Source organism: Mycobacterium sp. IS-1556, from assembly GCF_001499985.1.
Classification (GTDB): domain Bacteria; phylum Actinomycetota; class Actinomycetes; order Mycobacteriales; family Mycobacteriaceae; genus Mycobacterium.
The window spans coordinates 55,202-284,416 of the sequence record NZ_LQIM01000034.1 but is presented as its reverse complement, the minus strand read 5'-3'; the positions used below and the strand labels follow the sequence as shown (position 1 = coordinate 284,416).

The following is a 229,215-nucleotide window of genomic DNA, read 5'->3' as shown; positions in this document are numbered from 1 at the left end:
AGGCATTCCCGAGGACATCATCGGCAACATCTTCAACCCGTTCTTCACCACCAAGCCGTTCGGCGAGGGCACCGGCCTCGGCCTGGACCTGGCCCGTCGGATAGTGGTGGAGAAGCACCACGGGGACCTACGAGTCGAGTCCGAACCCGGGCACACGAAATTCATCGTGCTGCTGCCCCTGGTGGCTCCCGGTCCGGATGCGTCGACGCCGGCAGAGCTTGCGGCCACAACGGAATAGCCGGGCGACGCCGACGGGTTGCAGCGACCATGACGAAACCGGATCTCGGCAGGTACGGCGCCTTCGGCCACCACTCGATGTGGCAACAACTCAGCGCGGACCAACTGCGGGCGATCGAAGGCCTCGGCTACGGGGCCATCTGGGCCGGCGGCTCCCCCGCGGCCGAATTGCCCTGGGTGGAGCCGATTCTGGAGGCGACCAGCAGTATCAAACTGGCAACGGGCATCGTCAACATCTGGACCGCGGACGCCGGCCCGGTCAGCGAGTCGTTCCATCGCATCGACTTGGCCTATCCGGGCCGGTTCCTGCTCGGCATCGGAGTCGGCCATCCCGAAGCGCACGCTGAATACCAGAAACCCTTTGACGCGCTGCGCCTGTACCTCGACAAGCTCGACGAGTACGGCGTCCCCAAGGACAGGCGGGTGGTTGCGGCGCTGGGGCCGCGGGTGCTGAAGCTGTCGGCGCAGCGCGCGGCCGGCCCGCACCCCTATCTGACGACACCCGAGCACACCGCCGAAGCACGTGAGCTGCTCGGGCCGGAGGCGTTCATCGCACCGGAGCACAAGGTCGTGCCGACCACGGACGCCGAGAAGGCCCGCGCCGTCGGCCGCAAAGCGCTCGAGATCTATCTCAACCTGACGAATTACCTCAACAGCTGGAAGCGGTTGGGCTTCACCGACGCCGATGTCGCCAAGCCCGGCAGCGACCGCCTTGTCGACGCCGTGGTGGCCTATGGCACCGTCGACGCGATAGCCGCACGATTGAAGGAGCACCTCGATGCGGGAGCGGACCACGTCCCCGTGCAGGTGCTCACCCGACCGGACAAACTGGTGGATGCACTCGCCGATCTGGCCCGCCCGCTCGGGCTCAACTGACACAGGGGGAACCGCATGACTGAGCTCAAGCCCGATTTCGGCCGCTACGGCGTCTGGACGTTCGGCGTCCCCAAGCCGGAGCAGGCGGTCGAGATCGAGAAACTCGGCTACGGCGCGGTGTGGATCGGCGGATCGCCGGCCGGCAACCTCGAGTACGTCGAGCCCATCCTCGAACGCACCGAGAATCTTCAGGTCGCCACCGGCATCGTCAACGTGTGGACGGCGCCCGCCGCCGAGGTCGCCGAGGCGTACCACCGCGTCGAGGACGCTTATCCGGGACGGTTCCTACTCGGCATCGGCATCGGCCATCCCGAACACACCGAGGAGTACCGCAAACCGTACGACGTGCTGGTCGAGTACCTCGACGCGCTGGATGCCAAGAAGGTGCCGACCAGCCGGCGCGTGATAGCCGCGCTGGGCCCGCAGGTGCTCAAGCTGGCCGCGCAGCGCAGTGCCGGAGCGCATCCGTACCTGACCACGCCGCAGCACACTGGCGAGGCACGAAATCTCCTGGGCCCCACCGTGTTCATCGCCCCCGAGCACAAAGTCGTGTTGGCCCGGGACGCCGAGACGTCCCGCAAGATCGGCCGTGAGACCGTCGACTTCTACCTGAACCTGTCGAACTACCTGAACAACTGGAAGCGGTTGGGCTTCACCGACGAAGACGTCGAGAAGCCGGGCAGCGACCGGCTGATCGACGCCGTTGTCGCGCACGGCACGACGGACGCGATCGCGGCGCGGCTGAACGAACACCTGGAGGCGGGGGCCGATCACGTGGCGATCCAGGTGCTCGGAGGATGGGACGCGCTGCTCCCGACGTTGACCGAACTGGCGGGGCCGCTGGGTTTGAAGGGCGCCTAGAACCGCATCGAGTTGTGCCGATCGTCGTGCCCGAACCGCTGGTGCAGAGTTCGCAGCACGGCGGCGCAGGCGGCGCGCTCGGCCGGGTCGATGCGGTCCAGCACCCGGCGCAACTCGCGCCGTCGATACGCGGTCACCCGCCGGACCACATCGCGGCCCTCGTCCGTCAACTCGAGGGTCACGACGCTGCGATTGGCGGGGTCTCCGCCACGCACCAGATAGCCGCGGGCATGCAACCGGTCGGCCAGGCGGGTCACCGAGGAGCCCACCACGCCAAGGGCCTTGGCGCACTCCGACGACGTCGAGCGTCCAGCCTGCGCCAGCACCAGCAGCAGCCGAAACTGCGGCAGTGAAACATCGACCTGTTCCACGCTGCGCAGCGCGACACCCACCAGGTCCCCGGTGGCCACCTCGAATGCCACGAGCTCCTCGACCGGTGTCTTGGCCGCGGCCCCCTTACGCGTCGGCACGTGCGAAGTATTGCATGGCGCAAGCCCTTCAGACGGCGATCAGTTGCGGTCCGCCAGCTGACGCCGCAGCTTCCTGGTCTCCTCGAAGCGCGCGGTGACATCGCGCAGCGTCGCCGCGATACCGACCAGCTCGTCATCGGCGCCGGACAGTGGCGCAATGGTGAACTCGACCGAGATGGTGCTGCCGTCCTTCCGCATCGCCGGTACCGACAGCAGGTCACCGGCCCCGTAGCGGCTCTGCCCGGTGTCCATCACGTTCTGCCAACCCTTCCAGTGCCGTGCGCGAAGCCGCTCGGGAATTATCAGGTCGAGTGACTGCCCGAGCGCCTCGGCCGGGGCGTATCCGAAAATCCGCTGGGCACTGCCGTTCCAGAACGTGATGACGCCATCGCGGTCCGCGCAGATGATCGCGTCAGGTCCGGTCAGAATCGCCGCGGCGACCAATGCGTCGTCCATGTCACCTCTAGATTTGCATACAGCAACACTTGCAGTATGCAAGAGAACGTAGCAGAGTGGGATTTGAGTCGATCCAATCTCCGAAGGAGGGCGCGATCGTGACCCTCTGGCACGACAGGTTGCGGGCGTCGGGATTACGGGTGACCAAACCACGCCTGGCAGTGTTGGCCGAGGTAAGCGAGCACCCGCATGCCGACGTGGACCGCATCGCCGCGGGCGCGCGCAAACGCATCGGATCTTTGTCGACACAGGCTGTTTACGACGTGCTCTACGCGCTGACCGGTGCGGGCCTGTTGCGGCGCCTCGAGCCGGCCGGCTCACCGGCACGGTTCGAGCTCGAAACCGGTGACAACACCACCATCTGGTCTGCAGGTCGTGCGGTGGGATCGCTGACGTCGACTGTGTCACCGGCGAGAAGCCGTGCCTGCGCGCCGGCGACAAGTCGGGCTACCTGATCGACGAAGCCGAGGTGACGTTCTGGGGCGTCTGCCCCGAATGCCAAGTTCGAAACAGCCCAACTGATTGGAGATCGGCATGACCACACCACGTTTCGGGTCGACCACCGGATCCGGCGCACCGGCCGCCAGCGACCGCAACTCGTTGACGGTGGGCGCAGGCGGTCCGATCGTCCTGCACGATGTGCACTTCCTCGAACAGATGGCGCACTTCAACCGCGAGCGGGTGCCCGAGCGCAGTCCGCACGCCAAAGGATCGGGGGCGTTCGGTGTCCTGAAGGTCACCGAGGACGTCTCGCAGTACACCAAGGCGGCGCTGTTCCAGAAGGGCGCCGAAACCGATCTGCTGGTGCGGTTCTCGACCGTCGCGGGCGAGCAGGGCAGCCCGGACACCTGGCGCGACCTACGCGGCTACGCGATGAAGTTCTACACCTCCGAGGGAAACTACGACATCGTCGGCAACAACACCCCGATCTTCTTCCTGCGCGACCCGATCAAGTTTCCTCACTTCATCCGCAGCCAGAAGCGGCTGCCCGACTCCGGCTTGCGATCGGCCCAGATGCAGTGGGATTTCTGGACTCTCAACCCCGAGTCGGCCCACCAGGTCACCTATCTCATGGGTCGGCGCGGGCTGCCGCGAACGTGGCGGCACATGAACGGATACGGCTCACACACCTACATGTGGGTCAACGCCGGTGGCGAGAAGTTCTGGGTTAAGTACCACTTCCACACCCACCAAGGCATGGAATTTCTCACCAACGACGAAGCCGCGGCCATGGCCGGTGAGGACGCCGACTTCCACCGCCGCGACCTGTTCGACGCGATTGCCGCCGGCGACTATCCAAGCTGGCGGCTGTCGGTGCAGGTGATGCCGTACGCGGAGGCGGCCGACTACCGGTTCAACCCGTTCGACCTGACCAAGACCTGGTCGCACGCGGACTATCCACTGGTCCCGGTCGGCATCTACACGCTCAACCGCAACCCGGAGAACTTCTTCGCCGAGATCGAGCAGGCCGCGTTCTCGCCGGGCAACACCGTGCCCGGGGTCGGGCTGTCGCCGGACAAGATGCTGCTTGGACGCGCGTTCGCCTACAACGACGCTCAGCGCAACCGCATCGGCACCAACTTCCACCAACTGCCCGTCAACCAGCCTCGCCACGGGGTCGAGATGAACACCTACATGTTCGACGGGCAGATGACCTACCACCACTCCGGCGCCGCCGCGGTCTACGCGCCCAACAGCACCGGTCGGTCGTGGGCCGACACGACCGGACCGGCAGAGGACGGCTGGGAGGCCGACGGAGAGTTGTTGCGCGCGGCATACTCGCTGCATTCCGAGGACGACGACTTCGGGCAGGCCGGGACGCTGGTACGCGACGTCTGGGACGACGCGCAGCGCAGGGCTGCGGTCGAGACGATCGCCGGGGCCCTGCTCGGCGGTGTCAGCGGCGACGTGCTGGACCGCGCGCTGCAGTACTGGCGAAACATCGACGCCGACCTCGGCGCCCGCGTCGAAAAGGCCGTTCGCGCAGGCGAAGTGCCCGAACCCGTCGACGGTATGGGCGACGCATAGGCCGCCTCGACCGAGCCGGGTTCCGGGACGCCGGGACCCGGCTCTTGCGTCGGCCACCCCCGCATTACTAGGATATCCAACTATCTATCAGTGAAGGGCACGCTCATGAGCACACAGATTCCGCATTTCATCGACGGCAAGCGCACGACCGGCCAGTCGAGCCGCACCGCCGACGTCTTCAATCCCAGCACCGGCGAGGTGCAGGCTCAGGTGGCGATGGCGTCGGCCGCGGATGTGGACTCCGCGGTGGCGGGCGCCGCGGAGGCGCAGAAGGCATGGGCGGCGTGGAATCCGCAGCGCCGTGCCCGTGTGCTGATGAAGTTCATCGAGCTGGTCAACCAGAACGCGGACGAACTCGCCGACATGCTCTCCCTCGAGCACGGCAAGACCCACGCCGACTCCCTCGGCGACATCCAGCGCGGGCTGGAGGTCATCGAGTTCTCGGTCGGAATCCCCCATCTGCTCAAGGGTGAGTTCACCGAGGGCGCGGGCACCGGCATCGACGTGTACTCGCTGCGCCAGCCACTCGGCGTGGTCGCGGGTATCACGCCGTTCAACTTCCCCGCCATGATCCCGCTCTGGAAGGCCGGACCCGCGTTGGCGTGTGGCAACGCGTTCATCCTCAAGCCGTCCGAGCGCGATCCCTCGGTTCCGGTCCGGCTCGCCGAGCTGTTCGTCGAAGCCGGCCTACCTCCGGGCGTGTTCCAGGTGGTGCAGGGCGACAAGGAGGCCGTCGACGCGATCCTCGAGCACCCGGTCATCCAGGCGGTCGGCTTCGTCGGCAGCTCCGACATCGCGCAGTACATCTACTCGACTGCGACGGCGAACGGCAAGCGCGCCCAGTGCTTCGGCGGCGCCAAGAACCACATGATCGTGATGCCCGATGCGGATCTCGACCAGGCTGTTGACGCGTTGATCGGCGCCGGCTACGGCAGCGCAGGTGAGCGCTGCATGGCGATCAGCGTGGCCGTGCCCGTCGGCGAGGAAACTGCCAACCGTCTGCGCGCCCGGCTCGCCGAGCGCGTCGCCGAACTGCGCGTCGGTCACAGCCTCGACCCGAAGGCCACCTACGGCCCGCTCGTCACCGAGGCGGCGCTCAAGCGGGTGCGCGGCTACATCGACGCGGGCGTCGAGGCCGGCGCCGAGATCGTGGTCGACGGTCGCGAACGCACCAGCGACGACATGCAATTCGGTGATGCCAGCCTCGAGGGCGGCTTCTTCATCGGGCCGACCCTGTTCGACCATGTCACCGCCGACATGTCCATCTACACCGACGAGATCTTCGGCCCGGTGCTGTGCATCGTGCGGGCCCACGACTATGAGGAAGCGTTGAAGCTTCCCTCCGAGCACGAGTACGGCAACGGCGTGGCCATCTTCACCCGCGACGGCGATGCGGCTCGCGACTTCGTCTCACGGGTGCAGGTCGGCATGGTCGGCGTCAACGTGCCGATCCCGGTTCCGGTGGCCTACCACACCTTCGGCGGCTGGAAGCGGTCCGGCTTCGGCGACCTCAATCAGCATGGGCCGCACTCGATCCTGTTCTACACCAAGACGAAGACCGTCACTCAGCGGTGGCCGTCCGGCATCAAGGATGGCGCCGAGTTCGTCATCCCGACCATGAAGTAGCGCCCGGCGAGCGCTCGCGCTAGGAGAAAGCAGCGGTGAACTACTTCGGCTTCGACGACGGCGAACGCGTGATCGCCGAGACGGCGGCCGCGTTCGCCCAGAAGCGCCTCGCGCCACACGCTCTGGAGTGGGATGCCACCAAGCACTTCCCCACCGACGTGTTACGTGACGCCGCCGAACTGGGGATGGCCGCGATCTACTGCCGCGACGACGTCGGTGGTAGCGAGCTGCGACGGCTGGACGCCGTGCGCATTTTCGAGCAACTCGCGACGGCCGACCCGACCGTCGCGGCGTTCCTGTCGATCCACAACATGTGCGCCTGGATGGTCGACGCCTACGGCACCCACGAACAACGCAAGGCGTGGGTGCCGCGGCTGGCGTCGATGGAGCTGATCGCCAGCTACTGCCTGACCGAACCCGGTGCGGGCTCCGACGCGAGCGCGTTGCGCACCAGGGCCGTTCGTGACGGCGACCATTACGTCCTTGACGGTGTCAAGCAGTTCATCTCGGGTGCCGGGTCGTCGGATCTGTACATCGTGATGGCCCGCACCGGTGGTGACGGCCCCCAGCCCAAATCCAAGGGCATCTCGACGTTCCTCGTCGAAAAGGACACTCCCGGACTGAGTTTCGGCACCGACGAAGACAAGATGGGTTGGCACGCCCAGCCCACTGCACAGGTGATCTTCGACAACGTCCGGGTATCTGCCGAAGCGATGCTCGGCGGCGCCGACGGCGAGGGTGCAGGCTTCGGGATCGCGATGAACGGGCTCAACGGCGGCCGCATCAACATCGCCGCCTGCTCGCTCGGCGGCGCACAGGCCGCCTACGACAAGGCCGCCGCCTATGTGCGCGACCGGGAGGCGTTCGGCGGCGCACTGCTCGACGAGCCCACCATCCGGTTTACCCTCGCCGACATGGCCACCACGCTGGAGGCATCGCGAAACCTGTTGTGGCGGGCGGCCCGAGCTCTCGACGAGAACCACCCGGACAAAGTGGAGTTGTGCGCGATGGCAAAGCGCTACGTCACCGACTCGTGCTTCACGGTCGCCGACCAGGCGCTGCAACTGCACGGCGGCTACGGCTACCTCACCGAGTACGGGCTGGAGAAGATCGTCCGGGATCTGCGGGTACACCGAATCCTCGAGGGCACCAACGAAATCATGCGCGTGGTCATCGGGCGGTCGCAGGCCGCCAAGGTGCGCGAATCGGCATAGCGTCGGAACAGGAGAGCACATGAGCACAGTGGCGTTTCTGGGGCTCGGCCACATGGGCGGGCCGATGGCGGCGAACCTGCTCGCCGCAGGGCACGCCGTGCACGGCTTCGACCCGGTGCCCGCGTTGAAGGATGTCGCCGCCGGCAAGGGCGCATCGGTGTTCGACAGCGGCGCCGAGGCGGTTGCCGCCGCCGACGTCGTCATCACCTCGCTGCCCAACGGCGACATCGTGAAAGCCTGCTACGCAGAGGTGTTGCCCGCCGCGCGCGAAGGGGCGCTGTTCATCGACACCTCCACGATCTCAGTCGACGACGCCCGCACCATCAACAACCAGGCGGCCGACCGCGGCTTCGCCCAGTTGGACGCCCCCGTTTCCGGCGGGGTGAAGGGCGCGACGGCGGGCACGCTGGCGTTCATGGTGGGAGGTGACGAGTCCGCGGTCGAGCGGGCTCGACCGGTGCTGGAGCCGTTGGCGGGCAAGATCATTCACTGCGGTGCCGCCGGGACCGGCCAGGCCGCCAAACTGTGCAACAACATGGTGCTCGCCGTGCAGCAGATCGCGATCGGTGAGGCGTTCGTGTTGGCGGAGAATCTGGGCTTGTCGGCGCAGTCGCTGTTCGATGTGATCACCGGCGCCACCGGCAACTGCTGGGCGGTGCACACGAATTGCCCCGTGCCAGGTCCGGTTCCGGCGTCACCGGCGAACAACGACTTCACGCCGGGCTTCGCTACCGCTCTGATGAACAAAGACCTCGGGCTGGCGATGAACGCGGTCAAGTCGACGGGCTCGAACGCGCCGCTCGGCAGCCACGCCGCAGAGATCTACGCCAAATTCGCCGCCGACCACGCGGACAAAGACTTCAGCGCGGTGATCGAAGTGCTCCGCGAAAGCTGATTCGCAGCTGATTCAGGGCGTGCCCGCTGGCGCGTCGAGCCAGGCACGCTTGCCGTAGCCGTCGAGATGGGCAACTTCTTCGACCGGCTTGCGCGTGGTCGGCCCGTACCGACCACGCGGCCAACCGAGGGGTACGACGCAAACAGGTGTCACGGTGAGCGGCAGGCCCAAGGTTCTGCGGGCAGACGTCACACTCCACAGCGGCAGGGTGATCAGCGACGCACCCAGCCCCATCGCCCGAGCCGCCAGCAGCAGGTTCTGCACGCTGGGGTAGATCGATCCGAAGAACGACGACTCACCCACGAAGGGCGTTGGCGTGTACGGCAACCGCATGCCGCCGCGCAGACACGGCACGACGAGGACGGGAATCTCACTGAAGTGGTCGACCTGCCACTGCACTGCACGCAAGATCTTTAGCATCGACTCGTCACCGGCGGCGACGCGCCGGCCGAGTCCGCCGTAGAGCGACCAGGCTTGACGGTAACGTTTGCCGAGCGCGTCCTTGACAGCCTGGTCCTTCACCACGATGAACTCCCAGTTCTGCCCGTTCGAACCGGTAGGAGCTCGCAAGGCCAGCTCGATGCACTTGAGCACGACGGCATCGTCGACGGGGTCGGGAAGTACGCGGCGCACGGCACGCTGGGTCATCATTGCCTCGACCAGCGGCATGTCGAGCCGGGCGAGTGCTTCGTCAGTTGTGGGGATGTCGGTCATGTGACCGACGCTACCGTTACGCAGCCCGAGCTGGAATCGCTGCTACGCAGCGGAAGGCTTGCGGACCTTCCACCAGTTCGCGTGCAGCCGTTGGCAATCCGCAACGGTCAAAGGAGGCTCGCCTGCGTAGTCGGGCCGAACCGCCAGGGCGGTCGGGATGTCGGGGGTGCCCTCGCCGGTGACCACCACGGTGGCGAGGCCCGCGGCGTTCGCGGCTCGCAGCCCGCAGGCCGAGCCGGTCACGGCCATCGCGTCCTCGGCGGACAGGCCCAGTTCGTCGAGTGCGTGACGATGCGCTTCGGGGTCGGGCATCGGCTTGGTGACGTCTTCGGTGGTGACAACGGCCTCGACCAGGCCCTCGCCGACCAGTTGCCGCACCAGTGGCTCCGCCCACGCGCGCCTGCCGTTGGTCACGACGGCCAGCTGGACGCCGGCGCGGACCGCGTCCATCACGAAGTCGACCAGACCGGGCCGCGGTGAGAGGTCGCGCTCGAGGATCAACTCGTCGAACATCATTGTCTTGGTCGTGTAGATGTCGTCGGCCAGCAGCGCGGTCAGCACATCGGACTCGGTGGCGACGCAGCGCTTGCGCAGTTCCGCGGCGATGCGCTGGCGCTCGTCGGTCAGTGCCAGAAGCTGCCGGTACCGCGCCACCGACCACTGGCAGTCCAGGCCGTGTGCCGCGAACGCCGCGTTGTAGGCCACGCGGTGGCCGTCGCATTCAATGTCGGTCAATGCGTCGAGGTCGAAGACCACGGCGCGGATGGAACAGCCCGGCCCCGTGGGCGATGCGCAGTCCCACCAGAATCGGCCCGCGCGCCACGTCGTCTCATGCGTTGTCGGCATGCAGACAAGGGTGTCCGATGTCACACGTTCCGAACCTCCCCCAATCGGGGGATCGGCGATGCCAAGTTGCGCTACCACGGCAAACGGCACCTCTAAGGTTGGTGCCATGCCGAGCAGCCCCCCGGTGCGATTAGTGCTGGTCGACGATCACGAAATGGTCATCGAAGGCCTCAAGGCCATGCTCGCGGCGTTCTCGGATCGGGTGCAGGTGGTCGGGCAGGCCGTGGGCGCTGAGCGAGCGCTCAGCGTCGTCGACGAGCTCGACCCCGACATCGTGTTGTCCGACGTCCGCATGCAGGGCTCGAGCGGACTCGACCTGTGCCTGGAGCTGCGCGAGCGCAAGCCGGAGCGCAAGGTCGTGATGCTGTCGGTCTACGACGACGAGCAGTATCTGTTTCAGGCGCTGCGGGTCGGGGCGTCGGGTTATCTGCTCAAGAGCATCAGCAGCGACGAGTTGGTGCGCCAGTTGGAGTTCGTCCACCGCGGCGAGACCGCGATCGACCCCGGGATGGCGGCCCGCGCCGTCGACACCGCGGCGCGGCTGCAGCGCGACGAGTTCTGGCCCGGCGCCCGGCAGGGGCTCACCCAACGCGAGAGCGAGATTCTGTCGTTCGTCGTCAACGGGCTGTCCAACCGCGCCATCGCCACCAAGCTGGTGATCGGCGACGAGACCGTCAAGACGCACCTCAGCTCGATCTACCGCAAGCTGGGGGTGAGCGACCGCACCGGCGCGGTGGCGACGGCACTGCGGGAAGGGATCTACCAGTGAGCCAGCCGGACGCCGTGCGGGAGCTGAGCCAGTACGCGCTGGCTGCCGACCGCGAGCTGGCGCTGCTGCGCGAGCTGATCCAGGCCGCGTCGAAGGGGCCGGGCGTCGAACCGCTCGCCGCCGCGGCCGCGCGCATGATCACCGCCGCGACCGCCAGCGACGTCTGCTTCGTGCACGTCCTCGACGACAGCGACCGGTCGCTCACGCTGGCGGGCGCCACCCCGCCGTTCGACGCGGAAATCGGCAAGATCAGACTGCCACTGGGACAGGGCATCTCGGGTTGGGTGGCCAGCCACCGCGAGCCCGTGGTCATCACCCAGGACAAGGAGTCCGACCCCCGCTACATGCCGTTCCAGTCGCTGCGCGGCTCCGACTTCACGTCGATGGTGTCGGTCCCGATGGAAACCGACCCCGGAGGCCTGGTCGGCGTGCTCAACGTGCACACCGTCGAGCGCCGCGAGTTCACCGAACGCGACGTCGAATTGCTCGTGGTGATCGGCAGGCTGATCGCCGGCGCCATGCACCAGGCCCGGCTGCACCGGCAGCTGGTGGCCCGCGAGCGGGCACACGAGAACTTCGTCGAGCAGGTGATCGAGGCCCAGGAACTCGAACGACGCCGGCTCGCAGGCGATATCCATGACGGCATCTCCCAGCGCCTGGTCACGCTGAGCTACCGATTGGACGCGGCCACCAGATCCGACGATGCCGCGATCGTCGCCGAACAACTCGGCAAAGCGCGCGAGCTGGTGGAGCTGACCTTGCAGGAGGCCCGCGCGGCGATCAGCGGGCTGCGGCCACCGGTGCTCGACGACCTCGGGCTGGCCGGCGGCCTGGCCAGCCTGGCGCGGTCGATACCGCAGGTCGGCATCGAGGTGGACCTCGCCGAACGCCGGCTGCCCGACCACATCGAGCTCGCGCTCTATCGGATCGCGCAGGAGTGCCTGCAGAACGTCGTCAAGCATGCCAGGGCCACGTCGGCCCGGTTGATGTTCACCGTCGACGCGGGTGACAGCGGCGACATCGCTCGGCTCGAAATCATCGACGACGGAGTCGGTTTCGACACCTTCGAGCATCCGCTCGGCGGCGACGACATGGGCGGCTACGGCCTGCTGTCGATGGCCGAACGCGCCGAGATTGTGGGCGGCCGGCTCAACATCAGGTCGCGCCCAGGCGCGGGCACGGCGGTGACGGCGACGATCCCTGTCCCGTCGGCCCCCGCTTAAGCGCGAGCAGACGCGAAGTGCCCAATTTTCGGCGGTTTTCCGAGCAATTAGCGTCTGCTCGCGGTGAGGGGTCGCGCGCCTCGTAGCGCGACTAGAAGTCTCCCGAGTTGCGGCGCAGCGTCTGGATCGAGTCCGCCAGGGCTCGCGACTCGGCGTCGGTCATCCCGATGTCGGCGAACACCTCGTTGTTCAACGTCTCCGTGGCGTCCTCGACGGTCGAGCGGCCGAGGTCGGTGATCTGCACCAGCGTCGTGCGCCCGTCGGTCGGATGGGGGACCCGCTCCACCAGGCCGTCGGCTTCCAGGCGCCGGATCGCGTGGGTGACGCTGGTGACGTGCACCTGCAACCGGTCGGAGGCCTTGGTGATCGGCAACGCGCCGTTACGGCTGAACGCCAACAACCGAAGCAGCTCGAACCGCGAGAAGCTCAAGTCGTATGGCCGCAGCGCACTCTCGACGCGGGCCAGCAGGATCTGGTGCGCCCGCATCACCGACGTCACCGCGACCATGCCGTCGGCGACCTCGCCCCATCCGCAGCGCTCCCAGTTGGCCCGCGCGAGCGCGATCGGGTCCCGGTCGTCCTGCCGCGGCGATTCGAAGGGCACGCCCCTTCATACCGCATCCGCCGACGCGGTCAGCGGCTTTCGGCCCACGGCCTGGGCCACCGCCGCCACCACCGCGCGGGTGGATTTGCGATCGCCCACGGTGATGCGCACACCACCGTCGGGGTAATGGCGCACACGCATCCCGATCGTGTCGAACGCCTCTTTCCAGCAACGGCCGCACTCCGGCAGGTACACGAAGTTGGCGTTGCTCTCGGTGCTGTACACCCCCATCGCCCGCAGGCGCATCCGCAGGTACCGGCGCTCACAGGAGATCATCCGGATGCGTTGGCGCAACTCGGCTTCCGCGTCGAAAGAGGCCGCCACCGCGACCAGCGCGGTGATGGCGACGCCGAACGGCAACTGCATGGCCCACAGCCGCCGGGCCAGCGCGGGTGCGCAGAAACCGTAACCGATGCGCAGTCCGGCCAGGCCGTACGCCTTGGAAAAAGTCCGTAGCACAACGACATTCGGATGCCGTGCGACCACTGCCACGGCATCGATCCGGCATTCCGGTGGCAGGAACTCGACGTAGGCCTCGTCGAGCAGCACCACGGTCTCCGACGGCACCCGCCGCAGGAACCGCTCGAGGTCGGCGGCGGTTTCTACGGTGCCGCTCGGATTGTGCGGCCGGCACACCACCACGACCCTGGCGTCCGCCGCGGCGGATGCCATCGCGTCGAGGTCGTGGTGACCGTGCGCGTCGAGCGCGACGGTGACCGATTTCAACCGGGCCATCTGCGCGAAGACCGGATAGCCGTCGAACGTCGGCGAGGCCGTCACCATCGTGTCGCCGGGACTGGTCAGCGCCTGCAGCACCTGCATGATCACACCCGTCGCGCCCGCCCCGATGACCACCTGCTCGTCGCGCACCCCGATGCGCTCGGCGATCAACGTACGCAGCCGCTCGGGCAGATACTCCGGATACCGGTTCGCCGCCTCGATCGACGCGATCAACGCCGACCGGACCGAGGGCAGCGGCGGGAACGGATTCTCGTTCAGCGACAAGGCCATCGGGTTCGACGCGTCCGGTAACGCGCCGACGGCCGCCAATCCGCTGCACCCCGGCGTCGCCATCACCCGCGACCGCCCCATCGGACGGCGGCTGCGCCGGCGAAGTCACCGGCATGGGCGAACGCCGCCATCAGCACCACGTCACCCGCAACGAGGCGCCCGCTGCCGATCGCGCGGTCCAAGTTGACGGGAATAGCTGCGGCGAACAGGTTTCCGCACGTTTCGAAGGTGTCGACGTGACGTCCGGCGGGTAGCTCGAGTGCTTCACGCCAGTTCCTCAGGAACGCCCGGTTGGGCTGGTTGGTGACGAGCAGGTCGAGGTCGGCGGGCTTCACGCCGATGCGGTCGCACACCGCATACGACACCTCGGGCACCTGCCGGTTGCCGCGCGCCAGCACCTTGGTGATCTTGCTTTCGGTGAAGCCGATGCACCCCTCCCCCGGCCCCGGTTGCCACCATTTGCGCGGCGGGTCGATCGCGATCGTCATATCGCCGGCGAACTCGCCGTAGGTGCGGCATTCCACGTCGAGAATCGGCGACTGCTCGGAGACCGCCACGAGCCCGACGGCCGCGCCGTCGCCGGGCACCGACGCCTGCGCCTTGCGTCGCACCCCGGGTTGGTCGAACACCTGCCCTGCGGCGTTCTGCGCGACGGCGATCAGCGCCGTTCGGCCCGCCCCGGAGGACAGGAGTTGCCGGGCCACCTGAAGTCCCAGCACGAAGGCCGCGCAACCGCCGTTGTGTAGGTCGAGCACCCAGTCCGGCTTCATGCCGAGGCGATGGGCCATGGCGCCGCCGCCGCCGTAGAACGGCATGTCGGGCATCTGGGTGTGGGTGATCAGCACGTCCGCGCCGGCGATCGCGTCGTGGCCGTGCCGCGCGATCAGTCCGGCCGCCGCACGCTCGACCATGTCGACCGCCGTCTCGTCGGGCGCAACGTGGTGGCGGAACCTGGGCGCGCGGAACATCACGTTGTCACGCAGGTCGTCGGATTCGGCGAACTGCGCGTAGTAGTCGGCGCCGATCGGATCACCCGGCAGGTAGGTCGAAACATCCAGAAGGCTGACGGTCATCGGTGCTCACCTCATCCAGTCGGGTGTCACGGCGAGGCCGTTGCGGTGGCGGTACTCGACGATCGCCTTGAGGTTGCGCAGCTCCAGCAGGTGACCGGCACCGAACATGTCCCAGAAGTCGCCTACCCAGACCGGTCGCTCGGGCGGCGCCGTCTCCGGATAGGGATTGCGGTCGTAGAACGGGTGATGACAGTTGGTCCACAGCACCACCGACCCGGGCTTGTCCAACACGACCTGCGCGTCGACAACACGCATCAGATAGATCATCCACAGGTGCCTGCCCTGGTCCCAGGCGCAGTGATAGTCGACGGTCCCGGCTGCTTCGTTGGCCACGGTGCGGGTGAAAATCTGTGTCTGCGAACCCAACCGGTCATAAGCCAGCCATAGTCCCGGCTCCTCAGTGGGGGTGAAACCGCGCAGGCTGTAGGTCCACTCCTCCAGACATCGGGTATCGGCCAGGTAGTCGAACAAATCGTCGGGCGGACAGTCGATGTAATCGTTGACGGTGCAGTACTGGCCGTACACGTCGTCGTGCGGGTAGACCGACCGCATCATCTCCATGATGATCGGGGTGGCCTTCTGGCGCGGCGAGGTTTCGATGCGGATCAGGCCGTCCAGCGGTTCTGCGGTCCCCCGATGTGCAGAGATGTCGTCAAGGGCGGGCAGCGACATGGGTCGGGTTCTCCTTTGCGGCAGGCGGATAACTGGTCGCACCGTCGAGAAACGCCGCGAACGGCGGGATCTCGTCGGCCGAGCATTCGATGCTGACGACCGCCGGACCGTCGGTCTGCAGGGCGGCGCCAAGCGCGGCGGGAAGCGACGCAAGCTCGTCGACGTCCGTCGCGGGCAGTCCGGGGAACATCGCGCTCAGCCCCGCCCCCAACCGGCTGGGACCGAACCGGTTGTAGCTGTAGCGATCCCGGTAGAACGTCTGCTCGCGGGTGACGCACATCGCGTGCGCGTGGTTGTCGAACAGCAGGAACGTCACCGGTAGGTGGTACTCCCTGGCGGTGTGGATCTCCATGCCGTGCATGAAGAAACTGCCGTCGCCCGCGATGACCACGGTTCGCCTGCCGCGCCCGAACGCCATCCCGATCGCGGCGCCGAAGCTGTACCCCATCCCACCCATGCCGATCGCGACGATGAACCGGCCGTTCCGCCGCACCGGCAGGTGGTGTAATGCCGCCGCCCCGATGTTGCCCGCGTCGACCACGATGTCCACCCCGGCGGGCAGCGTCGCGTCGAGCGCGGCCATCGCGTCTCGATACCGGATGCCGGGCCCGCGGTGCGGCGGCGGTCGTAACTCGGCGCGCGCCACCACGTCGGGCACCCGTACCGCAGCGGGGCGACCGTGTCCGGACAGCGCGGCGGTGAGCGCCGTCAGCGACCCGCGGAGGTCTTCGCTCTGCAGATGCGTGCACGCGAGATACGGTGCCGCCGCGCCGATCGAGTACACCGGCACCGAAGCCAGCGCGTCGTCGAGCCCGGCGCGTGCGGTCACCGGCATGCGGGTGCCCACGAGCAGGCACAGCGCACTACCCGCCACGGCCGCCGCGATGCTCGGATGGCCCATCACGCCGGTCACCCCGAGCGCCGAGGACGAGCCCATCCCGGGTGTGCCCGCGACGTCCTTGGCATCGGGCACGGTGGCCACCCGGGCGCGCAGCACGGCCCGCAGCGCCTCGAGTTCGGCGCGCGCGTCGTCACGCGCCACCTGGTCCCCGGCGATGAGCGTGACGGGACCGGCGGCCCGGCGCAACGCTCGTGCGATCGGATGCACATCGGCCCGCTGTGCGGTGGCCCGCTCGTCGATGACGACGCCGCCGTTGACGGGCACGTCCGATTGTTGGATGTCCTTGGGCAGCAACAGCACCGCCGGCCCGCGCATCGTGTGAGCTGCCGCAATCGCGGTGGGCAGCGCGGTGATGATGTCCGCCGGTGCGAGCACCCGTCGGCAGTGCACCGACACCGCCGAGAACAGCGCGTGCCCATCCAATGCGCCGTTACGGCCGCTGGTGTCCTGGAACGCGCCTCGCCCGTCGAGGCCGGTTGGCGGCTGTCCGATCAGGGCCAGCACCGGCACCCGGCTCGCGAAGGCCTCGCCCAGCGCGGGCACCGTGTTCAGGCAGCCGCCGCCCGAGGTCGCGGCGACCACGCCGATGCCGCAGCCGCTGCGGCTGTATCCGTCGGCCATTGTCGCTGCGGAGAACTCGTGTTTGGCGAGCACCGCGGTGATGTCGGAACGGAAGAACGCTGCGTCGTAGAGATCCTCGATGTTGGCGCCGTCGACACCGAAGACGTACTCGACGCCGATCGCGGCCAGGTGCTCGACGATGTGGTCGACGACCCGATGGCCCATAGCTCACCTGCTTTCGCACGCTTCAGCAGTGACACGGAGCGTGGGCCGGTTGGGTTCACCCGTCGCGCAGATTCACAGTGAGCGCTCCAGAAGCACCTGGCCGGATTCGGGTGAGACCAGTTGCACCGCAGCGATTTCGTCCATCTGCATCGGGGTGTTCGCGCTGGGCAGCGCAGTCGCGCCGGACAGCCCCAGCCACGTCGCGATCTGGTTGCGGCTGCCGTCGTCGCCGACCACCACCATCGCCAGGTCCTGGGGCGGCGCATCGCGTTGGCCCCAGTCGCCGTAGGTGCATGCCATGTCGATGCGGGTGCCCCAGCCGTAGCCCGTCATCGAAATCGTTGCGTTGATGGGTGTCTCGGACACCTTGTTCATCTCCAGTTGCTCCGACGCCTGCGGCGGCGTACCGGTCTGCGAGCCGAATGTGTCGGGCCGCATCACGAGCGCGATACCGACCGCGAGCACCGCGGCGGCCAGGCCGACCGCGGCGGTGGCCATCCAGCGCGACCGTCGGCGCCGGGCCCGCACCTTGTCCAGCAGGCCGGGCAGCAGCTCTGGAGGCGGTTCGTCAGCAGCCGCGTCGAACTCGCGAAAGTCGGCGGGCCCGACCTTGCTCAACAGCGCAGGGATGCCACTCAACTCGGCGACCGCGGACCTGCAGTGCGCGCACGTCTTGAGATGCGCCTCGTATTCGCGGCGCTCCTCGCTGGAGAGTGAACCCAGGACGTAGGCGGCGTCCCAGGTCGCGTACCGATCGTCGTCCGCCCTGTCGAGGGGTGGGTCGAATGCGGTCACCGTGTCACCCCCATTTCCTCCAACTTGAGCTTCAGCGCTCGTACCCCGTAGTGCAGCCGCGACTTCACGGTGCCCTCCGCGATGCGCAGGTCGTCGGCGATCTGCGCGGTCGTCCAACCCTGGTAATACGCGCGGCTGATGACCGCGCGATGCTCCTCGGACAGGCAGGCGATGGCTTCGCCGAGCATCATTCGGTCCAAGGCAGCCTCCACCTCGTCGGGTCCGGCCCGGTCCGCGGTTGCCTCCATGTCGGGGGTGCCGGACTCGCTGCGGAACCGGGCGCTGCGCCGCTCGTCGATGATGAGGTTACGGGCCACGGTGAACAACCAGGCCCGCACGGACCTCGTGCTGTCGGCCGTCACCTCGGGGTGGCGCCACGCTCGCAGCAGCGTCTCCTGCACGACATCCTCCGCCCGGGCCGTATCACCCGTCAGCCGTACCGCATAGCGCCAGATCGCGGCGGCGTGCTCGGCGTAGAGCACCCGCACGACGGTCGCCTCCGGGTCGTCCAAATTCAACCTCCGTTATGGATACGAGGTTGCCGGTCGTCCGGTTCAAGTATTCGCCGTTGACGCTCGTCCACGGCGGGAAAGTTCGAGTGGACCGCGCCGTCAGCGCGGAGTCGACATCAAGAACCCTGCGTGAGGATGCGAGGCCCGTTCTCGGTGACCGCCACGGTGTGCTCCCAGTGTGCCGCCCGCGAGCCGTCGGCGGTGACGACGGTCCACTCGTCTTCGAGCACCACCGTTTTTGTGGTGCCCAGGGTCAGCATCGGTTCGATGGCCAACACCGAGCCGACCGCCAGATGAGGTCCGCGGCCCGGGGCGCCCTCGTTGGGCAGGAACGGGTCCATGTGCATCTGCCTGCCGATGCCGTGCCCGCCGTACCCGTCGACGATGCCGAACGCGCGCCCGTAACGCTTCTCGGCGGCGCGCGTGGCGGTCTCGATGGCGTGCGATACGTCGGTGAGCCGGTTGCCCGCCACCATCGCGGCCGCACCGGCTTCCATGGCCTCCTTGGTGGCCTGCGACAGCGCCTCGTCGACCGGGATCAGCGTCCCGATGCCGAACGTGATCGCCGAGTCGCCGTGCCAGCCGTCGACGATGGCGCCGCAGTCGATGGACACCAGATCGCCGTCGGCCAGCATCTCGCTTGCCGACGGGATCCCGTGCACGACACGGTCATTGACCGAAGAGCAGATGCTGGCCGGGTAGCCGTGGTAGCCGAGGAACGACGGCACACCGCCGCCGTCGCGGATCACCGACTCGGCGATCTCGTCGAGCGCCAGCGTGGAGACCCCCGGGGCGGCGGCTCGACGCACCGCGGCCAGGGCCGCGGCCACCAGTGCGCCCGCGACGGCCATCGCGTCGAGCTCACCGGGCGTGCGCTGCGGTACGACCTTGCGGCTGCGCAGACCCATCAGGCCCATATCCGACTACTTACCGAGCGCCTGCAGCGCCCGCGCGAAAACCTCGTCCAGCGCGCCGACCGCGTCGACCTGTTGCAGGTTGTTGTGGCTGTAGTACTCCAGCAGCGGGTAGGTCTCGTCGCGATAGACCTGCATCCGGTTGCGGATCACGTCTTCGGTGTCGTCGTCGCGGCCGCGCGCCTTGAGCCGCTTGAACAGCTCGTCCTCGGAAACCTTGAACTCCAGCACCGCGTCGAGTTTGGTGTCGTGACGCTTGAGCATCTCGTCGAGCGCCTTGGCCTGCTCCACCGAGCGGGGATAGCCGTCGAGAATGAACCCTGCAGCCGCATCCTCCTGCTCAATGCGGTCCTCGACCAGTTTGTTCGTCAGCTCCGAGGGCACCAGGTCACCCGCGTCGAGGTAACGCTTGGCCTCCAGGCCGAGCGGGGTGCCGTCGCCGATGTTCTGCCGGAACAGGTCGCCCGTCGAGATCTGCGGGATGCCGAGCTTCTCGGAGAGCTTCTGGGCCTGCGTGCCTTTGCCGGCACCGGGTGGTCCGAGCAGAACGACTCTCACTTGAGGAACCCTTCGTAATTACGTTGCATCAGCTGGCTCTCGATCTGCTTCACGGTATCCAAGCCGACCCCGACCAGGATCAGAACTCCGACACCGCCGAACGGCAGGTTCTGCACGGGACCGCTGGCACCGACCTGAAGGAACATGTTCGGCAACACGGCGATGACACCGAGGTAGATCGAGCCCGGCAACGTGATGCGGCTCAACACGTAGCGCAAGTAGTCGGCGGTCGGTTGGCCTGGGCGGATGCCCGGGATGAACCCGCCGAACTTCTTCATTTCGTCGGCGCGCTCGTCCGGGTTGAACGTGATCGACACGTAGAAGTAGGTGAAGAAGACGATCAGCACGAAGTAGACCGCGATGTAGGCGGGGCTACTGGGATCCGTGAGGTAATTGGCGACGAACGAACTCCACCAGTTGGTGCTGTTCGGATTGGAGCTGCCACTCTGGATCAGCTGGGTGATCAGCTGCGGGATGTAGATCAGCGACGAAGCGAAGATGACCGGGATGACGCCGGCCTGGTTGACCTTCAGCGGCAGATACGTCGACGTGCCGCCGTACATCTTGCGTCCCACCATGCGCTTGGCGTACTGCACCGGGATCCGGCGCTGGCCCTGCTCGACGAACACCACGCCGACGACGATGGCCAGCGCGCCGAGGCACACCAGCGCGAACACCAGGCCGCCGCGGCTCTCCAGAATGGCCTGGCCTTCGCCGGGCATCGCCGAGGCAATGCTCGCGAAGATGATCAGCGACATGCCGTTGCCGATGCCCCGCTCGGTGACCAGCTCGCCCATCCACATCAGAAGCGCCGCGCCCGCCGTCATCACCAGCACGATGACGACGAGGGTGAAGATGTTCAGCCCCTCGCTCTGGCCCTGGATGATGTCGAGCGTGCAGCCCTGCAGCAATCCGCCGTTGGCTGCCAGCGCCACGATGCTGGTGGCCTGCAGAATTGCCAGCGCAATCGAGAGATAACGCGTGTACTGCGTCATCTTGGTCTGGCCGGACTGCCCTTCCTTGCGCAGCTGCTCGAACCGCGGAATCACCACCGTCAACAGCTGCACGATGATGCTCGCGGTGATGTAGGGCATGATGCCGACCGCGAAGACCGACAGCTGCAGCAGCGCACCGCCGGAGAACAGGTTGATCAACGAGTACACCTGGCCGGCGTCGCCGCCGCTGACCTCCGCGATACACGTCTGGATGTTCGGGAAGTTCACGCCGGGAGACGGTATGGAGGCGCCGATCCGGTAAAGGATCACGATGCCCAGGGTGAACAGGATCTTTCGCCTCAGGTCGGGTGTCCTGAGTGAAGAGATGAAAGCCGAGAGCACTCTTCCTCCTGCGCAGCCGACCTTTTGATCGCGGCGTGCGGATGGGGCTGGATTCGACCAGCGTCTTGGTTAAGTCGTGTGCGGACCCCCGCCAAGCGCACAGCCTGCAGAGTTACCCGCCAAACAGTCTACGAGAGTAACAGTTGGGGCCCGGTCGGCCCGCATCCCGCCGAGGGTCGGTTCTCACAGCCGCTTCTCAGGCCGGGAACATACCGTGGCCCCCATCTCGTTATATGCCCTAAATAATAAACGGTAAGGAGCGGATGAATGGCACGGACGGACAACGACACCTGGGATCTGGCTTCGAGCGTCGGCGCGACGGCGACCATGGTCGCGGCGGCGCGGGCGATCGCAAGCACCGGCAACGACCCGCTGATCTGCGATCCCTACGCCGAACCGCTGGTGCGCGCCGTCGGTGTCGACTTCTTCACCCGCCTCGCCGGCGGGGATCTCAGGCTCGAGGACCTCGATGCCGACAACGCGGCGGTCGGAATGGCGCGGATGACCGACAACATGGCGGTGCGGACCAAATTCTTCGACCAGTTCTTCGAAGACGCCGGCAACGCGGGGATTCGCCAGGTGGTGATCCTGGCGTCGGGACTCGACGCGCGGTCCTACCGGCTGGGGTGGCCGGCGGGCACGACGGTCTACGAGATCGACCAACCCGAGGTCATCGCGTTCAAGAGCCGGACGCTGACCGACCTCGGCGCCCAGCCGACCGCCGACCTCAGGTCCGTGTCCATCGACCTGCGATTAGACTGGCCCGCGGCGTTGAAGCAGGCCGGCTTCGACCCGGCCGTACCGACGGCGTGGAGTGCCGAGGGTCTGCTCGGCTATCTGCCGCCGGAGGCGCAGGACAACCTGCTCGACACCATCACCGAGCTGAGCGCACCCGGCAGCCGGGTGGCTGTCGAAAGCGGCCCGACCAGCGCGGCCCCCGAAGACCGCGAGAAGGTGCTCGAGCGCATGCAGGAGACCGCACAGCGGTGGCGCGAACACGGCTTCGAACTGGATTTCGCCGAACTCGTCTACCTCGGCGATCGCAATGAGGCCGGTGCCTACCTGGCCGACCGCGGCTGGCGGCTCAGCCGCCGCACCGTAGGCGAACTGCTGGCCGACAGTGGTCTGCCGCCGCTGCCCGATGACGAAGACGCCGCCCACTTCGGCGAGCTGCAGTACGTCACCGGGATACTCGAGTTGTGAGCCGGACCGATTCGGACAGCTGGGACCTCGCGTCCAGCGTGGGCACCACGGCCACGATGGTCGCGGCCGCCCGCGCGATCGCCAGTCGCGAGGACGACCCGCTGTTCGATGACCCGTACGCCGCGCCGCTGGTGCGTGCGGTCGGGGTCGATTTCTTCACGCGTCTGGTGGACGGTGAGATCGAACTGGACGACGCCGACGGTGCCGGGGCGCGGTTCATGGCGCGCCTCATCGCGGTCCGCACGCGGTTCTTCGACGACTTCTTCCGCGACGCGGGCGCCGCGGGTATCGGGCAGGCGGTGATCTTGGCGTCGGGCCTGGACTCGCGGTCCTACCGGCTGCCGTGGCCCACCGGCACCGTCGTCTACGAGATCGACCAGCCGCAGGTCATCGAGTTCAAGTCGGCGACGATGGCCTCGCTTGGTGCGGCGCCGGCCGCCGAACTGCGTACGGTCGGCATCGACCTGCGCGAGGACTGGCCGAAAGCGTTGCGTGACAGTGGTTTCGATCCCGGCCAGCCGGCCGCTTGGAGCGCCGAGGGACTGCTGGTGTACCTGCCGCCCGAAGCACAGGACCGGCTGTTCGACAACATCGCCGCGCTCAGCACGCCCGGCAGCCGGCTCGCAACCGAATACCACCCGGACGCCGCGGCGACGATCGGCGAACGCAGCAAGGCGATCAGCAGGCAGTGGGGGGAGAACGGGATGCAGTTCGACATCTCCAAGCTGTTCTACGCCGGCGAGCGCCGCCACGTCGCCGACTATCTCACCGACACCGGCTGGCACGTGTCCGCCCGCAACCGCCCCGAGGTGTTCGCCGCATACGGCCAGCAGTTTCCGGACACGGATCTTCTTGCGCCGATGCGTGATTCACTCGCGATCGTCGCGACCCGCAACTGAGGAGAAGAAATGGCACGCACGGATGACGACTCCTGGGACCTGGCCTCCAGCGTCGGCTCGACCGCGACGATGGTCGCCGCACAGCGCGTGTTGAGCCACCGCGAAGGCCTGATCGACGACCCGTACGCCGAACCGCTGGTGCGCGCGGTCGGACTCGACTTCTTCGTGCGGGCGCTCGACGGCGAGATATCGCTGGACGACATCGATCCCCGCTTCAACACGCGTCGCGCCGCCGAGGGGATGGCGGTACGGACGCGCCATTTCGACCGGCTGTTCACCGACGCCGCAGCGGCGGGTATCTGCCAGGCGGTGATTTTGGCCGCCGGCCTGGATGCGCGCGCCTACCGCCTGCCGTGGCCGGCGGGGTCGACCGTCTTCGAGCTCGATCAGCCCGAAGTCATCGCGTTCAAGAGCGACACCCTGGCCGGGCTGGGCGCCGACGCCAAGGCCGATCGGCGTGCCGTGCCGATAGATCTGCGCGACGACTGGCCGAAAGCCCTGCTGGCCAACGGTTTCGACTCGACGCAGCCGACGGCGTGGATCGCCGAGGGGCTGCTGATCTATTTGCCGCCGGAGGCACAAGACCTGCTTTTCGACCGGATCGACGAGCTCAGCGCGCCGGGCAGTCGCGTCGCGACCGAGCACATCCCCGACGTCAGCATGTTCTCCGACGAGCGGGCACAGGAGATCGCCGACCGGTTCAAGGCCTACGGCCACGACATCGAGATGGGCGAGCTGATCTACCACGGCGAGCGCAACGACGTGATCGACTATCTGACCGCTCGCGGATGGGACGTCACTACGCAGCCGACCCGGGATGCATACGCCGCCAACGGGTTCGAGTTTCCCGAGGACGGCCCCATGGTTTCTTTCGCCGACATGAGCTACCTCGCCGCGGTTAAACGTTAGGACACGCCGAGCGGCCGCTTGTTCACGCCTCTTCTCACGACTTGTGTACATCAGCCGTACGCTCGGCCAGTTCGAGAAACCGGCCGTAGCGGTCGGCGACCGCTGACGTCCAGGCCGGATCGGGTTCGACGACGCGTCCCGTGCGCGCCCAGCGGGCGGCGTCGGTGGGCGACGACTCCAGACCCGCCGCCATCCGGGCGAGAAACGCCGCGCCCAGCGCGGCACCTTCGGCGACGGCCGACACCTCGACGGGCAGTCCCGTGGCGTCGGCGATCGCTTGCATCCACGACTCGACCCGGGTGCCGCCGCCGGTTGCGACGATGCGGGTCGCACGTGCTCCGCTCATCTCGATCAGTTGCCGCACTACAAATCCCGACGCCTCCAAGGCGGCGCGGCGGATCGCGGCGCCGTCGTGCGTGAGGTCCAGGGCGTCGAGTACGCCGCGGCGGTTGGGATCGTGATACGGCACCCGTTCGCCGCGCAGATATGGCGACCATACCGGGACACGTTGCGGGTCAACTGAATCCCCCGCAGCCACGACGCGGTCGACCCAGTTGAGGAAAATGCCGCCGGCATTGCTGGGCCCGCCGATCTGACACTTGCCCGGCGCGGTGTGCGGCAGCGTCCAGAGCCCCGGCACCTCGCGGTACTCCGGGATCGTCGCCCACACGATCAACGTGGTGCCGCAGAGGACCAGGACGTCACCATCGCGGTCGGCCCCCGCGACCAGCTGCTCGCACACCGCATCCACCGCCCCCGTACCCAGGAGCGCGTCAGAACCTCGAAGCCCACCCGCGGCAGCGCCGGTGGCTTCGACGCGCGGCAACTGTCCCGGCGTGACACCGCAATCGGCACATCGTGTCTCGCTCCAGCCGGTGTCGTCGAACAACGGGTACATCGTGGCGGCTGTCGCGCTGTCGACCACGTCCTCACCCGCCAACGCGTAGTTCGCTACCGCCGCCGCCGGCCAGTATCCGCGTGCGCCCGGCCGCTGCCGGGCGGTCCAGCGCAAGAATTCGGCCGTCTCCCCGGTGAGGAACGTCGAGCTTGCACCGCCCGGCCCGCGCCCGCGGCCGTCGCCGTACAACAGTCCCGGCGTCTGCGGCGTCCCCTCGTCATCGACCGCGGTCAGCGAAGGCACCATCGCGGTGACGGCGACCGCGGCCACGTCCGGGCGTCCCAGCTGTTCCAGCGCCGCAAGCGGGCCCTGCCGCCACGCCACGTCGGCGTCGTGCTCGAAGCGGTCGGGAGTGGGCACGTGGAGCGTGTGCGGGATGCGGGCCCGGGCGGTCACCCGGCCGTCGCCATCGGCGACCACGGCCTTCACAGCGGTGGTGCCGATGTCGACGCCGATTGTGGCCTCTTTGGCTGACACGCGCGTCACCGTACGCCAGCATGTGCAGTCGTGACCCGACTTCGCGCGCTCGTGACGGCCCCGCTGCGCGGCCCCGGCTTCGCCAAACTCAACGAGTTGATGGAGGTGCTCTACGACCCGTGGATCGAACAACGCCCGCTGCGGATCCACACCGCCGAGCAGCTGGCCGAACGGGCCGCCGCCGAACACGCCGACGTGCTTGTCGTCGAGAGTGATTCGGTCGCCGGACCCGTGTTCGACCTTCCACTGCGGGCGGTCACCTCGACGCGCGGCGACCCGAGCAACGTCGACGTCCGCGCCGCCACCGCCGCGGGGATCCCGGTGCTACACACGCCCGCCCGCAACGCAGACGCCGTCGCCGAGATGACGCTGGCGTTGCTGTTCGCCGCGACACGACACGTGCTCACCGCCGACGCGGATGTCCGCGCCGGCGAGGTATTCCGCGATGGCACCTTGCCCTACCAACGCTTGCGGGCATGGGAGATCGCCGGCCAGACCGCCGGGCTGGTTGGACTCGGAGCGGTCGCCCGAGCGCTGCGATGGCGACTGGAAGGCCTTGGCGTGAACGTGATCGCCTGCGACCCCTACAACGACGAGGCCGGCCACACCCTGGACCAGTTGCTGGCCGACGCTGACATCGTCTCGCTGCACGCGCCTGTCACCGAGGAGACCAAGCGGATGATCGGTCCCGAGCAGTTCGCCGCGATGCGCGACGGCGCAGTATTCCTCAATACCGCCCGCGCGCAGCTGCACGACACCGACGCGCTGGTCGCCGCGTTGCGCAGCGGCAAGGTCGGCGCGGCAGGCCTCGACCACTTCGTCGGCGAATCGCTGCCCGTCGACCATCCGCTGACCGGCATGGCCAATGTCGTTCTCACGCCTCACATCGGCGGCGCCACCTGGAACACTGAGGTACGGCAGGCGCAGATGGTCGCCGACGACCTCGAGGCGCTCCTGTCCGGGCGCACACCCGCCCACATCGTCAACCCGGAAGTGCTCAGCTCATGAAGTTCGTCAACCATCCCGAGGACGCCGTGCTCGCCGCCGCGAAAGACATGTTGCGCCGCGGCCTGGTGGAAGGTACCGCGGGCAACATCTCCGCCCGTCGCGAGGACGGCAACATCGTGATCACGCCGTCGTCGGTGGACTATCACGACATGGCACTCGACGACCTCGTGCTCGTCGACCCCGAAGGCGCCGTGGTCACAGCCAAGGACGGCCGCACGCCCTCCACGGAGATGGCGCTGCACCTGGCCTGCTACCGGGCATTCGACGACATCGGCAGCGTCATTCACAGCCATCCGGTGTGGGCGACGATGTTCGCGGTTGCGCGACAGCCGATCCCCGCCTGCGTGGACGAGTTCGCTGTGTACTGCGGTGGGGACATCCGCTGTGCCGACTATGCGGCATCTGGCACACCGGACGTCGGCCACAATGCCGTCAAGGCGTTGGAGGGCCGCGCCGCAGCACTGATCGCCAACCACGGCCTGGTCGCCGTTGCGCCCCGGCCGGACAAGGCGCTGCACGTCACCGCACTCGTCGAGCGGACCGCCAAGATCGCCTGGGGCGCAAGAGCTCTCGGCGGACCGGTGTCGATTCCTGCCGAGGTGAACGCGAACTTCGCCGCCGTTTACAACTACCTGCGTACCAACCCGAGTTGACTTCCTCGCGAGCGCTAGAAGCGGTAGTCGCCCGGCAAGAGCGCGATGACCCCGCTCAGCGATCGCTCGACGTCACTGAAAACCTGCGCCACCGACCGACCGAGCAGCGCGGCAACGGCCTCCGGCACCGACGCCGCCGCGGGTTGCGATGACGGCTTGGGCCGCAACCGGTCGAGTAACGAGGAGCCCGGATACCCGACGATGCGCACGTCGGCGTCGGGATCCAAGCCGGCCAGCACCTTGGCCCGGGTCACCGCCTCGCGCAACCCGCCGAGGTGGTCGACCAAGCCGCGCTCGAGCGCGTCGGCACCGGTCCACACCCGGCCGCGCGCGATCGCGTCGACCTCCGTGACGCTCATCGAGCGGGCTTCAGCCACGCGTTCGACGAAATCCCCGTAGTACAAGTCGGTTTCGGCGTCCAATTGTGTGCGTTGCTCATCGCTGAACGGCTCATTGATCGACCAGACGTCCGCGTTCGCGTTGGTGCGCACCGAGTCGAAGCCAATTCCGAGCCGGCCCTTGAGCTCACGAGCGACGAATTTGCCCGCCACCACGCCAATCGATCCGGTGATCGTGCCGGGGTTCGCGACGATCTCGTCGGCGCCCATCGACACGTAGTAGCCGCCCGACGCCGCGACCGCGCCCATCGACGCGACCACCGGCTTGCCCTTGTCGCGTATCCGGGCCACCTCGCGCCAGATCGTCTCCGAACCATTGATGGATCCGCCCGGCGTGTCGACCCTGAGCACGACCGCCGACACGTCCTCGTCGGTAGCCACCTCCCGCAGCGCCGCGGCGATGGTGTCCCCGCCGACGCTCGAGCTACCCAGCAGCGGTCGCGGGCCACCTCGACCGCTGACAATCGGGCCGTGCACCGTCACCACAGCAATCGTCGCCTTGGCCTTTCGTCCCGGGATGGGCGGTGTCGGTAGGGCATGGCGTTCGGCGGTGGCCCGCGCATATCGCGACAGGTACAACCGCGGGGGCGCATCATCGGAGTCCGCGTCAGCGTTCGTGATCTCCGGCGCGCCAACCAGTTCGGCGATCCGGGCGTAGGCCTCGTCGCGGAAACCTATCCGGTCGACCAGCCGCGCGGCAAGCGCATCGTCACGCAGCAGCGGTGCCCGGTCCGCGAGCGCGTTGACGTCGTCGGGGTCGATGTGGCGGGACTCCGACACCGCCTGCAACACCTGTTCGTGCAGGCTTCGGATCACCCGCTCGTCTGCTTCGCGATGCGCATCGGTGTAGCGGTCCTGCGTGAAACGGTTCGCCGCGGACTTGTATTCGCCGCGAGCGACGAGTTCCGCCTCGAGACCAGCCTTCTCCAGCGCGCCGCGGAGGAACAGCGCGTTGGTGGCGAATCCGACCAGCCCCACGGTGCCCGACGGCTGCAACCAGATTTCCCGAAAAGCCGTCGCCAGGTAGTAAGAAAGTGTCCCGGGGTAAGTCTCAGCCCACGCCAGCGAGGGCTTCACATCGCTGAACGCGGCGATGGCCGAGCGCAATTCCTGCACCGGACCGGCAGGGGCGAGGGGATACTGCACCCGCGCAATCAGCCCCGCGACCCTGGGGTCCTCGGCCGCCCGATGGATCGCCGAGACGGCCTCCCCGAGCAGCCGGGGCTTGCCGGCGCCGGTCAGCAAGGCGAACGGGTCGAATCCGCCGGTTTCCTCGGGGACAGACAGCAGATCGAGTTCGAGCACGCACCCGTTCGGCACGCCGTTGTGGCGGGCGGTGTCGACGCGCCGGGTCAGCGCGCGCAAGGTGTCGGGACCGGGCAAACCCGGTAGTCCGGGCAGGAATGCAGGCATGCTGCGAGCCTACCGACGCCCGGATCCCGGCGAGCAGACGCGAAGCGCACCAACACGCCGACGGATCAGGGCACGATGCGCCTGCTCGCGCCACAAGGCCGCGTGCCGGCTTGCTGAAAATTAGGTGTTTTAAGTTCTTGATCATGATGGTAGAACCGAAGCCATGATCGCAAAACTGAGAATCATCGCCCCACTGGTGATGGCGGGGGCGGTCGCGACGGGATTCGCCGCCGCACCGGTGGCCCTCGCCGAAACCTATGCTGCCGCAGCGCAAACGCAGATCACGCCGCTGTCGCAGGGTCCCCGCTACGGCGGGTGCACCGACGACGGCACCTGCGGTCAAGGCGGTCCGGACGGAGGCGGCGGCTGCACGGCCAACGGCGTCTGCGGCCACGGCGGACCGTCGGGCGGCGGCGGCTGCGTGCCGGGTGTCGGCTGCTTCGAGTGGAACCCGTAAGCCGGAACCCCGTAAGCCCGCCGCTGAATCAGCGTCCGGTGAACCGAGCGTGCTGCGGGCAGTAGACGACGACCGCGGCACGCATCAGCCCCGCCGCTTGCGCACGACTGATGCCACTGTTGGCAAGGCTGTTCACCACGCCCCGCACGACCGGGACTGGGTTGACGGTGCCGGCGAGCCCCTGGGTAAGCGTCTCGCAGACGTTGCGGCCGAGCGCGGGCACATCGACCTCAGGGCCGACCGGAATCTCCAAGGCTGCGACCTCATCGGCGAACCTCTTGTCGTCGCCCTGGGCGTTGGCGCTCGCCGCGCTGCCGAACACCGCAAGTGCGGCGGCCACGGTGACGACGGTGAGCTTTCCGCGGCGGGAAGTCATTTCTGCTCCTGACGAATTCGCCCCGGGCACATTGGCTCGGGACTATGACGGTCGGCGTTGCCGGTCAACTCTTCGAACACAAGAGCCCCCACCAGGACGGCAGGGGCTCTCGTCCCCCGCTTGCACGGGGACCGACCGGCGCGATCAGAGCTCGGTCGCGGATCCGCCCGCGGATGTGATCTTCTCCCGGGCGCTCCCGCTGAACTTGTGCGCGGTGACGTTCACCTTCACGGTGAGCTTGCCGTCGCCCAGCACCTTCACCAACGTGTTCTTGCGCACCGCACCCGCGGCCACCAGCTCGTCGACCCCGACGTCGCCGCCCTTCGGGAACAGCTTGTTGATGTCGCCGACGTTGACGACCTCGTACTCGGTGCGGAACCGGTTGCGGAAGCCCTTCAGCTTGGGCAGCCGCATGTGGATCGGCATCTGCCCGCCCTCGAACGTCGCCGGAACGTTCTTGCGGGCCTTCGTGCCCTTGGTGCCGCGGCCCGCGGTCTTGCCCTTGGAGCCCTCGCCGCGACCCACGCGGGTCTTGGCGGTCTTCGAGCCCGGTGCCGGCTTCAGGTCATGCAGTTTGATGAGTGTCATGATGAGGACTCCACTGCTTCTACTTCTACGAGGTGGTGCACGGTCTTGATCAGACCGCGCGTCTGCGCGTTGTCCTCACGGACGACGGACTGGCGGATCTTCCGCAGCCCCAACGACCGCAGGCTCTCCCGCTGCTTCCAGCGCGCACCGATGGTGCTGCGCACCTGGGTGATCTTGAGCTCAGCCATGGTTTACCCCGATCCTTCACGCGCGGCCGACGCGGCGAGCGCCTCGGCCTCCCGGCGCGCCCGAAGCATGCCGGCGGGCGCCACGTCCTCGATCGGCAGCCCGCGCCGGGCCGCGACCTCTTCCGGACGCTGCAGCAGCTTGAGCGCCGCGACCGTGGCATGCACCACGTTGATCGCGTTGTCGCTGCCCAGAGACTTGGCCAGGATGTCGTGCACGCCAGCACATTCCAGCACCGCGCGGGCGGCGCCGCCGGCGATCACACCGGTACCGGGGCTGGCCGGACGCAGCATCACGACGCCGGCGGCGGCTTCGCCCTGCACCGGGTGGGTGATGGTGCCGCCGATCAGCGGGACCCGGAAGAAGTTCTTGCGCGCCTCTTCGACGCCCTTGGCGATGGCGGCCGGAACTTCCTTGGCCTTGCCGTAGCCGACGCCGACCATGCCTTTACCGTCGCCGACGATCACCAGCGCGGTGAAGCTGAACCGGCGGCCACCCTTGACCACCTTGGACACGCGGTTGATCGAAACGACGCGCTCGAGGTAGTTGCTCTTGTCGCCGCCGTCGCGGCCACGACCGCCACGGTCATCGCGGCGGCCACGGCCGTCGCGGTCACCTCGCGAGCCACGACCTTCGGGGGGGCCGCCGGCAGTTGCCTGTTCGGCCATCATGCAGTCCTTCCGTTGTGAGTCATCAGAATTCCAGCCCGCCTTCGCGTGCCGCATCGGCCAGCGCTGCGATCCGTCCGCCGTAGGTGTAGCCACCGCGGTCGAACACGACCTTCCCGATCCCCGCAGCTTTCGCGCGCTCGGCGATCAGCTGGCCGACCCGCACGCTGTGGGCCTTCTTGTCGCCGTCGACCGCCCGCACATCGGCTTCGGTCGACGAAGCGGCGGCCAGCGTGGTGCCGTTGAGGTCGTTCACCAACTGCACGTGGATGTGCCGCGACGAACGGTTGACCACCAACCGCGGCACTTCGGCCGTACCGGAAATCTTCTTGCGCAACCGCGCGTGCCGACGCAACCGCGCCACCCGCCGGGTCTCGGAGATGTTCTGCCCCACGGGCTTACGCGTCGTCGGCGCCTCAGTCTTAGCAGCCATTTGTTACTTACCTGTCTTTCCGACCTTGCGGCGGATCTGCTCACCCTCGTAGCGGATGCCCTTGCCCTTGTAGGGATCGCTCTTCCGCAGGCGGCGGATGTTCGCCGCGACCTGGCCGACCTTCTGCTTGTCGATGCCGGAGATCGAGAACTTCGTCGGCGTCTCCACCGCGAACGTCACACCCTCGGGGGCGTTGATCGTCACGGGGTGGCTGTAGCCGAGCGCGAACTCGAGGTTGGAACCCTTGAGTTGCACGCGGTAGCCGACGCCGAAGATCTCCATCTTGGTGGTGTAACCCTCGGTGACGCCGGTGATCAGGTTGGACACCAGCGTGCGTGACAATCCGTGCAGCGAGCGGCTGCGCCGCTCGTCGTCGGGACGGGTCACCAGGATGGCGCCGTCGTCGTCGCGCGCCACCTTGATCGGCTCGGCGACAGCCAGTTCGAGGGTGCCCTTGGGCCCCTTGACCGACACGTTCTGCCCGTCGATCGACACGTCGACCCCGGCGGGAACCGGGACCGGTTGCTTTCCAATACGCGACATTTGAGCTCTACCCCCCTACCACACGTATGCGAGGACTTCGCCGCCCACGCCCTCTTGGGCTGCCTGGCGGTCGGTTCGAAGGCCCGACGACGTGGAGATGATCGCCACGCCGAGCCCGCCCAGGACCCGCGGCAGATTGGTGGATTTCGCGTACACCCGCAGGCCGGGCTTGGACACCCGGCGCAGCCCGGCGATGCTTCGCTCCCGGCTGGGGCCGTACTTCAGTTGCACGACAAGCGACTTGCCCACCCGCGCATCCTCGGTGTGGTAGTCGGCGATGTAGCCCTCTTTCTTCAGGATCTCGGCGATGTTGGCCTTGATCTTGGAGTGAGGCAGTGTCACCTCGTCGTGATACGCCGAATTGGCGTTGCGCAGACGGGTCAAGAAGTCTGCGATCGGGTCCGTCATAGTCATCGAGCGCTGCTCCTCTTCGTCGCTGCGTCCCCCTCGCAGCTGCGCGGCTGGGGGTACCCCCACCGCATCGTCGTCATCGCGGTCATGACAGCGGGTTCACCTTTCTCGCGGTGGTTCCCGGTTCCAAAGCCTGGAGTCGGGCCTGCCGCAACCTGTTTGGTTGGTCTGGTCGGTTGGCTGGATTACCAGCTGCTCTTCTGCACACCGGGCAGTTCGCCGGCGTGGGCCATCTCGCGCAGGCAGATCCGGCACAGGCCGAACTTGCGGAAGACGGCGTGGGGGCGGCCGCAGCGCTGGCAGCGAGTGTAGGCGCGCACCTTGAACTTCGGCTTCTTGTTGGCCTTGTTGACCAGTGCCTTCTTTGCCATTACTCAGTTCTCCTTGAACGGAAAGCCCAGCGCCCGCAGCAGCGCTCGGCCTTCGTCGTCGGTCGTCGCCGAGGTGACGACGGTGATGTCCATGCCACGCGGCCGGTCGATCGAATCCACGTCGATCTCGTGGAACACCGACTGCTCGGTCAGGCCGAAGGTGTAGTTCCCGGTGCCGTCGAACTGCTTGGGCGACAGGCCGCGGAAGTCGCGGATACGCGGCAGTGCGATCGAGATCAGCCGGTCGAGGAACTCCCACATGCGGTCGCCCCGCAGCGTGACGCGCGCGCCGATCGGCATGCCCTCACGCAGTTTGAACTGGGCGATCGACTTGCGTGCCCGGCGGATCTCCGGCTTCTGACCGGTGATCAGTGCCAGGTCATTGACCGCACCGTTGATCAGCTTGGCGTCGCGGGCGGCGTCACCGACGCCCATGTTGACGACGACCTTGACCACGCCGGGGATCTGCATGACGTTGCCGTAGCCGAACTCTTCTTGCAGCGCGCCCCTGATTTCCTCGCGGTAGCGCTGCTTGAGGCGAGGAAGGGTCTTCACCGAGCTTTCAGTGGTAGTCATCAGATGTCCTTGCCGTTGGTCTTGGCGATGCGGACCTTCTTGCCGGTCTCGTCGTCAACCCGGTACCCGACGCGGGTGGGCTTGCCGTCGGAGTCCACGACCATCACGTTGGAGGCGTCGATCGGCGCCTCCTGGGTGACGATGCCGCCGGACTGCGCGCCGCGCTCGTTGCTCGACACCGCGGTGTGCTTCTTGATCCGGTTGACGCCCTCGACGAGCACCTTGTTGCGGGCCGGGTAGGCGACCAGGACCTTGCCCTTGGCGCCCTTGTCCTTGCCGGAGATGACCAGGACGGTGTCGCCCTTGTGGACCTTCATCTACAACACCTCCGGAGCGAGCGAGACGATCTTCATGAAGCGCTTCTCGCGCAGTTCCCGGCCGACCGGGCCGAAGATGCGCGTACCACGCGGATCGTTGTCGGGCTTGATGATGACGGCGGCGTTCTCATCGAACTTGATGTAGCTGCCGTCGGCGCGACGGCGCTCCTTGACGGTGCGCACGACGACGGCCTTCACAATTTCGCCACGCTTGACGTTGCCGCCAGGAATTGCTTCCTTGACCGTCGCCACGATGACATCGCCGATGCCGGCATAGCGCCGCGACGAGCCACCGAGCACGCGGATGCACAGGATCTCCCTGGCACCCGTGTTGTCGGCGACCTTCAGCCGCGATTCCTGCTGAATCACTCGATCTCCTCGACCTGGTTTTTGTCTGCACGCCAGATACCGACCTGGACGTGCGCGGTCTTGCTGTCACCGAAGAGCACGCGGGGCCTGCCACGAAGGCTGGCCGAGGTCTGCCCAAGGCAACCGCCTGATTCTATGGGACGACCTGCGGGAAACCAAATCCGTCCCATTGGCGCGAGCGACCGCGTCTGTACGCCGACACGCCGTTTCTCCATGTACGGGAGCGGTCGCTCGCGCGTGGCGAGAAACCCCTACAGGTCGGCGACGCAGCGGAAGCCGATGTGGCTGGTCGCGGTGTCCTGGGATTGCGGCGACCGGGCGGCCGGTCGGTAGCGCAGGCAGTACTCGGGAGCGCACAGATGCGAACCGCCCTTGAGGGCTTGGTTCACGTTCAGGTCCGCGCGGCCGCTCGGCGCGCAACACGCCTTGACCGGCTGATCGAGGCGGTGGTGGGCCGTGAACTGCGTCGTCGTCCACTCCCAGACGTTGCCGATCATGTCGACCAACCCGAACCCGTTCGGCGGAAAGGAGCCGACCGGCGAGGTTCCTACCCAGCCCCGAGCACCGGTGTTGCGGTAGGGGAAGCTGCCCTGCCAGGTGTTGGCCATCAGCCGACCGTCGGGAGCCGCCTCCTCGCCCCACGGGTACGTGGTGGCGGCCCCGCCGCGCGCCGCGTACTCCCATTCCGCCTCGGTGGGCAGCCGACGCCCGGCCCACCGGGCATAGGCCGTTGCGTCGGGATAGGCGATCTGCACGACGGGGTGGTCGGGCCGGTCCGCGAAAGTCCAGTTGCCGCTGTCGGGCCCGAACGGGTGCCGCCAGTCGGCCCCGGGCGTCCAGTGCCACCATTGCCGCCAGTCGCGCAGGTCCACCGGCCCGGGCGTCGGCCAGAACACCAGTGCCCCCGCAACCAGATCCTGCGGCGCGGCCCCGGGGTAGAGCCGCGGGTCCGGGGCTTCTTCGGCGACGGTTCGGTAGCCGGTCGCGGCGACGAACTCGGCGTACTGGGCGTTGGTGACGGGATGGCGGTCGACGGCGAACGCGGACACGTGAACGGTGTGCGCGGGCGCCTCTTCGGGATAGAACTGCGTCGAACCCATCCGGAAAGAGCCCCCCGGCAGCTCGACGAGCTCGGTGAGCATGACGCCAGGGTATGACGACCAGACTCAATCCTTCGCGAAAGCCCGCGCGAACTCCTTTTCCAGATCCGCATACGGCTTGCCCGAGACGTCGATGTTCACCTGGGCGATGGTGCCCCCGGTGAACGCGAAAGGTGCCTTGTACGAGCGCGAGACCGGCGAGCCCGTGTTGCGGCCGACGCTCAGGCTGGCACCGGCGAGCCCGAACGTCCCAGGATGCACCCGCATCCCGGTCAGCGCGGCGACCTGTTCGTTGTCGATGTACAGCGCGGCATCCCCGATCGGGGTGTGACTGCCCTCCACCGTTCCGGTACGCACGTACGCGACTCCGAGGGTGTGGCGCCCCAGCGGCACCGCGCCCGGTGACGACAACTCCTGCTCTTCCTCGCCCAGGAAGTTGTAGACGTAGTGCAGTCGCCCGTCCTGTACGAACATCACATGCCCGCCATGGGCGCCGCCGTGTTTGAACACCACGCCTTCGACGCCGGGGGTGTCGACGGTCAACTCGGCCATCGCGGAGAACGACCGCCCCTGGATCTCGACCGCCGCGCCCATGCCGACGTCGGCCGTCCCCGGGTAGTAGAGGTACGAGTCACGCTGGCCTGCGACGTGCGGCCGCCATCGCGAGATCGTGTCGAAGATGTTCAGGTCGCCGAGCGGCAGCCCGTTGTACTTGTCGGCCTCGGCGAACCATAGCGCCTTGAGTTCCTCGAGTTTGTCCGGGTTTTCGGCCGCCAGGTCGTGGCACTGACTGCGGTCGGCTTCGATGTGGAACAGTTCCCAGCGATCGCTGTCGAAGTGCGACCACCCGGCGGGGGATGCGGCGTGCACCGTGTTGGCGAACCAGCCGTCGTGCCAGATGCCCCGGGTGCCGAGCATCGTGTAGAACTGCGTCTGCTTGTCGGTCGATGCCATCGAATCATCCAGTACCTGCCTGAAACTCACACCGTCCAGCGGCTTCTGCGCTACTCCCTTGACCGTTTCTGGCGGCGTGATGCCGAGCAGTTCGTAGATCGTCGGCGTGACGTCGCAGACGTTGATGTAGTCGTCGCGTACTTCACCATGTGCCGCAATGCCTTTGGGCCATGAGATGATCGCCGGGTCGGCGATCCCGCCCTCGTGCGATGCGTAGCGCTTGAACAGTTTGTACGGCGTGTTGAACGCCATCGCCCAGCCGGTCGGATAGTGGTTGTATGTCTCGGGACCGCCGAGGTTGTCGAGCAGTCGCAGGCTCTCCTCGACGGTGTCGATGTATCCGTTGAAGAACTTGACCTCGTTGACCGAGCCGTTCGGGCCACCCTCTCCACTGGCGCCGTTGTCGGAGATGACGACGATGATCGTGTTGTCGAGCTGACCCGATTGCTCCAGATAGTCGAGAATGCGCCCGATCTGGGCGTCGGTGTAGGTCAGGAAGCCGGCGAACACTTCGGCCATGCGGGCGAAGACTCGCTTCTCGTCGTCACCGAGTTCGTCCCAGGGCCGCACTGTGTCTTGAGTCGGCCACGGTTCGCCGTTGGGGCCCTTGACTTCTCGGTACGGATTGATCGGCGAGAGTTCGGTGTCGGCAGGCACGATGCCGAGCGCCTTCTGCTTCTCGAGCACCATCTCGCGGTACCGCTCGTAGCCCATGTCGAACGTGCCGGCGTAACGGTCGGCCCACTCCTTGAAGACGTGGTGCGGCGCGTGCCCGGCTCCGGGACAGACGTAGGAGAACCACGGCTTGTCGGGCGTGATGACCTTCGCGTCGCGGATGAATTCGATGGTTCTGTCCGCAAGGTCCTTTGACAGGTGGTAGCCGTCCTCCGGAGTCGCCGGCGGCGCCACGGGATGGTTGTCGTAGACCAGGTCCGGATACCACTGGTCGGTCTCGCCGCCCATGAAGCCGTAGAACCGCTCGAAGCCCCGCGCCAGCGGCCAATGTCGTTTGGTCGACGCCAGATTGGATTCTTCAAGCGGCGTCAGGTGCCACTTTCCGACACAGTAGGTGTTGTATCCGTGTTCGGCGAGCACCTCCGACAGCAGCGCGGTGTCGAAAGGGATGCGCCCGTTGCAACCGGGGAAGCCGTCGGTGAACTCCTCGATGGTCGCCATGCCGACCGTCGTCGGGTTGCGACCGGTCAACAGGGACGCGCGGGTCGGCGAGCACAGCGCGGTGGTGTGGAACTGCGACAGCCGGACACCGCGTTCGGCGATGCGGCTCATCGTCGGCATCTCGATCAGACCACCGAAGCAGTCCCAGGTGGCGATCCCGGTGTCGTCCCAGACGATGTAGAGCACATTGGGTGCGTCTTCCGGGGCCGTCGGTGCCGCGTACGGGCCCCAGTCCGGTTCGGAGTCACGGATATCGAGTTCGATCCTGCCGTTGAATTCGGTAGCCATGCTTTGCCTCGTCCCGTGTCGCCTCGCAGTTGGCCCGGAGGTTACACCCGCGGCGTCTCGGTCAGCCGACGAATTGACGACGACGCCATTAATGGTCGCCGAATCAACCACCACTGCACGATTCCCAGCGGGACGGTCCAGCCCAGCCATCCCCCGAGGCCGGCGACGAACCACAGGAAGTGCTCCGGGTTGCCACCAAAAACGCTGTCCTGCAACGGCTGACACGTTATGAAGATGATCGGCGTCCAGATCCGGTTGGTGATGACCGACAGCGCCAGCGTCGTGCTGCGCACCATGTGGCGGCGGTGCTCCGACAGGCGTCGTTGCCGTGCGGCCAGGAAGCCGTTCACCGTGAACCACAGCCACAGGGCCGCGAGCACCACGTTGCTCACCGCGAGCAACGGCCCGAACGGGCTGGCCGCCCCGATCACCAACGCGGACGCGGCGGCCGGGATCGCGGTGGCGACGTAGATGCGGCCGCACCGCCGGTGCAGCGCCGGACGACGGGCCCGCAGGCGCGGCCAGATCTGTACAACGGCGGCGACCATCGCAACGCTGGCGAGCATCACGTGGATCACCAACAGCGGATAGTGCAGCGGGAAGGTGGCGGGCACGCGCGTGCCGCCGGCGAAGTAAGGCGGAACAGAGAACGCGAGGAAGCCCGCGACGACGACCGCGAGCCCGGGCGCGAGCCAGCGCGGACGGGCGCTTGATGCGTATGCCATACGCACAAAGCGTACGGCATACGCTTGCGTTGTCCAGTCGTTTAGGCTGGCGATCGATGAGCGAGCCACTCCCCCGCGCGCTGGAGATTCTCTGGCGCGAGCCGAGCGCTCCTGGGCGGTCCAAGGGGTTGACCCGGGAACGGATCGTGCGCGCGGCCGTCGAGCTGGCCGATGCCGACGGGCTGGCGGCCTTGTCGATGGCGCGGCTGGCCGAGCGCCTCGGCTGCGGCACGATGTCGCTGTACCGGCACGTCGCGAACAAGGACGAACTGGTGATGTTCATGCTTTCCGCTGCACCTGGCCCGCCACCGTCGATGGGTACGACGAATTGGGCTGCCGCACTGACGAACTGGGCGACCGGACTGTGGGAGGTGTATCACCGCCACCCGTGGATCCTGCAGGCAGCGGCGGCGGGCGCACCGGTGGACCCCGGCCAGCTGGCATGGCTGGACGCCGGACTCGCCGCGCTGGGCGACACCGGGCTCGCCGAACGCGACAAGCTCACCGCCGTGATGGCGATCCTGCACTTCGTCCGCGGTGCGGCGGCATTGGACATCGAGGCCGGCAGCGTGGACTGGCCCGACTATCCGGCCTTGCTGCGCAAGCTGATCGCGCCGAAGCAGTTCCCCGCGCTTGCGGCGGCGTTGCACGATGGTGTGTTCGACCGCACGGATGACGATCCCCTTGCCCATTTCCGTTCGGGTTTGAACCAATTGCTCGACGGTATCGCCGCCCGGATCGGCTAGCGGAACGATCGAGTGCGACTGCCCGCTGTCGGGCGAGCCGTATCCTCTCAAACGCGCCCGTCAATATGTGAAGTCAGCAGCGCAGTTCGGATACCGTTCCTTACGTGTCTACGTCGTTGCCGGGATTCGATGACTGGCTGAACCGCTCGCTCGAAGAATGTGCACGCAACGCAGGCGAAGACCTCGATACCTATGTCGCGCGTGCCGTGGCCCGACAAATGATGGCCGACAAGGTGCGAACCGACAAGATATCGACCAGGGAACTTCTCGACCACCTCTCCGAATGCGGGGTGCTCGAGACCGACTTGATGCCGGACGTATCGGCTGTGATAGCCGACCCCGATCGGCTGCGCTCTGTTCGTGCCACCGGGCTGCTCGATACGCCGCCGGAAGAGGTCTACGACCGGATCACCCGCGCAGCCGCCGACGCGCTGGACGTCCCGTTCGCGGCTTTGTCGCTGGTAGATGTCGACCGGCAATTCTTCAAGAGCACTGCGGGACTAGGCGATATGTCAGTCCAGGAAAGTCAGACGCCGCTCGACCAATCGATCTGTCAGTTCGCAGTCGCAGCCGGCACGCCTTTGGTTCTCGAAGATGCAAGAAGCGACCCGGTTTTCAGGAATCATCCGGTGGTGCGCAGCGGCGCAGTCATCGCCTATCTCGGCATACCCCTGAACGATCACGACGGAAACGCCATCGGCACGCTTTGCGTATTCGACAGCAAGCCGCGACTGTGGGGCACCGGCCACGTCCAGGTCTTGAGTGATCTGGCGCAACTCGCCGCCGAGCGAATTTTCGGTCCACTGCCTGCTCCGAGCCAGTAAGACGTCTCCCGTTTCTCCGCGGGTGGGGTAACCGTCCCTGCGACGGCAAAGACGCGACCGAGCCGCTCATTTGGCTGTGTGGCTCGGCACGGCGCATTTAGGATCGGTTGCCATCTTCCGTTCGGAGGTTTGTAAATGCAGCTAGATGCGCGTTCGACGTCGGACCCGTCAATTAGCCGACCCACGATCCCGCGACTGAAGGCCACGCCGGAACCGGTCCAAATCGGCGTCCCGACGCTGCCGCGCTGGCTCGAACGCATTCGCACCGACCCCTGGTATTCGGTGATCACCGTGGCGGTCGATGCCCTGTACGCCGCCATCGCCGTACTCCTGGCCCATTGGTGGATCCCGGGCGAGCTGGAGCAAGAGCGCAACATCGCCCTGTATTCGTGGATCTTCGTGCCGGTAGTGGTTCTCGTATTGGCCACCCGGTCGCTGTACCGACAAAAGCTCAACCACGGATTTCTCGACGACTTCGAACCGGTGGAGACGTCAATCGCGGTGGCCGCTCTGGCGACGTTGACGATCATGCTGCTGCTTGTGCCTCGCTTCGAGGCCGGCGACGTTGTCGTCCCCTACGTCCGTCCCAGCGAGGTTGTCTTGCGGATCTGGGTATGCGCGGCCATTCTCATCCCGGCGGTCCGCCTGCTCAGGTCGTTGATCAACCGCTGGCTACGACGCAAGTTCCATGTTGGTGTACCGGCGCTCATCGTCGGCTCCGGACCGATCGCCCATCAGCTCATCTGCCGGATGCGCCAGGTGCCTGACTATGGCCTGTGGCCCGCAGGCATGCTGGACGACATACGGCCAACTGACGCAGAGGAATCCGGGGTGCCGTACCTGGGCACCACGGGCAATCTCGAGAGCGCCGCGCGCTACTGCCGCGCTGAGGAGCTCCTCATCGCGCCGTCGACGTTGTCTGACGAACAATTGGCGCGGACCGCCCATCAGGGCCAGCAGCTCGGAATGCGGGTTCATGTGGTGCCCCGGTTGATGGACGCCGTCGGCAGCGGCACCAGGATCGAGCACCTGGGCGGCATACCTCTGATGGTGCTGGCCCGCGTGGATCCAAAAGGCTGGCAGTTCGCCGTCAAGCACGTCCTCGACCGGGCGGCTGCCCTGGTGGGCCTGGTGCTCGTCTCTCCTCTGTTGATCGTGCTGATGCTCGCGGTCAGACTCAGTTCGCCCGGGCCGATCTTCTTCGGTCAGGAGCGGATCGGACGCGACGGAAAAGTCTTCCGCTGCCTGAAGTTTCGTACTATGCGCCTCCAGGATCCGGCCGAGGCGGGTTTTGACTTGGAGGCAGGTGCGGCACCTGGCGGAGTGGAGGGCGACGATCGGCGCACTCGGATAGGCAAGATCATGCGCAAGGCGTCGCTGGATGAGCTGCCTCAACTCTTCAATGTGCTGCGCGGGGAAATGAGTCTGGTCGGCCCGCGTCCCGAACGCCCCGAGTTCGTCGAATTGTTCGAGATGCATGTGCGGCGCTACGGCGAGCGGCACAGGGTGAAGGCAGGCGTCACGGGCTGGGCGCAAGTGCACGGCCTTCGGGGACGGACCTCGATTGCTGACCGGGCCGAATGGGACAACTATTACATCGACAACTGGTCGCTACACCTGGACTTCAAGATCCTGGTGCTGACCCTACTGGCGGTGCTGCGCCCCGTAGAAGATTGAAGTCGTCTTCATAGCGATCACCCGCGATAACCGGAGTCGGCAGGACGCGAAAGCCCCCGCGTCACGGGGGCTTTCGGCTGGATAGGGCTACTTGGCCTTTTCGAGGATCTCCACGAGCCGCCAGCGCTTGGTCGCCGACAACGGGCGGGTCTCCATCAGTGACACGCGGTCGCCGATGCCCGCGACGTCGTTCTCGTCGTGCGCCTTGACCTTCTTGGTGGTGCGGATGATCTTGCCGTACAGCGGATGGCTTTTACGATCTTCCAGCTCGACCACGATGGTCTTCTGCATCTTGTCCGACACCACGTACCCGATGGCCGTCTTGCGGCGGCCCCGCTGCTCTTCCTTGCGCGGGGTGCGCCGCGGACCAGCCTGAGTGCCTTTGTCGTTCTTTTCCTTTTGCGCCATTACGAATCCTCACCAACGGGTCCGGAGGCCAGACCCAACTCACGTTCACGCAGCACGGTGTACACGCGCGCAATCTCCTGACGCACCGTGCGAAGCCGGCGGTTGTTGGACAACTGGCCGGTCGCCATCTGGAAGCGCAGGTTGAACAACTCTTCCTTGGACTCGCGCAGCCGATCCTTCAACTCGTCGTCGGTCAGCTCGCGCAGTTCGCCCGGCGTCACTCCCACTGCCATCAGAAGTGCTCCTCTCGGGTAACGATGCGTGCCTTGATCGGCAGCTTGTGGATCGCGCGGGTCAGTGCGGCCCGGGCGGTCGCCTCATCGGGGTAGCTCAGCTCGAACAGCACGCGACCCGGCTTGACGTTGGCCACCCACCACTCCGGCGAACCCTTACCGGAACCCATGCGGGTTTCGGCCGGCTTCTTGGTCAGCGGGCGGTCCGGGAAGATGTTGATCCACACCTTGCCGCCACGCTTGATGTGCCGGTTGATCGCGATACGCGCGGATTCGATCTGCCGGTTGGTGATGTACGCGTGCTCCAGTGCCTGGATGCCGTAGTCACCGAAGCTCACCGTGGTGCCACCGCTGGCGATGCCGCGCTGCCTCGGGTGATGTTGCTTGCGGTGCTTGACCTTGCGGGGAATCAGCATTGTCAGCTCTCCGTCTTTTCAGTCGTCGTCTCCGCCGCAGCTCCGGCCGCGGCTTCGGTTCCCGCAGCGGCCTCGGCGGCGGCGGGCGCAGCTTCGGTGGCGGCGCGGCCGGCTTCGCCGCCGGAGGCGGCACGACCGGCTTCCGTGCTCGTCGCGGTGGTGCCCGATGCGCCGCTACGGCGCGGCCGGGTGCCCGAAGGACGTTCGCGGCGTGGACGATCCGAGCCCGCCGGCACCGCGGCCGCCAGCTCGCGCTTGCCACCGACGATGTCGCCCTTGTAGATCCACACCTTCACGCCGATGCGACCGAACGTCGTCTTCGCCTCGTACAGGCCGTAGTCGATGTCGGCGCGCAGCGTGTGCAGCGGCACGCGGCCTTCGCGGTAGAACTCCGAGCGGCTCATCTCGGCGCCGCCGAGACGGCCCGAGCATTGCACCCGGATGCCCTTGACATTGGGCTGGCGCATCGCCGACTGGATGGCCTTGCGCATGGCGCGGCGGAACGCCACGCGGTTCGAAAGCTGCTCGGCGACACCTTGGGCCACCAACTGAGCTTGCGACTCAGGGTTTTTCACCTCGAGGATGTTCAGCTGCACCTGCTTACCGGTCAGCTTCTCCAGGTCGGCGCGGATGCGGTCGGCTTCGGTGCCGCGGCGGCCGATCACGATGCCCGGGCGGGCGGTGTGGATGTCGACTCGGACTCTGTCGCGAGTCCTTTCGATCTCCACATCGGCGATGCCTGCGCGCTCGAGACCGGTGGCCAGCAGCCGTCGGATCGCCACATCTTCCTTGACGTAGTCCTTGTACTGCTTGTCGGCATACCACCGGGACTTCCAGTCGGTGGTGATACCGAGCCGGAAGCCGTGGGGGTTGATTTTCTGGCCCACTACTCCGAGCCCTCCTTCGCGTCTGACGCTTCAGCAGTCTTCTTGGGGGCTGCCTTCTTCGCGGCTGCCTTCTTGGCCGGCGCCTTCTTGGCGGGCGCCTCAGCCGTGCTCGATGTCTCCTCCGGGGCGGCTGCGGACGCCTTGTTCGCGGGCGCCTTCTTGGCCGCCGCCGCCTTGCTGCCCTGTGCGCGACGCGCGCGGGCCGCGCTGGCCGTCTGGCCGGTGCCACGCTGTTCCCGGCTCGGCCTGCTTTCCACGATCACAGTGATGTGGCTGGTGCGCTTGCGAATCCGGAACGCGCGGCCCTGGGCGCGCGGGCGGATGCGCTTGGCGGTCGGACCCTCGTCGGCGTAGACGGTGGCGACCACGAGCGTGGACGGATCCAGGCCCTCGTTGTTCTGCGCATTGGCCGCGGCACTCGCGATGACCTTGGCGACCGGCTCGCTGGCCGCTTGCGGTGCCCACCGCAGGATGTCCAGCGCGTCGGACACCGATTTGCCGCGCACCAGGTCGATGACCCGGCGCGCCTTCGTCGCCGACACGCGCACGAAGCGCGCCTTGGCGACGGCAGTCGGATATTCAGTCGTCGTACTCATTACCGGCGCTTAGCCTTCCGGTCGTCCTTGATGTGACCCTTGAACGTGCGGGTCGGCGCGAACTCGCCGAGCTTGTGCCCGACCATCGCCTCGGTGACGAACACCGGGACGTGCTTGCGGCCGTCGTGCACCGCGAAGGTGTGCCCGATGAAGTCGGGGATAATGGTCGACCGACGTGACCAGGTCTTGATGACCTGCTTGGTGTTCTTCTCGTTCTGAGCGTCGACCTTCTTGAGCAGATGGTCGTCGACGAACGGACCCTTCTTCAAACTACGAGGCATCGCTGCTACTCCTTCCGCGGCCTAGCGCTTCTTGCCGGTGCGCCGGCGTCGGACGATGAGCTTGTTGCTCGACTTGTTCGGCTTGCGGGTACGGCCCTCCGGCTTACCCCACGGGCTCACCGGGTGGCGACCACCGGAGGTCTTACCCTCACCACCGCCGTGCGGGTGGTCGACCGGGTTCATCACGACACCGCGGACGGTGGGGCGCTTACCCTTCCACCGCATGCGGCCGGCCTTACCCCAGTTGATGTTTGCTTGCTCGGCGTTGCCCACCTCGCCGACGGTCGCGCGGCAGCGCACGTCGACGCGGCGGATCTCACCGGACGGCATACGCAGCGAGGCGTAGCTGCCTTCCTTGCCCAGCAACTGGATGCTGGAGCCGGCGGACCGGGCGAGCTTGGCGCCGCCACCGGGACGCAACTCCACCGCGTGAACCAGGGTGCCCGCGGGGATGTTGCGCAGCGGAAGGTTGTTGCCCGCCTTGATGTCGGCGTTGGGACCCGACTCCACGATGGCGCCCTGCTTGAGTCCCTCGGGGGCGATGATGTAGCGCTTCTCGCCGTCGAAGTAGTGCAGCAGCGCGATGTTCGCGGTGCGGTTCGGGTCGTACTCGATGTGCGCGACCTTGGCGTTGACACCGTCCTTGTCGTTGCGCCGGAAGTCGATCACCCGGTAGGCGCGCTTGTGCCCGCCGCCCTTGTGCCGTGTCGTGATGCGGCCGTGGGCGTTTCGCCCGCCCTTGCCGTGCAGCGGCCGAACCAGCGACTTCTCCGGATGGTCGCGAGTGATCTCAGCGAAGTCGGAGACGCTGGCACCGCGGCGACCGGGGGTCGTCGGCTTGTACTTGCGAATTGCCATGATTCTCTAGGTCTTCCTCCGTCGCCGGCCTGAAAAAATCAAGCCGGTGCTCCGAACAGGTCGATGGGCTTGCTGCCCGCGGCCAGCGTCACGATGGCGCGCTTGGTGTTCTTGCGCTTGCCGTAGCCGGTGCGGGTGCGCTTGCGCTTGCCCTGCCGGTTCGCGGTGTTCACCGAATCGACCTTGACGCCGAAGATCTTCTCCACCGCGATCTTGATCTGCGTCTTGTTCGAGTCGGGGTGCACGATGAACGTGTACACGTTGTCTTCGATCAACCCGTAGGACTTCTCGGAGATGACCGGGGACAAGATGATGTCGCGGGGGTCAGTGACGGTCGCCATCAGGCCGACACCTCCTCTTTGTCCTTCTTGGTATTCGCGCTGATGTAGCTGTTCAGCGCTTCCACGCTGAACACCACGTCATCGGCCTTCAGCACGTCGTGGGTGTTGAGCTGATCCGGTGAGATCACGTGCACGCCGGGGAGGTTGCGCACGCTCTTGGCGCCCGTCTCATCGGTCCGGCCGATCACGACCAGCACCTGCTTGCGATCGGTGAGCGTGGCAAGGAACGCCTTGGCGCTCTTGGTCGACGGCGTCTGGCCCTCGATCAGCTCCGTGACCGCATGGATACGGCCGTTGCGGGCCCGGTCCGACAGGGCTCCTCGCAGCGCTGCGCGGATCATCTTCTTCGGAGTGCGCTCGCTGTAGTCACGCGGCTTGGGGCCGTGCACCGTGCCGCCGCCGGCGAACTGCGGCGCCCGGGTCGAGCCCTGCCGGGCGCGGCCGGTGCCCTTCTGCCGGTACGGCTTCTTGCCGCCGCCGGAAACCTCACCGCGCGTCTTTGTCGAGTGGGTGCCCTGCCGCGCCGCGGCCAGCTGCGCCGTCACCACCTGGTGCATCAACGCGATGTTCGCCTCGACATCGAAGAGCTCGGCCGGTAGTTCTACCGAGCCGTCCTTCGTACCGCCCGGGGTGTGGACGTCGATCTTGAGTGTCTTTTCGGCAGCCATTACTTCTCGCCTCGCTTGATTGCGCTGCGGACCATCACGAGCCCGCCGTTGCGGCCGGGGATGGCGCCCTTGATGAGCAGCACGCCATTCTCGGCATCGACCTTGTGCACCAGCAGGTTCTGCGTCGTCACCCGGTCGTTGCCCATCCGCCCGGACATCCGGGTGCCCTTGAACACCCGGCCCGGGGTGGCGCAGCCACCGATGGAGCCGGGGCGGCGGTGCACCGCCTGGGCGCCGTGGCTGGCACCCTGGCCACGGAAGCCGTGGCGCTTCATCGTGCCGGCGAAGCCCTTGCCCTTGCTGGTGCCGGTCACGTCGACGTAGGTGCCGTCGGCGAAGATCTCGGCGGTCAGCTCCTGACCGATCTCGTATTCAGCAGCGGCGGCCTCGTCATCGAGCCGCAGCTCCGCCAGATGGCGGCGCGGGTTCACCCCGGCGGCCGAATACTGCCCTGTCACAGGCTTGTTCACCTTGCGCGGGCTGATCTCGCCGTAGGCCAGCTGCACCGCGCTGTAGCCGTCACGCTCCGTCGTGCGGATGCGCGTCACAACATTGGGCCCGGCCTTGACGACCGTCACCGGCACGACCCGGTTGTTCTCGTCGAACACCTGCGTCATGCCCAGCTTGGTGCCCAGAATTCCTTTTCTCGCCATGGTTTTCTGGAATCTCCTACTGAATGTTGACGTCGACGCTGGCCGGCAGATCGATGCGCATGAGCGCGTCGACCGTCTTCGGCGTGGGGTCGAGGATGTCGATCAGCCGCTTGTGGGTGCGCATCTCGAAGTGCTCCCGCGAGTCCTTGTACTTGTGCGGGGACCGGATGACGCAGTACACGTTCTTCTCGGTCGGCAGCGGCACAGGGCCGACCACGCTGGCGCCGGTTCTGGTGACCGTTTCCACGATCTTGCGCGCCGAGGCGTCAATCGCCTCGTGGTCGTAGGCCTTGAGCCTGATGCGGATCTTCTGTCCCGCCACGCTTCTCCTACCTCACTCATACAGGGCCCGAAATCGGGCCGCCGGCAATCGAGCCTCGCGCTGCTATGCCGCCGCTGTTCTTCTGTCTGTGGTCCACCGGTCCCCGCGGTCGGGTGTGTCGCCCGCACGCACACTCGTCCGCGGCGAAAATCGTCACGATCGAGAATGGCACCGGATGCGCCCGGTTGGGCGCCGGTCGTATGCCCCGGCCACGCGGTCCGAACAGGCACCGTCCCGGCTCAAGGCAACCCGAACAGTATGCCCTAGAAAACGGCACGCTCCAAATCCCTGGCCACGGGAAACCCGGCGACGCCGGTGTCACCGCGCCGGCATCATCTTACCGGTGAGTAAGGTACTCCCCCATGGCCGCCCCGACCTCCACATACCGCGCATGGAAACGCCTGTCCGCGATGCCGGGCGGCACCCGGCTGTTCTCGGCCGCGGCGATCGCGCGGGTGCCGTATTTCGCCTCCATCGTCCCGCACGTCGTGCGAATGGAACCCGGCTACGCCGAGGTCAGGGTGCCCAAGTGGTTCTTCATTCACAACCACCTGCGCACGGTGCACGCAATCGCGTCGTGCAACGCCGCCGAAATGGCGATGGGCATGGTGATGGAGGCCAGCGTGCCGACCAGCCACCGCTGGATCCCCAAGGCGATGAACGTCGAATATCTGGACAAGGCGACCACGTCGCTGCGCGCCCAGGCGCGCCTGGCGCCGCCGGACTTCAGCTCGATCACCGAAGGCGCCGATGTCGTGGTGCCCGTGAGCGTGGTGGACCGGGCCGGCACCGAGGTCGTACACGCCGACATCACCTGCTGGGTCACACCCGCCTGATCCGCCGGCTCAGCTCGGCAGGCTCTCCCAGAACGCGCACTGATGTCGCTGTTCGAAGTCGGTGACGACGTGGCTCGCGTCCGGTTGCAACCGCATCCGCTCACCCGCCTGCGCTGTCCTGAGTTCCGGCCAGTCCGGCCCCGGTGAACCGGTCGCGACGAATCGCGCCCAGTAGTCGATCATTTTGTCGGACAGCCGCTGTTGGGCGGGGCTCAGCGGGGGCGCGCCGCCGACGTCGAACAGATACCGCAGCTCGAGCGAATGGGCGGCCCCGACCGGGAACGGCGCTTCGCGCAACGGCTCTGGCGCCGGCGCCTCGTCGTCGGCGAACTCGTAGGCGTAGACGGGTTGGCCGGACAGTGCATCGGCCATCCGGTCGGCCACGCACGCGAAGTCGGCCGCCGTCACGGCTGCCGAGTAGGCCAGTGCGACGTTGCCGCCGTACCGGTCGGGCGGGTAGTGCGCCGCCACGGCGGCCGCGTGCGGCCCGAAGACCTCGGCGAGCAGTTCTGGGTAGTGGGCGGCGTCGAACGGGCGCCCGCGCAGAAACTGCAACGCTGCGAACAACGCGAACTCGACTTCGGTGGTGCCGATCATGACCGGCACCCGGGCGGCCTTCCCGCTGGTGATCGCGGTGAACGAATTCTCCGGCAGCGCAGGGGTTCCCGCCACCGGGCCACTCACTCGTTCGGTCCCGAACCCGGCATACGTCAGCGGGGCCCGGAATCGGTCCGCGGGCAGCGAGCGAAGACACTGCGCGGCGACAAGCGGATCGGCGCATCCGATTCCGGCGGCGTAAGCGGTGCTGGCCTGCTGTGCGGCCGGCAGGTCGTATTGCGCCTGACACGGCGCGCTCTGGATGATCGCCGCGCTGAACAGGCCCTGGGACCCGGGTGCGACGAGGTGGTCACACACCGCCATTCCGCCCGCCGATTCGCCCGCGATCGTGACTTTGTCCGGATCGCCGCCGAATTCGGCGATGTTGTCGCGCACCCAGCGCAGCGCCGCCTGTTGGTCGGCCAAGCCGTAGTTGCCGACGTCACCGTCGGAACCGAATGCAGGGTGGGCGAGGAAGCCGAGGGCGCCGAGGCGGTAGTTCATCGTGACGACGACGACACCGCGACTGGCCAGCTGCCGCGCCCGGTAGATGTCGCCGCTGCCGTTCAAAAAACTGCCGCCGTGAATCCATACCATCACCGGTTTCGCGTCGCCGGCAGGTGGCGGCGTCCAGACGTTGAGGGTCAGACAGTCCTCGCTGGGCGGACGATGGTCGACGTCGGAACTCGTGTCCTGGATGCAGCGCGCGCCCGGGCGGGTCGCGTCGCGGAATCCCGTCCAGGGGGCGACCGGTGCCGGCGGTTGCCAACGTAACGCGCCGACTGGTGCTGCGGCGTAGGGGATTCCGGCGAAGTACCGATGATCGGCGGCGACGGTCCCGCGGACCGCACCCGCAGCGGTCTGCGCCACCCCGGGATCGACGGGCACACCTTCGGCGGCCGTCTCTTTGCCCGCGCATCCCGCGAGCAGACCCGCGATGGCGAACAGCACCGCGGTCGCCCGGAGTCGACGGGGGCATCGCAAGGGCACGAACGCCGAGCCTACTGAGCAAGTTGGCCGCGGCCCTTTGCGACGTGGCGCCCGTCACATAGACTGTCGACTTGACACGCGTCAAGTTTGTCCGCAGCCCGGTAGTGAAGGAGCCCCGATGAGCACCCCGACGATGGATGACGCCGCGAAGGTACTGGCCGACCCGAAGGGCTACGCCGACGACGCGCGACTCCACGAGGCGCTGTCCTATCTACGGGCGAACAATCCGGTGGCGTGGGTCGACAACCCGCCCTACCGGCCGTTCTGGGCGATCACCAAGCACGCCGACATCATGGCCATCGAGCGCGACAACAACCTCTGGCTGTCCGAGCCTCGGCCGTTGCTCGCGACGGCCGAGGCCGACGACGTCCTGAAGGCGCAATTGGAGGCGGGTATCGGGCTGCGGACGCTGATCCACATGGACGACCCGCACCACCGCAAAGTGCGTGCGATCGGCGCGGACTGGTTCCGCCCCAAGGCGATGCGCGCGTTGAAGGTCCGCGTCGACGAACTGGCCAAACGCTACGTCGACAGGATGCGCGAGATCGGTCCGGAGTGCGACTTCGTCACCGAGATCGCGGTGAACTTCCCGCTCTACGTGATCATGTCGCTACTCGGCCTGCCCGAAGAGGACTTCCCCCGCATGCACATGCTCACCCAGGAGATGTTCGGCGGCGACGACGAGGAGTTCCAGCGCGGCCAGAAACCCGAGGACATGCTCGCGGTGCTCGCAGACTTCTTCAACTATTTCGCCAAGCTCACCGCCTCGCGACGAGCCAACCCGACCGAGGACCTCGCGTCGGCCATCGCGAACGGCCGCATCGACGGTGAACCGTTGTCGGACATGGACACCGCGTCCTACTACGTGATCGTCGCCAGTGCCGGGCACGACACCACCAAGGACGCCATTTCCGGCGGGCTGCACGCCCTGATCGAGAACCCCGACGAACTGGACCGGCTGCGGCACGATCCGGACCTGATGCCGACAGCCGTCGAGGAGATGATCCGGTGGTCGACGCCGGTCAAGGAGTTCATGCGCACCGCAGCCGAGGACACCGAGGTCAGGGGTGTGAACATCGCCAAGGGTGAATCCGTTTACCTCGCTTACGTTTCCGGCAACCGAGACGAAGAGGTGTTCGACGAGCCGTTTCGCTTCGACGTCAGCCGCGACCCGAACAAACACGTCTCATTCGGCTACGGCGTGCACTTCTGTCTCGGCGCCGCGCTGGCGCGGATGGAGATGAACAGCTTCTTCACCGAACTCATCCCCCGCCTGGAGTCGATCGAGTTGGCCGGCGCCCCCGAACTGACCGCCACCACCTTCGTCGGCGGCCTCAAGCACCTCCCGATTCGCTACTCGCTCAGGTGACGCCGTCCGGCTTCTTGGCGTGCGTGGCCAAGAAGCCGTCGACGGCCGCCTCGGCGCACGCCCGGTAGTCGAAATCGGCCACAGTCGACAGCTTGCCGAGAACCAACGGGCCGATGAGCAAGGCGATGGCCCGCATACGATCCACCTCGTCGAGTTCCTCGGCCGCCTGCGCACTGTCGAGGATCGCGTCGAACGGCACCGAATACAGCTGGATGATCCGCGCCCTGAGAGTGCTGACCGCGTCCGAACCCGCTTGCTGCGCTTGGGGATACGTGTCGACATCGGGTCCGGAGGCCATCCACGTCATGGCCGTGATCATCGCGGGCACCTCGGCGATCGACTCCGCCCAGCCCACCACCACCGCGATCAACCGATCCCGCAGACTGCCTTCGGCGGGCGGCATCGGCGCCGGGTTGAGCAGGCTCATGAACGCCGCGGCCATCAGATCGTTGGCGCTGGAGAAGTGGCGATACAGCGTGGCCCGCGCCACGTTGGCGGTCCGGGTCACCGCGTCGATCGTGACGGCGTTCGGCCCCCCGGACCGCAGCAACGTCGTCGCAGCGTTGAGCAGGCGGGCCCGGGAGCGGGCCGGCCGCGGATCAGTACTCCCGCCGCTCATCGTTTGATCCCCTCCGTTGTCTCGAAGCACGCTCGTCCGGCCCCGCCCAGGATATCGACGCCTCGACCCTGCTGCTGGCAGCAGTTCGCTTTCGTCAGCTCCGACCGCGCGGTCAGACGACGAATCCGGCCGCCCGATGTCCGAGCATGACGATCGTCGCGTGCGGGCCCCGGCTGGGGATCGCGGGCAACACCGACCCGTCGACCACCCACAACCGGTCGACGCCCCGCACGCCGCACCGCGAATCGACCACCGCCGCCTCATCCCCGTCGGCGCCCATCGGCGCGGTCCCCGACAGGTGCTGCGATGTCGACCACGTCACCGGACCGAGTTCTGTTGTCGCACCGATGAGGTCACGAGCGAGCGCGGTTCCGGTCTCCAGTTTCGCGATGTCGTCGGGTTCGGTGTCGTAACGATGTTCGATGGCCGGAGGGGTATCGGGGTCGTCGGTGACGACGCGCACCCGTCCTCGAGATTTCGGCCGCATCAACGTCACCCCGATGTGGGGATGGTCACCGGGATCGTCGCGGCGGCCGCTCACCATCGCTCCGAATCCCGCCGTATACGGGCGGATCTCGAGAGAATCTTCTGTGGTCAGCACCGCCTCCAGCGGAGGCAGTCCGTGTGTTTCCGACCAACTCACCGGTAGTACCCATTCAGGGTGGTCCGACGTTTGCGTGCCCACCGGCAGATCGACGGTCACCGGTATTCCCGCCGCCGCCAGAACGTCACTCGGGCCGATGCCGGACAGCATCAGAAGGTGAGCCGAGCCGATTGCGCCTGCGCACAAGACGATTCGGTCGGCGTCAAGGTCGACGGCGCCTTGCGGGCCCACGCAGCTCACTCCGACCGCACGGCCGGCGACGATCCGGATTCGCTGGACGCGGGTATTGGCGAGCAGGGTGAGGTTCGCCCGGTCCATCGCGGGTTGCAGATGGGCACCGCCGGGGCCGACGCGGGTGCCCTGGTGGATGTTCAGCGGCACCGCTCCCACTCCGGGGCGCAGCGGCGCGTCGGGCGTCGACCCGTTGAGATCATCGATCCACGGGTGACCCGCGGCGGTGGCGGCGTTCACGAAAGACGCTGTGCATCCGTCGAATTCGGCCACCCGCCGGATCAGTATCGGACCCTCCGACCCGTGTATCGCGTTGTCGAAGTCCAGATCGGTTTCGATGGCGCGGAAATGCGGCAGCACTTCTGTCCAGGCCCATTCGGGGAGTCCCCAGCCGTCGAAGTCCGACGGCAGTCCTCGGCAGAAGTAGCCGCCGTTGACCGCCCCCGATCCCCCCACCACGGCGCCGCGCATGATCTGCGCATGCCGTGGCGGGTCGACGGTCAGCGTGGTCGGAAATCGTCGCACCACAGAGCTGGCGGCCCCGATCGGCAGCCGCAACCCGTCGCTGATCTGCGTCAGCACCCGAGGGTCCGACGGTCCCGGGCCCGATTCGACGACCGTGACCACGCACGACGGATCTGTGGAGAGTCGGTCGGCCAGAACGGAACCGGCGCTGCCGGCACCGACGATCAGGACGTCACTGCGCACGTGAGGAGCAAATGATTCACTGCGCACGCGAGGAGCAAATGATTCACCGCGCACGCGAGGTGCAATAGATTCACTGCGCACGCGAAGAGCGTCGTTTCAGGTCCGGATCTGGGGTTTGAGCGCGCCGAGATGTCGCTCGCGGACCACGCCGGCCCACAGCCCGGTGCCGTAGGCGATGTCGTCGAGGCGTTTGAGGACGATGTAGGTGAGCAGCCCGACCCGTGGGGTGTCGTCCTCGGCGCTGCCATTGCGCGCCAACCAGTCGACGATCCCTTCGATGACCGCGGCCAGCAGCACCACCTGCCGACACCGCCTGGACAGCAGCGCGGCGATCAGGGCCAGCGGCCAGTAGTGCCGACAGATCGCCGACGCGAGCTGCATGGCGGCGGACCACAGTCCGTGCGCCGCCACCACCGCGACGTCCCTGGGCTCGGTTTCGACGCTGGACAGCGACTTGGCGATGCGGCGGCCGGTGACGGTCGCAACGATGATCGAGGCCAGGTACCCGATCGATGAGCCCATCGCCATCAGCATCCATGCCAACAGCGTCCAGCCCGAGATCACCAGCGGAGCGGTCTTGCCGGGATGCCGGACCGACAGCGGCGCGGCGGCTTCGCCGTAGAAAGACCTGCGCGAGAACCACTCTCGCAGTCGCGTACGATGGTCGTGCGCGACCAGCGCGATCGGTTCGTAGCGCAGACGCGTCCCTGACTCGATGAGACGCCAGCACAGGTCGACGTCTTCGCCTGACCTCAGCGTCTCGTCGAAGCCGCCGACCTCGCTGAGCATGGACCGGCGGCAGATGATCGCGGCGCTGGGGACGTAGGACACCGTGCCGTACGGCATCACCGGGGCCTCCCGCAGACCGAGGTCGAGCGACGACCGCACCGCCTCGTACCGGGCGACGACGTTGTCGGGTTCACGCAAGCCGACGATGCGGGGCGCCACCAGCCCCACGGCGGGATCGCAGAAGTGGCCGAGCAGCGCCTCCAGCCATCCACGCCGCGGCACGACGTCGCTGTCCAGGAAGGCCACGAAATCGGTGTTGCACGCCGCCAGGCCGGTGTTGCGGGCCGCCGCCGGTCCCCTGCTGCGGTCGTGGCGAAGCACCAGCACGTCGCCGTGCAGATCTGTGAAGTCGGACCGCTCGAGCGGGGTGGCCGAGCCGTCGTCGACGACGATGACACGAAGGCCGCGCACCGCTGTGAGCAGCCGGCGCACGCCAGAAGCATTGTCGCGCACCGGTATCACCACGGTGACATCCCGGTGGGACGGACCGCTGGCGGGCCGTGGATGTGCCACGGTCGCATCGAGCAGCGCCCGTGCCACCTGCGCGCTGACCGCGTCGTGCACCTCGAGCCGACCGCCGCTGAGCATGGTCTGCGCGGCCGGCGCCAGGCGCAGAAGACGGGTCGGGGAACCGCCGAGGAGGGCGGACCCTTCACCGAGCACCTTCACCCGGCGATCGACCTGGACGGCGAAGCCGTCGGGTAGCCGCGGTCCGGTCATGTCAACATCCCGTCGCGGTCAGGTACCCAGCGGGTGATCCGTCGCAGGCATGCCCCGACCATATCGGGAAAGATCCGGGCGCCGTCTTCCTCCGTCGCGGTGGTGGGGTCGCCGAGCACGCCGACCTCGCTCACCGCGGCGACGCCTGACCGTCGCAGTTCCGGAATGAGTTCGCGAAGGGGGGAAACATTGCCGGGCACAGTTTCGTGGATACGAACGTCCTGCGGCGAAATATGTAGCAATACAGACGTTTCGGTGTGACCGGCGTGCGCATCGGCGCCCGCCACGGTGCACGAGCACCAACCTGCATCGCGGCCCTCGTAGCGCAGCAAAGCCGTCGCCGCCGCCAGCGCCTCGACGTTGCCTCCGTGACCGTTGACGAAGACCAGCCGCGAAGCCCATCGCGATGCGGACCGGCCGTACTCCACCAGCAACAACCGCAGCGCAGCCGTGCCGATCGACACGGTGCCGCTGAACTCCTCATGTTCACCGCTCGCGCCGTAGCCGATCGCGGGCGCGACCATCCAATTCAATTCATTGCGGCCGGCCAGTTGGTCAGCAACGGCTCGAGCGACGGCCGTCGCGATTCTCGTGTCGGTGTCCAGCGGTAGATGCGGACCGTGCTGCTCGGTGGAGCCGACGGGGACGAGCAGGGCTGACGGGGTGCTCTGCAGCTGCTTCGACGTCGCATTCGCGAGCTCGCTGACAGATGGCACCCGCCGATGGTAGGCCGAATTCACCTGTCGTGCGCCAATTGTTGGCGCATGCGCAGCAATTCATTCGGTGGAATTTTCGATACCACCATCGACACCGTCCCGCCAGCCTCGTGCGTCCCGCCTCTACCAGCGAGTTCCCTCTGACGCCGTCGCGGTCAAGCGGTCGGGCCGCCGGGCACGCCGAGTGCCCGGACGAAGTCGGGCGGAACCAGGATGTCCTCGGTCTCGAGATCATGCACCGACGCGCGACCCAGACCCATCAATGCAGAATCGATGCCGCCGCGCAGGACGTCGAGCACGTTCTCGACACCGGCCTGGCCGTTGGCCGCGAGGCCCCACAGGTATGCCCGGCCGATCATCACCGCACGAGCGCCGAGCGCGACGGCCTTCACCACGTCGCTGCCCCGGCGGATGCCGCCGTCGAGCAGCACCTCGACGTCGTCTCCGACCGCCTCGGCGATCGCAGGCAGGGCACGGATCGATGCCGGTGTCCCGTCCAGGTTGTTGCCACCGTGGTTCGACACGGAGATCGCCGAAACCCCGGCATCCACAGCGCGTTTGGCGTCGTCAACCCGCATCACCCCCTTCAGCATGAAGGGACCGCCCCACAGCTCGCGAAGCCACGCGATGTCTTCCCAGGTCGGCGGGGGCGTGCCCATCCACTCGCCGTAGGCGGCGAAGAACGGCGGGCCCGGCTCGCCGCGCGCCGCCTGATTGGGCACCCGCAGGTTCGGCGGCCGCAGGGTCTTGCCCCATTGCCACATCCAACTCGGCCGGGTCAGTCCCGTCGGGAGCATGCGCACGGTCGTTCGCAGATCCATCTGCTCGGGGATCTTCGGGCTGCCCCAGTCGCGGCCATGCGAGAAGCTCCAGTCAGTGGTCACGATCAGCCCGACGGCGCCGGCCTCGCGGGCCCGCTCGACCCTGGCCGCGATCGCGTCCCGGCCACCGAGCCAGTAGACCTGGAAGAAGAGCTTGGGGTTGGCCGCGATCACCTCTTCGATCGGCTTGCTGGCGAAAGACGACAGACCCATCGCAGTGCCGCGGGCGGCTGCCGCGCGTGCGACCGCGACCTCGCCTTCGGGGTGGACCGCCTGCACCCCCGTCGGCGAGATCAGCACGGGCAGCGAAATCTCTTGTCCCATCACGGTGGTGGCCAGGTCGCGCTTCTCGGTCGCCCCGATGACGTGCGGCGCGAAGCCCAACTCGGCGAAGGCGTCGACGTTGTCGGAAACCGTCACGCCCTTCTCGCTCGCGGCGATCAGCGCCGAGTACACCGGCTTGGGAAGCCGACGCTTGGCCCGCTCCTGAGCGGCGGCGACTGTTTCGAACCACGTGTCAGCCATGATCACACCGGACTTTCGTTGCAGAATCGGGCCGGGGGTTTGGTCAGCAGCTTGAGGGCCACCGGACCTTGTTTGGTTCCCCTGGAGTGGTCACCACTGGGTTTGGGTTTGACGCGCTCCCGTTCCAAGGCAGGGGCACCCCAGCCCTCCACGCATTCGGGGTCAGGGCCGTCCAGTGGCAAACCGGTGAAGAACTTGGCGGCCATGCAGCCGCCACGGCAGCTGTCGTAATGGCCGCAGCTTCCGCACGCACCTGCCGACTGCGGCTCGCGCAACTCGCGGAACAGTGGTGCGTGCTGCCAGACGTTCTGAAAACCACCGTCGGACAAGATGTTTCCGGCCAGGAACTTGTCGTGGATTGCGAACGGGCAGGCGTAGACGTCGCCGACGGGGTCGATGAGGCAGACCACCCGGCCGGCGCCGCACAGGTTGAGCCCGGCCAGCGCGCCGGGCGCGCCCAGTCCGGACAGGTGGAAGAACGAGTCGCCGGTGAGCACTCCGTCCCCCTTGGCCACCAGCCAGTTGTACAACTGTCGCTGCTGGTCGGCGGTCGGGTGCAGGTCGTCCCAGGTGTCGGCGCCGCGGCCGGAGGGGCGCAGTCGCGTGATCCGCAGTGTGGCACCGTACTGCGCTGCGAGAGCGGCGAATTCGTCGAGCTGGTCGACGTTGTGGCGGGTGACGACCACCGAGATCTTGGCGTCCTTGAAGCCGGCGTCGGCGAGGTTCTGCAGCGCCCGGGTGGCCATCGCGAACGAACCGGTGCCACGCACGGCGTCGTTGACCTCCGCGGTCGCGCCGTCGAGCGAGATTTGCACATCGACGTAGTCGCTGGCGGCCAACCGAGTTGCCACCTCGGGCGTGATGCGCACGCCGTTGGTGGAGAACTTCACGCCGACGTGATGTGCGGTGGCGTAGTCGACGAGTTCCCAGAAGTCCGAACGCACGGTCGGCTCGCCGCCGCCGATGTTGACGTAGAACACCTGCATGCGCTCGAGTTCGTCGATGATGTCCTTGCACTGCTGGGTGCTCAGCTCACGCGGGTCGCGCTTGCCCGACGACGACAGGCAGTGCACGCACGCTAGGTTGCACGCGTAGGTCAGCTCCCAGGTGAGGCAGATCGGGGCGTCGAGGCCATGCTCGAACTGCTCGACGAGCCGAGGCACGGGCTGGGCGGCCGGCGCGAGCGCCGAATTGGTGGCCGGCGCGTGCGCCGAATCGGTGGACGTCATTGCGGGACCAGCATTTTCGATTGGGCAAGCACAGAAAGTGCGTGCAGGTACGGTGCCTGCTGCGCGTCGTCGATACCGGCGGCGCGGCAGGCGGATCGGACGTCGGGGTGGTCGGACAGCGCGTTGACGACGTCAACGATCGTCCGGTTCTTCAGGAATGACAGCTTGCGCGTCCCGAAGTGGTAGAGCAGCGCCCCGAACGGCTCCGGCCGCACCGCCACCTGGTGGTGCAGCCGCCAGCCGTGTTCCGGATCGAACACCGGGCCGGGGCCCGAATCCAACCCGGTGCCGGGGCCCGAATCCAACCCCGGGCCGGGGCCCGAATCCAACCCCGTTCGGGACGCCGCTCTCGACGAAGCCACGGTCAGTAGACCCCGCACATCCCGTCGATCGACACCTCTTCGACCAGCGTCTCGGTGACGAGTTCGTCGGCTTGCACCTGCTCATTCGGTTCCATGGGCTTGCCTTTCTCGGGGCGCTTTCGCTGTTCTCGACAATTGTGATCGAGATCGCAATATTATGGCATCGGGTGCCAGAATGGAAGAGGGCCCCGGAAGAGGAGCGCGTATGGGCTCGGAAGCACCGCATCGAGTGGGCCGCCGGCGCGCGACGACGTGGGCGCACATCAGCAACGTGGCCATCGACATGTTCGCCGAGCACGGCTTCGACGAGATCAGCGTCGACGACGTCGCCGAGGCCGCGGGCATCGCTCGGCGCACGCTGTTTCGCTACTACCCATCCAAGAACGCGCTGCCCTGGGGCGATTTCGACGCTCACCTCGAGCGCGAACTGCTCACCGACCTCGATCCGAGTGTGCCGATCCGCGATGCGTTGCGCACAGCGCTGTTGGCGTTCAACACCTTTGACGAGGCCGAGACCGCGCGCCACCGACAGCGCATGCGGGTGATCCTCGAGACCGCGGCGCTGCAGGCCTACTCGATGACGATGTACGCCGGCTGGCGCGGCGTCGTCGCGGCGTTCGTCGCCCACCGGCTCGGCACCGGAGCCGGCGACCTCGTGCCGCAGACAGTCGCGTGGACGATGCTCGGCGTGGCGCTGTCTGCTTACGAACACTGGCTGGCCGACGAGTCCGTGTCGCTGGCCGAGGCGCTGGGTGCGGCGTTCGACGCGGTAGCCGACGGCCTCGATGCGCTCGGCTGAGCGGCGCTGCAGAATTTTTTTCGATTGGGGCGTCGGAGTTCAGTCCCCCGCGGCGACGATAAGGGTGTGAGCGCCGAACCGGATGGCACCGACGCTCCACGGGCACTGCTGGCGCTGTACGACGAGGCGCTGCCGGTTGTGTACGGATACTTCGTCCGGCGCTGCGGTGACCGTGGAACCGCCGAAGACCTGACGTCGGAGACGTTTCTGGCGGCGATGGATGCCGCCCGGAAAACGGCTCCACCGCCGATGAGCGTGCCGTGGCTGATCGGCGTGGCGCGTCACAAGCTGGCCGACCACTACCGGCGCCGCCGCGACCGGTTCAGCATCCCCGTCGCCGAACTGCCCGAGCCCGCAGAGGCGGCCGACGATTGGGATGACGAACTCGACCGCATCGTCGCCGAAAGCGTGCTGGCCAAGCTGCCCGAGCAGCATCGGACGGTCCTGGCGCTGCGCTACATGGACGACTGCTCGGTGCCCGAGTGCGCCGAGCTGATCGGCCGGACGGTCCACGCCACCGAGGCGCTGCTGGTGCGGGCCCGCAGGGCGTTTCGAGCTCACTACCCCGAACCGGAAGGAGGGCGGTCGTGAACAACAGCCACGATCCGCTGGCCGTGCTGCACGGCGACGAGCTTCCGGTCGCACCCGATCCCGCGTTCGCCGCCCGGCTGCGCGCACGCCTGGAGTCGGCACTGTCTCTGCCCAATCGGACACAAGGAGTTCAAATGAGTGACACCGATACCGCGATCGCCGAACTCACCGAACCGTCGATCGCGACATCCGTCGTACCCCGCAGCGCCGCGCTGCCATACCTGACCGTCAGCCCGGCGCGCGACGCGATCGCCTGGTACGTCGATGCGTTCGAGGCGCGGGTGGTCGGCGATCCGATCGTGATGGACGACGGCCGCATCGGCCACGCCGAGCTGGCGATCTCGGGCGGCGTTTTGTACCTGGCCGACGAGTATCCCGAGCTCGGCCTCAAATCACCTGCCCCGCAGGCTGCTTCGGTATCCCTGATGCTCGAGGTCGCCGATACCGACCGTGCGCTGGCGCGGGCCAGGGAACGCGGCGCGACGGTGCAGCAGGACGTCGGTGAGGCGCACGGTGCGCGCAGCGCGACCATCGTCGACCCGTTCGGCCACCGCTGGATGCTCAGCGGGCCGTTGACCGGCTCGGCGGTGCCGATTCAGCACGGCGACGTCGGCTACGTCTCGGTGTGGGTGCCCGACGCCGAGCGTGCCGCGGCGTTCTACGGCCACGTTCTCGGCTGGAGCTACGACCCGGCGACACACCAGGTGACCAACACCGATCAGCGGATCGGCATCTACAGCGTCGCAAGTGCGCAGGGAATGCTGTGCTGCTACGCGGTCACCGACCTCGACGGCGCACGACAGTCCATCGTCGACGGCGGCGGCGTGGTCGGCCAGACCCAGGAGTTCGACTTCGGCACCGTTCTCGACGCCACCGATCCCGCCGGTGCTGCGTTGGCGGTGTTCCGGCCGGCGCCCGGCACGCCGCGGCCGGCGCTCAATGGCACTGGGCCAGGCGAACTTTCGTACATCACCTATCAGGTCCCGGATTCCGCCGCGTTCCGGTCGTTCTACGGGAGGGTCCTGTTCTGGACGTTCGAGCCGGGCCACGTCGACGACGGCTGGGGGGTGCGCGAAACCCATCCGATGGCGGGGTGCGCCGGCGGCAACGCCGAGGCGGTGACCGTCCCGATGTGGACCGTCGCCGACATCGACGCCGCGGTGGCGCGGGTGCGTGAAGCGGGGGGCACCGTCATCGAGGAGCCGTCGCAGCAGTCGTACGGGCGCTCGGCGCTGTGCACGGACGACCAGGGCACCCGCTTCTACCTCGGCCAGTTCTAGCGGTGATTTCGGTGTCCGAACGCTCGCTCAGCGACTGTTCGGACACCGAAATCGCTCACCCGAGGACGTCGGCGATCGGTGCGCCCGCCGCGATCTTGGCGCGCACCTTCATGACCTTGCCGGGCATGCCGCCGCCGACCACCCCGACGACCACGCCGTCGCGTTCGTAGAAGGCCAGGAACTTGCGGCCGTCGTCCTCGACGACGTGCACCGTGTCGTCGGCGTGCGGTTCGCCGAGACACTGGATCTTGACGTCGTACTGATCGCTCCAGAAGTACGGCACCGAGACCGCGGTCGGCGGCTCCTGCCCCAGCAGCGTGGGCACCAGTACACGGGCCTGATCAGCGACGTTACTCCAATGCTCCACGCGCACTTGATGTCCCGTTTCGTGCCGCCAGGAAGCGACATCGCCGATCGCCCAGACATGCCGTGCGCTCGCACGGCCGCGGTTGTCGCAGACGACGCCGTTGTCGACCTCGATGCCGCTGCCTTCCAGCCAGCCGGTGGCCGGGTGTGAGCCGATACCGACGATCACCAGGTCGGCCTCGAGAGCGGTGCCGTCGCTGAGCACGACCGTCTCGACGCGACCGGCGCCGCGCACCTCTGCGACTCCGACGCCGCAGCGCACGTGCACGCCCTCGGCGCGGTGCACCCTCGCCACCAGTTCACCGATCTGCTCACCGAGTACCGACGCCAGCGGCGCGGGCTGCGGCTCCACCAGGGTCACCTCGACGCCGAGCTTGCGCAGGCTCGCAGCCACCTCACAGCCGATGAACCCGGCACCGACGACGACAGCGCGCCGGGCCGAGCCGGCCTCCTTTCGCAGCGCCACGCTTTCGTCGTAGTTGCGCAGGACGTGGATGCCCTGGAGATCGGGAAACGACGGAATGCGCTTGGGCACCAGGCCGGTAGCGATGATGAGCTGGTCGTAGCCGAGCTCGCTGCCGTCGGCGAGGGTCAGTGTCTGCGTAGCCGTGTCGACCGACCGTGCGCCGCTGCCGAGCCGCACGGTGATGTCGTTCTCCTCGTAGAACTCCGCGGGCTTGAGCGTGACGTCGTCGGTCTCGGAACGCAGCACTTCCTTCGACAGTGGCGGGCGGTCGTACGGCAGATGGTCCTCGTCGCTGATTATCGTGACCGGTCCGGTGTACTCCGACCGGCGCAACTGTTCGGCCGTGCGGGCCGCGGCCAGTCCGCCGCCGACGATGACGATGCCCCCTGATGTGGTCATGGGCAGTTCTTACACGATGCCTGCGGCGATTTGTCTGCCACCCCGGCCGAATCCTGCCGGCCCGGCCATCAGCCCCGACCGCGGTCGATGATGTTGGTCAGCACGACGATGCTCTCGCTGCGTTCGACCTCGGCGGCCGAACGGATGCGCTCCAGCGCCTTCTCGAGGTGGCCCATGTCGCGCGCCACCACGTGCAGGATCGCGTCGGCCGTACCGGTGACGGTTGCCGCACTGATGACCTCGGGAATGTCAATCCACGCCGCCCGCAACCGGTCTGGGGCGATGGTGCCGTGACGGAACACCTGGACGTACGCCTCGGTGGTCCAGCCCAGCGCGCTGCGGTCGACGACGGTGGTGAAGCCGCGGATCACCCCGTTGTCGAGCATGCGGTCGATCCGCCGCTTCACCGCGGGCGCCGAAAGGTTGACCCGCTCTCCGATATCGGCGTAGGTCGCGCGTGCGTCGTTGATCAGCGCGGCGAGGATCTGCTCGTCGGTGTCGTCGAGACGATCCATGACCACCTCCACACAATGAATCGCCGTATCACGTGAGTGTACACAATAAAGCCCTGGTAGACACGCAATAAACGACGATTGATTGCGCCATCGACGCGTCCTACCGTTTATTCATGACGCTCGACACCGCTCCCGTCATGTTCGAACTCCCCGGTACACCGGGGAACGCAGGGATGACCGCCACCGAAGCGGCGATCGCGATCGACGACCGCTATGTGGCACACAACTATTCGCCGTTGCCGGTCGTCGCCGCCAGCGCCGACGGCGCGTGGATCACCGACGTCGAAGGCCGTCGGTACCTGGACTGTCTGGCCGCGTACTCGGCGGTCAACTTCGGGCACCGGAACCCGGAGATCACCGCCGTCGCGCACGCCCAGTTGGACACCGTGACGTTGGTCAGCCGCGCCTTTCACTCCGAACGGCTCGGCTCTTTTTGCGCGGCATTGGCCGGGCTCTGCGGTAAAGACATGGTGTTGCCGATGAACAGCGGCGCGGAGGCGGTGGAGAGCGGCCTGAAGGTCGCCCGCAAGTGGGGCACCGACGTCAAGGGGGTGGCGACCGGCGCGGCCAACGTCGTGGTGGCGCACAACAACTTTCATGGCCGCACCACGACCATCATCAGCTTCTCCGACGACGAGACCGCCCGCCGCGGCTTCGGCCCCTACACGCCCGGGTTCCGGTCCGCACCATTCGGTGATGCCGACGCGTTCGCCGACGCGATCGACGAGAACACCGTCGCTGTGCTGATCGAACCGATTCAGGGCGAGGCCGGGATCGTGGTTCCGCCCGACGACTTCCTGCCGCGGCTTCGGTCCCTGTGCACCGAACGGAACGTGCTGATGATCGCCGACGAGATCCAGTCCGGGCTGGCGCGCACCGGGCGGACGTTCGCGTGCGAGCACTGGGGCGTCGTGCCGGATGTCTACCTGCTCGGCAAGGCACTCGGCGGCGGGGTGGTGCCGTTGTCGGCGGTGGTGGCCGACACCGATGTCCTCGGCGTGCTGCATCCCGGTGAGCACGGTTCGACGTTCGGGGGCAACCCGCTGGCCGCGGCAATCGGCTCGACTGTGGTGGCGATGTTGCGAGGCGGCGAATTCCAATGCCGCTCCGCCGAACTCGGCGATCATTTGCACCGGAGGCTTCGTGAGCTGATCGGCCACGGCGTCGTCGCGGTCCGCGGCAAGGGGCTGTGGGCCGGCGTCGACATCGACCCCGCATCGGGTAGCGCCAACAACGTCACACTGCGCATGGCGCATCGCGGTGTCCTGGTCAAAGACACCCACGGCTCGACGGTACGATTCGGCCCGCCATTGGTGATCACCGCCGACGAAATCGACTGGGCTGTTGACCAATTCGCCGCCGCCCTGGCCGAATGAGTTCGGCGAGCAGACGCGAAATGCCCCGAAATGCCGCGAAAACGGGGCAGTATGCGTCTGCTCGCGAGAGGAAGGTCAGTGCTTCATGGCGCCGCGGTCGACGGCAATCTGGCTGCCAGACAGCGTCTTGGAGCCGTCACCGGCCAGCCATGCGACGACGTCGGCCACTTCCTCCGGCTCCATGAAGCCCTGCAGACCCTTGTTCTCCTCGTCCAACGGCTGGTACGGCATCGGCGAGAAGCTGTGCAGGTAGCTGGGGTACTTGGCGAAGATCGCCATCATCGCGTCTTTCTCCACCATCGGTGTCTCGATCGAGTACGGATGGATCGAGTTCACCCGGATCCCGAATTCACCGGCCTCGATCGCAAGCGCATTCGTCAGCGCGGTCAGCCCGTGCTTGGAGGCGCCGTAGTGCGCGTTGCCGGGCGTGGCCTTCAGCCCGGCCGACGAGCTCACGATGATGATCGATCCTCCGTTGCCCGCAGCGATCATCGCGGGTACCGCGGCGCGCAGGGTGCGCCACGTGCCGTTGAGGTTCACGTCGATGACGGTGTCCCACTGCTCTTCGGACATCTCCCAGATGCGGCCCCAGCTGAGCACACCGGCATTGGCGACCACGACGTCAAGCCTGCCGAACTGCTCAACGCCGTCGTCCACCACCTGCTGCAGCGCGGCCAGATCCCTGATGTCGACCTCGCGGGCAAGCACCTTGCGCCCCGTCGCCTCGACCGCGCGCACCGTTTCGGCCAGTTCTTCCGACGTCGCCATCGGATAGGTGATGGTTTCGGAGATCGGCGCACAGATGTCGATCGCGATGATGTCGGCGCCCTCCTCGGCCAGCCGGATCGCGTGCGCCCGCCCCTGCCCGCGCGCAGCTCCGGTGATGAAGGCCACTCGGCCTTCCAGAGGTTGGTTCGTCGCCGTCACCGCTGCTCCTTTCGGGATGCTGCGGACAGGCTAACAGCCGAACTGAAACGTGTTCTAGTAACCGTCCCGTGGGCTGGGACCGCTCAGAGCTCGGCGATGATCTGCTGCCGCTTGGCGGTGTACTCGTCTTCGGAGATCACGCCGGTGGCGCGCAGTGTCTCGAGTTCCTGCAGGCGTTGGGCGGTCGACGGCTCCGGTGCCGCGATCGGCGAGGCAGCCGGCGCCGAGGAGGCCGGCGGTGCGGTCGCGGCCGGTGCCTGCTGGGCGGCGGCTCGTCGCACGACCGCTTGAACTTGTTGCCGGGCAGCGGGGTTGGAACGAAGGTCGATCATGTTGTTCAGGCTGATGTTGTGCGCCTTGAGGATCTGCAGGATCTCCATCAGCGCCGCGGTCTGACCGGTCAGGTCGTACGTCTGGTTGTCCTCGGCGATGGTGAAGTTGGCGGGCATCAGCCCGCTGACCAAACCGCTTCGCTCCCAGTCGATCTGATATTCGTTGGTCATCGGGTCCACCAGTGCGACCAGTTTGCGGTTGGTGATCATCGGCAGCCTGGTGATCGAGGCGAGCACCCGGTCCTGGCTGGCGAACGGCGCGATACCGGGCCCGGAGATCTGCAGGTCGAGTTTCACCAGTGGCTGTTCGTTGATCCGCGTGCCCGTTTCGTGTATGCCCGTGACCTGAGCCAGTGCGAGCACCCCGGTCTGCTCGAGGGCGGCGGTCTTGGCGCTTGACCTCGCGCCCGCGGCGGTGATCGCTAACGCGATCAGCACGTCGACGGCGGTGATGAGCAGACCCGCCCAGAACATCCACTTCATCAGCGGATCGCCACCGGTCGCGAAGTAGATCACCAGGAATATCGGTCCGACGATGCCGCACAGCAACACGAACGCTTGGACCTTGATGTAACGCCACAACATCTGTCTGCCACGCTCCCGTCGTCCGCGACTGCGTGTCAGATTATCGCCGAACCGCCGTCGGCGAGGCTACAAAAGAGCGTGCTTCGGACCGACTGACGATTACTCGGACGTGGCCGTTGCCTGCAGAGACGTCGTCGCGCCCAGTGGTGTGATCGGAAGGGCCTCGGGCGCCTCGGTCGTCGCGGGCGCGGGTCCGACGAGTTGATACAGCGGCTTCGTCCACCGGTACCCACCGGCGGCGGTCGTGTAGCTGGTGTGGATGACGGTCGACACCTTCGACACTTCCTCGGCGTCCGGGTCGTAGTCGCAGACCGCGTCGCCGAGTTCGCACACGCTGATCGTGCGGGCGCCGATGGCCGGTGGCAGCGGTTGCGGAGCGTGGGCCAGGATCGGCCAATCCTGCGCAACGCCCTTTCCGGCGCCCGGGACACTGGTGACCGAGCCGATGTTGATGGTCGGGTCGGCGGGCAGCCGGTCGCCGTCGGCGATCAGCAGCGCGGCAACCATATTCGGGTTCGTACCGGCCGCGTGCAGGTTGCGGTGTACCACCATCGCGCCCTGTGAGTATCCGGCGAGCACCACCTTGGACTCCGGGCAGCGCTGTGTGAACGCCGTGTACTGCGAGCCGAGCGCCGCGGCGCCGGCGTCCACACTGCTCATGAAGCCCAGCCACTCCCCGACGCCGCCATCGTCATCGGGCACCGCGACGGCGGGGTACTCGACGGCCTCGGCGGTCATCGTGCGCCCATCGCGCTGCACCAGCTGCCGCAGATCGAGGTAGGACTGATAGATGTCGTCGCCCATTCCGGCGTTCGCGGTCAGGTCGCCGTCACGCTGACCGGAGCCCGCCGCGCCGAACCAGTGCACGTCGGGGCAACCCGGAGCGGCTTGCGCCAGCCCTGCGGAAAGGCCGGCGAATGCGGCACCTGCGATCGCGGTCGCGCTGGCGAGCGTAGTGAGACGACGAAGCATGAATCCAACCCTTCCGCGCCCCGACCAGGGCAGTCGGAAGGTACATCGTCACAGTCGTCTCAGCCGTTACACCGCACCTCGCGAAAGCGGCGGCCACCCGACGCTGACCGCCGCTAACCCGGTGGCAAGACGGAAATGCCCCGAAACCTCTCGGTTTCGGGGCATTTTCCGTCTGCTCGCGCAGAGATCAGATCACTTGATGATCTTGGTGACCCGGCCGGCGCCGACGGTACGGCCGCCCTCGCGGATCGCGAAGCGCAGACCCTCGTCCATGGCGACGGGCTGGATCAGCTTCACCGAGATGTCGGTGTTGTCACCGGGCATCACCATTTCGGTGCCCTCCGGCAGCGTCACCACACCGGTCACGTCGGTGGTGCGGAAGTAGAACTGCGGACGGTAGTTGTTGAAGAACGGCGTGTGCCGGCCACCCTCGTCCTTGGACAGGATGTAGACCTGGCCCTCGAAGTCGGTGTGCGGCGTGGTGGTGCCGGGCTTCACGACGACCTGGCCGCGCTCGACGTCCTCACGCTTGATGCCGCGCAGCAGCAGACCGACGTTGTCACCGGCCTGACCCTGATCGAGCAGCTTGCGGAACATCTCGACACCGGTGACCGTGGTCTTGGTGGTGTCCGGACGGATGCCGACGATCTCGACTTCCTCGTTCACGTTGATCACGCCACGCTCGACGCGACCGGTGACCACGGTGCCGCGGCCGGTGATCGTGAAGACGTCCTCGACGGGCATCAGGAACGGCTTGTCGGTCTCGCGGACGGGATCCGGGATCGACTCGTCGACGGCCTCCATGAGCTCCTCGACCGACTTGACCCACTTCTCGTCGCCCTCGAGCGCCTTGAGCGCCGACACGCGGATGACCGGGGCGTCCTCGTCGAACTCCTGGGCGGCCAGCAGTTCGCGGACCTCCATCTCGACGAGCTCGATGAGCTCCTCGTCGTCGACGGCGTCGGCTTTGTTCAGCGCGACCAGGATGTAGGGCACGCCGACCTGGCGGGCGAGCAGCACGTGCTCACGCGTCTGCGGCATCGGGCCGTCGGTCGCCGCGACCACCAGGATCGCGCCGTCCATCTGGGCGGCGCCGGTGATCATGTTCTTGATGTAGTCGGCGTGACCGGGGGCGTCGACGTGCGCGTAGTGACGCTTGTCGGTCTGGTACTCCACGTGGGAGATGTTGATCGTGATGCCGCGCTGACGCTCCTCAGGCGCATTGTCGATCTGGTCGAATGCGCGCGACTCGTTCAACTCGGGGAACTTGTCGTGCAGCACCTTGGTGATTGCTGCGGTCAGCGTCGTCTTGCCGTGGTCAACGTGACCGATGGTCCCGATGTTGACGTGCGGCTTCGTCCGCTCGAACTTCGCCTTCGCCACTGTGTGGTCCTCCTGGACTGTGTTGGTGCTTGTCTAAAGCAGTGTTGATCTTTGCAGTTGTTTCTCGCCGCAACGCAACCGGGGTTACTGCCCGGTTGCTTTAGCGATGCTCATTGCTCGACTCCGGGTCAGCTCCGATCCTCGGGCCTGGCGGCCCTCGATTCTCACTGCCCCGTCGCCTTCGCGATGATCTCCTTCGACACGGCCGCCGGAACTTCTGCGTACGAGTCGAACACCATGGAGTAGTTCGCCCGGCCCTGGGTCTTCGACCGAAGGTCGCCGACGTAGCCGAACATCTCCGACAACGGCACCTGCGCCTTGACGACGCGGGCACCGGATCGCTCCTCCATGGCCTGGATCTGACCACGGCGGGAGTTCAGGTCGCCGATCACGTCACCCATGTAGTCCTCGGGTGTGGTCACTTCGACCGCCATGATCGGCTCGAGGATCACCGGCTGCGCAGCCTGTGCCGCTTTCTTGAGCACCTGCGAACCTGCGACCTTGAAGGCCATTTCCGACGAGTCCACCTCGTGGTACGCGCCGTCGAGCAGCGTCACCTTGAGGTTGACCAGTGGGTAGCCGGCCAGCACGCCGTACTGCATGGCGTCCTGAGCGCCGGCGTCCACCGACGGGATGTACTCGCGAGGGATACGGCCGCCGGTGACCTTGTTCTCGAACTCGTAGGTCGCCCCGTCCTCGCCGGTGAACGGCTCGAGGTCGATGAGCACCTTGGCGAACTGGCCCGAGCCACCCGTCTGCTTCTTGTGGGTGAACTCGACCTTCTCGACCTTGCGCTTGATCGTCTCGCGGTAGGCCACCTGCGGCTTGCCGACGTTGGCCTCGACCTTGAACTCGCGCTTCATCCGGTCGACGAGGATGTCGAGGTGAAGCTCGCCCATACCGCCGATGACGGTCTGGCCGGTCTCCTGATCCAGGTGGACCTTGAACGTCGGGTCCTCCTCGGCGAGCTTCTGGATCGCGGTGCCGAGCTTCTCCTGGTCGCTCTTGGTCTTGGGCTCGATGGCCACCTCGATCACCGGATCGGGGAAGGTCATCGACTCCAGCACGATCTGCTCGTTCGCGTCGGACAGCGTGTCACCGGTGGTGGTGTCCTTGAGTCCGATGACGGCGTAGATGTGGCCTGCCGAGGCACGCTCGACGGGGTTCTCCTTGTTGGCGTGCATCTGGAACAGCTTGCCCAGCCGCTCCTTCTTGCCCTTGGTGGAGTTGATGACCTGCGAACCGGACTCGACGGTGCCGGAGTAGACGCGGACGTAGGTCAGCTTGCCGAAGAACGGGTGCACCGCGATCTTGAACGCCAGCGCCGAGAACGGCTCGTCGACCGACGGCTTGCGGCTGATGACCTCGTCCTCTTTGCCGGGCACATGACCCTGCACGGACTCGACGTCCAGCGGCGAGGGCAGGTAGTCGATGACGGCGTCCAGCATGGGCTGCACGCCCTTGTTCTTGAACGCGCTGCCGCACAACACCGGGTACAGCTCGGAGTTGACGGTCAGCTTGCGGATCGCGCCCTTGATCTCGGCGACCGTGAGCTCCTCACCGCCGACGTACTTCTCCAGCAGCTCCTCGTCGGTCTCGGCGACCGCCTCGAGCAGCTTGGTCCGGTACTCCTCGGCCTTCTCGGCGAGCTCGGCCGGGATGTCCTCGACCTCGTACTTCTCGCCGAGCGCGGTCTCGCCGCGCCACACCTTGGCCCTCATCTCGACCAGGTCCACGATGCCGATGAAGTCGTTCTCGGCGCCGATCGGCAGCTGGATGACCAGCGGCGTGGCACCGAGACGCTCCTCGATGGTGCGCACGGTGAAGTAGAAGTCGGCGCCCAGCTTGTCCATCTTGTTGACGAAGCAGATGCGTGGAACGTCGTACTTGTCGGCCTGCCGCCAGACCTGCTCGGACTGCGGCTCCACGCCTTCCTTGCCGTCGAACACCGCGACGGCGCCGTCGAGCACGCGCAGGCTGCGCTCCACCTCGACGGTGAAGTCGACGTGGCCCGGGGTGTCGATGATGTTGATCTGGTTGTCGTTCCAGAAGCAGGTGACGGCCGCGGAGGTGATCGTGATACCCCGCTCCTGCTCCTGCTCCATCCAGTCGGTGGTCGAAGCGCCGTCGTGGGTCTCACCGATCTTGTAGTTGACGCCGGTGTAGTACAGGATGCGCTCGGTCGTCGTGGTCTTGCCGGCATCGATGTGCGCCATGATGCCGATGTTGCGGACCTTGTTCAGGTCGGTAAGCACGTCCTTCTGTGCCACAGAAGTCTTCTCTTTCGCTTGGTAGTTGCTTCGGGTCTGTCGACCGCGGCGCGCTGTGCCTTATGTCGTCGCTTCGCGACTCCGGCACGCCGGCGGTTAAATCACCAGCGGTAGTGTGCGAACGCGCGGTTTGCCTCGGCCATCTTGTGGGTGTCCTCACGCCGCTTGACGGCGGCACCCAGGCCGTTGCTGGCATCGAGGATCTCGTTTGCCAGGCGCTCGATCATGGTCTTCTCGCGGCGCTGCTTGGAGAAGCTGACCAGCCAGCGCAGCGCGAGCGTCACCGAACGGTCCGGCCGCACCTCGACGGGAACCTGGTAGGTGGCGCCGCCGACGCGGCGGCTACGAACCTCGAGCGCCGGCTTGACGTTGTCCATGGCCCGCTTGAGGGTGACCACCGGGTCGGTGCCGGTCTTGTCGCGGGCCTGTTCGAGCGCACCATAAACAATGCGCTCGGCCAGCGATTTCTTCCCGTCCAGGAGAACCTTGTTGACCAGCTGGGTGACCAGCTGCGACCCGTACACCGGATCGTTGACCAACGGACGCTTGGGCGCGGGTCCCTTGCGCGGCATCAGCTCTTCTCCTTCTTCGCGCCGTAGCGGCTACGAGCCTGCTTGCGGTTCTTCACGCCCTGGGTGTCCAGCGAGCCGCGGATGATCTTGTAGCGCACACCGGGCAGGTCCTTCACACGACCGCCGCGCACCAGCACCATCGAGTGCTCCTGCAGGTTGTGGCCCTCACCCGGGATGTAGGCGGTGACCTCGACCGCGCTGGTCAGCTTGACTCGCGCGACCTTGCGAAGTGCCGAGTTCGGCTTCTTCGGCGTGGTGGTGTACACGCGGGTGCACACTCCGCGACGCTGCGGGCTGCCCTTGAGGGCCGCGGTCTTCACCTTGGCGATCTTGTCGCGGCGACCCTTGCGGACCAGCTGCTGGATGGTTGGCATCTACCGGCTTTCTGTGTTGCTGCTCTGAAGTTCTGGTCAAGTCTCTGCACTGCACTTTTGTCCCGGTCACGTACCCCGCGATCGGGTGTGTCGCACACGCCCGCCCGAGGCAATCGAAGGCATTGCCTCAATTCTCAGGGCATGGCGACATGCGAATTGGCCCGGCGTGCAGGCACGCTTCGCAGGTCCTGTTGACAACCGCACCCGCAATGCGCCTTATCTGCCAGGCACGATCGTCCACAATACCAGCACGGGGGCAGCGCTCCAAACCCGTTGGCCGCGCACTAACCGCAGGTCAGGTTACCTTCATGCCGACGGCTCGCTTGTGCGTCTACCGACGTTCCATGCCGGAGGCCAACCGCATCACCATGTCGCTGTACACCGCGTCGGTGTCGATGCCGTCCATCGCTCCGGTCATCTCCAGCAGAACGAACCCGTGCATGGCCGACCAGAACTCCAGCGCCGCATAGAACGCGTTCTCGCCTTCGAGCCCGTAGGACGCCAGCACTGCGATGACGGGTGCGGCCGCCGCCCTGGTGGCCTCGGTGAATTCGGGATCGTCGCCACCCAACGGCATCCGGGTGAAGGCCGAATAGCGACCCGGGTGGTGATGGGCGTAGCTGCGATACGCGCTGGCCATGGCCGTCACCGCGTCGTCGCGGGTGCGCCCCTCGCCCACATTGGTGAGCATGCCGATGATGTCGCCGACGACACGCATCCGCACCGTTCTGCGCAGGTCTTCGAGGCTGTCGACGTGGTTGTACAGCGACGGGCCCTTGGTTCCGAGCTGGGTGGCCAGCGCGTTGATGGTCAACGCGTCCCAGCCTTCGCGGTCCAGGAATGTGAGCGCTGCGTTGACGATCGAGTCGCGACTGAGTCGAGGCGATCGCCTGGTCGGCGTGCCGGAGGGCTGTGCCATGCGCGCGTCGCCCCCTTGCCGTCTCGTCGGTTCCCGGTTGATCCCGGAGAAAACTAACACCTCTAGTTTCCTCCGACTCAGTTGACGCGCTCCTGACTGAGCTCGGCGAGTTTCTTGGTGATCGAGCACAGATCGGGCAGCGTCGCCGGATTCATCGTCTGGATCGACCAGGTGATGACGTCGCCGCCCTTGGCCACATAGAAGCTGCACGCGTTCCCGTCGAACGCCTTGAACCCCTTGTTGCCGTCGACCGACAGTTCGGTGAGCGTGCGGCCGGCGTGCTGTTCCAGCGACCGCTCGGTGTCCATGTCGCTGCCGCGATACCACCAGGTCGAGATGCCCATCCCGGCGCCGACCGTGCCGAACACGGTGTTCTCCTGCCAGAAACAGCCCGCGTCGCTGACGACGGCCCTGGTGAACTGCGCGGAGCCGGCGGCCGCGACGATGTCGCCGTCGGTGATGCCGTTGCAGTCGACGCTGCGGAAACCGCTGTCGACGGCCGTCGGCGACGCGGTCGGGGGCGCGTCGTCGGACGACCCACACGCGGTGAGCAGCGCCGCCGTGGCGGCCAGCGCGGCGATCCCGCGACAGACGGCCACTGTCACATCTCCGACTTCAGCGTGGCGGACAGGAGTCTTTCCGCATCTACGCACGGGTCACCGACAGACTGGTCGCGCCGCTGCACCCACCAACTCAACACCCCGCCGCCGGCCGCGGCGGTGGCCGAGCAGGCGGCGCCGGTGATGTCCCGCCGCGCCACGAACGCCTGATGACGTTCGACCACGGTCTCGGTTATTTTCGCGCCCCGCTTGGTGGCCAGCTCGCGTTCGCGGTCGAGGCTGCCGGTCTGAAACCAGGAGAATGTGGCGTCGATTATCGCGTCGCCACTGAACAACACGTACTGGCAGACCGCACCGCTGTAGGGCCGCATGACGCGATCGGCGCCCAGGATGTCGCGGACGGTGTCGTCGTCGAGCAGAGCGCATCGGTCGTTGGCGTAGCCGTAGTTGCGCTCGGAATCGGGTCCGTCGGGATGAGCCCGCTGCGCGCTTCCCTCGACGGTCTCAGCACACCCTGCCACCGTCACCACCGCTACGATCGCCGCGACAGCAATCGAACCGACCCGCCAACCCATCGCCGCTCACGCTACCCAGCGCCGGCGTTCATGGCGACTCCGACGAACCATGCCAAGACCGGCATCCGGCCACGTACGCTCTCCCCCATGATGTGGACTGTTGTCGCCCGGGCACTTACGGCATCCGCCGTCGTGTTTCCGCTGATCCTCACCGCTCCGGGCGCGTATGCGCAACCGGTGGTCTGCAACCCGTTGGCGCGTAACTGCGCCGACACCGGTGTCGTCGGCGCCCACCGGGGGACTGACACCCACATCACGGGTATCGGCCTCGTTGAGACGATCGACTGCAAAAACTCCACTCTGCTCGTCAATGGCACGGGTAATCAGATCACCGCGCTGGGCACCTGCTGGGGGGTGACGGTGCAGGGCAGCGGCCACGTCGTCGTAGCCGACAACGTCATCAACGATGTGACGGTCTACGGCTGGGACCAGACCGTGCTGTACAAGAACGGAGCGCCGGTGGTCTTGGACCGCGGACGCGAACTGGGCATGACCAACCGCATCAATCGGGTACCCGCATGAGCACAAGCACGCATTCCCTGTCCCGCTACATCGCCGCGACGGTTGCCGGGGGCGCCGCCGCGGCCGCGCTGCTGCTCGCCGGCTGCGGATCCGAGAGCAGCGACACCAACAGGCCGACCGCGACGGCGGGGACGTCGGGCGCCCAGGTCGAGATCGGCAACACGATCAACTACGGCTCGTTCGGCACCACGGCCGACATCGACTGCGCCGACGGCAAATCGCTCAACATCGGCGGGTCCAACAACACGCTGACCGTCAAGGGCACCTGTTCCAACGTGAACATCGGCGGTGCGGACAACAAGGTCAACTTCGAAAAGGTCGACAAGGAGATCAGCGTCGTCGGCCTGAACAACACCGTGACATATCAGGACGGTGATCCGAAGATCAACGACACCGGCACCAACAACAAGATCACCAAGGCCTGACTGTCAGGCGCTGGCTCCGTGCCGACCCGCACCGGCCGCGAAACGTGCTGCCCCTTCCAGTGATTCGGCGGCCACGCGCGACATGCTGCCGAACTCGAAATCCATCGCCTCGGCCTCCGCACGTCCCCACTGGTTGAGCATCGACAGTCGATCGGCGCGCATGCACTGCTGCGGCAGCGTGGCGAGTTCGGCGGCAAGTTCCTCTGCCCGTTGGCGCGCTTCACCTTTGGGCACCACCCGGTTGGCCAGACCCATCGAGAGGGCCTCGGCCGCATCGACGGCGCGGCCCGTGAGTATGAGATCCATTGCGCGGCTGTGCCCGATCAGCCGCGGCAACCGCACCGTGCCACCGTCGATCAGCGGCACCCCCCAACGGCGGCAGAACACACCCATGACCGCGTCCTCCTCGACGACGCGCATGTCGCACCACAGCGCCAATTCCAGACCGCCCGCGACCGCGTAGCCACTGACAGCGGCGATCACCGGCTTGGACAACGCCATTCGGCTCGGCCCCATCGGACCGGGGCCGGTGCGATGCACGGGGTTGGCGTCGGGCGTGCCGAACGCCTTGAGATCCGCTCCGGCGCAGAAGGTCCCGTTGTCCCCCCACAGAACCGCGACGGCCGCCGAGTCGTCCTTGTCGAACTCGTCGAAGGCCGCGTACAGCCCCGCGGCGGCCGGACCGTTGACGGCGTTGCGAGCCTCGGGCCGGTTCATGATCACGGTCGTGACGGCACCGTTCTTCTCGACCCGTACCCCACCTGTCATGTCGCCTCCATCAGTCGGTCACTGTCGCGCCGCGCGGACAACTCCGCGGCGAAGTCGGTGTACGCCTGGCGCAGCGCAGCGCCGGGCCAGTCGTCGGGCAGCAGTTGGTCCGGCAGTACCGGATCGGTGAGCAGGTGGCGGACGATCGCGGCGGCCGCGACGAAACGCCCGGGTACCTCAGCGGCCGAACCCATTTCGTCGAGCAGCGCCCGGCCGGTCCGCACCCAACCCGGCAGGTCCCACAGCCGGGCCGCCAACTCCGCGGGCTCGGCGTCACGGGCTTGCAATACCCGTGCCCGCCCCAGCACCTGCGGCGGCAATTCGGCGTCGAGGTTGTCGGGCCGCAGCCACACCCCTTCCCGCAACTCGGCGAACCGGCCGTCGTGCAAGGCGTTGCGCAGTGCGGCGCGGGTCCGGGCGTCGGTGCCGACGCTGGTGATCACCACCGTTGTCCAGTCGCCGTCCCACGTGCGCAGTCGCGGATTGATGGCGTCGTCCTGGCGACGCTGCCGCGCCAACAGCCGGTCCGACAATCGATAGCCATCCGCCGAACGCACCAGGTCGCCGGCGCTGACCATTCGTGTCAGCGCGACCCGGACGGTCGGCTCGCGGATATCGAAATCGGCCGTGAGACGGAGCAGTTCGCTGACCGTGGCCCATGCCGGGTGCGCGCCGAGCAGCACGCTCAACATAACTGAGCGGGCCGTCATCCGCGAAAGCGACTTCGGCATCACACCCCGGATGTCTTGCGGCCGTGGTCGCCGAACGGTTCGTCACGCTGCCGCACCGCCTCGCGGAAACCGTGTTCCCGTGACTGTGCGACGAACGCATGCCCTTCGGGTGTGTGTCGCGCGATGCCGTCGAACACGGTCGAGATCATCGCGCTGTTCGCGGTGCCCTGGTTGTACAGCGCCGAGTTCATCGCCAGTTTGACCATGATCAGCTGGTTGATCGGCACGCGCGCGATCCGCTCGACCAGTCGCTCTGTGCGCTCGTCGAGGTCCTCCGGCGAGGGCGCCTCCACCGCCAGCCCCCATTCCGCGGCCTGCGCGCCGGTGATCGAATCGCCGGTCAGCAGAAGGCGTTTGGCTCGCTGATCGCCGAGCCGATGTGCCCACATCCCCGCCGCCGGCACCCCCCAGACGCGGGTCGGCGGATAGCCGATCTTGGCGTCGGCCGCCGCGATCACCTGGTCGGCATGCAGGGCGATGTCGGTTCCGCCCGCGACGCAGTAGCCGTGGATCTTGACGACCGTCGGCTTGTCGCAACGCATCAGGCTGGAGAAGCCGCGAACGAACCGGCTCATCATCTGATAGTCGATCATCGGATCCCACGGCTGATCCGGCAGATGGTTCACGGCCTGCGTCTTGCCCGACAACACGGTGTCGCGGTACGGGTTGCCGCCACCGGCCGACGATGAGCCCTCGGCGTACGCCGACAGGTCGAATCCTGCGCAGAACCCTTCGCCCCGCCCGGAAACCAGGATCACGTGCACGTTCGGGTCGAGGTCGGCCCGTTCGACGAGTGCCGACAGTTCCAGTGGCGTGTCCGCGACGATCGCGTTGCCCTTCTCCGGCCGGTTGAACGTGATGCGGGCGACCCGGTCGGTGACGTCGTAGGTCATCGTCTTGAGGTCGTCGAAGTCGACGGGCCTGATCGCGTGCGTCATACCGGGCTCACCATCCCGCGTGAACAGACGCAAAGTGCCCCGAAATGGCGTGGAAACAGGGCAATTTGCGTCTTCTCGCCCAGGGGCGTCATCCCTTCACCAGGGCGCGTTCGATGATCGGCGCGAGATCAAGCCCAGTGGGCAGGGTTCCGAATGCACCGCCCCACGCTCCGCCCATCCGGGTGGCCAGGAACGCCTCGGCGACCGCGGGATGTCCGTGGCGCACCAGCAGCGACCCCTGCAGCGCGAGGCTGATGTCCTCGGCGACCTTGCGGGCGCGGTACTGGATGGTCTCCAGGTCGCCTAGGGCCGGCCGCAACGCGTCGACATGGGCATCCAGGTGCGGATCAGAGCCCGCCGTGACGGCAAGCTCGTCGAACAGCACGTCGATGCACTCCGGCCGAGTCGCCATGGCGCGCAACGTATCGAGCGCACTGACGTTGCCCGAGCCTTCCCAGATGCCCATCAGCGGCGCTTCCCGGTACAGCCGCGCCATACCGAAGTCCTCGACGTAGCCGTTACCGCCGAGGCATTCCATCGCTTCGGCGGCGTGCGGGGTGGCGCGCTTGCACACCCAGTACTTGCTGGCCGCCAAGCCGATTCGGCGCAGCAGCGTCTCGCGGGCATCGCCGCGCACGGCGGCGTCGGTCGCGCCGGCCATGCGCATCGCGACGATCGTCGCCGCCTCGGCCTCGACGGCGAGGTCGGCCAGCACGTTGCGCATCAGCGGCTGATCGATCAGATACTCGCCGAACGCTTTTCGATGCTGTGCGTGATGGATCGCCCGGGCCAGGCCGTTACGCATGCTGGTTGCGCTGCCCAGCGTGCAGTCCAGGCGGGTGAGGTTGACCATCTCGATGATGGTCGGCACGCCGCGGCCCTCTTCGCCGACGAGCCACGCGATCGCGCCGTCGTACTCCACCTCGGACGATGCGTTGGCGTGGTTGCCCAGTTTGTCTTTCAACCGCTGCAAGAACATCCGGTTGCGGCTGCCGTCGGGCAGCACCCGCGGCAGCAGGAAGCATGAGAGCCCGCCCGGCGCCTGCGCCAGCACGAGGAAGATGTCGGACATCGGCGCCGAGGTGAACCACTTGTGGCCGCGCAGCGAGTAGCTGCCGTCAGCGTTCGGGGTCGCCTCGGTCGTTCCGGCGCGCACGTCGGAGCCGCCCTGCTTCTCGGTCATCGACATGCCCGCGGTGATGCCGGCCTTGGTGGTGGGCACCTTCAGTTCGGGGTCGTACTCGCGGCTCACCAGCAGCGGCTCGTACACCGCCGCCAACTCGGGGTTGTGACGCAGCGCGGGCACGACGGCGTAGGTCATCGAGATCGGGCACATGTGTCCCGGCTCGGGCGTCCACACCGATGTCTTGGCGGCACGCACGATGTGGGCGCCGGGCCGGTCATCGACCCACGGTGCGGCGTGCAGCCCGTGGCCGACGGCGACGGTCATCAGCGAGTGGTAGGCGGGGTCGTACTCGACCTCGTCGACGCGATGCCCGTAGCGGTCGTGGGTGCGCAGGATCGGTTGGTTGCGGTCGGCCAGCTCGCCCCAGTGCTGCGCCTGCCGTGACCCCGACAGCGCGCCCAGCTCGGTGACCTCGTCGAGGCCCCACTCGCCGCCCTCGCGGATCAGCGCCTCGGTGAGCACCGGCGACGTCGCCGGGTTGTAATCCTCCAGCGGGGAGACTTGGTTGGTGACGACGTGCGTGTCTGGCATGACGTCGATATTACACTTTCCCTACAGTCGCACAATACTCGTAACAGTCAGTCCCCGACGCGCACGCTGGGGACGACCGTTTCCTCATGCGGCTCGTCAGGGGACTCCGCACAACCGCTGTCGTCCCCAGTGCCCTGCTCTTGCGTGACCTCACTGGTCTTGTTGGGTTTTCGGGCTCGCCACGCCTGATACCGGTTGAGCGCGACGATCATGGCAACGGCCAACGCCCAGCCCAGCAGAATGTCGATGACGTAGTGCTCGGCGGTGTACACCAAGGTGAAAGCCATGACCAGCGGGTAGATCACCAACAGCGGTCGCCAACCCCGGTGCACCCGGCTCCACAGGAACATCGCGACGGCGGCGGTCATGGCAGCATGCAGCGACGGAATGGCGGCGACCAGGTTGACACTGGCCTGCCCCTGGTCGAGCAGTGCAGTGGCGGAGTGGAGGTTCAGCTTGCCCCAGCCCCGTCCGACGATCCGCTCGATCCAGTCGTTGGCGCCGTCCCGCGTGGTATCCATGGCGCCGAGCAGACCTCCGTCGGGCACGCCGCGGGCCGACCGAAACATGCACCGGGGATTGGCCGGGCCGTCGGCGATGTCGGCCGGGGTGCAGCGCGCGGCGGCCCATGGTGGTGCGGCAGGAAGCAGTGCGTAGATCGCCAATCCGGCGAATGACAGCCCGACGAACAACCGGACGAAAGCCTTCCATTCCTCGCGGTCGCGCAGCCACAGCACGCCGGCCACCACGTAGGGCAGGATGAAGAACGACATATAGACGCAGCTGATGACGACTTCCCACCAGGGCGGATGCGGAAGCTTCAGCTGTTCCTGCAGCCACACGGTCGGCACCGTCCCGAAGAACAGCCACCGGTCCACGTCAACGGGCCACTCCCACAACGTCGGCCGGCCGATCATGTCCGCCGCGCCCCTGCTGAGGTCGTAGGCGATGAGCACCACCGCGAACGGCAGCCAGTCGCGAATGATGTACAACATGCGGCGGCCTTGACCGATGCTCGCGGCGGCCAACCCCGTACAGACGTAGAGCAGTACCAACTCACGGTTGAATGCGAAGCCGTCGGTTGCCGTGCGATAGATGATGACCGCGGCCCAGATTCCAATCGCGACCCAGCGCAGGATCCGGAGCCACCGACGGCGCTTGGGAGCGGGGGCAGTCGCTTCTGTCAGCACAAGTGACTGCTGGTCAATGGCGGACACAAGAGCCTCTCGATGCCGGTCGGCGATCAGTACCGCCTGTTCCCGCCGAAGATCCTAGTTAACCGCCACGCCACCGAAAATTTGAAGGCCGTTTTTGTTACGGCACTGTGCTCAAGCGACCGGTCGACCAGGCGGTCAGCCAGCCCGGTCAGCCACAGTGCTCGCGGAGGAACGCGATGTCGTCCTTGCGGCCCTCGTCGGAGGTCTCGCAGATCACCGGCGCGTCGGCCGCTTTGACGACCGCCACCAGTAGCTGCGGGTCGATCTGACCGGTACCGAAGTTGGCGTGCCGGTCGGCGCCGGAACCGGCGGCGTCGCGCGAGTCGTTGCAATGCACCAGATCGATGCGCCCGGTCAGCGCCTTGATGCGGTCGACGGCGTCGATCAGCGCTTCACCTGCGGCCCAGGCGTGGCAGGTGTCCAGGCAGAACCCGATGCCCTTGTCGCCGATGTGGTCCCACAACCGGCCGATGACGTCGAAGTGGCGGGCCATCGCGTGGTCGCCGCCCGCGGTGTTCTCCAGATACACGGGCACGTCGGTTTCGAGGTAGTCGAGCGCTTTGACCCAGCGCTCGAAGCCGGCTTCGTAGTCGTTGTCGTCGGCGTGGCCACCATGCACGATGACCGCCGTCGCGCCGACATCGGCCGCCGCGTCGCAGGTGTCCTGCAGGATCTTGCGCGACGGGATGCGCACCCGGTTGTTGGCCGACGCGACGTTGATCAGGTACGGCGCGTGCACGTAGAGCGGCATGCTCGACGCCTTGAGTACGGCGGCGTCCTCGCGCGGCTTGGGCTTCTTCCAGCTCTGCGGGTTGCCGAGGAAGAACTGGACCACGTCGGCGCCGTCCGCCGAGGCGTCGGCCAGGGGGTCGTCTCCGTGAACATGCGAACCGATAAGCACGATGCCGAGTCTAGGCGGGCCGGCCGACAGCGATGAGTCTCGCCAGCGAGGCGGGTCCCTCTTTCATGCCCAACGATGTGTGGCCGCTGGTTCATGCGGAGCGGCGAGCGCTGATCGCCGACCTCGAACGCCTCGACGACGCCCAGTGGGCGCAGCCCTCCTTGTGCGACTGGTGGAGCGTGCACGACGTGGCCGCTCACATGGTCGACGTGGCGACGACGACGCGGTTGGGCTTCATCGTGGCGATGGCGAAGGCTCGCTTCGACTTCGACAGGCAGAACGCGCAGGGCATCGAGCGTGCGCGCGGCGCCACGCCGCAGCAGACGTTGCAGCGACTGCGCGAGGTGGCGGCCCGGACGTCGACTCCACCCGCCCCGCTCGACACCCGCATCGTCGAGGAGGTTCTCCACGGCGAGGACATCCGCCGGCCGCTCGGACTCACCCGCGACTATCCGCAGGAGGCGGTGGCCAGATCGTTGCACTGCCTTGTCGGCATGTCCGCGAAATTCGGCGGGGCGAAGGAGCTCGTCGCCCGGGTACGCCTCAGCGCAACGGATTTCGACCTTTCTGTCGGCGACGGCCCCGAGGTGCGCGCGCCCGCACTCGACCTGCTCCTCGCCGCATCGGGACGACACACGCCGTGTGTGAATCTGACGACGTTCTGAGCCAGAAACCGTCGTCAGTTTCACAGTCGGCACGTAAAAGCCCCCGCACGCGGCGGCGTTCACTGGTTACTGGACCGTCAGTGTTGCCGCCATGTTGGCGTGGTATTTGCAGTGAAATGCGTAGCTCCCGGGCTGGGCTGGCGCCACCAACGTCGAAACGCCGCCTCCGCCGGACACCCTGATGTCGAACAGATTGCCCTGATCGGCTGTAACAGAGTGGGCTCCGTCGGCCTTGTTGACAACGGTGATCCGCTCACCCGGCTTCACCGACGGCGGTACGGCGAAGGCGTAGTCGGTGATCACGATCTCCGGGCCCGCCGGCGCAACGGGAGTTGGACTCGGCGAGTATGCCGTTTCGGCTGTCGGGGCCTGGCCACCTGTCGTCACCGGCGCCGACGAATCGTCGCCACCGCATGCAGCCACACCCCCGACGAGCGCTATCGACATGAGCATCATCGCGACGTGTCGCATCATGTTCGCCCCCTGGTAACGACGAAGCGCGCACGTAAAGCATCGCACCGACACCAAACGTCCGTCTACTGCGAAAGACGCAGCGGAGCTCAGCGCCGCCAGAACAGGTGATGGGTGACGCCGCTGGGACTGGGGACGACCTCGTGGTGAAACCGGTCGTCGAGTTCGTCCGGTGAATCCCAGAGACGCGACCCGGAACCGAGTTCCACCCGTGAGACGGCCACGTGCAGCGTGTCGACGAGCCCCGCGTCGAGGAACTCCCGGATGGTGGTGGCCCCGCCACCCAGGCGGACGTCCTTACCGTCGGCGGCCGCCTTCGCCCGCTCGAGGACCGTGGCCGGATCGGCATTGACGAAGTGGAATGTGGTGTCCGACAGCGTGAAGGACGGCCGTTCGTGATGCGTCATGACGAAGACCGGGGTGTGGAACGGCGGCTCGTCGCCCCACCAGCCAAGCCATTCGTGATCTCGCCATGGGCCACGCTGCGGGCCGAACTTGTTGCGGCCCATGATCTCTGCACCGATGTTGTGGTGGAAGTCGCGCGTCAAGTAGTCGTCGAGCCCGCGGGTACCGCCCGGGTCCGTGCGGTTGGGCCAGCTTGCCGTCGCGCCCGCCCACGCGAACATGTCACCGGGATCGGCGTGGCCGAACGGTCGCTCAAAGCTTTGGTTCTCCCCCGCGCCGAATCCGTCGCGCGAGACGTTGAAGTTCTGAACCTTGAGAAGTTGGGTCACGCCCAGTTAGACCACCCGGGACGGTGGACCTCATCGCGGGTCACGATCACAATGTCGGCCTGACAGCGTTTCCGTGCATATATATCCGCGACGGCGCCCTCAGCACGACATTGTGTAAGCGACACGAAAAAGCCCCGGGGCGAGCCCGGGGCTTTCTCGTGACTAGCGGTAGTCGCTGTAGCCGTAGTCGTCCAGCGGAACCGCGGCACCGGTGGCCTGGCCGAAGTCCGGGCTGTAGTACTGATCCTCGTAGGACGAGATCGTGTACGCCGCAGCGCGGGCTTCTTCGGTCGGCTGCACCTGGATGTTGCGGTACCGGTTGATACCCGTACCGGCCGGGATCAGCTTGCCGATGATCACGTTCTCCTTCAGACCCTGCAGCTTGTCGCTGCGGCAGTTGATCGCCGCATCGGTCAGCACGCGGGTGGTCTCCTGGAACGACGCCGCCGACAGCCACGAGTCGGTGGCCAACGACGCCTTCGTGATGCCCATCAGCACCGGACGACCGGCCGCCGGCTCGCCGCCCTCGGCGACCACCCGACGGTTCTCGGTCTCGAACTCGCCACGCTCGGTCAGCGAGCCGGGCAGGAACTCCGTCGAACCCGAGTCGATGATCGTGACGCGACGCAGCATCTGCCGGACGATGACCTCGATGTGCTTGTCGTGGATCGACACGCCCTGAGCGCGGTAGACCTCCTGGACCTCCTTGACGAGGTGGATCTGCACCTCGCGCGGACCCTGGACACGCAGCACCTCGTGCGGGTCGGCCGCACCTTCCATCAGCTGCTGACCCACCTCGACGTGGTCGCCGTCGGTGAGCAGACGCTCGGTGCCGTCATCGTGCTTGAACACCTTCAGGCGCTGACGACGGGAGAGCTTGTCGTACACCACTTCCTCGCCACCATCGTCGGGAATGATGGTGATCTTGTAGAAGCGCTCGCCCTCCTCGAGCCGCACCCGGCCGGTGACGTCGGCGATCGGCGCCTTGTTCCGCGGGATGCGGGCCTCGAACAGCTCCTGCACGCGGGGCAGACCACCGGTGATGTCCTCACCGACGCCGCCCTGGTGGAACGTGCGCATGGTCAGCTGCGTGCCGGGCTCGCCGATGGACTGCGCGGCAACGATGCCGACCGCCTCGCCGATGTCGACGAGCTTGCCGGTCGCCATCGAACGGCCGTAGCACATCGCGCACACGCCGGTGCCCGTCGCGCAGGTCAGCACGGAGCGGACCTTCACCTCGGTGATGCCCGCGGCCAACAGCGCCTCGATCGCCGGGTCGCCCAGGTCGTGGCCGCGCTCGACGACCACGTTGCCCTTGGCGTCGACGGCGTCGGTGGCCAACGTCCGCGCGTAGGCCGACGTCTCGATGTGCTGATCGCGCACCAAGGCCGCATCCTTGCCGCTACCCTGCGGCTCGGCGAGCGTGACCGTGATGCCGCGCTCGGTCTCGCAGTCGGTCTCGCGCACGATGACGTCCTGGCTCACGTCGACCAGACGACGGGTCAGGTAGCCCGAGTCGGCTGTGCGGAGCGCAGTATCTGCTAGGCCCTTTCTCGCGCCGTGGGTGTTGATGAAGTACTCCAGCACCGTCAGGCCCTCGCGGAACGAGGACTTGATCGGACGCGGAATGAACTCACCCTTCGGGTTGGTCACCAGACCCTTCATGCCGGCCAGTGTCCTGGTCTGCGTGAAGTTACCCGTGGCACCCGAATCGACGATCGTGATGATCGGGTTGTCCGTCGGGTAGTGCGCCCGCAGGGCCTCGCCGACCTCTTCGGTGGCGTCCTGCCAGATCTTGACCAGTGCGTCGTTGCGCTCGTCGTGGTTGAGGGCACCGCGCTGGTACTTCTTCTCGATCTGGTCCGCTTCCTTCTCGTAGCGGTCCAGGATCTCCTGCTTCTGCGGCGGCACCAGCACGTCGGCCATCGACACGGTGACACCCGAACGGGTGGCCCAGTAGAAGCCGGCGTCCTTGAGCTTGTCCACGGTCTGCGCGACCACGATCATCGGGTAGCGCTCGGCGAGATCGTTGACGATCCGCGCCTGGACCTTCTTGTGCATCTGCTCGTTGACGAACGGATACCCCTGCGGCAGAAGCTCGTTGAAGAGCACCCGGCCTAGCGTGGTCTCCGCGGTCCAGGCGTCGCCCGGCTTCCAGCCGTCCGGGAACGTCGAGGCCTCGATGTCGGCGGGCGGACGCAGCTGCGTCAGCCGCACCCGGATCTTGGCCCGCACCGACAGCGCGCCGCGGTCCATCGCCATGATCGCCTCGGCCGGCGAGCTGTACACGCCGGTCTCCGGTTGGTCCTTGGCGGCAGACGTGAATTCGCCGGGGTCCCCGTCGATCATCGTCGTCAGGTAGTACAGGCCGGTCACCATGTCCAGACGCGGCATGGCCAGCGGTCGGCCCGACGCCGGCGACAGGATGTTGTTCGACGACAGCATCAGGATGCGAGCCTCGGCCTGCGCCTCCGCCGACAGCGGCAGGTGCACGGCCATCTGGTCACCGTCGAAGTCCGCGTTGAACGCCTCGCAGACCAGCGGGTGCAGCTGAATGGCCTTGCCCTCCACCAGCTGCGGCTCGAAGGCCTGGATACCGAGGCGGTGCAGAGTCGGTGCGCGGTTCAGCAGCACCGGATGCTCGGCGATGACCTCTTCGAGGACGTCCCACACCTGCGGACGCTGACGCTCGACCATCCGCTTGGCGCTCTTGATGTTCTGCGCGTGGTTGAGATCCACCAGGCGCTTCATCACGAACGGCTTGAACAGCTCGAGCGCCATCAGCTTCGGCAGACCGCACTGGTGCAGCTTGAGCTGCGGGCCGACCACGATGACCGAACGGCCCGAGTAGTCGACACGCTTACCGAGCAGGTTCTGGCGGAACCGGCCCTGCTTGCCCTTCAACAGATCGCTCAGCGACTTCAGCGGACGGTTGCCCGGCCCGGTGACCGGGCGGCCGCGGCGGCCGTTGTCGAACAGCGCGTCCACCGACTCCTGAAGCATGCGCTTCTCGTTGTTGACGATGATCTCGGGCGCGCCGAGATCGATCAGCCTCTTGAGCCGGTTGTTGCGGTTGATCACGCGGCGGTACAGGTCGTTGAGGTCCGACGTGGCGAACCGGCCACCGTCGAGCTGCACCATCGGCCGCAGCTCCGGCGGGATCACCGGAACCGCGTCGAGCACCATGCCCATCGGCGAGTTGGACGACTGCTGGAACGCCGCGACCACCTTGAGCCGCTTCAGCGCGCGAAGCTTCTTCTGCCCCTTGCCACTTCGGATGACCTCGCGCAGCTCTTCGGCCTCTGCCTCGATGTCGAAGTTCTCGATGAGCTTCTTGATCGCCTCGGCACCCATCGCGCCGATGAAGTACTCGCCGTAGCGGTCCTGCAGTTCGCGGTAGAGCACCTCGTCGACAATGAGCTGCTTGGGCGCCAGCTTGGTGAAGGTGTTCCAGATCTCCTCGAGCCGGTCCAGCTCACGCTGGGCCCGGTCGCGGATCTGACGCATCTCACGCTCGCCACCGTCGCGCACCTTGCGGCGCACGTCGCTCTTGGCGCCTTCCTTCTCCAGCTCGGCCAAGTCGGCCTCGAGCTTCTGCGACCGCTCGGCCAGGTCGAGATCGCGCTGATCCTCGACGGCCTTGCGCTCGACGACCATCTCCGCCTCCAGCGTGGAGAGCTCGTTGTGGCGCATCTCGTCGTCGACGGCGGTGATGACGTAGGCGGCGAAGTAGATGATCTTCTCGAGATCCTTCGGCGCCAGGTCGAGCAGGTAGCCCAGCCGCGACGGCACACCCTTGAAGTACCAGATGTGCGTGACGGGTGCGGCCAGCTCGATGTGGCCCATCCGCTCGCGGCGCACCTTGGCGCGGGTCACCTCGACGCCGCAGCGCTCACAGATGATGCCCTTGAAGCGGACGCGCTTGTACTTGCCGCAGTAGCACTCCCAGTCGCGAGTCGGTCCGAAGATCTTCTCGCAGAACAGGCCGTCCTTCTCCGGCTTCAGCGTGCGGTAGTTGATGGTCTCCGGCTTCTTGACCTCGCCGTAGGACCACTGACGGATGTCGTCGGCGGTGGCGAGACCGATCCGGAGCTCATCGAAGAAGTTGACGTCTAGCACGTAACTCCCTTTCCCCTTTCGGGACTAGAAATACTATTAGGCACCACGGCTGAGCCGTGAATTAGGCTAGGTCCTCGACGGACGCAGATTCGTTGCGCGACAAGTTGATTCCCAGGTTCGCCGCGGCGCGCTCGAGGTCCTCGTCGTCGCCGTCGCGCATCTCGATCGCGGCGCCGTCAGAAGACAGCACCTCGACGTTGAGGCACAGCGACTGCAGTTCCTTGAGCAGCACCTTGAACGACTCGGGGATGCCCGGCTCGGGGATGTTCTCGCCCTTGACGATCGCCTCGTACACCTTGACCCGGCCGACGGTGTCGTCGGACTTGATGGTCAACAGCTCCTGCAGCGTGTACGCCGCGCCGTAGGCCTGCATGGCCCAGCACTCCATCTCGCCGAACCGCTGGCCACCGAACTGCGCCTTGCCGCCCAGCGGCTGCTGGGTGATCATCGAGTACGGGCCGGTGGAGCGGGCGTGGATCTTGTCGTCCACCAGGTGGTGCAGCTTGAGGATGTACATGTAGCCGACCGTCACCGGGTACGGGAACGGTTCGCCACTGCGACCGTCGAACAGCATCGCCTTGCCGTCCTCGTCGACGAGCGTCTCGCCGTCGCGGTTGGGCAGCGTGGCCGACAGCAGACCCTGCAGCTCCGCCTCGCGGGCACCGTCGAACACCGGCGTGGAGACAATGCTTCCCGGCTCCGACTCCAGCAGCTCCTTCGGCAACGCGCTCGCCCAGTCCGGTGAGCCGTTGATCTTCCAGCCGCTCTTGGCGACCCACCCGAGGTGCGTCTCCAGAATCTGGCCGATGTTCATCCGTCGCGGCACACCGTGCGTGTTCAATATGATGTCGACCGGCGTGCCGTCGGGCAGGAACGGCATGTCCTCGACCGGCAGGATCTTGCCGATGACGCCCTTGTTGCCGTGGCGCCCGGCCAGCTTGTCGCCGTCGGAGATCTTGCGCTTCTGCGCGACGTAGACGCGGACCAACTCGTTGACGCCGGCCGGCAGCTCGTCGTCATCCTCGCGGGAGAACACCCGGATGCCGATGACCTTGCCGGACTCACCGTGCGGCACCTTCAGCGACGTGTCGCGAACCTCGCGGGCCTTCTCGCCGAAGATGGCGCGCAGCAGGCGCTCCTCCGGGGTCAGCTCGGTCTCGCCCTTCGGGGTGACCTTGCCGACCAGGATGTCGCCGTCGCGGACCTCGGCGCCGATGCGGACGATGCCGCGCTCGTCGAGGTCGGCCAGCACCTCATCGGAGACGTTCGGGATGTCCCGGGTGATCTCCTCGGCGCCCAGCTTGGTGTCGCGGGCGTCGATCTCGTGCTCCTCGATGTGGATCGAGGTGAGCACGTCCTCCTCCACCAGGCGGTTGGAGAGGATGATCGCGTCCTCGTAGTTGTGGCCCTCCCACGGCATGATCGCCACGAGCAGGTTCTTGCCCAGCGCCATCTCACCGTTCTCGGTGCACGGCCCGTCGGCGATGACCTGACCCGCCTCGACACGCTGGCCGGCGTCGACGATCGGACGCTGGTTGGCGCAGGTGCCGTGGTTGGAGCGGGCGAACTTGCGCATCCGGTAGGTGTGCCGGCTGCCGTCGTCGGCCATCACGGTGACGTAGTCGGCCGAGACCTCCTCGATCACGCCCGACTTGTCGGCGACGACGACGTCGCCGGCGTCGATCGCGGCGCGCAACTCCATGCCGGTGCCGACCAGCGGCGCCTCGCTGCGCACCAGCGGAACCGCCTGACGCTGCATGTTCGCGCCCATCAGCGCGCGGTTGGCGTCGTCGTGCTCGAGGAAGGGGATCATCGCCGTCGCGACCGACACCATCTGGCGCGGCGAGACGTCCATGTAGTCGACCTCGGCCGACGACACGTACTCGACCTCGCCGCCCTTCCGGCGGACCAGGACGCGCTCTTCGGCGAAGCGGCCCGCGTCGTCCAGCGGCGAGTTGGCCTGCGCCACGACGTGGCGGTCCTCCTCGTCGGCGGTCAGGTACTCGATGTCGTCGGTGACGACACCGTCCTTGACCTTGCGGTACGGCGTCTCGATGAAGCCGAACGGGTTGACCCGCGCGTACACCGACAGCGAGCCGATCAGGCCGATGTTCGGGCCTTCCGGGGTCTCGATCGGGCACATGCGGCCGTAGTGGCTGGAGTGCACGTCGCGAACCTCGAGGCCGGCGCGCTCACGGGACAGACCGCCCGGGCCCAGCGCCGAGAGACGACGCTTGTGGGTCAGCCCCGACAGCGGGTTGTTCTGGTCCATGAACTGCGACAGCTGGCTGGTGCCGAAGAACTCCTTGATCGCCGCCACGACCGGGCGGATGTTGATCAGGGTCTGCGGCGTGATCGCCTCGACGTCCTGGGTCGTCATGCGCTCGCGCACGACGCGCTCCATGCGCGACAGGCCGACCCGGATCTGGTTCTGGATCAGCTCACCGACCGTGCGCAGGCGACGGTTGCCGAAGTGGTCGATGTCGTCGACCTCGACGGGGACCTCGACACCGCCGGGGACGGTCATCGTCTTGTCGCCCTGATGCAGCCGCACCAGGTACTCGATGGTCGCGACGACGTCCTCTTCGGTCAGCGTGGTCGATGATGACTGCGCGGGCTCGGCAGTTATCCCGAGCTTCTTGTTGACCTTGTAGCGGCCCACGCGGGCCAGGTCGTAGCGCTTCTCCTTGAAGAACAGGTTCTCCAGCAGGGTCTGCGCGGACTCCTTGGTCGGCGGCTCGCCCGGGCGCAGCTTGCGGTAGATGTCGAGCAGCGCCTCGTCGGTGCCTGCGGTGTTGTCCTTCTCGAGCGTCGACATCATGATCTCGGAGAAGCCGAAGCGCTCGGAGATCTGCTCGTTGGTCCAGCCCAGCGCCTTGAGCAGCACGGTGACCGGCTGACGACGCTTGCGGTCGATGCGCACACCCACGGTGTCGCGCTTGTCGACGTCGAACTCCAGCCACGCACCGCGGCCGGGGATCACCTTGACGCTGTGCAGCGTCTTCTCGGTGGACTTGTCGATGCTCTCGTCGAAGTAGACGCCCGGCGAGCGGACCAGCTGGCTCACCACGACACGCTCCGTGCCGTTGATGATGAACGTGCCCTTCTCGGTCATCATCGGGAAGTCGCCCATGAAGACCGTCTGGCTCTTGATCTCGCCGGTGTTGTTGTTGATGAACTCGGCCGTGACGAACAGCGGGGCCGCGTACGTCATGTCCTTGTCTTTGCACTCGTCGACCGGCGCCTTGACCTCGTCGAAGCGCGGATCGGAGAAGGACAGCGACATCGAGCCCGAGAAGTCCTCGATCGGGCTCAGCTCGGAGAGCACCTCTTCGAGGCCGCCAACGGGCGTGTCCTCGCCGCGCAGCTTGGCCTTCTCACGCCAGGCCTCGGAGCCGATCAGCCACTCGAAGGACTCGGTTTGAACATCAAGAAGCCCGGGAACCTCGAGGGGCTCACGCAGCTTTGCAAAGGAAATTCGGTTTGGTGCTCCTGGGACGGAGTTTTTAGTAGCTTCTGCTGTCTTGCTTGGGCGGGACCCTGCCAAGATGCATCCTTCCAGCACCTCATGCGACTCTGAAGGGGCCGGTACCACCGGATCCTCATGTGCCGCGATATCTGCGTCGGTTCGGCCGGCCACTCACGACCACGAACTTCCCGAACGCACGGCACGCGACTAGATCACTGAGCGGGGCTCAGGCTAGGACATCGGTGTCAGGTGCGGGTTTTAGGTGGGCAGGATGCAGCCAGCGCAACGTCCAACAGTACCGCAGGACGGCGTATTCCTCAACCACCGCGCGCCGGGGTCTAGCGGGCGCTGGCTGGCGTCCTTTACCCGTGCACACATGCTGACCAACAGATTGGCCCCTCAACGGCCGTCCGTCAAGAGATAACACGGTGTTTGGTGTGGAGTTTTACGGTCCGCGGGACGTCGCGGCACCGGTCCGGCCGAGCCGGCGGTTCCCTCACGCGGCGATCGTGTCACTGCAGTTTCCGACGCCGGAAGTGCCGACTGATGCACCCTCGCACACCGGGTCGAAGGTGAAGAACCCGTTGGCCAGCGACATGAACGGCTGCAGGAAGTTCAGCCAGAACGGCTTGGTCAGCGTGTTGGGCAGCGCCACCACGGAGGCCTCGCCGGCCGGGGTGTCGAAGCTGGCCCGCTCGCCGAGCTCGAGGTAGATGCCCGTTTCGGTGTTGCCGGCGAACATGTCGTTGACCCACCCGACCATCAGCATCTGCGCCGCGGCGGCGTTCTCGGGCTGCGAGAACCCGGCGACCAACTCCTGGGCGAACTGGATCAGCGGGTTGCCGCCCCGCATGGTGTCGACGTGCGAGCCGTTGACCAGCGTCACGCCCACGAACTTGCCCGGCCGCGCCGCGACCAGCGCGTCGAGCCCGGCGCCGAAGTTGTTCCACATATAGACCGGCGCCGCGAGCTGATAGATCGGGATGTCGAGCGGAACCTTCTTCAGCGATGCCGGCATCCGAGCCGGGTCGCCCAGCGCGACGCCGTCGAGCAGTACGACGCCGGCGAGCCTGTCGACGGTTCCGTCGTCGACCATGTGGCCCGCCATGCCCGATACCGCACCGCCGCCCAGCGAGTGGCCCATCAGCACGACGCGGTCGGGGATGGGACCGTTGTAGCCCGCCGCCTGCGCGCTGTCCGCCAATGCCGTGTTGTTCTCGTCGAGCAGTCCCGCCATCGCCTCGTGCATCGGCGCGCCACCGAGCCAGCAGGCATCGGCGGCGAAGAAGTTCGAGGTGATCGACGGCGCCACCACGATGCTGTTCGTCTGCTCGGCCAGCGCCGCCGCGGTGTGGCTGTACCAGGGGCCGCTCGCTAGGAAGCCGTGCTGCAGATAGATCAGCCGGTCCGGCGGTGGCTTCCCGACCTCGGTCTTGGGGATGTACCAGTCCGCGGGTACCTCTTGACCTTCGCCTTCTTCGCACGCGCAGTCGATTCGCAGCGACGAGGAGCGCACGGTGACGGTGCTGTTCGGCGGGAGGATCGGTGGGCCGCCGAAGATCCGGGTGGCGATCGCGTAGAGGTCGAACACGATCGTGCCGATCACCCTGATGATGCCGGGCAGCTGTGGCGCGGTCGCGGTGGCCGTCGCCGCGAGAGGGGCCGACGCGAACGCCACCGCCTGCACTTCGGGTTCTTCGATGTTCTCGACGACCTTGTCAAGGGCGATCGTCGTGGTCTGCTCGACGGCGGGCTGGACGGTCGCGTTGTCGATTTCCGTTTCGATGACGGGCTTCTTCTCGGCCTCGGGTGTGACGGTGGCGTCCTCGGCCGCTGTGGTGGCCGTGGCCGTGACGTTCGCCGTGACCGCAGTGCTCGTCTGCTTGGTGGTGTGGTCGCTGTTGGAGCGGGCCTTTGTGACGACGTCATCTTCGGCGGTGACGACGTCGTCGTCGGTCGCCGCGTCGTCGATGGTCACCTCCTCCTCGGTGGTCCCCTTCTCCTCGGTGGTCCCCTTCTCCTCGGTGGTCCCCGCCTCGGTGGTCCGGTCGTCGGTCGTCGCGTCGTCTTTGGGGTCCTTTGCATCGGCGTCGTCGGAATCCGTCGCGTCGTCCTTCGTGTCCTTCGCCTCGTCCTTCGGGTCGGCGGAGTCCGCCCCCTCGGCTGAGTCCGTCCTGTCGTCGGAGGCCGTCCCGTCGTCGGAGCTGCCGGCACCCGTCGCGCCGCTACTCGGTGAATCCTTCTTGCTGTCAGTCGAATTCGACGACTGGGAGCTCTTCGAACCGCTGGCGTCCGACGACGAACCGTCGTCGGCGATCGCCACGCCGGTACCCGCGAGCATCGCTGCCGTCATACCGGCGGTGACCACCCCGGCGCTCAACCACACCAACAACCGGTCGACCATGACCTCTCCCTGTTCGACGACGCGAGAAAGATAACGTCCGTAGTCGCTACGGGAATGCGTTTCGCCGAGGCTCAACTCATGCAGGGGTATCGGCGCGTTCGACACGCACCGGCACACCGGTCAACCGGGCCATGCCGGCCAAGCTCTCGATGTCGGCCGGATCGCTCGACATGAGCCGATTGACGTTGGCCCCGCCGGCGTCATTGGCCACCCGCCAACCGGCGGTGCCCCTGTGCCCCCAGCCGTGCGGAACCGCGACCACGCCGGAGACGATGTCCTTGGTGACGACGACCGGCAGCTCGATCTCGCCGTGCGGCGACGCGATCCGCACCGTGTCGCCGTCGACGATGTGCGCAGCGGCCGCATCGTCGACGTGGATGCGCGCCTGATGGGTGCGCTCGCCGCGCATCAGCAGCGGCGAGTTGTGCAGCCAGGAGTTCTCCGACCTCGCCTCGCGCATGCCGATCAGCCGCATCGGGTAGCCGTCGGGAACGCTGCGCCGCGACAGCTTGTCCACCTCGGCGGCGATCTCGTCGTGGCGCAACCGGATCCGGCGGCCGCGGTACACGACGGTGTCGCGCAGCACGCCGTCGCGCAGATTGTCGGCAAGCACGGCGCCATGCGGATGGCGGCCGGTGAGCTTGGTGAAGCTCAACCCACGGCGCAGGCCGAACCGGTCACCGCCCTCACCCAGCCGGATCACCGCATCGACGAGCAGGCGGGGACTCAGTCGAACACCGAACACGGACAACGCTTTCCGCATGCCGGCGAGTGCCGCCAGCCCGGGCGTCGACCGCCACATCCTGGCGGCGAGGTCGTCGATGATCTCCCACTCGGCACGCGCCTGCCCCACCGGCGCGACGACGGCCTCGGTGGCCTGCCGGAACGGTGTGGGCTGCAGGGTCTGGAACGGCAGCGGGAAGTCGTCGCGCTCGTACATCGACGTCGCGGGCAGCACATAGTCGCAGTGCGCCAGCGTCTCGTTGACGTAGAGGTCGATACCGACCATCAGCTCCAACGACTCCAGCGCACTTTCCAATTCGTCGCCGTTGGGCACCGACAGCACCGGATTGCCTGCCCCGACGAACAGCGCCCTGACCTGGCCGCGGCCCGGCGTGGTGATCTCCTTGGCCATCACGCCTGCGGGTTCCGAACCCAGAACGGACGGGAAGCCGCCGATGCGCGAGCGCCTGCGGGAGTAGACGGCGCGCAACAGCGCACCGCCCGCCTTGTTCAGCCACCGCTCCCCGGGCACGCCCAACCGGCCGAACATGCTGCCGCCGGGCACGTCGAGGTTGCCGGCCACCAGGTTGACGGCGTCGAGCAGATACGTCGTCAGTGTTCCGTTCTCCCCGGTGCTGGTGCCGACCCTGCCGTACACCGCGGCCCGTTCGGTGCGGGCCAGGTCGCGGGCCAGCGAGCGGACGGTCTCGGGTTCGATCCCGGTGTGCGGTTCGGTCGCCTCGGGGCTGAACGGCCGGGCCAGTCGCTCCAGCCAGGCGCCGCCGTCGGCCTGCGATGCGAGTCGTTGCCGGTCGACCAGGTTCTCCGCGAACATCACGTGCAGCAGCGACAGCAGCAGATAGGCGTCGCCGTCGGGGACGATGCCCAGCCACTCGAACTGGGCGGCGGTTTCGGTCTTGCGGGGGTCGATCACCAGCACCCGGCCGCCACGCTTCACGATGTCGTGCATGCGGTCCCTGATCCGGGGCACGGTCAGCACGCTGCCGTGCGAGATGACCGGGTTCGCGCCGATGACGACGAGCAGGTCCGTGCGCAGCACATCGGGCACCGGCAGCGCCAGCGGCGACCCGTAGAGCAACTGGCTGGCCACGAAGCGGTTGTTCACGTCCTGCGAGCCGGCGGTGAACACGTGCAGGCCGAGCCCGAACCCGGCCATCAGCGTCGTCAGGCTCAGCGTGTACGAGTAGCTGAACGCGCCCGGGTTACCGAAGTACCAGCCGATGGCTCCCGCGCCGTGGGTTCGGTGGATGGCGCCGAGCCGTGTGGCGATGTCGGACATCGCCTCGTCCCAACTGACTGTTTCGAAGCCGCCGTCGGGGCGCCGTCGCAGTGGGGTGGTGACGCGGTCGGGGTCGTTGACGACCTCGCTGAACGCGATGCCCTTCTGGCAGGCGAACCCCGCCGAGAGCGGATGGTCCCTGTCGGGGCGCAGTGCGGTGAGGCGGCCGTCCTCGACGGTCGCGATCATGCCGCACAGCGGCTCGCAGATCCGGCAGAACGTCGGTTTGTTCTCGACGCCCACCAGCGTGGCTTACTGTTGCGCGCGCGGTATGGCGCCGGTCGGCGCCTCTTCGTCGACCGTGCGGTGCCGGGCGGTTTCGTCGTCGACGTCGGGGATCGAATGCGCCTGGTACCGGTGCGTGCCCTCGAGGTCGTCGCGGATGGCTTCCTGCGCCTTGGGCGGCAGCGTGTGCATGATCTCGCGCACCCGGGCCTGGCGGCGGTAGACCGCCTGGCGCTCCGGCATGCCGGGCGTCGCCTGGATCTGCGGCGGCACACCCTCGATCTCCTCGACGCCACCGTCGTGGTGGCCGGCGTCGATCATGGCCTGCTCTTCGGCCATCGTCGACTCGTCCTTCTCCTCGGACATGCCGATCGGACCGATACGGCGACCGTTGAGGAACTGACGGACCACGGGCTCGTCGCTGGTCAGCAGCACCTCGCGCGGACCGAACATCACCAGGTGCTTGCGGAACAGCATGCCCATGTTGTCCGGCACTGTGCGCGCGATGTTGATGTTGTGCGTCACGATCAGGATCGTGCAGTCGATCTGCGCGTTGATGTCGATCAGCAGCTGGCTCAGGTACGCGGTACGCACCGGGTCCAGACCCGAGTCGGGCTCGTCGCAGAGGATGATCTGCGGGTCGAGCACCAGCGAGCGGGCCAGGCCCGCACGCTTGCGCATACCGCCGGAGATCTCGCCGGGGAACTTGTTCTCGTCGCCGGCCAGACCGACCAGCTCGAGCTTCTCCATGACGATCTGGCGGATCTCGCTTTCCTTCTTCTTGGTGTGCTCACGCAAGGGGAAAGCGGTGTTGTCGTAGAGGCTCATCGAGCCGAACAGCGCACCGTCCTGGAACATCACGCCGAACAGCGTGCGGATCTCGTAGAGCTCCTTGGCGGTGCACTGGATGACATCGGTGCCGTCGACGATGATCTTGCCGCGCTCCGGACGCAGCAGCCCGATCAACGACTTCAAGAACACGGATTTGCCGGTACCGGACGGGCCGAGCAGAACGCTCACCTCGCCCGGCGGCAGGTCGAATGTGACGTCCTCCCAGATTCGCTGGGGGCCGAAGGACTTGGTCAGTCCTTCAATCTGAATTCCAATGCCCACGCTCGCGATCCTTCCGCCAGTCATCGTCACGCCACTCGCTTGCCCGCTTGTGGCTTGAGTCACTGTAGCCTACGCCTCCTGGCCACAACACTCGTCTGCGGTCAGATTGTGACGCATCCGCGAGACGACTGTGGGGCCGACCCATTTGCTGGATCGACCCCACAGTTGTGGTATTGCCGGCTCGCCGGCAAGCGGTTACGCAGGTGCTACTTGACGGTGACCGTCGCGCCCGCGGCCTCGAGCTTGGCCTTGGCATCGTCGGCGGCCGCCTTGTCGACCTTCTCGAGCAGCGGCTTGGGAGCGCCGTCGACGAGGTCCTTGGCCTCCTTGAGGCCCAGGCCGGAGACGATCTCGCGGACGACCTTGATGACGCCGATCTTCTTGTCGCCGGCACCCTCGAGGATGACGTCGAACTCCGACTGCTCCTCAGCGGCCTCGGCGGGGGCACCACCGGCAGCGGCACCGGGGGCCGCGGCGACGGCGACCGGAGCAGCGGCGGTGACCTCGAAGGTCTCCTCGAACTTCTTGACGAACTCGGAGAGCTCCAGCAGCGTCAGTTCCTTGAACGCGTCGAGCAACTCGTCGGTGGACAGCTTGGCCATCGTGTGGTCCTTTCTGATTTCTTACTTCTTCGTTAGGCGATTTGTGGAGTGTTAGCGGCGGTCAGCGCCGGTGCGGCTCCACAAGTCGGGGGTTAAGCGGCTTCCTCGCCGGCTTTCTTCTCTTGCAGAGCTGCGGCCAGCCGGGCGACCTGCGACGCCGGAGCGTTGAACAGACCGGCGGCCTTGGACAGGTTCGCCTTCATCGCGCCGGCCATCTTGGCCAGCAGCACCTCGCGCGACTCCAGGTCGGCGATGCGCTCGACCTCGGACACGCTCAGCGGGCGGCCGTCCATATAGCCGCCCTTGATGACGAGGGCCTTGTTGTCCTTGGCGAACTTCTTGATCGCCTTGGCGGCGTCGACGGCCTCGCCCTTGACGAACGCGATCGCGGTGGGACCGACGAACAACTCGTCGAGCCCCTCGATGCCCGCCTCCGCCGCAGCACGCTTGACCAGCGTGTTCTTGGCGACCGTGTAGGTGGCGGAATCACCGAGCGAGCGGCGCAGGTCTTTGAGGTTGGCCACCGTCAGCCCGCGGTACTCGGTGACGAGCGTCGCCGAAGCCTCCTTGAACTGCTCGGCGATGTCGGCAACCGCGGTGGCCTTGTCAGCCTTGGCCATGCATGCCTCCTCGTGGATGGGAACCATCGGCCGAGAAAGGATGAGGGACCGGAAACGACGAACGCCCCGACGCAGACAGGTCGGGGCGCACACGTGACGTACTAGCCTCGTCCTCCTGCGTGGGCCGCCCGGGGATCCGGGACCTTCAACCGATTGCTCGGTGACCGACGGTCTTCGGTGGAACGTCGACCAGAATAGCCTGCTGCCCACTCATCAGCCAAAACGCGTGGTTTCGGTGTCCGAACAGTCGCTGAGCGACGGTTACGACACCGAAATCACCAGCAACGCGTACAGCACGATCAACAGGGCGACCCGCAGCCCGTGCAGCCGGTCCCACCGACGGGCCAGGTCGCGGTCGACATCGTCGGCATCAGCCCAGCGGCCGATGCGATTGTTGATCGGCACCATCAGCATCACGGTCACGAGTACGACGACAGCCATCAGCGCGGCAGCCGCCGTCACGAGCCAGGCCGGCCGCAGGATCACGGCCGCCACCACAAGCACCACCAGCGTCGCGATGTACCAGAACGGCATGACCCGTCCCAGCACACGGCTCCCATCGGCGCGAGCCTGACCGAACGCGCCGTCGGGAAGTCGACCGAAGATCGGGTTGGTGAACGCGGCCACGGCGATCTCGACTCCGACCATCGGGCCGGCGATCAGCAGGGCAGCGATCTCGATGATTTCCCTCATGTCTCGACCGTGCCCGCTAAGCTGACACAAAGCAAGGTACTGACAAATTTGTCAGCTCAGGAGGGCGCATGGCGGTATCGAAGAAGGGTGTCAACGAGTGCCCGATCGACACCGCGCTGACGGTCATCGACGGGCGTTGGAAGGGCACCATCCTGTGGCGGCTGCAGGACGGGCCGATGCGCACCGCCGAGTTACGCCGCAGCATTCCCGACATCACCGAGCGGATGCTCATCCGCCACCTGCATGAACTCGTCGACGACGGCATCATCGACCGACACGACGCTCGGACCGTGCCGCCCTGCGTGCACTATTCGATCTCGGAGTACGGCATGACGCTTGCGCCGGTGCTGCAGAGTTTGTGCGACTGGGGGCGAAAGCACATGACGCGCAGTTGATTCCGCGATCAGTGAGCCAACAGCGCCGCGGCGCCGACGAGGCCCGCTTCACCGCCGAGCTCGGCGGGCACCACCCGCAGCCGGCGAATGAAATCCAGCCCGGCGTACGACGTCAACGCGTCGCGGACCGGATCGAACAGCAGCGCCCCTGACTTCGCCACACCGCCGCCGATGACGACCCGGTCCAGATCGCACACCGCGCCGACGGACGCGATCATCGCGGCCACGGCGGCCGCACCGCGACGAAACGCCCGCAGCGCGACGGCGTCGCCGGCATTGGCGGCATCGGCCAACTCCTTGGCGTCGGCGTGCGCGGGCGCATCCCACCCCTGCTCGCGTGCCCACTGCGCCATCCGAGGGCCCGCGGCGATGGTCTCGACGCAGCCGCGGCCACCGCAGGTGCACGGCCCGCCGTCCGGATCGACGACGACGTGGCCGACGTGCCCGGCGTTGCCGGTCCGGCCGTCGTAGGGTGCGCCGTCGAGCACCAACCCGCCGCCGACGCCGGTCGACACCACCATGCCGAGCAGAAAATCGGCGCCGCGGCCCGCACCGCGCCACCGCTCCCCCAGCGCCATGCACAACCCGTCGCCCGCCAGTCTCACCGGGGCGCCGACGACCCCCGAGACCCGCTCGACAATCGGAAAGCGTTGCCACGCGGTGATGTTGATCGGGCTGACGGTGCCCGTCGCCAGGTCGATCGGTCCGGCCGAGGCGATTCCGGCGCCGCGGACCCGGCCTCCCGCGGTGGCCAGCGCCTCGGTGACCAGCGAATCCACCACTGCCCAAATCGTTTCCGCGTCACCGTCAGGCGTCGGCAATTTTCCTTTGTGCACCAGCGTCCCCGCATCGTCGACCAGGCCGACCGCGATCTTGGTGCCGCCGACGTCGATTGCGAGCGTCAGAGTGGAATCGGCCATCAGTGCCGGTGGGTGTTGTCGGGCTGTCGCGGGTCACCGGGATGCTCGTAGCCCGGGGCAAGCTGCACGACGGCCGCGCATCTGGCGTCCAGCCACAGCCGAAATGTGCGACGGCGGGCGGCTGCACGTAGATGCGCCGCAACCTCCTCGGCTCCCTTGAAGCGCAATGGGTTCCGCGCCTGGTACGACGCGACTTCGTCGTCGGTGACGTCGATCTCCGAGGTCATCTGCGCGAACACCGCACGGGCCAACGGGCCGGCCAGTACCGACGCCGCCACGCTGCCGATCTCCATCCGCACCGTCATGTCGGGCAGCAGTGTGGCTTCGCTGGGTGCGTCGGCCGCGGTCAACCCGCGCGCCTGTGCCTCGGCCGCCACGACGCGTTCGGCCACCAGGAGCTGAGTCAGCCAACGCCGAAGCTGCCGTGCCTCACTGGTACCGGGCCGCGGCAGCGACGACGCGATCCGCGACGCGCGCAGCGAAGTCTCGCGGGCGTCGACCTCCTCGACGGAAACGGGCGTGCCGTGCACCGTCGCTGCGACGCCCGCCCACCCAGCCGCGTTACTCATCGCACCGTCACCTTCACCGCAGGCGTGTAGACGAGCTGCCCGGCCGCCGCCAGGCGGACCAACGCCCACCATTCGCCGGGCGCTACCCAGTCCGGAGGTGCGACGTCGAAGCCGATTTCCGCGGTGCCGCGAGCGGACAGCTCGACACCGGATGCGGCCGGACCCAGCCATTCCCATGTGCCCCACGGGCTGATCAGGTGTGCCTCGACGGCGATGTCGGCATACGCGTCGGTGCCGACGGTGACCACCAGGCGCGCCGATTCACCGGCGTTGACCTCGACGGGCTCCGGTCCAGCGACCAGTCGCAGGAGGGTGTCGTCGGGTGGTGCGTCGACCGCGATGACGCACACGTCCTCGACCATCTGACGCCACGCGGGAGGGATCGAGACGTGCGCGCCCGTCAACGCGAGTTCCGCACGCACGGTATACAACCCGGGCTCCACCTTCTCCGGCGCGGTGAGGCTCACGCTGGTGTCCAGATACTCTCCCGGCGGAAGCATGAACGACAGCACGGCGGGCTGCGCCGTCCAGCCGTCCGGACAGAGCAGGTGCACCCGTCCGTGCAATACCTCATCGCTGCAGTCGCTGACGGCGGTGAGACGAAGCTGCACCGACGGACCCGACGCGACGACGCGCTGCGGATGCAGATGCGCGACCGCGGGCAGGCCACCGAGCGCCGCCGGGCCCCGGTTGTGCAGCCAATAGCGGGCGTAGAGCGGCTGCGCCTCCTCCGCGTCGGGCGCCAGCACCGCATGATCGGCCTGCAGCACCTGCGGCATGTTGAAACGCGCCAGCACGGTGGCGATCTCGAAGCCGTGCAACGACAAACCGTCCGGCGTCACCTCCTGGACCCGGGGCCGCTCGAGGAGATCCACCCGAACCGCGGCGGACACTCGACGTAGCCCAGAGGTGACCGTGACTTCTGCGGTGGCCCCGGTGGTTTCGACGAACCGCATCGCGACGCCGTCCGACGGGTGGACCGAGCGGGCGCTACCGCCGGCCAGCGGGTTGCCGGCGGCCTTCAACGCACCGAGGTGCACCGAGCCCGCCGGCTCGATCTCCAACAGCGAGCCCGACGACGGCAGCCCACCCGCGGCCCCGGACTTCTCCGTCACTGCGAGAAGTGGATGCGAGAACTCGGCGCTGCGGGCCGGAACGCCCGCCCGCCGCCAGTCGCCGTCACCGGAGATCAATGCGTATTCGAAAGTGTGTGTCCAGTGCTGCAATTGGAAGTTCGATCCGTCGGGCGCGGTTCGGCGCGGCGGGTCGATCCAGGTGCCCGACGGCCACCCGGTGCACGACCGCATCAGCGAAAGATGCATCGTGCCATCGGGTTCCACGGCGAACCCTGGCAGCCCGCGGTTGAGCACCGCCACCGTCCGGTCCTCGAAGGCCGCCAGCCCTGCGGGCGAGTCCTGCTCGACGACGATTTCCCAGTCGGCCAGGTCCTCGGCGACGCCCGTCACCGCGTCGTCCAGGACCGACCCCGCGACGATCAGCACCGGCAGCGCCCGCACGTCACGCAGATCCGCGCCCGGCACCCACGCCTCGGCCAGCGGCGCGGCCGCGGGCACCCACACCCTGGCGGTGCCGGTCGCATGCAGTTGCCGCTTCAGCTCCTCGGTATACGAAGAATCCGCCTCGGCCAGAACCGCTGCGGTGAAGACGTTTTCGTCGGGTCCTCCGATCGCGAGCCGCGTGTCCGGGAGGTTCGAGTCGACGGCGAGATCGCCGTAGCGCGGCTTGTCGGCACCGCTGCAGGTCGCGGTGACTCCGGCGCGCGCCAGCGCCACCATCAGCGGTCGGGCCACCGCGGACGCGGTCTCGGTCGGCGTCACCACCTCGGCAACGGACACCGCGTGACACCCGTCACCGACGCGCACCCGCACCGTCGATGACAGGCCGAACCAGCCGTACGCCGGATTGTCCAGCGTCCACGGATGCGTCGCGGCGTCGATCGCCGTTTCCTGTCCGCGTTCGTGCAGCAGCCCGAACCCCCGGCCGATGACCGCGTCACCGACCTCGCTGACCGGCAGCGCCCCGGGTACCGGGCACGGCCAGCGCAGCCGCAATAGCCGGTCGACGCCGGTGAATTCGTCGATCGTGGTCTGACAGTCGACGCGCGCGACGCCGCGCCACAGCGTGAGGACCTGTTCGTACCGCAACAACTCACCGATGCGGCCGCGGATCTTCAGCCGCTCGCCGAGCGGTCCGCGGTAGGCCTGCACGTCGGCCGCCGATGAGGAGGAAGCGATCACCGGCCCCTTGGGTAGCAGGTGCCACGGACCCTCGCCAGCTTCGGGGTGTGCGGAGTATTCGTCGTAGATCGCCAACTCGTTTCCGACCTTGCCGTCGGCGAGCAGCGAGCGACCCGAGCCGTTTTCGATCAACGCGTCCACCACTCCGCCACGTGACGGGTCGACCCGTAGCCGATAGTGCTCATTGCTGATCTCGTTACCGCGCACCGGTTCCCAGTTCGTCGATGCGCCGGAGTCCTCGAGCCGGTAGGCCTGCCAGCCCAGCGACGGCACGTCGCGGGCCAGCCAGCTGACCGACCGTGCACCGCACTGGGCGGGCACCTCCTCACCGGCGTAGTCGAGCACGCGCACCGGTCCGCTCGCTTCCGGAAGCCGAGCAGTCACTACGTCAGTACGCTTGTGCGTCACCGTGTTCCACACGACGACCGATCCCTCGACCGCGCCCGACAGCAGGGCCAGCGCGTTGTTGCGGGCCGCTGTCCCCAACTCCCAGGCGTCGCGCCAACCGGTCAGCAGGTCGAGGTACACCTGGTCCGATTCCGACCCGGTGATCGCGTCATGGTGTGCGCCGTAGGCCAATTGGACCCATGCCTTGGCCAGCGCCGCCTGCGGGTAGGTCGCGCCGCCGAGAAGCCCGGCGAACACCGCGAACTTCTCCGCGTCGAGCACGGCGTCCTCGGCCGCCCGGTTGGCCTGCTTGGTGTCGATGTACGAGACGTCCTTGCCGGTGTAGATCGGGTTCATGTCACGCGTCTGCGGCGACGGTTCGACACCGCGCACGGCCAGTTCGGCGCGCACCGCCGCGAAGAACTCCTTGGGCAACGCGCAGACGAAGCGCGGCCAGGTGTATCGCGAGTTCCACGACCGGTGATTCGCGGTGACCCATTTGTTCGGCGGCGTGTAGTCGGTGCCGACGGGCAGCAGCACGTTACGGGTCAGTGCCACCTTCTTCAACGAGGTGAAAAGCTGATACGTCTCGGCTTCGGCCTGCTCCAGTGTCGGCGCCGAATCCATCCACCAGCCCCCCGAGTAATGCGCGGGCATGTAGTGGGTGAGCAGCCCGCGGCCGGACGGGGAAATCCAGTCGAACTCGCTGCTGAACTGCATCCGCTGCGGATCGCCGCCGCCGGCCATCGGGCCCCACTGGTGATGCGGGCCGCGGGCCCACGAACTCGACGTCAGCCCCGCCTCCGCCGCCATTCCGGGGAACTGTGGGTCGTGGCCGAACGCGTCGAGCTGCCAGGCAGTCGCCGGGTCGGCGCCGAGGACGTCGCGTTGAAACCCGATGCCGTGCACGAAGTTTCGAATGGTCGTCTCGGGGCTGGTGAGGTTGGTGTTCGGTTCGTTGTAGGTGCCGCCCATGATCTCGACGCGGTCGTCGGCGATGAAGCGGCGGAGATCGTCGCGGTCCTCGGGGTGGGTGTCCCAGAACGGCTTGAGGTAGTCGACTTCGGCCAGCACGAACTTGTATTCCGGTTCGCGACGGGCCATTTCGAGGTGTGCGCTGACCAGATCGAACCCGTTGGTCTGCCTGCACCGGCCCGGCGGGTCCTCGCTCCACGCCGCGGTGTAGGCCGCCTGCGTGTTCCACCACACCGGGTCGTAGTGGAAGTGGCTGATCATGTACATGGTCCAGCCGGGTTCGGCGACGGTGAAGACGAAAGGCGTGATGCCCTCACTGGTGACCGCGCGGGCCTGGCGCTGCTCGCCGACGACGGCGTCGGTCACCGCGACCGGCACCTCCACGCTGCCGTCCCCCGCGTCCGCGCGCGCGTGACCCGTCACGCCGTCGCCGTCGACGCGCACCTCGCCCGCGCCGCCGGTGTAATCGATCCGCACGATCTGCTGCGGCGCATCGGCGGGCCCGACGAACAAGTCCGTCGACTCCGCCGAAATGACCCGCACACCCAAACCCTACGGCGTGTGAGGTCGCGGTGATCGAGACTGCGGGCAGATCGTGAAAACACGTGTGCGCGCGATCTCTGTGCAGTTTCGGTGGACGGTCGGCACCATCAGGCTCGGGAGATGTCGACCACCAGAGCGCGGTGATCCGAGACCGTCAACGACGGCGCGCAGCACCGCTCCACCCGCAACCCGGGATCGTCGGTGACGATGTGGTCGAGCTGACGGTCGGGGTCGTGGGCGGGGAACGTGAGGGCGGTGGCCAGCGGCCGCAGCCGGGCCCACCGCCTGACGGTGGGCGGCGCCATGTTCAGATCGCCCATCAACACCCGCGGCGACGGGAAACCACGCATATCGCGCAGCAGCCGCCACAACTGCACCCGATTCCACCCCGGCACGAACGACAGATGCGTGTTGGCAACGGTCAGCGGCCCCAGCGGGGTGTTCAGCTGCCCCACCATCGCCGCGCGCGGCTCCTCATTGACGATCTGAACCCGATTCGGACCGGGCAGGTACATCGGAAACGGCACCGGAATCCGCGGCAGCCGCGACACCTGCCACGACTCCGCCGGAAACCGTGACAGCAGCGCGATCCCATAGGCGGCGGTGCCGGGTTGCTCGTCACCGGTCGCGGCCATCCAGGTGGCCCCCGGCGTCCCGGAGATCGCCGCCACAAACCGATGGCTCACCGCGCCCATCGCTTCGGCGGCGACCGCGGTGAGATCGGCCATGCCCGAACGCGGCTGATCTAGGTCGACTTCCTGCAGCGCCAGGATGTCGGCGTCGAGTTGCCGAACGGATTCCACCAGCCGGTCCGGGTGAACTACGCCGTCATGCACGCTGCGCCCGTGCAAGATGTTGAAGGTGGCCAGACGCATCCGCATGGGTACTAGCTACCCACAATGGCCGCTAGGCGATCAGTCGGCCCCAGGAGAGTAGTGCCCCAGAGAAACGATGATCTGCGCGACGCGCTCAAACGCGCGGCGTCGGCGCTGCGTGCCCAGGGCCCGGATTTCGCCCTGGCCGGCAGTTACGCGCTGTGGGTGTTCGGCGGCCCCGAACCCGTGCACGACGTGGATTTCGTGGTCGCAGAGCCCGACACCGAGAAGGCCGCCGCGACGCTGGAGGAGGCCGGTTTCCGGATCGAACGCACCCCGGAGGACTGGTTGTTCAAAGCGTGCGTCGGGCAGGACTTCGTCATCGACGTGCTGCACCGCCTCAACGGCGTGCCCGTCGAGAAGGAGAGCATCGTGGCGGCCGAGGAGCACGACGTGCTCGCGATCCGGATGCGCGTCCTGGCGCCCACCGAGGTGATGCGAGAGAAGTTGAACTCGCTCAACGAACACCATTGCGACTTCGCCGCGTTGCTGCCCGCCGTGCGAGCGGTGCGCGAACAACTGGATTGGAAACTGATCCGCGCCGACACCGCCGACAACCCGTTCGCCGCGGCGTTTCTCATGCTGGCCGACCGACTGGAGCTCACGTCCTGAGGCGGCGCTGCAACCGCTCGGACACCGCCTGGACCGCGCGCACCACCTCCGGCGGCTCCAGCACCTCGAAGTCGCACCCGACCGTCGCGAAGTACCACACCATGCGCTCGGGGTCGTCGGCGCCCGCGGTGACGATGCACGCGTCCGGACCGTCCGCCTCGACCGTCGCCGAGGCCGCCGAGAAATGCTGCGCCAGAACGCTTTCCGGCGCATGAAACCGCACCCGCGCGACGTACCGGTACGGCGAGCTGCTGATCGAGCGTCGCACATAGGTCGCGGCGTCGGGCGCCTCGCGCGGCGTGAACGTGCTGCCCTGGGCCCGCACGTCGGCCATCCGGTCCAGGCGCAGGCTGCGCCAGTCTTGCTTGTCGCGGTCGTAGGCCAGCAGGTACCAGCGGCGTCCGGTGGTGACCAGTTGATAGGGCTCGAGCCGCCGCTGGGTCGCGTTTCCGCGGATGTCGACGTAACCGGCCCGGACGTGCTCGCGGTCGCGGCAGGCCCGGGCCAGCGTCATCAACACGTCGGGTTCGACCGGCGCGTCCGAGGTCGGCGACGTCAGCGTGACGGTCGAATCGTGCAACGCCGCCACCTGCGAGCGCAGTCGCGCCGGCATCACCTGGTCGAGCTTGCTCAGCGCCCGCAGCGCGGACTCGCCGACACCGGCGACCGTCCCGCCCGCGGCCAGCCGCAGGCATACGGCCATCGCGACCGCCTCGTCCGGGTCGAGCAGCAGCGGCGGCAGTGCCGCGCCCGCGGCGAGCTGGTATCCACCGCCGTGACCCTTGCTGGCGTGCACGGGATAACCCAGGTCACGCAGGCGTTCCACGTCGCGGCGCACGCTGCGGGTGGTCACCCCGAGCCGCTCCGCAAGGTCCTCACCGGTCCACACGCGGCGAGACTGCAGCAGGCCGAGCAGCTGCAGCACCCTGCTCGTCGTTTCCGCCACGCATCAATCCTGTCGCAGTCATAGGACCGAAACTGTCCTATATTGCTGTCAGAGTAGTCCTATGACGACGACAGACCAGCTTGCGGAGCAGTTGGACTTCCACTGGACGCAGTTCCTGCGACCGCGCTTCGACGGGCTCACCGACGACGAGTACTTCTGGCAGCCGGTCCCCGACTGCTGGACCGTGCATCCCGACGGGTCGATCGACTTCACCTATCCCGAGCCGGAGCCGGCACCGTTCACCACGATCGCCTGGCGGCTCGCGCACGTCATCGTCGGTGTGCTCGCGATGCGTAACCACAGCCACTTCGGCGGTCCACCTGCCGACTACCAGACCTGGCGGTATGCTACCGACGCCGCGACGGCGCTCAGCCAACTCGACGAGCAGTACGGCACATGGATCGACGGCGTCCGCGCGTTGTCCGACGACGATCTGAACCGGCCGTGCGGTCCCGCCGAAGGCCCGTACGCCGACTATCCGTTCATCGCGCTGGTATTGCACATCAACCGCGAGGTCATTCACCACGGCGCCGAAATCGCCTGCATCCGCGACCTTTACACCCACACCCCCGATGAGAAGAGGAATTAGCCATGCCCGGAATGCCACCTCCCGCCGCCGACGAACGCCAGAGCCTGTTGGAATTCCTTGCGTTTCAGCAGAACGCGTTCTTCGCGGTGGCGTATGGGTTGACCGACGAACAGGCGCGGTCCACGCCGTCGGTCAGCGCGCTGTCGGTCGGCGGACTGGTCAAGCACGCCGCCGGCGTGCAGACCGGTTGGGTGCAGCGGGCGGCCTGCGCGCCCGACTCTCCCCCGAAAGACGACCGCCCGATGGAGGAGCTCATCGCCGAGTACGGCGACCAGTACGTCATGCGCGAGGACGAGACGCTCGACGGACTACTCGACGCGCTGAAGCGGCAGAACGCCGAGACGCTTCGAGTTCTGGGCGAATGTGACCTCGACACACCGGTTCCCGTGCCGCACGATGTGCCGTGGTTTCCGCAGGACATCGATCACTGGAATGTGCGCTGGGTGATCCTGCACCTCATCGAGGAGCTGAGCCGCCATGCCGGTCACGCCGACATCATCCGCGAATCCATCGACCGCGCAACGATGTACGAGCTGATGGCCGCCAATGAGGAGTGGCCGGAGACCGACTGGATCAAGCGCTGGCGGCCCTGAGTCCCCCGTCCGCCGAGTGCACGGCTGGTGTACACATTTTCGGGTTTCGCGTACACCGACCGTGCACTCGGCGCAGAGGAAGCGGCTACCGCAGCACCTGGCTGACCGCGTGCTCGACGACCGCGTCCAGGTCGGTCCCCAGCCGGCCCGCCAGCCACTGCTGGGCCAGCTCGGCCATCGCGCCGGTGTACATCGCCGCGCCAACCTGGGCGGCTACCGAGTCGGTGTCCGGCTGCAACCGCCAGCCCTCGGTGAGCACGCCCTCCCGCAGCAGGTCCTGCGTCGCCGCCCGGCGCGCCGACAGCACGGGATTCGATCGCGCGTCGGTGAACAGCACCCGCCCGCGGCGGGGATCCTCGGAGCTGAATCCGAGCACCGCGGCGATCCCCGCGCGCGTCCTGGCCCGCAACGAATCGCCGGCCTGGGCCATCGCGGCCTCGACCGCCTCAGCCAATTGGGCGCTCACCTGGTCGTAGACCGCACCGAGCAGATCGTCGGTGTCGGAGAAGCTCTCGTAGAAGTACCGCGTGTTCAACCCGCACTCCCGGCATACCGACCGCACCGACATCGCGGCCTCACCGCCCTCGCCGAACAACCGGAAAGCGGCATCGATCAGCTGCGCACGGCGTTCGGCGCGGCGGTCCGTCAGGGGCACGCCCGCCCAGCGGGTGGGAGTCGACACCACCTCAGCGTAGGCCCGTCATCGCCAACTCTGGTCACATACGTGACCAAAATGTATTCTGGTTACAGCCGTGACCACGGTTTGTGAGCAAGGAGCCGACGTGATTCTGCTGCCGCACCAGTTCATCGGGGAGTTCCTCAACCAGCGCTTCGACACGGCTGTGCGAAGCAACTACTTCCGCGGCATCGAATTCGCCGCGCCCGTCGGCGACCCGGGCTGGTTCGGGCCGGGCAGCGCGGTCTGGCACGTGCACTCGCACATGCAGGCGCTGATCTTCGGGCTGCAGTGTGCGGCGTTCATGGAGCGGCTCGACCCGTCGATCTACTGGATGGGCATGCATCACTCGCGGCTGGTGAAGCGCGACGAAAACGGTGTCGGTCGACCGGAGATCGATCCCAAGGGCGCCGCGGTGCGCCTCGGTCATTCGATCGCGTTCTTCATCGGCACGGCATACGGGTCCACCGAGACCGCCGAGCGGCTGGCGCAGACGGTGCGGTCGATGCATCACACCATCAAGGGCACCCGTCCGGACGGCGCCCGCTACGACGCCGACGACCCGGATTGGCTGCGGTGGAATTACGCCACCGTGGTCTGGGGCCTGGCGACCGCACACGAGCTGTATCACCCGAACCCGTTGCGCGGCAAGAAGATCGACCGCTACTACCGCGAGTTCGTGCGCGTCGGCCACGCGTTGGGCGGCACCGACCTGCCGGAGACCAAGGCCGACGTCGCCGAGTGCCTGGAGTCCTACCTGCCGCGGCTGGCCGTCACGCACGGCACGGCGGTGGCCACCGGCCCGGGTCTGCCGCTGGCGCAGAGCGCCATCAACTGGGCCATCCGCGACACCATGCCGCGCTGGGCCAAGCAGTTGATCCAGCACAAGGACCCCAACATCTTCGAGCGCACCACCCGTCGGGTGACCGTCTGGTCGGTCATCAACGCGTTGCACCTGGCACAGGGGCCCATCCCGGAGTTCCAGCAGGCGCAAGCCAGGGTGGCGTCGGGCACCGACGTGCCGCACACGCTGCCGACCTACCAGCCGGGCGACGACCCGGTCCGCAGCCGCGAGGAAGTGGAGCGCGCTTTCGCGCAGGCCTGATGCCCCGCAACCGGGCCCACTGTGAGCCGGTCCACAGCTTTTCGCGGCTCACCGCCGATTTTGAGACACTGCAGGGATGAGTACCACGCCGAAGACCAAGCACCGCGAGGTTGCCCGGCTGGATCGGGTCCCGCTGCCCATCGAGGCTGCTCGCGTCGGCGCGACGGGCTGGCAGATAACGCGCACCGGCGCACGCGTCGTCTCGAACATCGCCGGCCGCGGCTCGTGGCAGCAGAAGATCATCAAGCAGATCCCGCAGACGTTCGCCGACCTAGGGCCCACCTACGTCAAGTTCGGCCAGATCATCGCGTCGAGCCCCGGCGCGTTCGGGGAGCCGCTGTCCAAGGAGTTCCGCAGCCTGCTCGACCGGGTGCCGCCCGCGGACGCCAAAGAGGTGCACAAGCTGTTCGTCGAGGACCTCGGCGACGAGCCGGCGAACCTGTTCAAGAGCTTCGACGAGAAGCCGTTCGCCTCCGCATCCATCGCGCAGGTGCACTACGCGACGCTGCACAGCGGTGAAGAGGTCGTCGTCAAGATCCAGCGCCCCGGCATCCGCCGACGCGTCGCGGCCGACCTGCAGATCCTCAAGCGCGGCGCGCGGCTGGTGGAGTTCGCCAAGCTGGGCCAGCGCCTGAGCGCGCAGGACGTCGTCGCCGACTTCGCCGACAACCTGGCCGAGGAACTGGACTTCCGGCTCGAGGCGCAGTCGATGGACGCATGGGTCTCGCACATGCACGCCTCGCCACTGGGCCGCAACATCCGTGTGCCGCAAGTGTATTGGGACCTCACCAGTGAACGGGTGCTGACGATGGAGCGCATCCAGGGCACCCGCATCGACGACGTGAAAGCCATCCGTCAGAAGGGCTTCGACGGCACCGAGCTCGTAAAAGCCTTGCTGTTCAGCGTTTTCGAGGGCGGGCTGCGCCACGGCCTGTTCCACGGCGACCTGCACGCGGGCAATCTCTACGTCGACGACGACGGCAAGATCGTCTTCTTCGACTTCGGCATCATGGGCCGCATCGACCCGCGCACCCGCTGGCTGCTGCGCGAACTGGTGTACGCGCTGCTGGTCAAGAAGGACCATGCCGCGGCGGGCAAGATCGTCGTGCTGATGGGCGCCGTCGGCACCATGAAGCCCGAGGCGCAGGCGGCCAAGGACCTGGAGAAGTTCGCGACACCGCTGACGATGTCGACGCTGGGCGACATGAGCTATGCCGAGATCGGCAAGCAGCTGTCCACGCTGGCCGAGGCCTACGACGTCAAGCTGCCGCGCGAACTCGTGCTGATCGGCAAGCAGTTCCTCTATGTGGAGCGCTACATGAAGCTGCTCGCGCCGAAGTGGCAGATGATGTCCGACCCGCAGCTGACGGGGTACTTCGCCAACTTCATGGTCGAGGTCAGCAGGGAGCATTCCGACGAACTCGACAGCGAGGTCCAGGCCTAAGTGCAGACACGAGACGGCACCGCCAAATCAGGCGAGCTCGACATCCACTACGAGGACATGGGCGACCCGAACGACCCGGCGGTGCTCCTCATCATGGGCCTGGGCGCCCAGCTCCTGTTGTGGCGCAAGGACTTCTGCGAGAAGCTCGTCAACCAGGGGCTGCGGGTCATCCGCTACGACAACCGCGATGTCGGCTTGTCGTCGAAACTTCCCGGGCGCCACAGCGGCGCCCCGCTGCTGCCGCGGATGCTGCGTTCGCTGGTCGGCTTGCGTAGCCCGGCGGGCTACACGCTCGAAGACATGGCCGACGACGCCGCCGCGCTGCTCGACCACCTCAACATCGACCGGGCCCACATCGTCGGGGCGTCGATGGGCGGCATGATCGCCCAGGTCTTCGCCGCCCGGCACAAGCCGCGCACCAGGACGCTGGCGATCATCTTCTCGAGCAACAACCAAGCGTTGCTGCCGCCGCCCGGCCCGCGGCATCTGCTCGCGATCCTGGCGCGGCCCAAGGACTCCTCCCGCGAAGCCGTCATCGAGAACGCCGTCAGAGTCAGCAAGATCATCGGCAGCCCCGGCTACCCCGCTACCGAGGAGCGGCTTCGCGCCGACGCGATCGAGGGTTACGACCGCTCCTACTACCCCGCCGGCATCGCGCGCCATTTCGCCGCGATCCTCGGCAGCGGCAGCCTGCGCCACTATGACCGCGAGATCACCGCGCCGACGGTGGTCCTGCACGGCAAGGCCGACAAACTGATGCGGCCGTACGGCGGGCGGGCGATCGCCAAAGCGATCAGCAACGCCCGGCTGGTGCTGTTCGACGGCATGGGTCATGAGCTGCCCGAGCCGCTGTGGGACGACATCATCGGCGAGCTGAAGACGAACTTCGCCGCTACGGCCTAGACCTGCGGGTAGTTTCTCCGATTCGTGAGCCGTCGCGATCGGCGGTAGATTCGGCGCGGAATGCTTCGGGCTTGTATGCCACCACCGGCGTCGCCCAGCTTCTGAACGTCCCGGAAAGGCACCAGATGGCTGCAACGCGCAACTTGACGCCCCATTTCGCCGATGTGCAGGCCCACTACGACCTGTCCGACGAGTTCTTCCGCCTCTGGCTCGATCCGTCGCAGACCTACAGCTGTGCGTATTTCGAGCGCGACGAGATGACCCTCGAGCAGGCCCAGCAGGCGAAGGTCGATCTTGCGCTGGGCAAGCTGGGTCTCGAGCCGGGGATGACGCTGCTCGACGTCGGCTGCGGCTGGGGTTCGACGATGCTGCGGGCGATCGAGAAGTACGACGTGAACGTCGTCGGCCTCACCTTGAGCGAGAACCAGCTCGCCCAGGTCGAAAAAGTGTTCGCGGCATCGGAGAGCCCGCGCACCAAGAGGGTGCTGCTGCAGGGCTGGGAGCAGTTCGACGAGCCCGTGGACCGGATCGTGTCGATCGGCGCCTTCGAGCACTTCGGCAAGGATCGCTGGGACGACTTCTTCGCGATGGCTCACCGGGTGTTGCCCGACGACGGGGTGATGCTGTTGCACACCATCACCGCGCTCACTCTGCCGCAGATGGCCGAACGCGGTATGCCCCTGACGTTTTCGGTGGCCCGGTTCGTCAAGTTCATCCTCACCGAAATCTTCCCGGGCGGTTATCTGCCGACGATCGAACTGGTCGGCGAGCACGCGCAGAAAGCCGGCTTCGAGTTGACCCGCCGCCAGAGCCTGCAGCCGCATTACGCGCGCACACTCGACTGCTGGGCGGAGGCGCTCCAGGAGCACAAGGACGAGGCCATCGCGGTGCAGTCCGAGGAGGTCTACGACCGCTACATGCACTACCTGACCGGATGTGCGCATGGCTTCCGCGTCGGGTACATCGACGTCAACCAGTTCACGCTGGCCAAATAGCCGGCTCGGCCGGCGTGGCCAAATAGCCGGCTCGGCCGGCGTGGCCAAATAGCCGGCTCGGCCGGCGTGGCCAAATAGCCGCCGGAGTGGCGTCCCGGCAAATTAGGGTCTGACTCTGGCCGAACGCTAGGGTGTACGACCAGATCATCATGGGACGATGCACAGGTGAGCGTGTCGTCATCGGGAAAGGCCAAGCAGGGGAACTATGTCTGACAACTCAACCGGCACGAAGGACATGACTCCTCATTTCGAGGACATCCAGGCGCATTACGACCTGTCGGACGACTTCTTCGGCGTATTCCAGGATCCGACGCGCAAGTACAGCTGCGCGTACTTCACCGGCCCCAACGTGACGTTGTCCGAGGCCCAGATCGCCAACGTCGATCAGCACCTGGACAAGCTCGACCTCAAGCCGGGGATGACGCTGCTCGAGGTCGGCTGCGGCTGGGGTCTGACGTTGCAGCGCGCGCTGGAGAAATACGACGTCAACGTCATCGGCCTCACGCTGAGCAAGAACCAGAAGGCGTACTGCGAGCAGCTGCTGAGCAAGATCGACACCGAGCGCACCTTTGACGTGCGGCTGGAGGGCTGGGAGCAGTTCGGATCCCCCGTCGACCGCATCGTGTCCATCGAGGCGTTCGAGCACTTTGGCTTCGAGCGCTACGACGACTTCTTCAAGATGTGCTTCGAGGTGCTGCCCGACGACGGCCGGATGACCATCCAGAGCAGCGTGGGCTACCACCCGTACGACCTGGCCGCGCGCGGCAAGAAGCTGACGTTCGAGATGGCGCGCTTCATCAAGTTCATGATCACCGAGATCTTCCCGGGCGGCCGCCTGCCGACCACCCAGATGATGATCGAGCACGGCGAGAAGGCCGGCTTCCAGGTGCCCGAGGCACTCTCCCTGCGCAACCACTACATCAACACGCTGGCCATCTGGGCCCACCGGCTCGAGCAGAACAAGGAGACCGCGATCGCGGCCGCGGGCGAAGAGAACTACCACCGCTACATGCGGTATCTCAAGGGCGCCCAGTACTACTTCATCGACGAGGGCATCGACGTCAGCCTGGTCACGTACCTGAAGCCGGGTGCTGCGACGCAGGCCGACAAGACGTAGGGAAAACCCCGATTCGCTCGGCCTGACGAACGGCTACCGTTTCGCCCATGAGCGGAAGCGGCGAAGCCGCCTGCTATCTGGCGGAGTGGTATCTGCCTGAGCTCACCGAGCAGAGCGTCGACGATCTGGTCGCGCGCCTCGACGCGGCCGCGGCCGTCGCCACCGGTGAAGGCACCCCGGTCCAATTGCTGCTCACCGTGTCGGTCCCCAGCGACGAGGTGCTCTACGGCGTCTTCGACGCCGGCTCACAAGAGATCGTCTCCCGGACCTGCCGTGCTGCGGGTGCACCGCATCAACGGCTCTCGTCGGACGTCGGCACACGAATCCGGCAGTGTCCATGACGTTGCCACGGATACCCGGCCCGGTCGGCTCGCTCCGCATCAAGCACTTCTCTTAGCTGCACAACAGCTGCGTAGCCCTGGGACCGGCGGGGTACCCTCGATTTGCTGTCTCTCGAGGGTGGGGCCATTGGTTTCCGGCGTAGTCGAACGTCCAGCCGAGTTCCGGGCGGTGAAAGATCTCCTGCGATCCGCCGCGGCCGCACCCTGTGGGCTGGTCATCGAGGGGGAAGCCGGAGCGGGCAAGACCACTCTGTGGCTGGCAGGAATCTCCGCGGCCGGTGAGCGCGGCTTCGAGGTGCTGACGGCCCGAGCGGGGCAGGCGGAGACCGCCCTCGCGTATGCCGCGGTCGCCGACCTGCTCGGCGGCGTCTCCCCCGAGGTTCTCACCGGCCTGCCAGAGGTTCAGTGCCTCGCTGTCGATCGGGTGCTGCTGCGCGCCGACGGTGAGGGCCCACCGACCGATCAGCGCGCCGTCGCGGCGGCGGTCACCACGGTCATCGAGCGACTGTGCGCCGACCGGCCGCTGCTGGTGGCCGTCGACGACGTGCAGTGGCTCGACCCGTCCAGCAAGGCCGTGCTGGCGTTCGCCGCGAGGCGGTTCAGCGGACCCGTGGGCTTGCTGCTCACCGAGCGCACCGAACACGAAGGTGCCGGCGCCGCGAGTTGGCTGCAGCTGGGCGGCGCGGCGCAGGTGCGCCGGGTGCACGTCGGCCCACTGAGCCTGGGCGGACTGCACGCGCTGATCTCGGCGCGGCTCGGTCGGTCATTCCCACGCCCGACGATGGTCCGGATTGCCGAGATCTCCGGCGGCAACCCGTTCTACGCGCTCGAACTGGCGCGGGCGGTCGAGGCGGGCGGTTCCCAGTCGGTGCTGCCCGCGTCGCTGGCCGAGTTGATGCGCCGGCGCATCGGACGGCTGGACCGCGAAACCCAGGTGCTGTTGTTGGCCGCCGCGTGCGAGGCAGCGCCGAGCGTCGACCTGCTCGCGCGCGTCACCCGCAGCAGCGTCGAGCGAACAGTCGAACTGCTCGAAGAGGCGAGAGCCAAGGGCATCGTGACGATCGACGGGGACAACGTCGCGTTCGCCCACCCGTTGTTGGCGCGCAGCGTCTACACCGATGCGACGCCGGGTGAGCGCCGGGCCATGCACCGCTCGCTGGCCGAGGTCGTGGTGCTGCCCGAATCCAGAGCCCGGCACCTGGCACTGGCGGCCTCGAGCGCCGACCCGACGACGCTTGAGGCGCTCGATGTCGCCGCCGGTGCGGCCCGTGAACGTGGTGCGCCCGCCGCGGCAGCCGAGCTCCTCGAACTCGCGATCGGTCTCGGCGGCGATACCCCGGCACGGCGGATTCGCGCCGCCGAGCACCATCTGCACGCCGGAGACCTCCAACGCGCAGAGGCGCTGCTGGACCGGCTGACCGACCGGATACCGCCCGGCGTGCACCGGGCGATGGCGCTGAACCTGTTGGCCAGCATGCGGATTCACGACAACAGCTTCACCGCTGCGACCCGTTTGCTCGAGCAGGCGCTCGACAACGACGAGGGCGACCGCGAAGTCCGCGTCCGAACGCTGCTGCTGCTGTCCTATGCGTGTTTGAACGCCGGGGAATTCGGACCGGCCCTGCGCAACGCCGAGCGGGCCGCGGCGTACGCCGACGACGTCGGGATCGGCGACCTCACGAGCCAGGTGCTGGCGGTGCGGGCGACCATCGCATGTATGTGCGGTCGCGGCGTCGACTGGGTCAGCATGCGCAGGGCACTGGCCTTGCACGATCCGAACAGCGAGGCGCCGATCGCGTTCCGCGCCAGGGCCAACCACGCGCTGCTGCTGACGTGGGCCGGGCGGTTGGACGAGGCCGCTGAGCAGATGGCCGCCGTGCGCCGGCGCTGCGTCGAGCGGGGCGCCGAGACCGACCTGATCTTCGTCGCCGTCTTCACCGCGCTGATCGAGATCTGGCGAGGCCGCTACGACGACGCGACACGCGTGGCCGAGGAGACCGTCGAGCGGGCACAACAACTCGGCGGTGAACACATGCGCATCATCGCCATGACCATCCAGTCCGCGGTGACGGCGTACGCCGGCAGGGAGGACGAAACTCGCGAAGCCGCCACGGCGGCGCTCGATCTCGCCGAACGCTGCGGCTCCCCGCGGCTCGCCGACTGGGCCTCGATCAGCCTGGGATTCCTGGAGGTATCGCTCGGGAAGTACGAGCAGGCGCTGCAGATACTTCAGCCCCTGATCGCCCGCTTTCCGTTCATCCCCGGCACCGAGATCATCACGGTCGGCTACGCCCCCGACGCGGTGGAGGCAATGATCGCGCTCGGCCGGGTGGCCGAGACCGAGCCGATGATCGAGGCGCTGGAGGCCAACGGCCGCTTGGTGGATCGGCCGTGGATGCTGGCGATGGGTGCGCGGTGCCGCAGTCTGTGGCTGGCCGCACGAGGCGAAATCGATGCGGCCGCCGAGATGGCCGGCCAGGCGTTGCTACATCACGAGCGTCTGCCCATGCCGTTCGAGCGGGCCCGGACGCTGCTGTTGCTCGGCCAGTTGCAACGCCGTCAACGCCGAAAGGAGTTGTCGCGTACGACGTTGATCGAAGCCTTGCATGCGTTCGAGGCGTTGGGCACACCGCTGTGGGCCGAGCGGGCCCGCACCGAGCTCGCGCGTGCGAAAGTTTCCGGTGGCGCAAGCATGGGGTTGACGCCGTCGGAGTATCGCGTGGCCGAACTGGCCGCGTCGGGACTCACCACCAAGGACGTGGCCGCTGCCCTTTTCATCAGCCCGAAGACCGTCGAGACCAACCTGTCGGGCATCTACCGCAAGCTGAGTATCAAGTCGCGGGCCGAACTCGGGCGGGTGTTCGGCGACGACCGCTGACGGCAACTCTACTGAGCCGCAAACGATTCTTGCCGGACATAATTCGCCAGAGCTTCGTCGGCGTCGACGGGTTCGAAACCGGCCGCCTGGATCTTCGTGAGGTCCAGGACACTGTTGACCGGCCGGGGCGCGACAGGTTGCGAGGCATCCGCGTAGTACTCGGCCGTGGAGACCTCGGTGATGCGGTTCGGATCATGCCCCGCCAATTCGAACGTCCGGCGCGCGACCTCTGCCCAGGACATCGCGGCACCGGATCCGGTCACGTTGTAAGTGCCGTAGGGCGCGCGCGTCTCGGTCAGGTGCCGGATCGCCTTCGCGAGTTCCGACGTGAAGGTCAGCCGGCCGTGCTGGTCGTTCACGACAGCCGGGTCGACGCCGCGTTCGGCGAGAGACAGCATGGTGCGCACGAAGTTTCGGCCGTCACCGATCACCCACGACGCCCGGACGATGTAATGCCGATCCACGGTGGCGACCAGCGCGTCGCCGGCGGCTTTGGTCTGCCCGTATACGCCGAGCGGCGACGCCGGGTCGTCCTCACGGTATGGCCTGCTCGCGCTGCCGTCGAAGACGTAGTCGCTGGAGACGTGTACCAGCGTGACGTCGTGGACGGCGGCGATCCGCGCCAGAGCGCCGACGCCGGCGACGTTGGTGGCCCACGCCGCCGCGCGCCCTTCGGGAGTCTCGGCCGAATCCACCGCCGTGTACGCGGCGGCGTTGATGATGGTGTCGTAATCCCGCCACCGCCGGGCGGTTTCGACGCTGGCGGCGGTGAGGTCGAGGTCGGCGCGGTCGGCGAATTCGACGTTGGATGCGCCGGCATACGCGTCGCGCAGTGCCCTGCCCAGTTGCCCAGCGGCACCGAGCACCAGGACTTTGCGCGGTGGCACCGGTCGTATCTGCGCGAGCCGCGGATGCTCGCGATCTTTCGCTGAGAGCGCGGCACGTTCGAGCGGGATCGGCCAGTCTATGGCGGCGGTCTCGTCACCGAGATTCAGCGATGTGTATTCGCCGTCCGGCGAGTAGTGGTCGTTCACCAGATAGATGTAGGCGGTGTTCGGTTCCAGGGTCTGAAACGCGTTGCCCACCCCGCGCGGCACGAACACCGCTCGGGACGGGTCGATCTCGGCGGTGAAGGTGGTGCCGAAGGTGGGGCCGGCGCGAAGGTCCACCCACGCCCCGAAGATCCGTCCGGTCGCGACGGAGACGAACTTGTCCCATGGCTCGGCGTGGATCCCGCGCGTCGTGCCCGCGGTCTCGTTGAGGGACACGTTGTTCTGCACGGGTTTGAAGTCAGGTAAGCCGAGCGAGACCATCTTCTCGCGCTGCCAGTTCTCCTTGAACCACCCGCGGTTGTCCCCGTGTACGGACAGCTCCCACACCACCAACCCTGGTATGGGAGACGCGGTGGCGCGCAGCGGTTTACCGAACTCAGTCATCCTCGGGGGTTTCCTTCACTGACCCAGCCGGGCGTAGAAACTCTCGGTGGCATCCTTGGCGGGCGTCCACCAGTCCTCGTGGTCGCGGTACCACTGGATCGTCGCGGCCAGGCCCTTCTCGAAGTCCTGGTATCGCGGCCGCCAACCGAGTTCCTCGCGCAGCTTGGTCGAATCGATGGCGTACCGCAGATCGTGGCCCGCTCGATCCGGAACATGGTCGTAGGCGTCCGCCGGCTGGCCCATCAGGGTGAGAATCAGTTCGACGACGGTCTTGTTGTCCTTCTCGCCGTCAGCGCCGATCAGATATGTTTCGCCGAGACGGCCGCCCTCGAGGATCGTCAGCACCGCCGACGAGTGGTCGTCGGCGTGGATCCAGTCCCGCACATTGCGGCCCTCGCCGTACAGCTTGGGACGGTTGCCCCGCAGCACGTTCGTGATCTGGCGCGGGATGAACTTCTCGACGTGCTGATAGGGACCGTAATTGTTCGAGCAGTTCGAAATCGTCACGGCCAGCCCGAACGACCGAAACCACGCCCGCACCAACAGATCACTGCCCGCCTTCGTCGACGAGTACGGAGAAGACGGGTTGTACGGCGTCTCCTCGCTGAACCTGCTCGGGTCGTCGAGCGCCAGGTCCCCGTACACCTCGTCGGTGGAGATGTGATGGAAGCGGGTGCCGTGCTTGCGCGCCGCCTCGAGCAGTGTGAAGGTACCGGTGAGGTTGGTGTGGAGGAACGGCTGGGGATCGTCGAGCGAGTTGTCGTTGTGTGTCTCGGCCGCGTAGTGCACGACTGCGTCGGTAGAGGCGAACAGCTCGTCGACCAGTGCGGCGTCGGCGATATCGCCCTGCACGAACGTCATTCGATGCTCGGGCAGCCCGGCCAGTGAGGCGCGGTTGCCGGCGTATGTCATCTTGTCCAGCACGGTGACGTGGTGGTCGGTGTTCTCGATGACGTACCGCACGAAGTTGGAGCCGATGAAACCGGCTCCTCCGGTGACGAGAAGTCGCGACATCAGCGTCCCCTGTCCAGGATGTCGAGGAGATAGGTGCCGTATCCCGACTTCACCAGCGGCTCAGCACGTTCCCGCAACTCGTCGTCGCTGAGATAGCCCTGCCGCCAAGCGATTTCCTCCGGAACACCGATCTTCAAGCCGGTGCGCCGCTCCATCGTGCGCACATACTCAGCGGCATCGGTCATCTGGTCGAACGTGCCGGTGTCCAACCATGCGGTTCCGCGGGGCAGCACATGCACCTGTAACCGCCCCTGCTCGAGGTAGTTGCGGTTGACGTCGGTGATCTCGTACTCCCCGCGGTCGCTCTTCTCGAGGCCATGCGCGATCTCGACGACGTCGTTGTCGTAGAAGTACAGACCCGGTATGACGTAGTTGCTCTTCGGCCGTTTCGGTTTCTCTTCCAGAGAGATCGCCAGCCCGTTGTCGTCGAACTCGATCACGCCGTATGCCGAGGGCTCCGCCACCCAGTAGGCGAAGATCGCACCGCCGTCAATGGTGGTGAAGCGCTTGAGCTGACTGCCCAACCCCGGCCCATACAACAGGTTGTCGCCGAGGACCAGAGCCACGTTGTCGCTGCCGATGAAGTCCTCGCCGATCGTAAACGCCTGGGCGAGACCGTCCGGCGACGGCTGCTTGGCGTAGGTGATCGATACTCCGAATCGCGACCCGTCGCCGAGCAACCGTTCAAATTGCTCCGCATCGTGCGGAGTCGTGATGACCAGAACGTCGCGTACGCCGGCGAGCATCAGCGTGGAGAGCGGGTAGTAGACCATCGGCTTGTCGTAGACCGGGACCAGTTGCTTCGACACACCCAGGGTGATCGGGTGCAGGCGCGACCCGGTGCCGCCCGCCAGGATGATTCCCCTCACGCGCCAATCGTGACATACCACCGAATTCCGCTACGCGGAGCCCGCGGGGGCTCCGGTACCGGGCGCGCTGTCAGGCTGCGGGTTTTTCGGAACCCGCTGGGCTTTCCGAGGCGCCCGGGTCGTCCGCGCCTTCCGGCCCCTCGGCTTCCTCGTCCGGTTTCGGGCTCGCCGTGGGATCTGGTTGGTCGGCGCCCTCGACGTCGCCGGTCGGCCCGTTGTCCGGATTGTTGGGCGAGAAGTTCAACGACACGCTGCCGCCGTTCGCGTCGATGGTGTTATCGCCGGTGCCCTTGTCGTCTTCAGGGTCCTTGCCGACCACGATGTCGTTGCCCTCGCCGGCATTGGTGTCGTCCTCGACTACGACCTCGACGTTGTCCGTCGGAGACTGCTCGAGCCCGGACTCCTGCGGCTCCTCGGAGTCGATCGTGCCCTCGGAGTCGATCGTGCCCTCGGTGCCGAGCGGTTCGGTTCCTTCGGTCAGCGTGAGATCTTTCTCCGTCTCGGTGTTCGCGGCGAACGTCTTCTGGTCGTCGACCCCGGCGGGCTGTTGCTGCTCGACGTCGCCCGTCATTGCCTGAGAGCCTTGGACCAGTTTCAGCTTTGCTCCGGACAACCCTTCCGGGTCTTCACCCGACTTCGCCAGCACCTGCACGTCCTCTTGCTCTTGCTGATCCTCCTGCGACGACGGCGGTGCAACCGGCGATGGAGACAGCGGAATCTCCGTTGCCAACCCGAAATTGGCGAGGAAGTTGTTGATGCCCTGGAAGATCGCGGGGATCAGTTTGATGGCCAGCGTGATCGGATTGAACAGCGGGAACAGCCCGATCTCCGTGGGCTGGCCGAACGGAATGTTGCGGTTGTAGCCGGTCTCTTCGATGATCACGCGCAGCGCCGGCTCGATGAGGTCCGCGATCGGCTTGCCGAGGAACGGAATCGAGTGCAGCGGCCGCACGAGCGGCAGCACCTTAGGGGTGATGGTGTAGTACGTGGTGTCGCCGTACGTCTGAATGTCGACGAGGTCGGGATACAGCTCGGGGTTCGAGGTGATCAGCTCCCACTCTTCCTCGGTGTATCCGGCCGGGAGTTCGCCGGGATCGCTGTCCCCGTTGACCGCCAGGTAGGTGCCGTGGTCGTAGTAGAAGCCGAGCAGCGAGTTGGCCACCGCCAGCGGGTTGAGCAGATACTGCGGGAAGTCCGCGATGCCCTCCCACCGGATCGCCCAGTCTTCGGTCTTGAAGCCCGGCGTCGGTCCGGTCGGCGTGGGCTGTCCGGTCGTCACATCCAGGATCGGGATGTGGCCCAGGATGCCCAATCGCGACAGGATGCCACCGTTCGGGCGGTTCGGGTTGCCGATGAAGACGAACTGCACCTCGTCGACGTTGTCGAGCAATTCGTCCCAGTCGCCATTGATGATCTTCGTCTTCGCGATGGTGACGACGCGGGCGCCCTGTGAATAGCCCGCGATCACGACTTGGCCGTCGAAGTCGGGGTCGAGGGTCTCGATGTTCGCTAGCGCATTTTTGAGGTTCTCCACCCCGGCGTCGACAGAGACGTCGAACTTCTCGCAACGGCCGGGGTCACACCAGCCCGGCAGCGGTATCGGCCAGAACGAGGCAGGGTAGTTGACGCCATTCAAGTCGTCGTCCGCACAACCGTTCTCCCCGCACACCGTGTCCTGCATGTAGTAGTCGCGGAAGTTCTCCATGTAGTCCTCGACGATGTTCGCGTTCGGCGTGCCGGTGCCCGGCACGATCAACGCGGTGGCGGCCAGGCTGACGGCCGCCATCAACGCCGTCACGGCGCCGAGCACAGCGGTGCTCAACAGGCCCAGCAAAGTGAGAACGACGACCCGAATGCACTGACGCATGGGTCAACTTTCACACAGGTGTGACGGCTGTCACCGCGGAACAGCGAAGTTCGCCGACAGGAATTTCGTTCGGCATTCGCCGATGCCGGCGCGCTACCTCAGCGGCTGAAAGGACACCGTGAAACGGGCGCGCCGGTGTTGTCTCCAGACGTCCGCCGCAAAGTCGCGGCGGGCACCGGAATCAGGCGTCGGTGAAGTTGCGCGTCACCGACGGATCGACCGGGATACCCGGGCCGGTGGTCGTCGAGACGACGATCTTCTTGAGGTAGCGGCCCTTGGACGACGACGGCTTGGCCCGCAGCACCTCGTCGATCGCGGCGCCGTAGTTCTCCGCGAGCGCCTTCTCGTCGAACGACGCCTTGCCGATCACGAAGTGCAGGTTGGCCTGCTTGTCGACGCGGAAGTTGATCTTGCCGCCCTTGATGTCCTGTACGGCCTTGGCGACGTCCGGTGTCACGGTGCCGGTCTTCGGGTTCGGCATCAGGCCACGCGGGCCCAGGATGCGGGCGATCCGGCCGACCTTGGCCATCTGGTCGGGCGTCGCGATCGCGGCGTCGAAGTCCAGCCAGCCGCCCTGGATCCGCTCGATCAGGTCGTCGCTGCCGACGGCGTCGGCGCCTGCGGCTTCGGCGGCCTCGGCCTTGTCGCCGACCGCGAACACCACAACGCGGGCGGTCTTGCCGGTGCCGTTCGGCAGGTTCACGGTTCCGCGCACCATCTGGTCGGCCTTGCGGGGGTCGACGCCCAGCCGGATCGCCACCTCGACGGTCGCGTCCTGCTTCTTCGATCCCGTTTCCTTGGCCAGCTTCGCCGCTTCCAGCGGCGTGTACAGCCGGGAGCGGTCCACCTTCTCGGCGGCTTCGCGATATGCCTTACTGGTCTTGCTCATTGGTGTCTCCTAGTTGCTGAGTTGTGGTTGACGCGGGCCGCAGCTGGCCCTCCCACTGTTCGGGCCGATCCGCCTGCGCTTCTCGGCCACGGGGTCTGGTCCTACTCGACCGTGATCCCCATCGACCGGGCGGTGCCGGCGATGATCTTGGCGGCCTGATCGATGTCGTTGGCGTTCAGGTCCTCTTTCTTGGTCTCGGCGATCTCGCGCACCTGATCCCAGGACACCTTCGCGACCTTGGTCTTGTGCGGCTCGCCCGAGCCCTTCTGCACACCGGCGGCCTTGAGCAGCAGCTTGGCCGCGGGCGGTGTCTTGAGGTTGAAGGTGAAGCTGCGGTCCTCGTAGACGGTGATCTCCACGGGGATGACGTTGCCGCGCTGGTTCTCCGTCGCGGCGTTGTACGCCTTGCAGAACTCCATGATGTTGACGCCGTGCTGGCCGAGCGCCGGACCGACCGGCGGGGCGGGGTTGGCCTGCCCGGCCTGGATCTGCAGCTTGATCAGCCCGACGACCTTCTTCTTCGGGGCCATACTCTTCCTTTCTCGGTGATTTCGGTGTAATTCGTCGCGCTCACCGCAACCAAATACACCGAAATCGCAATTAGATCTTGGCGACCTGGTTGAAGGTCAGTTCGACAGGTGTTTCGCGGCCGAAGATGGACACCAGCACCTTGAGCTTCTGCTGTTCGGCGTTGACCTCGCTGATCGACGCGGGCAGCGTCGCGAACGGCCCGTCCATGACGGTGACCGACTCGCCGACCTCGAAGTCGACCTCGATCGGCGCGCGCTCGATTCCACCGGTCTCCGCGGCGGCAGCACCGGCCGCAGCGGCGGCCTTGCCGGGCTTCTTCGCCGCGGCCGGGGGCAGCAGGAACTTCACCACGTCATCCAGCGACAGCGGCGACGGCCGCGACGTCGCACCGACGAACCCCGTCACCCCGGGCGTGTTGCGCACCGCGCCCCACGACTCGTCGTTGAGCTCCATGCGCACCAGGATGTAGCCCGGCAGCACTTTCCGGTTGACCTGCTTGCGCTGGCCGTTCTTGATCTCGGTGACCTCTTCGGTCGGCACCTCGACCTGGAAGATGTAGTCGCCGACGTCGAGGTTCTGCACGCGGGTCTCGAGGTTGGCCTTCACCTTGTTCTCGTAACCGGCGTAGGAGTGGATGACGTACCAGTCGCCGGGCTTGAGCCGCAGCTCCTTCTTCAGCGCGACCGCCGGGTCCTCTTCCTCGTCCTCGGCCTCACCGGCCGCGTCAGCCTCACCGGCGGTGTCGTCGGCGACCGGCGCCGCGTCCTCGACGGCGTCGGCGGCCGTGCTGTCTTCCAGACGCTCAGCAGCCTCATCTGCGATCACGGTCGCCGGGTCCGCCGCCTCGGCGATCGACTCGGAAACGGCCGAAGGCGTATCGCCCTCGAAGCTAGTCACGTGTCAGTCCTCTCAAATTCTCATTCGTCGCGCACATGCCCGTCAGCCGAAGATCATCGCCACGAGCTTGGCCAGACCCAGGTCGACGAAGCCGATCAACGCCACCATGAACACCAGGAACATCAGCACCACGGCGGTGTAGCTGACCATCTGCTTGCGGTTCGGCCAGATCACCTTGCGCAGTTCGGCGACGACCTGCTGCAGGTAGTTCCAGACGAAGACGAACGGGTTGCGCCCACCCTTACCGGGCCGGTCGGCACGCTTCCTGGCGGTCTTCTTCGCGGTGCCCGACCCGTTCTTGGTGGGTGAGGCCTTGGTGCCCGTCGACAGGTCGACCGCCTCGCCGGCGTCCTCGCCAACCGCGGCTCGCCGCGACCGCTTCCCCGTGGGCCGGGTCGGCCGGGTCACGACCGCGCTGCGGCCGGTCTCGGAGTCGGTCCCGGTGTCGCCTGCGGAGCCGGCACCATCGCGCTCGTCGCTCACCGCATGCTCCCCTTGTCTGGTCATCTAGTCTTCTGTGGGTCACTGTCCAGTGTCCACACTTGTCGAGTATTCAGTTGAGCAGGGGCGACAGGACTTGAACCTGCAACCTGCGGTTTTGGAGACCGCTGCTCTGCCAGTTGAGCTACGCCCCTTCAGGGTGACACGGCGATCGCCACCCGCTCCGGGGCTCACACAATTCGCGCGCTCCCCGATCGGCCGATTGAAACCCGACGGAAGCGCGCTGGACTGGGAAAACCCCGAGGCCCGAGTGTAGCGCGCCACCGGTCTGTGTTACTAATCCGCCGCCCGGATGCTCTCGGGTTCGTCGAGCTGGGCGGCGGCCTCACCATTCTCGGCGCCGTCCGCGCTCTCGTCGTGCACGACGGGCTTACGCGTCACCTGACCGGTCTTGGGGTCCCACCCCGCGGAGATGGAGTTGTCGCCCTCGTGGCCCATCAGCGTGGTGAAGGACTCCATGACCAGTTCGTCGTGCTGGTCGACCAGCGTGTTGCGGGTGGTCACGATGTCGGCGCCGAAGCGCTCGTCGACCGACAGCACGTACAGCGTTCCGATTAGCGCATCGCCGGCCTTGATCGGGCGATGGAACTTGAACTTCTGGTCGACCTGCACGATCTGCAGGGTTTCGAAGCCGACGTCGTTGTGCTGAAAGAAGTGCCGCTGGATCATCACCGCGAAGATCGACATGAACGTCGGCGGGGCGATCAGCGCATCGTGGCCCGCGGCCTTGGCGGCCTCCAGGCTGTGGCTCGTCGGATCGTAGGCCTTGACGGCGTTGGCGTACTGGCGGATCTGCTCGTGGCCCACGATGTAGGGCTCGGGGTAGCGCCAGACCATTCCCTGGATGTCGATCTTGAGCGCCATGACTACGCCAGCTTCGCAATCGCCACGGCGCGGCCGAAGATCTTCTTCCCCCCGGTGGTGGCCGCCAGGGCGATGGTCACCGTCTTCGTCTCAGGCTCAACGGATTTCACCCGTCCACTGAAGACGATCTCGGCCCCGATGCCGTCGTTCGGCACCGGTACCACCGCGGTGAACCGGACGTTGTACTCGGTGACCGCCGCGGGGTCGCCGACCCATTCGGTCACGTACCCGCCGCCCAGGCCCATCGTCAGCATGCCGTGCGCGATCGCGGTGTCCAGGCCGACCTGCTTGGCGATGTCGTCGTCCCAGTGGATCGGGTTGAGGTCGCCGGAGACGCCGGCATAGTTGACAAGGTCCTGCCGGGTCAGCGGAATCACCTTCTCGGGAAGCTCATCGCCCTTCTTCACCGAGGCGAACTCACGCAGTGGCATCTGAAAAACCCTCTTCTCCATCACCGGTCCGACCCGCCAGGGTCGTGAATGTCTCCTGTAGGACGTCACCGGCTTCATTGGTGACGACGTTCTTGAGTACGACGATGTCGGTACCGTGGGCTTGGCGCACGGAGTCCACGTACACGTCGCAATACAGCTTGTCGCCGGCGAAGATCGGCCGGACGTACTTGAGCACCTGATCGACCTGCACGATCTTCGCGTCTTTGATCTCGACATTGGCGTGCTCGAAAAACGACGTCTGCGCCATGTAGCCGAGGACGCTGGTGAACGTCAGCGGCGCCGGCAACGCCTTGTGGCCGAGTTCGGCGGCGACCTCCTCGTCGAAGAACGCACGATCGTCGTTCTTGACCGCGACCGCGTACTCACGGATCTTCTCGCGGCCCACGACGTAGTGGTCGGGATAGCGGTAGTGCATCCCGACGATCCGCTCGGTCAACGACACAGTTAGTGAACCTACCTAGTCAACCCGGACGCGCCCACGGGCTGGCTCGTCCTAGCGCGATTCCTTGTGGGGCTGGTGTTTGCCGCAGTTCGGGCAGAACTTCTTGATCTCGAGCCGGTCCGGGTCATTGCGGCGGTTCTTCTTGGTGATGTAGTTGCGGTGCTTGCACACCTCGCACGCCAAAGTGATCTTCGGCCGTACGTCGGTACTGGAGGCCACGTCTCACGTCCTTCGTCTACGCGTTCTTGTTGTCTGTAGCGGTGGGGGGGCTCGATCCCCCGACCTCACGATTATGAGTCGTGCGCTCTAACCAGCTGAGCTACACCGCCCCGATGGCTACGGGCCGGCATGCCAGGCTTCCCAGGCGTCCAAGCCGATCCGTCCACCGAGCCCCCTAACGGAATCGAACCGTTGACCTTTTCCTTACCATGGAAACGCTCTGCCGACTGAGCTAAGGGGGCCTGCTTGCTTCGAGGCCCGCGCATCGTGGCGCGAGCCTTAAAGAGGGTACAGTCTCGCCGATTGCCGCGCCAAACCGCTGATCACCACAACCGTTAGCACCGACTGTAGCCGCGGAGGGATGGACGGAACAGTGACCGAACCGGGCGCGAACCGTGTGGCGGTGTACCTCGACTTCGACAACATCGTGATCTCGCGCTACGACCAGATCCACGGGCGCAGCTCGTTTCAACGCGACAAGGCCGCCGGGTTCCACAAGCAGCCGGGCCGGTTGTCGCAGGCGACCGTCGACGTCGGCGCGATCATCGACTTCGCCTCGTCGTTCGGCACGCTGGTGTTGACCAAGGCTTATGCCGACTGGTCGGCCGACGTCAACGCCGACTACCGCGACCAGCTGGTCGGGCGCGCGGTCGATCTGGTGCAGCTGTTCCCGGCCGCCGCGTACAACAAGAACGGCGCCGACATCCGGCTCGCGGTCGACGCCGTCGAGGACATGTTCCGGTTGCCCGACCTGACGCACGTGGTGATCGTCGCCGGCGATTCCGACTACATCCCGCTCGCGCAGCGGTGCAAACGGCTCGGGCGCTACGTCGTCGGCATCGGCATCACCGGTTCCATCAGCCGCTCGCTCACCGCGGCCTGCGACGAGTTCGTCTCCTACGACGCGCTGCCCGGCGTCCCTGCGGTGAAGACCGAAGCGCCGAAGCGGCGCCGCACCAAGGCCGACGCCGACCAGGAGCCCGAGACGCCCGACCCGCAGGCTGCGGCGACGGCGCTGCTGGAACGGGCGCTGCGGGTCGCCCACGGTAAGGACGACTCCGACTCCGACTGGCTGCACAACTCCGCGGTGAAGGCGCAGATGAAGCGGATGGACCCGTCGTTCTCGGAGAAGTCCCTGGGGTTCCGCTCGTTCAGCGACTTCCTGCGCTCGCGCACCGAGCTGGTCGAGCTCGACGAGAGCAGTACCACCCGGCTGGTGCGGCTGCGCCCCGATGCGTGACTTCCGCCGATAGCCCGCGTTCGGCGAGCGGAGTAGGCCGCCGATACGCTGACGGCCATGGCCTCGGATCGGCTCTACTTCCGCCAGTTGTTGTCCGGTCGCGACTTCGCGGCCGGCGACATGATCGCGCAGCAGATGCGTAACTTCGCCTACCTGATCGGCGACCGTGAGACCGGCGACACCGTGGTCGTCGACCCCGCCTACGCGGCCGGCGATCTCGTCGACGCGCTCGAGGCCGACGGCATGCGCCTGTCCGGGGTGCTGGTCACCCACCACCACCCCGACCACGTCGGCGGGTCGATGATGGGCTTCGAGCTCAAGGGCCTCGCCGAACTGCTGGAACGAACCAGTGTGCCGGTGCACGTCAACCGCCTTGAGGCGGACTGGGTTTCGAACGTCACCGGTATCGCGCGCAGCGAACTCACCGAGCACCAGCACGGCGACGTGGTCAAGGTCGGCGACATCGACATCGAACTGCTGCACACTCCCGGCCACACGCCGGGCAGCCAGTGCTTTCTGCTCGACGGGCGGCTGGTCGCCGGCGACACCCTGTTCCTGGAGGGCTGCGGGCGCACGGACTTCCCGGGCGGCGACGTCGACGACATGTTCCGCAGCCTGCAGGCGCTCGCGAAGCTGTCCGGCGACCCGACGGTGTTCCCCGGCCACTGGTATTCGGTGGAGCCCAGCGCATCGCTGTCGGAGGTTCGCCAGACCAACTATGTCTACCGGGCCAGCAACCTCGACCAGTGGCGAATGCTGATGGGCGGCTGACCGCCGCGTGCCGGACACGCTCTACGCCGACGTGTCGGAGTGGCAGGTCGGCGTCGACGACAGCTACCCGTACCCGGTTCTGTGCATCCGCTCCAACGACGGGACGCACCGAGATCGCCGGTGGCGCAACAACTATGACTGGTGCCGCGGCAATGTCGACGACGGGCGGCTGACGTTCTTCATCGCGTACTTCGTGTGGCGACCGAACTGGCAGGACGCCATCGACACGTTCTGCGAGCAGGTCGGCACGCCGCATCCGAGGATGGCGGTGATGCTCGACGTCGAGTCGTGGGGCGGCCGGATTCGCGGCGATCGATCGGCGGGTATCAACGCCGCCTACGACGCGGTTGGCGATTTCGTCGGCAGCACCGCGAAGGTGATCGGCTACGGCAACGTCGGTGACCTGAACACGCTGTGGCCGCACAAGCCGCCCGGCATCCGCTTGGTGGTCGCCGCGTACGGGCACAACCCGTCATACCCGGGCAAAGTGGCGCATCAATACACCGACGGCAGCGGACACGGCGGCGGCCTGCCGGAGGGCGCGCCACCGTTCGGCCACTGCGACATGAACTCCGCCGACGGGTTGAGTCCGGACGCGTTCGCCGATGCGTGCGGGATCACCGGCACCGACCGGCCGGACCGGCGCGGTCCCAGCAAATCGACGCGGATGCCAAATACGCAAATGATGTGCGGCTAACGCCTGCGTGGTATACAGCGGTGCGTGAACGGGGATGGGAATCTGCTCGGCCTGTCGGCCGGCATGTGGACGGCGCTCGCCGCCTGGCTCGCTGTGGTGGTGGGCATCGCCGCGCTGATCTACGCGTGGCGGCACTATCAACGGGTACGGCGGCAAAGCGAAGAGCTGATGCAGCCCAACGTGGCGATGTTCATGGAGCCGGCCCCCAACGACTGGCACCTCATCGAGCTCGTGGTCAGGAACTTCGGCCGAACGCCGGCCTACAACATCCGATTCGACTTCGCCCACCCGCCGACCGTGGCCAAGTACGAGAACGTCTACGACGACCGCTACGTCGACATCGTTCCGCTGAACCTGCCTGCCGAGATTCCGTATCTGGCGCCCAACCAGGAGTGGCGGATCGTCTGGGACTCGGCGCTCGACCGTCGTGAGGTCGGCGAGGCCATCGCGTCGCGGTTCGACGGGGCGGTCACCTATTCCGACCGGCAGGGGCAGGAGAAGGGCAAGCGCGCCCGCCACCGGTTCCGCTCCACCGCGGTGCTGGACTGGTCGACGCTGCACCCGGTCGAACGGTTGGAGTTGTTGACCACCCACGACCTGGCCCGCCAGGAGAAGCAGAAGCTCGAGCTGCTGCGCCACCTGCTGACGTACTACCACTACGCCGCCGCCGAGAGCCGCGAAGACGTGCTCCGCACCGAGATCAACCGGGTGAGGGATGCCGCGAACGAACTGCGCGACCGCTACCGCGCAGAAGGCGGCGGCCCACTACCCAACCCACGTAACGACACGCCTCGAGGGGCGGTCGCCGGTCAGCAGAGCGACGCCGAAACGGATCTCGAAGAGGCGCACACCCAGGTGCTGAGCAACCGGCCGGCACGCCACCGGATCGCCTAGGACTTGGCTTTCGTAGCAACGTTTCGTAACATCGGTACGAATCAGCGCCGCTTCAGAAGGAGCATCGATGACCAGCCTCGTCGGCTATGAACTCAACGACTCGGTCGCGAGGATCACCCTCGACGACGGCAAGGTCAACGTGCTCGGCCCGGCCATGCAGGCCGCGATCAACGAGGCGCTCGACCGCGCCGAGAAGGACTCGGCCAAAGCGGTCGTGCTCGCGGGTAACGGGCGGGTGTTCAGCGGCGGTTTCGACCTGACGGTGTTCCAGTCCGGCGACGCGCAGGCCGCGCACGGCATGCTGGCCGGCGGGTTCGAACTCGCGGTGCGCTGCATGACGTTCCCGGCGCCGGTGGTCATGGCGGCGACGGGCCCGGCGATCGCGATGGGTTCGTTCCTGCTGCTGTCCGGCGACCACCGGGTGGGCCAGCCGAAGAGCCGGTGCCAGGCGATCGAGGTGGCGATCGGCATGACGATTCCGATCGCCGCGCTGGAGATCATGCGGTTCCGGCTGACGCCTCCGGCTTTTCAGCGGGGCGCGGCGCTGGCGTCGACGTTCGCCGGCGAGGAGGCCGTCAACGGCGGATGGCTCGACGAGATCGTCGAGGCCGATCGGGTGCTCGCGCGGGCGCAGGAGGTGGCGGCCGAGGCGGTGACGACGCTGAACACCGGCGCGCACGTGGCGACCAAGCTGAAGGCCCGCGAGTCCGCGCTTGCCGCGATCCGCGCCGGGATCGACGGGCTGGCAACGGAATTCAGCCTCGGCTAGCCAGTTCCGATGCCGAGGGCGAAGCAGCGCACGCCCGAGCTGAAGGGCCATCTGCTGGAGGTGGCGATCGCGACGCTGTCCGAGGAAGGCATCGCGGGGCTCACCACGCGTCGGGTCGCCGAGCGGGCGGGCACGTCGGTGCCCGCTGTGTACGAACTGTTCTCCGACAAGGCCGGCCTGCTGCGGGCGATGGTCTTCGAGGGGTTCCGGAGGTTGGGCGACGAGCTGGCGACGGTGCCGCCGACCGACGATCCGCTCACCGACCTGGAACTGCTGGTGCCGGTGTTCCGGCTCTTCTGCCGCACATATCCGCGGCTGGCGCAGCTGATGTTCGCGCGTCCATTCGCCGAATTGGAGCCCGGGCCCGACGAACTGGCGGCGGGGGCGTCGGTGCGCGAGGCGTTCACCGGCCGGATTCAGCGGTGCGTCGACGCGGGCCTGCTGGCCGGCGACGTCGCCGACATCGCCCACGTGCTGCTGGCACTCGCCCAGGGCTTGGCGGTGCAGGAGCTCGGGCGGTGGCTGGGCTCGTCGGCGCCGACGATCGAGCAGCGGTGGCGGCTCGGCGTGCACTCCCTGCTGGCCGGTTTACGCCCGTCGTCGTAGTGATTTCGGTGTAGTTGGTGGCGCTCAGCGCAACCGCCGACACCGAAATCCCCACGTTTGGGGCGTTTGCCCCATGTCGCCGGCCGGCTCGTCGGCACACGATGGCCGTCATGGACACCACACCCCAGGCCGCAGCGGCCGCCACCAAAACCATGCCCCTGCCCGACGGAGACGACGAACGGGTCGTCGGCTTCGGCGTCATGGGCCTGCCCTTCGCAAGCGGCCACTACCTCGCCTACCGCGACTTCCCCGAGACGTCGTTCTCCCCCGCCTACAAGTCGGTGTGGCACCGCACGCCCGACGGGGTGTGGACCTTCTACGCGACTACGCCCGGGCCGCAGAGCTGCTCGCGGTACTTCAGCTCGGCGACGACCATCGACCCCATCGTCTGCGGTATCGACGCGCACTGGCCCACCCCTTGGTCGCTGGCGATTTCCATTGCCGGATTGCTGGATTGGCGTGTCGACATCGAAGCCACCGCGGCGACGCGCCTGATGAGCGCCGTCGGGTCGCGGCTCCCCGCCGCGGCGGCACGCAACCGCGAAACGCTGCGGCTGATGAGCCGCCTCGTCGGCCCCGTGCTCGGCATCGGCAAGGTACGGCTCACGGGCAGCCTGCCCAATGGCCAGGAGTTCCGCATCGCGCCGAAGCGAGTGTGGGCGGTCGCGGACTCCACGGCCGTCGTGCGCGGCGTCGACCTCGGCCCGGTCGGCCCGCATCCGGTGCAAGGAAACCTGGCCGACTTCCAACTGCCGCAGCGGGGCATCTGCGTGGTCGCACAAGGCCGGTTCGAGCCTTTCGACGTCGCGCGCCACCGCGACGCCGACCGTCTTCGCCTATCCCACTGAACCGAGCGGGCCGACGGTGGACAATCGGGCTGTGGCCGCTCGTCGCACCCCGCACGAGCTTCCGACGCGGGCGGAAGTGCTCGCGGCGCTGTCGGTCGCGGTCGACCTCGGATTGGGACAGCCCGCCGAGCACATGCTGAGGGCCGCGCTGATCGCGATGCGCCTCGCCGCTCGGCTGAATCTCTCTGAGCGTCAGCGTGATTGCATCTACTACGCGACGCTGATCATGTGGATCGGCTGCCACGCCGACTCCCACGAATACGCCCGCTGGTTCGGCGATGACATCGCGGTGCGGCGGAGCTCGTATCTCGTCGATTGGTCCGGCTTGCCGTACCAACGCTTCCTGCTGACCAACCTCGGTCGCGGTGAGTCGCTGCTGACCCGGTTGAGAACCGCGGCGGCACTGTATGCCAATGCGCGGGGTCATATCTCGCAGCTGATCCACTCTCACTGCACGTCAGCCGGTCTGCTCGCCGACCGCATCGGTCTGGATGCTGACGTGCAGAACGCACTGCGCTACACCTTCGAACGGTTCGACGGCGGCGGGCTGCCGAGCGGCGCGTCGGGTGACGGCATACCGGTCGAGATGCGGGTGGCCCAGGTCGCCGACATGGTCGAGGTACACCAGCGTGAGTACGGCACCGACGGTGCGGTGGCGATGGCCCGCAGCAGGCGCGGCGGCCAGTTCGATCCCGCGATCGTCGACGCGTTCATCGCCGACCCCGCAGGGGTGCTGGCGGTCCCGACGACCGGGGACGTGTGGGCGACTGCGCTGCAGTACGCGCCGGACCGCGGCACCCGGCTCGACGAGCAGTCGCTCGACGCATTGTTGGTCGCGCTCGGTGAGTTCGTCGATCTGAAATGCCCCTTCACACTGGGACATTCACGCGCCGTGGCGGAGCTGGCCGCGTCGGCCGCCGAGGTGATCGGGCTCGACGAACGTGCGGTCGCGACGACCCGGCGCGCCGGTTACGTGCACGATCTCGGCCGCATCGGGGTGTCGAACCAGATCTGGTCGAAGACAAGCGCGTTGAGCATGGCCGAGTTCGAGCGGATGCGGTTGCACCCCTATCTGACCGAGCGCATCCTGTCGCAGGTGCCGGCCTTGAGCGAGATCGCAACGGTCGCGGCCAACCATCACGAATGTCTCGACGGCTCAGGGTATCCGCGTGGCATTGCCGCGCGGCAGCTGACCATGCCCGACCGGCTGTTGGCGTGCGCGGTGAGTTATCAAGGCGCGCTGGAACCCCGGCCGTACCGGGAGGCGCTCGGCCCGGCGGGTGCCGCTCGGCGCCTGCGGGAACGAGTGTCCAGGGGCCAGTTGGACTCGACCGCCGCCGATGCCGTACTGCAGGCGTCGGGACGCGCGTCGACCAGACGGCACGCGAGACCGGACGGGCTCACCGCCCGCGAGGTGGAAGTCTTGCGGCTCGTGGCGCAGGGCGCGAGCAACAAGGGCATCGCCGCCAAGCTGGTGCTCAGCGAGAAGACGGTGCGCAACCATGTTGAGCACGTGTACGCCAAAATCGGTGTCTCGAACCGGATCGGGGCCAGCATGTACGCGCTGGAGCACGGGCTGGCGGCCGAGAGTGGTCGTGCGTCAACATGACAGCAACGCGACGGCCCGACGGTAGTCGTCGTCGGCGTCGAGCGTCAGCACGCCGACGACGTCGCCGCCCGCCTCGTACCAGACCGCGAACCCGGTGTGGTGGTCGACGAAGCGGGCGTTGTCGTAGTCGACGCCCCAACCGCTGTACTTGAGCACCGAAGTGCCGATGGTGCAGGCGAATCCGGGAACGGTGCCCCAGGCGGCCGGGAATCCGGCGGCGGTCAGACCGGCGACATAACCCTGATGCGCGGCGTCGCGCCAGTGTTCGGCGGGTACGCGCCGACCGGCGGTGACGTTGTGCGCCAACGCGACGTCGCCGGCGGCGTAGACGTTGCGCGCCGAGGTGTGCATGTGCTCGTCGACGACGATGCGCCCGCCGTGGGTGTCGAGACCGGCGGCTTCGGCGAGTCGGATGTCGGGCCGCACACCCGTGGCGCAGACGACGAGGTCGGCGTCGACGGTCTCACCGCTGTCGAGCACCACGCGGGAATCCTCGATCTCGGCCACCGTGGTTTCGCCGGCAAACCGTACCCCGTTGTCCGACAGGAGTTTTGCGACGCGTTCCCCGGCCTCGAGACCGAACCGGCGCTGCAGGGGAACGTGCTCGGCGGCGACGACCATCGTCGCGACACCAACCGCGGCAAGGCAGGACGCCGCCTCGCAGCCGATCAACCCACCGCCGATGACCACGGCGCAGTCCGCGTACCGGGCTGCCATCTTCAGCGCGACGGCGTCGGCGAACGACCGTAGTGTCAGCGCGGACTCGATACCGGGAATGGCGGGCCGCACCGCGGCGGATCCGGAGGCCAGCACGAGATGCCAGTAGGGATAACGCTGGCCGCCCGCGGTCACGACCTGCTGGCGCTGCAGGTCGATGGAGTCGACGGTGATTCCGCGGATCAGGTCGACAGCGTTGCGCTCGAACCAGCCCTCGCTGTGCAGGGCGAGTTTGGTGTCACGGCCGCAGAGGAAGTCCTTGCTCAACGGCGGCTTGGCGTAGGGCAGCGCGGGATCGGTGGTCAGAATGCGCACCGGAATGCCGGGGTGCTTGCCGCGGAACGTCTCCGCGGCGCTCACCCCGGCCGGACCGCTGCCGATGGCGACGAAACCTGCTGCGACCACTCTTCTTGGGTACCAACTTCAGTGCCCGGATAACCGCGGTGTCAGGGATTCGTCACAGTTGGCGGCTAGGCGGCGCTAATGCTGAGTCGTTACTTCGTCGTCAGTGAGAATTCGAGGTTCGCGCGTTCGGTGTGGTCCGTTTCGGCTTCCTATGCTCGAGATTGCACACACGGCTGTGGTCGTTTTCTCAGATCAGCACAACCCTGAATGCAATCTCGGCGCTAGGACCGTTTCGCATACCAACACCCCGGCCACGTACGTGCGCACAAGCAGCCCAAATTCTGCTCCCGAACTGATGACTCACGACACTGTCTCGGGGCTAGGCGGTGCTAGACCGTGCTAGTCGGTGATGCCCCAGACGAGGCAGAACGTGTGTCCGGCCGGATCGCGGAAGACCCGGAACTTCGCGTCCTCCGCGGCGTCGGGCACCCGCGTCGCACCGAGGTCGAGCACGTCGCGCTCTGCTGCGTCGGGGTCGTCGACCTGGATGTCGAGGTGGAACTGCTGCGAACCGCGCGGGTCGGGAAAGCGCGGCGGCTCATGCTCTGGCGAGTACTGAAACGCCAGCCGTCGCCCCTGTGGGTCGGTGAGCACGACCCAGGTGTCGTCGTCCTTGTGGACCTCCCCGCCGAGCACGCCCGCGTAGAAGGTGGCGAGCCCCATCGGATCCCGGCAGTCGATGACCGTCGATCGCAGCTTTCCGAGCATGACGGCCGGGTTGCCGGTATTCAGGCGACGTAAACGGCTGTGTGGCACCATCTGCGCATGAAACCCGAGGACGACCCGGAGGCCCGGATCAGGCAGCTGGAGCAACCGCTGGCCGACTACGGCGCAGTCGAACTGGGCACGTCGCAGCCGAGCGGGAACGACTACCAGACATCGGCCCTGCCGCCGCCGGTCTACGGTCCGCCGTACCCGTCGACATACGAGCAGCAGTCGCCCTACAGCACGCCGCCGTTCGGCGTCTCTTTCCCGCCGGGACCGACGAGAAGCGGCGCGCCGTACGGGCTGATCTTCGGGCTGATCGCGGTGGTCGTCGTGCTCATCGTCGGGGGCATCGGCGTCTTCGTGTGGTCGATGTCGTCGACGCCCGACCGGATCAGCACCCGCCCCGGGTTCCCCGACGCAACCGGTGGTGACGGACCGCGCGACGGCAGCGTGACGATCGGGCCGTCCCGCAACGCGCCGACCCCTCTGCCGACCCAGGTTCCGGACGACCAGCCGCCGGAGGTGGCCGTCGCGCCGGCCGGTGGTCAGTACAGCGTCTCCGGGGTCGAGAAGATCGAGACCATCGAGTGCAACGGCAGCAACATCAGCGTCAGCGGCGTCGACAACATCGTGACCCTGCTCGGTCATTGTCAGAGCGTCACCGTGTCCGGCGTCGAAAACCAGGTGATTCTCGACAGCGCAGACAGAATCGGCGCCTCCGGTTTCGACAACCAGGTGATCTACCACTCGGGAGATCCGGAGATCGACGCCACCTCCAGGAACAGCGTCACTCAGGGCTAGACGCGCCACTGCAGGACGCGTTCGGCCAACTCGGGGCCGCAGTCCTCCTGCACGAAATGGCTGCCGTTGATGCGGGCATGCGGTTGACCGGCGGCGCCGGGCACATGCTCGATGAGCGGGCGGTCGGCGCGGCCGAGGATCGGGTCCTTGGCGCCGAAGACGCACAGGAACGGTTTCTCCCAGCGGCCCAAGGCTTCCCACGCGGCGCGGTTGGCCGGCAGCGCCGGATCGTCGGGCGACGTCGGCACCAGGGCGGGAAACGCCCGCGCACCTGCCTGAAAACTCTTGTCGGGGAACGGCGCATCGTATCCGGCCCGCACCCGCGCGGGAACGTCGGTGACGGTGCCGAACCCGACGATGCGTCCGCACGGGAACACCGGCGTGTAGCGTGCGAAGGCCCGCCAGAGGCGGAACGGCAGATTAGCCGACGTCTGCCCGGCGGGCAGGAAGCCGTTGGCCACGACGATGCGCCCGACGCGCGCACCCTGTTCGGCGGCGATGCGCAGGCCGATCAACGAGCCCCAGTCCTGCACGAAGATCGTGGTGTCGCTCAGGTCGAGCGCCTGAAACCACGACGTCACCCACTCGACGTGACGTAGGTAGGTGTAATCCTCGATGCGGCTGGGTTTGTCGGAGCGCCCGAAGCCGATCAGATCGAGTGCGAGGACGCGGCAGCCGCCGGCGGCCAGTGGCGGAATCATGGTGCGGTACAGGTAACTCCACGTCGGCTCGCCGTGCAGCAGGACGACGGTCGGGCCGTCGCGTGGACCCTCGTCGACGTAGTGCATTCGCAGCGGCGCAGTATCGCTCGCGGTGACGTCGAGGTAGTGCGGCGCGAACGGATAGCCCGCGAGGTTGTCGAAGCGATCGTCGGGGGTGCGCAGAACGTCCATGGTGTGCTCCTGTCCGCCGTCTGCAGCCTAGAACGACCGGAGTCGCCGCTTCCCCCGATCGGTGGACATGCGATTCATCCGGTTCACCCTCCGGTCGGCCGACATACATCGCCGCCGCGGCGCAGCACTCTTGAGTCATCGCCGGAACACACCGGCACAGAACGAAACCAGACTCAACGAGGAGAACGACATGAACGCCAACACAACCCGCCGCATCGCCCGCTTCTTCGCACTGCCGATCGTCTCGGCTGGAATCCTCGCCGGGGCTCTCGGGATGGCCGGCACCGCCAGCGCGGGCACCTACACGCCGGACAACACGCCGCGGCCGGGCATCGTTGCGACGCCGAAGACGTTCGCGCAGCCGACCCCCGGGGCCCGCCACAACCACGGCCTCCCCCACCTGCAGCGAGTCCAGCCGAACTACCAGCCCTGAACAGCCGTTCCTCCACAGAGGCCCTCCCGGGCGGCGTATCCCGGGAGGGCCTCGCCTTGTCTGCGCGACTACTTGTCTGCGCGACTACTTGTCTGCGCGGCTACTTGTCTGCGCGACTATTCGGGTCCGCGCGCCACGGGACGCGACGGATCCGAACACCACTCCGACCACGAACCCGGAAACAGCGCCGCGTCCACCCCCGCCGCGGCGAGGCCCGCAATGGTCACTGCCGCCGTGACGCCCGATCCGCAGTAGACCGCCACGTCGGTGTCCGGCACCGACGGGAAGACCCGGGCCAGATCGGCGTCGGTCCGCAGAGTGCCGTCGTCGGCCAGCAGGCTGGTGCTCGGCACGTTCAGCGCGCCCGGGATGTGGCCGGCGACCGGGTCGACCGGTTCGACGTCGCCGCGGAACCGCTCGGCCGCGCGCGCGTCGAGCAGCAGCAGGCCCGAGGTGAGCACCGCGTCGGCGGTGACGGTCCGGCGCGCACCGGCGTACAGATCGTCGTAGGTAACGGTCACGTCGCCGGGTTCGGGTGCGACGGCGCCGGTTTCCAATTCGCCTCCGGCGGCCGTCCACGCCGCCAGCCCACCGTCGAGGATGCGGACGTCGTCGACACCGGCTGCGGTCAGCACCCACCAGGCGCGCGCCGATCCGGCGCGGTTCCAGTCGTCGTAGGCCACCACCGGAATCCCGGCCCGCACGCCCCACCGCCGCGCCGCGTCCTGAAGCGCTGTCCCCGACGGCAGCGGATGGCGCCCGCGGCCTTCGACGGTGTGATCGCTCAGCTCGTCCTCCAGCGACACGTACACCGCCCCGGGCAGGTGCCCTCGTTCGTATGCGGCTCGGCCGTCCGGCTCGGCGAGTTGCCAGCGCACATCCAACAACGTCACCGGTTCCCCCGCATCGAGTCGCCGCGCCAACTCCGCGGCGGTGATCAACACCGTGTCACGCGCGCTCATACCTCAGACGGTAGCGGCGACCGGCGGGCCGATCTCCTCGGCCAATGTTTCGACGACGCGCGACAGTTCGTCGACCAGCCAGCTGTCGCTTCGGCGCCGGTAGACCTCGAGCAGCGAACGGTAGTACCACAGATGTTCATGCGGATCATCGGTGTTGAAGCGCTGCCACACCTTCGGGCCGTACCGGCGCAGGTCCCGAAGGATCGCCCTCGCGTTGTCCAGCTTGTCGGCCATCGACACACGAATTGTGCTGTCGGAGGCCGTGTTCAAGTGCGCGATGTAGTTCTCCTTGCGTTCGCGCCACGGCGGTTTCGGCGTTACGACGGTGTCGCTGCACTCCTCGACGATCGCGGCGACCTCGGGTCCGAAGCGCTCCTCGATCTGCGCTAGCGTCGCGTCGCCGCCCTGATCCTCGGCGGCGTCGTGCAGCAGCGCGGCGATCGCCTCGGTCTCGGTGCCGTCGGCTTCGATCACCAGTCCCGCGACCGAAAGCAGGTGGCCGACGTACGGCACATCGCTGGCCTTGCGGGTCTGTGTGCGGTGCAGTTCGGCGGCGAATCCGAGTGCCTCGTGAAACCTCGGGCCCAGGCGGGGTGACGTCGTTTCGCTCACCAGCGGCCTCCCTTACTGATCGGGCGGCGGATCGAGCATCACGGCCCGCTCGCCGTTCCATCGATACCGCGCACTGCGGATCGCCGCGGGCGCGCAGGCGTTGCAGTCGCCCGGGACCTTGTAGGTGAGCACGACGGTGTCGCCGGTGCTGGCCTCGGCGTCCAGCGACGTGAAGCCGTATGCCTTCGAGGTCCCGGTCCCGACGTACTGGCCGCGGTGGAACAGCAGCGCCTGCACGGGCGAGCTTCCTGTGCCGCCCTCGGTCGTCACCAGGATCGTGGACAGCTCCGCGCACGGGTCATAGTTGCTGTCGACGGGTGTGCTGTCCCACTTGGCGCCGGTGAGCGGCTCGAAGGGCAGCCGCGCGAGCGCGAGCCGCAACGCGTCGGCCTGGTCCGGTCCGCACGACGGCTGCGCGGCGGCGGTCGGGATCGCGATCAACGACAAGCAGGCTGCGGCGGCGGTCATCGTCGCGGCCATCCATCGAGTCATCGGTATCGACTTCCCTTGCCCGCTCTCCCACAAACGTCACCCACGTCGGACCCACCTCCTATGGTTGGCTGCGATGGCCCTTCACATCCATCGGGCTGAACGCACCGACCTGCTCGCCGACGGACTCGGCGCCCTGCTCTCCGATCCGCTGCCCGACCCGTTCGCCGAGGAACTGGTCATCGTCCCGGCCAAGGGCGTCGAACGCTGGCTGAGCCAACGACTGAGCCACCTCCTCGGCTGTGGCTCGGGTGCCGACGGTATCTGCGCAGGCGTGACATTCCGCAATCCGCGCTCACTGATCGCCGACCTCACCGGAACCGGCTCAGGCCGCAATGCCGGCACAGCCGACCGCGACGATCTGTGGTCGCCCGACGCCATGGTGTGGCCACTGATGGAGGTCATCGACGCCACCTGCGCCGAGGACTGGTGCAAGCCGCTGGCCACCCACCTCGGCCACTTCGAAGCCGGCGATGAGAAGGAGCTGCGGCAGGGCAGGCGCTACGCCGTGGCCCGCCGGCTCGCCGGGCTGTTCGCCTCCTACGCCCGGCAGCGTCCGCAGCTGCTCGTCGACTGGGAGAACGGCGACGCCGGTGACATCGCATCCGATCTGGCCTGGCAGCCGCCGCTGTGGCGGGCGCTCATCGAACGCATCGACGCCGACACCCCACACATCCGTCACGCCAAAGCCGTTGCCAGGCTTCAGGAGTCGCCCACCGACCTGCCTCAGCGACTGTCACTGTTCGGCTACACCCGGCTGCCGAGCACCGAGATCGAACTGCTCGACGCGCTTTCCACTCATCACGACCTGCACCTGTGGCTGCCGCATCCGAGCGACCAGCTGTGGCAGCAACTCAACGGAGCACACGGCCAGATCCCGCGACGCCAGGACACCACCCACCGCCTGGTCGGCCATCCCCTGCTGGCCACCCTCGGCCGCGACCTTCGCGAACTGCAGCGCGGCCTGCCCGGCGATCCGCGCACCGACGAATACCTGGGCGGGCGCGACCGGCCGGACACCCTTCTCGGCTGGCTGCAATCCGACATCGCCGCCAACACGATCCGGCGAGACGGGCGGGTGCACACCGCAACCGACCGCTCGGTGCAGGTGCACAGCTGCCACGGGCCCGCGCGCCAGATCGACGTGCTCCGGGAGGTTCTGCTCGGACTGCTCGCCGACGACGAGACGCTCGAACCGCGCGACATTCTCGTCATGTGCCCCGACATCGAGACCTACGCGCCGCTGATCGTCGCCGGTTTCGGGCTGGGCGACATGATCAAGGGCGTGCACCCGGCGCACCAGTTGCGGGTGCGGCTGGCCGACCGGTCGCTCGTCCAGACGAATCCGCTGCTCGGTGTGGCCTCCCAACTGCTGTCGCTGGCCGGTGGACGGGCCACCTCGAGCGAGGTGCTCAACCTCGCGCAGGCCGCACCCGTGCGGGCCCGGTTCGGCTTCACCGACGACAACCTGGAGGACATCACCCGCTGGGTACGGCAGGCCAACATCCGGTGGGGCTTCGACACCGACCACCGCAAGCCCTACGGCGTCGACTTCGTCCAGAACACATGGCGTTTCGGCATCGACCGGGTACTGGCCGGGGTGGCGATGTCCGACGACTCGCACGCCTGGATCGACACCACGCTTCCCCTCGACGACGTCAGCAGCAACCGGGTCGACCTGGCCGGCCAACTCGCCGAGTACGTCGACCGCCTGCGCTGTGCGGTGGAATCCCTCACCGGGGCAAGACCACTCGAGCAGTGGCTGCGGTCGTTGACCGACAGCATCAGTCTACTGGCCCGCGTGGGCGACGACGACATCTGGCAAATCGCCCAATTGGAGCGCGAATTCGCCGATGTGCTCGCCACTGCGGGTGCCCGTGCGGACACGCTGATGCGGCTGTCCGACGTCCGCGCGCTGCTCGACCGCCATCTCGCCGGCCGTCCGACCCGCGCCAACTTCCGCACCGGCACGTTGACGGTGTGCACGATGGTGCCGATGCGGTCGGTCCCGCACCGCGTGGTGTGCCTGGTCGGTCTCGACGACGGCGTGTTCCCCCGGCTGGGTGTGGTCGACGGTGACGACGCGCTGGCCCGTGAGCCCATGACCGGCGAGCGCGACATCCGTTCCGAGGACCGGCAATTGCTGCTCGATGCCATCGGCGCGGCGACCGAGACACTGGTGATCACCTACACCGGCGCGAACGAGTACTCCGGTCAGGAGCGGCCCCCCGCCGTGCCGCTCGCCGAACTCCTCGACACCCTCGACCGCACGACACCGCGGAAGGTCCGCGACGCGATCGTGGTCAAGCATCCGCTGCAGCCGTTCGACACCCGCAACGTCGTTCCCGGCGAACTGATCCCGGATGTGCCGTTCACCTTCGACTCCACCGTCAAACGCGCGGCCGCCACCCGTGCCGGGACGCGGGCGGAACGGCCGAAGTTCATCTCCGGGCCGCTGCCCGCTCCCCCGGCCGACGATGTCGTGGTCGCCGACCTGGTCACCTTCTTCAGGGATCCCGTGAAGGGTTTCTTCCGCGCGCTCGACTACACGTTGCCGTGGGAGGTCGACGGTGTCGAGGACGCCATGCCCGTCGACATCAATGCGCTCGAGGAGTGGACGGTCGGTGACCGCATGCTGCAGGACATGTTGCGCGGCATGGATGCCGACCAGGCCCGCCAAGCCGAGTGGCGTCGCGGCACGCTGCCGCCCGGCAATCTCGGGTGGCGCCGGGCCAACAAGATCTGCGAGCAGGCCACGCTCATCGCCGAGGCCGCACGGCCGTACCGCGGTGCCGACCCGAGCGCCGTCGACATCGACGTCGAGATCGGCGGGGGCCGTCGCGTCACCGGCACCGTCACACCGGTCTACGGCGATCGGCTCGTCTCGGTCACGTACTCCAAGCTCGACGGCCGTCATCTGCTGCAGCCGTGGATTCTGTTGCTGGCCTTGCTCGCCCACGACCCGACCCGCGAGTGGAAGGCGATCAGCATCGGCCGCCCCAAACGGGGTACCACCCCGCGGATGGAGTCGATGGGCCGACCGGCGGAGCCTGCGCGTGAGTTGCTCGCCGACCTGGTGGCGATGTACGACCAGGGCCGCCGCGAACCGCTGCCCCTGCCGGTGAAGACGTCGTTCGCGTGGGCCGAAGCGGTGCACGGTCATGGCGACCCCGAGCAGCGGGCCGGATACAAGTGGCGGTCGGGCATGTACCCCGGCGAGGAGGATGAGGCGGCTTATCAACTGGCGTTCGGCAAGGCCACCTGGTTGAAGCACCTCGTCGAACTCGGCCTCGACACGTACTCCGGCCGGTTGTGGCTGCCGATGCTGCGGGCGCTGGAGACTTGATGGAACCGTTCGACCTGTTGGGGCCGTTGCCCGCCGAACGGTCTACCACCGTGCTGGAGGCCAGCGCGGGCACCGGTAAGACGTTCGCTTTGGCCGGGCTGGTCACCCGCTATCTCGCCGAGGGCATGGCGACCCTCGACCAGATGCTGCTGATCACGTTCAGCCGCGCGGCGACTCAGGAACTTCGCGACCGGGTGAGGCGTCAGATCGTCGATGCCGTAGCTGCTTTCATCGATCCGTCGAGCGTCGATGAGAACGAGATCATCGAGTACCTGCTCGACGGCACCCCCGACCAACTCACCGAACGCGAGCGCAACCTGCGCGACGCGTTGGCCGCCTTCGATGCCGCGACCATCGCCACCACGCACCAGTTCTGCCAGCTGGTCCTCAAGTCGCTGGGGGTGGCGGGCGACACCGACTCCGGTGTCACGCTGGTCGAGAGCCTCGATGAACTGGTCACCGAAATCGTCGACGACCTCTACCTGCACCACTTCGGCCGGGAGCGCGACCATCCGCTGCTGACCTATCCCGACGCGCTGAAACTGGCCAAGGCGGTCGTCGAGCAACCCGCGACCGAGTTGCGGCCGAAGAACACGGAACCGGATTCGCGCGCCGAGGTGTGCGTCCGCTTCGCGAAAGGCGTTCTCGCCGAACTGGAGATCCGCAAACGGCGCAAGGGCATTCTCGGTTACGACGACCTGCTCAGCCGGTTGGCCGACGCGCTGCAGGCCGACAACTCGGCCGCGCAGCTGCGCATGCACCAACGCTGGCCGGTCGTCATGGTCGACGAGTTCCAGGACACCGACCCGGTGCAGTGGCAGGTGATCGACCGCGCGTTCACCGGACGCTCGACACTGATCCTGATCGGCGACCCCAAGCAGGCCATCTACGCGTTCCGCGGCGGCGACATCGTCACATACCTGAGCGCCGCGTCGAAGGCCGACGTGCAGAAGACGTTGGCCACCAACTGGCGCAGCGACGAAGCGCTGGTGAACCGGCTGCAGGCGGTGCTGCGCGGCGCGCAACTGGGCCACGAGAAGATCGTCGTGCACGATGTGGCCGCCAAGCACGCGGGGTCGCGGCTGGCGGGCGCGCCGTCCGCCGATCCGTTCCGGCTTCGGGTGGTGCGCCGGAACACGTTCGGGCGCAGCGGCACTCGAGACATCCTCATCGATCAGCTGCGCACCCACATTCCGCGCGACCTGGCGGCCGACATCGGCGCCCTGCTGAACTCGGACGCCACGTTCGAGGGGCGCCCGCTCGGGGCCGCCGACATCGCGGTCATCGTGGAGAACCACCGCGATGCCCGGGTCTGCTATCGGGCGCTCTGCGACGCGGGCATCCCCGCGGTCTACACCGGTGACTCCGACATCTTCACCTCCGACGCCGCCGAGGACTGGTTGGCGCTGCTCGAGGCCTTCGACCAACCGCACCGGCCCGGCATCGTGCGCGCGGCGGCCGCGACGATGTTCTTCGGCGAGACCGCCGAGTCGCTGGTCGCCGGCGGCGACGGGTTGACCGATCGCATCGCGGAGACGTTGCGCGAGTGGGCCGGTCACGCCCGCGAGCGGGGTGTCGCGGCGATCTTCGAAGCCGCGCAACTCGCCGGCATGGCCGACCGGGTGTTGTCGTGGCAGAACGGTGAGCGGCAGATGACCGACCTCGCCCACATGACCCAGCTGCTACAGGAAGCCGCGCACCGCGAGCACTTCACGCTGCCAGCGCTGCGGGACTGGCTTCGGGCCCAGCGCGACGAGCGCAGCGGCGCCGCCGAGCGCTTCCGCCGCCTCGACAACGACGCCGCGGCCGTCGCGGTGATGACGGTGTTCGTCGCCAAGGGCCTGCAGTTCCCGGTCGTCTATCTGCCGTTCGCGTTCAACCGTCACGTCTGGGAACCCGATCTGGTGCTGTACCACGAGGGCGACACGAGATGTCTGCACATCGGCGGTGACGACAGCCCCGACTTCCACGCGGTGTCGAAGGCGGGCCGCGAGGAGGACGCCAGCGACGACAGCCGCCTGATGTATGTCGCGATGACCAGGGCGCAGTCGCAGCTGGTCGCCTGGTGGGCACCGTCGCGCGACGAGCCGAACGGCGGCCTGTCGCGACTGCTTCGCGGCCGTCGGCCCGGTGAGCCCATGGTCCCGGATGTCGTTGCGCCGGCGAAGGTTTCCGACGACGACGCGATGACGCGCTTGAGGGAATGGGAAGCCGTCGGCGGTCCGGTGATCGAGGAATCGGTGCCGCTTCCGAAGGTTGCGGGTCCGCAAGGGCCCGGCCCCGGCGACTTCGAGGCCCGGCACTTCCACCGCACCATCGACACGACGTGGCGCCGGACCTCCTACAGCGGCTTGATCCGCGCGGCCGAGGCGACGCCGGTCAGCAGCGAACCCGAAGTGGTCGAGCTCGACGACGAGGTCGCCGAGATCCCGGTGGCGACGCCGGCGGCCGGTGCCGACGTGGCCTCGCCGATGGCCGACCTGCCGACCGGTGCGAAGTTCGGCACGTTGGTGCACGCGGTGCTCGAGACGGCCGATCCGTTCGCCACCGACCTCGCCGCGGAGTTGGAGGCGCAGATACTCGAGCACTCGGTGTGGTGGCCGGTCGACGTCGAGGCCGGCGACCTGGCGGCGGCGATGGTGCCGATGCACGACACCCCACTCGGGCCGCTCGCCGACGGTACAACGCTTCGGCAGATCGGACTCTCGGACCGGATGCGGGAGATGGACTTCGAATTCCCCTTGGCCGGCGGTGATCTGCGCGCGTCGGCTCCCGACATCCGGCTGGCGCATGTCGGCGAACTGCTGCGGCAGCATCTGCCTTCGGACGACCCGCTGAGCTCGTATGCGGACCGGTTGACCGGAGCGGGGCTGGGCTCCCAGTCGCTGAAGGGATACCTGTCGGGCTCGGTGGATGCGCTGCTGCGCATTCCCGATGAGGCTGGCGCGCGCTACCTCGTCGTCGACTACAAGACCAACTGGCTCGGCGACCCCAACCGGCCGCTGACGGCCGCGGATTACTCCCCGCCGCGGCTGGCCGAAGCGATGCTGCATTCCGACTATCCGCTGCAGGCCCTGCTGTACAGCGTTGTGCTGCACCGCTTCCTGCGGTGGCGGTTGGCCGGATACACACCCGAGCGGCACCTCGGTGGCGTGCTGTATCTGTTCCTGCGCGGGATGTGCGGGCCGGACACCCCGACGCACAATGGCCACCCGGCCGGGGTGTTCAGCTGGCAGCCTCCGGCAGCGCTGATCATCGCGCTCTCGGATCTGCTCGACGCCGGCAGGGTCGCCGCGTGACCGGCCTGGAGTGGCGGCGGGCGATCAGCGCCACCGGCCTGCTGCGCACCTTCACCGACGCCGAAGTCCTCGACGCGCCGGATGTGCATGTCGCACAGCGACTCTGCGAGCTCGCCAAGGCGCCTGACGAGCGGGTGTCGCTCGCGGTCGCGCTGCTCGTGCGCGCCCTTCGCAGCGGGTCGGTGTGCCTGAACCTGCGCACCGCCGAACAGCAGATCGGCCTCGACGGGCTGCCGTGGCCCGCCGTCGACGACTGGCACGGCGCCATCGCCGCGCACCCGTTGACCGGCCAACCGCCGGCGCTGCGCGTCGACGGGGATCTGCTGTATCTCGACCGGTACTGGCTCGAAGAGCAGCAGGTGTGCGACGACATCCTCGCGATGCTCGCCGCCCGGGCGCCTCAACCGGCGCCGGAGCTCGACCGGCTCTTTCCGGCAGGGTTCGAGGAGCAGAGCGCCGCGGCGAAACTGGCGCTGTCGCAGGGCCTGACGGTGCTCACCGGCGGTCCGGGCACGGGTAAAACCACAACGGTGGCGCGGCTGCTGGCGCTGCTCGCGAGCGGAACGCGGCTGCGGATCGCGTTGGCGGCGCCGACCGGAAAGGCCGCGGCGCGGCTGCAGGAGGCGGTGCAGCTGGAGGTGGACAAGCTGCCCGCGGCCGACCGTGAAGCGCTGGCCGGCTTGCACGCGACGACCTTGCACCGGCTACTCGGCAGCCGCCCGGACACGTCGGCGCGCTTCCGGCATCACCGCGGTAATCGGTTGCCGCACGACGTGATCGTCGTCGACGAGACGTCGATGGTGTCGCTGACGATGATGGCGCGGCTGCTGGAGGCCGTGCGGCCGGACGCCCGTCTGATCCTGGTCGGCGATCCGGACCAGTTGGCGTCGGTGGAAGCGGGTGCGGTCCTTGCTGATCTGGTCGACGGCCTCGGCGGCGACCGTATCGCGGAGTTGAAGACGTCGCACCGCTTCGGCGAGTCGATCGGGAGGCTGGCGACCGCGATCCGCACGGGTGACGCCGGCACCGTCGTCGAGGTGCTGCGCGCCGGGGGCGAGCACATCGAGTGGTTCGACACCGAGGAGCCGTCGGAGCATCTTCGGAAGGTGTTGGTGCCGTTGGCGGTTGAGCTCCACCGGGCGGCGGTCCTCGGTGACGACGAAGCGGCGCTGGCCATCCTGAACGAGCACCGGCTGTTGTGCGCGCATCGCCGCGGCCCGTTCGGCGTGCGCTACTGGAACCACCAGGTCGAGCGGTGGCTGGCGGAGATGACCGGCGAGCCGATCTGGTCCGCGTGGTACGCGGGACGACCGGTGTTGGTGACAGCGAACGATTACGGGCTCAACCTGTACAACGGCGACACCGGTGTCACGGTCCTGCGCGACGGCGTGCTGCGGGCGGTCGTCGCGGGGACGGAACGGCTCGAGTTCGCGACGAGCCGACTCGCCGACGTGGACACCATGCATGCGATGACGATTCACAAATCGCAGGGCAGCCAGGCCGACGAAGTCACGGTCCTGCTGCCGCCGGAGGACTCGCGGCTGCTCAGCCGCGAGTTGTTCTACACCGCCGTGACCCGGGCGAAGAAGAAGATCCGGGTGGTCGGCCCGGAGGCATCGGTGCGGGCCGCCGTGCAACGGCGGGCGGCTCGGGCGTCGGGCCTGGCGCGGCGCCTAAGCAGCGCATAGCCGTTCCGCCGAGCGCCCAGCTTTGCCCGCCGAGCGCTCACTCAGGTACGGATTTTCGCGTCGAAACTGTACGTAGCTGAGCGCTCGGCATGCGACTGTGGTGTCGCGCATACGCCAGCCCGGGTGGACGGAGCCTGTGATGACCGCGGAGAACCACGTCACGCCGACTGACGTCGACAAGGCCCTACTCGGCAGCGCGACGTACCGGAGTCTCGGCGAGCAGAAGCTGTCCCCACGGGAGGAACGGTTCGAGAAGGCCCGGCGCACGGTCGGGCTGTTCCTTGCCCCGCTGTTGACTGTCGTCTTCCTCGTCCTGCCGATCGACATTCCGCGCGAACAGCAGGTGCTGGCCGCCGTGCTGCTCGGCGTGATCGCGCTGTGGATCAGCGAGGCGGTGCCGATTCCGATCGGCGGCCTGCTCGGCGTCGCGGTCGCGGTATTCCTCGGTGTCGCACCGGTCGACGACGTGCTCGGCCCGTTCGGGTCATCGACGATCTTCACGTTCATCGGCGCATTCATCCTCGCCCAGGCCATGCTCAAACACGGTGTGGCCCGGCGGTTCGCGTTCCGCATCCTGGCGTTGCCGCGCGCCGGCCGCTCGACGACCGGGGTGATCATCGCGTTCGGCGCGATCACATGTCTGCTGTCGGCGTTCGTGTCGAACACCGCGACCGTGGCGATGCTGTTGCCGACGGCCATCGGCATCCTGTCGGTCATCGCCAAGCTGCTGCAACAGCGCGGCGACGTCGAAGCCGACTTCGACCCGCAGCGGTTGCGGGTCGGTGCGGCCCTGATGCTGATGCTCGCCTACGGCGCCAGCGTCGGCGGCCTGCTCACTCCGGTCGGCAGTCCGCCCAACCTGATCGGCCGCGGGCTGATCGAAGAAGCCACCGGTGAACGGATCAGCTTCGGCCAGTGGATGGTGATGGCGATTCCCATCTGCCTCATGATGTTCGCGTTGCTGGCACTTGTCCTGTTGCGGCTGAACAAGCCCGAGATCAAACGGATCGACGGCGTCGCCGAGTACGTGGCCGGCGAACGGAAGAAGCTGGGCAAGCTGTCGCGGGCGGAGAAGAACACGCTGATCGCGTTCGGCGTCACGGTGACACTGTGGATCCTGCCCGGCATCTTCGCGCTGGTCGCGGGCACCGAATCGGATGTGTACGAGTTCGTCAGCGACCGGTTGGACGAAGGCGTGGTCGCCGTGTTCGGCGCGTCGCTGCTGTTCCTGCTGCCCACCGACTGGCAGAGCCGCGAGTTCACGCTGCGCTGGAAAGACGCAGCCGAAATCGACTGGGGCACAATCATCCTGTTCGGCACGGGCATCATCTTCGGTTCACTGATCTCGTCGACCGGCCTGGCCGAGACCATCGGAACGTCGGTCGACGATGCGCTCGGCCTGTCGAGCAGCGTCGCGATCACGGTGTTCGCGGTGCTGTTGGCGATCGTCGTGTCGGAGACGACCAGCAACACCGCATCGGCGGCGGTGGTGGTGCCGATCATCATTCCGGTGGCCGTCGCCGCCGGGGTGAACCCGTTCGTGCCGGCGCTGGCAGCGACATTCGCGGCCTCGTTCGGCTTCATGCTGCCGGTATCGACGCCGCAGAACGCGATCGTCTACGGCTCGGGCGTCGTGCCGATCACCAAGATGATCCGGTCCGGCATCACGTTCGACATCGCGGGCGCGATCCTGATCATCATCTTCCTGCCGATGATGATCGGCCTGCTGGGGCTGGGCGCATGAGCGACATCGCGGCCATCCCGGGCGACGGGATCGGCACGGAGGTGATCGCGTCGGCGCGCCAGGTGCTCGACGCGGTGGCGGCAAAACACGGTATCTCCTTGTCCTACACCGAGTTCGACTGGTCATGTCAGCGCTACCAGAACGAAGGCGCGATGATGCCCGCTGACGGGATCGACACGCTGCGCGGGTTCGACGCGATCCTGCTCGGCGCGGTCGGCTGGCCCGGAGTTCCGGATCACGTGTCGCTGTGGGGCTTGCTGATCCCGATCCGGCGGGCCTTCCGCCAGTACGTGAACCTGCGACCGATCCGGGTGTTCGACGGTGTCGAGAGCCCGTTACGCACGGCGGAGGACGTCGACTTCGTCGTGGTCCGCGAGAACGTCGAAGGTGAGTACAGCGAGATCGGCGGGCGGCTGAACCGAGGCTTTCCCGACGAGATGGCCGTGCAGGAATCGGTTTTCACGCGGGTCGGGGTGAGTCGCATCGCCGACTTCGCGTTCGAGCTGGCGCGCAGCAGACGCGGCTACGTGACGTCGGCGACGAAATCGAACGGCATCGTGCACACGCTGCCGTTCTGGGACGAGGTGGTGGCCGAGCGGGCGTCGCACTTTCCGGATGTTCGGTTCGACAGTGAGCACATCGACGCGCTGGCCGCGAAATTCGTGCTGCAGCCGCAGCGCTTCGACGTCGTGGTGGGCTCAAACCTGTTCGGGGACATCCTCAGTGACCTCGCAGCTGCGGTCGCCGGCTCGATCGGGATCGCGCCGTCGGCGAATCTGGATCCCACCAAGCAGTACCCGTCGATGTTCGAACCGGTACACGGTTCGGCGCCCGACATCGCCGGCCAAGGCATCGCCAACCCGGTCGGGGCGGTGTGGTCGGCGGCGCTGATGCTCGAACACCTCGGGCACGAAGCCGCCGCGGCAGAGGTGATGGCGGCTGTCGAGTCGACGCTGGCCACGCCGGAGAGCCGCACGGCCGATCTCGGCGGCCGGGCGTCGACGTCCGAGGTGACCGACGCGCTCGTCGCGCAGCTGCGGTAAGGGTCGCCGAAGTCGCCTGATTCCGACATCGATTGCGCGTACGGTGGGGCCGTGGCCGAGATCGACCGCAGTCGCGTCATCGCGGCGACACCGACGCAGATCTGGGATGTCCTGGCCGATTTCGGCGATCTCGCCTCCTGGCTCGACAAGGTCGACCACTCCTGCATCCTCACGCGCGGTGCCGACGGCGCGATGGTCGGCACGACCCGCCGCGTGCAGATCGGCCGCAACACCTTGGTCGAACGCATCACCGAGTGCGATCCGCAGTACGTCCTCGCCTATGACATCGAGGGCCTGCCCAAAGTCGTGGGCAACGCCGGCAACCGCTGGACCATCGAGGCCACCGGCGGCGGCGAGACCGTCGTGACGATCACCAGCACCGTCCGAAAGGGCCGCGGCAGAACGCAACAACTCGTCGAGCGGCTGGCCTGCCAGGCATTGGCCCGCGGATCCGACGCCATGCTCGCCGCGTTGGCGAAACGATTGGAGAAGACCTCATGACCGAGCGCCCCGACATCATCATCGTGATGACCGACGAGGAGCGCGCGGTTCCGCCGTACGAGTCGCCCGAAGTCCTCGCATGGCGGGACCGAACGTTGCCCGGCCGCAACTGGTTCGACGAGCACGGCGTGAGCTTTCAGCGGCACTACACCGGCTCGCTGGCCTGCGTGCCCAGCCGCCCGACGATCTTCACCGGCCACTACCCCGACCTGCACGGCGTCACACAGACCGACGGCATCGGCAAGGTCTACGACGACTCCCGCATGCGCTGGCTACGCCGCAACGAGGTGCCGACGCTGGGCAACTGGTTCCGCGCGGCCGGATACGACACCCAGTACGACGGCAAGTGGCACATTTCGCATGCCGACCTGACCGACCCCGCGACCGGTCAGCCGTTGGCAACCAACGACGCCAACGGTGTCATCGACCCGAAAGCCGTACAGCGCTACCTCGACGCCGATCCGCTTGCCCCGTACGGCTTTTCGGGCTGGGTCGGCCCGGAGCCACACGGCGCGCCGCTGGCCAACGCGGGGATTCGGCGCGACCCGCTGATCGCCGACCGGGTGGTGGCGTGGCTCAACGACCGCTATGCGCGGCGTCGCGCCGGATACGCCGAGGCGATGCGCCCGTTCCTGCTGGTGGCCAGCTTCGTCAACCCGCACGACATCGTGCTGTTCCCGGCGTGGCAGCGGCGCAACCCGGTACGCCCGTCGCCGCTGGACCCGCCGCCGGTGCCACCGGCGCCGACGGCCGACGAGGACCTGTCGACCAAACCCGCCGCGCAGATCGCGTTCCGCGAGGCGTACTACTCGGGCTACGGTCCCGCGCCGGCCGTCGACCGCACCTATACCCGCAAGGCGCAGCAGTACCGCGACCTGTACTACCGGCTGCACGCCGAGGTCGACGCCCCGATCGACCGCGTGCGGCGCGCCGTGACCGAGGGCGGTTCGGAGCACGCGGTGCTGGTACGCACGGCCGATCACGGCGACCTGCTGGGCGCCCACGGCGGCCTGCACCAGAAGTGGTTCAACCTGTACGACGAGGCGACGCGGGTGCCGTTCGTCGTCGCGCGGATCGGGCCCGACGCGACCACGGCGCGCACGGTGACGGCCCCGACGTCGCACGTCGACATCGTGCCGACGCTGCTCGGCGCGGCCGGTGTCGACGTCCAGAAGGTGGCGGCGACGCTGGCCGACACGTTCACCGAGGTGCACGACCTGCCGGGCCGTGACCTGATGCCGGTCGTGAACGGCGCCCCGGCCGACGAGTCGCGCGCCGTGTACCTGATGGCCCGCGACAACGTGCTCGAAGGCGACACCGGCGCGTCCGGTCTGGCTCGTCGCTTGAAGCGGACGACGAATCCGCCTGCGCCCCTGAGGATCCGGGTACCGGAGCACGTGGCGACGAACTTCGAAGGGTTGGTGCTGCGGGTCGACCGCGAAGACGCCGACGGCGGACTGGGTCACTTGTGGAAACTGGTGCGCACCTTTGACGATCCGGCGACGTGGACCGAGCCCGGGGTGCGCCATCTCGCGGCGAACGGCATCGGCGGCGACAGCTACCGCACCGAGCCGCTCGATGACCAATGGGAGCTCTACGACCTGACCGCGGACCCGGCCGAGGCCGACAACCGATGGGCCGACCCGGACCTGCACGAGCTACGCCGGCACCTGCGGATGCAGCTCAAGCAGGCGCGTGCGGCGTCTGTCCCCGAACGGAACAATCCGTGGCCGTACACGCCCCGCAAGACGCCCGCCGGGCAGATCGGGCCGATCCGACGGCTGATCGGCCGTGATCGAAGGTCGTCGCACGATCTTTGATCAGCCACCTCGGCGCGCTGTCTTCACCAGCGGGCACCGGGTGGGTACAGTCGGGAGGCCTGACACGCTCCGCACCTCGCTTCGGCCGAAGCGATGGACCACTAGGTAACCGAGAGGGGCCGGCGAAACCGGCCGGACCACCGCAAACACCTACACATGGCGTCGCCACGCCCGGGGGCCTGAAGGACTGTCGTGAGTCAATTTACCGAGACCATGTACCAGAACGCCCGGTGGAGCACGAACGGGATGGTCACCGGCGAACCGGATGCCCCCGTCAAGCACACCTGGGCCGAAGTGAACCAACGCGCCAGCCGGATTTCGGGCGGACTGGCCGCGGCGGGCATCGGCCACGGTGATGCGATCGCCGTGCTGGCCGGTGCACCCGTCGAGATCGCGCCGACCGCCCAGGGCATCTGGATGCGCGGCGCCAGTCTGACCATGCTGCATCAACCCACGCCACGCACCGATCTGGTGCGCTGGGCCGAGGAAACCACCGCCGTGATCAACATGATCTCGGCGAAGGCGGTCGTCATCAGCGAGCCGTTCATGGCGGCCGCATCCGTGCTGGCCGGTCTCGGCATGACGGTGCTGACCATCGAGTCGCTGCTGGCGGGCGAGTCCATCGACCCGATCGAGACCACCGACGACGACGTCGCGCTGATGCAGCTGACGTCGGGATCCACGGGTTCCCCCAAGGCCGTTCAGATCACGCACGCCAACATCGTGGCCAACGCCGAGGCCATGACGGTCGGCTGCGATTTCGACATCCATTCCGACGTGATCATCAGTTGGCTGCCCTGCTTCCACGATATGGGGATGACCGGCTACCTGACGGTGCCGATGTACTTCGGCGCCGAGCTGGTGAAGGTCACACCGATCGACTTCCTACGCGATACGTTGTTGTGGGCCAAGCTGATTGACAAGTACAAGGGCACCATGACCGCGGCGCCGAACTTTGCCTACACGCTTTTCGCCAAGCGACTGCGCCGGGTGGCCACGCCGGGCGAGTTCGATCTTTCCTCGCTGCGTTGGGCGTTGTCGGGCGCCGAGCAGGTGGACCCGCTCGACGTCGAGGACCTCTGCGAGGCCGGCGCCCCGTTCGGGTTGCGGCCCGAGGCGATCGTGCCGGCGTACGGGATGGCCGAGGCGACGGTGGCCGTGTCGTTCTCCGCATGCGGTCGCGGGATGGCCGTCGACGAAATCGACGCCGACCTGCTGGCCGTACTGCACCGAGCGGTGCCCGCGACCAAGGGACACACGCGGCGGCTGGTCAAGCTCGGCAAGCCGTTGGACTGCCTCGAGGTGCGGGTGATCGACGAGGACGGCGCGTCCCTACCGCCGCGCGGCGTCGGCGTCATCGAGGTCCGCGGCGATCCGGTGACCAGGGGCTACACCACGCGAGCCGGGTTCATCCCGGCGCAGGACGAGCGCGGCTGGTACGACACCGGCGACCTGGGCTACCTCACCGAGGACGGTGAGGTGGTGGTGTGTGGGCGCCTCAAGGACGTCATCATCATGGCCGGTCGCAACATCTATCCGACCGACATCGAGCGGGCAGCGGGCCGGGTCGACGGGGTGCGGCCGGGCTGCGCCGTCGCCGTGCGGCTGGATGCGGGATTGTCGCGGGAGGCGTTTGCGGTGGCGGTGGAATGCAAGGACTTCGCCGACGCCGACGAAGTGCGTCGCATCGAGCGGCAGGTCGCCCACGAGGTGTTCGCCGAAGTCGACGTCCGGCCCCGCAACGTGGTGGTGCTGGAGCCGGGGATGATCCCCAAGACGCCGTCGGGCAAGTTGCGCCGCGCGCATGCGTTGTCGCTCGTGAACTGATCGCCTGGTCAGGCGAACTTGCGCTCCGATGCGGTTTCCGGTGCGTCGTCGCTCGTCGCGGTCAGGAACCGGTCCGGAAGGGCCAACTTGTAGATCGTTCGCAGCGTCAGCAGATACTGGCGTACCAGTGAACCGCTGGTGTATGGCAGGTCGTACTTCTCGCAGATCGCCCGCACTCGCACCGCGATCTCCGCCAAGCGGTTGCTCGGCAGGTCGGGGAAGACGTGATGTTCGATCTGGTAGCAGAGATTTCCGCTGGAAAAGGCCAGCAGCGGGCCGGCCTTGAAGTTGGCGGCGCCCAACATCTGCCGCAGATACCATTCGGCGCGACTCTCGTCGTCGAGGACGTCGGCGGTGAATTTCTCGGCGCCGTCCGGGAAGTGCCCACAGAAGATCACCACGTACGTCCACAGGTTGCGCACCAGGTTGGCGACCAGGTTCGCCGCCAGGCTTCTGCGCCAGCGGCGCCCGCTCAGCGCCGGGAAGAGCACATAGTCCTTGACCGCTTGCCGGGCGATCTTGCGGACCAGGGTCATCCGCTCCCGCGTCAGTTGTTCGGTGTCACCGGCCGCGCGGTCCCGTTCGGAATGCACCCCGTGCAGCGCGATGCCCCATTCGAAGATGCTCGCCAGCAGGATGTTTCGTAGCGGCTGAAGCAGGTGGACGGGCTGCCACGGAATATCGCGGGTGATGCGCATGATGCCGAATCCGAGGTCGTCGTCCACGCCGACCACGTTGCTGTACACGTGGTGGCGGTAGTTGTGCGAGTACCGCCATTGCGACGACACCGCGACCATGTCCCATTCCCAAGTGTTGGAATGGATTTCGGGGTCGTTCATCCAGTCCCACTGCCCATGGGACACGTTGTGGCCGATCTCCATGTTCTCGACGCACTTGGCGAAGGCCAACGTCGCGGTGCCGAGCATCCAGCCGGCCCGCGATCGGCTGCAGCCGAGGATCAGCCGCCCCGCCAGTTCGAGTGCACGTTGGAACTTGATGGTGCGCCGGATGTAGGCCGCGTCGTGCTCGCCGAGCGATTCCTCGATGTCGCTACGGATGGCGTCCAGCTCGGCGCCGATGGCCTCGATGTCCGACGGGCTCAGGTGCGTGTACGCACCGACATCGGTGATGGCCAAGAAATCGTCCTGTGGTCTCGTGCGGATGGGCTCGAGTCAGAACCCAGGTGATTGGACCACCGGCCGATATCGAAAGTGATGACGGCAGCCGTCGGCGTTGCGATCAGTCTAAAGAAGCCTGCCTGAGGTGTCGATTCGGCTGGTCAGGGCTCTCATACGAAATGTGGACCGGTGGGGGATTCCCACCGGCCCACAATCGACTCGTGAAAGCTAAACGGCGGTTACGCCGATTGCCTGAGGTCCTTTGGCGCCCTGCTCGATGTCGAACTCGACGCGTTGGTTTTCCTCCAGCGACCGGAATCCATTTCCCTGGATTTCCGAGTAGTGAACGAACACATCCTTTGCGCCGCCGTCGGGGGCGATGAAGCCGAAGCCCTTATCGCCGTCGAACCATTTCACAGTTCCCTGTGCCATACTTTTCAACTTCTCTCATGTGAACGGATGTCGATAAACATCCACGTCGAGGCTATCACTGCGGCGAAAAAGCGCCGGTGTAGTGTCGAGGGCGAACCGTTACCTCTGAAGACGCGATCCCGCCTTCGACGGCTCGAAGCGAGGAAATTGCCGATGTATCACGCCGTTTCGAATTGTCATCTTGTTGTGGCTCACACGGTCCGTGGTCCGGCGATCATGAATGCAGACCAGTGACCGCGGCAAGCCACCGGCGAAGCACCCGACCGGTCCGGCTGACATTGGCCGCTTCCCCTTGCGACGGGCTCGACGGAGCGTGGTGGCCGCGAACCTCGTCGATGGCTCTCGAGCTGCCCGAACTGATCGAAGCGCTGCGGGACTCGCTGGGGGCCGTCGTCGACATCCAGGTCAACTGGTCGTCGGCGAATGCCGTCCCGGACCTCGACATGCTGACCCGCCGCGGTGTGGCCGCGATCCCCGGGTGGAAGAACCGTCCCCAGCGGGTGATGAGCCTCACCGGCGAGCGCGGGCGGGCGAACCTGTTGGTGGTGCCGTCGGCCACCACGTCGGCGCTGGCGATGATGGTGCTGCGCCATGCGGCGGGGCTGCCCGTCGACAGCCGGCACTCCGACTCCGCCCAGAATCTCGCCGCGTGTGACATCGTGCAGGCCGCGCGGGCCGTGTGCACGCGGCAGGTCAGCGGCGCCGAAGCTACTCCGTCGAGTAGTCGAAGCTGAGCCAGCGCTGCGGGCGCATCCGGATGACGATCGACGTCGGCGTGAGGTTCTGGTCGGCGAACGCGTTGCCGTTCTGCTCGCCCAGATAGCGGATCGCGATGTCGCGCACCACGGCGTCCTCCGCGGCGTCGATCCCGGTGACGTCGCCTTCGGCCGTGACGTAGCGGTACGGCGGCTGCTCGTCCTGCGCGGTGATCGCGAAGCGGCCGGCGTCCTTGATCAGCCGGTGCTTGAGCGAGCCGGATTCCGTCCACAACAGGACCTCGCCGCCGGGCTGATAGCCGTACCAGATAGGCACGCTCAGCGGGGCGCGGTCGGGGCGTTCGACCGCGATGACGCCCACATGGACGTCGGACAGGAACTTCTCTCGCTCATCCGTGGTCATCTTGGCCATATCGGTCGCAACCGCCGGGCCGCCGATCACATTCCCGGAGCCCGGCGCGCGTCGTGCCAGCACCCGTGAGTCCGAGCCGATCACAACACTTTTGCCGAAGCAACGGTTTATTGACAGGGGCGGCAATACGGCGTTGGCTCTAACCGACCGAAGGGGCCGCTCATGGCAGACGTCGACTATTGCGTGGTGGGCGCCGGGTTCGCCGGCTTGACCGCGGCGTTGCGTTTGAAGCAGGCAGGTCATTCGGTCGCGCTGCTGGAGGCGCGCGACCGCGTCGGTGGGCGCACGCTCACCGACGTGCGCGACGACGGCCTCTGGATCGACCGCGGCGGCGCGTGGATCGGGCCCGGCCAGGACGCCATCTACGGGCTGATGAACGAATTCAACGTGGCCAGCTACAAGCAATACACCGACGGCGACGCGATGATGCTGGTCGACGGCAAGAAGTACCGGTACACGGGAACGATCCCGTTGTCGATGAGCCCGTGGGCGGTCGCCAACATCGGCGCGGTCTTTCTCGAGCTGACGCAGATGTGCAAAACGATTCCGGTGCACGCACCGTGGACCGCGCCCAAGGCGCAGAAGTGGGACAAGCTCAGCTGGGCGGCCTGGCTGGACAGGCATACGATGTCCAAACCCGCGCGGGAACTGCTGGAGAGCGCCGTAGCCGGGCTGTACACGTCTGCGGCGCCGGAGATCTCGCTGCTGTTCGTGCTGTATCAGATGGCGGCGGCGGGCGGTCCGAGCTTCGTGCTGGGCGTCAAGGACGCGGCCGAGGACGCGCGGCCGGTCGGCGGCATGGGCGCCATCCATCGCGCAGTCGCGGCCGAACTCGGCGACACCGTCCACCTCTCGCAACCCGTTCGCCGCATCGCCCAGAGCAATGACGGGGTCGTGGTGAATTCCGACGACATGGTGGTCAACACCCGCCGAGTGATCGTCGCCGCGCCAATTTCGATCGCCGCCCAGATCTCTTACGAGCCAATGCTTCCCGCCGACCGGTCGTTCCTGCATCAGCGGATGCCGAGCGGAGCGGTCTACAAGATCGCGTTGCTGTACGACGCGCCGTTCTGGCGCGCCGAGGGCCTGTCGGGTCAGTCGTTCGCACCGGGTTCACCGGCGAACCTCACAATCGATTCATGCACGGACACCGGGAGTCCCGGAATCCTGACCGTCATCACCGAAGGGCCAGAGGCGCGCCGCATCGGCAAGCTCGACGACGACCAACGCAAAGACGCGGTGCTCGGCGCGGTCGCGGAAAGGTTTGGCACCCCGGCGCTTTCGCCGCTCGACTACCTCGAGCAGAACTGGTCCGTCGAACGTTACTCCGGTGGCGGGATGATCGCCCACACGCCGCCGGGTGTGCTCACCGAGTTCGGTCCCGCGCTGCGTGAGCCGTGCGGCCGCATCCACTGGGCCGGCACCGAAACCGCGTCGGTGATGTACGGGTTCATCGACGGCGCCGCGCGCTCCGGCGAGCGCGCCGCGACGGAGGTCATGGAGCGCGAAGCGATGGCGGTGGCGTGAGCGCGACTACACCCACAGGACAGCGATGGCGGCCGCGGCGAAGGACAGCACGCCGACCGACCAAAACAGCGGTCGTGGCACGGGATTTCCGGTGCGCCGCTGTCTCGCGCTGCTCATTCCGAGCACACCGCCGAGGACCACGAGGATGACGAGCTTCACGCCGATCTTCGGGTAGTTGTGCTCGATCCCCGCGGGCCACGGTGCGGCGAGCGCCAAGCCCGTCAGCAGCGAAACCAAGATGCCGTAATCCATCGCGCGGGTGGTGCGGAATCGTCGGGCCGCGGCTTCGGCGACCCAGGCGCCGAACGTCACCGCGAAGCCGACGATGTGCAGAAGCACAACTACGTTACGTAGTAGTTCCATGGGCAGAGCTTATGCAGCGGGGCCAGGGCTGCACAAGGTTTGGCGCCGAGCGCGCCCCTCGGCTGCGGGTAGTGTGCAGCCGTGAGCGGGGACCTCATCCTCACCGACGAGTTTCGGGAGGCGTTGGCGCTGCTCGCCGGCGGCAGGCATCTGTTCCTCACGGGCAAGGCCGGCACCGGCAAGTCGACGCTGATCCGGCACTTCATGGCGGGCACCGATCGCAATGTGGTGGTGGCCGCGCCCACCGGGATCGCCGCGCTCAACGTCGACGGGTACACCATCCACCGGCTGTTCGGGTTCCGCACCACGACGACGCTGTCCGACGTCACCTGCGGTGAGTACCGGCCGGGCCGATTCGCCAAGACGCTGGCGTCGCTGCAGACGTTGATCATCGACGAAGCCTCGATGGTTCGCGCCGACGTCTTCGACATGGTGGCGACCGCGCTGGAGCGGTTCGGTCCCGAGCCCGGCACACCGTTCGGCGGAGTGCAGATCGTGTTGGTTGGCGACCTGTACCAGTTGCCGCCGGTGGTCGGTGACGGTGAAGAGGGCTACTTTTCGACGGTCTACGAGACGCCGTACTTCTTCTCCGCCCGCACGTTCGCCCGCGAGGACTTTCCCACTGTCTCGCTGACCACGGTGTTCCGCCAGCTCGGCGATGACCGGATGACCGCCATTCTCAACGAAATTCGCGAGGGCATACTGCTCGGCCACGCACAAGAGCAGCTCAATGCCCGCGCCGACAAGGATTTCGTGCCGCCTGAGGACGAGTTCTGGTTGACGCTTGCGCCCACCAATCGGCTGGTGACCGCGCGCAACCGACAACAGCTCGAGCGGCTGGACGGCGACGAAATGCTGCACCGCGCCAGGGAGTCCGGCGATCTCACGCTGTTCGACAAGCCGATCGAGGACGAGCTGCGGTTCAAGGTCGGCGCTCAGGTGATGATGCTCAACAACGACCAGGGCGACCGGTGGGTCAACGGCTCCATAGGACGCGTGGTCGGCGTCGGTTACGACCGTTACGGCGTCGTCGTCGAGGTCGAGTTCGCCGACGGATCGTGCGCGGACGTCACGCCGTTCACGTGGGAGGCCACCCGCCCGGTGGTCGACGGCGGGTCACTGCGGCGCGAGGTGATCGGGACGTTCACGCAGCTGCCGTTCAAGCTCGCGTGGGCAATCACCATCCACAAGAGCCAGGGCCAGACGCTCGAGCGGGTCGTCGTCGACCTCACCGGCGGAATGTTCTCGACCGGCCAGTTGTACGTGGCGTTGAGCCGCTGCACTTCGCTGGCCGGGCTGGTGCTCAAACGTCCAGTGCTGCCGAAGGATCTGAAGACCGACCGGCGGATCGCCCGCTTCCTGCGCACCTCGGCCGGCGGCTCGACGGCCCGGAAGTACTGTGCGATCGGCATGCTCACCGTCGGCGAGGAAGGCCGGATGTCGCGTCCGCGACCGGTGGAGCTGGCGGTGGCGTTCGACGACGGCACCGCCGTCTCCACGCTTATCAACCCGCAGCGCGATCTCGCCGACGCGCGAAATGCATACGGCATCACCGTGTCCGATGTGCTGCTGGCGCCGACTCTGCGCGAGGCGTGGGCGGTGATCGCACCCATGCTGGCGGGCTGCACGCCGGTCGGGGTGTCGGTGGACGAGACGCTCGGGCTGATCGACTTCGAGCTCAAGCGGCTCGGTCATGTCGCGGTGATGCCGCTGGGAGTCGAACTGCGCCGCGCGCGGGTCACCGGGCGCACGGCGGTGGAACGGGCGCAGTCGGCGCTGACGGCATTGGCATCGACGGAGATCGAAGAAGGCTCGTCGGAGTTCGAGGAACCCGAACCGGCGGAATCGGTTTCGGGGTTGCTCCTCAGCCGCGATCACGCTGTCCCCACTCCGGCGGCCGATCATCTGCCGGCGTTGTCGGCGGTGCTGCGGGTCAGCCGCGGAGTCGGCGCGGTGGTGCTGGGCGGAGCGTCGGCCGACGAGGTGGCCGCAGACGAGTCGTCGTGGGACGCGGCCGCCCGGCAGTCGGTGGCCGATCAACTGCGCGCTGCGGCGTCACGGGCGCTGTTGCCCGATAACGTCGTGGCGCGTCTGAACGAGGCCTCGGCCCTGCTCGGCGTCGACGTAGTGACCGGAGCGGTGACGCTCGAGCGTCACGACATCGGCTCTGCGTTGGTGCCGGGTGCGCGGATCTGTTTCACCGGAACGGCTTTGGATCAGAGGGGCCGCGTGGTGGAGCGCGAGGAGATGGAGCGGCTGGCCGCGTCGGCGGGTTTGGCGCCGGTGCGCTCGGTGACCAAGACGCGATGCGAGGTGCTGGTCACCGCCGAGGCCGGCACGCAATCGGGCAAGGCGCGCAAGGCGCAGGAGTACGGCAAGCCGGTGTTCACAGCCGAGGAGTTCTTCGCCTGGCTCGAGGGCCGGTGACGTCGGTAGTGTTCAGCCGCACCAGGTTCGCAACTGTGCGGCGATTTCGTCGACGTCGTCGATCACCCCGGATGCCACGGCGATCATCAAGTTGAAGCGGTCGTCCTCGCTGGCCGTCACCCATTCGCCGTTGAGGCCGAGGAACGCTTGACAGGCCGTCCAAGCCAACCGTTTGTTGCCATCGAGGAGGGCGCGGTTGCGGCAGAGCGAATGCAGCAGGGCGCCTGCTTTCGTGTGGAAATCGGAGTAGACCTCAGTTCCGGCCACCGTTGTCTTGGGACGCGCCACCGCCGATTCCAAGAGTCCGTAGTCTCTGACCACGAAGTTATCGGCGACGGCGCGTGCTGCGACGAGCAGCAGGTCGTCAAGGTCCAGGTAGACGGTCACGTGTCGGCTAGTCGGCGCAGTACACCCTGCTTACGCTCAATAACCTTGTCCAACACTGTTTTCAGTTCGTTCTGATGAGCACGACGCTCGATGTACTCGTCGATGGCCGACAAAGCCACAGCCTGCATGGAACGTCCCTCGGCAGCAGCCTGCCGGCGCAGCGCTTCGGCATGGGCTTCGCTGGTCCGCAGTGTCATACCCACGCGGGGCTTGATACCACTCTGATACCAGCACCGGCGGAATGTCGTAGCGCCGACATAACGTCGACGCATGGCTGGTGTGGCTTCACGAGTACGACGAGTCCTTGAGGCGCCCGATGCGCAGGCGTGCGCATTGTGTGGCCGGTCCGGCGACGTTTTCCTCGAGCACAAGGCCGGCGCGCTGTGCCTCGACTGCGCTGGGCTCGGTCAGCTCGAGTTCCTGCCGGCGGGCTGCGCCGCGCTGACCCGCCGCGTCGTGAAGACCAGCCGAGAGCCCGTCATCGTGATGCGGTTCAACGTAAAGATGCGGCGGAACTTTCGCGGTGCTCGCTATGAGCGTCAGGGCATTCTGGCCGAGCCGACCGCGATCGAACAGGCGGCGCGCGAATGCCTTGCCGACGCCGATGCGCCGGGCCGCGACGAGATCGCCGTCGCGATTCGCGAGCAGTTTCCGGGTTGTCCAGCCGACCGTGCCGAAGCGATTGCCCTGCACACCGCTGTTCGGTTTCGCGACCGGGTCAAGCGATGCATCGGTGCGGGTGAGGTTGACGCCGACGCGGTGGGCCGTGCCGTTGAAGCTTCCGTTCTCCATGTCGACACCGAGTACGACAATCTGATCGAGTCGGGTGTCGACCGGGAATCCGCCCGCGCACAAATGGATGACCACGTCGAAGCGATTCTCAACGCGTGGCGAGACGGAGTCGCGCTGCTCGACGAATCGTTACGCGGCGCCTAAGCCTTTGACCTCCGCGACGCACAGATCGGCGACGATCGCCGCGAGCTCGACCGGCGTCTCCTTCGGGTCTTTGAGCCAGGTTTCGATGAGATAGTTGGCGCCGCCGACCATGAACAGAGCGCTGCGGCGCAGCACCTCGGGATCAGGCGTCTCGGCGCCGAGGACTTCCGGGGCGAGTTCGACGATCAACGCGGCGATGTGGTCGAGGATGCCGGCACGGTGTTCGGCCAGGCCGGCGACCGTGCTGACGTCGCCGGTGGCGATGCGGTGAATGTGCGGATCGGCGGCGATGATCTCGAGGAACGCCGTCAGCGCCGAGGTCAGTTTGTCGGTGAGCGTGCCGGGATCGCCGACGCCGGCGTTGACCAGCGCCGTGAGCAACTCGTCGCGGACCTCGTCGGCGACGGCGAACACGATGGCCTCGCGATTCGGGAACTGCTCGTAGAAGTAGCGGGTGGTCAGGCCCGCGGTGCTGCAGACCCCGCGCACGGTGACTTCGGTGACGCCGGAGGTCCCCCATATCCGGCGCGCGGCGGTGAGCAGCCTCTGGCGGCGTTCGGTGCGACGGTCATCCGCGCTCACGCCGCCGTAGTCACGCACCACCTCTACGCGCTTCATTGACAAGGACTCTACCTGCGCGTTAGCTTTGGACAACGGTGGTTATCAGAAGTGCTCGAGGGAGAGACGCGATGAATCAGCCCGTTCCGGCCCGTCATCCGTCGAAGCCGGGCCCCGTCCCGGCGGCCGTCCGGTTGTTCGCGACGCTGCTGGGCATCGAAGCGCCGTCGGGCGAGCGGTGGGCCAAGCTCGGCACGAACCTCAACATCGGCGACGAGCCGATGGACCGCCTTGTCGAGTGGATGTCGGCGACGGGCATGGAGCAGACGCGGCCGCTGTTCGATCGCGCGCTCACGTCGGGCATCGCCAGCGTTCCCGAGGCACCGGAACCGTTGCGCGCCTTCTTCACTGACGTCGAGACGGTGCCCGAGTGGGTCGACTGGCAGCTCGTGCGGCGAGGACAGCGTGCGCTGCGCGCAGGCGGCGCCGACGGTATGTACGTCGCGCGTGACGTGTCGCTGCTCGGTGGCTACCAGTTCTCCGGGTTCAACAAGACGTTGATCCGGACGGGCGCGCTGGAGAAAGGTTCGAACAAGCGGTTCGCCGAGACGATGCAGTGGGCGTTGGACATCATCTCCGAGGACGGGATGGCGCCGTTGGGTATCGGCTACCGGTCGACGATCCGGGTGCGGCTGATCCACGCGTTCGTACGCCGGCATGTGGCCGCGATGCCGGACTGGCAGGGCGATGACTGGGGGGTTCCGGTCAACCAGACCGACATGGCGGCGACGTTGGTCGGCGCGCTGATCGCTCCGCCGGTGGGCGCGCTGGGAATGGGATTGGTGTTGGCGCCCAAGGAGTATGAGGCGATCGCGCATCTGACCCGATATGTCGGATGGCTGATCGGGGTGGACGACGAGTGGCTGCCGCGCGACTTCCGCGACAGTGTCCGGGTGCTCTATCACACGGTGTCGGCGCTGTCGGAGCCCGACGAGTCGACAAAGCAGTTGGCGATGCCGATGGCCGACGACCCGATGGTGTGGCACTACCGCAGCATGTCTGGGCTACGCCGGCGCATCGCGCGGTCCCAGCACCTGTCGGTGACAAGCGGATTCCTCGGGCCACGCGCGATGCGGGCACTGGGGCTGTCGCCGTATGTCGTGCCGTGGTACCCCGTCGTGCGACTGCCGGTGAACCTGGTCCGCAGCGTTGCGGCGCTGATGCGTCCCGATGGCATGGAGCGCGCGGCGGTGCGCGGCGACCGGGAGCAGAAAGCGTGGCTGCGCACGATAATCGGCGAGAGCGAAGCGACGATCGGCGAGTCCGCGGCACACGTCAGCCGGGTCGCGTAAACGGCCCAGTAGCGCGAATACCGTGAGTCGTTAGCTTGGGAGCAGTATTTGGGGTGCCTGTACGCACGCACGTGGCCGGGAATGCTGGTCTGCGAAATGGTCCTAGCGCCGAGATTGCATCCAGGGTTGTGCTGATCTGAGAAGACGACCACAGCCGTGTGTGCAATCTCGAGCATAGGAAGCCGAAACCGGACCACACCGAATGCGCGAACCTCGAATTCTCACTGACGACGAGGAAACGACTCAGGACACTAGGGTCGCGTGGTGCCCTGGGGCGGGCCGGGTATCCACACGAAGAGGTCGCCGCTAGCTTTTGATCATCACCCCTCTTGTGGCGACGCCGAAAGCGATGGTGACGGACCCGCGACTCTTCGCTCTCAAACGCAATGCGACACGTTGTGGTCCGGCAGTGCACACGCCGGCGAGCGAATCGACGTACTGTTCCACCGTGTACGTCGACGTGATGACGACTCCGCGGCCGCTGCGAGAAATCGGTGACCTGGCCCGGCGGACACGGGACGCCGGGTTCTCTGGCTTGCTGTTCACCGAGACCGGTCGCACGCCGTACCTGAACGCTGCCGTGGCGGCGGACGCGGCGCCGGGGTTGGAGTTGTCGACGGGGGTAGCGGTGGCGTTTCCGCGCAGTCCGTTCGTGACGGCGGCGACGGCGTGGGAGTTGCAGGAGGCGACGGGCGGTCGCTTTCGGCTGGGCTTGGGTACGCAGGTACGCACCCATGTGGTGCGGCGGTACGGGATGGAGTTCGAGCGCCCGGGCCCGCGGCTGCGGGACTACGTGCGGGCGGTGAAGGCGTGCTTTCACGCGTTTCGGACAGGCAAGCTGGAACATCACGGCGACTTCTACAGCCTGGACTTCATCACGCCGCAGTGGAGCGCGGGGCCGATCGACGCGCCGGATCCGAAAGTCGATGTGGCGGCGGTGAACCCGTGGATGTTGCGGATGGCGGGAGAGGTGGCCGACGGAATCCATGTGCATCCGCTCGGCGAGCCGGGGTACATCGGAAGGCATGTGATGCCGAATGTTGCTGAGGGCGCGGCAAAGTCGGGGCGGTCGCCGGATGACATCGCGGTGATCGTGCCGGTGATGACGATCGTGGGAGACACCGATGAGGAGCGGCATCGGGAACGGGAGTTGGTGCGGGCGAGCATGAGCTTCTACGGCAGCACGCCGAACTATGCGTTCATCTGGGACGAGGCGGGCTTCGAGGGCACGACGGCGCGGATCCGGGAGAAGCAGAAGGCCGGCGACTACCAGGGCATGGCGGCACAGATCAGCGACGAGCACATCGCGACGTTCGCGACGGAGTCGACGTGGGATGGCTTGGCGGACGCGCTCGTCGAGAAGTACGGCGATGTGGCGTCACGCATCGTGTTGTACAACGCACTGGCCGATCCCGAGCGGTTCGAACGCTACGGTGAGGTGGCGCAACGCATCACCCAGCGCGGCTGAGGTTTATTGCAGCAGTGTTGGACGGGATTGCCGGCTGCGAACCAACTTCAGTCGAGCGCGAACCGCCCTTCTCGAAACCGTTCGGCCGCACGGGTATCCACCAACTCCATCCGGTCTCCGGGATGCTTCCAGTAGTGCCGCACCATCCAGTAGAGCGGCACCCCGGTTGGTACGTACAGGTTCAGGCCGCCGACGACCTCTTCGCCGCCGTCGCGCAAACACAGCACCACCGACCTGCCGGCCTTCTTGGTTTCCGAATGGTCTGTGACATCGATGATGTCGTCCCACTCCAAGACTCTTGTCCTGAGGACGTCCGCGATCTCGATCATCGCCGGGGTGAACTTGAGATGCCCGAAACCTCCTCGCCGCACCCCGGCAACCAAGCCGATGACTGCGATCAAAGCCGCCACGATGAAGAGCGGTGGTGAGAAGATCTGCAGGCCACGGGAAATGGGAATGTCAAGCACTCCACGCGGAAGAAAGAGCGCAAACAGCAGGCACGCCGGGACCGCAATCACCAGCGCAGTAAAGTACAGTGCGCCAAGGCGCTTGTCTGGCCATACCGTGAATCCCGTTGCGTCGCTGGTTGTCCGGACGCTTATCCTCCCGGTGGCGCCAAATAGAACCATCGCCATGATCAACAGCGGAATCGCGAGGACACCGAACAGCAAGACCGTCGTCAGGTATTTGCCGCGGAGGGCGGCCAAGACTCCAAGAACCGCAATGTAGGTAATGATCGCGAGGCACCCAAGAATCGCCCACAACGGCAGCTTGCCGGATTTTGCCCAGTTTCTCGGCTCGGGGAGGTTCAGTACGGACATACGACATCTCCAACGAATTTGCCCAAGTCGGAACCACCGAAAGCTCCGAGACCCCCGAGGATCAGCACCCCGGCCGGTACGGTGATCGGCGCCCAAGGTCCTCCCAAAGCACCTACCGCCACACCAGCTTCCACACCGCCCCACCCGCCACCGGCACCCGCGATACCGGCTACCAGGGCGACGCACCGCTCCTTGCCGGAATCGGCCATCGCCATATCGAACACCGTCGTCGCCGCCCCCAGCGCTGGACCGCCGAACTTCATCGTCTTCCCAATGTTTTCGACCGACTCCGCGGTGAGCATCGGCAACGAGCCGCCACGAGCGATGTGCTTCTCCAGCCCCGACATGGCAGCCCCGGTCCCCGTCGAGATGTTGTCGATCAACTCGACGGGCACCGCACTGTGCCGACCGCCTGCCGTGGTGAAGCCGGCGGTCCGGTGGCCAGTCGGGTCCATCGACATCGTCAAGTTCGAGCCGTCGGCGTAGGTGATCGACGTGTAATCGCAGTCGGTCCCCATGTCATGCCACGAACTCGTCCGCGCCACGAAATTGCCATCCTTGTCGAACTCCTCCATTTGGTAGAAGTTCTGCTTGCTCGGCCAATCGAAAGGGTCCATGCGGGTGGTGACGGCCTTGCTGCCGTCCTGTTTGATCACTGTCGTCACCTCCTCGCCGTGCTTGTTTGTGGATTCGATGACTTCCCGGACGTTCTGCTGCTGATCGGCGGCGCGGATCGAGTCCTGCGCCATCATGCCGACGACTGTGCGCGGGTCCGGCACCTGATCCTGGGGGCGCTGCGCCGTGGGCAACATGATGTCGCCCAGATCGGTCGGCGGGCCTGCCTCGACGAAGCCAAATTCTTTGCCTGCGGCCACGACGGCGTCCGCGGTCGCGTTGTCGGCATCACCGACAGCTGTCAGCATCGTGTTGACGGTGGCCTGCTCCTGCTGGGCCAACGCCTTGGCCATCTCCTCCTCGGACATGTAGACCGGATCGACGAGCACCACCCATTGATCACTGACGTTCAACGGGCCGGCGTCGAGTTCGTCGGCCTTGGCCAGCAGCGTCTTGCGGGCAGTACCGATCGACTCGGAGCCACTCCTCAACGCCGCCGCAACCTTGCTGGCGTATTCCGAGAACTTCGACGCTTCACGCTCCGCTCGCCCGAACATCGCACTCGCGGCGTCATGGGATGCTCCCGACCATGCCCGGGTTTCCGGCATCTGCGCGCACGCCGTATCGATACCCGACACGGCATCGGCCACTGTCTGTGCTCGCGTTTTGATCGCCGCGGCGGAGGTCGACAACGACTCTGGATTCCAACTCCGCAGAGTCGGCCGGGAAGGCAGCATCGGTCAGAACAATCCATCGAAGTTGGTTGCCAGTGTCGCGTCGGCCACCTCAAAGGTGTCCCCCGCCCCGCGCACGGCCTCACCCATCTTCGCCACGTTCGCTGCCAACTTGTCGGCCATCTGAGTGAAATGCTCCCCGACCGATCTCGCAGCCCACTGTGTTGTCGACCCGGGCAACCCGTCTGCCGCCGACGTGACGGTGTGCCCCACGGCGGCATCAGTGATACGTCCGCTGACGGTGTCCACGTGCCCGGCGAACGCGCGCAGGATCTCCGGATCGACAAGCACAGAATCCCCTGTCTCGTATTGATGGCCCGTCCATTATCCAGCACGCCGGACAGGTCAGGACGCACCAATTCAGCGGTGAGTACCGCCCTCCGCGGTCAGTCGACGCTCTCTACACCCAGCTGTGGTTATGCATTGTGAGTGAACCGAGTTCGCGCAATCGGGATGACACCGCCCGCGGAACGTTTTCAGAACGCTGTTCAGTCGCCCGTCAGTCACACCAGATTGATCGCCTGAACTAACAGGAGGCCGGGCAGGAAGAGAAGTAACGTCAGCGGAGCCGCGATCAAGCCGATGAGCATTCCCCGTCCAACTTGTCCCATCGCGCCCGGGCGTGTCACGAATACAACACCGATTGCAAAGTCCAGCAAGAGAAGCGGGATAGTGAACACTACGAGTGCGAACCACGGAATGAAGTACCACGTCGCAAGGCCGACCACGAGGGTATTTCCAAGTGCTGCAACGAAAGTCGCCGGGCCATAGCGCGCCGCTGAAGTCCTCTCCGATTCACTCACCACCGGATTATCCAAACTCCATAGATAAGCCCGCCGACGAGAACCACGCCGTACGAGCCTGCGATGCTGAGGGCTAGCCCCATGAGGCGGGAAGAGCCTGATCGGAGAAGTGCGGCGGCAGCCACGGCGGACGCAACGAGCACGACTGCCGCGCCGGACAGGAACAGCAAGGCCCCATGCGCACCAACGAACACTTTGCCCAATAGCCAAGAGAATCCGACGACCATCAAACTCCCGCGGACAAATCTGCCGCGTCAGTGGGCAACGCAGCGATGTTAATGTGCGGCAAACAGGGAAGGGGGCACGGTGTCGAATCCGAACGAGCCGCTGAAGGTCGATCCGACAGAACTGCGCATGGCGGCAGACCAGCTCGACGGTCACGCCAGCGCCTTTCGGGCGACGCATCAAACGGCTCAGTCACGGGCGAGCAAAGCGGCTCTCGGCTCGGGATCGGCAGCGACCGCGTTGCCGGGGATGCTGGCGGCGTGGGAAGCCGAAGGTACGCAGTTCAACGAGCATTTCATCCGCCACGCGCAGGGACATCGCGACGCGGCGGACAGCTATGTGCGTACCGATGCCGGCGGTGCCCAGGGGATCGACGACGCGGGTTCTGCGCTGTGAGTTGACCAAGTGTCGCTGAACTTGAAGGAGCTCAAAGAGTGGCCTCCCGAGATCGCCGACCTAGCCCAATCAGCACGTGAAGCAGCCGCTAACCACAGCAACTCCGCAGAGTTATATCGGTCGCTGATTACGGTCTCCACCTGGGAGGGAAAGGGCGCGGATGCGGCCAAATCCGCGATGACGGCCACGGCGAGCGACCACGATGGGGTGGCCGACAATCTCGGTAGCGCCGCGACCAGGATGGAACTGGTCCATAAGGACGCTGAAGATCTCGCCGAGACGATAAAGCGCATCCTCGACGACGCCGCCACTCAGCCAGTGGTGGTCATCAACGAGTCGACCAATCAGGTGATCCCGCCTGACACCAGTCACATGACGGAGGAATACGCCGCGCAGGTCGCGGCCAAGGTCACCGATCTACGAGAGCGCATCAGCGCCGCGCTTGCCGACGGCGAGCGAATTGACGCCGACCTGGCGGGGGCAATAACGGCTGCCAGTGGAACAACCGAGCCGGCTGTGAAGACGGCCTCTTCATTAGAAGATCTGCTGCTGCCCCAGAACGGCGAAGAGCGTAATGAGCCCAAGCCCGGCGAACCCGCGTCCACACCGGACAGTCTCGATAGTGCACTGGATCAGCTCGCCGGCGAGCCCGGTCATCAGCCTGGGGCGCCGACCGCCGACGACGTCGCGGCCGCCCCAGCCGGGCCACTGCCGATGGACCCGGCGAAGGTCGAGCAGTTCAAGAACCTCGCTCGGCAGGCGATGCTGCGCGATGGTGTGCCGCCAGAGCAGATCGAGCAGCGACTTGACGCGATCGTCGCTGCGGCGCAGAAACCCCTTCCCGCGTCGAAGCCGACCGAGCATGAAGCGGCGCCGCCACCCAGCGTCTCGGACGGGTTCGCCGACGGTTGGTTCAACACCGAGGAGAGCATCAAAGGCCTCATCGGAGCCAACGGATGGGAGGAGTTCAAGGACTCCTGGTCCGAAACGGCCAAGGGCAGCTGGGAACGGATCACCAACCCCGTCGACTCCTGGACCGAGGAAATCGAGCACTTGACGAAGTACCCCGGGCACTACTTTGGTGAGCTCGCCGGCGAAACCGCGATCACCGCACCGGGTGCCATGTTCGGCGGTGAAGCGGCCCTGGCCGCCCACGGCGCTCGGGCGGCCATCCCCGACGATGTCATCGATACGCCAAGTGCGCCAGGGACGGTCGATCAGCTAACTCCGCTCAGTCCCTCAGCGGGCGATCAATCACCACCTGCCGTATGGGATTACTCTGACGGCTACTCGCCTGACGCTCCAGCTGTGGCATCAAGCCTCAACGAGGCCTACGTGAATGGCCAGCCCACAGTTGAGCTCGCCCGCCAAGTCGCAGATCTCTCTACACATCACATGCCAAGTCCAAATTCCGACACCGGGAATGCAGACCGCGTGGTCCTGGGGAAGTGGGCCGGACCAGAAGATGGATACATAGGTGAAGCCAGGAAGAACGGCGGTATCTACTACGACACAGGACCCGCTACTTGGAGCGCTATCGGTCATGGCCTTAGCAGACCAGAGGCGGACGCACTCGGGTGGCAGGTCAACGAGCAGTTCCTCAAGACTCAACTGGAGGGCGGCGTTCCACGCATCGACTATGTCGTTGAAGGCACGAGATTCTCGTCGGTCGAAGACGTCATCCGCACCGACCCTAATTCGTTCTCCGCAAAGGAGATAAAGTATCTGATCCAGAATGCACCCGCATACGGATATGAGCGAATTGGAAACTCATGGGTGAGAGTAGGAAGTTGATGGACATGGTTGATCACTTTCCGACTGAAGTGGAGTCCATAGTCGGCCCTCTGTTGTCTGATCTTGGGTTCACTTTAGATAATGTCGACGTTCATGTCGATGAAGGCGGTAGGCATGGTTCTGTTGTCTACTACAAATCCGCCGATTGCAAGCTTCAGATCTATCAGTCATCCCGCGAGGGCAGCGTAAATTGCATGATTGCGCCGCTGGATGCACCCAACGAATTCGGTCCTCACGACGCATCTTTTAAATGGCAGTACCTCACGAAATTTGCTCCGATGCCTGACGTGCCCCTCGAAGAACTGATCGAGACCGTAAGTTTCGAGACCAAGACCAGCGCTGAGGAGTTGCGGTGGGTTCGAGACAATATTCTGAAATATTATGAGGCGGCGCACGCTGGAATCCACAAACAAAAATAGTTGGAGCTATACCGTGGACCAGTTGACCGAGCGGACAAACGACGGTGGCTGACGATTGTTCCGATGAAGTACAGTCCGTTCGGCCCGGAATGGACGCACAGACGGTCAACGAAGCGGTTCTCATCGGTATGAGCGAATCCGCAATACCCCGGGTGGACCGGCAGAAGCTTATCGATCACTACGGAGAGGACGAGGGTAACGTCGCCGCCGACCGAGTCATTGAATTAGTCCGCGAAGCGGTTGCGATGCCGATTGATTGGGGAACCATGACTTTGGCCGAGGGCGTCAATGACATCATCGGAAGATTCAGCCAGCGGCATCCTGAACTGTCATCGGCGGCCTTGGAGGAAATCGGCCGATGCGTAGGCTGGCAACTCCGCTAATCGCCGGCGTGCAACCACCTAGGAGTCGAGAACGGCAGCCGACGTCATTTCGGCGCAACACCTACTCAGCTCGCCACTACTTGACGAAAGCGTGGTCCTGGGCAAGTGGGCCGGACACGACGATGGATACATAGGTGATGAAGCCAGACGCAATGGCGGTATCTACTAGGACGCGGCCCCATGCTGTGAGATCAATCCGCCCGATCGACACCTATCCGTTGGCCCCGATTTCGGCTTTGGAGAACGAAATTGATGGCCCGGCGGGGTTTATGACGATTCCGCTATAACCGTTTCTGTGAACCATCTCCAGCACCTCGAGCGTAGTGAGGGCAGCGACAGCATCCGCTGGGTTGAACGCGACGACTTCTGGAGCGCTGGTAAAGCCGACCAGAGCAGTTGAGCCGTCGGCCATGGCCATCGAACGAACGAGCACCTTGCCCGCGACGGACTTCTCGTCCGCACCCAGCAACATCGGGCCCTCTCTCTGAAGGACTTCCAGGACATCCCGCCTGCCGGTGTGACCGGCATCCAGCGCGGCGAGCGTCGTCTTCAATGGTTCGTTGTTCGGATTACACAAGGCAAACTCCAGGTCGGTGGCCGACAACGCACACGTTGGACCTGCCGGATCGATATAGAGCCAGGAATCTTGTTGTTGCCGGGCCAACCCCAGCGCGCCGGCCGCGGGCGTGACCATCGACTGAGTCTCAGTGCCCGGTGGATACAGGCGGGCGATCTCCTCCTGACGCGTGAATGCAAACAGCGCCCGACCGCCACCCGGCCCTGTGCCGCCGCGGATCTGGATCCGGGATCCGCGCGGAAACGAACCGTCCACTGGCTTGTCTGACCCGGTGAGGTCGAAGAGTAACTCGCCGTACATGCACGAGCGAAGCACCTCAATCGCGCGTCGTTGGTCAGGCTGGGCAGCGAATTCAGCGACAGCCCGGCGGACAGTCGAATTGTCGACCAACTCCATGATGTCGGACCATCCTCCTAGGCTGCGGCGCGGCTGCGAAGGCACGGGAACGTCCCGGGGCAATGCTGGTCAACCGGCATCTCGACTCGATTAGCTGGTTCGCACTGGGGACCCATACCATCGCTGACGTTATGACCAATAATGCCCTGGCTGCTGCTCCGCCGAGCGCCGACGCCTCGCCACCTGGCCGTATCTCCGCCGAGGCGGACCGCCGCAGAACCTTCGCCGTCATCAGCCACCCCGACGCCGGCAAGTCGACGTTGACCGAGGCGCTGGCGCTGCACGCCCGGGTCATCACCGAGGCCGGCGCCGTGCACGGCAAAGCGGGCCGTCGCGCGACGGTGTCCGACTGGATGGAGATGGAGAAGGCTAGAGGTATCTCGATCACGTCGACGGTGCTGCAGTTCCCGTACCGCACTTGCGTCATCAACCTGCTCGACACCCCCGGCCACGCCGACTTCTCCGAGGACACCTACCGGGTGCTGACGGCCGTCGACTCCGCGGTGATGCTCATCGACGCGGCCAAAGGCCTTGAGCCGCAGACGTTGAAACTGTTTCAGGTATGCAAGCACCGTCGGATCCCGATCATCACGGTGATCAACAAGTGGGACCGTCCCGGCCGCCACGCGCTGGAATTGATGGACGAGATTCAGGCCCGAATCGGGCTGCGCCCCACTCCATTGACGTGGCCGGTCGGCATCGCCGGAGACTTCAAAGGCGTGCTCGACCGGCGGACGGGAAACTTCATCCGGTTCACCCGCACCGCGGGCGGGGCCACCGCGGCTCCCGAAGAGCACATCGCGGCGGACGAGGCGCACAACGCTGCCGGTGACGACTGGGAGCACGCCGTCGAAGAGAGCGAACTGCTCTCCGCCGATGGCTCCGACTACGACGGTGCGCAATTCCTCAGCGGCGCAACCACACCGGTGCTGTTCACCTCGGCGGCGTTGAACTTCGGTGTGAATCAGCTTCTCGATGTGCTCGTCGAGCTGGCGCCGCCACCGAGCGGAGCACTCGACGTCGGCGGGGCCAGGCGCGATGCCGAATCACCGTTCAGCGCTTTCGTTTTCAAGGTCCAGGCGGGCATGGACTCCGCGCACCGCGATCGCATCGCCTACGCGCGGGTGGTGTCGGGCACGTTTGAGCGCGGTGAGGTTCTTACCCACGCCGCCACCGGCAAGCCGTTCGTCACCAAGTACGCGCAATCGGTGTTCGGCCAGCAACGCGCCACCCTGGATACTGCGTGGCCCGGTGATGTCATCGGGCTGGCCAACGCCGCCGCGCTGCGCCCGGGCGACACGTTGTATCGCGATGTCCCCGTGCAGTATCCGCCGATACCGAGCTTCTCCCCCGAGCATTTCGCGGTGGCCCGCGGCACCGACCCCAGTAAGCACAAGCAGTTCCGCCGCGGCATCGAGCAGCTCGAACAGGAAGGCGTCGTTCAGGTGCTGCGCTCAGACCGTCGCGGCGACCAGGCACCCGTGCTCGCCGCGGTCGGCCCGATGCAGTTCGAGGTGGCCCTCCACCGCATGGCCACCGAGTTCAGCACCCCGATCGCGCTGGAGTCGTTGCCGTATCAGGTCGCTCGGATCGTCGATCCCGCCGACGCCGAATTCATGGACAAGCAGGTGTCAGCGGAAGTGCTGACCCGCAGCGACGGAGTCATGCTCGTGCTGTTCTCCACGCCATGGCGGCTCGAGGGCTTCCAACGCGATAACCCCGAAATCGAACTCGGGTCGTTAGTGGCGGCGTAGGGGTAGTACATCGACGGCGCTAGTCGCTTGAGCCGGCGCTGCGATGCGCTAGCCATCATCGCGCGGACGGCGGATACGCCAAACCGTGTCGGGAGCGGCGCGAGGCTTGCAAGCGACGTCATCGCGCTGGACCGCGCCCCGCGATGCCTTCGATTTCGCATCTGATGCCGGGGACGCGCGCCAAGCGTACGTAGTCACACCGTTGCGCAGCACCCAGATTCGCTCGAGGAGCGGCCGATGGACGATCGCTGTAGCGGTAGATTCTTGAGGTCCGAAACGGCAAGGGCAGCTACCCGACCTGTCATCAGCTTCGACGCGACGTGCCGGCGTCACATCGACACCGTTTTGAGATCGACGAATTCCGGCGCGGCCAATGCTTCGCCGGTCAGACGGACGCGGGCACGCTCCCATCGGCCGCGCCATCGCCGAGCGCCACGGCCAGAACGCTGGTCAACGACGGTTCCGTTCTGCTCGAAGGTGACTCACAGTGTCTGCGAAGGACACCTTGCCTCCGCGTCGTGGCGCGAGACGGTCGAATGCCTCCTCCAACGTCGGCTGATTCGCATCGGCGATCAAGCGGCTCCGAAGATATTCCTGCAGAGACTGATGTGCGCGCACAGCGCGCTCCCGCAACACGCGATGAGTCTCGTCCGGAAGATCTTTGATCAGCACACTGGGCATGGCGCCATTGTGGCGGTACTGGCGCTACTTCGCACGTGCGGCGCACACACGAGGGTCTCCACCGCTCCAGATAGGGACAGTCACGACTTTCGAACCGTGTCGGGCATCGCTGGTAAATTGACGGCATGATTGCCGGACAGCACAGGCCTCGGGACTCCGTGGAGACACCGTAGCCCCTGTCCGTCCTCATCCGGGGATAGCGGGCAGGGGCCCTGTCCCCGGAGGCCTTGCCTTGTCCCGCACCGATGCCCACGCTCCACTGTGGGTCCGTCTGGCTCGCGGCGAACTCGCCGCTGAAGCACAGCATGCCAGCAACCACACCTGCTGTGATCTTCCACCGCATCCCCCTGCGGCTCGACCGCCGTGGCGGCCAACCACCAAGTGCTACTGGTCGTTCCGCTATACCGGTACCGCTATCTGCTCTTGCTGGATGTGTCACGCCGGCTGGGAAAGCCGTCGATTCAATCGCATCGAGCGCCACCGCGACCGCGCCTCCCTTCGCAGCGCCCTCCGGGCCTGGCGTCACGGCGACGAGTACGCATTCGATGACCTCAACAGGCCAACCCGCAGACGCTTCTGGTAGGACCCCAATGTTTGATCGAATTGCATTGCCGAGATCCCTGTCATCATTCACCATCGACTCATGCGAGTCGTCTTGGTCACTGGCGCCCGCAATTGGCCAGACGACCATATTGTCTGGGGCGTGCTGTCAGAGCAGGTCGTGAAACACGGTCCGTTCGTCCTCGTCCATGGCGGGACACCGGTAGGCGTTGATGCACTAGCTCACGAATGGCTCTATATCGAGGACCCAGCTTGTGATCTGCCATGTTGCGATCCGCACAACCAACAGTTGATGCGCCGGCTCGAGGAAAGCTACCCGATCGACCTCCGCACAGACGGTGTTGCCGGTATCGCCTCGCGCAATCAGCGGATGGTTGATCGCGGTCCCGACCTGTGTCTTGCATTCATCAGTCCGGCCTCTCGCGGATCGGTCGATTGCATGACCCGAGCGCACATCGCCGGTATTCCGGTAGTAGAGCACCATCTCGATCCCGGTACACACACGGGACCGCGCGCCGCTGTGTGCTGTTCCGCCTGCGTACATCCGGCTATCGATCACGACCACGAAGGGTGTCAGGTATACGGCGGTCTCGACGAGTGCAGCTGCGCGGGGTACCAAGTCGATCCAATGGACCTTGTTTAGGAAGGCACTTGTCGGATAACTGAGCGGCGCACAACAAGCCTCACATCGCCGGCGGCGGCACGTGCCGGCGTCAGGCTGTGCGGGTACGTTCCGTTACGAGTCGACGGAAGACTCCACCGGCGGGCCGCTGGTGCCGGCCGGCTAGAGCCGACACGACACCGAATCACCGTTCAGCGCCTTCGTTTTCAAGGTCCAGGCGGGCATGAACTCCGCGCACCGCGATCGCATTCGCTACGCGAGTGGTCTCGGGCACATTCGAGCTCGGTGAGGTTCTCATCCACGCCGCCACCGGCAAGCCGTTTGGCACCAAGTACGCGCAATCGGTGCTCGGCCAACAACGCGCCACCCGGGATACCGCCTGGCCCGGCGACGCCGGCGGTGCGCAGCACCGCAGACTGTCCGCGACGGCAACATGGTCGACGGCAACGGTGAAGTGTGTTCACGCCGTAGCATTCCGATACACGGAGCGCCACGAACGGACTGTGACACGCTGTGTAACGCGCTTCGCGAAGATGACTGAAGCCGGGTGGGAAGTTGATGGAGAGTCACGTGATTCCGAGTTCCGATAGCGGCGCGGATTCCCCGTGGTCGCCGCGGGAAGCTGAGCTGCTCGGCGTGACGCTGGAACTCCTGCAGGAACACGGTTACGACCGGTTGAGCCTCGACGCGGTGGCCACGGCCGCACGCGCCAGCAAGGCCACCCTCTACCGACGCTGGCCGACCAAGGCCGAACTCGTGCTGGCCGCATTCGTCGAGGGCACCCGACATGTCGCGGTCGACCCCGACACCGGCACGCTGCGCGGCGACCTGCTACGACTCGCGCAGCAGATCAGCGCTCACGTCAGCACCCATGCCAGCACCATCCGCGCGGTGCTCATGGAGATCTCGCGCAGCGACACGCTCGCCGCCATGCTCCACGAGCAGTTCCTCAGCCAGCGCAAAGCGCTGATGTCGCGCGTCCTCGCCCGTGCCGTCGACCGCGGTGAGATCGACGCCTCCGCCATCACCGAAGACCTCTGGGACGTGCTGCCCGGTTACCTCATCTACCGCTCGGTGCTCACGGGACGAGCGCCAACGCGCCGCACGATTCAGGACTTCGTCGACAACGTGCTCATCCCCAGCCTCACCCGCCACAACGACTGACCTGTCTATCCAGTGAACGAAACCACGTACGGGTTGTCAGGAAACGGTCCCGTACCGTACCGTCAAGTTCGTTGATACCCGCTTAAAGGGTGTCACGCCGTCCGTCAACGTGTGACCGCTCGTCGAAAGGGCCGCGGATGCAGCGGGTTTCGATCGGAAGCCGATTGATGCGGCATTGGATGCTTCTGGTGGCGGTGTTGGTCGTCGCGGTGGCGGGATTCGCGGTCTACCGGCTGAACGGCATCTTCGGCTCGCAGGACGTCACGTCGACGCCGAACAACGCCGCGAACGAGATCGTCCCATTCAACCCGAAGCATGTCGTCATGGAGGTGTTCGGTCCCCCAGGCACGGTCGCGACCATCACCTACACCGACATCGACGCCCAACCACAGCGGGTCGACGACGCGGCTCTTCCCTGGGTCTACGACGCGACCACCACTCAACCGGCCGTCTTCGTCAATGTCTCCGCACAGGGCGACAGCGACTCCATCGGCTGCCGGATCAGGATCGACGACGTCGTCAAGGACGAGAGAACGGTCAACGCGTTGAACGCATACACCTACTGCTTGGACAAGTCAGGATGAGGACCCGGACAGGCACGGAGGAGGCCGAACGTCCGACGTCGACCGATCGCGTCGCCAAGGGGATCCGTCGGCTATGCGTGCCGATTGTGTTGTTTTGGCTGGCCGTCGCCGCTCTGACGAACGTGTTCGTGCCGCCGCTCGAAGAGGTCGGCGAAGAACACAATGTGGCGCTGAGCTCCCCCGATTCGCCGTCGCTGCAAGCGTTTCAGCGCATCGGTGACGTGTTTCACGAGTTCGACACCGACAGCGCGGCGATGGTGGTGCTCGAGGGTGACCAGCCTCTCGGCGCCGAGGCCCACGCTTATTACGACGAACTGGTCAAACGGTTCAACGAGGACACCAGGCACGTCCAGCACGTGCAGGACTTCTGGGGCGATCCGCTCACCGCCGCCGGATCGCAGAGCGCTGACGGCAAGGCCGCCTACGTCCAGGTGTTTCTCATGGGCAACCAGGGCGAGGCGCTGTCGTTGGAATCCGTCGACGCGCTGCGTGACATCATCGCCAAAACTCCTGCACCACCGGGTATCCAGGCTTACGTCACCGGTGCGGCAGCCCAGGTCGCCGATCAGTTCGAGGTTGGTAGCGAAGGCACCGTGTTGGTCACCGTGCTGACCGTCGTGGTGATCGCGGTGATGCTGCTGATCGTCTACCGCTCACCGGTCACGATGATCATCGCGCTCATCACGGTGCTGATCGAGATGGCGGCGGCACGAGGCATCGTTTCGTTCCTTGCGAACTCCGGAGTCATTGGCCTGTCAACGTATTCGACCAACATCTTGACGCTGTTGGTCATCGCTGCCGGCACCGACTACGTCATATTCCTGCTCGGCCGCTACCACGAGCGACGCAACGAAGGCATGGACCGCGAGGCCGCCTTCTACGACATGTACCGGGGAACGGCGCACGTGATCCTCGGCTCGGGTTTGACCATCGCCGGCGCCGTGGCCTGCCTTCACTTCACCCGGCTGCCATACTTCCAGAGCCTCGGAATCCCTTCCGCGATCGGTGTTCTCGTCGCGCTGGCCGCGTCGTTGACGCTGGCACCCGCGGTGCTGGTGGTGGGTAGCCGGTTCGGTCTGCTGGAGCCCAAACGCAAAACCGCCAAGCGGGGATGGCGGCGGATCGGCACGGCGATTGTCCGGTGGCCCGCCCCGATCCTGGTCGCCACACTGGTGATCGCATTTGTAGGACTTCTGTCGCTGATGGGCTACAAGGTGAGTTACGACGACAGCCGGTATATGCCTGCCAGTGCCCCGTCCAATATGGGTTACGACGCCGCGGAGCGCCACTTCACAAGGGCGCGATTGAATCCCGAACTGCTGATGATCGAAAGCGACCACGATCTGCGCAATCCCACCGACATGATCCTGTTGGAACGGGTTGCCAAGGCGGTATTTCATACTGATGGCGTCGCGCAGGTGCAGTCGATCACGCGGCCGCTGGGCACGCCGCTGGACCACACGTCGATCCCGTTCCAGATCAGCGCGCAGAGCGCGGCGCAGATCAACAACCTGCCGTTCCAGCAGGCCCGTGCCGACGACATGATCCGGCAGGTGGCGGTCATCAACGACTCGATCAACATCCTGCGCCAGCAGCACGCGCTGCAGCAGCAGTCCAGCGCGATCACCCACGAGCAGAGTGAGGCGTTTGCGCAGACGGTCGCCACGGCGCAGGATCTGCGCGACAAGATCGCCACCTTCGACGACTTCTTCCGGCCTATGCGTAACTATTTCTATTGGGAGCCACACTGTTACAACATCCCGATCTGCTGGGCAATGCGGTCGCTGTTCGACGCGCTCGACGGCATCAACGAGCTGACCGATCAGTTGGCGAACGTGTCGGGCAGCATCGCCAAACTTGATGAGCTGCAGCCGAAGCTGCTTGCGCTGATCCCGCCGCAGATCGAATCGCAGGAGACCAACCGCGATCTGACGATGACCAATCACTCCACCACGTCGGGTCTTTACGATCAGACCGCGGCGGCGCTGGAGAATGCGACTCAGCTGGGTGCGGCGTACGACGCGTCGGACACCGACGATACGTTCTACCTACCGCCGGAGGCGTTCAGCAACCCGGAGTTCATCCGTGGGATGAAGCTGTTCATGTCGCCGGACGGCAAGGCGGCGCGTATGATCGTCACGCACGACGTCGATCCGGCGACGCCCGAAGGGATTTCGCATATCGATGCGATCAGGCATTCGGCGATGGAGGCGGTCAAGGGAACGCCGTTGGCGGGGTCGAAGATCTACATCGGCGGAACGGCGTCCACCTTCAAGGACATTGCCGATATGGCAAAATACGACCTGATCATCGCGGGGATCGCAGCGATGGCGCTCATTCTGCTGATCATGATGTTCATCACGAGAAGCCTCGTTGCCGCGCTCGTGATCGTGGGCACCGTGGCGTTGTCGTTGGGCGCGTCATTTGGCTTGTCGGTCTTGTTGTGGCAACACATCTTAGGCATCGAGTTGTATTGGGTGGTCCTGCTGATCGCGGTGACACTGCTGCTAGCGGTGGGGTCCGACTACAACCTGCTACTGGTCTCCAGGTTCAAGGAGGAGATCCACGCCGGCATCAACACGGGCATCATCCGGTCGATGGCGGGCAGTGGCTCGGTGGTGACGGCGGCGGGCCTGGTGTTCGCCTTCACGATGGCGTCGTTCATCTTCGCCGATCTGCGGGTGCTCGGCCAGGTCGGCACGACGATCGCGTTGGGCTTGCTGTTCGACACGTTGATTGTGCGGTCGTTCATGACGCCGTCGATCGCCGCGCTGCTCGGACGATGGTTCTGGTGGCCGGTGGTGGTGCGGCAGCGGCCAATTCCGCAGAAGTTCGGTGACGGGAACACGCGACAGATGTCGTTGTTCTAGACCGGGTGCGGGCCGCTGGACCGACTGGGGACTTCAAAGGGGGTGCTGGACCGCAGGGCGGGACAGTTGATCCGGTTCAGCCTCGGTCCGGTGCACGCGTAGCAGCGCCCAGAGTTGAGCGGCCTCTTCGTCGACCGGTAGCACGGACATATCAGCGACGGCATCCAACGTGCGGAGGCGACGCGCCCGGATCTCGGAACTCCGCCCCGCGACCACACCCGCGTTCAGTCAGCGAAGGTCATCACGGTCGTGGCGAGTTCGTCTTGGAGCAGCGACGTCTCCAGTTGGCGCCACTCTCATTAGCGATGAAGACGGATGTGTCAGAGGATGCCGAGCGCGGGCCGATCGGTCGTCACAACTCGTCGAGTTCGTCGGTCGATTCGCCGGCGAGCGCCGCGAGGTCGTCACGCAAGCCGGAATCCGCCTGGCTGGTCTCGAGCCGCTTGACGAATTCCGTCTTCGACACCCACCGCCGACGCCTCGGCTCGACCGCGGCGATCACGGCCACGGCTCGCCCGTTCACCGTGATCGTCACCTCCTCGCCCGCTTGAACTCGACGAAGCACGCCCGCTGTGTCGTTTCGCAATTCGCGGGACGCCACCGTAGACATGCTACGAGCGTAGCGCTTCGACAGCACATGATCATGCGGCCGCTTCATGGTCATAACGGCCCTCGAGCAACGCGGTCACGTTCCTCGACTGCCATGCCCGGCCGTCAGGAGTGCGTTGACCCGACGAGTTCAGCACCCGTGCCGCCGCCGCGCGGGTCACCCCGCAAGCCTCTACCAGCCAGCGCACATAGCCCAAGACAGCCTGCCGACGCTGGTCCCACGGCACGGCAGACTGGGAAGCTTTGGCGGCCAACCGTTTTCGTTTGGGGTCATCGGCGCAGCGTTCGCGGCCTGTTCAACCACTTTCTCGAGACTTTCCGCCCCGGCAGCGGCCAGCGCCGCGCGATCGAGGGCGTCGACGGCCTGAACCTCGCGGCGCAACGCGTGGTCGATTTCGTTCATGCCGCCGGCATCCGGGACAGGCCAGAGATCGTGGCCCACCAAGAGGTCGAGACCGTGCCGTTGCAGTACCAAACTCAGGCGACGGTAGTGCTGCTCGCGCCCCAGATCCGCCAGCGCGTCGGGCATCCATATCGGCAGCCGGACCGAGATCGCCCGGGCCACAGCGGCGACGACCGCTTCGACCTCGGTTAGGTCGTCGTGCGAGACGGGCGTGCCGGCCGTGAACGCGAACATTGCGACGATGCTCGCCGAACGCAGCGCCGCGCGGGCCGTCAATTGTTCGCAGCGGCGGATGGTTTCGTCGTCGCCGAGCACGATAACCGCTGTTGCGGTCGCGTTGTGGGGTCGAATCATGGCGGGCTCCTTCGGCACACGAGATGCCGGGCCGGGCTGAGGTGACGGCATCAGTGAAGTCGGTTCGACGGAATCGGGAGCTACCGACAAGTCGGTGCCGAAAGACCGCTCGTGGCGGCCGTGGACTCGTTTAAGGCAAAGTCAGAGCCATCGAAAAACTGGTAGCGTGCCTTTGATAGGCGGCGTTCGAATGATGGCGTCAGTCATCGTCATCCGAATGACCGATTTCTGCGCTGTACATCCCAGGTGTCCCGAAGAACTGGAGAGTGCCTGCTCGAACCCGCACGAAGGGGTCGGCTACCTCAGCATCGTCCTGCACTCGCTCGAAGAATCTCACGAGAGGCGACAGTTGCGAGCCTTCGATGACAATGCACCGGCTTCTGCGAGCATTCCCGCACACGTAGTGTTCCGGCGGCCCAGGCAGATGTCGACACAATCAAACCCGTCGCGTGGAGCCGCCGAAGGTGGCTAACCGTTGGTATCACGTAGTAGGCCGCAGTCAGTACGGCGGGCTGGACGCTGACCCACGCCAATACGTTGACGGCCGATATGACCCTCCAGTGAAAAAGCGGCGGTGAAGCTACCACTTCTCGCGATTTGGCTGCTCAAACCAGAGCAATCCGCCCGGCTCGGTAGCGCCGAGGTCATACCCAACCTGCCACAAGCCGTAGTCAGTCTCGTAGTACGTTGTCGACCCGTCGGAGAAAGCGGCTTCCGGAAAGGGGCAGACACTTCGGGCCTCCCCTCGATGCGCTGCGGCCCGGCCGAGGCAGAAAGCGCAATCATCGTGGTCCTCATCGAAGTTCTCAAGCACCCGATCCGTGATGTGTACCTTTCCCGTCGGGCATCTCGAACTCGTTCATGAGGAAATGGTCGCACGGCCCTCTGATGAACTGAACTGCTTTTTCCGCGGTGGCGATGGCCACGGCCGGCGCACTGGCTTCACGCGGAAGGCGGACCAGCGTTCAAGTCGTCTTCAGATATGCCGAGCCGAGCCAGCAAGTCCGAAACGGGGATGGCGTCACGTCGCCGACGTGGGTCTACAGATGCGATGTCTTTGAGCAGCTCTTCGAACTCGTTGCGGGCGAGTCGGACGAGTTCGGGCGACGGGTTGGGCGCAGCCGCATCAACAGCCAACAGCGCAGCTATCGTTTCGTCATCTAAGCCGATGCCGTCTGGCACGGCTTTCCCGGCAATCGCGTCGGCGAGCGCATGTTCGAACGCGGCGCGCAGCTCGTCGCTGGTCGACACGAAGGTGGACACTACGCCGACGCACCGACACCCGCTGATCCACCGCGGGTCGGGCACCGGCTGGGAATGCTCGCCTCAGGTGGGCCCGAGCGCATCGCGGTCGTCAAAGGTCATGATGCAAACCATCAAATAGCCTGTGATCCACGCGAATACGCGGGCAGGCCAGGATGTGGTCGCATGTTACCCGCCAGATCACAAATCATTTGTGAGTCTCATAGGAGACCATCGAAAGCGGTGTTCAGAATTGACACACCCAGCGCGGATAGCAGGGAGCCCATGGTTTTCTGACCCCTCCTAATTGTTGCTACCCGCTCTTCGATTCGATCGAGACTTTCGGCGATCGATTGTTGCGTGCGAGAGTCCGGGACGACGACAGGATGCGTCAGGAAGGCATCGCGCCGAAGATGCATCATGCCGATGCCCACCGCTTGTGTACGCATATCGTCGAACACAGCCTCTATCAAGTGGCGAAGAAAGCCGCGATGTGTATCACTTCGCTCCGTAACAGCGAAGATGTGTTGATTGAGCACGCCTCGCGGGCCTGGCCAAATAATCGATTTGAAGGACGCGGACCAGGACACCAGCAGATCCTTTTCATCCACCATGAATCGATCGTCGAAGTCTTGTGCGGTGTAGAGAAAGTCAGACGACGGATCCGAAATGTTGCTGATCCTAATGATCGGTGTGCCTGTTTCAACAAGTTGGTTAGAGTCATAACTTGTGCCGTTGACGAAGTCGGCCAGATCGCCTAGCTGGACTGCTTTCCACCCCTCTGCCATCCTAGTTTTCAATCGATCAGGACTCACCATCTCCGCTCGAGCTGACGCGAGGATCGCCTTCGCGTATGCCTCGGTACTCTTCAACTCCGCTTCGGAGTGAACATGACACCGACTCAGCTCGCGAATACGTTGAACGACCCGATCCTGCTCTTGGACGTCCGGTAGTGGAACCTCAAGCGAGAGAAGGTGATCGGGATGGACGCGCAGTCGCCGCGCTCCCACCGTGCTTCCCACTCCCCGAGCTTTATCGCGCAGCGATTCCCAAAGACGGGGCCATCTGCAGAGATAGCTGACGTAAGCCGGAAGTGCCCGCGTTCGATCAATTGAGAACGTCGGATACTCGTTGGATACGAAGCACCCGCCATGCTCCGGAGCCACAACCGAGATCGCCCCCTCCCAACCATTGAGTCGGCTCATCACGAGCTGTCCATCGTGCAGTTGGAACAGTGAGCGGGCCCTAATGTCAGTGCCGGAGACAGGAGGCCGTTCAAAAACACCCAGCCCGAATGAGTACATTCCGGCGATTCGGTACTTTTCCGTTGGTAGAACCGGGACTTCGTTGCGCTCTATCGCGAGGACATCACCGAAAGGTGCAGAGGGATACGCAGGGTTCAACGGTTCGCCGCCAGTTCGGTTTCAATCTCTTCCAGGGCTTTGAAGATCTCAGCCTGTTTCTGCCGCAGTTCGTTCACTAGGTCTTGTGGCGGGCGGTGGGCAAGTTCATCTGGCCGGTTAGGGTTTCTAAGGTCGAGGTTGAATCCGTTGGCTTCCAAGTCAGCAATTGGAATACGCCACGCCTGAGACGTCTCCTTCCGTCCCTTGCGATCCTTTCCTCCCCACCACGCTGAACAGTCGGCAAACTCCTCGAACCGTAGAGGCTTTGTCTTTGTGTAGCCCTTCCGGCCTTCCGGCGGCGAAATCTCATAGAACCAGACGTCTTTCGTGCGACCCGATTTGTCAAAGAACAAGAGGTTGCTCGGAATCGGTGTGTACGGCGTAAATACCCCCGGAGGCAGTCGCACTACGGTATGTAGATCACATTCGGCGAGAAGGCGCTCCTTTATGCGGGCACCCGTACCTTGGCCAAAGAGGACGCCGTTTGGTAGGACGATGCCACAGCGTCCGCCGGAGCGCAGAATGCGCTGCACCAGTTGCAAGAAGAGCCAAGCTGTTTCCGCGGTTCTCGTCGCCTCCGGGAAGTTGGACTGGATGCCTTTCTCTTCCTCGCCGCCGAAAGGCGGGTTAGTGAGAACCACATCGACGCGGTCCGTGGCACGAATGTCGGTCACCGGACGGGCTAGCGCATTGTCCCGGACGATGTGCGGCTGCTGCACCTCATGAAGCAGCAGGTTCATCATTCCCAAAAGATAAGGCAGGGGCTTCTTTTCGATCCCGCGCACGTCCGAGTCCAGCGCCCGTAACTCCTCGACATTCTTGACGTGGGGGCGGACATGCTCCAACGACTCAACAAGAAAGCCGCCTGTCCCGCACGCGGGATCTAGGATCGTCTCGCCCAACAACGGATCAATTTGTTGAACCATGAACCGGATCACTGGACGCGGCGTATAGAACTCGCCTGAGTCACCCGCGGCGTCGCGCATCTCTCGGAGCATCGACTCGTAGAAGTGGGCCATTGTATGTATGTCATCACTCGATTTAAAATTGACCTCGTCGACCTTGTTAACGACGTCGCGGAGCAGATAGCCGGAAAGCATCCGGTTGTGGGTTTCCTTGAACACCGCGGCGATGACATCGCGGGGATCGTCCTGTCTCGTGCCGCGCAACTCGCGGAGGTAGGGCAGCAGCTTTCCGTTCACGAACTGCAGCAATTCGTCACCAGTCAATCCGTTCACGGAATCAGCTGCCCATTCGCGCCAGCGGTACGGCTTCTCAATAGCCGGACGGAACTTCCGCTCGGTTACCTCGCGACGCTCTTCCAGACCGTCATACGCCTTGAGAAAAAGCAGCCAGGCAAGCTGGGGAATCCGGTCCAGGTCACCGTTGAGGCCAGCGTCCTTACGCATCGTGTCGCGGGCGCTCTTTATCACCGACGACAGCTTCGCCTGAGGAGTTGTAGATGCTGGCTTTGCGCGTTTGGGCAATTGTTCGCTCCTTGAATTTGTGACTTATGCAGAAATTGCTTTCTTATGAGGCGTATAGAAGCTCTTCGAGCCTCTCCACCGCAGCCTGTAACTCCTGCCGCCCCCCGAACCGGAAGGCGATGTCGACCGGGCTCCCGTGTCGATCGAGTGGTGGTACCTCGAGGACACGGAGGTCGTCCAGTTGCGTTATCCCGTGTTCGGCGTACTTTTCCAAAAGGTCGTCCAGCACTGACCGAGCCTCCGGCGAGAACGATTCCAGAAACTTCTTCTGTTTCGTGCGGAGACGGATGCTACGCTCGCGCCGGGTGATCGCGTCCCCGTTCCAAGCGACGTACACGAGAAGGTCCAGCGGGTCCAGCTCCACCAACCCGAGTCGTTCTGCTGCCTCCGTCAAGTCGATGCCGCGGCTCAGTAGCGCTTCCGTCACCTCCGATCGTCCATCCCCGCTGGACCATTTCTCATGCAGGTCGTGACGAGTTGCATACAGGCGGCGTACCACCTCCGCAACGTAGTCGCTATATTCGGTCAGGCGCAGTCGCCCAGTATCGGCATTTGGTAAATAGACACCTTCGGCGACGACGTAGGCCATTCCTTCATCGACGTAGAACTTCCGGATTGCTTCATCTTCGACCTCATCTGATTCCGCTTCAGACCCTGGCTCGCCGTCGCCCCCGGTCGCTGACTCCGACTCGGTTTCGTCCGTCTCGCTAACGACCTCACCGGTTTCATCGATCTCTTCTGTCGCTGGAGGCTCCTCTGGCGGTCCATCGAACTCCGGATCTTCAAACAGGGCGGTGGCTCCTGTGTAGTCGATGATTTCGAACGTCAACTTGTCGTCGTCTGGGTAGAGTCGCGTGCCCCGACCGATTATCTGCTTGAAATCCACCATCGAACCAATCGGCTTGAATAAGACGATATTCCGTACCGTGGGCAGGTCCACACCAGTCGAGAGAAGTTGGGACGTTGTTGCGATAACGGGGGTTTCACGCTCAGGGTCGGCGAAATCTCCGAGGTGCTGGCGACCCACATCTCCCTCATCTGAAACGATGCGCACGGCGTAGTTGGGATACTGGCGGGCCAAATCTGCGTTCGCATTGTTGAGTGACTGTCGCATCTGGTCGGCATGATCGGAATCGACACAGAAGACGATGGTCTTCGCCATGCGGTCCGTGCGCTTGAGATAGTCCGTTAGATGCTTGGCCGCCTCGTCGGTACGAATGAGCAGTGACACCACCCGTTCGAAATGCTTGGTTTCGTAGACGCCCTCAGGGATTTCGCGGCCGAACCGGTCGAGCTGACCTGGGGAAGGCGACCATCCTGCGGCGTCAGGACTGAGGACGACGCGGCGAACGCGGTACGGAGCCAAGAAGCCGCCCTCGATCCCCTGGGAGAGAGTATATGTGTAAATCGGGTCGCCGAAATACTGGTAAGTGTCGCGGTTCTCGTCACGAAGCGGTGTTGCCGTCATTCCGAGTTGGACAGCGGGCGAGAAGTGTTCCAGAATCGATCGCCAGGTTGATTCCCCGCGCGCGCTTCCCCGGTGGCACTCATCGACGATCACCAGATCGAAGTAGTCCGATGGGTAATCTCGGAAGACGCCGAGATCACCGCCGGAGTCAGCTAACGACTGGTAGAGAGCGAAGTAAATTTCGCGGCCAGTCTTCGCTTCACCCTGCACCTTCCAGATGGCATCGCCGAAGACAGGTTTGAACTCTCTAGAGATCGGCTGATCTACAAGGATGTTGCGATCGGCCAGATAGAGGAAGCGCGGTTTACGGCCTTCTCGCCATCGGCTCTGCCAAAGCTTCCAGACAATCTGCAAAGCAACGAAGGTCTTTCCCGTGCCGGTAGCGAGCGTGAGCAAGACCCGGTTGCGGTTGTCGTCGAGGATCGCAGTCAGCGCAGCTTCGATGGCGGCCCGCTGGTAATACCTGGGTTCCTTGATTCGGCCGTCGGGTAGCCGAAGATCACGGTTGAACGGGAGGAGTAGCGTCGCGGTGGCAATCTCCTCGGTCAGACCCTTCCATGCCCGATATCGCAGCCACATATCGGCTGGTGTGGGAAAAACGGTCAAGACAGATTCTCGACCTGTGTCGTAATCGTGCTCGACAATGCCCTTGCCATTCGTCGAATAGGCGAGCGGGACGCGCAGCATCTCGGCGTACCGCTTGGCCTGCTGGAGCCCATCGCCTGGTAGCTTGCGCGCTCGCTTGGCTTCGACCACCGCCACAGGCAGGTTGGGTTCATATTCGAGGACGTAATCGGCCCGCAATGGCTCGTCGCGCCTATGAGCGCGGCTTCGCCGCCGCGGTCGGGGTAGGGGAACAATCTTCCCGTCGGTTACCCGATACTGCTCCACGAATTTGTCCTGCCAGCCAGCGGCTTCTAAGCGGGGAACCACGTAATCCCGGCAGGTGTCCTTCTCTAACGGCCCAGGCATCGTCATGATTTTAGACGCCGAGCGATTTGCTGAAGGCCGTCACCAATACTTCTGTCGTGGCGTTTTTGGGCCGATCCAAGTTCCTTTCCGCAGTCGTTTGCCACCCTGCACGCTTTGGCCCAACCACAACCAGTGAGGCCTTCGAGCCTTTTGAGAACCCTGTGACGACCTGTCACCGAGCAACCACCCGACGCGATCCTCACCCTGCATCGCGTCGAGCAGGAAGCCCGGCACATCGCCGAGCAGATCGACCGCGTTAACACCGGGCGGGGCGCCGTCGAGTTCAACCGCGGCACGCGGCTCACGCTAAGGGCCACGCCGCAGTGTCTTCCAGATGCGGATGAACTGACCGAGATCGTGTGGTCCATCTCGCGGCGCACCGCCGAGGTCGGACTGGCGACAAGCACGCCCCGCTCGACCAGTACGCCGACATCCTGCAGCTGCGCAACCGGCTGGCGTCCACCGCGCCCGAGGACAAGGCGTCGACGCGCGAGACGTGCGCAACCGGTTCACGTACGACTGCGCCGAGTGGGACGTCAGCACGGAGGAGCTGATCCGCACCCACAGCAATGCCGGCGACAACTTCGGCGGCGAGCAGATAAAGCTCATGGCGTTCTGCCTCCCTAGCGCGCTGAGCTTCAACCTGGCCAGCCCCGAAAATGAAGACAACAAGCCGCTTTTCGCGCAGCTGATGCTCGACGAGGCATTCAGCAAGTCCGACCCGCAGTTGGCGCAGCTGGCCCTGCAGGGCGTTCCGCAAGTTCGGCTTCAGCTGGTGATCGTCGCGACGGTGAAGAATGCCACCACCATCCGGCCGTACATCGACAGCGTGGTGATGGTGCCCAAGACCGAGTCCACCGGCCGCAACGCCCGCCCGGTCGCCTCGGTGGCGACATGAACCGTCTCGGAGTTCAGCTCGCTGCGCCAGGAGGTGCGCAAGAAAGATCGGGTATGCCGGGGCCCCTCTAGCCTCAAGTACGGTCGTTGCAATCAGCTCGACTGTGGACGCCTCTACTCCTCTTGCGGCTCGACAGCTGCCGCGGATTCTTTTAGTTGCGCCTCCCAGTCAGTTCGGTCGGCCTTTGACTGAACGAACGGAACATCAAATACGACAGGCAATTCACTTCTTATCCACTGTCCATGAGCCACCGCACGAAGGCTCTTTAATGCCGGTAACCCTTCCGCCACCGAACTTCCGTATACGTTCCGCAGGAAGTTAATACTCGTGTCATCCATGCAAGCGAACGAGATGACCGTGTTGCATTGTGTCAGAACCGATTTACTGACAGTGGCGGTACGTTGCGCGAGAACCAAGAGCCCAACGCCATATTTCCTGCCCTGCAGTGCGAGTTGGGTAATCTTGGCAATCGTTCCTTTCGAATCAAAGTCACCTAAGCCAGCGAAGCTGGCTTCGGGCATCACCGTGTGCGCCTCTTCAATGACTACCAGGATCTTTTGTGATGCCAGTCCACCTTGGCTAACTTCAGGAGTGTGCTTAGGTACATCTCCGTAATCCAAAGGGTAGCTTTAGTGTTCGAGATCTCATTCAGCTCGATTAAGGCCAGATGACTATCCTTTCCGACAAGAAAACCCCGAAGTCCCGCCTCGACTTCATTGCGAAGACGCAGGGCGAACCCGTGCAAAACCTTCTTTTCGTCACCGGCTCCGTATTTGCCAGTCTCGGCATCGAAAAGCTTTTCACCAAGATCCCGCGCCTGCTCCTCGGAGATTGTCAAATGCGTGGGGTTATGGTCTGCGAGTCTGGGCGCATATTGAGACGTCAGGTCGATGCAAATGACCTTCACATCGTTCTTGGCAGCGTGCTTCAGGAGATCGAAAGCGAGTTCGGTCTTGCCTGACCCCGTTGCGCCTAGGATTGCGGTATGAGATTCAAGCGCTCGGACAAAGTCGCCTCGAAGATCGAGTTTCGTCCCGGGGATATGGCCGAGAACGAAGTCGTTTTCGCACTTCGCATGAACCGCAAGACCCGGGTCCACGCCAAACACGGGCGCATTGATTTTCGGTATCCACTCCGCTCGATTGAAGACACCGTCGCAGTTCAGGACTCCGACTGGCACAGCAGTGGCGATTTGAGATCCGTAGTTTAACGTCCCGAAAGGCTCCTCCGCAGTTTCGCAGTCGATCACCTGGTAGTAAGCCCAATTTAGGCCGCTAGGAACCACAGTTAGCTGCCCCAAAACCAACTGAGCTGATGGGATCAGCTCGAACCGTAATTTTGTCGACCTTGAGCCCTCGCGAACAAGACCCAAAATGTTTGTGCCTTTGCCCCCCGAAACGCGTTTCGTAAACTCGCTTCTTGATGGTGCTCCAGAAATCGTGATCGCAGCGCGAACATCGCCGACATTTCCTGAGCAGTCAGGCGCGTCGTGGCCGAGGAGCACTGTCCCGAGTACGCCATCGGCTCGGTTCTCTGACATCAAGGGGACGCCCCAACGATGCGACCCGTCAGCGAGCGAAACCAGCACTGGACTCTCGCTTCCAGCCCATCGCGCTTCTGTTGTTAGAAGGACACGTGCAACATCGGGGCTGTCTACCCTCAAGAGCGTCCCGATCGTCTCGTCATCTGTCGGGTCTCGGCGAATTACCCGAGAGAGTAGCTCTGGAATTCCTAATGGCCAGAGCGCTAAATAGACACCCCAGAAAATTAGGAGCCAGGTCTCGAGCGGACCACGTTCTTTTATGAAAAACACTACGGCTGTAAGGAACACGATCGAGTACACGACTCGCGCCCTGCCGAGTGCCAAGCAGACCTGATACCCGATGCGCTGCAAGTTCATCAGCCACGGCGTCTTGACCCTTAGCCGAGATCCCGCTTGTAAAGTGATGGTTACCAGCGCCGCGGCAATTACGAACAGCAAGAACCCGGCCAAGATGGACCACGCCAAGCGTGGAGCTGTGGCGCGTAGAGGCAACACAGTTAATAACGCACTTAGCGCGTTTATAAAGGCATCGCCGGGTTTAGTGAAATAGCGCTCGGTTAACAGAGTCGCTAAAACGATCAGTAAAATCGAATTTTGAATTAGCAGAGCATCATTCGGATTCGAAGGTAATAGACTTCCAGTTGACCGCCACGAGATGAACCCCACCGCTGCGAGCGACAACAGAAGAATTATGGCGCGTACTCCTGGAGCTAGCGCTAGTTGAGAGTTCCTCGCACTTGTCACATCGACCCCCTTCGCCGGTCTAGAAACCCGTTTCGAACGCCGCGACCGATCGCCTTATCGAGAAGAAGTCATGCCGAAGCCCCAACCGAAAATTACACAGGAATCCACTGAGCGGCATGAGCCGCGCCGATTAGCTTCCGAACAACGTGCTGCGGATGCGCAGCGTGTACGAGCAATTGCCTGTCGTCCGACAACACTGTTGCTGGGGACTGCCACTAGAGCGACAAGTTCGGCGGGTACTTAGCATGCCCCGTGCCGGCTGGTTTCTGTCAGACGCGGCCTTTTCACGACCGCCGGCGGAGTCACCAGCCTTTTCTATCAACCGTTACGACGAACGTTCTTAGCTCTCGCCAAACAATCAGCGCTCAGGCCATGCCATCAACTACGCCGAGATCGACAGCGTCCGGAAGCTCTCGGCGAAGGGACCAAGGAGCCCACCGACTGAGCCCGCGGATCAGCGGAGGTAGGTCTGACCCTCCCGCGGGTATCCGCCGCCGTCCGTAGCGATGTGGACATGGTCGTAGTGGTTGGCGGTGTCCCCGCCGCGGTCCGCCATCATTCGTTTCGAGCCGTTCGGCTTGTAAATGGTCTGCCGCCAGATGACGTGGTTCAAATCGAACCGCTCCGCGTTCTGTAGGACGTACGCGAGAACGCTATCGCCGAGCGCTTTTCCGGCCGCCGACCGAGCGTTTGGGATCATCACGTCGATCGCCATCCCGTGCGGATGCCACTTCAAGGGATCCGAGCGCACCCCGCCGATATCGAGGATCTCTGGGAACCTCGCGCTCACCGCGCGGGCGGTCAGGATCGTTTTGACCTGCAGCCCCGTCTCTTTGGCAACGCCATGGGGCAATGTCTGCGGCAGCGCCGCAGGAACCGCTTTCAGCTCGATCGGCGGCGTAGCTACCGGCGGCGGGCCGGCCGGCTTCGACGCCGCGATGTCATCACAGCACCCGGCCTCACTAGTGACCTGCGGATAACTATCTGCGCCGACAACAAACAACGTCGCCGCAGATACGACCCCCACAACTAGGGCCAACGGCGACCGTCGCCGTGTTTTGGCTAATCCGTGTCTTCCCATCGGAGGCGGACCCTACCGACACGCCCGACCGCGTAGCAAAATGGCTGTCAGCTCGCTGACGCGGCAGTGACGCTCTAAACGCAGCCCGCCCTAGAGTATGAAACCGCAGTTCACACGGGTCGAAGCCGCTGGACTGGGATGCGTCCGCATGCGGCCCAGGGGCAGCCAACTGTGGCATACGTCAAAACCCAGCTAACTATGTGACGTCCGTCAAGTCGACGCGTGAGCCTGACAACGGCCACATCGCTGAGATGTGCTTGTAAGGGAGAGCACGGCACTTCCCCGCCGCCTATCGTCCGGGCGGAAGTTGCCGTGGTCCGCGGGGTCCACTCAGTTCATATGAGCCACCCCGCCTGAGTTCACCCTCAGCTTCACGCCCGGCCAATGACCCGTGCTGCACACGATCATCGAACCGGCCCTGACTGCGGTAGTCACGGTCCTCTTCCCCCGCCGGCCAGCATTCAGCTTCGGCGGAGGACCCCGACATATCGTCGCCTTCTTCGGATTGCAACGTCACCTTGCGGCTACGTCGAAGCGAGAAGTGAACCTCTTCCGTCTCCTCGAGTATCTGCCGTGCGCCCCGCAGCGGTCGCGTGGTGGTGTCGATCGCGCTGGCGATGATCGGCGGCACCAACGGGCGGAGCCACCGTGCGGCCGCCTTGGTGACGTCAGGGATCGCCGGGATCAGCGGCCGACCGGCCTCGCCGGACGGCACGAGAACGTGGCGCTCATCGCGCACCGGCAGATTCGGAATCTCGTCGAGAGCCACACGCTCGTCGGCAGCCACCTCATGTGCCACCGGCAACTCGAGACTCGCCGCTTCCGCCTCCGCGGCGATCGGCAGGTACACATCGTCGACGGCGGGCTCGGATAGGCGCTCCACCCGAGCCGCCGCCGGAGCCTCGATCGCCTCGATGACTCGACGGCGTTGTTGCTCACGGTCGATCTGGTTTTGCGCCTCGATGGCCAGCCGGGCACTGGTCAGCTGCTGTTCCGCCCACATGTTGTCGATCGCCGCACGCACCTCTGCCCGCTTCACCGCGATCGCGGTGTCGGCATCCAGCTCGGCGCGGTCCCGCTCGACGTCGGCGGCGATCCCGCGGTCCTGCGACGTCTCGCCACGCCACACACGAAGGATCAGCGGCAGCAAGCACAGCAGCACGAAGAACCCAATGACGAGCAACCGCAACGCCAGCGCGCCCATATCGGCCGACGTGTACTCGTTCATCGCCACCCACCGAGCGCCCAGCCCTCGATCCCCCTCCAACGCGGCGGACTCGCGCGCCTGCGTCAGCGCCTGCTCATCGGCGGCGACCTGAGCGTCCAGCGCAGGCGCCCGCACCTCCTGCTCGGCCAATGCGTCGTCCAACTGACGCTGGGCATCGGCAAGGAAGTCGTCCGCCGTCTGGGTTCCAGGACCCGAACCCGGCACGCCGGTGATGGAGGTCTGCGGGCAGTCGGGCCTCGGGTTGAATTCGCAGCGCGCCACCACCAGCGCCTCCTGGCGACGCAGCAGCGCCTGCTCGACGGCGTCGTCGAGCGCACCTCGAGCCGTGCGGCTGCGGTCCAGACCGGCAGCCGCCTGCGCCACCGCTGGTGAGGACTCGGCGCTGCGGGCGGTCTCCTCATCGAGCACACGATCGATCGACCCGGAGAACAACGCGACGGAGGCGAGTTCACCGACCACGATGCCGACGGCAACCGCGACGGCAGCGCGCCCCGCGAGATTGGGCCGACCACGTACCGCGCCCGATGCGATCGCACGGCTCACGGCGCCCACCAGCAATCCGACCGCGAGCGTCGCCGCGATGACGGCCACGATCGGCCAGGATGTCGACCCGGCTACCGCGGCGGCCGCGGCCGACCATGCCAACAGCGCGACAAGCAGCACCACCGCTCCCGCGATGACGAGAGTGGACCGCTCGTCGCGGCGGGCAAGCTCACGCCGCTCGGCACCGCCGAGCCAGACGAATACCGCGGAAATCGGCGAGACGGCAGCGTCGCTTTCAGTGATTCTGTGAGCGGACATGGAAACTCCAAACATCCCCAGACGTCTTCGGGCGTGACGGTGCGCCGACCAACACAACTTCATCGGTGTGGGCCAGGCGGATCCCCGCGCGAATTGCACCGTCACGCCGATGCGATTGCCTGAATCCTCTCACAGTCACCACCACTGCGCGCTATAGGCAACCCGCCAGGGATTCAGAGAGCTACCGCGGCCCGTCGACCTCATACGTGCCCGCGTCGTCACGGAAGACGACCGCGACCTGCCGCTGCACACCGTTGAGGCTGACCTGGCAGTTAAAACCCTTGCCCGCTTCGACTTTCGGGTTCTCACCGCCGTTGCACTCGACGGCCGTCACGTCGTTCGCACCGTAGCCGTAGATCGGGTCGCTCAGTATCTGCGCCACACCCGCCTCGGCCTGACGCACGTCGAGCACCTTGCCGTCGAAACCCCCGAACGCCCACACCGCGACCATCACAACCACTGCTATGACGGCCAGGGCAGCGAGTCCGCCCAACACCACCATTCCCCGCCCCGAACCGCGGGGAGCTACGGGCGCAGGTCTCGGCGGCGGCATCTGCGGGGCGTGCTGCGCTGGCGGAGCCAGCGGCGGCGTGTACTGCCTTGGTGGCGTTTGTCGCCACGGCTGCGGCGGCGGACCGACCGGCCGCGGTGGCGGGTATCCCTGCGGCCGTCTCGGCGGCGGCGCACCGCCGGGACGCGCCCACCACGGCTCCCCCGGGCCCTGTCGGGGCGGGCCGGTCACTGCTCACTCGCTTGGAACATGGCTACTCGAACCGCTCGAAGCACTCGTCGACCTCACTGGACAGGCCGAGCCGATACGCCAGGATGCGCGTGAACCCCGCCGGTGCGGGCCGCCCGTTGACATCACTCGCCACGACACCGTTGGTCAGCAAGCCCGCGACCGCCTCGTCGGTGTCACCCGCCGTCAAAACCAACTCCGACCCGCTTTCCTCCGTCATCCGGCCCTGCGCCACACCCGTCAGGCACGCCGTCCGCAACGCGGCGACCGGAGTATCGAGTCCAACGCCTCGCTCTTGCTGTACGGCCAGCGCGTACCGCGACGTCACCATCGAGATCGCGGTGTTGTCGCCTTGCACCAGAACCCGATCCTCTTCTTCGTTTTTCGGTTCTCCGGCCGCCTCCAGCGCAGGCATGTCGACGTGAATTGTGTTGTCCTCAGCGCAATATGCCGTCTTGTCTGCCGCGACTCCGCACCCGGCCGGATCGGTGGACAGTTCCGGCGCACTCGAGGGCTGGAAGATTCCGGTCAGCACGTCCATCAACGTCTGGATCGTCGCCTCATCGATCGTGCTGTCGAGCACCGGTTCGCCGTACTTGTCGAAAACCATGTGCTGCGGCAGGTCGCCCTGTCGCCTCACGATCTCGTCGACGTCGATCGCGGCGCACTGGTCGGCCCCTCCGCTGAACCCCATCTGGAACGCGCTGATCCGGTCGAGCGCGGAGCCGTGTGGATCGCCCGCCGCAGCGGGAGTCAGCGGGTCGCGCAGGTAGATGACGCCGGCGAGCACTCGGTTCAATCCCTCGCCCGTGCTCAACGTGAACCGCGGCGATTGCCCGGCGGCGACCGACCGCAGATAGACCCCGGCGAAGCAGTCCGCCTGCTGCTCGGCGACCAGAACCGGTGTGCCCTCGGCGATCAGGCCAGCCATCCGCTGCAGCGCGTGCCCGTACTCGTGGGCGATCACCCCGACAACGCCCATGTCGCCGAAGAACTCGGCCGCCACCGGTAGCGCCTGACCACGATCCCAGGCGATCAACTTGTCGCCGATGCAATAGAACGCGCCCGCCAACTCGTAAGTTTCGGATTGGCATATGACCGGGCTGTCGGCGTCGGTGGAGTCGTACGACACAAAGGTGTCGATCGGCGTGAAGTCGCCGGACAGATACTTGTCGAAGTTCTTCTCCCAGAATCCTTGAATGTCGTTGACCGCCAACAACGCCAGCTGGTCCATGGCACCGCCGTCGGTGTTCTCGACAGTGCCTACGGGTTGCGGCGCGTTCGGCCGCGGACCACTGGGACCGTCGCCGACGGGCAGGCCGCCGACGCGTTCGGGGTTGAACAGCATCGAGGTCGCGCGGCCGTCGAGCGTGGTCTGAGCGCAGCTCGTCAGGCATAGCGCGACACCAGCGATCGCGGCCATCAACCTGATTCGCACTCGAACCTCTCCATCGCCAGCGGCCGGCGGCTCTGCCGCTCAGGCACGAAGAATATGCGAAAAGCCGCTGCCGATGAATCCCTCGACGGCCGACGCCCAGTCCCGCTGGTCCGTATGGTGACCGCATGGACAGCCGCCTCGCGCTCAGCCGGCGCCGCCTCTTGAAGCTGGCCGGCCTGGCGGCCGCCGCCACCGCCTGCTCGGCGGGACCCACCGCGTCCGCGACCCCGTCCCACGCGGTGTTGTGCCGTGACGCATGGGGCGCCAATCCGCCCCGCCCGGGCGGCAGGCCCCACACCCCGGTCCGGATGACGATCCACCACACGGCGGTGACGCTCGGGGACAACGCCAACGCGCCTGCACGTCTCCGCCAGCATCAGCACTACCACCAGGACACCCACGGCTGGATCGACATCGCCTACCACCTCAGCGTCGACCGCAACGGCAACATCTACGAGTTACGAAAGCCCGAACTCGTCGGCGACACCGCGACGAACTACGACCCGACCGGCCACTTCCTCGTCGTCTGCGAAGGCAACTTCGACGAAGAACCGATCACCGAAGAACAACTCAACGGTGCTGCGCTCGCATTCGCCTGGGCCGCAGAACGATTCCGCATTCCAACCGATACATTGGCCGGCCACCGCGACGCCAGCCCCGAAACCTCATGCCCGGGCGCCAACCTCTACGCCCATGTCACCTCGGGCGACCTCGAGAACCGCATCGAACAGCTCCGTTCCGCCGGACCCGTCGACCTCCGCACGATCTGCGGGCCAGCGGCATCCGCAGCGGTTGCCGACATCGAAGCCGGTCTGCGATAGCGCATGCGACACCACTTTTCACGAGGTCACGCAGTCCGGAGATTGGCCGCCATCACCGCAGCCAGTGCGCTCCTCGTGCAATGCGCCGCCGAGCCACGACAGCCGGCACCCACCTCACCGCCGAGCACAACGACTCCGTCACCGGCCGCTGCCCCGCCGCCGTCACCGACCACCACATCACCAGCGCCCGCCCGGGTAATGACCGTCACCGCCGCCGAACTCGGTGAAAGTTGGCGCCCGGGTTGCCCTCTCGAGCCGGCGCAGCTGCGGCGAGTCGAGATCGACCACCTCGGAATGGACGGCCAGACTCATCGCGGAGAGCTGATCGTCCACGAAGACCTGGTCCCGGAGGTCATCGAAATCTTCGAGCAGCTGCGCCAAATCCGCTATCCCATCGAGAAGATGCGCACGCCCGACAAGTACCCGCGCGCCGACGACGAACTGTCCATGCGCGACAACAACACCTCGGCGTTCAACTGCCGCGACATCCCGGGAACCGGCAACTGGTCACTACACGCCTACGGCCGGGCCATCGACATCAATCCGCTTCTCAACCCGTACGTCGACAGCTCGGGCGACTTCCAACCGGCCAACGCCAGGCCCTACCTCGACCGCCACCGTGTCGACGCCGGACTGCTGCACGACGGCGATCCGGCGGTGCGGGTCTTCACCAGCCGCGGCTGGCGTTGGGGTGGTGACTGGCGAACTCCGAAGGACTATCAACACTTCGAGCGCGCCGGCCAATGAGCTTGTTCCCACTCTCACTGTACGACGGGAGGTGGGGCTTGCGGCAAGGCCCCCGGTGTGCTGCACAATCGTCCGGCCGCGACCGCAACAGATGGAGGAGCACCGTGCCGAGCACGCCAAAACCATTCGAAGTTCACGAGTCTGGCGCTTTCCTGCACGGCACCAAGGCCGACCTGTCGGTGGGCGATCTGCTGGTGCCCGGGCGTCCGTCGAACTTCGAGGAGGGACGTATCTCGAACCACGTATACGTGACCCAGACGTTGGATGCCGCCGTGTGGGGAGCGGAGTTCGCGGCAGGCGAGGGTCGGGGCCGCATCTACATCGTGGAACCACAAGGCCCAGTGGAGGACGACCCGAACGTCACCGACAAGAAGCTGCCCGGCAATCCGACACGCTCCTACCGCACCCGCGAGCCCGTGCGGATCGTCGGCGAGATCACGGACTGGGTGGGACATTCACCCGAACAGCTCCAAGCCATGCGCGACGGCCTGGCCGACCTTCAGCGCCGCGGCCTGGCCGTCATCTACGACTGAACCCACGCCTCGACGCGGGGTGATTATTTCTTGAACGCGTCCTTGATCTTCTCGCCGGCGTCCTTGAGGTTGGACTTCGCCTGATCGCCGCGGCCCTCGTCGCGGGCCTGCGGGTCGCCGGTGGCGTTCCCGAGTGCTTCCTTCGCCTTGCCGCCGAGGTTCTGCGCCTTGTTTTTGGCTTTGTCTGCTGCGCCCATCGCCTGCTCCTCCAGACTCGACGCCCGGTCCGACTGACCCGGCATACCTGGTCGCGGGATACCTCGACGAACCACTGCGGAAACCCCCGAAGCGGCGTTCAACTCGATCACTTTCGTGGCAATACGGCGCTAACGCAGCTGCCGGTCCTTGCTGTATGTGATGCTCCCTCCCGGGGAACCCGCGAAATCACGGCGGAGGTGACGGGGTGAAGTTCCGGTTGAGTGGTCTTGCACTGACGGCGACGGCCGTCGTATCCGGATGCGGCCTGACCGGTCCGGCGCCGACCGAAGTACCCGCCCAGTCCGGCCGAATCTCCATCGACGGCACCTCGCAGAACACGGAGTCCGTCGAGTGCACCCAGCACGCCTGGGACCTCATGATCGACGCCGCCGCCAAGCCCGGGCACGCGGAGGTCTTCCTGCACCTCGGCGGCGCCGAACCGGTCGTCCGGACCGTCAACATCCAGAACATCAACGACATCCACGGCGTCGCCGGCGGCGACACGGGTAAGGCCGAAGCCTCCATCGACGGCAACGTCTACACCATCACCGGCACGGTCGTCGGCTCCGACCGAGCCAATCCGAGCCAGAGCCGCCCCATGCCCTTCGAGGTCAAAGCGCCCTGCTGACCCAGCACCCGCAGCAGCACTACGTTGAGGCCATGTCCCTCATCGACCTGGCGCTGCTGCCCGTCCGCCTCGGGCTGCGCGCAGCGGACTCCGTGCTGAAGACCGTCACCCCAACTGCGCCGGCGACCCCAGAAGACCTCAAAGTCATCAACGGAATGCCCGAGGGGGTGCCGCAGGCCGCGCTGCGCCCCGAGCCGAAACTTCCGGTGCCACAAGGATGGCCGTTCGGCGTGGACTTCCCGCGCACCTGCGGCACCGGCCGCTACGCCGGCGGCGCCCTGTTCTGGACCGACTTCCTCTACGACGACCACGGCGCGACCGGCCTGCCCGTCGCCATCCCGACCGGCGGGCTGGTCCCCTCGCGCGGCACCTACGTCTATCCCGACGGGCCCGCCGCCCGCAACGGCGCCGACATCTTCCGCGTCGCGATCGGGCTCACCGATACCCACACTTGGTGGCGCGTCGACTGGAACACCCTGCTCGACCCGTCAATCCCCGTCGCGCTCTTCACTTTCGACACCGACCGCGCCGCGGCGCCCACCAACGAGTGGCCCGCCAACGCCGGCGTCACCTCCGCCGGCATCGACATGGCGCTGCTCATCTCCGGTCAGCAAGCCAGACTGATCGACCTCACCACGCAGGCGTCGACACCCGTGGCCCACCAGGTCGACATGCAGTCGCGGTCCTTCCTCGCCCAGGTGCCGCGCGCGCTCGTCGAACCGACAGGCACCTGGACCGTCCGCCTCGCCGCCGGGTTGGCGAACGACACCGGCGACGGGTTCGCCGACGTTCCCGTCACCCGCGGCGCACGGCTCGGCCAGCCGAACGTCTACAACGTCGCGTTCCGTACGCACCAGCAGGAGAAGGCGCACCTGAACTTCTGGTCCGATCAGGCCCAGGCTGCCGCGCTCACCGACGGCGACGTGACCGGGTTCTCGCTACCGGTCGCGTGGGACCAGCTCGCCGAGCGCCGCACCACCGACGAGCCGATCGTGCGCGGCACGTCCACCCGCTGGTACGTCTCGTCGATCGAACTGGGGCAGGGCGTCGCCGAGACGAACATCCTCGACACCGACCCGCAGTTCCTCGGCCGCGTGCAGCCCTATTCGGTGTGCCTGCCGTCGACCTATGCACCCGGCCGCACCCTGCCGTTGACGCTATTGCTGCACTCACTTGCGTTGGGCCAGAACCAGTTCGCCGCGATCGACCCGCGCCTGCTGCACCAGGTCTGCGAGGACCGCGACTCCGTGGTGGTGACGCCGCTGGCGCGCGGACCGTCGGGCTGGTACTTCGACGAAGCCGAGCTCGACGTGTGGGAGGTGTGGGCGCGGGCGGCCGAACAGCTCGGCACCGACCCGAACCGCACGGTGGTCTCCGGCTACTCGATGGGCGGCTACGGCGCCTACAAGCTGAGCCTGACGTATCCGGAGGTGTTCGCCCAGGCCGTCGTGCTGGCGGGGCCGCCCGTTTGCGGAGTGCGACTGCTGCCCAACGTCGACGTCCCCGGCGACCTCGACCTCAACTCGCACTGCGCCCGCGAGGGCGACACCTGGGAACTGCTGCCCAACGCGCGATGGCTGCCGTTCCTCATCGCCCACGGCGTACTGGACCAACTCGTGCCGATCACGTCGGTGCTGTCGCAGGTGCTCGAACTCGACCGGCTGGGCTACCGCTACCGGTTCACCGCCTACCCGTTCGAGGACCACGTCACCTGGGTGCTCGAGGACGAGTTCGACGATCCGATCTCGCACATGGGCACCGAGCTGCGCCAGAGCGACCCCGGGCACATCACCTACTCCTGGTATCCGGAGCTGGTGCGGCCCGATCTCGGCCTTGGGCCGCAGCGGGTTTGGTGGTTGTCGGAACTGGCGGCCGACCCGGACCTGGCGGGCAGGCGCGGCGCGGTCGCGTCCGTCGACGCGCGGTCGTATGCGCGCCCGGACCCGACCCGCACGATCCGGCGTCGCCGCGGCCTCGAACCCGACCTCGACCTGCCCCCCGGCCTGTACACCGAATTGCTGTGGCGCACAGGCGCTGCCGTCGACCCCCTGCCGTTCCTGACACTGAAGCTCACGGGCATCGCGGGGCTCACCGTGGACGTCGCCAGGGCCGGCCTCGCGTCGCTGGACACGTCGACCATCGACGTCTCGACCGACACTCCCGCGCGGGTCGAACTCGCCGCCCTGCCGCCGGAGGTGGCGGTGTTGCTGGACGGCGAGCCGACCGGTCCTCTCGTGCAGGTGCCCGCCGGGCGGCACACCATCGCGCTGACCACCGCGGCGGTGCCCTCCAAAGAGGTGATGGCGGCGCTGTTGCGGCGGTAGCATCCGGCGCGTGCCGGACGGTCCTCGCGTCGACGTCGAGCAGCGTCAAGTCTCCGGACTATCCGCTGTCATGACGGTGATCGCGATGGGACTGGGGTATGCGATCTCGATCGGCGACCCGACCGCCCTGTCGGCCAACCTGCAACTGGTGTCGACCGGGCTGGGAATCACCGGAACCACCGCGACGTTCGTCGCCAGCCTCGCGACCCTGACCATGGCCGCCGCGGTGCTCAGCGCCGGCGCGCTCGGCGATCTCTACGGCATGCGGCGGATGTACCTGCTCGGGTTGTCCGGTGCCACCGCGTTCAGCGTGCTCGCCGCCGCTGCGCCCGCGCCGGCAGTGCTGATCGTCGCCCGCGCCGGGGCCGGCGTGATGCTGGCGTTCCTGATCGGGCTCTCGCTGGCGATCACCAACGCGGTGTTCCCGCCCGGCCGGCGCGCCGCGGCGATCGCCGCCTACTTCGGCGTGGGCTACGCCGTCGCCACGCCGATGCCCGCGATCAGCGGCATGCTCGGCCATGCCATCGGTTGGCGCGCATGCTTTTTCGTGGTGCCGGTCATTGCGGTGCTGGGGTTGGTCATCACGTGGCGCTACGTACCCGACACCGTGCGCGGCACCCACCGGCTCGACGTGCTCGGAATGGCGCTGTTCGCCGTCGCGCTGATGGGCCTGATCTTCGGTATGTCGCGGATCGAGACGGGTATCAACGCAGTCGGACTGTCCGCTGTCGCGGTCGGGCTGCTGGCCGGTTGTGCGTTCGTCGCGCAGGAGTTGCGCACGCGCGAGCCCGCGTTGGACATGCGGGTCTTTCGGTCCGGCCGGTTCAACGCCGCCGTGACCGCCGGGGTGATGTTCAACGTCGTGCTCGGCGGTTCGATGGTGCTGATGTCGTTCTACCTCGTCACGATCCGCAAGGAATCGCACGAGTTGTTCGGCCTGCTGCTGATCCCCGCCACCGCGATGGCCGCCGTGGCCGCCACCTCCGCCGGCCCGGCCGCGAACCGGTTCGGCCCCCGCGCCGTGATGGTCAGCGGGCTGACGGTCATGCTCGGCGGCCTGCTGACGATGCGGTTCTTCGACCTGGACACGTCGCGGACGACGGTGTTCGCCGCGGCCGCGCTCATCGTGGTCGGCGGTGCACTGGTCACCACCCCACAAGCCATGATCATGATGGGCAGCGCGCCACCAGATCTCGGCGGCGCGGTCTCTGCGGTCAAGAGCGCGGTCAACGAGGGCGGGTATTCGCTCGGCCCAGCGCTTTTCGCGCTCGTCGGGATCAACCTGTTCCTCACTGACAGCGTCCACGATCTGCACCAGGCGGGGATCACGCGCGCCGAGACCCGCGAGGCGATGCTGACCGTGCACGGTGGCCACGGCGCCCACCTGGTCGACCCCGAGCAGGCGCGGCTGGTGGTCGATCAGGCGCCGCACAACGCGGTCGATGCGATTCACACGCTGAGCTTGATCATGGCGGTCGGGCCGATCGCGGCGATCGTCCTGGCGCTCTTCTTGATCAAGCCCGCCCGATGATCAGCAACAGTCCAGCAGTTCGGCCAACTCGATTTCGAAGCGATCGGCCAGGGTCGGTAAGTCGTTCACCAGTTTTCGGCACGAGATGATGCCGACGTTCAGCTTGCCGCTCAACGACATCACCGTGATGTTCAGTCCCGAACCGTGAAAGATCGGTCCCAGCGGATACAGCGATTTCATCTCGGCGCCCATCGCGTACAGCTTGGTGTCCGGTCCCGCCACGTTCGAGATGACCACGTTGTGGATCGGCGTGCGCTTCAGCGGGGTGTGCGACATCACCTCCATTGCCATCCCGAACAACGGCGGAGGCAGCGCCTGGGTCACGTCGGCCAGCAGCGTCGGCGCGATCGCTGAACTGTGTTCCTTTGCCCGCCAACTCGATTCGGCGATAGCGCGCAGCCGCTCGGCTGGATCGGCGATGTGGGACTGCAGGTTGCAGAACATGCCCGAAAGCTGGTTGCGGCCCGGCCGGTCGGACTTGTCGTGCACCGACGCCGGAACCACCGCAACCAGCGGCTTGTCGGGCAGCTCTTTGCGGTCGAGCAGGTATCCGCGCAGCGCACCGGCGCACAACGCCATCACCACGTCGTTGACCTTGACGCCGAACGCGTTCTTCACACGTTTGACGTCGGCCATCTCCAGCTGCGTCAGCGCGATGGTGCGGTCGGAGGTGATCTCGGCGTTGAACACCGTCGCCGGAGCTTTGAACGGCGCGGCCATGGCCGTGCCGCTGCGGGCGCGGGCAATCGTGCTGGCGATCGTCGACATCGTCGCGGGCACCGCTCTCGCCAGTTGCAACGGCCGCGTGAGCGACCGCACCAAACCCCCGGCGGCGATCCCCAACCGCGTCGCGCCGCCGGGACCGGGCACGGAACCCGGTGGCGGGGCGTCGGGTTCGACGTCGCACAGCTTGCTGATCAGATTCGCTGCTGAGACGCCATCCACCGCGGCGTGATGCACCTTGGTCATCAGCGCGACGTCGCCGGTCTCATGTGGATCGGTTTCGGCGATGCCCTCGATCACCCACATCTCCCACAGCGGCTTGCTGCGGTCCAGCGGAGTCGATGCGATGCGCCCGCACACCTCGGTCAGTTCGGTGTGTCCGCCCGGTGCGGGCAGTGCGATGCGATGCAGGTGGTAGGACAGGTCCACGTCGTCGTCTTCCACCCACACCGGATGATCCAGATTCAGCTGGCTGTTGGCGAGCTTTGCCCGGAACTCCGGCAACGCCCGCAGCCGCGATGCCAGGTACTCGCGGACTCGTTCGAAGCGGTAGCCGCCGGGGATCGTCGATGTGTCAAGGCAGGCAATCGAACACACATTCAGCGGCACGCTGGGCGACTCGCTGTACAGCAGGCTGGCATCGAACGCGCTGAGCCGTTCCATTCCCCCCACGTACCCGAGTTGACACGCGCGTAAAACCTCGGCGCGTGACGGTACAGGTCAGCCTGGTTCGGCGCTGTCGGCCTTCGGGGCGTGGCGGGCAACCGTCGCGTCCATGGCCTCGCGCAGCGCGGGTATCTCGGCGATCAGGCGGTTCAGGTCGTCCCGCTCGATGTGCAGCACCTCAGCGCGCCCGGTCGTCGTCACGGTCGCGTTGCGCAGAGCGCCGCGCCGCAGCACCGATTCGCCGATCACCTCACCCGGACCGACGACGGCGATCCGGTCGTGGCCGACGTAGACCCCGACTTCTCCGCTGAGCAGGATGTAGCAGGCGTCCGACGGGGTCTGCTCGCGGATCAGCGGCCACGGCCCCGACGTCGACGTGCGATGCGCGGCTTCGACGAGACGCCTGAGGTCGCTGTCAGAGAATTTCGCGAACGTGTCGAATTCCCGTAGTCGGCGGGCGTCGAGTTGAATCTCCTGCGCGCGGGCCTCTTCGCTGGCCCGGGCGTACCTGCGGTTGTCCATAGTGGTCCCCGATCCGAGACGTGTCTCTCGCCGAACGGTAGCCGACCAGCGCCGGTTCGGGTGCGCAAACGGTCGCCGAAGCGATAGTTAGCGCGCCGAAATAGCCGGTTAGCGGTCCGCCGAGCCGTACTCCAACGCCGGCTCCGCCGAGTCCACCGTCCCGTTGCTCGAGATCGTGAGCATGCCGGGTTGCACGTCGTAGCGCGCGCCGTCGGCCGGGTTGGTGGCGACGAACCCGGCGCCCGCCGGTTGCACGTTGTCGAGTCGTACGTTGGCGCCGTCGCGCAGCCGCTCGCCGAGGTAGTAGTAGTCGCCCGGCGCCGTCTCGCAGATCACCGCCAGCGACTGCGCGGTCCTGATCGCCGCCGCCGGCGTGCTGCCCGCGTCGCAGCGCGCGGTGTGCCCGATGAAGCCCTGCGAGTCAGTGCCCGAGACCCCCGCGATGGGCGGTCCGCTGGTGGTCGGCGTGGTCGACGGCGCCGTGGTCGTCGTCGTCGTAGTGGTGGTCGACGGCGTGGTGGTTTCGGCCGACGGCTCGGTGGGTTCCGTCGTCGTCGTAGGCGGCACCGCCAGCGACGTCTGCGGCGCCGATCCGCTCCCGTTATCGCCGAACGCCAGCACGAGCGCGAGCACCACCGCCGCGGTGAACAGCACGATCGTCGTCACCACCAACCCGACCTGCGCAGGGCCGAACCGCGGCTTGCGTTTCGGCGCAGGTGGCGGCAACGGCGCGTACGCCGGCTGATAGCCGGTGCGCGCCGGATTCGGGTCGACGGCCGAGAACTGCCGCGTCGACGGCGCCGGTGGCGGTGGCGGTGGCGGCGCCGCGACCGGTGCATTCGCCGCCGCAGCGGCGGCCTTGGCCAGCTCACCGGCCGTCGCGAACCGGTCCGCCGGCTTCTTCGCCATGCCGCGCGCGACGACGTCGTCGAACTCCCGGCTGATGCCTCTGCGCATGATGCTCGGCCGCGGCGCCGGCGAGAACAAGTGAGCGCCCATGATTTCGCGCAGGTCACCGGAGTCGAACGGTGCACGACCGGTCAGGCATTCGTAGAGCAGGCAGGTGAGCGAATAGATGTCGGAGGCCGGCCCGCCGCGCTCGCCGCTGATGCGTTCCGGCGCCATGTAGGCACACGAGCCGATCACCAGCCCGGTTTTGGTCACCGCCGCTTCGCCACCGCCGTGGGCGATGCCGAAGTCGACGAGGTACGCGAAGTCGTCGGCGGTGAGCAGCACGTTCTCCGGCTTGATGTCGCGGTGCACGAGACCGTTGGCGTGCGCGTCGTCCAGCGCCGCCGCCACCTGAGCGATGATCGACACGACCCGGGTGGCGGGCAGTGCCCCGTCGGTGCGCAGCAGCTCCTTGAGGCTCGCGCCCTCGACCAGGCGCATGTCGATGTAGAGCGTTCCGTCGATGTCGCCGAAGTCGTGCACGGGGATGACGTGCGGTTCCTGCAACCGCGCGGCAACGCGCGACTCGCGTCGGAAACGTTCCTGAAAATTGGGGTCGGCGGCCATATCCGGACGTAGCAGCTTGATCGCCACCGTCCGTTCCTTTGCGGTGTCGTAGGCGCGGTAGACCTCACCCATGCCACCGACGCCGATCAGGGACTTCAGCTCATACGGCCCGAATCGCGTACCCAGTCGGGAGCCGCCCTTCGGGGAGCTCAACATGCAATCCTTCCTCTTCTCGCCGCCAGCGCAGCAGTCAATGGTGTTCCCGCAACGCGCTGTTACATAACCCGCTCCCCGCAGCAGGTATACGTCGACTCCGATGTCGCAGCAGCACAGGCGATTTCCTGGACCAGGTTACCGCTTGTTTCGTTTCGCGCTGAACGACACCGTCACCGCATCCGCGACCTTCATCGAGCCCATCAGCATCGAATACGGCTTGACGCCGAAGTCCGAATGCCGCACGTCGGCGTCACATGAGATACGCCACACATCATCGAGTTCACTCACCACCACGTCGACGACCTGGTTTCGATCCCGCCCGTGAATCTGCAATGTCCCGGTGAGACGGTATCCGTCGCCGGTCTTGTCGATGCCACTCGTTTCGAATGTGATCCGTGGAAACCGCTTCGCATTCAGCACTTTCAACGCATTCGTCCGCGCGAGCGCCTTCTCCGGACCGGTCAACGGCGTCACGCCGCCCTCGCCGCTGAGCACCTCCAGCGAATCCACGTCGACCGTCAGCGTCACCTCGGTCGGGTCGCCGTCCGCCCATGCGACCGTCGCGTGCCAGCTGTTCATCGCAATCGTGAGGCGGTGGCCCATCTTCGCGGCGCGGCCCTCGACGCCGGTGCGGACTTCGAGGCGGCCGTCGGATCGATCCAGCTTCCACGTCTGCGGCATGCGTCCATTGTGGGCTCAGGCCGTTGCCATCGCTGCGGTGATCAATGCGAACGCCGCGACGTGACAGCAACCGCTGACGATCCCCCACGTACCGAAGCGGGACAACAACATCAGGACAAGACGCTGATCCTCGTCGGGCGTGGCAAAGAGCTTCTTCATCGCCGGGTAGGCGCCGGCCGTTCCGACGAACCCGCCGACGGTGGCCGCCAGCGACGCCGCGAGCAGGCCCACCACGGTTGGGCTCTCACCGCGCAGGATCGCCCAGACCAACGCGACGATGGTGAGGATCAGGCCGAGCCCGGTGACGACGCCGTACACCTTGACGCCCCACGCCCCGTACATCGCACGGAGCGCACCCGCGTAGGACCGCCAGCCCAGCCGCGATTGCGCCGGCATCGTCAGCAACAGGATGCCGGTGATCATCCCCGCGCCCGAACCGCGAAGGAAAACGGTGCCGGCGAGCAACAGCATGAACCCGTCCATCAGGCGTGAGTCCTGTTCTCGGCCTTCATCGCATTGGTCTCGCGTCGCAGCCGAAGGTACGTGTACCAACCGAGAACGGCGGGGATCACGGCGGTCCAGGCTCCACCGACGTAGTGCCACGTCCCGTCGGCGAGGAACGGCGCGATGAAGTGGGTGGGTTCCATGAACATCATGCCGAACAGGAACACGCACGCGAGGTAGTAGCCGACGCTCCACCGTTTGAGCATCACCACGGCGGCCGCGAGCCACACGATGGGAGAGACGAATGCGGCGTGGGACAGCAGTGTGTTGAGGTCGAGATCGACCACCGGGTCGAGGACGCTCGGAAAGCCGAGGACGAACGCGCGGTATTCCTCGTAGACATGAGCGATGAACGCGATGACCGTCAGCAGATAGGGAACGATGACCGTGGTGGGGTCGAGTTCTGCTGTCGCAGGGGCGAACCGCCACAACACCAGTCCGCCGACCAGCAGCACCGCTGCAGACGCCATGACCTTCGGCGCGAAGATGAACTCCGCCAGCAGGTAGAGCGCGGCGACGACGATGACGCTACCGATGACGGGCCAGTTGTTCTTCACCATGTTCGGCTGCCGATCAGTCGGAAGTGCGGAGCAGACGGAATTCGTTGCGGCGAAGAAGCCGCAGGACCAGTACTGCCGGGAAACCGAAGGCGCGGCGTCCGGCATCGGCGGGATAGCGGTCGATCCCGGTGACGGTGTGGGTGGCGCCGCCGACCACGAGTTCGCAGCCGCCGGCGGCGACGATGTTGCGGTACCAGTTCACGTTCTCGCCGTATGTGAGCTCGGCGACGAAGCCGCCCGGTGCCGCCGCCACGATGATCGGCGTTTCGTAGACGCGCCCCGATTTCCGGCCGACATGCCGGACGAGGCAGAACGGCCCGTGTCCGGACCGGGCGAGCTTGGCGGTCAAGCGGTTGAGGGTGTTCTTCAGCAGCCACAGCCAGCTGTTTCGTAGTTTCGTCATGATTCCGTCCGGATTCCGCTGAGGATGGTGTTCACGAAGCCGTCGATCCACGGCTTGACCGGCTGACGGGTGACTCCGAGGACGAGGATCGCGCTGATGAGCAAGCGCAAAGTCACCCGCGGATCGTGCTCGCGGAGTTCGCCTGCAGCGATCCGCTCATCGATATAGCGCGCGAGGTCCCCGAGCACGTGTTCCTGCATCTCGGCAACGCCGGCGGAGATCGCCGACTCGGGTGCCAGCATCTCCCGAAACAGCGTCCGCACGACATCGCCGCGCTCTTCGAGCACGGTGGCCAGTCGTAGGCAGAACGCCCGCAGCCCCTCGTCCGCCGGCCGACCCGAAAGGTCGCCCATGACGCCGGCCAGCGCGTCGCGTGGGCTGGCGGCCTCGATCGCCGCGCGGATCAGTCCGTCCTTGCTGCCGAAGTAGTGGTAGAGCAGTCCGGGCGCGACCCCCGCACGGGCGGCGACCTCACCCATCGTCACCCGCTCGATCCCGCGTTCCACGAACAGGCCGAGGGTGACCTCGACCAGTTGCGCCTTCCGGACATCCGCCTGCTCGCGGCGGGAAAGCGGGGTCACTCTTGCCGCCGCCCTGTCCCAGCCATGTAGCCATCATCTCATTGACTGAATGTTCAGTCAATGAGATGCGACGCGGTATGCAGGTTGTTAGCGCAGCGACGGCAGTACTCAGGTCGGCGGGTAGGGCAGGCCGAACTCGTCGGCCAGCAGGCTCTGCACGACGATCATCGCCGCCTTCGAGCCCGCGGCGATCGCGCCCGCGACATAGGGCTGTTCGCTGCAGACGTCACCCGCGGCGAACACGCCGCCGGTCACCGTGCGGTGGATCTCGTCGATGTTGATGGTGTCGGCGGCCAGCGGGCCGGGTGTGCACTCCGCGCCCAACTGCTGAGCCAGCGGCGAGCGTTGCCGCAGCGGCGCCTCGACCAACAGGCCGTCGCGGGCCAGGCGGTCACCGTCGGCGAACGCGATCGCGGTCAGTTGGCCGTTGTCGCTGTGTAATTCGACGACGCGACGGTCGTCGATGGTGATGTTCGCCGATTGCAGCACGTTGATGTCGGCGGGTGACAGGTCGGTGCGGCCGTCGGTCAGCAGCACGACGTCGTCGCTCCAGCCGCGCAGCATCAGCGCCGAGTGCATGGCCTCCTCGCCGGCGGCCATGGTGGCGAGCCGCTTGTCGCGCATCTCCCAGCCGTGGCAGAACGGGCACTGGAACACCGAGGTGCCCCACAGTTCGGCGAGGCCGGGCAGGTCCGGCGGGCAGTACTGCATGCCGGTGGTGAGCAGGACACGTTTGGTGAGGATGGGGTCGCCGTCGTCCGGTTCGAGGACGAATCCGCTGTCGACGGGGCGGCCGCTGCGCACCGTGCCGTGCCGGTACTCCACGCTGGGGTAGGACGCCAGCTCGCGGCGCCCGGCGGCGTAGAGCTCGGCCGGTGGCCGCTGGTCATAGCCGAGAAGGCCGCCGATGACGCTCGACACGCGGTTGCTCTGCTCGTCGGCGTCGATCACGACCGTGCGCCGTCGCGCCCGGCCCAGGACGAGGGCGGCGCTCAGCCCGGCGGCTCCGGCACCGACGACGGCGCATTCCCATTGCATGGCGACATGTTTCCCGGGGTGGCGGCTATGAAACGTTCGGATACGGCTTGGACTCGCGATCCGGGGCCAGACCGACGGTTGCCAGCCCGACGACGAACGCGGTCAGGTGCCCGACTTCGGTGAAGGTCGGCCGCGCGGCGGCGTTACCCGTCAGCGCCAGCACCGCCGCGGCCTGGGCACGCGATCGCCACGGCCTTCGGATGTAGCCCGACAGTGCGCCGGCCACGCCGAGGACGAAGTAGCTCACCCCGACGTCGCGGGCGTTCTCCAGTCGCTGCGGCGCGCGGCCCTTGCCTATCAGTAGCCGCAGGTAGCTCTGGCCGACGTAGGTGCCGACGACGTGTGCGGTTATCCCCACGAGAAGCCAACGCCACCAACGCAATCGGTGCTCTGCGGGTGCGACCACGCCGACGAACACCGGCACGTACGGCCACCACCGGTGGTCGTCGAGCCAGAACAGGCTGGTGGTGAGCACGCGCGACGGTTCGGTGCGCAGCCGACGCAGGTTTGTGGAGTTTCTGCGTTGGATCCGCCGCGAGCCTCGATGCCCGGCCGAGCGCTGCACGCGGCTGGTGACGAGCAGGACGACCAACCACGCGAACGTGAGCGGCGCGCCGCGGATGAGCTGCACAAGGCGACAGTACTGCCGAGCAGGTTTGTCACCCGGCCCGAGCGGGGATAGAAATCGTGCAAGGAGCTGGGATGACGACCGCTGATGCTGAGATTGACCTCGACGCCCTGTCGACCGACGACCATGGATACACCGTCAACGACGAGGACGAGGACGACCCGGTCCTGCTTGACCGCGACGGCAAGCCGATCCAGACGTGGCGTGAGCGCTATCCGTACGACGAGCGGATGTCGCGCGACGATTACGAGCGGGTGAAACGGCGGCTGCAGATCGAACTGCTCAAGCTGCAGAAGTGGAGCAAACGCACCGGCGCGCGGCACGTGATCCTGTTCGAAGGTCGCGACGCGGCGGGCAAGGGCGGTTCCATCCAGCGGTTCATGGAACACCTCAACCCCCGCGGCGCACGCGTGGTGGCGTTGGAGAAGCCGACCGAAGAAGAGAAGTCTCAGTGGTACTTCCAGCGATACGTCAGGCATCTGCCGACCGCCGGCGAGATGGTGTTGTTCGACCGGTCCTGGTACAACCGCGCCGGCGTCGAACGGGTGATGGGCTTCTGTACGCCCGAACAGCACGCAGAGTTCATGCGGCAGGCCCCTGCGTTCGAGGAGATGCTGGTCAATTCGGGGCTGCACCTGACCAAGTTCTGGTTCTCGGTGTCGCCGGCCGAGCAGCGGACGCGGTTCGCTATCCGGCTCGTTGATCCGTTGCGGCAGTGGAAGTTCTCGTCGATGGACATGGAAGCGGTCAACCGATGGGAGGACTACACCAGGGCCAAGGAGGAGATGTTCGTCGCCACCGACACCGACTATGCGCCGTGGATCGTGGTGAAGAGCAACGACAAGAAGCGCGGCCGGATCAACGCGATGCGGTACCTGCTGTCGCGGTTCGACTACGACGACAAGGACGACGAGGTGGTCGGCGAGCCGGACCCGCTGATCGTCGGCCGGGCGCTGGAGGATTAGTTCGCCTAGCGCCGAGATTGCACAGAGGGTCGTGGTCGTGGCCGGCGGCACAACCCTCAGTGCAATCTCGCGGTTAGGGAGCCGCGGTCATACCTTGACGAACGCCGAGCCGCGCTCGCGGTCGAGGAAGGTCTCGGACTTGTTCTTCAGGAAGAACAAGTACACGACTAGGGACACCGCGATGCAGACGGTGACGTAGCCGATGAACAACGGGACCTGATCGCGTTCCTTGAGCGCCTGGTAGATCATCGGAGCGGTGCCGCCGAACATCGAGTTCGCCAGCGCGTAGCCGACTCCCACGCCGAGCGCCCGCACCCGCGCCGGGAACAACTCCGACTTGACCAGCGCGTTGATCGAGGTGTAGCCCGTGAGGATCATGTATCCGACCGCCACCAGAAGGAAAGACGTTAGCGGAGAGCGTGTTTCGGGCAAGTAGGTGATCAGCACATAGGTGTAGACCACCCCGCCGAAACCGAACCACAGCAGCAGCGGTTTGCGTCCGACCCTATCGCTGATCAGCCCGCCGACCGGCTGCAGCAGCATCAGGAAGATCAACCCGATCAGGTTGATCCAGGTGCCCGTCATGCCCTCACTCTTGTACGCGGTCTTGACGATCGCCGGCGCGTTGACGCTGTAGGTGTAGAACGCGATGGTGCCGCCCAGTGTGATCAAGAAGCACATCAGCAGCGGCTTCGGGTAGCGGGTGAACAACTCGCGTATCGAACCGGCGCCCTTGTCCTCCCCTGTCTTGGCCGCTTCGATGACGTCCTCGCTGAGCGACTCGTCCATGGTGCGGCGCAACCAGAACACCACCACGGCAGCGACACCGCCGACGGCGAAGCCGATGCGCCAACCGAATTCACGCATCTGCTCGTCGACGAGGAACGCGTCGACGATCAACAGCGTGAGCTGAGCCAGCACATGTCCACCGACCAGCGTCACGTACTGGAATGACGAGAAGAAGCCACGCCGCTCACGCGTCGCCGCCTCCGACATGTACGTCGCCGACGTCCCGTACTCGCCTCCGGTCGCAAAACCCTGTACCAACCGCGCGAGGATCAGGATGACCGCCGCGGCCGCGCCGATGCTGGCCTGTGAAGGCACCAGCGCCACGACCATCGAGCAGCCCGCCATCAGCGACACACTCACCGTGAGCGCCGCGCGGCGCCCCCGTCGGTCGGCGAACCGGCCGAAGAACCAGGACCCGACCGGACGCATCACGAACGTGATCGCGAAGATCGCATACACGTAGACCGTCGAGTTCTTCTCCGATTCGTCGAAGAACTGGCTCTCGAAGTACGGCGCGAACACCGTGTAGACGTACACGTCGTACCACTCGACGAGATTGCCCGACGAGCCACGGATCGTGTTCCAGATGGCCCGCCGGGTCTCGGCGGGGCTCGACCGCGGCGGTGGCGCTTCGGTTGTCGTGGCCATCGTCAACCTCCAAACGAGCCGTGTGCCCGGGCCACCCTATCCGCGACAGGTCGGGAAGTGCCCGATTCCGCGCGCTTTCGGGCCACTTTGCTTTGCGGTCCTATGACCGAAATTGCACTCAGGGTCGTGACGTCCTAGTGCAACCGTCAGTGCAATCTCGCGCGTAGGCGTTCAAGAGCATCCAACCGCTCCCGCTGCGGAACCACGACGTACTTCGGGTCGCGCGTCGACGCCACGCCCGCCTCGAAGACGCCGAACCTCTGCAGCGCACTGCCCACGAGCAGCGCCGCCCCCGACGCCGCGACGGTCGCTCGGTTCCGCCCGAACACCGCGCCGACCGCTCCGCCGAGCGTCAGCGCCTCCGACAACTGACGCAGCCGGTGCGCCCTGCCCGTCGTGTATGCCTCGCCGGACAGGCCCAACCGCTGCTCCATCAGCCGCGACGCCGCCACTTCCATGCCCGCGCCCAGCACCGCCATCCGTCGCGCCGGACCTGACTCGTCCACCGGCGCCAACAGCATTCCGAGTCCGGCTCCGCTCGCCGCCGCCGAACCCGTGAACACAAACGGCAGATACGGGTGCGCCTCCCGCCAGGCCGGAACCGCCGTCTGCGACAACAGAACCGCCGTGTACGACGCCACCCCGGGCGCAGTGGCCGCAGCCCACAGTCCGGCCGGTCGAGCCGCCCGGTCCACCAGCCGGCCCAGCCACGTCCGCCGCAGCCGGCCCGGCATCAACTCCGCCACCGCGGCCGCGCCCGCGCCCGGTCCGTACGCCGACAGGATCCAGGTGCCCACGCTCATCGGCGAACTCGGCTTCGCCACCCGCAGCATGTGGTGGAACCGCTCCGGTCGCCCGAGATCGGCGATCAAGAAGTACAAGCTCGCCAAAACGCTTGACAGCGCACCGATTCGGGACACTTTGCGCAGCCCGGGTCGTCCCGTCAGGTCCGCGCCGGCCGCCAGCATCGCCGCGCCCGCCGACAGCCCGCCGCAGAACAAGTACGCCGCAATCATCCAGTTCCACACCGGGGTCTTGAGAATCTGCTTGCCGTAGTACGACCGGAACTCGGCCTTCGGCACCGCCAGCTGTTCGCGCGGCATCAGCGTCTCTTTTCGAGGAACGACGACACCGCGAGCCCGACCAACGCCGACGCCGCCATTCCCGCATAGCGCCACATCGCCCCGGCGTCGCGTGTCGGCACGACCGGGTCCGGCGGCAGCCCGTACACCTCGGGTTCGTCGAGCAGCAGGAAGAACGCGCCGTCGCCGCCGACGCCGTCGTTCGGGTCCTCGCCGTACAGCCGCGCCGAGGTCACGCCACGGTCGTGTAATTCGTTGACGCGCATCGCGGCCCGTTCCCGCAGCTCGTCGAGCACACCGAACTGGATCGAGTCGGTCGGGCACGCCTTCGCGCACGCCGGCTCCAAGCCGTCGAGCAGCCGGTCGTAACACAGAGTGCACTTGAACGCCCGGCCGTCGCCCTCGCGCCGCTCGATCACGCCGTACGGGCAGGCCGACACGCAGTATCCGCAGCCATTGCAGATGTCCTGTTGCACAACGACGGTCGCGAACTCGGTGCGGAACAGCGCCCCCGTCGGACAGACATCCAGGCAGCCGGCGTGCGTGCAGTGCTTGCACACGTCGCTGCTCATCAGCCACCGGAAGTCGGTTCGGGTTTCGGCTCCCGAAGCGTCGCCGGGCCGTTCGAAACCCGGCATCCCGAGGTCCACCGGAGCGGGCTGTTCGACGAACGCGACGTGGCGCCACGAGTTCGCGCCCAACTCGCCGGTGTTGTCGAACGACATGCCCAGCAGGTTGAACCCGTCGTCGGGCACACCGTTCCACTCCTTGCAAGCGACTTCGCACGCCTTGCAACCGATGCACACCGAGGTGTCGGTGAAAAAGCCCATCCGCGGCGGATGCTCGACATAGCCGGCCTCACCCGCCACATCGGCCAGCGGGCCGTAGAAGCTGTTGCGGCTCATGGCTACTCCTCGGTGTGATCTGTCGAAGCCTCGGTGGTGTCCAGGTCGGTGCCGGTCTCGGGGGTGATGCGCGCCCGCTCGCGGTACATCGCGATGTACTCCAGCAGCGCCGGGCCGCGCGGCCGTCGACCCGGCTGGATGTCGCATGTCGCGACCTTGCTCTCCTGGATGAACACGTTCGGATCGGCGACCACGCCCACCAGATCGTTGACCACATCGCCGTCGATCAGCCCGACATTGCCCCAGTGGTAAGGCATCCAGACCTGGTGCACAATCCGGTCCTCGATGCGCAGCGGCCGCATCCGGTCGGTCACGAACACCCGCGCATCGACCGCCGACCGGCTGGTCACCACATGCGCCCACGCCATATGCGTCAGGCCCCGTTCGGCCGCCAGCGCCGGCGACACCTCGACGAACAGACCCGGCTGAAGCTCACTGAGATAAGGCAATTGACGGCTCATTCCGCCCGCGGTGTGGTGCTCGGTCAGCCGGGCCGCGGTGAAGACGAACGGGAACACCTCGCCGTGCAGTTCCGGCGGTGACGGGTTCGACGGGTTGTCCGCACGGCCGTACACCTTGCGTGCCGGGTTGCCCTGCTGCTTGTAGAACGCGTTGGGCACCGGCGACTCGTGCGGCTCGTAGTGCGTCGGCAACGGCCCGTCGAGCACCCCGTTCGGGGCGAACAGCCAGCCCTTGCCGTCGGCCTGCATCACGAACGCGTCGTCACCGCGCAGCGCCTCGACACCGACTGCGTCGGAGGGCGGTTCGTAGTCCGGCGGTTTGGTCTTCTCGAAGTCGGGGACGTCATAGCCCGTCCACTCGCCGGCCTCTGAGTCCCACCACACCAGCTTCTTGCGCTCACTCCACGGCCTGCCCTGCGGATCCGCCGACGCGCGGTTGTAGAGCACCCGCCGGTTCAGCGGCCACACCCAGCCCCACTGCGCGTCGTCGTGCGGCGCGCGACGGGCCGCCTGGTTGACCTCGTCGGCGTAGACCCCGCTGTAGATCCAGCACCCGCACATCGTGGTGCCGTCGGCCTTCAGTTCCAAATAGCTGTTCACCGCACGACCCGTCGTCAGGTCGACACCGTTGATGCGTCTCAGCACGTCCTCGGCGGACGGCTCGTCGCCCTCCAGCCCGTAGTCCCACGAGAGGTCGAGCATCGGGCGGTCGCGCTCATCGGTTGAGCTGGCGAGCTTTTCGCGCAGGATCCGGCCCAGGTGGTAGAAGAACCACAACTCGGAGCGGGCGTCGCCCGGCGGTTCGACCGCCTTCTCCCGCCACTGCAGTTTGCGCTGCGTCTGCGTGAACGTTCCGGCTTTCTCCACGTGCGACGCGGCCGGGAACAGGAACACCTCGGTGCGACACGTCTGCGGATCGATCTCCCCCGTTTCGATTTCGGGCGCGTTCTTCCAGAACGTCGCGCTCTCGATCTCGACCAGATCGCGCACCACCAGCCAGTCGAGGTTGGCCATGCCGAGGCGCTGCAGCCGCCCGTGCGCCGACCCGACCGCCGGGTTCTGTCCGAGCAGGAAGTAGCCGAACACGTTGCCGTCGACCATGTCCATCACGGTGCGGTAGGTGCCGTGGTCGCCGTTGATGCGCGGCAGATAGTCGAAGCAGTAGTCGTTGTCGGCGGTGGCGTGCTCGCCCCAGTACTCCTTGAGCAGCGACACCATGTACGTATCGGCGTTGCGCCAGAAGCCTTTCTGGTTGCGGCCGATGATGTCGTCGAGATACTCCGAGAGCGTCTCCTGGCCGGCGTGTGGCATCGCCAGATAACCGGGCAGCAGGTTGAACAACGTTGGGACGTCGGTCGAACCCTGGATGCTCGCGTGCCCGCGCAGCGCGAACACGCCGCCACCGGGTCGGCCGATGTTGCCCAGCAGCAACTGGATGATCGCTCCGGCGCGGATGAACTGCGCGCCCATGGTGTGCTGAGTCCACCCGACGCTGTACACCAGGGCCGACGTGCGCTCGCGCCCGGAGTTGGCGGCCCACGTCCGCGCGACCTCGACGAAGTCGGCGGCCGGTATGCCGCACACCCGTTCCACCATCTCCGGCGTGTAGCGGGCGTAGTGCCGCTTGAGGATCTGATAGACGCAGCGCGGATGTTGCAACGTCGGGTCCGACGGAATGTGTTGCGCCGAGCCTTCTATCGGTGCTCCGCCCGATCCCTGCTGCTCGGGCGCGGCGTGCTCCTTGGCACCAGCGCCACCGTATTCGGGATCGGTGCGTTCGTACTGCCACGTCGACGGGTCGTACGACGCGGTTTCGTCGTCGTAGCCGGAGAACAACCCGTCGAGGTCTTCGGCGTCGCGGAAGCGTTCGTCGACGATGAACGACGCGTTGGTGTACGCGGTGACGTACTCGCGGAAGTCGAGGTCGTTGCTCAGGATGTAGTTGATCACCCCGCCGAGGAACGCGATGTCACTGCCCGCGCGCAACGTCAGATGCCGGTCGGCCAACGCGCTGGTGCGGGTGAACCGCGGGTCAATGTGCACGACCCTGGCGCCCCGCGCCTTGGCCTCGACCACCCACTGGAAGCCGACCGGATGGGCTTCGGCCATGTTCGAGCCCATGATCACGATGAAGTCCGCGTTGGCGAGGTCTTGCTGGTAGTCCGTCGCTCCGCCGCGACCGAAGGAGGCTCCCAGACCGGGAACCGTGGCGCTGTGTCAAATGCGGGCTTGGTTCTCGATCTGCAGCGCCCCCAACGCTGTGAAAAGCTTCTTGATCAGGTAGTTCTCTTCATTGTCCAGGGTTGCGCCACCCAGGCTGGCGATCCCCATGGTGCGCCGTAGCGTGTTGCGGTCGGCGTCGAACTGCTGCCAACCTTTCTGGCGCGCGTCGAGCACCCGGTCGGCGACCATGTCCATCGCCGTGTCGAGGTCGATGTCCTGCCACTCGGAGGCGTACGGCGGGCGGTAGCGCACCTTGGTCAATCGCTGGGGCCCGGTGACGAGCTGCTTGCTCGCAGAACCCTTGGGGCACAGCCGTCCTCGCGAAATGGGGCTGTCCGGATTGCCCTCGATCTGGATGACCTTCTCGTCCTTGACGTAGACCTTCTGCGCGCATCCGACCGCGCAGTACGGGCAGACGGAATGCGCGACCCGGTCGGCTTCGGTGGTCCGCGGCGTCAGCGTGGCGGAGCGCTTGGACTGCGCGGCCTGGCCCCGGCCCAGCCGGTCCTGGCCGGTGAGCTGGCGGTAGACCGGCCACGACTGGAACAGCCCCCTGATGTCCACAGCGCCTCCCGTATCCGACCCTGACTCGACGTTCGCCCCGGCTGCGTTCGCGAGGGTGACCGGAACCACACGGCGCCCGCGCACTGACGACATTAGCGCTGTTACGGGAACTAATGCGGTCAACGCGTGGACAAACCACGGTGATCATCCGCGAGACCCTCTATGGTGCTGCTGTGGCCGAAATCGACCGTCGCACCCTGATGATGATGACCGGAGTCGCCGCGCTGGGCGCGGCGGCCGTGCCCTCGCCGCTGGCCAATGCCTCGCCACTTCGGCCGTCCCCACCGGCGCAGCCGCCACCTGACGCGGCCACAGGCACCTACCTCTTCCAGGACGAATTCGACGGTCCGGCCGGGTCGGCACCCGATCCGGCGAAGTGGATCGTGCAGAACTGGGACGACCCGGTGACGCCGCCGATCGTCGGGCATTACCGCGACGACCGCCGCAACGTGTTCATCGACGGCAACTCCAACCTCGTGCTGTGCGCGACCCACGAGGGCGACCAGTACTTCAGCGGCAAGGTGCTCAGCCACTTCCGCGGGCAGATCGGCACCACCTGGGAAGCGCGCATCAAGCTCGACTGCATGCACCCGGGCCTGTGGCCCGCCTACTGGCTGCTCAACCAGGACCCGCTGCCCGACGGCGAGATCGACATCGTCGAGTACTACGGCAACGGGGCCTGGCCGCCGGGCACCACCGTGCACGCCGCCTCCAACGGCAAGACGTGGGAGGGCATGTCGATCCCCGAGCTGGTGGATCCGGCGTGGCACAACTGGCGCACCGAGTGGAGCGAGGACGGTTTCCGCTTCTGGCGCGACTACGTCGACGGCGCCGAGCCGTACTTCACGGTTCCGGCCAAGCCGATTCCGGTCCATGGCCGGCCCGGCGACCTGCGGTGGCCGTTCAGCATCCCCGGGTACTGGCTGCAGGCGATCTTCAACCTCGCAGTCGGTGGCTCCGGTGGCGGCGATCCGACCAAGGCCCCCTACCCGTCGGTGATGCTCGTCGACTGGATCCGCGTCTGGTAGACGACTCCGCGGGCGGTCGGCTGACGCGGCTGGAACCGCTGCTCGTCGCCATCCTCGGCGCCGCGGTGAGCCTCGCCGGCGCCGGCCGCCCGTCGTTCTGGTACGACGAGGCCGCCACGATCTCGGCGTCCTACAGCCGCTCGCTGGATCAGCTGTGGCAGATGCTGGCCGACGTGGACGCCGTCCACGGCCTCTACTACCTGCTGATGCACGGCTGGTTCGCCGTCTTCCCGCCGACCGAGTTCTGGTCGCGGGTACCCAGCGGCCTGGCGGTCGGCGCCGCCGCGGCGGGCGTGGTGGTGCTGGGCAGGCAGCTGTCGTCGCGGACGGTCGGGCTGACGGCCGGGGTCGTCTGCGCGATCCTGCCCCGGGCGACGTGGGCGGGCATCGAGGCGCGTCCGTACGCGCTGTCGATGATGCTCGCCGTGTGGCTCGCGGTGCTGTTGGTCTGGGCGGCGCAGCGCGAATCCCGTTGGGTGTGGGCAGGTTACGGGGCGCTGCTCGCGGTGTCGATCCTGCTCGACGTCTACCTGGCGCTGCTGTTCTTCGTCCACACCGTGTTCGTGGTGGCGTTCCGGCGCACGCGGACGGTGGTGCTGCCGTTCGCGATCACGTCGGGCATCACACTCGCCGTGATGGCGCCGTTCGTCGCGGTGGTCGCCGGGCAGGCCAACCAGATCAGCTGGATCACGCCGATCGGACTGCGGACCTTCGAAGACGTTTTCGTACAACAGTATTTCGACCGCAACCCGTATTTCGCGGCGCTGTCCGCGGGGGTGGTGCTGGTGGCGATCGCGGTGTGGGCCGTCGCGAGGCGGCCCAGCGTCGGCGAGCGGGAAGCGATCGTGCTGGCGGTGGCGTGGCTGGCGATTCCGACGGCGCTGATCGTGGCGTACTCCGCGGTGGCCGAACCGCTCTACACCCCACGCTATTTGTGCTTCACCGCCCCCGCGATGGCGCTGCTGCTCGGCGTCTGCATCACCGCGTTGGCGCGCTCGGCATGGGTGGCGGCGGCGGTCGTCGGCGTGTTCGCAGTGGCCGCGGCGCCCACTTTCGTTACGGTGCAACGCGGTCCGTATGCGAAGTACCACATGGACTACAGCCAGGTGGCCGACCTGATCTCGGCGAAGGCCGCCGCGGGCGACTGTCTTCTTGTCAACGACACCGTGACGTTTCATCCCGCGCCGATGCGCCCACTGATGGCCGCGCGCCCCGACGCTTTCCGCGGGGTGGTCGACGTCAGCTTGTGGCAGCGGGCTGTCGACACCCACGACGTGTTCGACACGAACCTCATCCCCGAGGCGTCGGTGGGCCCGCTCGAGCACTGCGCGACCGTCTGGATCATCACGCAAGCGGACCCGGGCGCTCCCGAACGCGAACAGGGAGTGGCGATTCCGCCCGGCCCGCTGTTCGGCGGCACCCGCGCGTTCGCTGTCACGCACGACATGGGCTTCCGGCTGGTCGAGCGGTGGCAGTTCAGCCTGGTGCAGGTGATCCGGGCGCAGCGGTAGGCGTCAGGTGTTGCGCCCGCTGAGGGCGTCGCGCACCCGGTCGACCAGGCCGGCCCCGGGTGCGAGGAGCTTATTGGCCGGTGGATGATCGGGCGCCAGCGGGTGCGGCCGCGTCGGCGCCATTGCCTTGGCGCGCTGGAACTTCCCGCTCAGCTCGTGCAACTCCTCGGGCGCGCAGGAATCGCGGAGCTCGGCGAGCATGTCGTTCTCTTCGTCCTCGATGTGGTGGCGGATCTCGCCGATGAGTTTGCGGACCAGGTCGTCGTACTCGGGGTCGTCGCTTCCGGCCTTTTCGATCGCCTTCATGATCTCCTCGGCCTCGGCGTGCTCTTTCAGCTCGTGATCGGCGAGCTCGTCACCGTCGGGCAGCACGCTTCTGGCGGCAGGATAGAGGTACTGCTCCTCGGCGACGGCGTGCCGGACGATGCCGGCGATCACGTGCTCGACGAGATCGGGTTGGCTGTGCGGGTCGCCACCGGTTTCGATCTCGGTGAAGACGCTTTCGAACTCGCGATGGTCGGTGATGATGTCGTCGACGATGTTGCCGGTATCAGCCATGATCACCCTCCTCGAGTGAGGCGGCTACCCGCGTGCTGGGCGGCCAAACCTTTGCACCTGGAGTCGCTACGCGAATCCGAACACCGGCGGAATGACGAGAACGACCAGCGCCGCCCAGATTCCGAACGTGGGTAGGTACCGGGTCTGCCAGCGTTCCATGGTCGCGAAGTCGCGGCGGCTGCGCAGGAAGCCGACGAGCAGGTATGCCGACCACGACAGGTTGACCAGCAGCACCAGGTTCAGGCCGAGCGCGGTCACCTTGTTCGGTGTGAAGCCGAATTCCGCTATGCGCGTGAGCATCGCGACCAACATCAGCACGTCGACCGCCAGGGCGCTGAGCACGAGCACGAGTTGCAGTCGGTCGAACAGGTCCGCCGGCGCCAACGGGTCCCGGGCGGAGATCGCGTACAGCAGCAGGCCGAGAACGAGAACCAGGATGAGATCCATCAGGATCAACAGGTTCCGGTCGACGTCGACCAAGCTGCCCTCCGCGATGAACGACGCAAGCAGCACGAGCAGCATGATCGTGGTCAGCGGGGTGAACACCCGGGTGAGCACGGGCGCGATGTTCTCCACCACGTTCTGCTTGGCCTCGACGAGCCATGCGGCGACGAGGATCCCGCCCGCCACGCCGATCGGCACGATCCAGTCCTCGATGGCCCATTCGACATCGGTGCCGAGCGCCTCGAACGCGCCGACCGTCAGCGCCATCAGCACGCCGGCGCCGAGGGCGAGCAGGGTTAGGTACACCACCCACTCGCCGGTGAACCGGATGAAATCCATTCGCCGCCGGTCGGATCGCCACTTTCCCCCGACGTAGGCGAAGCCGACGGCGAACCACAACGCGATGGGCGCGTGGATCGTGGCGATCACCGCAGTCGCGCCATCCGGATCGAACGGGTACACGTTGAGCACGACGGCCGCCACGACGAACGGCAGCGTCAACGCCGCGATCGCGCGCAAGCTCAGCCGGCGCTTCCAGACGAAATAGCCGATCAGGAACGGAAGCACGAAAAGACCGGCATTGCGGGCGAATACCTCCTCGCCGAGCACGGCTGATCCGACATTGAGCGCCACTGCCCCACCGAGCGCGAGCGCTAGGACGACGAACAGCTCGCTTCGCTGCTGTCGCCCATCGGCACCCGGTTCGGCCGTCAAGACCAATTGCTTCCACAGCCGGTCGGAATGCTCCTGCGCGAACTCGCGGGAGATGCTGTGCACGTTGCCCATGCGCTTCACCGCGACCAGGAACGCCTCGTCGCTCATCAGGCCGGCGGAGGACAGATCGGCGATCTGGTTGCGCAGGTGGTCTTCCATCTCGTCGGCGTCTGCGGCCGAGATCGCCCGATGCCGCTCGACGTAACCTCGCCACTGGCCGATCTGCGATTCCAATGCGGCGTCGGAGTCCATCACGCCCATCCTTGCGCCGTTGTAGGCGGTAGCGGGACGCTGCGCCATACCTGGTCGAGCATGCCCGCCACCGTCTCCCACTGAGTTCGCCGCTCGGCGAGCATCTTTCGACCGGCGTCGGTGATCGCGTAGTGCTTACGCCGACGCCCGGTGTCGGAGACGCCCCACGACGCCGTCACATATCCCAGGCGGTCGAGCCGATGCAGCAGCGGATACAGCATTCCGTCCGTCCATTGGATACGTCCGCCGGACAGCTCCTGCACCCGCTTCAAGATGGCGTATCCGTAGGACTCGCCGTCGGCGAGGATGCCCAGCACAAGCGGCGTCGCCGAGGCCGCCACCAGATCCTTGTCGATATACATAGCGCCGCTAGCCTAGCAGCTCTAGGTATAGCGTGTGCCGTCTTCGTTGCGACGAGTGACCTCGAGCGCGTCGAGCCGTTCCAGGAGCGGCACCGCGACCCGGCGGGTGGTGTTCATCGCGCGCTTGGCGTCGGCGACGGTGAACGGCTGCGGCAATGCGTTGAGAACCGCTGCGGCACGGTCGAATACGTCCGGGCCGAGCACCACACCGTCGGCGATCTTGGTCAACCGCTTCGCGCGGATCGCCGCCGCGAGTTCGCGCGGTCCCAGCTCGAGGTCGGCCAGCTCGGCGGCCTCCGGCGCGCGGAACGGCTCAGCGGCCAGCCACTCCTCCACCGTCCGCACCGCCTTGTCGACGCGCGCAGGCAGCCCCGCACCGGGCTGACGCACCACCCCGTCGACGGCCTGCAATTCCGTGCCCGCCAGCAGGGCGGGCAGCAGTTCGGCGGCCGGCAGACCCGCCTGCTGCCGCAGCGTCTCCAACGGCATGCCCGCCGCGACGTCGTGCTCGGCGGCCCACCGTGCGACGGCCGTCATCATCTGTTGCCGCCGTTGCGCCCACCAGCCGTCGTCGACGACCCACTCGCCCACCCGCGTGCCGCCGGTGTCAAAACCCATGGCGCGCAACTCGTCAACGCGGGCGCACGGCGGCCGGCGCACGCGTCCGGTCGCCAGCTCCTCGCCTCGTTCGCGGGCCGCGCCGCGACGCCGCAACGCCGGCGGCCGCACGTCGAGCACCTCGACACCCGCAGCGATGCGGTGCTCGCCGGGGTCGCGCAACAGTCCGATGTCACCGACCCGCAACGGCAGCGGCCGCGCCAACCGCAGCCGGGCGCCCGCCGTGCCGAGCGGCCGCACGCGCACCGGCACCGCCGCCGACCCGATGTGCAGCACCAGCTGCCGGTGCAGTCGGTGCGATTCACTGGGCAGCCGCAGCAGCACGTCGATCTCGGCGGTGTCGAGCCACGCACCCGGGGTCCGGACGGTGTCGCCGCGGCCGATGTGCCGTCGGTCGACACCGCGCAGGTTCACCGCGACGCGCGCGACGGCGCCGACCTCCGAGCGGTCCCTGCCAAGCGACTGCAGGCCGCGGACCGTGACCCGTCGTCCGGTGTGCTCGAGTTCGTCGCCGACACGCAGCGTGCCTGCCGCCAACGTCCCGGTCACCACCGTGCCCGCGCCCCGGACGGTGAACGAGCGGTCCACCCAGAGCCGCACGTCGGCGTCGCGGTCGCGAAGAGGCAGCCCGTCGACAAGCGAAACAAGATGTGTACGAACAGCATTCAGATCAGTGCCGAGAACGATCGGCGCATCGGGCAGCCGCTCGCGCACCTGCGCGATCGCGCTGGCGGGATCGGCAAGGTCAGCCTTGCTGATCACCACCAGCAGGTGCCGGGCCCCGAGCGCTCGCAGCGCGTCGAGATGCTCGTCGGACTGCGGCATCCACCCTTCGGTCGCGGCGACGACGAACACGATCGCCGGCACCGGCCCGACACCGGCGAGCATGTTCGCGACGAACCGCTCGTGGCCGGGCACGTCGACGAACGCGATCTCCCGCCCGTCGAGCGTCGTCCAGGCGAACCCCAGGTCGATGGTCAGCCCGCGGCGCCGCTCCTCGGCCAGCCGGTCCGGCCACATGCCCGTGAGCCGTTCGACAAGCGTGGACTTGCCGTGATCGACGTGGCCCGCGGTGGCTACGACGTACACGCCAGCACCGCCTCGGCGAGCAGGCCGTCGTCATCGGGGGCGACGGTGCGCAGGTCGAGCAGGCAGCGGCCGGCTTCGAGCCGACCGACCACCGCGGGGGTCCCGGTGCGCAGCGGCGCGGCGTAGGACTCGGGCAGGCTGACCGCGGCGCTCGGCAGCGAGACGTCGGGAGCGCCGCCACCGCCGACCGCGGCGATGCACTCGACCGCCTCCGCGCCGGGCAGTTGCGCGGCGAGCTGCTGCGCCCGCGCCCGTAGGTTGGCGATGTCGGCGTCCAGCGCCTGCGCGACCGGTGTCGGCGGGCCGGCCAGCGTGGCCTCCAACGCCGCGAGGGTCAGCTTGTCGACGCGCAGCGCCCGCGCCGCCGGGTGTCGTCGCAGCCGTTCGATGAGCTCGGCGTCGCCGAACAGCAGACCTGCCTGCGGCCCGCCGAGCAGCTTGTCCCCGCTCGCGGTGACGAGGTCGGCGCCGTCGCGCAGCATCGTGGTCGCGT

At 66.5% G+C, this 229,215-nt stretch carries 228 protein-coding genes, 3 tRNA genes and 3 pseudogenes (2 of these 234 only partly in view); 83 read left to right on the top strand and 151 right to left on the bottom strand.

Features of this window, described 5'->3' with window-relative positions; all coding sequences use genetic code 11:
- The 3 genes in view from AU187_RS17900 to AU187_RS17890 are tightly spaced (at most 29 nt apart) and all read left to right on the top strand, a layout consistent with a single transcriptional unit that may run on beyond the window.
- On the top strand, positions 1 to 238 hold the 3' end of the coding sequence (locus tag AU187_RS17900; protein WP_059167054.1) for an ATP-binding protein. It extends 1,262 nt beyond the left edge of the window; the window shows 238 of its 1,500 coding nt (coding positions 1,263-1,500); the start codon falls outside the window, past its left edge; the stop codon is at positions 236 to 238.
- Positions 239 to 267: 29 nt separating this feature from the next.
- Positions 268 to 1,113 carry an LLM class F420-dependent oxidoreductase gene (locus AU187_RS17895; RefSeq protein WP_059167053.1) on the top strand — a complete coding sequence of 282 codons (846 nt, stop codon included), beginning with the start codon at positions 268 to 270 and terminating at the stop codon, positions 1,111 to 1,113.
- Between the two features lie 15 nt (positions 1,114 to 1,128).
- Positions 1,129 to 1,974, top strand: coding sequence for an LLM class F420-dependent oxidoreductase (locus tag AU187_RS17890; protein ID WP_059101395.1), 846 nt, complete (start codon positions 1,129 to 1,131; stop codon positions 1,972 to 1,974).
- On the opposite strand, the gene AU187_RS17885 is transcribed toward AU187_RS17890, so the two are convergent.
- Together AU187_RS17885 and AU187_RS17880 are read right to left on the bottom strand one after the other, a co-directional pair.
- A complete protein-coding gene (locus AU187_RS17885) occupies positions 1,971 to 2,444 on the bottom strand; it encodes a MarR family winged helix-turn-helix transcriptional regulator (protein WP_059101394.1) in 474 nt (157 codons plus the stop codon). The two genes, AU187_RS17890 and AU187_RS17885, sit on opposite strands and share 4 nt — an antisense overlap.
- Positions 2,445 to 2,483: 39 nt before the next feature.
- Positions 2,484 to 2,900, bottom strand: coding sequence for a PAS domain-containing protein (locus tag AU187_RS17880; RefSeq protein ID WP_059167052.1), 417 nt, complete (start codon positions 2,898 to 2,900; stop codon positions 2,484 to 2,486).
- 98 nt (positions 2,901 to 2,998) lie between these two features.
- Between AU187_RS17880 and AU187_RS17875 the strand changes: the two are divergent.
- From AU187_RS17875 to mmsB, 5 genes and pseudogenes are all read left to right on the top strand, one after another.
- Positions 2,999 to 3,438 (top strand): annotated as a pseudogene (locus AU187_RS17875) (Fur family transcriptional regulator).
- On the top strand, positions 3,435 to 4,928 hold the full coding sequence (locus tag AU187_RS17870) for a catalase (RefSeq protein WP_059167153.1): 1,494 nt from the start codon (positions 3,435 to 3,437) through the stop codon (positions 4,926 to 4,928). The pseudogene AU187_RS17875 and the gene AU187_RS17870 overlap by 4 nt, the downstream one beginning before the upstream one ends.
- A gap of 105 nt (positions 4,929 to 5,033) precedes the next feature.
- Positions 5,034 to 6,554, top strand: a complete 1,521-nt coding sequence (locus AU187_RS17865; protein ID WP_059167152.1) for a CoA-acylating methylmalonate-semialdehyde dehydrogenase — start codon at positions 5,034 to 5,036, stop codon at positions 6,552 to 6,554.
- Between the two features lie 35 nt (positions 6,555 to 6,589).
- Entirely contained in the window at positions 6,590 to 7,768 is a 1,179-nt protein-coding gene (locus AU187_RS17860; RefSeq protein WP_059167051.1) for an acyl-CoA dehydrogenase family protein, read from the top strand.
- A gap of 19 nt (positions 7,769 to 7,787) precedes the next feature.
- Positions 7,788 to 8,663: a 3-hydroxyisobutyrate dehydrogenase gene (mmsB, locus tag AU187_RS17855; RefSeq protein WP_059167050.1), complete on the top strand. Its 876-nt coding sequence runs from the start codon at positions 7,788 to 7,790 to the stop codon at positions 8,661 to 8,663.
- Positions 8,664 to 8,675: 12 nt separating this feature from the next.
- On the opposite strand, the gene AU187_RS17850 is transcribed toward mmsB, so the two are convergent.
- Together AU187_RS17850 and AU187_RS17845 are read right to left on the bottom strand one after the other, a co-directional pair.
- Positions 8,676 to 9,377: a nitroreductase family protein gene (locus AU187_RS17850; protein WP_059101390.1), complete on the bottom strand. Its 702-nt coding sequence runs from the start codon at positions 9,375 to 9,377 to the stop codon at positions 8,676 to 8,678.
- 42 nt (positions 9,378 to 9,419) lie between these two features.
- Positions 9,420 to 10,223, bottom strand: coding sequence for an HAD-IA family hydrolase (locus AU187_RS17845; protein WP_059167049.1), 804 nt, complete (start codon positions 10,221 to 10,223; stop codon positions 9,420 to 9,422).
- Between the two features lie 106 nt (positions 10,224 to 10,329).
- Between AU187_RS17845 and AU187_RS17840 the strand changes: the two genes are divergently transcribed.
- Positions 10,330 to 10,992, top strand: coding sequence for a response regulator (locus tag AU187_RS17840; protein ID WP_059101388.1), 663 nt, complete (start codon positions 10,330 to 10,332; stop codon positions 10,990 to 10,992).
- Entirely contained in the window at positions 10,989 to 12,215 is a 1,227-nt protein-coding gene (locus AU187_RS17835; RefSeq protein ID WP_059167048.1) for a GAF domain-containing sensor histidine kinase, read from the top strand. Before AU187_RS17840 ends, AU187_RS17835 begins: the two co-directional genes overlap by 4 nt.
- 91 nt (positions 12,216 to 12,306) lie before the next feature.
- Here AU187_RS17835 and AU187_RS17830 read toward each other — a convergent pair whose 3' ends face one another.
- From AU187_RS17830 to secY, 10 genes are all read right to left on the bottom strand, one after another.
- Positions 12,307 to 12,819, bottom strand: a complete 513-nt coding sequence (locus AU187_RS17830) for a MarR family winged helix-turn-helix transcriptional regulator (protein WP_059167047.1) — start codon at positions 12,817 to 12,819, stop codon at positions 12,307 to 12,309.
- Between the two features lie 6 nt (positions 12,820 to 12,825).
- The gene (locus AU187_RS17825; protein ID WP_059167151.1) at positions 12,826 to 13,893 is read right to left on the bottom strand and encodes a pyridoxal phosphate-dependent aminotransferase; all 1,068 of its coding nucleotides are present in this window, start codon (positions 13,891 to 13,893) and stop codon (positions 12,826 to 12,828) included.
- Complete coding sequence (locus AU187_RS17820; RefSeq protein WP_059167046.1) at positions 13,893 to 14,903, bottom strand: 3-oxoacyl-ACP synthase III family protein; 1,011 nt, start codon at positions 14,901 to 14,903, stop codon at positions 13,893 to 13,895. The genes AU187_RS17825 and AU187_RS17820 overlap by 1 nt, the downstream gene beginning before the upstream one ends.
- 6 nt (positions 14,904 to 14,909) lie before the next feature.
- Positions 14,910 to 15,575: a hypothetical protein gene (locus AU187_RS17815; RefSeq protein ID WP_059167045.1), complete on the bottom strand. Its 666-nt coding sequence runs from the start codon at positions 15,573 to 15,575 to the stop codon at positions 14,910 to 14,912.
- A complete protein-coding gene (locus AU187_RS17810; RefSeq protein WP_059167044.1) occupies positions 15,556 to 17,262 on the bottom strand; it encodes a thiamine pyrophosphate-binding protein in 1,707 nt (568 codons plus the stop codon). The genes AU187_RS17815 and AU187_RS17810 overlap by 20 nt, the downstream gene beginning before the upstream one ends.
- A gap of 72 nt (positions 17,263 to 17,334) precedes the next feature.
- The gene (locus AU187_RS17805) at positions 17,335 to 18,057 is read right to left on the bottom strand and encodes an anti-sigma factor family protein (RefSeq protein ID WP_059101382.1); all 723 of its coding nucleotides are present in this window, start codon (positions 18,055 to 18,057) and stop codon (positions 17,335 to 17,337) included.
- The gene (locus AU187_RS17800) at positions 18,054 to 18,569 is read right to left on the bottom strand and encodes a sigma-70 family RNA polymerase sigma factor (RefSeq protein WP_059167043.1); all 516 of its coding nucleotides are present in this window, start codon (positions 18,567 to 18,569) and stop codon (positions 18,054 to 18,056) included. The genes AU187_RS17805 and AU187_RS17800 overlap by 4 nt, the downstream gene beginning before the upstream one ends.
- Before the next feature lie 116 nt (positions 18,570 to 18,685).
- A complete protein-coding gene (gene map, locus AU187_RS17795) occupies positions 18,686 to 19,486 on the bottom strand; it encodes a type I methionyl aminopeptidase (RefSeq protein WP_059167042.1) in 801 nt (266 codons plus the stop codon).
- 6 nt (positions 19,487 to 19,492) lie between these two features.
- A complete protein-coding gene (locus AU187_RS17790; RefSeq protein ID WP_059101379.1) occupies positions 19,493 to 20,041 on the bottom strand; it encodes an adenylate kinase in 549 nt (182 codons plus the stop codon).
- Positions 20,038 to 21,378 carry a preprotein translocase subunit SecY gene (gene secY, locus AU187_RS17785; protein ID WP_059101378.1) on the bottom strand — a complete coding sequence of 447 codons (1,341 nt, stop codon included), beginning with the start codon at positions 21,376 to 21,378 and terminating at the stop codon, positions 20,038 to 20,040. Before secY ends, AU187_RS17790 begins: the two co-directional genes overlap by 4 nt.
- 267 nt (positions 21,379 to 21,645) lie before the next feature.
- Here secY and AU187_RS17780 point away from each other — a divergent pair, with 267 nt between their 5' ends.
- From AU187_RS17780 to AU187_RS17770, 3 genes are read left to right on the top strand one after another with little or no spacing between them, the layout of a single operon-like run.
- Positions 21,646 to 22,581, top strand: a complete 936-nt coding sequence (locus AU187_RS17780) for a class I SAM-dependent methyltransferase (RefSeq protein WP_059167041.1) — start codon at positions 21,646 to 21,648, stop codon at positions 22,579 to 22,581.
- Positions 22,578 to 23,480, top strand: coding sequence for a class I SAM-dependent methyltransferase (locus AU187_RS17775; RefSeq protein WP_059167040.1), 903 nt, complete (start codon positions 22,578 to 22,580; stop codon positions 23,478 to 23,480). Before AU187_RS17780 ends, AU187_RS17775 begins: the two co-directional genes overlap by 4 nt.
- A gap of 9 nt (positions 23,481 to 23,489) precedes the next feature.
- Positions 23,490 to 24,389, top strand: coding sequence for a class I SAM-dependent methyltransferase (locus tag AU187_RS17770; RefSeq protein ID WP_059167039.1), 900 nt, complete (start codon positions 23,490 to 23,492; stop codon positions 24,387 to 24,389).
- A gap of 34 nt (positions 24,390 to 24,423) precedes the next feature.
- On the opposite strand, the gene AU187_RS17765 is transcribed toward AU187_RS17770, so the two are convergent.
- Positions 24,424 to 25,773 (bottom strand): xylulokinase, encoded by a 1,350-nt coding sequence (locus AU187_RS17765; protein WP_502687774.1) that lies wholly within the window; start codon positions 25,771 to 25,773, stop codon positions 24,424 to 24,426.
- Positions 25,774 to 25,794: 21 nt separating this feature from the next.
- On the opposite strand from AU187_RS17765, the gene AU187_RS17760 reads away from it, so the two are divergent.
- A complete protein-coding gene (locus AU187_RS17760; RefSeq protein ID WP_059167038.1) occupies positions 25,795 to 26,772 on the top strand; it encodes an NAD(P)-dependent oxidoreductase in 978 nt (325 codons plus the stop codon).
- Positions 26,769 to 27,425, top strand: coding sequence for an L-fuculose-phosphate aldolase (locus AU187_RS17755; protein ID WP_059167037.1), 657 nt, complete (start codon positions 26,769 to 26,771; stop codon positions 27,423 to 27,425). The genes AU187_RS17760 and AU187_RS17755 overlap by 4 nt, the downstream gene beginning before the upstream one ends.
- 14 nt (positions 27,426 to 27,439) lie before the next feature.
- On the opposite strand, the gene sppA is transcribed toward AU187_RS17755, so the two are convergent.
- Positions 27,440 to 29,236 (bottom strand): signal peptide peptidase SppA, encoded by a 1,797-nt coding sequence (gene sppA, locus AU187_RS17750; protein ID WP_059167036.1) that lies wholly within the window; start codon positions 29,234 to 29,236, stop codon positions 27,440 to 27,442.
- A gap of 163 nt (positions 29,237 to 29,399) precedes the next feature.
- On the opposite strand from sppA, the gene AU187_RS17745 reads away from it, so the two are divergent.
- Positions 29,400 to 29,693: a hypothetical protein gene (locus AU187_RS17745; protein ID WP_059167035.1), complete on the top strand. Its 294-nt coding sequence runs from the start codon at positions 29,400 to 29,402 to the stop codon at positions 29,691 to 29,693.
- Positions 29,694 to 29,721: 28 nt separating this feature from the next.
- Here the strand turns inward: AU187_RS17745 and AU187_RS17740 are convergent, their stop codons facing one another.
- The 14 genes from AU187_RS17740 to AU187_RS17675 all read right to left on the bottom strand — a co-directional run bounded on the left by AU187_RS17740 (position 29,722) and on the right by AU187_RS17675 (position 38,774).
- Entirely contained in the window at positions 29,722 to 30,069 is a 348-nt protein-coding gene (locus AU187_RS17740) for a DUF732 domain-containing protein (RefSeq protein WP_059167034.1), read from the bottom strand.
- A 144-nt stretch (positions 30,070 to 30,213) separates the two neighbouring features.
- Entirely contained in the window at positions 30,214 to 30,657 is a 444-nt protein-coding gene (gene rplO, locus AU187_RS17735) for a 50S ribosomal protein L15 (RefSeq protein ID WP_059167033.1), read from the bottom strand.
- Entirely contained in the window at positions 30,654 to 30,845 is a 192-nt protein-coding gene (gene rpmD, locus AU187_RS17730; RefSeq protein ID WP_059101367.1) for a 50S ribosomal protein L30, read from the bottom strand. The genes rplO and rpmD overlap by 4 nt, the downstream gene beginning before the upstream one ends.
- Before the next feature lie 3 nt (positions 30,846 to 30,848).
- Positions 30,849 to 31,511, bottom strand: coding sequence for a 30S ribosomal protein S5 (gene rpsE, locus AU187_RS17725; RefSeq protein WP_059101527.1), 663 nt, complete (start codon positions 31,509 to 31,511; stop codon positions 30,849 to 30,851).
- A 25-nt stretch (positions 31,512 to 31,536) separates the two neighbouring features.
- On the bottom strand, positions 31,537 to 31,944 hold the full coding sequence (gene rplR, locus AU187_RS17720) for a 50S ribosomal protein L18 (RefSeq protein WP_059165152.1): 408 nt from the start codon (positions 31,942 to 31,944) through the stop codon (positions 31,537 to 31,539).
- 3 nt (positions 31,945 to 31,947) lie between these two features.
- Positions 31,948 to 32,487 (bottom strand): 50S ribosomal protein L6, encoded by a 540-nt coding sequence (gene rplF, locus AU187_RS17715; protein ID WP_059101365.1) that lies wholly within the window; start codon positions 32,485 to 32,487, stop codon positions 31,948 to 31,950.
- Positions 32,488 to 32,502: 15 nt separating this feature from the next.
- Positions 32,503 to 32,901, bottom strand: a complete 399-nt coding sequence (gene rpsH / locus AU187_RS17710) for a 30S ribosomal protein S8 (protein WP_059101364.1) — start codon at positions 32,899 to 32,901, stop codon at positions 32,503 to 32,505.
- 182 nt (positions 32,902 to 33,083) lie between these two features.
- Positions 33,084 to 33,269, bottom strand: coding sequence for a type Z 30S ribosomal protein S14 (locus AU187_RS17705; RefSeq protein WP_059101363.1), 186 nt, complete (start codon positions 33,267 to 33,269; stop codon positions 33,084 to 33,086).
- 3 nt (positions 33,270 to 33,272) lie between these two features.
- A complete protein-coding gene (rplE, locus tag AU187_RS17700; RefSeq protein WP_059101362.1) occupies positions 33,273 to 33,845 on the bottom strand; it encodes a 50S ribosomal protein L5 in 573 nt (190 codons plus the stop codon).
- Entirely contained in the window at positions 33,845 to 34,162 is a 318-nt protein-coding gene (rplX, locus tag AU187_RS17695) for a 50S ribosomal protein L24 (protein ID WP_059101361.1), read from the bottom strand. The genes rplE and rplX overlap by 1 nt, the downstream gene beginning before the upstream one ends.
- Positions 34,163 to 34,531, bottom strand: a complete 369-nt coding sequence (gene rplN / locus AU187_RS17690; protein WP_059101360.1) for a 50S ribosomal protein L14 — start codon at positions 34,529 to 34,531, stop codon at positions 34,163 to 34,165.
- A gap of 251 nt (positions 34,532 to 34,782) precedes the next feature.
- Positions 34,783 to 35,673, bottom strand: a complete 891-nt coding sequence (locus AU187_RS17685) for a formylglycine-generating enzyme family protein (RefSeq protein ID WP_059167032.1) — start codon at positions 35,671 to 35,673, stop codon at positions 34,783 to 34,785.
- A 24-nt stretch (positions 35,674 to 35,697) separates the two neighbouring features.
- Positions 35,698 to 38,049 (bottom strand): arylsulfatase, encoded by a 2,352-nt coding sequence (locus AU187_RS17680; RefSeq protein WP_059167031.1) that lies wholly within the window; start codon positions 38,047 to 38,049, stop codon positions 35,698 to 35,700.
- A 41-nt stretch (positions 38,050 to 38,090) separates the two neighbouring features.
- A complete protein-coding gene (locus tag AU187_RS17675; protein ID WP_059167030.1) occupies positions 38,091 to 38,774 on the bottom strand; it encodes a DUF2306 domain-containing protein in 684 nt (227 codons plus the stop codon).
- A 56-nt stretch (positions 38,775 to 38,830) separates the two neighbouring features.
- Between AU187_RS17675 and AU187_RS17670 the strand changes: the two genes are divergently transcribed.
- From AU187_RS17670 to AU187_RS17660, 3 genes are all read left to right on the top strand, one after another.
- Complete coding sequence (locus AU187_RS17670) at positions 38,831 to 39,520, top strand: TetR/AcrR family transcriptional regulator (protein ID WP_059167029.1); 690 nt, start codon at positions 38,831 to 38,833, stop codon at positions 39,518 to 39,520.
- 104 nt (positions 39,521 to 39,624) lie between these two features.
- Complete coding sequence (locus tag AU187_RS17665) at positions 39,625 to 40,344, top strand: GAF domain-containing protein (RefSeq protein WP_286132021.1); 720 nt, start codon at positions 39,625 to 39,627, stop codon at positions 40,342 to 40,344.
- A gap of 135 nt (positions 40,345 to 40,479) precedes the next feature.
- Positions 40,480 to 42,021, top strand: a complete 1,542-nt coding sequence (locus AU187_RS17660; protein WP_082683992.1) for a sugar transferase — start codon at positions 40,480 to 40,482, stop codon at positions 42,019 to 42,021.
- A gap of 87 nt (positions 42,022 to 42,108) precedes the next feature.
- Here AU187_RS17660 and rpsQ read toward each other — a convergent pair whose 3' ends face one another.
- From rpsQ to rpsJ, 11 genes are read right to left on the bottom strand one after another with little or no spacing between them, the layout of a single operon-like run.
- Positions 42,109 to 42,429: a 30S ribosomal protein S17 gene (rpsQ, locus tag AU187_RS17655; RefSeq protein ID WP_082683991.1), complete on the bottom strand. Its 321-nt coding sequence runs from the start codon at positions 42,427 to 42,429 to the stop codon at positions 42,109 to 42,111.
- Complete coding sequence (gene rpmC / locus AU187_RS17650) at positions 42,429 to 42,662, bottom strand: 50S ribosomal protein L29 (protein WP_059101354.1); 234 nt, start codon at positions 42,660 to 42,662, stop codon at positions 42,429 to 42,431. The genes rpsQ and rpmC overlap by 1 nt, the downstream gene beginning before the upstream one ends.
- Entirely contained in the window at positions 42,662 to 43,078 is a 417-nt protein-coding gene (rplP, locus tag AU187_RS17645; protein ID WP_059101353.1) for a 50S ribosomal protein L16, read from the bottom strand. The genes rpmC and rplP overlap by 1 nt, the downstream gene beginning before the upstream one ends.
- Before the next feature lie 2 nt (positions 43,079 to 43,080).
- The gene (gene rpsC / locus AU187_RS17640; RefSeq protein WP_059101352.1) at positions 43,081 to 43,965 is read right to left on the bottom strand and encodes a 30S ribosomal protein S3; all 885 of its coding nucleotides are present in this window, start codon (positions 43,963 to 43,965) and stop codon (positions 43,081 to 43,083) included.
- Positions 43,965 to 44,561, bottom strand: a complete 597-nt coding sequence (gene rplV / locus AU187_RS17635) for a 50S ribosomal protein L22 (RefSeq protein WP_059167027.1) — start codon at positions 44,559 to 44,561, stop codon at positions 43,965 to 43,967. Before rplV ends, rpsC begins: the two co-directional genes overlap by 1 nt.
- A complete protein-coding gene (rpsS, locus tag AU187_RS17630) occupies positions 44,561 to 44,842 on the bottom strand; it encodes a 30S ribosomal protein S19 (protein WP_007167837.1) in 282 nt (93 codons plus the stop codon). The genes rplV and rpsS overlap by 1 nt, the downstream gene beginning before the upstream one ends.
- 21 nt (positions 44,843 to 44,863) lie before the next feature.
- On the bottom strand, positions 44,864 to 45,700 hold the full coding sequence (rplB, locus tag AU187_RS17625) for a 50S ribosomal protein L2 (protein ID WP_059101350.1): 837 nt from the start codon (positions 45,698 to 45,700) through the stop codon (positions 44,864 to 44,866).
- 38 nt (positions 45,701 to 45,738) lie between these two features.
- Positions 45,739 to 46,041 carry a 50S ribosomal protein L23 gene (rplW, locus tag AU187_RS17620; RefSeq protein WP_059101349.1) on the bottom strand — a complete coding sequence of 101 codons (303 nt, stop codon included), beginning with the start codon at positions 46,039 to 46,041 and terminating at the stop codon, positions 45,739 to 45,741.
- Entirely contained in the window at positions 46,041 to 46,709 is a 669-nt protein-coding gene (rplD, locus tag AU187_RS17615; RefSeq protein ID WP_059167026.1) for a 50S ribosomal protein L4, read from the bottom strand. Before rplD ends, rplW begins: the two co-directional genes overlap by 1 nt.
- On the bottom strand, positions 46,709 to 47,362 hold the full coding sequence (gene rplC / locus AU187_RS17610; RefSeq protein ID WP_059101347.1) for a 50S ribosomal protein L3: 654 nt from the start codon (positions 47,360 to 47,362) through the stop codon (positions 46,709 to 46,711). Before rplC ends, rplD begins: the two co-directional genes overlap by 1 nt.
- A 16-nt stretch (positions 47,363 to 47,378) precedes the next feature.
- On the bottom strand, positions 47,379 to 47,684 hold the full coding sequence (rpsJ, locus tag AU187_RS17605) for a 30S ribosomal protein S10 (RefSeq protein ID WP_003883485.1): 306 nt from the start codon (positions 47,682 to 47,684) through the stop codon (positions 47,379 to 47,381).
- A 362-nt stretch (positions 47,685 to 48,046) separates the two neighbouring features.
- Here rpsJ and AU187_RS17600 point away from each other — a divergent pair, with 362 nt between their 5' ends.
- Positions 48,047 to 48,520, top strand: coding sequence for a hotdog fold domain-containing protein (locus AU187_RS17600; protein WP_059167025.1), 474 nt, complete (start codon positions 48,047 to 48,049; stop codon positions 48,518 to 48,520).
- A gap of 9 nt (positions 48,521 to 48,529) precedes the next feature.
- Here AU187_RS17600 and AU187_RS17595 read toward each other — a convergent pair whose 3' ends face one another.
- A complete protein-coding gene (locus AU187_RS17595; protein WP_502687773.1) occupies positions 48,530 to 50,107 on the bottom strand; it encodes a carboxylesterase/lipase family protein in 1,578 nt (525 codons plus the stop codon).
- A gap of 118 nt (positions 50,108 to 50,225) precedes the next feature.
- On the opposite strand from AU187_RS17595, the gene AU187_RS17590 reads away from it, so the two are divergent.
- On the top strand, positions 50,226 to 51,476 hold the full coding sequence (locus AU187_RS17590; protein WP_059167024.1) for a cytochrome P450: 1,251 nt from the start codon (positions 50,226 to 50,228) through the stop codon (positions 51,474 to 51,476).
- Here the strand turns inward: AU187_RS17590 and AU187_RS17585 are convergent.
- The 8 genes from AU187_RS17585 to mftA all read right to left on the bottom strand — a co-directional run bounded on the left by AU187_RS17585 (position 51,469) and on the right by mftA (position 58,895).
- On the bottom strand, positions 51,469 to 52,095 hold the full coding sequence (locus AU187_RS17585) for a TetR/AcrR family transcriptional regulator (RefSeq protein WP_059167023.1): 627 nt from the start codon (positions 52,093 to 52,095) through the stop codon (positions 51,469 to 51,471). The two genes, AU187_RS17590 and AU187_RS17585, sit on opposite strands and share 8 nt — an antisense overlap.
- A gap of 112 nt (positions 52,096 to 52,207) precedes the next feature.
- Complete coding sequence (gene mftG, locus AU187_RS17580) at positions 52,208 to 53,638, bottom strand: mycofactocin dehydrogenase MftG (RefSeq protein WP_059167022.1); 1,431 nt, start codon at positions 53,636 to 53,638, stop codon at positions 52,208 to 52,210.
- A gap of 96 nt (positions 53,639 to 53,734) precedes the next feature.
- Positions 53,735 to 55,147 carry a mycofactocin biosynthesis glycosyltransferase MftF gene (gene mftF / locus AU187_RS17575; RefSeq protein ID WP_059167021.1) on the bottom strand — a complete coding sequence of 471 codons (1,413 nt, stop codon included), beginning with the start codon at positions 55,145 to 55,147 and terminating at the stop codon, positions 53,735 to 53,737.
- Entirely contained in the window at positions 55,144 to 55,887 is a 744-nt protein-coding gene (gene mftE, locus AU187_RS17570; protein WP_059167020.1) for a mycofactocin biosynthesis peptidyl-dipeptidase MftE, read from the bottom strand. Before mftE ends, mftF begins: the two co-directional genes overlap by 4 nt.
- Positions 55,888 to 56,018: 131 nt before the next feature.
- The gene (gene mftD, locus AU187_RS17565; protein WP_059167019.1) at positions 56,019 to 57,209 is read right to left on the bottom strand and encodes a pre-mycofactocin synthase MftD; all 1,191 of its coding nucleotides are present in this window, start codon (positions 57,207 to 57,209) and stop codon (positions 56,019 to 56,021) included.
- 2 nt (positions 57,210 to 57,211) lie between these two features.
- Positions 57,212 to 58,438 carry a mycofactocin radical SAM maturase gene (gene mftC / locus AU187_RS17560; protein WP_156442375.1) on the bottom strand — a complete coding sequence of 409 codons (1,227 nt, stop codon included), beginning with the start codon at positions 58,436 to 58,438 and terminating at the stop codon, positions 57,212 to 57,214.
- Positions 58,435 to 58,743, bottom strand: a complete 309-nt coding sequence (mftB, locus tag AU187_RS17555) for a mycofactocin biosynthesis chaperone MftB (protein ID WP_059167147.1) — start codon at positions 58,741 to 58,743, stop codon at positions 58,435 to 58,437. The genes mftC and mftB overlap by 4 nt, the downstream gene beginning before the upstream one ends.
- A 59-nt stretch (positions 58,744 to 58,802) precedes the next feature.
- On the bottom strand, positions 58,803 to 58,895 hold the full coding sequence (gene mftA / locus AU187_RS25180; protein WP_067217694.1) for a mycofactocin precursor MftA: 93 nt from the start codon (positions 58,893 to 58,895) through the stop codon (positions 58,803 to 58,805).
- A gap of 110 nt (positions 58,896 to 59,005) precedes the next feature.
- Between mftA and mftR the strand changes: the two genes are divergently transcribed.
- From mftR to AU187_RS17540, 3 genes are all read left to right on the top strand, one after another.
- A complete protein-coding gene (mftR, locus tag AU187_RS17550) occupies positions 59,006 to 59,599 on the top strand; it encodes a mycofactocin system transcriptional regulator MftR (protein ID WP_059167018.1) in 594 nt (197 codons plus the stop codon).
- 66 nt (positions 59,600 to 59,665) lie between these two features.
- Positions 59,666 to 60,190 (top strand): RNA polymerase sigma factor, encoded by a 525-nt coding sequence (locus AU187_RS17545; RefSeq protein ID WP_059101337.1) that lies wholly within the window; start codon positions 59,666 to 59,668, stop codon positions 60,188 to 60,190.
- Complete coding sequence (locus tag AU187_RS17540; protein ID WP_059167017.1) at positions 60,187 to 61,470, top strand: VOC family protein; 1,284 nt, start codon at positions 60,187 to 60,189, stop codon at positions 61,468 to 61,470. The genes AU187_RS17545 and AU187_RS17540 overlap by 4 nt, the downstream gene beginning before the upstream one ends.
- Before the next feature lie 55 nt (positions 61,471 to 61,525).
- Here AU187_RS17540 and AU187_RS17535 read toward each other — a convergent pair whose 3' ends face one another.
- Together AU187_RS17535 and AU187_RS17530 are read right to left on the bottom strand one after the other, a co-directional pair.
- The gene (locus tag AU187_RS17535) at positions 61,526 to 62,701 is read right to left on the bottom strand and encodes an NAD(P)/FAD-dependent oxidoreductase (protein ID WP_059167016.1); all 1,176 of its coding nucleotides are present in this window, start codon (positions 62,699 to 62,701) and stop codon (positions 61,526 to 61,528) included.
- A gap of 68 nt (positions 62,702 to 62,769) precedes the next feature.
- Positions 62,770 to 63,216, bottom strand: coding sequence for an Rv2324 family transcriptional regulator (locus tag AU187_RS17530; RefSeq protein ID WP_059167146.1), 447 nt, complete (start codon positions 63,214 to 63,216; stop codon positions 62,770 to 62,772).
- A gap of 113 nt (positions 63,217 to 63,329) precedes the next feature.
- On the opposite strand from AU187_RS17530, the gene rocD reads away from it, so the two are divergent.
- Complete coding sequence (rocD, locus tag AU187_RS17525) at positions 63,330 to 64,592, top strand: ornithine--oxo-acid transaminase (RefSeq protein WP_082691845.1); 1,263 nt, start codon at positions 63,330 to 63,332, stop codon at positions 64,590 to 64,592.
- 75 nt (positions 64,593 to 64,667) lie between these two features.
- Here the strand turns inward: rocD and AU187_RS17520 are convergent, their stop codons facing one another.
- The 10 genes from AU187_RS17520 to AU187_RS17475 form a co-directional block, all read right to left on the bottom strand.
- On the bottom strand, positions 64,668 to 65,519 hold the full coding sequence (locus AU187_RS17520) for a mycofactocin-coupled SDR family oxidoreductase (protein WP_172800292.1): 852 nt from the start codon (positions 65,517 to 65,519) through the stop codon (positions 64,668 to 64,670).
- Positions 65,520 to 65,602: 83 nt separating this feature from the next.
- Complete coding sequence (locus AU187_RS17515) at positions 65,603 to 66,436, bottom strand: SHOCT domain-containing protein (protein ID WP_059167015.1); 834 nt, start codon at positions 66,434 to 66,436, stop codon at positions 65,603 to 65,605.
- Positions 66,437 to 66,535: 99 nt separating this feature from the next.
- On the bottom strand, positions 66,536 to 67,408 hold the full coding sequence (locus AU187_RS17510) for a cutinase family protein (protein ID WP_059167014.1): 873 nt from the start codon (positions 67,406 to 67,408) through the stop codon (positions 66,536 to 66,538).
- A 192-nt stretch (positions 67,409 to 67,600) separates the two neighbouring features.
- Positions 67,601 to 68,791, bottom strand: coding sequence for an elongation factor Tu (gene tuf / locus AU187_RS17505; protein ID WP_059101331.1), 1,191 nt, complete (start codon positions 68,789 to 68,791; stop codon positions 67,601 to 67,603).
- 164 nt (positions 68,792 to 68,955) lie between these two features.
- The gene (gene fusA, locus AU187_RS17500; RefSeq protein ID WP_082691844.1) at positions 68,956 to 71,061 is read right to left on the bottom strand and encodes an elongation factor G; all 2,106 of its coding nucleotides are present in this window, start codon (positions 71,059 to 71,061) and stop codon (positions 68,956 to 68,958) included.
- 101 nt (positions 71,062 to 71,162) lie between these two features.
- Positions 71,163 to 71,633: a 30S ribosomal protein S7 gene (gene rpsG / locus AU187_RS17495; RefSeq protein WP_059101330.1), complete on the bottom strand. Its 471-nt coding sequence runs from the start codon at positions 71,631 to 71,633 to the stop codon at positions 71,163 to 71,165.
- Complete coding sequence (gene rpsL, locus AU187_RS17490; protein ID WP_014209181.1) at positions 71,633 to 72,007, bottom strand: 30S ribosomal protein S12; 375 nt, start codon at positions 72,005 to 72,007, stop codon at positions 71,633 to 71,635. Before rpsL ends, rpsG begins: the two co-directional genes overlap by 1 nt.
- Before the next feature lie 331 nt (positions 72,008 to 72,338).
- The gene (locus tag AU187_RS17485; protein ID WP_059101329.1) at positions 72,339 to 72,926 is read right to left on the bottom strand and encodes a TetR/AcrR family transcriptional regulator; all 588 of its coding nucleotides are present in this window, start codon (positions 72,924 to 72,926) and stop codon (positions 72,339 to 72,341) included.
- A 77-nt stretch (positions 72,927 to 73,003) separates the two neighbouring features.
- Positions 73,004 to 73,531: a DUF3558 domain-containing protein gene (locus AU187_RS17480; RefSeq protein ID WP_502687772.1), complete on the bottom strand. Its 528-nt coding sequence runs from the start codon at positions 73,529 to 73,531 to the stop codon at positions 73,004 to 73,006.
- Complete coding sequence (locus tag AU187_RS17475; protein WP_059167012.1) at positions 73,528 to 74,061, bottom strand: DUF3558 domain-containing protein; 534 nt, start codon at positions 74,059 to 74,061, stop codon at positions 73,528 to 73,530. Before AU187_RS17475 ends, AU187_RS17480 begins: the two co-directional genes overlap by 4 nt.
- An 87-nt stretch (positions 74,062 to 74,148) precedes the next feature.
- Between AU187_RS17475 and AU187_RS17470 the strand changes: the two genes are divergently transcribed.
- Positions 74,149 to 74,583, top strand: coding sequence for a DUF3060 domain-containing protein (locus tag AU187_RS17470; RefSeq protein WP_059167011.1), 435 nt, complete (start codon positions 74,149 to 74,151; stop codon positions 74,581 to 74,583).
- A complete protein-coding gene (locus AU187_RS17465; RefSeq protein ID WP_059101325.1) occupies positions 74,580 to 75,008 on the top strand; it encodes a DUF3060 domain-containing protein in 429 nt (142 codons plus the stop codon). Before AU187_RS17470 ends, AU187_RS17465 begins: the two co-directional genes overlap by 4 nt.
- Positions 75,009 to 75,011: 3 nt before the next feature.
- Here AU187_RS17465 and AU187_RS17460 read toward each other — a convergent pair whose 3' ends face one another.
- From AU187_RS17460 to AU187_RS17435, 6 genes are all read right to left on the bottom strand, one after another.
- The gene (locus AU187_RS17460) at positions 75,012 to 75,776 is read right to left on the bottom strand and encodes a crotonase/enoyl-CoA hydratase family protein (RefSeq protein WP_059101324.1); all 765 of its coding nucleotides are present in this window, start codon (positions 75,774 to 75,776) and stop codon (positions 75,012 to 75,014) included.
- The gene (locus tag AU187_RS17455; protein WP_502687771.1) at positions 75,773 to 76,486 is read right to left on the bottom strand and encodes a PaaX family transcriptional regulator C-terminal domain-containing protein; all 714 of its coding nucleotides are present in this window, start codon (positions 76,484 to 76,486) and stop codon (positions 75,773 to 75,775) included. The genes AU187_RS17460 and AU187_RS17455 overlap by 4 nt, the downstream gene beginning before the upstream one ends.
- A gap of 20 nt (positions 76,487 to 76,506) precedes the next feature.
- On the bottom strand, positions 76,507 to 77,445 hold the full coding sequence (locus tag AU187_RS17450) for a crotonase/enoyl-CoA hydratase family protein (RefSeq protein WP_059167009.1): 939 nt from the start codon (positions 77,443 to 77,445) through the stop codon (positions 76,507 to 76,509).
- Positions 77,446 to 77,533: 88 nt separating this feature from the next.
- Positions 77,534 to 79,162, bottom strand: coding sequence for an acyl-CoA dehydrogenase family protein (locus AU187_RS17445; RefSeq protein WP_059167008.1), 1,629 nt, complete (start codon positions 79,160 to 79,162; stop codon positions 77,534 to 77,536).
- A gap of 47 nt (positions 79,163 to 79,209) precedes the next feature.
- Entirely contained in the window at positions 79,210 to 80,379 is a 1,170-nt protein-coding gene (locus AU187_RS17440; RefSeq protein WP_172800291.1) for a phosphatase PAP2 family protein, read from the bottom strand.
- Positions 80,380 to 80,527: 148 nt separating this feature from the next.
- Positions 80,528 to 81,280 carry a deoxyribonuclease IV gene (locus AU187_RS17435; protein ID WP_059167007.1) on the bottom strand — a complete coding sequence of 251 codons (753 nt, stop codon included), beginning with the start codon at positions 81,278 to 81,280 and terminating at the stop codon, positions 80,528 to 80,530.
- Positions 81,281 to 81,345: 65 nt separating this feature from the next.
- Here AU187_RS17435 and AU187_RS17430 point away from each other — a divergent pair, with 65 nt between their 5' ends.
- Complete coding sequence (locus AU187_RS17430; RefSeq protein WP_059167142.1) at positions 81,346 to 81,945, top strand: maleylpyruvate isomerase family mycothiol-dependent enzyme; 600 nt, start codon at positions 81,346 to 81,348, stop codon at positions 81,943 to 81,945.
- A gap of 66 nt (positions 81,946 to 82,011) precedes the next feature.
- On the opposite strand, the gene AU187_RS17425 is transcribed toward AU187_RS17430, so the two are convergent.
- The 10 genes from AU187_RS17425 to AU187_RS17380 all read right to left on the bottom strand — a co-directional run bounded on the left by AU187_RS17425 (position 82,012) and on the right by AU187_RS17380 (position 98,418).
- Complete coding sequence (locus AU187_RS17425) at positions 82,012 to 82,419, bottom strand: cupredoxin domain-containing protein (RefSeq protein ID WP_059167006.1); 408 nt, start codon at positions 82,417 to 82,419, stop codon at positions 82,012 to 82,014.
- Positions 82,420 to 82,505: 86 nt separating this feature from the next.
- On the bottom strand, positions 82,506 to 83,150 hold the full coding sequence (locus AU187_RS17420; RefSeq protein ID WP_059167005.1) for a dihydrofolate reductase family protein: 645 nt from the start codon (positions 83,148 to 83,150) through the stop codon (positions 82,506 to 82,508).
- 162 nt (positions 83,151 to 83,312) lie between these two features.
- Entirely contained in the window at positions 83,313 to 87,269 is a 3,957-nt protein-coding gene (locus AU187_RS17415; RefSeq protein ID WP_059167004.1) for a DNA-directed RNA polymerase subunit beta', read from the bottom strand.
- A gap of 61 nt (positions 87,270 to 87,330) precedes the next feature.
- Positions 87,331 to 90,816, bottom strand: a complete 3,486-nt coding sequence (gene rpoB, locus AU187_RS17410) for a DNA-directed RNA polymerase subunit beta (protein WP_059101518.1) — start codon at positions 90,814 to 90,816, stop codon at positions 87,331 to 87,333.
- A gap of 418 nt (positions 90,817 to 91,234) precedes the next feature.
- Complete coding sequence (locus tag AU187_RS17405) at positions 91,235 to 93,142, bottom strand: alpha/beta hydrolase family protein (protein WP_059101517.1); 1,908 nt, start codon at positions 93,140 to 93,142, stop codon at positions 91,235 to 91,237.
- Between the two features lie 76 nt (positions 93,143 to 93,218).
- Entirely contained in the window at positions 93,219 to 95,408 is a 2,190-nt protein-coding gene (locus tag AU187_RS17400; protein ID WP_059101316.1) for a molybdopterin-containing oxidoreductase family protein, read from the bottom strand.
- A 9-nt stretch (positions 95,409 to 95,417) separates the two neighbouring features.
- Positions 95,418 to 96,503, bottom strand: coding sequence for an ABC transporter ATP-binding protein (locus tag AU187_RS17395; protein WP_059101315.1), 1,086 nt, complete (start codon positions 96,501 to 96,503; stop codon positions 95,418 to 95,420).
- A 206-nt stretch (positions 96,504 to 96,709) separates the two neighbouring features.
- Positions 96,710 to 97,105, bottom strand: coding sequence for a 50S ribosomal protein L7/L12 (gene rplL, locus AU187_RS17390; RefSeq protein ID WP_059101314.1), 396 nt, complete (start codon positions 97,103 to 97,105; stop codon positions 96,710 to 96,712).
- 92 nt (positions 97,106 to 97,197) lie between these two features.
- Entirely contained in the window at positions 97,198 to 97,725 is a 528-nt protein-coding gene (gene rplJ, locus AU187_RS17385; RefSeq protein ID WP_059101516.1) for a 50S ribosomal protein L10, read from the bottom strand.
- Between the two features lie 261 nt (positions 97,726 to 97,986).
- Positions 97,987 to 98,418, bottom strand: coding sequence for an anthrone oxygenase family protein (locus AU187_RS17380; protein ID WP_059101313.1), 432 nt, complete (start codon positions 98,416 to 98,418; stop codon positions 97,987 to 97,989).
- A gap of 68 nt (positions 98,419 to 98,486) precedes the next feature.
- Here AU187_RS17380 and AU187_RS17375 point away from each other — a divergent pair, with 68 nt between their 5' ends.
- Positions 98,487 to 98,813, top strand: a complete 327-nt coding sequence (locus AU187_RS17375) for a winged helix-turn-helix transcriptional regulator (RefSeq protein ID WP_059101312.1) — start codon at positions 98,487 to 98,489, stop codon at positions 98,811 to 98,813.
- 8 nt (positions 98,814 to 98,821) lie between these two features.
- Here the strand turns inward: AU187_RS17375 and AU187_RS17370 are convergent, their stop codons facing one another.
- The 4 genes from AU187_RS17370 to AU187_RS17355 form a co-directional block, all read right to left on the bottom strand.
- Positions 98,822 to 99,733, bottom strand: coding sequence for an ROK family protein (locus tag AU187_RS17370; protein WP_059101311.1), 912 nt, complete (start codon positions 99,731 to 99,733; stop codon positions 98,822 to 98,824).
- Positions 99,733 to 100,302: a DUF7158 domain-containing protein gene (locus tag AU187_RS17365; RefSeq protein ID WP_059101310.1), complete on the bottom strand. Its 570-nt coding sequence runs from the start codon at positions 100,300 to 100,302 to the stop codon at positions 99,733 to 99,735. Before AU187_RS17365 ends, AU187_RS17370 begins: the two co-directional genes overlap by 1 nt.
- The gene (locus AU187_RS17360; RefSeq protein WP_059167003.1) at positions 100,299 to 104,465 is read right to left on the bottom strand and encodes a glycoside hydrolase family 38 N-terminal domain-containing protein; all 4,167 of its coding nucleotides are present in this window, start codon (positions 104,463 to 104,465) and stop codon (positions 100,299 to 100,301) included. Before AU187_RS17360 ends, AU187_RS17365 begins: the two co-directional genes overlap by 4 nt.
- 107 nt (positions 104,466 to 104,572) lie before the next feature.
- A complete protein-coding gene (locus AU187_RS17355; protein WP_059101515.1) occupies positions 104,573 to 105,340 on the bottom strand; it encodes an endonuclease/exonuclease/phosphatase family protein in 768 nt (255 codons plus the stop codon).
- 60 nt (positions 105,341 to 105,400) lie between these two features.
- On the opposite strand from AU187_RS17355, the gene AU187_RS17350 reads away from it, so the two are divergent.
- Positions 105,401 to 105,952, top strand: coding sequence for a hypothetical protein (locus AU187_RS17350; RefSeq protein WP_156425605.1), 552 nt, complete (start codon positions 105,401 to 105,403; stop codon positions 105,950 to 105,952).
- Here AU187_RS17350 and AU187_RS17345 read toward each other — a convergent pair.
- On the bottom strand, positions 105,942 to 106,898 hold the full coding sequence (locus AU187_RS17345; RefSeq protein WP_059101307.1) for a helix-turn-helix transcriptional regulator: 957 nt from the start codon (positions 106,896 to 106,898) through the stop codon (positions 105,942 to 105,944). The genes AU187_RS17350 and AU187_RS17345 overlap by 11 nt on opposite strands.
- Before the next feature lie 61 nt (positions 106,899 to 106,959).
- On the opposite strand from AU187_RS17345, the gene AU187_RS17340 reads away from it, so the two are divergent.
- Together AU187_RS17340 and AU187_RS17335 are read left to right on the top strand one after the other, a co-directional pair.
- Positions 106,960 to 107,487, top strand: a complete 528-nt coding sequence (locus AU187_RS17340) for a DinB family protein (protein ID WP_059101306.1) — start codon at positions 106,960 to 106,962, stop codon at positions 107,485 to 107,487.
- 2 nt (positions 107,488 to 107,489) lie between these two features.
- Positions 107,490 to 108,080 (top strand): DinB family protein, encoded by a 591-nt coding sequence (locus tag AU187_RS17335; RefSeq protein WP_059101305.1) that lies wholly within the window; start codon positions 107,490 to 107,492, stop codon positions 108,078 to 108,080.
- An 85-nt stretch (positions 108,081 to 108,165) separates the two neighbouring features.
- Here the strand turns inward: AU187_RS17335 and AU187_RS17330 are convergent, their stop codons facing one another.
- Positions 108,166 to 108,762, bottom strand: a complete 597-nt coding sequence (locus AU187_RS17330; RefSeq protein WP_059101514.1) for a TetR/AcrR family transcriptional regulator — start codon at positions 108,760 to 108,762, stop codon at positions 108,166 to 108,168.
- A 103-nt stretch (positions 108,763 to 108,865) separates the two neighbouring features.
- On the opposite strand from AU187_RS17330, the gene AU187_RS17325 reads away from it, so the two are divergent.
- The 7 genes from AU187_RS17325 (at position 108,866) to AU187_RS17295 (ending at position 117,539) form a co-directional block, all read left to right on the top strand.
- Entirely contained in the window at positions 108,866 to 109,861 is a 996-nt protein-coding gene (locus AU187_RS17325; protein WP_059101513.1) for an oxygenase MpaB family protein, read from the top strand.
- Between the two features lie 76 nt (positions 109,862 to 109,937).
- Positions 109,938 to 111,305: an ABC1 kinase family protein gene (locus AU187_RS17320; protein WP_059101304.1), complete on the top strand. Its 1,368-nt coding sequence runs from the start codon at positions 109,938 to 109,940 to the stop codon at positions 111,303 to 111,305.
- Positions 111,306 to 112,208 carry an alpha/beta fold hydrolase gene (locus AU187_RS17315; protein WP_059101303.1) on the top strand — a complete coding sequence of 301 codons (903 nt, stop codon included), beginning with the start codon at positions 111,306 to 111,308 and terminating at the stop codon, positions 112,206 to 112,208. It abuts the gene before it with no gap.
- 125 nt (positions 112,209 to 112,333) lie between these two features.
- Positions 112,334 to 113,203 carry a cyclopropane mycolic acid synthase family methyltransferase gene (locus tag AU187_RS17310; RefSeq protein WP_059101512.1) on the top strand — a complete coding sequence of 290 codons (870 nt, stop codon included), beginning with the start codon at positions 112,334 to 112,336 and terminating at the stop codon, positions 113,201 to 113,203.
- A gap of 205 nt (positions 113,204 to 113,408) precedes the next feature.
- Positions 113,409 to 114,320 (top strand): cyclopropane mycolic acid synthase family methyltransferase, encoded by a 912-nt coding sequence (locus AU187_RS17305; RefSeq protein ID WP_059101302.1) that lies wholly within the window; start codon positions 113,409 to 113,411, stop codon positions 114,318 to 114,320.
- Between the two features lie 47 nt (positions 114,321 to 114,367).
- Positions 114,368 to 114,661 (top strand): hypothetical protein, encoded by a 294-nt coding sequence (locus tag AU187_RS17300; RefSeq protein WP_059101301.1) that lies wholly within the window; start codon positions 114,368 to 114,370, stop codon positions 114,659 to 114,661.
- Between the two features lie 127 nt (positions 114,662 to 114,788).
- On the top strand, positions 114,789 to 117,539 hold the full coding sequence (locus AU187_RS17295; protein WP_059167002.1) for a helix-turn-helix transcriptional regulator: 2,751 nt from the start codon (positions 114,789 to 114,791) through the stop codon (positions 117,537 to 117,539).
- 8 nt (positions 117,540 to 117,547) lie between these two features.
- Here AU187_RS17295 and AU187_RS17290 read toward each other — a convergent pair whose 3' ends face one another.
- The 15 genes from AU187_RS17290 to AU187_RS17220 all read right to left on the bottom strand — a co-directional run bounded on the left by AU187_RS17290 (position 117,548) and on the right by AU187_RS17220 (position 127,762).
- A complete protein-coding gene (locus AU187_RS17290; RefSeq protein WP_059101299.1) occupies positions 117,548 to 118,975 on the bottom strand; it encodes a sugar nucleotide-binding protein in 1,428 nt (475 codons plus the stop codon).
- Positions 118,976 to 118,990: 15 nt separating this feature from the next.
- Positions 118,991 to 119,989: a dTDP-glucose 4,6-dehydratase gene (gene rfbB / locus AU187_RS17285; protein WP_059101298.1), complete on the bottom strand. Its 999-nt coding sequence runs from the start codon at positions 119,987 to 119,989 to the stop codon at positions 118,991 to 118,993.
- On the bottom strand, positions 119,989 to 120,858 hold the full coding sequence (rfbA, locus tag AU187_RS17280; protein WP_059101297.1) for a glucose-1-phosphate thymidylyltransferase RfbA: 870 nt from the start codon (positions 120,856 to 120,858) through the stop codon (positions 119,989 to 119,991). The genes rfbB and rfbA overlap by 1 nt, the downstream gene beginning before the upstream one ends.
- Positions 120,859 to 120,928: 70 nt before the next feature.
- Positions 120,929 to 122,725, bottom strand: coding sequence for a PE-PPE domain-containing protein (locus AU187_RS17275; protein WP_059101296.1), 1,797 nt, complete (start codon positions 122,723 to 122,725; stop codon positions 120,929 to 120,931).
- Between the two features lie 181 nt (positions 122,726 to 122,906).
- Positions 122,907 to 123,614 carry a 50S ribosomal protein L1 gene (rplA, locus tag AU187_RS17270; RefSeq protein WP_059101295.1) on the bottom strand — a complete coding sequence of 236 codons (708 nt, stop codon included), beginning with the start codon at positions 123,612 to 123,614 and terminating at the stop codon, positions 122,907 to 122,909.
- A 101-nt stretch (positions 123,615 to 123,715) separates the two neighbouring features.
- Entirely contained in the window at positions 123,716 to 124,144 is a 429-nt protein-coding gene (rplK, locus tag AU187_RS17265) for a 50S ribosomal protein L11 (protein WP_059101294.1), read from the bottom strand.
- Between the two features lie 70 nt (positions 124,145 to 124,214).
- Complete coding sequence (gene nusG / locus AU187_RS17260; RefSeq protein WP_059101293.1) at positions 124,215 to 125,042, bottom strand: transcription termination/antitermination protein NusG; 828 nt, start codon at positions 125,040 to 125,042, stop codon at positions 124,215 to 124,217.
- 42 nt (positions 125,043 to 125,084) lie between these two features.
- Positions 125,085 to 125,525, bottom strand: a complete 441-nt coding sequence (secE, locus tag AU187_RS17255; RefSeq protein ID WP_059101292.1) for a preprotein translocase subunit SecE — start codon at positions 125,523 to 125,525, stop codon at positions 125,085 to 125,087.
- A 79-nt stretch (positions 125,526 to 125,604) separates the two neighbouring features.
- Positions 125,605 to 125,677 (bottom strand) — tRNA-Trp (locus AU187_RS17250).
- A 142-nt stretch (positions 125,678 to 125,819) separates the two neighbouring features.
- On the bottom strand, positions 125,820 to 126,407 hold the full coding sequence (gene hadC / locus AU187_RS17245; protein ID WP_059101291.1) for a (3R)-hydroxyacyl-ACP dehydratase subunit HadC: 588 nt from the start codon (positions 126,405 to 126,407) through the stop codon (positions 125,820 to 125,822).
- Positions 126,408 to 126,409: 2 nt separating this feature from the next.
- On the bottom strand, positions 126,410 to 126,838 hold the full coding sequence (gene hadB, locus AU187_RS17240) for a (3R)-hydroxyacyl-ACP dehydratase subunit HadB (protein WP_059101290.1): 429 nt from the start codon (positions 126,836 to 126,838) through the stop codon (positions 126,410 to 126,412).
- Positions 126,825 to 127,301 carry a (3R)-hydroxyacyl-ACP dehydratase subunit HadA gene (hadA, locus tag AU187_RS17235; RefSeq protein WP_059101289.1) on the bottom strand — a complete coding sequence of 159 codons (477 nt, stop codon included), beginning with the start codon at positions 127,299 to 127,301 and terminating at the stop codon, positions 126,825 to 126,827. Before hadA ends, hadB begins: the two co-directional genes overlap by 14 nt.
- A gap of 51 nt (positions 127,302 to 127,352) precedes the next feature.
- On the bottom strand, positions 127,353 to 127,520 hold the full coding sequence (gene rpmG / locus AU187_RS17230; RefSeq protein ID WP_059101288.1) for a 50S ribosomal protein L33: 168 nt from the start codon (positions 127,518 to 127,520) through the stop codon (positions 127,353 to 127,355).
- 36 nt (positions 127,521 to 127,556) lie between these two features.
- Positions 127,557 to 127,630 (bottom strand) — tRNA-Met (locus AU187_RS17225).
- Between the two features lie 59 nt (positions 127,631 to 127,689).
- A tRNA-Thr gene (locus tag AU187_RS17220) sits at positions 127,690 to 127,762 on the bottom strand.
- 131 nt (positions 127,763 to 127,893) lie between these two features.
- Here AU187_RS17220 and AU187_RS17215 point away from each other — a divergent pair.
- The 8 genes from AU187_RS17215 (at position 127,894) to AU187_RS17180 (ending at position 134,954) form a co-directional block, all read left to right on the top strand.
- Positions 127,894 to 128,760 carry an NYN domain-containing protein gene (locus tag AU187_RS17215; RefSeq protein WP_059101511.1) on the top strand — a complete coding sequence of 289 codons (867 nt, stop codon included), beginning with the start codon at positions 127,894 to 127,896 and terminating at the stop codon, positions 128,758 to 128,760.
- 57 nt (positions 128,761 to 128,817) lie between these two features.
- On the top strand, positions 128,818 to 129,531 hold the full coding sequence (locus tag AU187_RS17210) for an MBL fold metallo-hydrolase (protein WP_059101287.1): 714 nt from the start codon (positions 128,818 to 128,820) through the stop codon (positions 129,529 to 129,531).
- A gap of 7 nt (positions 129,532 to 129,538) precedes the next feature.
- Positions 129,539 to 130,228, top strand: a complete 690-nt coding sequence (locus AU187_RS17205) for a glycoside hydrolase family 25 domain-containing protein (RefSeq protein ID WP_059101286.1) — start codon at positions 129,539 to 129,541, stop codon at positions 130,226 to 130,228.
- Positions 130,229 to 130,291: 63 nt separating this feature from the next.
- Positions 130,292 to 131,122 (top strand): DUF8453 domain-containing protein, encoded by an 831-nt coding sequence (locus AU187_RS17200; RefSeq protein WP_059101510.1) that lies wholly within the window; start codon positions 130,292 to 130,294, stop codon positions 131,120 to 131,122.
- 67 nt (positions 131,123 to 131,189) lie between these two features.
- Positions 131,190 to 131,891 carry a crotonase/enoyl-CoA hydratase family protein gene (locus AU187_RS17195; protein ID WP_059167001.1) on the top strand — a complete coding sequence of 234 codons (702 nt, stop codon included), beginning with the start codon at positions 131,190 to 131,192 and terminating at the stop codon, positions 131,889 to 131,891.
- A 9-nt stretch (positions 131,892 to 131,900) separates the two neighbouring features.
- On the top strand, positions 131,901 to 132,497 hold the full coding sequence (locus AU187_RS17190) for a TetR/AcrR family transcriptional regulator (protein ID WP_059101284.1): 597 nt from the start codon (positions 131,901 to 131,903) through the stop codon (positions 132,495 to 132,497).
- Positions 132,498 to 132,607: 110 nt separating this feature from the next.
- Positions 132,608 to 133,345, top strand: coding sequence for a hypothetical protein (locus AU187_RS17185; RefSeq protein WP_059101509.1), 738 nt, complete (start codon positions 132,608 to 132,610; stop codon positions 133,343 to 133,345).
- Positions 133,346 to 133,376: 31 nt separating this feature from the next.
- The gene (locus AU187_RS17180; protein WP_156425604.1) at positions 133,377 to 134,954 is read left to right on the top strand and encodes an HD domain-containing phosphohydrolase; all 1,578 of its coding nucleotides are present in this window, start codon (positions 133,377 to 133,379) and stop codon (positions 134,952 to 134,954) included.
- Here AU187_RS17180 and AU187_RS17175 read toward each other — a convergent pair.
- On the bottom strand, positions 134,946 to 136,076 hold the full coding sequence (locus AU187_RS17175; protein ID WP_059101282.1) for an NAD(P)/FAD-dependent oxidoreductase: 1,131 nt from the start codon (positions 136,074 to 136,076) through the stop codon (positions 134,946 to 134,948). The two genes, AU187_RS17180 and AU187_RS17175, sit on opposite strands and share 9 nt — an antisense overlap.
- Positions 136,077 to 136,415: 339 nt before the next feature.
- Positions 136,416 to 136,784 carry a VOC family protein gene (locus tag AU187_RS17170; protein WP_059101281.1) on the bottom strand — a complete coding sequence of 123 codons (369 nt, stop codon included), beginning with the start codon at positions 136,782 to 136,784 and terminating at the stop codon, positions 136,416 to 136,418.
- Positions 136,785 to 136,841: 57 nt separating this feature from the next.
- Between AU187_RS17170 and AU187_RS17165 the strand changes: the two genes are divergently transcribed.
- Positions 136,842 to 137,585, top strand: a complete 744-nt coding sequence (locus tag AU187_RS17165) for a DUF3060 domain-containing protein (protein ID WP_059167000.1) — start codon at positions 136,842 to 136,844, stop codon at positions 137,583 to 137,585.
- Here the strand turns inward: AU187_RS17165 and AU187_RS17160 are convergent.
- A complete protein-coding gene (locus tag AU187_RS17160; protein ID WP_059101279.1) occupies positions 137,582 to 138,478 on the bottom strand; it encodes a haloalkane dehalogenase in 897 nt (298 codons plus the stop codon). The two genes, AU187_RS17165 and AU187_RS17160, sit on opposite strands and share 4 nt — an antisense overlap.
- A gap of 190 nt (positions 138,479 to 138,668) precedes the next feature.
- Between AU187_RS17160 and AU187_RS17155 the strand changes: the two genes are divergently transcribed.
- Positions 138,669 to 138,911 (top strand): hypothetical protein, encoded by a 243-nt coding sequence (locus tag AU187_RS17155; RefSeq protein ID WP_059101508.1) that lies wholly within the window; start codon positions 138,669 to 138,671, stop codon positions 138,909 to 138,911.
- A gap of 116 nt (positions 138,912 to 139,027) precedes the next feature.
- On the opposite strand, the gene AU187_RS17150 is transcribed toward AU187_RS17155, so the two are convergent.
- Genes AU187_RS17150 through AU187_RS17140 form a run of 3 tightly spaced genes read right to left on the bottom strand, consistent with a single transcriptional unit; the run spans position 139,028 to position 140,977 of the window.
- The gene (locus tag AU187_RS17150) at positions 139,028 to 139,873 is read right to left on the bottom strand and encodes a sulfurtransferase (protein WP_059101278.1); all 846 of its coding nucleotides are present in this window, start codon (positions 139,871 to 139,873) and stop codon (positions 139,028 to 139,030) included.
- A gap of 3 nt (positions 139,874 to 139,876) precedes the next feature.
- On the bottom strand, positions 139,877 to 140,488 hold the full coding sequence (locus tag AU187_RS17145; RefSeq protein WP_156425603.1) for an HD domain-containing protein: 612 nt from the start codon (positions 140,486 to 140,488) through the stop codon (positions 139,877 to 139,879).
- A gap of 9 nt (positions 140,489 to 140,497) precedes the next feature.
- Positions 140,498 to 140,977, bottom strand: coding sequence for an LppP/LprE family lipoprotein (locus AU187_RS17140; protein ID WP_156425602.1), 480 nt, complete (start codon positions 140,975 to 140,977; stop codon positions 140,498 to 140,500).
- A 73-nt stretch (positions 140,978 to 141,050) separates the two neighbouring features.
- Here AU187_RS17140 and recC point away from each other — a divergent pair, with 73 nt between their 5' ends.
- The 8 genes from recC to AU187_RS17100 all read left to right on the top strand — a co-directional run bounded on the left by recC (position 141,051) and on the right by AU187_RS17100 (position 156,242).
- A complete protein-coding gene (gene recC / locus AU187_RS17135; protein WP_059101275.1) occupies positions 141,051 to 144,320 on the top strand; it encodes an exodeoxyribonuclease V subunit gamma in 3,270 nt (1,089 codons plus the stop codon).
- Positions 144,320 to 147,619 (top strand): exodeoxyribonuclease V subunit beta, encoded by a 3,300-nt coding sequence (gene recB / locus AU187_RS17130; protein WP_059166999.1) that lies wholly within the window; start codon positions 144,320 to 144,322, stop codon positions 147,617 to 147,619. The genes recC and recB overlap by 1 nt, the downstream gene beginning before the upstream one ends.
- 5 nt (positions 147,620 to 147,624) lie before the next feature.
- A complete protein-coding gene (recD, locus tag AU187_RS17125; RefSeq protein WP_059167141.1) occupies positions 147,625 to 149,307 on the top strand; it encodes an exodeoxyribonuclease V subunit alpha in 1,683 nt (560 codons plus the stop codon).
- Between the two features lie 139 nt (positions 149,308 to 149,446).
- On the top strand, positions 149,447 to 151,051 hold the full coding sequence (locus AU187_RS17120; RefSeq protein WP_059167140.1) for an SLC13 family permease: 1,605 nt from the start codon (positions 149,447 to 149,449) through the stop codon (positions 151,049 to 151,051).
- Positions 151,048 to 152,094 (top strand): tartrate dehydrogenase, encoded by a 1,047-nt coding sequence (locus AU187_RS17115; protein WP_059166998.1) that lies wholly within the window; start codon positions 151,048 to 151,050, stop codon positions 152,092 to 152,094. The genes AU187_RS17120 and AU187_RS17115 overlap by 4 nt, the downstream gene beginning before the upstream one ends.
- 51 nt (positions 152,095 to 152,145) lie before the next feature.
- Positions 152,146 to 152,595, top strand: a complete 450-nt coding sequence (locus AU187_RS17110; protein ID WP_059166997.1) for an SRPBCC family protein — start codon at positions 152,146 to 152,148, stop codon at positions 152,593 to 152,595.
- Positions 152,592 to 154,415, top strand: a complete 1,824-nt coding sequence (locus AU187_RS17105; RefSeq protein WP_059166996.1) for a sulfatase family protein — start codon at positions 152,592 to 152,594, stop codon at positions 154,413 to 154,415. Before AU187_RS17110 ends, AU187_RS17105 begins: the two co-directional genes overlap by 4 nt.
- Positions 154,416 to 154,607: 192 nt before the next feature.
- Complete coding sequence (locus AU187_RS17100) at positions 154,608 to 156,242, top strand: fatty acyl-AMP ligase (protein ID WP_059166995.1); 1,635 nt, start codon at positions 154,608 to 154,610, stop codon at positions 156,240 to 156,242.
- A gap of 8 nt (positions 156,243 to 156,250) precedes the next feature.
- Here AU187_RS17100 and AU187_RS17095 read toward each other — a convergent pair whose 3' ends face one another.
- Together AU187_RS17095 and AU187_RS17090 are read right to left on the bottom strand one after the other, a co-directional pair.
- On the bottom strand, positions 156,251 to 157,378 hold the full coding sequence (locus AU187_RS17095; protein WP_059166994.1) for a fatty acid desaturase family protein: 1,128 nt from the start codon (positions 157,376 to 157,378) through the stop codon (positions 156,251 to 156,253).
- A 210-nt stretch (positions 157,379 to 157,588) separates the two neighbouring features.
- Positions 157,589 to 157,792, bottom strand: a complete 204-nt coding sequence (locus AU187_RS17090) for a cold-shock protein (RefSeq protein ID WP_059101269.1) — start codon at positions 157,790 to 157,792, stop codon at positions 157,589 to 157,591.
- A gap of 230 nt (positions 157,793 to 158,022) precedes the next feature.
- Here AU187_RS17090 and AU187_RS17085 point away from each other — a divergent pair, with 230 nt between their 5' ends.
- Positions 158,023 to 158,526, top strand: coding sequence for a DUF5994 family protein (locus tag AU187_RS17085; RefSeq protein WP_231740416.1), 504 nt, complete (start codon positions 158,023 to 158,025; stop codon positions 158,524 to 158,526).
- Here AU187_RS17085 and AU187_RS17080 read toward each other — a convergent pair.
- Entirely contained in the window at positions 158,501 to 158,920 is a 420-nt protein-coding gene (locus AU187_RS17080; protein ID WP_172800297.1) for a pyridoxamine 5'-phosphate oxidase family protein, read from the bottom strand. The two genes, AU187_RS17085 and AU187_RS17080, sit on opposite strands and share 26 nt — an antisense overlap.
- Positions 158,921 to 159,082: 162 nt before the next feature.
- Here AU187_RS17080 and AU187_RS17075 point away from each other — a divergent pair, with 162 nt between their 5' ends.
- A complete protein-coding gene (locus AU187_RS17075; RefSeq protein WP_059166993.1) occupies positions 159,083 to 160,447 on the top strand; it encodes a flavin monoamine oxidase family protein in 1,365 nt (454 codons plus the stop codon).
- Between the two features lie 6 nt (positions 160,448 to 160,453).
- Here the strand turns inward: AU187_RS17075 and AU187_RS17070 are convergent, their stop codons facing one another.
- Positions 160,454 to 160,810, bottom strand: coding sequence for a hypothetical protein (locus tag AU187_RS17070; RefSeq protein ID WP_059166992.1), 357 nt, complete (start codon positions 160,808 to 160,810; stop codon positions 160,454 to 160,456).
- A gap of 81 nt (positions 160,811 to 160,891) precedes the next feature.
- Here AU187_RS17070 and AU187_RS17065 point away from each other — a divergent pair, with 81 nt between their 5' ends.
- Positions 160,892 to 163,237 carry an AAA family ATPase gene (locus AU187_RS17065; protein WP_059166991.1) on the top strand — a complete coding sequence of 782 codons (2,346 nt, stop codon included), beginning with the start codon at positions 160,892 to 160,894 and terminating at the stop codon, positions 163,235 to 163,237.
- Between the two features lie 12 nt (positions 163,238 to 163,249).
- Here AU187_RS17065 and AU187_RS17060 read toward each other — a convergent pair whose 3' ends face one another.
- The 3 genes from AU187_RS17060 to AU187_RS26015 form a co-directional block, all read right to left on the bottom strand.
- Positions 163,250 to 163,624 (bottom strand): type II toxin-antitoxin system death-on-curing family toxin, encoded by a 375-nt coding sequence (locus AU187_RS17060; RefSeq protein WP_059166990.1) that lies wholly within the window; start codon positions 163,622 to 163,624, stop codon positions 163,250 to 163,252.
- The gene (locus tag AU187_RS17055; RefSeq protein WP_059166989.1) at positions 163,621 to 163,827 is read right to left on the bottom strand and encodes a hypothetical protein; all 207 of its coding nucleotides are present in this window, start codon (positions 163,825 to 163,827) and stop codon (positions 163,621 to 163,623) included. Before AU187_RS17055 ends, AU187_RS17060 begins: the two co-directional genes overlap by 4 nt.
- 82 nt (positions 163,828 to 163,909) lie before the next feature.
- Positions 163,910 to 164,416, bottom strand: coding sequence for a hypothetical protein (locus AU187_RS26015; RefSeq protein WP_286132051.1), 507 nt, complete (start codon positions 164,414 to 164,416; stop codon positions 163,910 to 163,912).
- Between AU187_RS26015 and AU187_RS26010 the strand changes: the two genes are divergently transcribed.
- Positions 164,306 to 164,560, top strand: coding sequence for a DUF2293 domain-containing protein (locus AU187_RS26010; protein WP_286132049.1), 255 nt, complete (start codon positions 164,306 to 164,308; stop codon positions 164,558 to 164,560). The genes AU187_RS26015 and AU187_RS26010 overlap by 111 nt on opposite strands.
- Here the strand turns inward: AU187_RS26010 and AU187_RS17045 are convergent.
- Complete coding sequence (locus AU187_RS17045) at positions 164,546 to 165,178, bottom strand: TetR/AcrR family transcriptional regulator (RefSeq protein WP_059166987.1); 633 nt, start codon at positions 165,176 to 165,178, stop codon at positions 164,546 to 164,548. The genes AU187_RS26010 and AU187_RS17045 overlap by 15 nt on opposite strands.
- Before the next feature lie 71 nt (positions 165,179 to 165,249).
- Here AU187_RS17045 and AU187_RS17040 point away from each other — a divergent pair, with 71 nt between their 5' ends.
- Entirely contained in the window at positions 165,250 to 166,470 is a 1,221-nt protein-coding gene (locus AU187_RS17040; protein WP_059166986.1) for an oxygenase MpaB family protein, read from the top strand.
- A 448-nt stretch (positions 166,471 to 166,918) separates the two neighbouring features.
- Entirely contained in the window at positions 166,919 to 167,938 is a 1,020-nt protein-coding gene (locus tag AU187_RS17035) for a TIGR03617 family F420-dependent LLM class oxidoreductase (protein WP_059167138.1), read from the top strand.
- A gap of 47 nt (positions 167,939 to 167,985) precedes the next feature.
- Here AU187_RS17035 and AU187_RS17030 read toward each other — a convergent pair whose 3' ends face one another.
- From AU187_RS17030 to AU187_RS17015, 4 genes are all read right to left on the bottom strand, one after another.
- Positions 167,986 to 168,759, bottom strand: coding sequence for a PH domain-containing protein (locus AU187_RS17030; RefSeq protein WP_156442373.1), 774 nt, complete (start codon positions 168,757 to 168,759; stop codon positions 167,986 to 167,988).
- Positions 168,747 to 170,111, bottom strand: a complete 1,365-nt coding sequence (locus tag AU187_RS17025; RefSeq protein WP_059166985.1) for a WXG100 family type VII secretion target — start codon at positions 170,109 to 170,111, stop codon at positions 168,747 to 168,749. The genes AU187_RS17030 and AU187_RS17025 overlap by 13 nt, the downstream gene beginning before the upstream one ends.
- Positions 170,112 to 170,114: 3 nt before the next feature.
- Positions 170,115 to 170,399, bottom strand: coding sequence for a WXG100 family type VII secretion target (locus tag AU187_RS17020; protein ID WP_059166984.1), 285 nt, complete (start codon positions 170,397 to 170,399; stop codon positions 170,115 to 170,117).
- 212 nt (positions 170,400 to 170,611) lie between these two features.
- The gene (locus AU187_RS17015; protein WP_156442372.1) at positions 170,612 to 170,911 is read right to left on the bottom strand and encodes a hypothetical protein; all 300 of its coding nucleotides are present in this window, start codon (positions 170,909 to 170,911) and stop codon (positions 170,612 to 170,614) included.
- Between the two features lie 306 nt (positions 170,912 to 171,217).
- Between AU187_RS17015 and AU187_RS17005 the strand changes: the two genes are divergently transcribed.
- The 4 genes from AU187_RS17005 to AU187_RS16990 all read left to right on the top strand — a co-directional run bounded on the left by AU187_RS17005 (position 171,218) and on the right by AU187_RS16990 (position 174,128).
- The gene (locus AU187_RS17005; protein WP_059166981.1) at positions 171,218 to 171,532 is read left to right on the top strand and encodes a WXG100 family type VII secretion target; all 315 of its coding nucleotides are present in this window, start codon (positions 171,218 to 171,220) and stop codon (positions 171,530 to 171,532) included.
- 9 nt (positions 171,533 to 171,541) lie between these two features.
- Complete coding sequence (locus AU187_RS25510) at positions 171,542 to 173,326, top strand: Rv0964c family protein (protein ID WP_059166980.1); 1,785 nt, start codon at positions 171,542 to 171,544, stop codon at positions 173,324 to 173,326.
- Positions 173,326 to 173,745, top strand: a complete 420-nt coding sequence (locus AU187_RS16995) for a hypothetical protein (protein WP_059166979.1) — start codon at positions 173,326 to 173,328, stop codon at positions 173,743 to 173,745. The genes AU187_RS25510 and AU187_RS16995 overlap by 1 nt, the downstream gene beginning before the upstream one ends.
- An 89-nt stretch (positions 173,746 to 173,834) precedes the next feature.
- Positions 173,835 to 174,128 carry a hypothetical protein gene (locus AU187_RS16990; RefSeq protein WP_059166978.1) on the top strand — a complete coding sequence of 98 codons (294 nt, stop codon included), beginning with the start codon at positions 173,835 to 173,837 and terminating at the stop codon, positions 174,126 to 174,128.
- 211 nt (positions 174,129 to 174,339) lie between these two features.
- Here AU187_RS16990 and AU187_RS16985 read toward each other — a convergent pair whose 3' ends face one another.
- On the bottom strand, positions 174,340 to 175,101 hold the full coding sequence (locus tag AU187_RS16985) for an SseB family protein (RefSeq protein WP_059166977.1): 762 nt from the start codon (positions 175,099 to 175,101) through the stop codon (positions 174,340 to 174,342).
- Between the two features lie 131 nt (positions 175,102 to 175,232).
- Here AU187_RS16985 and AU187_RS16980 point away from each other — a divergent pair, with 131 nt between their 5' ends.
- A complete protein-coding gene (locus tag AU187_RS16980; protein ID WP_059167136.1) occupies positions 175,233 to 176,855 on the top strand; it encodes a peptide chain release factor 3 in 1,623 nt (540 codons plus the stop codon).
- 450 nt (positions 176,856 to 177,305) lie between these two features.
- Here the strand turns inward: AU187_RS16980 and AU187_RS26220 are convergent, their stop codons facing one another.
- Complete coding sequence (locus AU187_RS26220) at positions 177,306 to 177,536, bottom strand: FitA-like ribbon-helix-helix domain-containing protein (RefSeq protein WP_082691841.1); 231 nt, start codon at positions 177,534 to 177,536, stop codon at positions 177,306 to 177,308.
- A 643-nt stretch (positions 177,537 to 178,179) separates the two neighbouring features.
- Between AU187_RS26220 and AU187_RS25160 the strand changes: the two genes are divergently transcribed.
- The 5 genes and pseudogenes from AU187_RS25160 (at position 178,180) to AU187_RS16955 (ending at position 183,337) form a co-directional block, all read left to right on the top strand.
- Positions 178,180 to 178,740, top strand: coding sequence for an SLOG family protein (locus AU187_RS25160; protein ID WP_082691840.1), 561 nt, complete (start codon positions 178,180 to 178,182; stop codon positions 178,738 to 178,740).
- 157 nt (positions 178,741 to 178,897) lie between these two features.
- Positions 178,898 to 179,120: pseudogene (locus tag AU187_RS26005) on the top strand (peptide chain release factor 3); the annotation flags it as partial.
- A gap of 157 nt (positions 179,121 to 179,277) precedes the next feature.
- On the top strand, positions 179,278 to 179,883 hold the full coding sequence (locus AU187_RS16965; protein ID WP_059166974.1) for a TetR/AcrR family transcriptional regulator: 606 nt from the start codon (positions 179,278 to 179,280) through the stop codon (positions 179,881 to 179,883).
- Between the two features lie 137 nt (positions 179,884 to 180,020).
- On the top strand, positions 180,021 to 180,467 hold the full coding sequence (locus tag AU187_RS16960; protein WP_172800290.1) for an MmpS family transport accessory protein: 447 nt from the start codon (positions 180,021 to 180,023) through the stop codon (positions 180,465 to 180,467).
- The gene (locus tag AU187_RS16955; RefSeq protein WP_059166973.1) at positions 180,464 to 183,337 is read left to right on the top strand and encodes an MMPL/RND family transporter; all 2,874 of its coding nucleotides are present in this window, start codon (positions 180,464 to 180,466) and stop codon (positions 183,335 to 183,337) included. The genes AU187_RS16960 and AU187_RS16955 overlap by 4 nt, the downstream gene beginning before the upstream one ends.
- Positions 183,338 to 183,689: 352 nt before the next feature.
- Here the strand turns inward: AU187_RS16955 and AU187_RS16945 are convergent, their stop codons facing one another.
- The 6 genes from AU187_RS16945 to hsdR all read right to left on the bottom strand — a co-directional run bounded on the left by AU187_RS16945 (position 183,690) and on the right by hsdR (position 191,275).
- Positions 183,690 to 183,947 (bottom strand): type II toxin-antitoxin system Phd/YefM family antitoxin, encoded by a 258-nt coding sequence (locus AU187_RS16945; protein ID WP_059167134.1) that lies wholly within the window; start codon positions 183,945 to 183,947, stop codon positions 183,690 to 183,692.
- 171 nt (positions 183,948 to 184,118) lie between these two features.
- Positions 184,119 to 184,703, bottom strand: coding sequence for a hypothetical protein (locus tag AU187_RS16940; protein ID WP_156442371.1), 585 nt, complete (start codon positions 184,701 to 184,703; stop codon positions 184,119 to 184,121).
- Positions 184,704 to 185,645: 942 nt separating this feature from the next.
- A complete protein-coding gene (locus AU187_RS16930) occupies positions 185,646 to 185,954 on the bottom strand; it encodes a hypothetical protein (protein ID WP_156442370.1) in 309 nt (102 codons plus the stop codon).
- A gap of 212 nt (positions 185,955 to 186,166) precedes the next feature.
- Entirely contained in the window at positions 186,167 to 186,967 is an 801-nt protein-coding gene (locus AU187_RS25150) for a restriction endonuclease subunit S (RefSeq protein ID WP_172800289.1), read from the bottom strand.
- 377 nt (positions 186,968 to 187,344) lie between these two features.
- A complete protein-coding gene (locus AU187_RS16915) occupies positions 187,345 to 188,835 on the bottom strand; it encodes a type I restriction-modification system subunit M (RefSeq protein WP_059166968.1) in 1,491 nt (496 codons plus the stop codon).
- Between the two features lie 43 nt (positions 188,836 to 188,878).
- The gene (hsdR, locus tag AU187_RS16910; protein WP_156442368.1) at positions 188,879 to 191,275 is read right to left on the bottom strand and encodes an EcoAI/FtnUII family type I restriction enzme subunit R; all 2,397 of its coding nucleotides are present in this window, start codon (positions 191,273 to 191,275) and stop codon (positions 188,879 to 188,881) included.
- Between the two features lie 165 nt (positions 191,276 to 191,440).
- On the opposite strand from hsdR, the pseudogene AU187_RS25145 reads away from it, so the two are divergent.
- A pseudogene (locus AU187_RS25145) lies at positions 191,441 to 192,170 on the top strand (SbcC/MukB-like Walker B domain-containing protein); the annotation flags it as partial.
- A gap of 116 nt (positions 192,171 to 192,286) precedes the next feature.
- Here the strand turns inward: AU187_RS25145 and AU187_RS25505 are convergent.
- The 6 genes from AU187_RS25505 to AU187_RS16875 form a co-directional block, all read right to left on the bottom strand.
- A complete protein-coding gene (locus AU187_RS25505) occupies positions 192,287 to 192,694 on the bottom strand; it encodes an ATP-binding protein (protein WP_156442367.1) in 408 nt (135 codons plus the stop codon).
- Positions 192,695 to 192,717: 23 nt separating this feature from the next.
- A complete protein-coding gene (locus AU187_RS25140; protein WP_156442366.1) occupies positions 192,718 to 194,397 on the bottom strand; it encodes a helicase HerA domain-containing protein in 1,680 nt (559 codons plus the stop codon).
- Between the two features lie 517 nt (positions 194,398 to 194,914).
- Positions 194,915 to 195,463 (bottom strand): VldE C-terminal domain-containing protein, encoded by a 549-nt coding sequence (locus AU187_RS25715; RefSeq protein WP_502687770.1) that lies wholly within the window; start codon positions 195,461 to 195,463, stop codon positions 194,915 to 194,917.
- 367 nt (positions 195,464 to 195,830) lie between these two features.
- The gene (locus tag AU187_RS16885) at positions 195,831 to 197,570 is read right to left on the bottom strand and encodes a DUF4407 domain-containing protein (protein ID WP_059166963.1); all 1,740 of its coding nucleotides are present in this window, start codon (positions 197,568 to 197,570) and stop codon (positions 195,831 to 195,833) included.
- Between the two features lie 181 nt (positions 197,571 to 197,751).
- On the bottom strand, positions 197,752 to 198,312 hold the full coding sequence (locus tag AU187_RS26000) for a DUF4333 domain-containing protein (RefSeq protein ID WP_286131999.1): 561 nt from the start codon (positions 198,310 to 198,312) through the stop codon (positions 197,752 to 197,754).
- A gap of 22 nt (positions 198,313 to 198,334) precedes the next feature.
- Positions 198,335 to 199,732, bottom strand: a complete 1,398-nt coding sequence (locus AU187_RS16875; RefSeq protein ID WP_059166961.1) for a neutral zinc metallopeptidase — start codon at positions 199,730 to 199,732, stop codon at positions 198,335 to 198,337.
- A gap of 140 nt (positions 199,733 to 199,872) precedes the next feature.
- On the opposite strand from AU187_RS16875, the gene AU187_RS16870 reads away from it, so the two are divergent.
- From AU187_RS16870 to arr, 3 genes are all read left to right on the top strand, one after another.
- Entirely contained in the window at positions 199,873 to 200,568 is a 696-nt protein-coding gene (locus tag AU187_RS16870) for an N-acetylmuramoyl-L-alanine amidase (RefSeq protein WP_286131998.1), read from the top strand.
- Positions 200,569 to 200,571: 3 nt separating this feature from the next.
- The gene (locus tag AU187_RS16865; RefSeq protein WP_082691836.1) at positions 200,572 to 201,315 is read left to right on the top strand and encodes a M15 family metallopeptidase; all 744 of its coding nucleotides are present in this window, start codon (positions 200,572 to 200,574) and stop codon (positions 201,313 to 201,315) included.
- Positions 201,316 to 201,419: 104 nt separating this feature from the next.
- Positions 201,420 to 201,848, top strand: a complete 429-nt coding sequence (arr, locus tag AU187_RS16860; RefSeq protein WP_059166960.1) for an NAD(+)--rifampin ADP-ribosyltransferase — start codon at positions 201,420 to 201,422, stop codon at positions 201,846 to 201,848.
- A gap of 23 nt (positions 201,849 to 201,871) precedes the next feature.
- On the opposite strand, the gene AU187_RS16855 is transcribed toward arr, so the two are convergent.
- Positions 201,872 to 202,045 (bottom strand): CsbD family protein, encoded by a 174-nt coding sequence (locus AU187_RS16855; protein WP_059167130.1) that lies wholly within the window; start codon positions 202,043 to 202,045, stop codon positions 201,872 to 201,874.
- A 206-nt stretch (positions 202,046 to 202,251) separates the two neighbouring features.
- Between AU187_RS16855 and AU187_RS16850 the strand changes: the two genes are divergently transcribed.
- From AU187_RS16850 to AU187_RS16840, 3 genes are read left to right on the top strand one after another with little or no spacing between them, the layout of a single operon-like run.
- Positions 202,252 to 202,674 (top strand): lipoprotein LpqH, encoded by a 423-nt coding sequence (locus AU187_RS16850; RefSeq protein ID WP_082691835.1) that lies wholly within the window; start codon positions 202,252 to 202,254, stop codon positions 202,672 to 202,674.
- A 32-nt stretch (positions 202,675 to 202,706) separates the two neighbouring features.
- Positions 202,707 to 204,998, top strand: coding sequence for an alpha/beta hydrolase-fold protein (locus AU187_RS16845; RefSeq protein WP_059166959.1), 2,292 nt, complete (start codon positions 202,707 to 202,709; stop codon positions 204,996 to 204,998).
- A gap of 10 nt (positions 204,999 to 205,008) precedes the next feature.
- Positions 205,009 to 206,529: an MFS transporter gene (locus tag AU187_RS16840; protein ID WP_286131997.1), complete on the top strand. Its 1,521-nt coding sequence runs from the start codon at positions 205,009 to 205,011 to the stop codon at positions 206,527 to 206,529.
- Here AU187_RS16840 and AU187_RS16835 read toward each other — a convergent pair whose 3' ends face one another.
- The 10 genes from AU187_RS16835 to AU187_RS16790 all read right to left on the bottom strand — a co-directional run bounded on the left by AU187_RS16835 (position 206,530) and on the right by AU187_RS16790 (position 214,512).
- The gene (locus AU187_RS16835; protein WP_059166958.1) at positions 206,530 to 207,915 is read right to left on the bottom strand and encodes a WS/DGAT/MGAT family O-acyltransferase; all 1,386 of its coding nucleotides are present in this window, start codon (positions 207,913 to 207,915) and stop codon (positions 206,530 to 206,532) included.
- 57 nt (positions 207,916 to 207,972) lie between these two features.
- Positions 207,973 to 208,440, bottom strand: a complete 468-nt coding sequence (locus tag AU187_RS16830; protein WP_059101234.1) for a cyclic nucleotide-binding domain-containing protein — start codon at positions 208,438 to 208,440, stop codon at positions 207,973 to 207,975.
- Positions 208,441 to 208,548: 108 nt separating this feature from the next.
- Complete coding sequence (locus AU187_RS16825; protein ID WP_059167127.1) at positions 208,549 to 210,111, bottom strand: serine/threonine-protein kinase; 1,563 nt, start codon at positions 210,109 to 210,111, stop codon at positions 208,549 to 208,551.
- 138 nt (positions 210,112 to 210,249) lie between these two features.
- The gene (locus tag AU187_RS16820; RefSeq protein WP_059166957.1) at positions 210,250 to 210,795 is read right to left on the bottom strand and encodes a YceI family protein; all 546 of its coding nucleotides are present in this window, start codon (positions 210,793 to 210,795) and stop codon (positions 210,250 to 210,252) included.
- A 15-nt stretch (positions 210,796 to 210,810) separates the two neighbouring features.
- Positions 210,811 to 211,278 (bottom strand): hypothetical protein, encoded by a 468-nt coding sequence (locus AU187_RS16815; RefSeq protein WP_059166956.1) that lies wholly within the window; start codon positions 211,276 to 211,278, stop codon positions 210,811 to 210,813.
- Positions 211,278 to 211,859 carry a hypothetical protein gene (locus tag AU187_RS16810; protein WP_059166955.1) on the bottom strand — a complete coding sequence of 194 codons (582 nt, stop codon included), beginning with the start codon at positions 211,857 to 211,859 and terminating at the stop codon, positions 211,278 to 211,280. The genes AU187_RS16815 and AU187_RS16810 overlap by 1 nt, the downstream gene beginning before the upstream one ends.
- A gap of 13 nt (positions 211,860 to 211,872) precedes the next feature.
- Positions 211,873 to 212,262, bottom strand: coding sequence for a nitroreductase/quinone reductase family protein (locus tag AU187_RS16805; RefSeq protein WP_059166954.1), 390 nt, complete (start codon positions 212,260 to 212,262; stop codon positions 211,873 to 211,875).
- The gene (locus AU187_RS16800) at positions 212,259 to 212,843 is read right to left on the bottom strand and encodes a TetR/AcrR family transcriptional regulator (RefSeq protein WP_059166953.1); all 585 of its coding nucleotides are present in this window, start codon (positions 212,841 to 212,843) and stop codon (positions 212,259 to 212,261) included. Before AU187_RS16800 ends, AU187_RS16805 begins: the two co-directional genes overlap by 4 nt.
- 108 nt (positions 212,844 to 212,951) lie before the next feature.
- Positions 212,952 to 213,881, bottom strand: coding sequence for an NAD(P)/FAD-dependent oxidoreductase (locus AU187_RS16795; protein WP_059166952.1), 930 nt, complete (start codon positions 213,879 to 213,881; stop codon positions 212,952 to 212,954).
- Between the two features lie 25 nt (positions 213,882 to 213,906).
- Positions 213,907 to 214,512: a rhomboid-like protein gene (locus AU187_RS16790; protein WP_059166951.1), complete on the bottom strand. Its 606-nt coding sequence runs from the start codon at positions 214,510 to 214,512 to the stop codon at positions 213,907 to 213,909.
- 71 nt (positions 214,513 to 214,583) lie between these two features.
- On the opposite strand from AU187_RS16790, the gene ppk2 reads away from it, so the two are divergent.
- Positions 214,584 to 215,474 carry a polyphosphate kinase 2 gene (ppk2, locus tag AU187_RS16785; RefSeq protein ID WP_059166950.1) on the top strand — a complete coding sequence of 297 codons (891 nt, stop codon included), beginning with the start codon at positions 214,584 to 214,586 and terminating at the stop codon, positions 215,472 to 215,474.
- A gap of 87 nt (positions 215,475 to 215,561) precedes the next feature.
- Here the strand turns inward: ppk2 and AU187_RS16780 are convergent, their stop codons facing one another.
- From AU187_RS16780 to fdh, 4 genes are all read right to left on the bottom strand, one after another.
- Positions 215,562 to 216,911: an MFS transporter gene (locus AU187_RS16780; protein WP_059166949.1), complete on the bottom strand. Its 1,350-nt coding sequence runs from the start codon at positions 216,909 to 216,911 to the stop codon at positions 215,562 to 215,564.
- Positions 216,912 to 217,057: 146 nt separating this feature from the next.
- Positions 217,058 to 218,014: an NrfD/PsrC family molybdoenzyme membrane anchor subunit gene (gene nrfD / locus AU187_RS16775; RefSeq protein ID WP_059166948.1), complete on the bottom strand. Its 957-nt coding sequence runs from the start codon at positions 218,012 to 218,014 to the stop codon at positions 217,058 to 217,060.
- Positions 218,014 to 218,898, bottom strand: coding sequence for a 4Fe-4S dicluster domain-containing protein (locus tag AU187_RS16770; RefSeq protein WP_059166947.1), 885 nt, complete (start codon positions 218,896 to 218,898; stop codon positions 218,014 to 218,016). The genes nrfD and AU187_RS16770 overlap by 1 nt, the downstream gene beginning before the upstream one ends.
- 2 nt (positions 218,899 to 218,900) lie before the next feature.
- Positions 218,901 to 222,146: a formate dehydrogenase gene (gene fdh / locus AU187_RS16765; protein ID WP_286131994.1), complete on the bottom strand. Its 3,246-nt coding sequence runs from the start codon at positions 222,144 to 222,146 to the stop codon at positions 218,901 to 218,903.
- Positions 222,147 to 222,328: 182 nt separating this feature from the next.
- Between fdh and AU187_RS16755 the strand changes: the two genes are divergently transcribed.
- Together AU187_RS16755 and AU187_RS16750 are read left to right on the top strand one after the other, a co-directional pair.
- Positions 222,329 to 223,174: a glycoside hydrolase family 16 protein gene (locus AU187_RS16755; RefSeq protein WP_059101491.1), complete on the top strand. Its 846-nt coding sequence runs from the start codon at positions 222,329 to 222,331 to the stop codon at positions 223,172 to 223,174.
- Positions 223,168 to 224,685, top strand: a complete 1,518-nt coding sequence (locus AU187_RS16750) for a glycosyltransferase family 39 protein (RefSeq protein ID WP_059167125.1) — start codon at positions 223,168 to 223,170, stop codon at positions 224,683 to 224,685. The genes AU187_RS16755 and AU187_RS16750 overlap by 7 nt, the downstream gene beginning before the upstream one ends.
- A gap of 3 nt (positions 224,686 to 224,688) precedes the next feature.
- Here the strand turns inward: AU187_RS16750 and AU187_RS16745 are convergent, their stop codons facing one another.
- From AU187_RS16745 to selA, 5 genes are all read right to left on the bottom strand, one after another.
- Positions 224,689 to 225,243 carry a hemerythrin domain-containing protein gene (locus AU187_RS16745; protein WP_059101219.1) on the bottom strand — a complete coding sequence of 185 codons (555 nt, stop codon included), beginning with the start codon at positions 225,241 to 225,243 and terminating at the stop codon, positions 224,689 to 224,691.
- A 66-nt stretch (positions 225,244 to 225,309) separates the two neighbouring features.
- A complete protein-coding gene (locus AU187_RS16740) occupies positions 225,310 to 226,653 on the bottom strand; it encodes a permease prefix domain 1-containing protein (protein ID WP_059167124.1) in 1,344 nt (447 codons plus the stop codon).
- Positions 226,653 to 227,015, bottom strand: coding sequence for a PadR family transcriptional regulator (locus AU187_RS16735; RefSeq protein ID WP_059166946.1), 363 nt, complete (start codon positions 227,013 to 227,015; stop codon positions 226,653 to 226,655). Before AU187_RS16735 ends, AU187_RS16740 begins: the two co-directional genes overlap by 1 nt.
- A 21-nt stretch (positions 227,016 to 227,036) precedes the next feature.
- On the bottom strand, positions 227,037 to 228,722 hold the full coding sequence (gene selB / locus AU187_RS16730) for a selenocysteine-specific translation elongation factor (RefSeq protein ID WP_059166945.1): 1,686 nt from the start codon (positions 228,720 to 228,722) through the stop codon (positions 227,037 to 227,039).
- A protein-coding gene (gene selA, locus AU187_RS16725) for an L-seryl-tRNA(Sec) selenium transferase (protein ID WP_059166944.1) crosses the window boundary here: on the bottom strand, positions 228,710 to 229,215 show its 3' end. 775 nt of this gene lie beyond the right edge of the window; 506 of the gene's 1,281 nt are visible here — the last part of the coding sequence; the start codon falls outside the window, past its right edge; its stop codon occupies positions 228,710 to 228,712. The genes selB and selA overlap by 13 nt, the downstream gene beginning before the upstream one ends.

Coding starts and splice junctions, on each gene's coding strand:
- mftF (WP_059167021.1), bottom strand. CDS start 55,147: ATGACCGGACCGCGGCTACCCGACGGCTTCGCCGTCCAGGTCGATCGC.
- rpmD (WP_059101367.1), bottom strand. CDS start 30,845: ATGGCTGAGCTCAAGATCACCCAGGTGCGCAGCACCATCGGTGCGCGC.
- rplA (WP_059101295.1), bottom strand. CDS start 123,614: ATGAGCAAGACCAGTAAGGCATATCGCGAAGCCGCCGAGAAGGTGGAC.
- AU187_RS17425 (WP_059167006.1), bottom strand. CDS start 82,419: ATGATGCGACACGTCGCGATGATGCTCATGTCGATAGCGCTCGTCGGG.
- nrfD (WP_059166948.1), bottom strand. CDS start 218,014: ATGCCGCGCGAACAGCTGGCGGTGCCGAAGGCCGAGTTCCGGTCGTAC.
- hadC (WP_059101291.1), bottom strand. CDS start 126,407: ATGGCGCTCAAGATCGACATCCAGGGAATGGTCTGGCGCTACCCCGAG.
- AU187_RS16865 (WP_082691836.1), top strand. CDS start 200,572: ATGCGACACCACTTTTCACGAGGTCACGCAGTCCGGAGATTGGCCGCC.
- rplE (WP_059101362.1), bottom strand. CDS start 33,845: ATGACTACCACTGAAAGCTCGGTGAAGACCCTTCCTCGCCTCAAGCAG.
- AU187_RS16740 (WP_059167124.1), bottom strand. CDS start 226,653: ATGGACTCCGACGCCGCATTGGAATCGCAGATCGGCCAGTGGCGAGGT.
- AU187_RS17150 (WP_059101278.1), bottom strand. CDS start 139,873: ATGAGCGCGCGTGACACGGTGTTGATCACCGCCGCGGAGTTGGCGCGG.
- AU187_RS17120 (WP_059167140.1), top strand. CDS start 149,447: ATGACCGCGGAGAACCACGTCACGCCGACTGACGTCGACAAGGCCCTA.
- AU187_RS16960 (WP_172800290.1), top strand. CDS start 180,021: ATGCAGCGGGTTTCGATCGGAAGCCGATTGATGCGGCATTGGATGCTT.
- sppA (WP_059167036.1), bottom strand. CDS start 29,236: ATGCCTGCATTCCTGCCCGGACTACCGGGTTTGCCCGGTCCCGACACC.
- AU187_RS17460 (WP_059101324.1), bottom strand. CDS start 75,776: ATGACAGGTGGGGTACGGGTCGAGAAGAACGGTGCCGTCACGACCGTG.
- AU187_RS17185 (WP_059101509.1), top strand. CDS start 132,608: ATGGACACCACACCCCAGGCCGCAGCGGCCGCCACCAAAACCATGCCC.
- mftA (WP_067217694.1), bottom strand. CDS start 58,895: ATGGAACCGAATGAGCAGGTGCAAGCCGACGAACTCGTCACCGAGACG.
- AU187_RS17380 (WP_059101313.1), bottom strand. CDS start 98,418: ATGAGGGAAATCATCGAGATCGCTGCCCTGCTGATCGCCGGCCCGATG.
- AU187_RS25505 (WP_156442367.1), bottom strand. CDS start 192,694: ATGCCCGAAGCCAGCTTCGCTGGCTTAGGTGACTTTGATTCGAAAGGA.
- AU187_RS17890 (WP_059101395.1), top strand. CDS start 1,129: ATGACTGAGCTCAAGCCCGATTTCGGCCGCTACGGCGTCTGGACGTTC.
- AU187_RS17475 (WP_059167012.1), bottom strand. CDS start 74,061: ATGGGTTGGCGGGTCGGTTCGATTGCTGTCGCGGCGATCGTAGCGGTG.
- AU187_RS16885 (WP_059166963.1), bottom strand. CDS start 197,570: ATGTCCGCTCACAGAATCACTGAAAGCGACGCTGCCGTCTCGCCGATT.
- rplV (WP_059167027.1), bottom strand. CDS start 44,561: ATGAGTACGACGACTGAATATCCGACTGCCGTCGCCAAGGCGCGCTTC.
- ppk2 (WP_059166950.1), top strand. CDS start 214,584: ATGACGACCGCTGATGCTGAGATTGACCTCGACGCCCTGTCGACCGAC.
- AU187_RS16815 (WP_059166956.1), bottom strand. CDS start 211,278: ATGGACGGGTTCATGCTGTTGCTCGCCGGCACCGTTTTCCTTCGCGGT.
- rpsG (WP_059101330.1), bottom strand. CDS start 71,633: ATGCCGCGCAAGGGACCCGCGCCCAAGCGTCCGTTGGTCAACGATCCG.
- recC (WP_059101275.1), top strand. CDS start 141,051: ATGGCCCTTCACATCCATCGGGCTGAACGCACCGACCTGCTCGCCGAC.
- rplB (WP_059101350.1), bottom strand. CDS start 45,700: ATGGCAATTCGCAAGTACAAGCCGACGACCCCCGGTCGCCGCGGTGCC.
- AU187_RS16855 (WP_059167130.1), bottom strand. CDS start 202,045: ATGGGCGCAGCAGACAAAGCCAAAAACAAGGCGCAGAACCTCGGCGGC.
- AU187_RS17340 (WP_059101306.1), top strand. CDS start 106,960: ATGACGACGACAGACCAGCTTGCGGAGCAGTTGGACTTCCACTGGACG.
- AU187_RS16875 (WP_059166961.1), bottom strand. CDS start 199,732: ATGGCCGCGATCGCTGGTGTCGCGCTATGCCTGACGAGCTGCGCTCAG.
- AU187_RS17040 (WP_059166986.1), top strand. CDS start 165,250: ATGAATCAGCCCGTTCCGGCCCGTCATCCGTCGAAGCCGGGCCCCGTC.
- AU187_RS17810 (WP_059167044.1), bottom strand. CDS start 17,262: ATGGGCCATCGGGTCGTCGACCACATCGTCGAGCACCTGGCCGCGATC.
- AU187_RS16745 (WP_059101219.1), bottom strand. CDS start 225,243: ATGGCTGATACCGGCAACATCGTCGACGACATCATCACCGACCATCGC.
- AU187_RS17780 (WP_059167041.1), top strand. CDS start 21,646: ATGGCACGGACGGACAACGACACCTGGGATCTGGCTTCGAGCGTCGGC.
- rpsQ (WP_082683991.1), bottom strand. CDS start 42,429: ATGGCGCAAAAGGAAAAGAACGACAAAGGCACTCAGGCTGGTCCGCGG.
- AU187_RS17190 (WP_059101284.1), top strand. CDS start 131,901: ATGCCGAGGGCGAAGCAGCGCACGCCCGAGCTGAAGGGCCATCTGCTG.
- AU187_RS17030 (WP_156442373.1), bottom strand. CDS start 168,759: ATGTCCGTACTGAACCTCCCCGAGCCGAGAAACTGGGCAAAATCCGGC.
- AU187_RS16945 (WP_059167134.1), bottom strand. CDS start 183,947: ATGTCTACGGTGGCGTCCCGCGAATTGCGAAACGACACAGCGGGCGTG.
- AU187_RS16735 (WP_059166946.1), bottom strand. CDS start 227,015: ATGTATATCGACAAGGATCTGGTGGCGGCCTCGGCGACGCCGCTTGTG.
- rplC (WP_059101347.1), bottom strand. CDS start 47,362: ATGGCGAGAAAAGGAATTCTGGGCACCAAGCTGGGCATGACGCAGGTG.
- AU187_RS17530 (WP_059167146.1), bottom strand. CDS start 63,216: ATGGATCGTCTCGACGACACCGACGAGCAGATCCTCGCCGCGCTGATC.
- AU187_RS16995 (WP_059166979.1), top strand. CDS start 173,326: ATGGACATGGTTGATCACTTTCCGACTGAAGTGGAGTCCATAGTCGGC.
- rpmC (WP_059101354.1), bottom strand. CDS start 42,662: ATGGCAGTGGGAGTGACGCCGGGCGAACTGCGCGAGCTGACCGACGAC.
- AU187_RS17865 (WP_059167152.1), top strand. CDS start 5,034: ATGAGCACACAGATTCCGCATTTCATCGACGGCAAGCGCACGACCGGC.
- AU187_RS16940 (WP_156442371.1), bottom strand. CDS start 184,703: ATGATTCGACCCCACAACGCGACCGCAACAGCGGTTATCGTGCTCGGC.
- AU187_RS16990 (WP_059166978.1), top strand. CDS start 173,835: ATGGACGCACAGACGGTCAACGAAGCGGTTCTCATCGGTATGAGCGAA.
- AU187_RS17840 (WP_059101388.1), top strand. CDS start 10,330: ATGCCGAGCAGCCCCCCGGTGCGATTAGTGCTGGTCGACGATCACGAA.
- AU187_RS17470 (WP_059167011.1), top strand. CDS start 74,149: ATGATGTGGACTGTTGTCGCCCGGGCACTTACGGCATCCGCCGTCGTG.
- AU187_RS17310 (WP_059101512.1), top strand. CDS start 112,334: ATGGCTGCAACGCGCAACTTGACGCCCCATTTCGCCGATGTGCAGGCC.
- rpsS (WP_007167837.1), bottom strand. CDS start 44,842: ATGCCTCGTAGTTTGAAGAAGGGTCCGTTCGTCGACGACCATCTGCTC.
- AU187_RS17770 (WP_059167039.1), top strand. CDS start 23,490: ATGGCACGCACGGATGACGACTCCTGGGACCTGGCCTCCAGCGTCGGC.
- AU187_RS16980 (WP_059167136.1), top strand. CDS start 175,233: ATGACCAATAATGCCCTGGCTGCTGCTCCGCCGAGCGCCGACGCCTCG.
- AU187_RS17740 (WP_059167034.1), bottom strand. CDS start 30,069: ATGACTTCCCGCCGCGGAAAGCTCACCGTCGTCACCGTGGCCGCCGCA.
- AU187_RS16985 (WP_059166977.1), bottom strand. CDS start 175,101: ATGGAGTTGGTCGACAATTCGACTGTCCGCCGGGCTGTCGCTGAATTC.
- rpsH (WP_059101364.1), bottom strand. CDS start 32,901: ATGACTATGACGGACCCGATCGCAGACTTCTTGACCCGTCTGCGCAAC.
- AU187_RS16830 (WP_059101234.1), bottom strand. CDS start 208,440: ATGGACAACCGCAGGTACGCCCGGGCCAGCGAAGAGGCCCGCGCGCAG.
- AU187_RS17070 (WP_059166992.1), bottom strand. CDS start 160,810: ATGGAACTACTACGTAACGTAGTTGTGCTTCTGCACATCGTCGGCTTC.
- rplK (WP_059101294.1), bottom strand. CDS start 124,144: ATGGCCCCGAAGAAGAAGGTCGTCGGGCTGATCAAGCTGCAGATCCAG.
- mmsB (WP_059167050.1), top strand. CDS start 7,788: ATGAGCACAGTGGCGTTTCTGGGGCTCGGCCACATGGGCGGGCCGATG.
- AU187_RS17115 (WP_059166998.1), top strand. CDS start 151,048: ATGAGCGACATCGCGGCCATCCCGGGCGACGGGATCGGCACGGAGGTG.
- rfbB (WP_059101298.1), bottom strand. CDS start 119,989: ATGTCGCGACTTCTCGTCACCGGAGGAGCCGGTTTCATCGGCTCCAAC.
- AU187_RS16965 (WP_059166974.1), top strand. CDS start 179,278: ATGGAGAGTCACGTGATTCCGAGTTCCGATAGCGGCGCGGATTCCCCG.
- AU187_RS17025 (WP_059166985.1), bottom strand. CDS start 170,111: ATGCTGCCTTCCCGGCCGACTCTGCGGAGTTGGAATCCAGAGTCGTTG.
- AU187_RS17755 (WP_059167037.1), top strand. CDS start 26,769: ATGAAGTTCGTCAACCATCCCGAGGACGCCGTGCTCGCCGCCGCGAAA.
- AU187_RS25160 (WP_082691840.1), top strand. CDS start 178,180: ATGCGAGTCGTCTTGGTCACTGGCGCCCGCAATTGGCCAGACGACCAT.
- AU187_RS17290 (WP_059101299.1), bottom strand. CDS start 118,975: ATGACTGAGTTCGGTAAACCGCTGCGCGCCACCGCGTCTCCCATACCA.
- AU187_RS17820 (WP_059167046.1), bottom strand. CDS start 14,903: ATGACCGTCAGCCTTCTGGATGTTTCGACCTACCTGCCGGGTGATCCG.
- AU187_RS17300 (WP_059101301.1), top strand. CDS start 114,368: ATGAGCGGAAGCGGCGAAGCCGCCTGCTATCTGGCGGAGTGGTATCTG.
- AU187_RS16870 (WP_286131998.1), top strand. CDS start 199,873: ATGGACAGCCGCCTCGCGCTCAGCCGGCGCCGCCTCTTGAAGCTGGCC.
- AU187_RS17535 (WP_059167016.1), bottom strand. CDS start 62,701: ATGACCACATCAGGGGGCATCGTCATCGTCGGCGGCGGACTGGCCGCG.
- AU187_RS17685 (WP_059167032.1), bottom strand. CDS start 35,673: ATGCTCACCGAGCTCGTCGAGCTGCCGGGGGGCTCTTTCCGGATGGGT.
- AU187_RS17870 (WP_059167153.1), top strand. CDS start 3,435: ATGACCACACCACGTTTCGGGTCGACCACCGGATCCGGCGCACCGGCC.
- AU187_RS17155 (WP_059101508.1), top strand. CDS start 138,669: ATGAACGCCAACACAACCCGCCGCATCGCCCGCTTCTTCGCACTGCCG.
- AU187_RS17705 (WP_059101363.1), bottom strand. CDS start 33,269: ATGGCAAAGAAGGCACTGGTCAACAAGGCCAACAAGAAGCCGAAGTTC.
- AU187_RS17485 (WP_059101329.1), bottom strand. CDS start 72,926: ATGGCACAGCCCTCCGGCACGCCGACCAGGCGATCGCCTCGACTCAGT.
- AU187_RS17675 (WP_059167030.1), bottom strand. CDS start 38,774: ATGGCATACGCATCAAGCGCCCGTCCGCGCTGGCTCGCGCCCGGGCTC.
- AU187_RS16835 (WP_059166958.1), bottom strand. CDS start 207,915: ATGGAACGGCTCAGCGCGTTCGATGCCAGCCTGCTGTACAGCGAGTCG.
- rplD (WP_059167026.1), bottom strand. CDS start 46,709: ATGGCTGCCGAAAAGACACTCAAGATCGACGTCCACACCCCGGGCGGT.
- AU187_RS16820 (WP_059166957.1), bottom strand. CDS start 210,795: ATGCCGCAGACGTGGAAGCTGGATCGATCCGACGGCCGCCTCGAAGTC.
- rplW (WP_059101349.1), bottom strand. CDS start 46,041: ATGGCGACCGTCACTGACCCCCGCGACATCATCTTGTCCCCGGTCATC.
- AU187_RS16795 (WP_059166952.1), bottom strand. CDS start 213,881: ATGCAATGGGAATGCGCCGTCGTCGGTGCCGGAGCCGCCGGGCTGAGC.
- AU187_RS17895 (WP_059167053.1), top strand. CDS start 268: ATGACGAAACCGGATCTCGGCAGGTACGGCGCCTTCGGCCACCACTCG.
- rocD (WP_082691845.1), top strand. CDS start 63,330: ATGACGCTCGACACCGCTCCCGTCATGTTCGAACTCCCCGGTACACCG.
- AU187_RS26015 (WP_286132051.1), bottom strand. CDS start 164,416: ATGGAGAACGGAAGCTTCAACGGCACGGCCCACCGCGTCGGCGTCAAC.
- AU187_RS17160 (WP_059101279.1), bottom strand. CDS start 138,478: ATGGACGTTCTGCGCACCCCCGACGATCGCTTCGACAACCTCGCGGGC.
- AU187_RS17465 (WP_059101325.1), top strand. CDS start 74,580: ATGAGCACAAGCACGCATTCCCTGTCCCGCTACATCGCCGCGACGGTT.
- AU187_RS17825 (WP_059167151.1), bottom strand. CDS start 13,893: ATGGCGACGCCGGGGTGCAGCGGATTGGCGGCCGTCGGCGCGTTACCG.
- rplJ (WP_059101516.1), bottom strand. CDS start 97,725: ATGGCCAAGGCTGACAAGGCCACCGCGGTTGCCGACATCGCCGAGCAG.
- AU187_RS17430 (WP_059167142.1), top strand. CDS start 81,346: ATGCCCAACGATGTGTGGCCGCTGGTTCATGCGGAGCGGCGAGCGCTG.
- rplP (WP_059101353.1), bottom strand. CDS start 43,078: ATGCTGATTCCCCGCAAGGTCAAGCACCGCAAGCAACATCACCCGAGG.
- rpsE (WP_059101527.1), bottom strand. CDS start 31,511: ATGGCCGAACAGGCAACTGCCGGCGGCCCCCCCGAAGGTCGTGGCTCG.
- AU187_RS17745 (WP_059167035.1), top strand. CDS start 29,400: ATGATCGCAAAACTGAGAATCATCGCCCCACTGGTGATGGCGGGGGCG.
- AU187_RS17660 (WP_082683992.1), top strand. CDS start 40,480: ATGCAGCTAGATGCGCGTTCGACGTCGGACCCGTCAATTAGCCGACCC.
- AU187_RS17670 (WP_059167029.1), top strand. CDS start 38,831: ATGAGCGAGCCACTCCCCCGCGCGCTGGAGATTCTCTGGCGCGAGCCG.
- AU187_RS17080 (WP_172800297.1), bottom strand. CDS start 158,920: ATGGCCAAGATGACCACGGATGAGCGAGAGAAGTTCCTGTCCGACGTC.
- AU187_RS17590 (WP_059167024.1), top strand. CDS start 50,226: ATGAGCACCCCGACGATGGATGACGCCGCGAAGGTACTGGCCGACCCG.
- mftC (WP_156442375.1), bottom strand. CDS start 58,438: ATGACGTCCACCGATTCGGCGCACGCGCCGGCCACCAATTCGGCGCTC.
- AU187_RS17880 (WP_059167052.1), bottom strand. CDS start 2,900: ATGGACGACGCATTGGTCGCCGCGGCGATTCTGACCGGACCTGACGCG.
- AU187_RS16780 (WP_059166949.1), bottom strand. CDS start 216,911: ATGGCCACGACAACCGAAGCGCCACCGCCGCGGTCGAGCCCCGCCGAG.
- AU187_RS16805 (WP_059166954.1), bottom strand. CDS start 212,262: ATGACGAAACTACGAAACAGCTGGCTGTGGCTGCTGAAGAACACCCTC.
- AU187_RS17850 (WP_059101390.1), bottom strand. CDS start 9,377: ATGACCGACATCCCCACAACTGACGAAGCACTCGCCCGGCTCGACATG.
- mftR (WP_059167018.1), top strand. CDS start 59,006: ATGGGCTCGGAAGCACCGCATCGAGTGGGCCGCCGGCGCGCGACGACG.
- rplO (WP_059167033.1), bottom strand. CDS start 30,657: ATGACACTCATCAAACTGCATGACCTGAAGCCGGCACCGGGCTCGAAG.
- AU187_RS17335 (WP_059101305.1), top strand. CDS start 107,490: ATGCCCGGAATGCCACCTCCCGCCGCCGACGAACGCCAGAGCCTGTTG.
- rplX (WP_059101361.1), bottom strand. CDS start 34,162: ATGAAGGTCCACAAGGGCGACACCGTCCTGGTCATCTCCGGCAAGGAC.
- AU187_RS17195 (WP_059167001.1), top strand. CDS start 131,190: ATGACCAGCCTCGTCGGCTATGAACTCAACGACTCGGTCGCGAGGATC.
- AU187_RS26220 (WP_082691841.1), bottom strand. CDS start 177,536: ATGCCCAGTGTGCTGATCAAAGATCTTCCGGACGAGACTCATCGCGTG.
- AU187_RS17600 (WP_059167025.1), top strand. CDS start 48,047: ATGGCCGCCCCGACCTCCACATACCGCGCATGGAAACGCCTGTCCGCG.
- AU187_RS17585 (WP_059167023.1), bottom strand. CDS start 52,095: ATGAGCGGCGGGAGTACTGATCCGCGGCCGGCCCGCTCCCGGGCCCGC.
- AU187_RS16770 (WP_059166947.1), bottom strand. CDS start 218,898: ATGAGCCGCAACAGCTTCTACGGCCCGCTGGCCGATGTGGCGGGTGAG.
- AU187_RS17140 (WP_156425602.1), bottom strand. CDS start 140,977: ATGACTCGATGGATGGCCGCGACGATGACCGCCGCCGCAGCCTGCTTG.
- AU187_RS17075 (WP_059166993.1), top strand. CDS start 159,083: ATGGCAGACGTCGACTATTGCGTGGTGGGCGCCGGGTTCGCCGGCTTG.
- hadB (WP_059101290.1), bottom strand. CDS start 126,838: ATGCCACTGCGTGAGTTCGCCTCGGTGAAGAAGGGCGATGAGCTTCCC.
- AU187_RS17200 (WP_059101510.1), top strand. CDS start 130,292: ATGTGGACGGCGCTCGCCGCCTGGCTCGCTGTGGTGGTGGGCATCGCC.
- AU187_RS16845 (WP_059166959.1), top strand. CDS start 202,707: ATGTCCCTCATCGACCTGGCGCTGCTGCCCGTCCGCCTCGGGCTGCGC.
- AU187_RS17105 (WP_059166996.1), top strand. CDS start 152,592: ATGACCGAGCGCCCCGACATCATCATCGTGATGACCGACGAGGAGCGC.
- mftD (WP_059167019.1), bottom strand. CDS start 57,209: ATGGCTGACACGTGGTTCGAAACAGTCGCCGCCGCTCAGGAGCGGGCC.
- AU187_RS17210 (WP_059101287.1), top strand. CDS start 128,818: ATGGCCTCGGATCGGCTCTACTTCCGCCAGTTGTTGTCCGGTCGCGAC.
- AU187_RS16955 (WP_059166973.1), top strand. CDS start 180,464: ATGAGGACCCGGACAGGCACGGAGGAGGCCGAACGTCCGACGTCGACC.
- recB (WP_059166999.1), top strand. CDS start 144,320: ATGGAACCGTTCGACCTGTTGGGGCCGTTGCCCGCCGAACGGTCTACC.
- AU187_RS17370 (WP_059101311.1), bottom strand. CDS start 99,733: ATGGCCGATTCCACTCTGACGCTCGCAATCGACGTCGGCGGCACCAAG.
- rplF (WP_059101365.1), bottom strand. CDS start 32,487: ATGTCGCGTATTGGAAAGCAACCGGTCCCGGTTCCCGCCGGGGTCGAC.
- AU187_RS17090 (WP_059101269.1), bottom strand. CDS start 157,792: ATGGCACAGGGAACTGTGAAATGGTTCGACGGCGATAAGGGCTTCGGC.
- AU187_RS17405 (WP_059101517.1), bottom strand. CDS start 93,142: ATGGTCGACCGGTTGTTGGTGTGGTTGAGCGCCGGGGTGGTCACCGCC.
- AU187_RS17510 (WP_059167014.1), bottom strand. CDS start 67,408: ATGCTTCGTCGTCTCACTACGCTCGCCAGCGCGACCGCGATCGCAGGT.
- AU187_RS17445 (WP_059167008.1), bottom strand. CDS start 79,162: ATGCCAGACACGCACGTCGTCACCAACCAAGTCTCCCCGCTGGAGGAT.
- AU187_RS17320 (WP_059101304.1), top strand. CDS start 109,938: ATGAGTACCACGCCGAAGACCAAGCACCGCGAGGTTGCCCGGCTGGAT.
- AU187_RS16810 (WP_059166955.1), bottom strand. CDS start 211,859: ATGGTGAAGAACAACTGGCCCGTCATCGGTAGCGTCATCGTCGTCGCC.
- rpsL (WP_014209181.1), bottom strand. CDS start 72,007: ATGCCAACCATCCAGCAGCTGGTCCGCAAGGGTCGCCGCGACAAGATC.
- AU187_RS17515 (WP_059167015.1), bottom strand. CDS start 66,436: ATGTTGTGGCGTTACATCAAGGTCCAAGCGTTCGTGTTGCTGTGCGGC.
- rplL (WP_059101314.1), bottom strand. CDS start 97,105: ATGGCCAAGCTGTCCACCGACGAGTTGCTCGACGCGTTCAAGGAACTG.
- AU187_RS17375 (WP_059101312.1), top strand. CDS start 98,487: ATGGCGGTATCGAAGAAGGGTGTCAACGAGTGCCCGATCGACACCGCG.
- AU187_RS17305 (WP_059101302.1), top strand. CDS start 113,409: ATGTCTGACAACTCAACCGGCACGAAGGACATGACTCCTCATTTCGAG.
- AU187_RS17275 (WP_059101296.1), bottom strand. CDS start 122,725: ATGCGTCAGTGCATTCGGGTCGTCGTTCTCACTTTGCTGGGCCTGTTG.
- AU187_RS17165 (WP_059167000.1), top strand. CDS start 136,842: ATGAAACCCGAGGACGACCCGGAGGCCCGGATCAGGCAGCTGGAGCAA.
- map (WP_059167042.1), bottom strand. CDS start 19,486: ATGGGCCTGATGGGTCTGCGCAGCCGCAAGGTCGTACCGCAGCGCACG.
- AU187_RS17355 (WP_059101515.1), bottom strand. CDS start 105,340: ATGCGTCTGGCCACCTTCAACATCTTGCACGGGCGCAGCGTGCATGAC.
- AU187_RS17450 (WP_059167009.1), bottom strand. CDS start 77,445: ATGACGCACGCGATCAGGCCCGTCGACTTCGACGACCTCAAGACGATG.
- AU187_RS17845 (WP_059167049.1), bottom strand. CDS start 10,223: ATGCCGACAACGCATGAGACGACGTGGCGCGCGGGCCGATTCTGGTGG.
- AU187_RS17680 (WP_059167031.1), bottom strand. CDS start 38,049: ATGGCTACCGAATTCAACGGCAGGATCGAACTCGATATCCGTGACTCC.
- hsdR (WP_156442368.1), bottom strand. CDS start 191,275: ATGCCTGGGCCGTTAGAGAAGGACACCTGCCGGGATTACGTGGTTCCC.
- AU187_RS17170 (WP_059101281.1), bottom strand. CDS start 136,784: ATGCTCGGAAAGCTGCGATCGACGGTCATCGACTGCCGGGATCCGATG.
- AU187_RS17815 (WP_059167045.1), bottom strand. CDS start 15,575: ATGTCGCTGCCCGCCCTTGACGACATCTCTGCACATCGGGGGACCGCA.
- AU187_RS17455 (WP_502687771.1), bottom strand. CDS start 76,486: ATGACGGCCCGCTCAGTTATGTTGAGCGTGCTGCTCGGCGCGCACCCG.
- AU187_RS17365 (WP_059101310.1), bottom strand. CDS start 100,302: ATGAGTAACGCGGCTGGGTGGGCGGGCGTCGCAGCGACGGTGCACGGC.
- rplR (WP_059165152.1), bottom strand. CDS start 31,944: ATGGCTGCTAAGACTGAGGCGCCGACGACGCGTAAGCCCGTGGGGCAG.
- AU187_RS17045 (WP_059166987.1), bottom strand. CDS start 165,178: ATGAAGCGCGTAGAGGTGGTGCGTGACTACGGCGGCGTGAGCGCGGAT.